This window comes from Sphaerisporangium fuscum, from assembly GCF_018531465.1.
Taxonomy (GTDB): domain Bacteria; phylum Actinomycetota; class Actinomycetes; order Streptosporangiales; family Streptosporangiaceae; genus Sphaerisporangium; species Sphaerisporangium fuscum.
In genome coordinates, this window is the sequence record NZ_JAHDTF010000016.1 from 1 (window position 1) to 230,686 (window position 230,686).

The 230,686-nt window shown below is 71.4% G+C and carries 188 protein-coding genes, 3 tRNA genes and 1 pseudogene (1 of these 192 cut by a window edge); 111 read left to right on the top strand and 81 right to left on the bottom strand.

Going from position 1 to position 230,686, the window contains the following annotated elements:
- The 8 genes from KIK05_RS20325 to KIK05_RS47065 form a co-directional block, all read left to right on the top strand.
- On the top strand, positions 1 to 2,800 hold a 2,800-nt coding region (locus tag KIK05_RS20325; RefSeq protein ID WP_372455601.1), incomplete at its 5' end, for an Rne/Rng family ribonuclease.
- 185 nt (positions 2,801 to 2,985) lie between these two features.
- Positions 2,986 to 3,300 (top strand): 50S ribosomal protein L21, encoded by a 315-nt coding sequence (gene rplU / locus KIK05_RS20330; protein ID WP_214412350.1) that lies wholly within the window; start codon positions 2,986 to 2,988, stop codon positions 3,298 to 3,300.
- Positions 3,301 to 3,312: 12 nt separating this feature from the next.
- The gene (rpmA, locus tag KIK05_RS20335) at positions 3,313 to 3,570 is read left to right on the top strand and encodes a 50S ribosomal protein L27 (protein WP_184979518.1); all 258 of its coding nucleotides are present in this window, start codon (positions 3,313 to 3,315) and stop codon (positions 3,568 to 3,570) included.
- A gap of 241 nt (positions 3,571 to 3,811) precedes the next feature.
- The gene (obgE, locus tag KIK05_RS20340) at positions 3,812 to 5,164 is read left to right on the top strand and encodes a GTPase ObgE (protein ID WP_214412351.1); all 1,353 of its coding nucleotides are present in this window, start codon (positions 3,812 to 3,814) and stop codon (positions 5,162 to 5,164) included.
- 22 nt (positions 5,165 to 5,186) lie between these two features.
- Positions 5,187 to 6,338: a glutamate 5-kinase gene (proB, locus tag KIK05_RS20345; RefSeq protein WP_214412352.1), complete on the top strand. Its 1,152-nt coding sequence runs from the start codon at positions 5,187 to 5,189 to the stop codon at positions 6,336 to 6,338.
- Positions 6,331 to 7,614: a glutamate-5-semialdehyde dehydrogenase gene (locus tag KIK05_RS20350; RefSeq protein ID WP_214412353.1), complete on the top strand. Its 1,284-nt coding sequence runs from the start codon at positions 6,331 to 6,333 to the stop codon at positions 7,612 to 7,614. The genes proB and KIK05_RS20350 overlap by 8 nt, the downstream gene beginning before the upstream one ends.
- 211 nt (positions 7,615 to 7,825) lie before the next feature.
- On the top strand, positions 7,826 to 9,637 hold the full coding sequence (locus KIK05_RS20355) for a serine/threonine protein kinase (RefSeq protein ID WP_214412354.1): 1,812 nt from the start codon (positions 7,826 to 7,828) through the stop codon (positions 9,635 to 9,637).
- Positions 9,638 to 9,738: 101 nt separating this feature from the next.
- Positions 9,739 to 10,218, top strand: a complete 480-nt coding sequence (locus KIK05_RS47065; protein ID WP_308250025.1) for a cupin domain-containing protein — start codon at positions 9,739 to 9,741, stop codon at positions 10,216 to 10,218.
- Between the two features lie 40 nt (positions 10,219 to 10,258).
- Here the strand turns inward: KIK05_RS47065 and KIK05_RS20365 are convergent, their stop codons facing one another.
- Positions 10,259 to 11,275, bottom strand: a complete 1,017-nt coding sequence (locus tag KIK05_RS20365; protein WP_214412356.1) for a M48 family metallopeptidase — start codon at positions 11,273 to 11,275, stop codon at positions 10,259 to 10,261.
- 126 nt (positions 11,276 to 11,401) lie between these two features.
- On the opposite strand from KIK05_RS20365, the gene nadD reads away from it, so the two are divergent.
- The 5 genes from nadD (at position 11,402) to KIK05_RS20390 (ending at position 15,051) form a co-directional block, all read left to right on the top strand.
- Positions 11,402 to 12,007 carry a nicotinate-nucleotide adenylyltransferase gene (gene nadD / locus KIK05_RS20370; RefSeq protein ID WP_214412357.1) on the top strand — a complete coding sequence of 202 codons (606 nt, stop codon included), beginning with the start codon at positions 11,402 to 11,404 and terminating at the stop codon, positions 12,005 to 12,007.
- A gap of 169 nt (positions 12,008 to 12,176) precedes the next feature.
- Complete coding sequence (gene rsfS / locus KIK05_RS20375) at positions 12,177 to 12,584, top strand: ribosome silencing factor (RefSeq protein WP_214412358.1); 408 nt, start codon at positions 12,177 to 12,179, stop codon at positions 12,582 to 12,584.
- Positions 12,577 to 13,233 (top strand): histidine phosphatase family protein, encoded by a 657-nt coding sequence (locus tag KIK05_RS20380; RefSeq protein ID WP_214412359.1) that lies wholly within the window; start codon positions 12,577 to 12,579, stop codon positions 13,231 to 13,233. Before rsfS ends, KIK05_RS20380 begins: the two co-directional genes overlap by 8 nt.
- A gap of 150 nt (positions 13,234 to 13,383) precedes the next feature.
- A tRNA-Ala gene (locus KIK05_RS20385) sits at positions 13,384 to 13,456 on the top strand.
- 323 nt (positions 13,457 to 13,779) lie between these two features.
- Positions 13,780 to 15,051, top strand: coding sequence for an FAD-binding protein (locus KIK05_RS20390; protein WP_214412360.1), 1,272 nt, complete (start codon positions 13,780 to 13,782; stop codon positions 15,049 to 15,051).
- A 19-nt stretch (positions 15,052 to 15,070) separates the two neighbouring features.
- Here KIK05_RS20390 and KIK05_RS20395 read toward each other — a convergent pair whose 3' ends face one another.
- From KIK05_RS20395 to KIK05_RS20405, 3 genes are all read right to left on the bottom strand, one after another.
- Positions 15,071 to 16,228 carry an FAD-dependent oxidoreductase gene (locus KIK05_RS20395; protein ID WP_214412361.1) on the bottom strand — a complete coding sequence of 386 codons (1,158 nt, stop codon included), beginning with the start codon at positions 16,226 to 16,228 and terminating at the stop codon, positions 15,071 to 15,073.
- A complete protein-coding gene (locus tag KIK05_RS20400; protein WP_214412362.1) occupies positions 16,225 to 17,517 on the bottom strand; it encodes a carboxylate--amine ligase in 1,293 nt (430 codons plus the stop codon). Before KIK05_RS20400 ends, KIK05_RS20395 begins: the two co-directional genes overlap by 4 nt.
- Before the next feature lie 220 nt (positions 17,518 to 17,737).
- Positions 17,738 to 19,084, bottom strand: a complete 1,347-nt coding sequence (locus tag KIK05_RS20405) for a DHA2 family efflux MFS transporter permease subunit (RefSeq protein WP_214412363.1) — start codon at positions 19,082 to 19,084, stop codon at positions 17,738 to 17,740.
- Between KIK05_RS20405 and KIK05_RS20410 the strand changes: the two genes are divergently transcribed.
- From KIK05_RS20410 to KIK05_RS20470, 13 genes are all read left to right on the top strand, one after another.
- On the top strand, positions 19,083 to 19,340 hold the full coding sequence (locus tag KIK05_RS20410; RefSeq protein WP_214412364.1) for a TetR/AcrR family transcriptional regulator C-terminal domain-containing protein: 258 nt from the start codon (positions 19,083 to 19,085) through the stop codon (positions 19,338 to 19,340). The genes KIK05_RS20405 and KIK05_RS20410 overlap by 2 nt on opposite strands.
- A gap of 137 nt (positions 19,341 to 19,477) precedes the next feature.
- Positions 19,478 to 20,344 (top strand): DUF11 domain-containing protein, encoded by an 867-nt coding sequence (locus KIK05_RS20415; RefSeq protein WP_214412365.1) that lies wholly within the window; start codon positions 19,478 to 19,480, stop codon positions 20,342 to 20,344.
- 114 nt (positions 20,345 to 20,458) lie between these two features.
- Positions 20,459 to 20,821, top strand: a complete 363-nt coding sequence (locus tag KIK05_RS20420) for a hypothetical protein (RefSeq protein WP_214412366.1) — start codon at positions 20,459 to 20,461, stop codon at positions 20,819 to 20,821.
- On the top strand, positions 20,818 to 21,207 hold the full coding sequence (locus KIK05_RS20425) for a hypothetical protein (RefSeq protein WP_214412367.1): 390 nt from the start codon (positions 20,818 to 20,820) through the stop codon (positions 21,205 to 21,207). The genes KIK05_RS20420 and KIK05_RS20425 overlap by 4 nt, the downstream gene beginning before the upstream one ends.
- Positions 21,208 to 21,263: 56 nt before the next feature.
- Positions 21,264 to 22,001 (top strand): SRPBCC family protein, encoded by a 738-nt coding sequence (locus KIK05_RS20430; RefSeq protein WP_214412368.1) that lies wholly within the window; start codon positions 21,264 to 21,266, stop codon positions 21,999 to 22,001.
- A 170-nt stretch (positions 22,002 to 22,171) separates the two neighbouring features.
- Positions 22,172 to 23,407: a CynX/NimT family MFS transporter gene (locus KIK05_RS20435; RefSeq protein WP_214412369.1), complete on the top strand. Its 1,236-nt coding sequence runs from the start codon at positions 22,172 to 22,174 to the stop codon at positions 23,405 to 23,407.
- A gap of 469 nt (positions 23,408 to 23,876) precedes the next feature.
- Entirely contained in the window at positions 23,877 to 24,818 is a 942-nt protein-coding gene (locus tag KIK05_RS20440; RefSeq protein ID WP_214412370.1) for an ABC transporter substrate-binding protein, read from the top strand.
- A 109-nt stretch (positions 24,819 to 24,927) separates the two neighbouring features.
- A complete protein-coding gene (locus KIK05_RS20445) occupies positions 24,928 to 26,439 on the top strand; it encodes a sugar ABC transporter ATP-binding protein (protein ID WP_250563132.1) in 1,512 nt (503 codons plus the stop codon).
- Positions 26,436 to 27,500: an ABC transporter permease gene (locus KIK05_RS20450; protein WP_214412371.1), complete on the top strand. Its 1,065-nt coding sequence runs from the start codon at positions 26,436 to 26,438 to the stop codon at positions 27,498 to 27,500. The genes KIK05_RS20445 and KIK05_RS20450 overlap by 4 nt, the downstream gene beginning before the upstream one ends.
- Positions 27,501 to 27,552: 52 nt before the next feature.
- On the top strand, positions 27,553 to 28,551 hold the full coding sequence (gene yjfF, locus KIK05_RS20455; protein ID WP_214412372.1) for a galactofuranose ABC transporter, permease protein YjfF: 999 nt from the start codon (positions 27,553 to 27,555) through the stop codon (positions 28,549 to 28,551).
- A gap of 137 nt (positions 28,552 to 28,688) precedes the next feature.
- Positions 28,689 to 28,761: transfer RNA gene (locus KIK05_RS20460), tRNA-Ala, on the top strand.
- Between the two features lie 242 nt (positions 28,762 to 29,003).
- Positions 29,004 to 29,786: a glycerophosphodiester phosphodiesterase gene (locus tag KIK05_RS20465; RefSeq protein ID WP_250563133.1), complete on the top strand. Its 783-nt coding sequence runs from the start codon at positions 29,004 to 29,006 to the stop codon at positions 29,784 to 29,786.
- Positions 29,787 to 29,881: 95 nt separating this feature from the next.
- The gene (locus KIK05_RS20470) at positions 29,882 to 30,460 is read left to right on the top strand and encodes a UTRA domain-containing protein (RefSeq protein ID WP_308250026.1); all 579 of its coding nucleotides are present in this window, start codon (positions 29,882 to 29,884) and stop codon (positions 30,458 to 30,460) included.
- Here the strand turns inward: KIK05_RS20470 and KIK05_RS20475 are convergent.
- The 3 genes from KIK05_RS20475 to KIK05_RS20485 all read right to left on the bottom strand — a co-directional run bounded on the left by KIK05_RS20475 (position 30,433) and on the right by KIK05_RS20485 (position 33,423).
- On the bottom strand, positions 30,433 to 32,661 hold the full coding sequence (locus KIK05_RS20475) for an MMPL family transporter (protein ID WP_214412373.1): 2,229 nt from the start codon (positions 32,659 to 32,661) through the stop codon (positions 30,433 to 30,435). The two genes, KIK05_RS20470 and KIK05_RS20475, sit on opposite strands and share 28 nt — an antisense overlap.
- A gap of 115 nt (positions 32,662 to 32,776) precedes the next feature.
- Positions 32,777 to 33,076, bottom strand: coding sequence for a hypothetical protein (locus KIK05_RS20480; RefSeq protein ID WP_214412374.1), 300 nt, complete (start codon positions 33,074 to 33,076; stop codon positions 32,777 to 32,779).
- Entirely contained in the window at positions 33,076 to 33,423 is a 348-nt protein-coding gene (locus KIK05_RS20485) for an ArsR/SmtB family transcription factor (RefSeq protein ID WP_214412375.1), read from the bottom strand. The genes KIK05_RS20480 and KIK05_RS20485 overlap by 1 nt, the downstream gene beginning before the upstream one ends.
- Before the next feature lie 151 nt (positions 33,424 to 33,574).
- Here KIK05_RS20485 and KIK05_RS20490 point away from each other — a divergent pair, with 151 nt between their 5' ends.
- A complete protein-coding gene (locus KIK05_RS20490; RefSeq protein ID WP_214412376.1) occupies positions 33,575 to 34,411 on the top strand; it encodes a GNAT family N-acetyltransferase in 837 nt (278 codons plus the stop codon).
- 6 nt (positions 34,412 to 34,417) lie between these two features.
- Here KIK05_RS20490 and KIK05_RS20495 read toward each other — a convergent pair whose 3' ends face one another.
- A complete protein-coding gene (locus KIK05_RS20495) occupies positions 34,418 to 35,752 on the bottom strand; it encodes a cellulose binding domain-containing protein (protein WP_214412377.1) in 1,335 nt (444 codons plus the stop codon).
- A 420-nt stretch (positions 35,753 to 36,172) separates the two neighbouring features.
- Here KIK05_RS20495 and KIK05_RS20500 point away from each other — a divergent pair, with 420 nt between their 5' ends.
- Positions 36,173 to 36,826 carry a class I SAM-dependent DNA methyltransferase gene (locus KIK05_RS20500; protein ID WP_214412378.1) on the top strand — a complete coding sequence of 218 codons (654 nt, stop codon included), beginning with the start codon at positions 36,173 to 36,175 and terminating at the stop codon, positions 36,824 to 36,826.
- 86 nt (positions 36,827 to 36,912) lie between these two features.
- Positions 36,913 to 37,704 (top strand): SDR family oxidoreductase, encoded by a 792-nt coding sequence (locus KIK05_RS20505; protein WP_214412379.1) that lies wholly within the window; start codon positions 36,913 to 36,915, stop codon positions 37,702 to 37,704.
- A 262-nt stretch (positions 37,705 to 37,966) separates the two neighbouring features.
- Here KIK05_RS20505 and KIK05_RS20510 read toward each other — a convergent pair whose 3' ends face one another.
- Together KIK05_RS20510 and KIK05_RS20515 are read right to left on the bottom strand one after the other, a co-directional pair.
- Positions 37,967 to 38,572 carry a hypothetical protein gene (locus KIK05_RS20510; protein WP_214412380.1) on the bottom strand — a complete coding sequence of 202 codons (606 nt, stop codon included), beginning with the start codon at positions 38,570 to 38,572 and terminating at the stop codon, positions 37,967 to 37,969.
- A gap of 3 nt (positions 38,573 to 38,575) precedes the next feature.
- Positions 38,576 to 39,976, bottom strand: coding sequence for a selenium-binding protein SBP56-related protein (locus tag KIK05_RS20515; RefSeq protein ID WP_308250027.1), 1,401 nt, complete (start codon positions 39,974 to 39,976; stop codon positions 38,576 to 38,578).
- 191 nt (positions 39,977 to 40,167) lie between these two features.
- Here KIK05_RS20515 and KIK05_RS20520 point away from each other — a divergent pair, with 191 nt between their 5' ends.
- Positions 40,168 to 41,646, top strand: a complete 1,479-nt coding sequence (locus KIK05_RS20520) for a vWA domain-containing protein (protein WP_214412381.1) — start codon at positions 40,168 to 40,170, stop codon at positions 41,644 to 41,646.
- Positions 41,647 to 41,823: 177 nt separating this feature from the next.
- Positions 41,824 to 41,896 (top strand) — tRNA-Ala (locus tag KIK05_RS20525).
- Positions 41,897 to 42,070: 174 nt separating this feature from the next.
- Here the strand turns inward: KIK05_RS20525 and KIK05_RS20530 are convergent.
- Complete coding sequence (locus KIK05_RS20530; protein ID WP_214412382.1) at positions 42,071 to 42,829, bottom strand: hypothetical protein; 759 nt, start codon at positions 42,827 to 42,829, stop codon at positions 42,071 to 42,073.
- A gap of 137 nt (positions 42,830 to 42,966) precedes the next feature.
- Here KIK05_RS20530 and KIK05_RS20535 point away from each other — a divergent pair, with 137 nt between their 5' ends.
- Both KIK05_RS20535 and KIK05_RS20540 read left to right on the top strand, forming a co-directional pair.
- Positions 42,967 to 44,100, top strand: a complete 1,134-nt coding sequence (locus tag KIK05_RS20535; protein WP_214412383.1) for a sensor histidine kinase — start codon at positions 42,967 to 42,969, stop codon at positions 44,098 to 44,100.
- On the top strand, positions 44,097 to 44,759 hold the full coding sequence (locus tag KIK05_RS20540; protein WP_214412384.1) for a response regulator: 663 nt from the start codon (positions 44,097 to 44,099) through the stop codon (positions 44,757 to 44,759). Before KIK05_RS20535 ends, KIK05_RS20540 begins: the two co-directional genes overlap by 4 nt.
- A 252-nt stretch (positions 44,760 to 45,011) precedes the next feature.
- Here the strand turns inward: KIK05_RS20540 and KIK05_RS20545 are convergent, their stop codons facing one another.
- Positions 45,012 to 46,175 carry an AfsA-related hotdog domain-containing protein gene (locus KIK05_RS20545; RefSeq protein ID WP_214412385.1) on the bottom strand — a complete coding sequence of 388 codons (1,164 nt, stop codon included), beginning with the start codon at positions 46,173 to 46,175 and terminating at the stop codon, positions 45,012 to 45,014.
- Positions 46,176 to 46,265: 90 nt separating this feature from the next.
- Here KIK05_RS20545 and KIK05_RS20550 point away from each other — a divergent pair, with 90 nt between their 5' ends.
- Complete coding sequence (locus KIK05_RS20550; RefSeq protein WP_214412386.1) at positions 46,266 to 46,886, top strand: ScbR family autoregulator-binding transcription factor; 621 nt, start codon at positions 46,266 to 46,268, stop codon at positions 46,884 to 46,886.
- Here the strand turns inward: KIK05_RS20550 and KIK05_RS20555 are convergent.
- The 3 genes from KIK05_RS20555 to KIK05_RS20565 all read right to left on the bottom strand — a co-directional run bounded on the left by KIK05_RS20555 (position 46,871) and on the right by KIK05_RS20565 (position 49,634).
- Positions 46,871 to 47,632 carry a glucose 1-dehydrogenase gene (locus tag KIK05_RS20555; protein WP_214412387.1) on the bottom strand — a complete coding sequence of 254 codons (762 nt, stop codon included), beginning with the start codon at positions 47,630 to 47,632 and terminating at the stop codon, positions 46,871 to 46,873. The genes KIK05_RS20550 and KIK05_RS20555 overlap by 16 nt on opposite strands.
- 95 nt (positions 47,633 to 47,727) lie before the next feature.
- Positions 47,728 to 49,377, bottom strand: a complete 1,650-nt coding sequence (locus tag KIK05_RS20560; protein WP_308250028.1) for an FAD-dependent oxidoreductase — start codon at positions 49,375 to 49,377, stop codon at positions 47,728 to 47,730.
- On the bottom strand, positions 49,374 to 49,634 hold the full coding sequence (locus KIK05_RS20565) for a UBP-type zinc finger domain-containing protein (RefSeq protein WP_308250029.1): 261 nt from the start codon (positions 49,632 to 49,634) through the stop codon (positions 49,374 to 49,376). The genes KIK05_RS20560 and KIK05_RS20565 overlap by 4 nt, the downstream gene beginning before the upstream one ends.
- A 190-nt stretch (positions 49,635 to 49,824) precedes the next feature.
- Here KIK05_RS20565 and KIK05_RS20570 point away from each other — a divergent pair, with 190 nt between their 5' ends.
- Positions 49,825 to 51,324 carry a sensor histidine kinase gene (locus KIK05_RS20570; protein WP_214412389.1) on the top strand — a complete coding sequence of 500 codons (1,500 nt, stop codon included), beginning with the start codon at positions 49,825 to 49,827 and terminating at the stop codon, positions 51,322 to 51,324.
- A gap of 10 nt (positions 51,325 to 51,334) precedes the next feature.
- Here KIK05_RS20570 and KIK05_RS47070 read toward each other — a convergent pair.
- From KIK05_RS47070 to KIK05_RS20585, 4 genes and pseudogenes are all read right to left on the bottom strand, one after another.
- Positions 51,335 to 52,546: pseudogene (locus KIK05_RS47070) on the bottom strand (low temperature requirement protein A); the annotation flags it as partial.
- A 30-nt stretch (positions 52,547 to 52,576) separates the two neighbouring features.
- On the bottom strand, positions 52,577 to 53,299 hold the full coding sequence (locus KIK05_RS20575; protein WP_214412390.1) for an SDR family oxidoreductase: 723 nt from the start codon (positions 53,297 to 53,299) through the stop codon (positions 52,577 to 52,579).
- Complete coding sequence (locus KIK05_RS20580) at positions 53,296 to 54,759, bottom strand: GMC oxidoreductase (RefSeq protein WP_214412391.1); 1,464 nt, start codon at positions 54,757 to 54,759, stop codon at positions 53,296 to 53,298. The genes KIK05_RS20575 and KIK05_RS20580 overlap by 4 nt, the downstream gene beginning before the upstream one ends.
- Positions 54,756 to 55,787, bottom strand: coding sequence for an ankyrin repeat domain-containing protein (locus KIK05_RS20585; protein ID WP_214412392.1), 1,032 nt, complete (start codon positions 55,785 to 55,787; stop codon positions 54,756 to 54,758). The genes KIK05_RS20580 and KIK05_RS20585 overlap by 4 nt, the downstream gene beginning before the upstream one ends.
- Positions 55,788 to 56,062: 275 nt before the next feature.
- Here KIK05_RS20585 and KIK05_RS20590 point away from each other — a divergent pair, with 275 nt between their 5' ends.
- From KIK05_RS20590 to KIK05_RS20650, 13 genes are all read left to right on the top strand, one after another.
- Positions 56,063 to 56,773 carry an EthD domain-containing protein gene (locus tag KIK05_RS20590; RefSeq protein ID WP_214412393.1) on the top strand — a complete coding sequence of 237 codons (711 nt, stop codon included), beginning with the start codon at positions 56,063 to 56,065 and terminating at the stop codon, positions 56,771 to 56,773.
- Positions 56,770 to 57,594 carry a type 1 glutamine amidotransferase domain-containing protein gene (locus KIK05_RS20595; protein WP_214412394.1) on the top strand — a complete coding sequence of 275 codons (825 nt, stop codon included), beginning with the start codon at positions 56,770 to 56,772 and terminating at the stop codon, positions 57,592 to 57,594. Before KIK05_RS20590 ends, KIK05_RS20595 begins: the two co-directional genes overlap by 4 nt.
- Positions 57,595 to 57,601: 7 nt before the next feature.
- Positions 57,602 to 59,227 carry a thiamine pyrophosphate-binding protein gene (locus KIK05_RS48940; RefSeq protein WP_214412395.1) on the top strand — a complete coding sequence of 542 codons (1,626 nt, stop codon included), beginning with the start codon at positions 57,602 to 57,604 and terminating at the stop codon, positions 59,225 to 59,227.
- 2 nt (positions 59,228 to 59,229) lie between these two features.
- Positions 59,230 to 59,814: a DJ-1/PfpI family protein gene (locus KIK05_RS20605; RefSeq protein ID WP_214412396.1), complete on the top strand. Its 585-nt coding sequence runs from the start codon at positions 59,230 to 59,232 to the stop codon at positions 59,812 to 59,814.
- Positions 59,811 to 61,622 carry an AGE family epimerase/isomerase gene (locus KIK05_RS20610; RefSeq protein ID WP_214412397.1) on the top strand — a complete coding sequence of 604 codons (1,812 nt, stop codon included), beginning with the start codon at positions 59,811 to 59,813 and terminating at the stop codon, positions 61,620 to 61,622. The genes KIK05_RS20605 and KIK05_RS20610 overlap by 4 nt, the downstream gene beginning before the upstream one ends.
- Entirely contained in the window at positions 61,619 to 61,960 is a 342-nt protein-coding gene (locus KIK05_RS20615; protein WP_214412398.1) for an STAS domain-containing protein, read from the top strand. Before KIK05_RS20610 ends, KIK05_RS20615 begins: the two co-directional genes overlap by 4 nt.
- Entirely contained in the window at positions 61,957 to 64,068 is a 2,112-nt protein-coding gene (glgX, locus tag KIK05_RS20620; protein ID WP_214412399.1) for a glycogen debranching protein GlgX, read from the top strand. Before KIK05_RS20615 ends, glgX begins: the two co-directional genes overlap by 4 nt.
- A 71-nt stretch (positions 64,069 to 64,139) precedes the next feature.
- Positions 64,140 to 64,451: an STAS domain-containing protein gene (locus KIK05_RS20625; protein WP_214412400.1), complete on the top strand. Its 312-nt coding sequence runs from the start codon at positions 64,140 to 64,142 to the stop codon at positions 64,449 to 64,451.
- Positions 64,452 to 64,458: 7 nt separating this feature from the next.
- Positions 64,459 to 64,869, top strand: a complete 411-nt coding sequence (locus KIK05_RS20630; RefSeq protein ID WP_214412401.1) for an ATP-binding protein — start codon at positions 64,459 to 64,461, stop codon at positions 64,867 to 64,869.
- The gene (locus tag KIK05_RS20635; protein ID WP_214412402.1) at positions 64,866 to 66,077 is read left to right on the top strand and encodes a PP2C family protein-serine/threonine phosphatase; all 1,212 of its coding nucleotides are present in this window, start codon (positions 64,866 to 64,868) and stop codon (positions 66,075 to 66,077) included. Before KIK05_RS20630 ends, KIK05_RS20635 begins: the two co-directional genes overlap by 4 nt.
- Entirely contained in the window at positions 66,077 to 66,808 is a 732-nt protein-coding gene (locus KIK05_RS20640) for a MinD/ParA family ATP-binding protein (RefSeq protein ID WP_214412403.1), read from the top strand. Before KIK05_RS20635 ends, KIK05_RS20640 begins: the two co-directional genes overlap by 1 nt.
- 165 nt (positions 66,809 to 66,973) lie before the next feature.
- Positions 66,974 to 68,797: a 1,4-alpha-glucan branching enzyme gene (gene glgB / locus KIK05_RS20645; RefSeq protein WP_214412404.1), complete on the top strand. Its 1,824-nt coding sequence runs from the start codon at positions 66,974 to 66,976 to the stop codon at positions 68,795 to 68,797.
- Between the two features lie 99 nt (positions 68,798 to 68,896).
- Complete coding sequence (locus tag KIK05_RS20650; protein WP_443729126.1) at positions 68,897 to 70,123, top strand: IS701 family transposase; 1,227 nt, start codon at positions 68,897 to 68,899, stop codon at positions 70,121 to 70,123.
- A 5-nt stretch (positions 70,124 to 70,128) separates the two neighbouring features.
- Here the strand turns inward: KIK05_RS20650 and KIK05_RS20655 are convergent, their stop codons facing one another.
- Complete coding sequence (locus KIK05_RS20655) at positions 70,129 to 71,103, bottom strand: GlxA family transcriptional regulator (RefSeq protein ID WP_250563134.1); 975 nt, start codon at positions 71,101 to 71,103, stop codon at positions 70,129 to 70,131.
- Between the two features lie 72 nt (positions 71,104 to 71,175).
- On the opposite strand from KIK05_RS20655, the gene KIK05_RS20660 reads away from it, so the two are divergent.
- Together KIK05_RS20660 and KIK05_RS48200 are read left to right on the top strand one after the other, a co-directional pair.
- Complete coding sequence (locus tag KIK05_RS20660; protein WP_250563135.1) at positions 71,176 to 72,525, top strand: MFS transporter; 1,350 nt, start codon at positions 71,176 to 71,178, stop codon at positions 72,523 to 72,525.
- A 13-nt stretch (positions 72,526 to 72,538) separates the two neighbouring features.
- Positions 72,539 to 73,246, top strand: a complete 708-nt coding sequence (locus tag KIK05_RS48200; RefSeq protein WP_214412408.1) for an aminoacyl-tRNA hydrolase — start codon at positions 72,539 to 72,541, stop codon at positions 73,244 to 73,246.
- Between the two features lie 318 nt (positions 73,247 to 73,564).
- On the opposite strand, the gene KIK05_RS20670 is transcribed toward KIK05_RS48200, so the two are convergent.
- Complete coding sequence (locus KIK05_RS20670; RefSeq protein WP_214412409.1) at positions 73,565 to 74,077, bottom strand: hypothetical protein; 513 nt, start codon at positions 74,075 to 74,077, stop codon at positions 73,565 to 73,567.
- A gap of 133 nt (positions 74,078 to 74,210) precedes the next feature.
- Here KIK05_RS20670 and KIK05_RS20675 point away from each other — a divergent pair, with 133 nt between their 5' ends.
- From KIK05_RS20675 to KIK05_RS20690, 4 genes are all read left to right on the top strand, one after another.
- Positions 74,211 to 74,669 (top strand): hypothetical protein, encoded by a 459-nt coding sequence (locus tag KIK05_RS20675; RefSeq protein ID WP_214412410.1) that lies wholly within the window; start codon positions 74,211 to 74,213, stop codon positions 74,667 to 74,669.
- Positions 74,670 to 74,801: 132 nt separating this feature from the next.
- Complete coding sequence (locus KIK05_RS20680) at positions 74,802 to 75,404, top strand: Maf family protein (RefSeq protein WP_214412411.1); 603 nt, start codon at positions 74,802 to 74,804, stop codon at positions 75,402 to 75,404.
- 40 nt (positions 75,405 to 75,444) lie between these two features.
- Positions 75,445 to 76,236: an EI24 domain-containing protein gene (locus KIK05_RS20685; protein WP_250563136.1), complete on the top strand. Its 792-nt coding sequence runs from the start codon at positions 75,445 to 75,447 to the stop codon at positions 76,234 to 76,236.
- A gap of 362 nt (positions 76,237 to 76,598) precedes the next feature.
- Complete coding sequence (locus tag KIK05_RS20690; protein ID WP_214412412.1) at positions 76,599 to 77,681, top strand: DUF4192 domain-containing protein; 1,083 nt, start codon at positions 76,599 to 76,601, stop codon at positions 77,679 to 77,681.
- Between the two features lie 93 nt (positions 77,682 to 77,774).
- On the opposite strand, the gene KIK05_RS20695 is transcribed toward KIK05_RS20690, so the two are convergent.
- A complete protein-coding gene (locus KIK05_RS20695; RefSeq protein ID WP_214412413.1) occupies positions 77,775 to 78,116 on the bottom strand; it encodes a hypothetical protein in 342 nt (113 codons plus the stop codon).
- Between the two features lie 220 nt (positions 78,117 to 78,336).
- On the opposite strand from KIK05_RS20695, the gene KIK05_RS20700 reads away from it, so the two are divergent.
- Positions 78,337 to 78,870: a DUF1707 and DUF4870 domain-containing protein gene (locus KIK05_RS20700; RefSeq protein WP_308250030.1), complete on the top strand. Its 534-nt coding sequence runs from the start codon at positions 78,337 to 78,339 to the stop codon at positions 78,868 to 78,870.
- Positions 78,871 to 79,153: 283 nt separating this feature from the next.
- Here KIK05_RS20700 and KIK05_RS47080 read toward each other — a convergent pair whose 3' ends face one another.
- Positions 79,154 to 79,543 (bottom strand): septal ring lytic transglycosylase RlpA family protein, encoded by a 390-nt coding sequence (locus KIK05_RS47080; protein ID WP_372455602.1) that lies wholly within the window; start codon positions 79,541 to 79,543, stop codon positions 79,154 to 79,156.
- 76 nt (positions 79,544 to 79,619) lie between these two features.
- Between KIK05_RS47080 and KIK05_RS20710 the strand changes: the two genes are divergently transcribed.
- On the top strand, positions 79,620 to 80,024 hold the full coding sequence (locus tag KIK05_RS20710; RefSeq protein ID WP_214412415.1) for a hypothetical protein: 405 nt from the start codon (positions 79,620 to 79,622) through the stop codon (positions 80,022 to 80,024).
- A gap of 24 nt (positions 80,025 to 80,048) precedes the next feature.
- Positions 80,049 to 80,828, top strand: coding sequence for a hypothetical protein (locus KIK05_RS20715; RefSeq protein ID WP_214412416.1), 780 nt, complete (start codon positions 80,049 to 80,051; stop codon positions 80,826 to 80,828).
- A gap of 734 nt (positions 80,829 to 81,562) precedes the next feature.
- Here KIK05_RS20715 and KIK05_RS20720 read toward each other — a convergent pair.
- Together KIK05_RS20720 and KIK05_RS20725 are read right to left on the bottom strand one after the other, a co-directional pair.
- On the bottom strand, positions 81,563 to 83,098 hold the full coding sequence (locus tag KIK05_RS20720) for an ATP-dependent DNA ligase (RefSeq protein WP_250563137.1): 1,536 nt from the start codon (positions 83,096 to 83,098) through the stop codon (positions 81,563 to 81,565).
- A 1,309-nt stretch (positions 83,099 to 84,407) separates the two neighbouring features.
- Positions 84,408 to 84,782, bottom strand: coding sequence for an FKBP-type peptidyl-prolyl cis-trans isomerase (locus tag KIK05_RS20725; RefSeq protein WP_214412417.1), 375 nt, complete (start codon positions 84,780 to 84,782; stop codon positions 84,408 to 84,410).
- Between the two features lie 856 nt (positions 84,783 to 85,638).
- Between KIK05_RS20725 and KIK05_RS20730 the strand changes: the two genes are divergently transcribed.
- Complete coding sequence (locus KIK05_RS20730) at positions 85,639 to 86,592, top strand: MerR family transcriptional regulator (protein WP_214412418.1); 954 nt, start codon at positions 85,639 to 85,641, stop codon at positions 86,590 to 86,592.
- Between the two features lie 187 nt (positions 86,593 to 86,779).
- Here the strand turns inward: KIK05_RS20730 and KIK05_RS20735 are convergent, their stop codons facing one another.
- Together KIK05_RS20735 and KIK05_RS20740 are read right to left on the bottom strand one after the other, a co-directional pair.
- Positions 86,780 to 88,150, bottom strand: coding sequence for a general stress protein (locus tag KIK05_RS20735; protein ID WP_214412419.1), 1,371 nt, complete (start codon positions 88,148 to 88,150; stop codon positions 86,780 to 86,782).
- Between the two features lie 334 nt (positions 88,151 to 88,484).
- Positions 88,485 to 89,924 (bottom strand): GuaB1 family IMP dehydrogenase-related protein, encoded by a 1,440-nt coding sequence (locus KIK05_RS20740; protein ID WP_214412420.1) that lies wholly within the window; start codon positions 89,922 to 89,924, stop codon positions 88,485 to 88,487.
- Positions 89,925 to 90,119: 195 nt separating this feature from the next.
- Here KIK05_RS20740 and KIK05_RS20745 point away from each other — a divergent pair, with 195 nt between their 5' ends.
- The gene (locus KIK05_RS20745; RefSeq protein WP_214412421.1) at positions 90,120 to 90,626 is read left to right on the top strand and encodes a GyrI-like domain-containing protein; all 507 of its coding nucleotides are present in this window, start codon (positions 90,120 to 90,122) and stop codon (positions 90,624 to 90,626) included.
- Positions 90,627 to 90,638: 12 nt separating this feature from the next.
- Here the strand turns inward: KIK05_RS20745 and KIK05_RS20750 are convergent, their stop codons facing one another.
- The gene (locus KIK05_RS20750; protein ID WP_250563139.1) at positions 90,639 to 91,772 is read right to left on the bottom strand and encodes a CaiB/BaiF CoA transferase family protein; all 1,134 of its coding nucleotides are present in this window, start codon (positions 91,770 to 91,772) and stop codon (positions 90,639 to 90,641) included.
- A gap of 284 nt (positions 91,773 to 92,056) precedes the next feature.
- Between KIK05_RS20750 and KIK05_RS20755 the strand changes: the two genes are divergently transcribed.
- Both KIK05_RS20755 and KIK05_RS20760 read left to right on the top strand, forming a co-directional pair.
- Positions 92,057 to 93,406 (top strand): FAD-binding oxidoreductase, encoded by a 1,350-nt coding sequence (locus tag KIK05_RS20755; RefSeq protein ID WP_250563140.1) that lies wholly within the window; start codon positions 92,057 to 92,059, stop codon positions 93,404 to 93,406.
- Positions 93,407 to 93,420: 14 nt separating this feature from the next.
- A complete protein-coding gene (locus tag KIK05_RS20760) occupies positions 93,421 to 94,680 on the top strand; it encodes an SAM-dependent methyltransferase (protein WP_214412423.1) in 1,260 nt (419 codons plus the stop codon).
- A gap of 63 nt (positions 94,681 to 94,743) precedes the next feature.
- Here the strand turns inward: KIK05_RS20760 and KIK05_RS20765 are convergent, their stop codons facing one another.
- Together KIK05_RS20765 and KIK05_RS20770 are read right to left on the bottom strand one after the other, a co-directional pair.
- Entirely contained in the window at positions 94,744 to 96,075 is a 1,332-nt protein-coding gene (locus KIK05_RS20765) for a M14 family zinc carboxypeptidase (protein WP_214412424.1), read from the bottom strand.
- 98 nt (positions 96,076 to 96,173) lie between these two features.
- The gene (locus KIK05_RS20770) at positions 96,174 to 97,727 is read right to left on the bottom strand and encodes a long-chain-fatty-acid--CoA ligase (RefSeq protein ID WP_214412425.1); all 1,554 of its coding nucleotides are present in this window, start codon (positions 97,725 to 97,727) and stop codon (positions 96,174 to 96,176) included.
- Positions 97,728 to 97,897: 170 nt separating this feature from the next.
- Between KIK05_RS20770 and KIK05_RS20775 the strand changes: the two genes are divergently transcribed.
- From KIK05_RS20775 to KIK05_RS20795, 5 genes are all read left to right on the top strand, one after another.
- Entirely contained in the window at positions 97,898 to 99,442 is a 1,545-nt protein-coding gene (locus KIK05_RS20775) for a GMC family oxidoreductase (protein WP_214412426.1), read from the top strand.
- A 49-nt stretch (positions 99,443 to 99,491) separates the two neighbouring features.
- Positions 99,492 to 100,751, top strand: a complete 1,260-nt coding sequence (locus KIK05_RS20780; protein WP_214412427.1) for a cytochrome P450 — start codon at positions 99,492 to 99,494, stop codon at positions 100,749 to 100,751.
- 9 nt (positions 100,752 to 100,760) lie between these two features.
- A complete protein-coding gene (locus KIK05_RS20785; protein WP_214412428.1) occupies positions 100,761 to 101,621 on the top strand; it encodes an alpha/beta fold hydrolase in 861 nt (286 codons plus the stop codon).
- Between the two features lie 76 nt (positions 101,622 to 101,697).
- Entirely contained in the window at positions 101,698 to 102,969 is a 1,272-nt protein-coding gene (locus KIK05_RS20790; RefSeq protein ID WP_214412429.1) for a cytochrome P450, read from the top strand.
- 545 nt (positions 102,970 to 103,514) lie between these two features.
- Complete coding sequence (locus tag KIK05_RS20795; RefSeq protein WP_214412430.1) at positions 103,515 to 107,216, top strand: AfsR/SARP family transcriptional regulator; 3,702 nt, start codon at positions 103,515 to 103,517, stop codon at positions 107,214 to 107,216.
- A gap of 12 nt (positions 107,217 to 107,228) precedes the next feature.
- On the opposite strand, the gene KIK05_RS20800 is transcribed toward KIK05_RS20795, so the two are convergent.
- The 3 genes from KIK05_RS20800 to KIK05_RS20810 form a co-directional block, all read right to left on the bottom strand.
- Positions 107,229 to 108,062, bottom strand: coding sequence for an ABC transporter permease (locus KIK05_RS20800; RefSeq protein WP_308250031.1), 834 nt, complete (start codon positions 108,060 to 108,062; stop codon positions 107,229 to 107,231).
- 487 nt (positions 108,063 to 108,549) lie between these two features.
- Positions 108,550 to 109,509, bottom strand: coding sequence for an ATP-binding cassette domain-containing protein (locus tag KIK05_RS20805; protein WP_214412432.1), 960 nt, complete (start codon positions 109,507 to 109,509; stop codon positions 108,550 to 108,552).
- A 122-nt stretch (positions 109,510 to 109,631) separates the two neighbouring features.
- Positions 109,632 to 111,584 carry a hypothetical protein gene (locus tag KIK05_RS20810; protein ID WP_214412433.1) on the bottom strand — a complete coding sequence of 651 codons (1,953 nt, stop codon included), beginning with the start codon at positions 111,582 to 111,584 and terminating at the stop codon, positions 109,632 to 109,634.
- A gap of 474 nt (positions 111,585 to 112,058) precedes the next feature.
- Here KIK05_RS20810 and leuS point away from each other — a divergent pair, with 474 nt between their 5' ends.
- Entirely contained in the window at positions 112,059 to 114,527 is a 2,469-nt protein-coding gene (gene leuS, locus KIK05_RS20815) for a leucine--tRNA ligase (protein ID WP_214412434.1), read from the top strand.
- 141 nt (positions 114,528 to 114,668) lie between these two features.
- Here the strand turns inward: leuS and lexA are convergent, their stop codons facing one another.
- Complete coding sequence (lexA, locus tag KIK05_RS20820) at positions 114,669 to 115,388, bottom strand: transcriptional repressor LexA (RefSeq protein ID WP_214412435.1); 720 nt, start codon at positions 115,386 to 115,388, stop codon at positions 114,669 to 114,671.
- Between the two features lie 623 nt (positions 115,389 to 116,011).
- On the opposite strand from lexA, the gene nrdR reads away from it, so the two are divergent.
- The 3 genes from nrdR to KIK05_RS20835 all read left to right on the top strand — a co-directional run bounded on the left by nrdR (position 116,012) and on the right by KIK05_RS20835 (position 120,519).
- Positions 116,012 to 116,473 (top strand): transcriptional regulator NrdR, encoded by a 462-nt coding sequence (nrdR, locus tag KIK05_RS20825; protein WP_214412436.1) that lies wholly within the window; start codon positions 116,012 to 116,014, stop codon positions 116,471 to 116,473.
- Between the two features lie 141 nt (positions 116,474 to 116,614).
- Positions 116,615 to 119,467, top strand: a complete 2,853-nt coding sequence (locus tag KIK05_RS20830; protein ID WP_214412437.1) for a vitamin B12-dependent ribonucleotide reductase — start codon at positions 116,615 to 116,617, stop codon at positions 119,465 to 119,467.
- Positions 119,468 to 119,613: 146 nt separating this feature from the next.
- Entirely contained in the window at positions 119,614 to 120,519 is a 906-nt protein-coding gene (locus KIK05_RS20835) for a diacylglycerol/lipid kinase family protein (RefSeq protein ID WP_214412438.1), read from the top strand.
- Here the strand turns inward: KIK05_RS20835 and KIK05_RS20840 are convergent.
- Both KIK05_RS20840 and KIK05_RS20845 read right to left on the bottom strand, forming a co-directional pair.
- Positions 120,497 to 121,852 carry an amino acid permease gene (locus KIK05_RS20840; RefSeq protein ID WP_214412439.1) on the bottom strand — a complete coding sequence of 452 codons (1,356 nt, stop codon included), beginning with the start codon at positions 121,850 to 121,852 and terminating at the stop codon, positions 120,497 to 120,499. The genes KIK05_RS20835 and KIK05_RS20840 overlap by 23 nt on opposite strands.
- A 22-nt stretch (positions 121,853 to 121,874) precedes the next feature.
- Positions 121,875 to 122,288 carry a DUF2000 domain-containing protein gene (locus tag KIK05_RS20845; RefSeq protein WP_214412440.1) on the bottom strand — a complete coding sequence of 138 codons (414 nt, stop codon included), beginning with the start codon at positions 122,286 to 122,288 and terminating at the stop codon, positions 121,875 to 121,877.
- Positions 122,289 to 122,426: 138 nt separating this feature from the next.
- On the opposite strand from KIK05_RS20845, the gene KIK05_RS20850 reads away from it, so the two are divergent.
- Positions 122,427 to 122,903 carry an Lrp/AsnC family transcriptional regulator gene (locus KIK05_RS20850; RefSeq protein ID WP_214412441.1) on the top strand — a complete coding sequence of 159 codons (477 nt, stop codon included), beginning with the start codon at positions 122,427 to 122,429 and terminating at the stop codon, positions 122,901 to 122,903.
- Between the two features lie 3 nt (positions 122,904 to 122,906).
- Here KIK05_RS20850 and KIK05_RS20855 read toward each other — a convergent pair whose 3' ends face one another.
- Positions 122,907 to 124,271 carry an MFS transporter gene (locus KIK05_RS20855; RefSeq protein WP_214412442.1) on the bottom strand — a complete coding sequence of 455 codons (1,365 nt, stop codon included), beginning with the start codon at positions 124,269 to 124,271 and terminating at the stop codon, positions 122,907 to 122,909.
- 79 nt (positions 124,272 to 124,350) lie between these two features.
- On the opposite strand from KIK05_RS20855, the gene KIK05_RS20860 reads away from it, so the two are divergent.
- Both KIK05_RS20860 and KIK05_RS20865 read left to right on the top strand, forming a co-directional pair.
- Positions 124,351 to 124,869 (top strand): winged helix-turn-helix transcriptional regulator, encoded by a 519-nt coding sequence (locus KIK05_RS20860; protein WP_214412443.1) that lies wholly within the window; start codon positions 124,351 to 124,353, stop codon positions 124,867 to 124,869.
- Between the two features lie 99 nt (positions 124,870 to 124,968).
- The gene (locus KIK05_RS20865) at positions 124,969 to 125,772 is read left to right on the top strand and encodes an MBL fold metallo-hydrolase (protein WP_214412444.1); all 804 of its coding nucleotides are present in this window, start codon (positions 124,969 to 124,971) and stop codon (positions 125,770 to 125,772) included.
- Between the two features lie 102 nt (positions 125,773 to 125,874).
- On the opposite strand, the gene KIK05_RS20870 is transcribed toward KIK05_RS20865, so the two are convergent.
- Both KIK05_RS20870 and KIK05_RS20875 read right to left on the bottom strand, forming a co-directional pair.
- The gene (locus KIK05_RS20870; RefSeq protein WP_214412445.1) at positions 125,875 to 126,543 is read right to left on the bottom strand and encodes a response regulator; all 669 of its coding nucleotides are present in this window, start codon (positions 126,541 to 126,543) and stop codon (positions 125,875 to 125,877) included.
- Positions 126,540 to 127,763, bottom strand: coding sequence for a sensor histidine kinase (locus tag KIK05_RS20875; RefSeq protein WP_214412446.1), 1,224 nt, complete (start codon positions 127,761 to 127,763; stop codon positions 126,540 to 126,542). The genes KIK05_RS20870 and KIK05_RS20875 overlap by 4 nt, the downstream gene beginning before the upstream one ends.
- Positions 127,764 to 128,080: 317 nt before the next feature.
- On the opposite strand from KIK05_RS20875, the gene KIK05_RS20880 reads away from it, so the two are divergent.
- Positions 128,081 to 129,061: a hypothetical protein gene (locus tag KIK05_RS20880; RefSeq protein ID WP_214412447.1), complete on the top strand. Its 981-nt coding sequence runs from the start codon at positions 128,081 to 128,083 to the stop codon at positions 129,059 to 129,061.
- Positions 129,062 to 129,077: 16 nt separating this feature from the next.
- On the opposite strand, the gene KIK05_RS20885 is transcribed toward KIK05_RS20880, so the two are convergent.
- Entirely contained in the window at positions 129,078 to 129,905 is an 828-nt protein-coding gene (locus KIK05_RS20885; RefSeq protein ID WP_308250032.1) for a LysR family transcriptional regulator, read from the bottom strand.
- A 116-nt stretch (positions 129,906 to 130,021) separates the two neighbouring features.
- On the opposite strand from KIK05_RS20885, the gene KIK05_RS20890 reads away from it, so the two are divergent.
- Positions 130,022 to 131,323, top strand: coding sequence for an MFS transporter (locus KIK05_RS20890; RefSeq protein ID WP_214412449.1), 1,302 nt, complete (start codon positions 130,022 to 130,024; stop codon positions 131,321 to 131,323).
- A gap of 43 nt (positions 131,324 to 131,366) precedes the next feature.
- On the opposite strand, the gene KIK05_RS20895 is transcribed toward KIK05_RS20890, so the two are convergent.
- Both KIK05_RS20895 and KIK05_RS20900 read right to left on the bottom strand, forming a co-directional pair.
- A complete protein-coding gene (locus KIK05_RS20895; protein WP_214412450.1) occupies positions 131,367 to 132,368 on the bottom strand; it encodes a hypothetical protein in 1,002 nt (333 codons plus the stop codon).
- Positions 132,369 to 132,509: 141 nt separating this feature from the next.
- Positions 132,510 to 132,683, bottom strand: coding sequence for a hypothetical protein (locus tag KIK05_RS20900; RefSeq protein ID WP_214412451.1), 174 nt, complete (start codon positions 132,681 to 132,683; stop codon positions 132,510 to 132,512).
- A 406-nt stretch (positions 132,684 to 133,089) separates the two neighbouring features.
- On the opposite strand from KIK05_RS20900, the gene KIK05_RS20905 reads away from it, so the two are divergent.
- Entirely contained in the window at positions 133,090 to 134,514 is a 1,425-nt protein-coding gene (locus KIK05_RS20905; RefSeq protein WP_214412452.1) for a serine/threonine-protein kinase, read from the top strand.
- A gap of 15 nt (positions 134,515 to 134,529) precedes the next feature.
- Here the strand turns inward: KIK05_RS20905 and KIK05_RS20910 are convergent, their stop codons facing one another.
- Positions 134,530 to 136,563, bottom strand: a complete 2,034-nt coding sequence (locus tag KIK05_RS20910) for a beta-galactosidase (protein ID WP_214412453.1) — start codon at positions 136,561 to 136,563, stop codon at positions 134,530 to 134,532.
- 184 nt (positions 136,564 to 136,747) lie between these two features.
- Between KIK05_RS20910 and yicI the strand changes: the two genes are divergently transcribed.
- The 7 genes from yicI (at position 136,748) to KIK05_RS20945 (ending at position 146,681) form a co-directional block, all read left to right on the top strand.
- Positions 136,748 to 139,045, top strand: a complete 2,298-nt coding sequence (gene yicI, locus KIK05_RS20915; RefSeq protein WP_214412454.1) for an alpha-xylosidase — start codon at positions 136,748 to 136,750, stop codon at positions 139,043 to 139,045.
- A 20-nt stretch (positions 139,046 to 139,065) separates the two neighbouring features.
- Positions 139,066 to 140,385: an ABC transporter substrate-binding protein gene (locus tag KIK05_RS20920; protein WP_214412455.1), complete on the top strand. Its 1,320-nt coding sequence runs from the start codon at positions 139,066 to 139,068 to the stop codon at positions 140,383 to 140,385.
- 123 nt (positions 140,386 to 140,508) lie between these two features.
- Positions 140,509 to 141,450, top strand: a complete 942-nt coding sequence (locus tag KIK05_RS20925) for a carbohydrate ABC transporter permease (RefSeq protein WP_214412456.1) — start codon at positions 140,509 to 140,511, stop codon at positions 141,448 to 141,450.
- The gene (locus KIK05_RS20930) at positions 141,447 to 142,316 is read left to right on the top strand and encodes a carbohydrate ABC transporter permease (RefSeq protein ID WP_214412457.1); all 870 of its coding nucleotides are present in this window, start codon (positions 141,447 to 141,449) and stop codon (positions 142,314 to 142,316) included. Before KIK05_RS20925 ends, KIK05_RS20930 begins: the two co-directional genes overlap by 4 nt.
- A gap of 97 nt (positions 142,317 to 142,413) precedes the next feature.
- Entirely contained in the window at positions 142,414 to 145,377 is a 2,964-nt protein-coding gene (locus KIK05_RS20935) for a glycoside hydrolase family 3 protein (protein ID WP_214412458.1), read from the top strand.
- Positions 145,378 to 145,659: 282 nt separating this feature from the next.
- Complete coding sequence (locus tag KIK05_RS20940; protein WP_214412459.1) at positions 145,660 to 146,490, top strand: helix-turn-helix domain-containing protein; 831 nt, start codon at positions 145,660 to 145,662, stop codon at positions 146,488 to 146,490.
- On the top strand, positions 146,481 to 146,681 hold the full coding sequence (locus KIK05_RS20945; RefSeq protein WP_214412460.1) for a DUF397 domain-containing protein: 201 nt from the start codon (positions 146,481 to 146,483) through the stop codon (positions 146,679 to 146,681). Before KIK05_RS20940 ends, KIK05_RS20945 begins: the two co-directional genes overlap by 10 nt.
- Positions 146,682 to 146,801: 120 nt before the next feature.
- Here the strand turns inward: KIK05_RS20945 and KIK05_RS20950 are convergent, their stop codons facing one another.
- The 4 genes from KIK05_RS20950 to KIK05_RS20965 all read right to left on the bottom strand — a co-directional run bounded on the left by KIK05_RS20950 (position 146,802) and on the right by KIK05_RS20965 (position 152,370).
- A complete protein-coding gene (locus KIK05_RS20950) occupies positions 146,802 to 147,212 on the bottom strand; it encodes a TetR family transcriptional regulator C-terminal domain-containing protein (RefSeq protein WP_214412461.1) in 411 nt (136 codons plus the stop codon).
- An 85-nt stretch (positions 147,213 to 147,297) separates the two neighbouring features.
- Positions 147,298 to 149,394, bottom strand: a complete 2,097-nt coding sequence (locus tag KIK05_RS20955; protein ID WP_214412462.1) for a serine/threonine-protein kinase — start codon at positions 149,392 to 149,394, stop codon at positions 147,298 to 147,300.
- A gap of 6 nt (positions 149,395 to 149,400) precedes the next feature.
- The gene (locus KIK05_RS20960; RefSeq protein WP_214412463.1) at positions 149,401 to 151,458 is read right to left on the bottom strand and encodes a serine/threonine protein kinase; all 2,058 of its coding nucleotides are present in this window, start codon (positions 151,456 to 151,458) and stop codon (positions 149,401 to 149,403) included.
- A gap of 39 nt (positions 151,459 to 151,497) precedes the next feature.
- Positions 151,498 to 152,370, bottom strand: coding sequence for a helix-turn-helix transcriptional regulator (locus KIK05_RS20965; protein WP_214412464.1), 873 nt, complete (start codon positions 152,368 to 152,370; stop codon positions 151,498 to 151,500).
- A 101-nt stretch (positions 152,371 to 152,471) separates the two neighbouring features.
- Here KIK05_RS20965 and KIK05_RS20970 point away from each other — a divergent pair, with 101 nt between their 5' ends.
- Together KIK05_RS20970 and KIK05_RS20975 are read left to right on the top strand one after the other, a co-directional pair.
- Positions 152,472 to 153,236 (top strand): SDR family oxidoreductase, encoded by a 765-nt coding sequence (locus KIK05_RS20970; RefSeq protein ID WP_214412465.1) that lies wholly within the window; start codon positions 152,472 to 152,474, stop codon positions 153,234 to 153,236.
- 140 nt (positions 153,237 to 153,376) lie between these two features.
- Positions 153,377 to 153,625 (top strand): metallothionein, encoded by a 249-nt coding sequence (locus tag KIK05_RS20975; RefSeq protein WP_214412466.1) that lies wholly within the window; start codon positions 153,377 to 153,379, stop codon positions 153,623 to 153,625.
- A 189-nt stretch (positions 153,626 to 153,814) separates the two neighbouring features.
- Here KIK05_RS20975 and KIK05_RS20980 read toward each other — a convergent pair whose 3' ends face one another.
- Genes KIK05_RS20980 through KIK05_RS20990 form a run of 3 tightly spaced genes read right to left on the bottom strand, consistent with a single transcriptional unit; the run spans position 153,815 to position 157,367 of the window.
- Entirely contained in the window at positions 153,815 to 154,726 is a 912-nt protein-coding gene (locus KIK05_RS20980; protein ID WP_214412467.1) for a carbohydrate ABC transporter permease, read from the bottom strand.
- On the bottom strand, positions 154,723 to 155,682 hold the full coding sequence (locus tag KIK05_RS20985; protein ID WP_308250044.1) for an ABC transporter permease: 960 nt from the start codon (positions 155,680 to 155,682) through the stop codon (positions 154,723 to 154,725). Before KIK05_RS20985 ends, KIK05_RS20980 begins: the two co-directional genes overlap by 4 nt.
- A gap of 14 nt (positions 155,683 to 155,696) precedes the next feature.
- On the bottom strand, positions 155,697 to 157,367 hold the full coding sequence (locus tag KIK05_RS20990) for an extracellular solute-binding protein (protein WP_214412468.1): 1,671 nt from the start codon (positions 157,365 to 157,367) through the stop codon (positions 155,697 to 155,699).
- A 339-nt stretch (positions 157,368 to 157,706) separates the two neighbouring features.
- On the opposite strand from KIK05_RS20990, the gene KIK05_RS20995 reads away from it, so the two are divergent.
- From KIK05_RS20995 to KIK05_RS21010, 4 genes are all read left to right on the top strand, one after another.
- On the top strand, positions 157,707 to 158,918 hold the full coding sequence (locus tag KIK05_RS20995; protein ID WP_214412469.1) for an ROK family transcriptional regulator: 1,212 nt from the start codon (positions 157,707 to 157,709) through the stop codon (positions 158,916 to 158,918).
- A 335-nt stretch (positions 158,919 to 159,253) separates the two neighbouring features.
- Positions 159,254 to 162,115: a glycoside hydrolase family 3 protein gene (locus KIK05_RS21000; protein WP_214412470.1), complete on the top strand. Its 2,862-nt coding sequence runs from the start codon at positions 159,254 to 159,256 to the stop codon at positions 162,113 to 162,115.
- Positions 162,112 to 163,119 carry a LacI family DNA-binding transcriptional regulator gene (locus KIK05_RS21005; RefSeq protein ID WP_214412471.1) on the top strand — a complete coding sequence of 336 codons (1,008 nt, stop codon included), beginning with the start codon at positions 162,112 to 162,114 and terminating at the stop codon, positions 163,117 to 163,119. Before KIK05_RS21000 ends, KIK05_RS21005 begins: the two co-directional genes overlap by 4 nt.
- A gap of 95 nt (positions 163,120 to 163,214) precedes the next feature.
- On the top strand, positions 163,215 to 164,315 hold the full coding sequence (locus KIK05_RS21010) for an epoxide hydrolase family protein (protein WP_214412472.1): 1,101 nt from the start codon (positions 163,215 to 163,217) through the stop codon (positions 164,313 to 164,315).
- 86 nt (positions 164,316 to 164,401) lie between these two features.
- On the opposite strand, the gene KIK05_RS21015 is transcribed toward KIK05_RS21010, so the two are convergent.
- The 4 genes from KIK05_RS21015 to KIK05_RS21030 form a co-directional block, all read right to left on the bottom strand.
- Positions 164,402 to 165,628: a low temperature requirement protein A gene (locus tag KIK05_RS21015; RefSeq protein WP_214412473.1), complete on the bottom strand. Its 1,227-nt coding sequence runs from the start codon at positions 165,626 to 165,628 to the stop codon at positions 164,402 to 164,404.
- Positions 165,629 to 165,836: 208 nt separating this feature from the next.
- The gene (locus tag KIK05_RS21020) at positions 165,837 to 166,409 is read right to left on the bottom strand and encodes a dihydrofolate reductase family protein (RefSeq protein ID WP_214412474.1); all 573 of its coding nucleotides are present in this window, start codon (positions 166,407 to 166,409) and stop codon (positions 165,837 to 165,839) included.
- A 304-nt stretch (positions 166,410 to 166,713) separates the two neighbouring features.
- Positions 166,714 to 167,487, bottom strand: a complete 774-nt coding sequence (locus KIK05_RS21025; protein ID WP_214412475.1) for a DoxX family protein — start codon at positions 167,485 to 167,487, stop codon at positions 166,714 to 166,716.
- 96 nt (positions 167,488 to 167,583) lie between these two features.
- Entirely contained in the window at positions 167,584 to 169,068 is a 1,485-nt protein-coding gene (locus KIK05_RS21030) for an MFS transporter (protein ID WP_308250034.1), read from the bottom strand.
- A 324-nt stretch (positions 169,069 to 169,392) separates the two neighbouring features.
- Between KIK05_RS21030 and KIK05_RS21035 the strand changes: the two genes are divergently transcribed.
- The 6 genes from KIK05_RS21035 to KIK05_RS21060 all read left to right on the top strand — a co-directional run bounded on the left by KIK05_RS21035 (position 169,393) and on the right by KIK05_RS21060 (position 179,645).
- Entirely contained in the window at positions 169,393 to 171,258 is a 1,866-nt protein-coding gene (locus KIK05_RS21035) for a CHAT domain-containing protein (RefSeq protein WP_250563143.1), read from the top strand.
- Between the two features lie 143 nt (positions 171,259 to 171,401).
- Entirely contained in the window at positions 171,402 to 173,753 is a 2,352-nt protein-coding gene (locus tag KIK05_RS21040; RefSeq protein WP_214412478.1) for an AAA family ATPase, read from the top strand.
- Positions 173,754 to 173,918: 165 nt separating this feature from the next.
- A complete protein-coding gene (locus tag KIK05_RS21045) occupies positions 173,919 to 174,902 on the top strand; it encodes an ABC transporter permease (RefSeq protein WP_214412479.1) in 984 nt (327 codons plus the stop codon).
- A 9-nt stretch (positions 174,903 to 174,911) separates the two neighbouring features.
- Positions 174,912 to 175,820 carry an ABC transporter permease gene (locus KIK05_RS21050; protein ID WP_214412540.1) on the top strand — a complete coding sequence of 303 codons (909 nt, stop codon included), beginning with the start codon at positions 174,912 to 174,914 and terminating at the stop codon, positions 175,818 to 175,820.
- Positions 175,817 to 177,874, top strand: a complete 2,058-nt coding sequence (locus KIK05_RS21055; RefSeq protein ID WP_214412480.1) for a dipeptide ABC transporter ATP-binding protein — start codon at positions 175,817 to 175,819, stop codon at positions 177,872 to 177,874. The genes KIK05_RS21050 and KIK05_RS21055 overlap by 4 nt, the downstream gene beginning before the upstream one ends.
- A 40-nt stretch (positions 177,875 to 177,914) precedes the next feature.
- On the top strand, positions 177,915 to 179,645 hold the full coding sequence (locus KIK05_RS21060; RefSeq protein WP_308250035.1) for an ABC transporter family substrate-binding protein: 1,731 nt from the start codon (positions 177,915 to 177,917) through the stop codon (positions 179,643 to 179,645).
- 243 nt (positions 179,646 to 179,888) lie between these two features.
- On the opposite strand, the gene KIK05_RS21065 is transcribed toward KIK05_RS21060, so the two are convergent.
- From KIK05_RS21065 to KIK05_RS21075, 3 genes are all read right to left on the bottom strand, one after another.
- Positions 179,889 to 180,644 carry a LamB/YcsF family protein gene (locus KIK05_RS21065; protein WP_214412481.1) on the bottom strand — a complete coding sequence of 252 codons (756 nt, stop codon included), beginning with the start codon at positions 180,642 to 180,644 and terminating at the stop codon, positions 179,889 to 179,891.
- 100 nt (positions 180,645 to 180,744) lie between these two features.
- Complete coding sequence (locus tag KIK05_RS21070) at positions 180,745 to 182,286, bottom strand: hypothetical protein (protein ID WP_214412542.1); 1,542 nt, start codon at positions 182,284 to 182,286, stop codon at positions 180,745 to 180,747.
- 266 nt (positions 182,287 to 182,552) lie between these two features.
- Positions 182,553 to 182,834 carry a hypothetical protein gene (locus KIK05_RS21075; protein ID WP_250563144.1) on the bottom strand — a complete coding sequence of 94 codons (282 nt, stop codon included), beginning with the start codon at positions 182,832 to 182,834 and terminating at the stop codon, positions 182,553 to 182,555.
- A 486-nt stretch (positions 182,835 to 183,320) separates the two neighbouring features.
- Here KIK05_RS21075 and KIK05_RS21080 point away from each other — a divergent pair, with 486 nt between their 5' ends.
- On the top strand, positions 183,321 to 185,420 hold the full coding sequence (locus tag KIK05_RS21080) for a SpoIIE family protein phosphatase (protein ID WP_214412482.1): 2,100 nt from the start codon (positions 183,321 to 183,323) through the stop codon (positions 185,418 to 185,420).
- Positions 185,421 to 185,658: 238 nt separating this feature from the next.
- Positions 185,659 to 187,359 carry an RNA polymerase sigma factor gene (locus KIK05_RS21085; protein WP_214412483.1) on the top strand — a complete coding sequence of 567 codons (1,701 nt, stop codon included), beginning with the start codon at positions 185,659 to 185,661 and terminating at the stop codon, positions 187,357 to 187,359.
- 156 nt (positions 187,360 to 187,515) lie between these two features.
- Here KIK05_RS21085 and yaaA read toward each other — a convergent pair whose 3' ends face one another.
- The gene (gene yaaA / locus KIK05_RS21090) at positions 187,516 to 188,280 is read right to left on the bottom strand and encodes a peroxide stress protein YaaA (RefSeq protein WP_214412484.1); all 765 of its coding nucleotides are present in this window, start codon (positions 188,278 to 188,280) and stop codon (positions 187,516 to 187,518) included.
- A gap of 99 nt (positions 188,281 to 188,379) precedes the next feature.
- Between yaaA and KIK05_RS21095 the strand changes: the two genes are divergently transcribed.
- Positions 188,380 to 189,111 (top strand): GNAT family N-acetyltransferase, encoded by a 732-nt coding sequence (locus KIK05_RS21095; RefSeq protein ID WP_214412485.1) that lies wholly within the window; start codon positions 188,380 to 188,382, stop codon positions 189,109 to 189,111.
- A gap of 137 nt (positions 189,112 to 189,248) precedes the next feature.
- On the opposite strand, the gene KIK05_RS21100 is transcribed toward KIK05_RS21095, so the two are convergent.
- A complete protein-coding gene (locus KIK05_RS21100) occupies positions 189,249 to 189,476 on the bottom strand; it encodes a DUF7455 domain-containing protein (protein WP_214412486.1) in 228 nt (75 codons plus the stop codon).
- Between the two features lie 247 nt (positions 189,477 to 189,723).
- Here KIK05_RS21100 and KIK05_RS21105 point away from each other — a divergent pair, with 247 nt between their 5' ends.
- Entirely contained in the window at positions 189,724 to 191,796 is a 2,073-nt protein-coding gene (locus KIK05_RS21105; RefSeq protein WP_214412487.1) for a DNA gyrase/topoisomerase IV subunit B, read from the top strand.
- Positions 191,797 to 192,479: 683 nt separating this feature from the next.
- Here the strand turns inward: KIK05_RS21105 and KIK05_RS21110 are convergent.
- Entirely contained in the window at positions 192,480 to 192,980 is a 501-nt protein-coding gene (locus tag KIK05_RS21110; protein ID WP_214412488.1) for a beta-class carbonic anhydrase, read from the bottom strand.
- Between the two features lie 138 nt (positions 192,981 to 193,118).
- Between KIK05_RS21110 and KIK05_RS21115 the strand changes: the two genes are divergently transcribed.
- Positions 193,119 to 193,559 carry a hypothetical protein gene (locus KIK05_RS21115; RefSeq protein ID WP_214412489.1) on the top strand — a complete coding sequence of 147 codons (441 nt, stop codon included), beginning with the start codon at positions 193,119 to 193,121 and terminating at the stop codon, positions 193,557 to 193,559.
- Positions 193,560 to 193,738: 179 nt separating this feature from the next.
- Here KIK05_RS21115 and KIK05_RS21120 read toward each other — a convergent pair whose 3' ends face one another.
- On the bottom strand, positions 193,739 to 194,302 hold the full coding sequence (locus tag KIK05_RS21120; protein ID WP_214412490.1) for a thioredoxin family protein: 564 nt from the start codon (positions 194,300 to 194,302) through the stop codon (positions 193,739 to 193,741).
- Between the two features lie 212 nt (positions 194,303 to 194,514).
- Here KIK05_RS21120 and KIK05_RS21125 point away from each other — a divergent pair, with 212 nt between their 5' ends.
- Complete coding sequence (locus KIK05_RS21125; protein ID WP_214412491.1) at positions 194,515 to 194,892, top strand: VOC family protein; 378 nt, start codon at positions 194,515 to 194,517, stop codon at positions 194,890 to 194,892.
- A 245-nt stretch (positions 194,893 to 195,137) separates the two neighbouring features.
- Here the strand turns inward: KIK05_RS21125 and KIK05_RS48945 are convergent, their stop codons facing one another.
- The 3 genes from KIK05_RS48945 to KIK05_RS21140 all read right to left on the bottom strand — a co-directional run bounded on the left by KIK05_RS48945 (position 195,138) and on the right by KIK05_RS21140 (position 200,025).
- Positions 195,138 to 196,313 (bottom strand): zinc-dependent alcohol dehydrogenase, encoded by a 1,176-nt coding sequence (locus KIK05_RS48945; protein ID WP_214412492.1) that lies wholly within the window; start codon positions 196,311 to 196,313, stop codon positions 195,138 to 195,140.
- Between the two features lie 9 nt (positions 196,314 to 196,322).
- Positions 196,323 to 197,258 (bottom strand): SRPBCC family protein, encoded by a 936-nt coding sequence (locus tag KIK05_RS21135; protein ID WP_214412493.1) that lies wholly within the window; start codon positions 197,256 to 197,258, stop codon positions 196,323 to 196,325.
- Positions 197,259 to 197,499: 241 nt separating this feature from the next.
- Positions 197,500 to 200,025 (bottom strand): DNA gyrase/topoisomerase IV subunit A, encoded by a 2,526-nt coding sequence (locus tag KIK05_RS21140; RefSeq protein WP_214412494.1) that lies wholly within the window; start codon positions 200,023 to 200,025, stop codon positions 197,500 to 197,502.
- Between the two features lie 190 nt (positions 200,026 to 200,215).
- Here KIK05_RS21140 and KIK05_RS21145 point away from each other — a divergent pair, with 190 nt between their 5' ends.
- Both KIK05_RS21145 and KIK05_RS21150 read left to right on the top strand, forming a co-directional pair.
- Entirely contained in the window at positions 200,216 to 201,034 is an 819-nt protein-coding gene (locus tag KIK05_RS21145) for a TauD/TfdA dioxygenase family protein (RefSeq protein WP_214412495.1), read from the top strand.
- Positions 201,035 to 201,109: 75 nt separating this feature from the next.
- The gene (locus tag KIK05_RS21150; protein WP_214412496.1) at positions 201,110 to 203,209 is read left to right on the top strand and encodes a RecQ family ATP-dependent DNA helicase; all 2,100 of its coding nucleotides are present in this window, start codon (positions 201,110 to 201,112) and stop codon (positions 203,207 to 203,209) included.
- 107 nt (positions 203,210 to 203,316) lie between these two features.
- Here KIK05_RS21150 and KIK05_RS21155 read toward each other — a convergent pair whose 3' ends face one another.
- Positions 203,317 to 204,210 carry a carbohydrate kinase family protein gene (locus KIK05_RS21155; protein ID WP_214412497.1) on the bottom strand — a complete coding sequence of 298 codons (894 nt, stop codon included), beginning with the start codon at positions 204,208 to 204,210 and terminating at the stop codon, positions 203,317 to 203,319.
- Between the two features lie 153 nt (positions 204,211 to 204,363).
- On the opposite strand from KIK05_RS21155, the gene KIK05_RS21160 reads away from it, so the two are divergent.
- The 3 genes from KIK05_RS21160 (at position 204,364) to KIK05_RS21170 (ending at position 208,802) form a co-directional block, all read left to right on the top strand.
- Positions 204,364 to 207,051, top strand: a complete 2,688-nt coding sequence (locus KIK05_RS21160; RefSeq protein WP_214412498.1) for a bifunctional acetate--CoA ligase family protein/GNAT family N-acetyltransferase — start codon at positions 204,364 to 204,366, stop codon at positions 207,049 to 207,051.
- A gap of 120 nt (positions 207,052 to 207,171) precedes the next feature.
- Positions 207,172 to 207,762, top strand: a complete 591-nt coding sequence (locus KIK05_RS21165) for a DUF5998 family protein (RefSeq protein WP_214412499.1) — start codon at positions 207,172 to 207,174, stop codon at positions 207,760 to 207,762.
- Positions 207,763 to 207,986: 224 nt separating this feature from the next.
- Positions 207,987 to 208,802: a sulfurtransferase gene (locus KIK05_RS21170; RefSeq protein ID WP_214412500.1), complete on the top strand. Its 816-nt coding sequence runs from the start codon at positions 207,987 to 207,989 to the stop codon at positions 208,800 to 208,802.
- Between the two features lie 268 nt (positions 208,803 to 209,070).
- Here the strand turns inward: KIK05_RS21170 and KIK05_RS21175 are convergent, their stop codons facing one another.
- The 4 genes from KIK05_RS21175 to KIK05_RS21190 are packed head-to-tail and all read right to left on the bottom strand — an operon-like array spanning position 209,071 to position 214,013.
- Positions 209,071 to 211,842, bottom strand: a complete 2,772-nt coding sequence (locus KIK05_RS21175; RefSeq protein WP_214412501.1) for a CHAT domain-containing protein — start codon at positions 211,840 to 211,842, stop codon at positions 209,071 to 209,073.
- A gap of 19 nt (positions 211,843 to 211,861) precedes the next feature.
- Positions 211,862 to 212,407 carry a hypothetical protein gene (locus tag KIK05_RS21180; RefSeq protein WP_308250037.1) on the bottom strand — a complete coding sequence of 182 codons (546 nt, stop codon included), beginning with the start codon at positions 212,405 to 212,407 and terminating at the stop codon, positions 211,862 to 211,864.
- Complete coding sequence (locus KIK05_RS21185) at positions 212,404 to 212,937, bottom strand: RNA polymerase sigma factor (protein WP_214412545.1); 534 nt, start codon at positions 212,935 to 212,937, stop codon at positions 212,404 to 212,406. Before KIK05_RS21185 ends, KIK05_RS21180 begins: the two co-directional genes overlap by 4 nt.
- Before the next feature lie 44 nt (positions 212,938 to 212,981).
- Positions 212,982 to 214,013, bottom strand: coding sequence for a S8 family peptidase (locus tag KIK05_RS21190; RefSeq protein WP_214412502.1), 1,032 nt, complete (start codon positions 214,011 to 214,013; stop codon positions 212,982 to 212,984).
- A gap of 191 nt (positions 214,014 to 214,204) precedes the next feature.
- On the opposite strand from KIK05_RS21190, the gene KIK05_RS21195 reads away from it, so the two are divergent.
- The gene (locus tag KIK05_RS21195; RefSeq protein WP_214412503.1) at positions 214,205 to 214,699 is read left to right on the top strand and encodes a DUF3145 domain-containing protein; all 495 of its coding nucleotides are present in this window, start codon (positions 214,205 to 214,207) and stop codon (positions 214,697 to 214,699) included.
- A gap of 152 nt (positions 214,700 to 214,851) precedes the next feature.
- On the opposite strand, the gene KIK05_RS21200 is transcribed toward KIK05_RS21195, so the two are convergent.
- The 10 genes from KIK05_RS21200 to KIK05_RS21245 all read right to left on the bottom strand — a co-directional run bounded on the left by KIK05_RS21200 (position 214,852) and on the right by KIK05_RS21245 (position 223,289).
- Positions 214,852 to 216,276, bottom strand: a complete 1,425-nt coding sequence (locus KIK05_RS21200) for an acyl-CoA carboxylase subunit beta (protein ID WP_214412504.1) — start codon at positions 216,274 to 216,276, stop codon at positions 214,852 to 214,854.
- A 13-nt stretch (positions 216,277 to 216,289) separates the two neighbouring features.
- Complete coding sequence (gene fabF / locus KIK05_RS21205) at positions 216,290 to 217,522, bottom strand: beta-ketoacyl-ACP synthase II (RefSeq protein ID WP_214412505.1); 1,233 nt, start codon at positions 217,520 to 217,522, stop codon at positions 216,290 to 216,292.
- A gap of 77 nt (positions 217,523 to 217,599) precedes the next feature.
- On the bottom strand, positions 217,600 to 217,839 hold the full coding sequence (locus KIK05_RS21210; RefSeq protein ID WP_214412506.1) for an acyl carrier protein: 240 nt from the start codon (positions 217,837 to 217,839) through the stop codon (positions 217,600 to 217,602).
- Positions 217,840 to 217,908: 69 nt separating this feature from the next.
- Complete coding sequence (locus KIK05_RS21215; RefSeq protein WP_214412546.1) at positions 217,909 to 218,856, bottom strand: beta-ketoacyl-ACP synthase III; 948 nt, start codon at positions 218,854 to 218,856, stop codon at positions 217,909 to 217,911.
- A 5-nt stretch (positions 218,857 to 218,861) separates the two neighbouring features.
- Positions 218,862 to 219,785 carry an ACP S-malonyltransferase gene (locus tag KIK05_RS21220; RefSeq protein ID WP_214412507.1) on the bottom strand — a complete coding sequence of 308 codons (924 nt, stop codon included), beginning with the start codon at positions 219,783 to 219,785 and terminating at the stop codon, positions 218,862 to 218,864.
- Positions 219,786 to 219,902: 117 nt separating this feature from the next.
- Entirely contained in the window at positions 219,903 to 221,012 is a 1,110-nt protein-coding gene (locus KIK05_RS21225) for a PucR family transcriptional regulator (RefSeq protein ID WP_214412547.1), read from the bottom strand.
- A gap of 106 nt (positions 221,013 to 221,118) precedes the next feature.
- Positions 221,119 to 221,568: a DUF350 domain-containing protein gene (locus KIK05_RS21230; RefSeq protein ID WP_214412508.1), complete on the bottom strand. Its 450-nt coding sequence runs from the start codon at positions 221,566 to 221,568 to the stop codon at positions 221,119 to 221,121.
- The gene (locus KIK05_RS21235) at positions 221,565 to 222,755 is read right to left on the bottom strand and encodes a glutathionylspermidine synthase family protein (protein WP_214412509.1); all 1,191 of its coding nucleotides are present in this window, start codon (positions 222,753 to 222,755) and stop codon (positions 221,565 to 221,567) included. Before KIK05_RS21235 ends, KIK05_RS21230 begins: the two co-directional genes overlap by 4 nt.
- Positions 222,756 to 222,757: 2 nt before the next feature.
- Entirely contained in the window at positions 222,758 to 222,895 is a 138-nt protein-coding gene (locus KIK05_RS21240) for a hypothetical protein (protein WP_214412510.1), read from the bottom strand.
- 34 nt (positions 222,896 to 222,929) lie between these two features.
- Entirely contained in the window at positions 222,930 to 223,289 is a 360-nt protein-coding gene (locus tag KIK05_RS21245) for a hypothetical protein (RefSeq protein WP_214412511.1), read from the bottom strand.
- A gap of 247 nt (positions 223,290 to 223,536) precedes the next feature.
- Here KIK05_RS21245 and KIK05_RS21250 point away from each other — a divergent pair, with 247 nt between their 5' ends.
- Positions 223,537 to 224,559: a PHP domain-containing protein gene (locus KIK05_RS21250; protein WP_214412512.1), complete on the top strand. Its 1,023-nt coding sequence runs from the start codon at positions 223,537 to 223,539 to the stop codon at positions 224,557 to 224,559.
- 85 nt (positions 224,560 to 224,644) lie between these two features.
- A complete protein-coding gene (locus tag KIK05_RS21255) occupies positions 224,645 to 224,992 on the top strand; it encodes a helix-turn-helix transcriptional regulator (protein WP_214412513.1) in 348 nt (115 codons plus the stop codon).
- 285 nt (positions 224,993 to 225,277) lie between these two features.
- Here the strand turns inward: KIK05_RS21255 and KIK05_RS21260 are convergent, their stop codons facing one another.
- Both KIK05_RS21260 and aceE read right to left on the bottom strand, forming a co-directional pair.
- Positions 225,278 to 226,984 (bottom strand): S1 family peptidase, encoded by a 1,707-nt coding sequence (locus tag KIK05_RS21260; RefSeq protein ID WP_308250038.1) that lies wholly within the window; start codon positions 226,982 to 226,984, stop codon positions 225,278 to 225,280.
- Positions 226,985 to 227,107: 123 nt separating this feature from the next.
- A complete protein-coding gene (gene aceE / locus KIK05_RS21265) occupies positions 227,108 to 229,864 on the bottom strand; it encodes a pyruvate dehydrogenase (acetyl-transferring), homodimeric type (RefSeq protein ID WP_214412514.1) in 2,757 nt (918 codons plus the stop codon).
- Positions 229,865 to 230,309: 445 nt separating this feature from the next.
- Here aceE and KIK05_RS21270 point away from each other — a divergent pair, with 445 nt between their 5' ends.
- Positions 230,310 to 230,510, top strand: a complete 201-nt coding sequence (locus tag KIK05_RS21270; RefSeq protein WP_250563146.1) for a DUF1918 domain-containing protein — start codon at positions 230,310 to 230,312, stop codon at positions 230,508 to 230,510.
- 10 nt (positions 230,511 to 230,520) lie between these two features.
- Positions 230,521 to 230,686 carry the beginning of a secondary thiamine-phosphate synthase enzyme YjbQ gene (locus tag KIK05_RS21275; RefSeq protein ID WP_214412515.1) on the top strand. It continues 242 nt past the right edge of the window, so only the first 166 of its 408 coding nucleotides appear in the window; it begins with the start codon at positions 230,521 to 230,523; its stop codon lies off the right edge, out of view.

Here is a 230,686-nt window from a genome sequence, read left to right on the forward strand (position 1 = left end):
GCCCGCTGACGCCGCGCCGGCGGCGAGCGTGACCGGCGGGGAGAACGGCGTGGCCGCCGCCGGTGAGGAGGCCGCCGCCGGGAAGGCCGCGCTCGGCCCCATGACGACGGAGGCCGCCGCCAGGGAGACCGCGCTCGCCCCCGTGGCGACGGAGGCCGGCGCCGATCAGGCGGCCGGCGAGAGCGCGCCGGCCGAGGCGCCCGTGAAGCGCACTCGGGCGCGCCGCGCCACCGCCAAGGACCCCGACGCGCCCGCGACGACCCGTCGCACCCGCACCACCAAGAAGGACGCCGCCCAGGCGGGCGAGGCCGCCGGGACCGAGGCCGAGGCCGCGCCGGTGAAGCGCCGCCGCACGCGGAAGACCGCCGAGGTCCCCGAGACCCCGGCGGAGCCGTCGGTCGCCGCCGAGCCCGCCGCCGGGGCGCCCGCCACCACCGAGGCGGGCGCCGAGCCGCAGCCGGAGACCGCCGAGCCGTCCGTGAGCGTCGGCGCCGTGGCGGAGGAGGCCGAGGTCGCCGAGGAGGTCCTCCGGACGCTTCCCGAGGAGGAGCCGCTCGACGACGAGCCGGCCGGTGAGGACATCACCGACGAGGCCGAGGCGAGCGCTTCGCAGAGCTCCCTCTTCGCCGATCCGTTCGGCCTGGCCGCCATGGCCGAGCGCGCCGTGGCCCCGGCCGTCACCTTCCAGGCGCCCGCCGCGGTGTTCACGCCGATCTTCCAGGCGCCCGAGCCGCGTCCCGCCGTGCCGCCGGTCGTACCGCAGCCGTTCCAGCGGGCCGAGCCCGTGGCCGATGAGCTCGAGGAGGCCGACGACGCCGCCGAGGCGGTCGCCGACGACGAGGACGACGAGGGCGATGCCGGCAGCCGCCGCCGTCGCCGCCGTCGCGGAGGCCGCGGCCGGGGCAAGGTCCGCGATGCCGACGAGACCGAAGAGACCGACGACGAGGGCGACGATCAGTCCGCCGCGGCCGACGAGGCGGAGACCGGCGAGGCCGAGCAGTCGCATGAGGCGGCCCAGGACGCCGACGAGGGCGGTTCGTCCTCACGGCGTCGCCGCCGCCGGCGTCGCAGGGGCGGTGACGATCTCGAGGCCCCCGCCGACGACCCGCCGAACACGGTGGTGCGCATCCGCGCGCCGCGCGCGGGCCGGCCGGTGTCGGTCGACGAGGTGCAGAGCTTCCGCGGGTCGACCCGCCTGGAGGCCAAGAAGCAGCGCCGCCGCGAGGGCCGCGAGCAGGGCCGCCGCCGTCCGCCGGTGATCACCGAGTCGGAGTTCCTGGCCCGCCGCGAGTCGGTGGAGCGGGTGATGGTGGTGCGCCGCCAGGGCGGCCGCACGCAGATCGCCGTGCTCGAGGACGGCGTGCTCGTCGAGCACTACGTCGACCGCGAGGCCAGCCAGTCGTACGTCGGCAACGTCTACCTCGGCAAGGTGCAGAACGTCCTGCCGTCGATGGAGGCCGCGTTCATCGACGTCGGCAAGGGCCGCAACGCCGTGCTGTACGCCGGCGAGGTGAACTTCGACACCGCCGGGCTCGAAGGCCAGCCCAAGCGCATCGAGTCGGCGCTGAAGTCCGGCCAGTCGGTGCTGGTCCAGGTCACCAAGGACCCCATGGGCCACAAGGGCGCCCGGCTCACCAGCCAGATCAGCCTGCCGGGCCGTTACCTGGTGTACGTCCCGGACGGCTCCATGACCGGCATCAGCCGCAAGCTCCCCGACAAGGAGCGCACCCGGCTGAAGAGCATCCTGAAGAAGGTCATGCCGGAGAACGCCGGTGTGATCGTCCGGACCGCCGCCGAGGGGGCCTCGGAGGAGGAGCTCAGCCGCGACGTCGCCCGGCTGTCGGCGCAGTGGGAGAACATCCAGCGCAAGGCCAAGTCGGCGAGCCCGCCCGAGCTGCTCTACTCCGAGCCCGACCTGACCATCCGCGTGGTGCGTGACGTCTTCAACGAAGACTTCTCCTCCCTGGTGGTGGCCGGCGACGAGGCGTGGGGCACCGTCGACGAGTACGTCCGCTACGTCGCGCCGCACCTGGCCGACCGCCTCACCAAGTGGGAGGACGGCGACGTCTTCGCGGCCTACCGCATCGACGAGCAGATCGCCAAGGCGATGGAGCGCAAGGTGTGGCTGCCGAGCGGCGGCTCGCTGGTGATCGACCGCACCGAGGCGATGACCGTCGTCGACGTGAACACCGGCAAGTTCACCGGCCACGGCGGCAACCTCGAGGAGACCGTCACCAAGAACAACCTCGAGGCGGCCGAGGAGATCGTCCGGCAGCTGCGGCTGCGCGACATCGGCGGCATCATCGTGATCGACTTCATCGACATGGTGCTGGAGAGCAACCGCGACCTGGTGCTGCGGCGCATGCTGGAGTGCCTGGCCCGCGACCGCACCAAGCACCAGGTCGCCGAGGTCACCTCCCTGGGCCTGGTCCAGATGACCCGCAAGCGGGTGGGCCAGGGCCTGCTGGAGGCGTTCTCGACGCCGTGCGAGTGCTGCAACGGGCGCGGGCTCATCGTCTCGACCGAGCCGGTCGAGGCCAAGCCCGAGCCGCGTGGCACGCAGGGCAAGATGGCGATCGAGAAGGCGGTGGCCGAGAAGCTGGGCAAGGTCAAGGCCGGTGCCGACAAGCTTCTCAAGGAGGTGGGTGTCGCTGTCGCGGCGAACGGCGAGGCCGGTCGTGATAGCGTGACCGATGCGCTTGACAGCTCCTCCGACGAGGACGGCCAAGACGCTCAGCCTTCCGCCCGGGGGCGGCGACGCTCCCGCAAGGCCACCAGACCGGCTGGGCCGGCCGAATAGGCCGGCGCCCGGCGTACCGTCCGGTTCGACCAGGGGGCCCGATATCCGGTATCCTGGTCAACCGGTGCGTCCGGTGGCGTGCCTAGCTTCGCGCGCCTACCCGGTTCGCCGGTCGTGTATCGACGGGAGCTGGATGCTAGAGGCGCAGCGTTCAGCGAGCAATTAGCCAGAAGAAGGGTTCCGCGGTGTACGCGATCGTTCGTTGCGGCGGCAGGCAGCAGAAGGTCTCCGTCGGTGACGTCCTCGAGGTGGACAAGGTCGCCGGTGAGGTCGGCTCCACGGTGTCGCTGTCGCCGGTGCTCGTCGTCAACGACGGCGATGTCACCACCGACGCTGCCACGCTTGGCAAGTTCGAGGTGACCGCCGAGATTCTCGGCGAGACCAAGGGCCCCAAGATCCGCATCCTCAAGTACAAGAACAAGACCGGCTACAAGAAGCGCCAGGGTCACCGCCAGCGGTACACCCAGGTGAAGGTAACCGGCATCAACCCCGGGAAGTAGTGGTAGCGAACCATGGCACACAAGAAGGGCGCCTCGTCCACCCGGAACGGCCGTGACTCCAACGCCCAGCGGCTCGGGGTCAAGCGTTTCGGTGGTCAGCTCGTGAACGCCGGCGAGATCATCGTCCGCCAGCGCGGCACTCACTTCCACCCGGGTGACAACGTCGGCCGTGGTGGCGACGACACGCTGTTCGCGCTGGTCGCGGGCCACGTGCAGTTCGGTAACAAGCGCGGCCGTCGCGCCGTCAGCATCGTCCCGGCCGCGGAGTAGATCCGCTCTATCGGGACCATGGGCCGCCGGGCCGCGTGATGAACGCGGTGGCGGCCGAGCCAGAACGTTGATGAGGCGGATCGACCTGTCGATCCGCCTCATCGTCGTTGAGGCCCGTTTTCCGCCAGGCGCCTCGGCGCAGGCCGACGCGGAAGCCGGGTGAAGGGCCTCGCCGTCGCGATGAGCGCGGAGGAGGTACGGCGTACGGCCAGGGCGGTCGCGCCGGCGAGAGGGAGTAACGGTGGCTGAGTTCGTCGATCAGGTGGTCCTGTACATCAAGGCCGGTGACGGGGGACACGGCTGCGCGTCCATCCACCGGGAGAAGTTCAAGCCGCTCGGCGGCCCCGACGGCGGCAACGGCGGACGCGGCGGTGACGTCCTGCTCGAGGTCGACGCCAACACCTCCACGCTGCTCGACTACCACCACCGCCCCCACCGCAAGGCCCCCAACGGCAAGCAGGGCGCGGGCTCCAACCGTGACGGCGCCAACGGCGAGGACGTCGTGCTGAAGGTGCCCAACGGCACCGTCGTCAAGGACGCCAGGACCGGCGAGGTGCTGATCGACCTGGTCGGCGTGGGCACCCGTTACGTCGTCGCGCAGGGCGGTCACGGGGGCCTCGGCAACGCCGCGCTGGCCTCCACCAAGCGCAAGGCTCCGGGCTTCGCGCTGCTCGGCGAGCCGGGCGACGAGCTCGAGGTGATCCTGGAGCTCAAGACGGTGGCCGACGTCGCGCTCGTCGGGTTCCCCAACGCCGGGAAGTCGTCGCTGATCGCGGCGCTGAGCGCCGCCCGCCCGAAGATCGCCGACTATCCCTTCACGACGCTGGTGCCCAACCTCGGCGTCGTGACCGCCGGGGAGACGGTGTTCACCGTCGCCGACGTGCCGGGCCTGATCCCGGGCGCCTCCGAGGGGCGCGGCCTCGGGCACGAGTTCCTCCGGCACGTCGAGCGCTGCTCGACGATCGTCCACGTGCTCGACTGCGCGACGATCGAGCCGGGGCGCGACCCGCTCAGCGACTACGAGGCGATCGAGGCCGAACTGGCGGCGTACGGCGAGCTGGACGACCGTCCCCGCCTGGTCGTGCTGAACAAGGCCGACGTCCCCGACGCCCGCGAGCTGGCCGACATGGTGCGGCCGATGCTGGAGGAGAAGGACCTGCGGGTCTTCACGATCTCCGCCGCCACCCATGAGGGGTTGCGGGAGCTGTCGTTCGCCATGGCCGAGATGGTCACCGCCGACCGGGCGTCCCGGCCGGTCGAGGAGCCCACCAGGCTGGTGATCCGGCCCAGGCAGTACGGCGACACCGGGTTCGAGGTCCGGCGCATCGACGACGACACCTTCCAGGTCACCGGTGAGAAGCCCGAGCGCTGGATCCGGCAGACCGACTTCAGCAACGACGAGGCCGTGGGCTACCTCGCCGACCGCCTGGAGCGGCTCGGCATCGAGAAGGCCCTCAGCGAGGCGGGCGCCAGGGACGGCGCCGAAGTGATCATCGGCCCGATGGAGGGCGGTTACGTGTTCGACTGGCATCCGACCCTCGACGCCGCCGCGGTCGCTCAGGGCCCGCGCGGCACCGACGACCGTCTCGGCTAGACCGGCAGGAAGGACTTCGCGCGTGGACTACACCGGACGGGAGCGAGTGGCGACCGCTTCGCGCCTGGTCGTCAAGGTCGGCTCGTCGTCGCTGACGACGCCGCAGGGCACGATCGACGTCGACCGGGTGGACGCCCTGGTCGACGTGCTCGCCGCGCGCCGCCGCGCGGGGACGCAGATCGTGCTGGTGTCCTCCGGCGCGATCGCGGCCGGGCTCGGGCCGCTCGGCCTGACCGCCCGGCCGCGCGACCTCGCCACCCAGCAGGCCGCCGCCTCGGTCGGCCAGGGCGTGCTGGTGGCCCGCTACACCTCCTCCTTCGCCAGGTACGGCCTGCGCGTCGGCCAGGTGCTGCTCACGGCCGACGACATGATGCGCCGTTCCCACCACCGCAACGCGCAGCGCACCCTGGCGCGGCTGCTGGAGCTCGGCATCGTCCCGGTGGTCAACGAGAACGACACAGTCGCCACCGACGAGATCCGCTTCGGCGACAACGACCGCCTGGCGGCCCTGGTGGCCCACCTCATCCACGCCGACGCGCTGGTGCTGCTGTCGGACGTCGACGCGCTGTACGACGGCGACCCGCGCCAGCCGGGCGCCCGGCGCATCCCGCAGGTCGCCGGGCCGGAGGATCTCGAGGGCGTCGAGCTCGGCAGGTCCGGCCGGGTGGGCACCGGCGGCATGATCACCAAGGTGGAGGCGGCGCGCATCGCGACCGGCGCGGGCGTCCCGGTGGTCCTGACGGCGGCCGCCCACGCCGCGCAGGCCCTCGCCGGGCATGACGTCGGCACCTACTTCCAGCCCGACGGCCGCCACCCCGGCACCCGCCTGCTGTGGCTCGCCCACGCCACCACCGGCCGGGGCCGCCTGCACCTGGACGCCGGGGCGGTGGAGGCCGTCGTCGGCCGGCGCAAGTCGCTGCTGCCCGCCGGAGTGACCCTCGTCGAGGGCGACTTCAGCGCGGGCGACCCCGTCGACCTGTACAGCCCGCACGGCACGCCGGTGGCGCGCGGGCTGGTGAACTTCGACGCCGCGGAGATCCCCGAGCTGCTCGGCCGTTCCACGCGCGAGCTGGCCGCCACGCTCGGGCCCGAGTACGAGCGGGAGCTGATCCACCGCGACGACATCGTCATACTGGACCCGAGCATCGAGAGCAGGAGCGCGAGGCATGTCTGAGGCCGATGACTTCCTGAAGGTCGCCCACGCCGCCCGGGAGGCCGCCGCCGATCTGGCGCCGCTGCCGCGCGCGGCCAAGGACGCCGCTCTGCGCGCGATCGCCGACGCCCTCGAGGCGCGTGCCGGTGAGATCGTCGCGGCCAACGCCCTCGACGTGGAGGCGGCGCGGCGCGGCGGCACCGCCGAAGCCATGATCGACCGGCTCCGGCTCGACGAGAAGCGCGTGCGGGCCATCGCCGCGGCCGTCCGCCAGGTGGCCGATCTGCCCGACCCCGTCGGCGAGGTCGTCCGGGGGAGCACCCTGCCGAACGGCCTGGAACTGCGGCAGATCCGTGTGCCGCTCGGCGTGGTCGGCATCATCTACGAGGGGCGCCCCAACGTCACGGTGGACGCCGCCGCGCTCTGCCTCAAGAGCGGCAACGCCGTGCTGCTGCGCGGCTCCTCCAGCGCCTACCAGTCCAACAGCGTCCTGGTGAAGGTCATGCAGGAGGCCCTCGACGCCACCGAGGTGCCGGCGGCGGCCGTGCAGCTCGTGCCGGGCACCACCCGCGAGTCCGTCAAGCACCTCATGCGGGCGCGGGGGCTGGTCGACGTCCTCATCCCGCGCGGCGGCGCGTCCCTGATCAACTCCGTGGTCGAGGAGTCGACGGTCCCGGTGATCGAGACCGGGGTCGGCAACTGCCACGTGTACGTCGACGCCGACGCCGATCTCGACCTGGCCCTGGAGATCCTCGTCAACGCCAAGGCCCAGCGGCCCTCGGTCTGCAACGCCGCCGAGACCTTCCTGGTCCACGCGGCGGTCGCCGACTCGTTCGTCCCCTCGGCGCTGGCGCGGCTGGCGCAGGAGGGCGTGACCGTGCACGGCGACGAGCGGATCGCCTCCTACGGCCCCTCGGTGGTGCCCGCCACCGAGGACGACTTCGGGGCCGAATACCTCTCCCTCGACATCGCCGCGGCGGTCGTCGACTCCCTCGACGACGCCGTCGTCCACATCCGGCGATACGGCTCCGGCCACACCGACGCCATCGTCACCCGCTCCCAGCAGGCCGCGCGGCGGTTCGTCGCGCGGGTCGACTCGGCGGCGGTCGCGGTGAACGCCTCGACGCGGTTCACCGACGGCGGGGAGTTCGGGTTCGGGGCCGAGATCGGCATCTCCACCCAGAAGCTCCACGCGCGCGGCCCGATGGGCCTGCCGGAGCTCACCTCCACCAAGTGGGTGTACACCGGCGAGGGCCACCTGCGTACCGCCGCCGGCACCGTGATCGCCGGATCGTAGCCCCCGCGAGGGGCGTCCCTCGCCGCCGAGCGAGGGCGTGGGCACGGCCGCGGCGGTGGTCTGAGAGCGCCCCGAGCCGCCGAGCGGGGCGAGGCCGTAGGAACCGCCCCCTCGCGACGCCGCCGTTTACGGATTTTCGGTGGAAGGTGGGGTGTGGTTTCGGCGCGCCGCCGTGGCTCGGGGACCGATCGGCGCTATGGTGGCGTCTCCTATGGGCGGACGGCGAGTGGGCGGGCTCGGGCGAGTCGGCCCGTACACCATGGTGGAGCGCCTCGGCCGCGGCGGCATGGGCGACGTCTACCTCGCCGTGGGCCGGCGCGGGGTCAAGGTCGCCGTCAAGATGCTGCGTGATCCGATCGGGGACGATCCCGATGCGCGATTAAGGCTGGACCGCGAGGTGCGCGCGCTGCGCCGGGTCGAGAGCCCCTACGTCGCGCGCGTCCTCGACGCCGATCTGTCCGGTGACCGGCCGTACCTCGTGATGGAGCACATCGAGGGGGAGACCCTCCTCGACAAGGTGCGGCGCAGCGGCCCCCTGTCGGGGGCGAACCTCATCGAGCTCGCCCGAGGGCTGGCCACCGCGATAGCCATCATCCACGCCGCCGGAGTGATCCACCGCGACGTGAAGCCCGCCAACGTGGTGCTCGGCCCCGACGGCCCCGTGCTGATCGACTTCGGGATCGCCCAGGTGGCCGACGCGACCCGCGTCACCATGACCGGAACGTTCCTCGGCACCCCGGGCTACTCCGCCCCGGAGGTGTTCGCCGAGGAGCCGGTCGAGGAGCCCTCCGACGTGCACTCGTGGGCCGCGACGGTCGCCTTCGCGGCCACCGGACGGCCGACGTTCGGCAGGGGCAGCGTCGAGGCGCAGATGTACGCCGTCCTGAACGGGCGGGCGGACCTGGCCGGGGTGCCGGGGCTGCTGCTGCCGTTGATCAGGGCCGCGCTGAACCGCGAACCGGGCAAGCGGCCGACCGCCGCGCTGCTGGCCGACAGGCTCTCGCGCCTCGCCCGCGCGACCGCTCCGGCCACACCGGTCCTGGGCGCGCCGCCACGCCGCGACGAGCCGCCCTCTGGGCGCGTCAGAGACGAGCCCGCGCGCGTCCGAGGGGACGACCCGCCCGGTGGGCGTGGCAGGGCGGGAGAGCCATCAGGCGCGCGTCCGCGCGGCGAGGACACGCCGGGCGGCCGGGGACGTTCCGGGGAGCAGGAGCAGCCGGACGAGGCGGCCACGTCGCGGGCCCCGGAGGCGGCCGAGGCCGCCACCGACGGCGTGACTCCGCCGCCGCGGAAGAAGACGACCCAGCCGCGCCCGTCCGCGCGGACGGGGGTGCCCGGAGAGCGCGTCCGCGTCCGCCGCGCGGAAGGCCCCGAGCGCCGCGCCAAGGCCGAGGGCGCCGAGCACCGGCCGCGGGCCGAGGAGAAGGCCCGGCGTGCGGGGGGTGAGGCCAAGGAGGCGCAACTCGCCGCCGAGGCGGTGCAGGCCGGCGGCTCCACCGCGCCGGGCAGCGCGATGCTGGTCGTCCTGGCCATGGTGGCGGTGCCGTGCGTGGTGGCGTCGGTGATCTGGCCGCTCGCGACGTTCGTGATCACGGCGGCGTTCTGCGTGCTGGCCCGTGCCTGGTGGACCGGCCACTGGCTGGTCCGCAACCGCCGCTCGCCGCGCGTGCGCGGCACCCTGCGGGTGGTGACGCTCCCGGTGACCCTGAGCGGGGCGCTGCTCAGCGCGGCGCTGTGGCCGGGGCTTCCCGCCTCCGCCATTGCCGCCTCGGCCTTCTGGGTGGCGGCCGGAGGGCACATGGACGACGGGTGGTGGAACCAGGCGGGTCCCATGACGGTGGCCGGCGTGGTGTTCGGCGTGGTCTGCGGCGGTATCGTCGGCCGGGAGATCGAACGCGTGGGCGACCGCGCCCCCGACCTTCGCCGGGAGGGGCTGCGCGCGCTGTCGGTGCTCGGGGGTTTCGTCGCGCTGTGCGCGGCGGCCGTCCGGGTGCTCGCCTGGATCATCCCCCATGCGCTGTGACCCGCCCGTGGGGCGGGCCGGCGCATGGAGGATGATCACGCGGTGGCGATCGAATGGCGAAGAATGCCCGGCCCTGCCGCGGCCGGGGGAAGGAACCACTCGTGACATATCCGGACCCTCAGTACCTCGGAACCGGAGGCGAGGTCACCGCGACCTACCGTCCCACCGGGCAGGAGCCCGATCTGGTCTACCCGAGCGGGAACACCGTGCACTACCTGGCCACCGGCGCCTCCACCGGCGGGCTGTTCGGCCTGTACCGCTGGGAGATGGGCCCGGAGCCGAGCGGGCCCTCACCACACTTCCACAGGTCGATCTCCGAGTCGTTCTACATCCTCACCGGGACGGTGCGGATCTACGACGGAAGGCGCTGGATCGACACGGTGCCGGGAGACTTCGTCCACGTACCGATCGGAGGGATCCACGCCTTCCGCAACGAGTCGGGCGAGCCGGCGTCGATGCTGCTGCACTTCTCGCCGGGAGCACCCCGCGAAGGCTACTTCGAGGGGCTGATCGACCTGGGCTCGGCGACCGAGGAGGAACGGGCGGAGTTCTATCTTCGCCACGACAACCACTGGGTCTGACCGGAGACTCCGGCCGCCCCGCGGGCCGCGACGGGCTCGCTCAGTTGTCCCGGCGGGCGAAGCGGTTGAAGATGCGCTCGCCGGCGTTGACCGCGCCCTCGGCGACGTCGCGGAGCACGCCGATGAACGGGTCCTGCGACTGCGCCCACGACTCACGGTAGGAACGCGCGGCAGCCTTGATCTCCTCGGAGACGCTGGCGTTGGCGTCGTCGGCCCGGCGGGGGTAGTTGCCGGCGAGGATCGCCTCGTATTCGCCCTGGCGGCGCCACCTGTCGAGCTCGGCGACCCGCATCACCGCGAAGGGGTGGGTGGTGCCGAGGAGGTTGAGCACCTTCAGCAGGCCGTCGCGCACGTCACCGGCGGTGTCGTACTCACGGGCCTGGTCGAGGAACGCCTCGATGTTCATCTCGTGCAGGCGGGAGCCTCCGGCGAGCTTCATCAGGGCGCGCATCGCGGCCTCGGGGTCCTGCCCGCACAGCAGGCCGCCGCGGTCGGCCGACAGCTCCGCCTTGCGCTGCCACTCCTCGAGCGCCGTCACGATGATCCGCAGCCCGATGTAGCCGAGGGGGATCCACGCCACGCGCGTGGCGAGCCTGGTGAGGATCGTCAGCATCGTGCCGTAGACGGCGTGGCCGGACAGGATGTGCGAGGTCTCGTGGCCGACGACGAAGCGCAGCTCCTCCTCGTCCATGAGGTCGAGAAGGCCGGTGTTGATCACGATGAACGGGTCGTCGAAGCCGATCGCCATGGCGTTCGGCTGCGGGTCCTGCTGGACGTAGATCTCGGGGATCCGGTGGAGGTCGAGCAGGTAGGCGCTGTCGCGGCCCATGTCGTACAGGTCGCGGAACTGGGTTTCGCTCGCCCGCACCGAGGAGGCGAGGAACATCAGCCGGAGGCGGCGCTCGCTGAACAGGCCCGACATGCGCTTGAGCACCGAGTCGAAGCCGGACAGGGAGCGCATCGCGACGAGAGCGGACCGGTCAGCCGGATGTTCGTAGGCCCGGGAACTGATGCCGGGCAGCTGTACGCGGTTGCGATCCGGGGTGGTGGTGGTCATGGTCGGCATGCTACGTCGGGGCGGATGCCGGTGCGCGGCCTTCTTTCGCGCGTCTCCCGATGACCTTCGCGGGACGGCAGGGGGCGGGTTCCCGCCACCTGCGGGAGGCAGGCTAGGGTCCGACGCATGAGGAATGGGGCCCCCATCAGGCGGCTTGGCATCATGGGCGGGACCTTCGACCCGATCCACCACGGGCACCTGGTCGCGGCGAGCGAGGTCGCGCACCACTTCGAGCTCGACGAGGTGGTGTTCGTCCCCACAGGGCAGCCGTGGCAGAAGGCCGAGCAGGCCGTGTCCGCGGTCGAGGACCGCTACCTCATGACGGTGATCGCCACCGCGTCCAACCCCCGCTTCTCGGTGAGCCGGGTGGACGTCGACCGTCCGGGGCCGACGTTCACGATCGACACGCTGCGCGACATCGCCACGGGGTACGGCCCGGATGTGGAGCTGTACTTCATCACCGGCGCCGACGCGCTGGCGCAGATCCTCAGCTGGCGCGACGTCGACGAGCTTTTCACCATGGCGCATTTCGTAGGCTGTACCCGCCCGGGTCACGTCCTGCAGGACCCCGGGCTGCCGAAGGGCAAGGTGAGCCTCATCGAGATCCCGGCGCTGGCGATCTCGTCGTCGGAATGCCGGCAGCGGGTGGCCGCCGGCGAGCCCATCTGGTATCTCGTCCCCGACGGCATCGTCCAGTACATCAACAAGCGGCACCTGTACAGGAAGCCCTGACCGGAGAGGCTCCTCCTCGGCACGTTCCCTGCCTGAGCGCGGCGCGGTCATGCCGTGACCGTTCGCGCGAAGAAATCACATTGACCTCACGGGTGATCCTGGCAGGAGAATGGCTAGATTTGATGGGAGCGCCGACTCCGTACGCCGCACAGGAGGAACAACCCACATCGTGACCGCATCGGAAAGATCCCTCCAGCTCATCCGGCTCGCGGCCGAGGCCGCGGCCGACAAGCTGGCGGACGACATCATCGCCTACGACGTGAGCGACCAGCTCGTCATCACCGACGCCTTCCTGCTCTGCTCCGCCTCCAACGACCGCCAGGTGCGCGCCATCGTCGACGAGATCGAGGAGCGCCTGCGGATCGACCTGCACGCCAAGCCCGTCCGCCGCGAAGGCGAGCGCGAGGGCCGCTGGGTGCTGCTCGACTACCTCGACATCGTGGTCCACGTCCAGCACGAAGAGGACCGCACCTTCTACGCCCTCGAGCGCCTGTGGAAGGACTGCCCCGCCATCTCGCTCCCGGACAGCGTCTCGCACGTCCGAGCCCAGCGGGCCCGCGGGACGGCAGGTGAGTGACGGCAAGGGCGCAGGCCGCCGCGTCGTCTTCTGGCGCCACGGGCAGACGCTGTGGAACGTCGAGCAACGCTTCCAGGGCCACACCGACATCCCGCTGGACGAGACCGGCGTCGCGCAGGCCGAGCGGGCGGCGTCGCTGCTCGCGTCCCTGCGGCCGTCGATGATCGTCTCGTCCCACCTGCGACGGGCCCAGGACACCGCCGCCGCGCTGGGCGCCCTGGTCGGCCTGGAGGTCAACGTCGACAAGGACCTCCGCGAGCGCGGGGGCGGCGAGTGGGAGGGCCTGACCCGCGCCGAGATCGCGGCCGGCTGGCCCGTCCAGTACGCCGAGTGGGAGGCCCCTGGCGGTGAGGTCGTGACCGACGTCGCCGACCGCGTCGCGGCCGCCACCCGCCGCTGGGCCGGGCAGCTGGACGACGGTGGGCTCCTCGTCGTCGCCTCACACGGCGCGGCGATCCGTCTGGGGCTCGCGCGGCTGCTCGGCCTGCCCGAGGAGCTCTGGCCGGCCCTCGGCGGTCTCGGCAACTGCTCATGGTCGGTGCTGCAGGAGGGCCGCAAGGGCTGGCGCCTGCTCGAGCACAACGCCGGCACCCTTCCCGAGCCCGTGAACAGCGACGACAGGCCCGAGGCCGCCCCCGCCGCGAGCTAGCCGGACGTACGGCTTGCGCCCGCGCCGCCTCTGGCGCGAGCCGTACGACGGCACCCGTGGCCGGGGCGCTCAGGTGTCGATTAGGTGAACCGCCGGGAATCGCTATATGCTCTCCGAGCGCCGCGACGGGAACACCCTGAGCGGTGACCAGGGGCTATAGCGCAGTTGGTAGCGCGCCTCCATGGCATGGAGGAGGTCTGGGGTTCGAATCCCCATAGCTCCACAGTTTGTGGGTAGCGCGGCAGCGTCGATGGCATGGAGGAGGTCTGGGGTTCGAATCCCCATAGCTCCACAGTTTGCGGGTGGCGCGGCAGCGTCGATGGCATGGAGCAGGTCTGGGGTTCGAATCCCCATAGCTCCACAGTTTGCGGGTGGCGCGGCAGCGTCGATGGCATGGAGCAGGCCTGGGGCCCGTATCCCCATAGCTCCACAGTTTGCGGGTAGCGCAGGGTGTGCAGGTCTAGGGCACTGGACACGCGGGTCGGGATTCACTACCTCTAGGGTGGCAATGCCCCCACGGCCCGCGTAGTAGAGGAAAAGCCGCAGTTGACCAAGAACCTCACCAATTGGGCACGTAACATCACATTCCAGGCGGCGGACGTCGAGCGGCCCTCGTCCCTCGACGAGCTCCGCGGCCTCGTCGCCCGCAGCGCCAAGGTGCGGGTGCTCGGGAGCGGGCACTCCTTCAACGAGATCGCCGACTCCACCGGCACCCTCCTCTCTCTGGAGGGCCTGCCTCCCGCAGTGGAGATCGACACCGCCGCCGCCACCGTCAGGGTGGCCGCCGGGGTGCGGTACGCCGAGCTCGGCCGCCGGCTGCACGACAAGGGCTACGCGGTGCACAACCTCGCCTCGCTGCCGCACATCTCCGTCGCCGGCTCGGTCGCCACGGCCACCCACGGGTCGGGCGACGGCAACGGCAACCTGGCGACGGCCGTGACCGCGATCGAGATGGTCACCGCGGACGGCGACGTCGTGGTCCTGAGGCGCGAGGAGGACGGCGACCGCTTCCGGGGCGCGGTGGTGGGCCTCGGCGCGCTGGGCGCGGTCGTCGCCCTGACGCTCGACATCGTCCCGGCCTTCGAGGTACGGCAGCGCGTCTACGAGGGGCTCCCGGCCGAGGCCCTGGACGACCACTTCGACGACATCATGTCCCGCGCCTACAGCGTGAGCCTGTTCACCGACTGGCGCACCCCGCGGATCAACCAGGTCTGGGTGAAGGAGCGGGTGGACGGGGACACCGGCTCCGCGTCCCCCGGGCCGCTGTTCGGAGCCCTGCCCGCCGACGGGCCGCGCCACCCGGTGCCCGGGATGTCGGCGGTGCACTGCACCGAGCAGCTCGGCGTGCCGGGCCCGTGGTTCGAGCGGCTGCCGCACTTCCGGCCCGACTTCACCCCGAGCAGCGGCGAGGAACTGCAGGCGGAGTACCTTCTGCCCCGGCGGCACGCGGCCGAGGCGCTGCGTGCGCTGCGGGTGATCGGCGACCGGATCGCCGCCGTGCTGCAGATCTCGGAGATCCGCACGATCGCGGCCGACGAGCTGTGGCTGAGCCCCAGTCACCGGCAGGAGACGGTGGGCCTGCACTTCACCTGGATCAAGGACGCCGCGGCCGTGCTTCCGGTGCTGGGGATGATCGAGGAGCGGCTGGCGCCGTTCGGGGCGCGTCCGCACTGGGGGAAGTTGTTCACGATGGCGCCCGGCGACCTGCGCGCCCGGTACGAGCGCATGGACGACTTCTGTGCGCTGGCGCGCCATTACGACCCGTCGGGCACGTTCACCAACGACTTCGTCGCCCGGTACGTCTTCGGTGGCCGTTAGGGGCCGTCCGGCGGCCGATTCACCCCGATGCGCGGGCCGCGACGGCCGCCGCGAGGCGGGGGGAGGCGAACTCCGTGCCGCACACGAAGCGCAGCAGCGGCCCGAAGCTCGCCGCGGCCGCCAGGCCGGTGAAGTACAGCCCGGGGACGGATGACTGGAAGGAGCCGTCGAGCCGGGGGAAGCCGCCCGCCCGCGTGATCCGCGATCGCAGCCCCGGCGCGAGGAAACCCAGCGCGTCCAGGTCGACTCGGTAGCCCGTGGCGGCCATGACGTGGTCGGCGGTGATCTCACCCGAGCCGGTGGTGAGCACGATCTTGTCGCCGTCGGCCCGGGCCCCGGTCAGGCGCGTCCCGGAGATCACCGGCAGCCTGCCGGCGACCCTGTCCTTCAGCCACCAGGAACCGAGCGGGCCGAGCACCCTCCTGACGAGATCGAGCCGGGTCCCCTCCGGGAGGAACCGGAACATCGGCGCGAGGTTGGCGAAGGCGTACAGCGCCCACGAAGGGCCGAGGCAGGTGTCGGGCGCGAACCGCTTCCCCTGGCGCGGGTCGCCGCCCCACCGCACCTGCCGCCGCGCCAGGACGCGTACCGAGGCGCCGGCCTCGCGCAGCAGCGCGGCGCCTTCCAGCGCCGACTGCCCGGCGCCGATCACGACGACGTCGCGTCCGGCGAACGGCGTGAGGTCGTGGTGCCGGGAGGAGTGCGAGACCAGGGCCGGATCGAGCCCGCGCAGCTCCTCGGGGACGTGGGCGAACCCGGTCAGGCCGCTCGCGACGACCACGGTGGCCGCCTCCACGTCCTCACCGGAGCCGAGCCTGAGACGGAACCGCCCGCCGTCATGGTCGAGCGAGACGACCGGGGTCTCCTCCAGGTCGTCCACCAGCCGCGAGCGGAACCACATTCCGTAGTCCACGAACAGCTCGATCGGCACGCTGTCGTGCTCGCCGAGCGCGGGGCGGCCGATCTCGGCGCAGTAGTCGGCGAGGGTGTGCCCGGGGGCGGGAGCCGACATGCTGGAGGCGTCGGGGGTGGATTTGAGCAGCATGCCCGCGGGCATCCCGTCCCGCCAGCTCGACATCGGCGTGCCGAAGGTCCGTACGGCGAGGCCCCGGCCGCGCAGGTGCGCGGTGGTGGACAGGCCGTAGGGGCCGGCACCGATGACGACGACGGGAGTCATGCTGGGTCCTTTCGCTTGATCAGACGGAGCCGGAGCCGGCGCGCGGGCCCGGGGCGGCGGGCCGCGGCCAGGCGGCGCGAGCGCCACAGCTGCAGCAGGTGCGCCACTCCCGGCCCGACGAAGCGGAAGAGCATCACCACGAACGGGCGCGGGTCGTCCCGGGCCAGCCAGGCGAGCTCGGTCTCCGTGGCCCTGGCGGGGGCGGACGGCGTGGTGTACCCGCTGCGGCGGTAGGCGAGCATCGCCGGGAGGTCGATGTTCTCCACGACCATGCGGCGCCCGTCGAGTTGGCCGGACGCCGGCACCTCCCGCCCGGTCAGGTCGAGGTGCATGGCCCGTACGACGTCGACGCCGGCCTCGGTCTCGAACAGCCGGAACTGCGCGCCCATCCGGGGGTTGAAGTCCAGGAGCTTGTAGCGGCCGTCGCGGCGGTCGTAGCGCCAGTCGAGGTCGGCGATGCCCTGGAAGCCGATGTCCTTGACGAATCGTGTGGCCAGTTCCGCCAGCGCGGGGTTGGCGACGATGTACGCGCACGCCGTCATGCCCGCGTGCGGCGGCCAGGACCGTACCTTGACGCCGGTGAACAGCACCAGGCAGGTGGAGGCGGTGTCGCAGTACAGGTGGACAATCCAGTCCTCCGCCTCCTCGCGGGGCAGGTAGTCCTGGAGGATCACGCTCGGGTGCTCGCCCCAGGTGCCGGCCAGGGCGAGCAGCTGGGCGGCGTCGTCGAAGCGGGTGGTCCCGGCGACGACGGGCGCCCTGCGGCGTTCGAAGGCCTCGAGGTTCTTGGCGACCACCGGGAAGCGGGCGACGGCGGCGTACTCCCGCACCTCCTCCAAGGAGGTGGGGAAGGCCGCGCCGGGGGTCGGTGCGCCGTACCGGACGCACAGCTCGTGCAGGCCGCGCTTGCTGGCCAGGCGGCGTGGCAGGAGGGGGTCCACGGCGGGGAACAGGAACCGCTCGCGCAGGATGTGCGCGTGCTCGGCGATGAGGACGGCGGCCTCCTCGTCGGTGGGGACGAGCACGGTGGGACGGCCGATGCGCCTGCCGATGGCGAGCAACCCTTCGACCAGGCGCGCGGCGTCCTCCAGGCCGGTGGTGGGCCACACGAAGCGGCCGGTCAGGTAGCGGGAGAAGGCGGCGGGGGTGAAGCGGTCCTCGGTGATCGCGTACACCGGGACGCCCAGCCGGCCGAGACTGCGGATCGCGCCCACGCCGCCGTGGTGCAGAGGGTAGTGGCCGATCTTGACGATCAGCGCGGGCACCGACCGGTCCGCCTCGATGGCCATGCTCGGCACAGCAGCCCCCTTGGACATGGAACGACCAGGCGTTCCATGAGTGACCCCGACCCGAAGACGACCCCCGACACGTCGCGGGAGCCACTATAAGCACTCAAGTCGTAAAAACTCTTGATATTGCCGCTTCTGGCCACGCGGACGATCAGGGTGTCTTCGGGCGGGTCGTTCAGGACGCCTTGCGGGGGAGCGCCACCACGCCGATGGCGAGGGCTCACCAGAAGCTCCCGGAGAAGGCGTGCGCGACGGCTCCGGCCGCCTGCCGGCCGCGCGCGGCGGCGTCGGCGAGCGTGCCGTCGGTGCCCGGGACGCCGGCGCGTAGCAGGACCTGCAGGACCACTGCCAGCACGGCGACGCCGATCGAGGTGGCCACCCGGACCAGGATGTTGCTCATGGTCGTCGCGGCCGGGATCGCGGTCCTCGGCAGCCCCTGGTAGACCGCCGCCATGAACGAGGGGACGACCAGGCCGTGCCCGAGCCCCACGACGAACAGGGCACCCGCGAGCAGCGGCAGCGCGGTCGCGGCGTCGATCCGGGTGTAGGCCACGATGCCGAGCAGCGCGACGACGACGCCGGCGATCCCGACGCCGCGGGAGCCGAGCCGGTCGGTGAGGCGCCCGGCCAGCGGCATGGTGATCATCGCGCCGACTCCCAGCGGGGCGACCAGCAGGCCCGAGCCGAGGACGGTCTCGTGCCGGATGAGCTGGTGATACAGCGGCACCAGGATCAGCACGCCGAACACCGCCATGGAGTGGAAGAAGAGGGCGCCCACCGCCGTGGCGAACGCCCGGTGCCGCAACACCCTCAGGTCCAGCAGGGCGGCGTCGCCCCTGCGGAGCGACCGCAGGGCGAAGGCCGTCGTCAGCACCACTCCCGCCGCCAGCCCGGCCGGCGCCCTGGGGCCGGTGAGACCGCCGGGCTCGCCGGCCTGGGCCAGGCCGTAGACCAGGGCGGCGAGGCCGGGGGAGAGCAGGGCGAGCCCGAGGGCGTCCAGCCGCCCGGCCGCCTCGTTGCGTTCCTCGCGCGGCAGGAGCCAGACGGCGAGCAGCAGCGCCAGCCCGCAGAAGGGCACGTTGATGTAGAACAGCCACCGCCAGGCGAGGTGGTCGAGGATCACCCCGCCGAGCACCGGTCCCAGGACGGGCGCGAGCATCGCGGGAACGGAGACCACCGCCATCACCCGGCCCATGCGCTGCGGGCCCGCCGCCTGGGCCAGCATGCTCTGCCCGACCGGCATGAGCAGGCCGCCGCCGATCCCCTGGAGGATCCGGAACGCGATGAGGCTCGCCGCCGACCAGGCGGCCCCGCACAGCACCGAGCCCGCGATGAACAGGGCGAGGGAGACGATCCACATCGTCCTGCCGCCGAAGCGCCGCACCACCCAGCCGGTGATCGGGATCGTCATGGACAGCGCCAGGGTGTAGCCGGTGACCACCCACTGGATCGTGGACAGGGAACTGCCGAACTCGCTGCCGAGCCTGTTGACCGCGACGTTGACGATCGTGCTGTCCAGGACCGTCATGATCGCGCCGAGCGCCACCACCAGGGCCATTCGTCGCATGGCGGCGGTCGACGACTACGTCCTCGGCTATGTCACGCGCGAGATCAGGGAGTCGGAGGCCCCCCGCCGTGAAGGGCTCACCCAGGCCGAGCGGACCGCGATGCTGCAGCCGTACCTGAGCGACCTGGTCGGGAGCGGCGACTTCCCGAACCTCGCCCCGCTGCTGAAGGACGGCCTTCCCGTCGTGGAGGACAACTTCGAGCGCGGCCTGAAATGGCTGTTCGACGGCATCGCCGCCGAGCTCTCCCTCCCCTGACGCCTCCGGCGGCCATCGGGTTGCCCCGGGAGGGATGTCCACAATAGGCCACTACTGCTGGTGACCAAATGACCGCAAGCGGGGATATGAGCGGCGATAGTCGGAGAGTTCACGTCTGTCGCGAACGAAAGGCTGCGATGAGATCCCTCCGGCACCCCCTCGCCCTGGTCGCCCTGGCCGCCGCCATGGTCATGTCCCCGCTGCTCGCCGCCCCCGCCTCCGCCGACCCGCCGGAGGTGGCGCTGTCGCTGTCGTCGTCCCAGGTCACCGTGGGGGACTCCGTCACGGTCACCGCCACCGTGACCAACGTCCACGGCTTCACGGTCCTGGGCGCCACCGCCCGGATCTTCACCATCCCCGCCGCCCTGCCGTCGTACGCCACCCTCACGGGGTGCACGGGGGCCACCGGGCCGTGCGGCACCGTCTCGGACGCCGGCGGGCCCATCGGGTTCCAGGCCCCGGTCGGGGCCCTCGCGGGCGGCGCGTCCGCGACCGTCGCCTTCACCTTGTCGATCGCCCAGAACGCCCAGCCGGGCGACCAGACGTTCCAGGGGGAGCTGCGGGGCTCGAACTACGGCTCCGTGACCGTCGCCGGGCCCGTCCTGACGGTCGTCGGCCAGGCCGACGCGGCCGTCGGCCTCACCGCCGCGCCCAAGCTCGGCCTGCTCGTCCCGAAGATCGAGTTCACGGTCCGGGTCACCGACAACGGGCCGGGCGTGCTGCGGGACGCCACCGTCACCATGCCGCTCCCCGCGGGCCTGTCCGGCCTCTCCGCCGACTGCGGCACCTCCGGGAGCGTCGTGACGTGCACGACCGGGCAGGTCGGCGTGGGCGCCTCGGTGACCAGGAAGTTCTCGGTCCCCGTGGGGCTGCTCGACATCGGGGTGCCCTACACCTTCCGCGCGGCGCGCACCGCCTCCGACCCGGTCGACCCGGTGGCCGCAGACGACGCGGCCCAGGTCCAGTGCACCGTCGTCTCGATCGTCCTGGTCACCTGCCACTGACCGCGCCCGGGCCCTCTCCCCGGCGGTCACGCCAGGGGAGGGGGCTCCTTGCGAGGGACCGGCGCGGGCGGCCGATAACCTACCTGCCATGGTCCCGACTCTCCCGGCCACGCCATGATCGGCGGGTTCGCCGCCTGGCTGATCGCCGGCTCGCTGCTCCTCGCGGTGCTGTGCGTGATCACGGCGATCAGGAACAGGCCGATGGGGGTCGTGCTGCTCGCCGGGCTGGCGGTCCTGGAGGTCGCCCTGCTCGTCCAGGCCGGCATCGGGATCGCCAAGGTGATCGGCGGGGAGAGCCATCACGAGACGCCGACGTTCATCGGCTACCTCGCGGGCACTATCGTGATCCCTCCCGCCGCCGCCTTCCTCGGGCTCGCCGAACGCAGCCGCTGGGGTACGGCGATCGCCGCCGTCGCCTGCTTCGCCATCCCCGTCATGACCGCCAGGCTGCTCCAGATCTGGCAGGGCACGGCGTGACCGGTGCGCCCGTCAACACCGGGCCGGGCCGTCTGCTCGTCGCCGTGTACGGCCTGTTCGCCCTGGCCGCCGGATCGCGCGCCGGGCTGCAGATCGCGACGAAGTACCACGAGGCGCCGCTCGCCTACACGCTGTCGGCGTTCGCCGCCGCGGTCTACGTCGTGCTGACCGTGGCGCTGGCGCGCGGCGCCCGCCGTACCGCCCTGGCGGCCTGTGCGATCGAGCTGGCCGGGGTGCTCGTGGTCGGCACGATGAGCGTGTTCGACCCGGCCGCCTTCCCCCACGCCACCGTCTGGTCCGGGTACGGCAGCGGGTACGGTTTCGTCCCGCTGGTGCTGCCCGTGATCGGCCTGTTCTGGATTTTCAGTAGGTCGAAGTCCGAATAGCCGGCCCGATGATGGGCAGGGCAGGTTTCCGTACCCAGAGAAAGGGAGGAAGCCTGATGAGCACGATCGAGCACTCGGTCGACGTGGCCGTGCCGGTCCGGACGGCCTACAACCAGTGGACGCAGTTCGAGAGCTTCCCCGAGTTCATGGAAGGCGTGGAGTCGGTCAAGCAGCTCGACGACACCCACCTGGCCTGGAACGTCCAGGTCGCCGGGGTCCACCGTGAGTTCGAAGCCGAGATCACCGAGCAGCGCCCGGACGAGCGCGTGGCGTGGCGCTCGCTCGACGAACCCCGCCAGGGCGGCGTGGTGACGTTCCACCGCCTCGACGGCGACACCACCCGCGTCATGCTCCAGATGGAGTACGACCCGGAGGGGTTCGTGGAGCAGATGGGCGACAAGCTTCAGCTCGTCCGGATGCGGGTCCACGGCGACCTGGAGCGGTTCAAGAAGTTCGTCGAGTCCAAGGGATACGAGACCGGCGGCTGGCGCGGTGAGGTGCCGACGCCGCCCGGCGGCGACCACGGCGCGGCCGCCCGCACGGCCCCGGACGCCGACGTCCTGTCCGGTACCGGCACCACCGCCGGGACGGGCGTGTCGCCGGAGAGCGGCCCCGGCCCGGCCACTCCCGCCGGCGCGGGGGCGGCGTACGGCGAGCCGATGCCGCCGCGGACGGTGGGGCGTGACTACCCGCCGGAGACTTCGCTCCCGGCTCCCGGCAGCGGCCCCGTCTCCCCGCAGGGCACTCCGCGCTGGGACGACGAGCCGCCGCTCACCCCGGAACGCCTCGCCTGAGCGAGGAGACCGGATCGACCACGGAGGGCGGGGGAGACCCCGCCCTCTGTCGTGTGCTCCGGAGGGGGCATTACCTGTGTAAAGGCAGGGGCAAAAGTCTGTTACGCTAATGACATCCAATCATCCCATGATTCGATGAGCGTCTGACAGCAGGAGGAACGACCCCCGCCATGAGTGTGCTGGCCCCCGATGATTTCGCCACCGCCGCAGCCGACCGCAGGTCGGGCGCGGGCGGCCGGCTGGCGTGGCTGGTCGCTCTCGGCATCGTCCTGGCCGCGCTCAACCTGCGCACCGCCGTCACCAGCGTCGGCCCCCTGCTGAACCAGGTCAGCGACGCGCTCGGCATGTCGGGCGTGGTGACCGGCCTGCTCACCACCCTGCCGGTGCTCTGCTTCGCCGTCTTCGGCGCCATGACGCCCGCGCTCGCCCGCCGTGCCGGCGAGCACCGCCTGCTGCTCGCCGCTCTGGTGTTCCTCGGCGCCGGGCTGCTCGTGCGCGTCCTGGTCGACTCGACACCGGTCTTCCTCGCCGCGAGCGTGCTGGCGCTGTCCGGGGGCGCGATCGGCAACGTGCTGATCCCGACCCTGATCAAGCGTCACTTCCCGCGCCGCAGCGGGCCCATGACCACTCTGTACGCGACGGCTCTGGCCGTCGGCACCATGCTTGCCGCAGCCGCGACGGTCCCCATTGAGCGGGCCGCCGACGGTGACTGGCACGTCGCCCTCGGTGTGTGGGCGGCTCTCGCCGCTGTGGCCGCCATTCCGTGGCTTGCGCTTCTGCGCAGTGAGCCGGAGCGGGACAGCGGGCGACAGGACGCCGGTCCGCGGGCTCTGGTGCGCAGCAGGCTGGCCTGGGCGATCGCCGGGTACTTCGGCACCCAGTCGCTCGTCGCCTACGTGATGTTCGGCTGGCTCCCGCAGTTGCTGCAGGACCGCGGCTACACCACCGGCCAGGCCGGCGTGGCCCTGGCGGTGTTCTCGGCCCTCGGCATCCCCGTCTCCGTGGTGGTGCCCGCGGTCGCGGCGCGGATGAAGAGCCAGCGTCCGATGGTGATCGGGCTGGTCGTGCTGTACGTCATCGGCTTCGCCGGCATGCTCGCCGCGCCGGTCTCCACGATGTGGGTCTGGATCCTGGCCGTCGGCGTCGGCATGGGGTCGTTCCCCATGGCGCTGACCCTGCTGGCCCTCCGCACCCGCACTCCCGAGCTCACCGGCGCCCTGTCGGCGTTCGGCCAGAGCGTCGGGTACCTCATCGCCGGCGCGGGCCCGATCGTGGTGGGCGTCCTCTACTCCGCGACCGGCGGGTGGACCCTGCCGTTCGCGCTGCTGTTCGCCGTCGTGGCGGCGCAGGCCCTCACCGGCTGGTACGCCGCGGGCGACCGCTACGTCGAGGACGACCTGGCCTGATCCCCGGCGGGTCTCGCCGGCCTGCGCCACGTCCTACCTGTTCCCATGCCTGAGTTTCCGGCATGGGAACTTGATTGTTAGCGTTCTCATCAGGACGCGTCAAGCATCACTTCGATTACGAATACCCTTCACCTGGGAAAGGCTGGTCGATGCCGCTTTTCGCGGCCGGGTCTTGACACTCTGTGGTGTTATCGCAAACACTCAGAAATCCCAGCGAAACATGAGGCGGGCCCCACGTCATGGGCTCACCGATCGACCTCGTAGTTGTTTTCTCCGATCCGCTCACCCCTCCCTCGCCCCGTTCGCGCTGCTCAGAACAATCGCTTGCTCGAAGGCCGCGGACGCGGTGGGACACCCCCCACGATCAAGGAGAGACATGTTCAGCAAACCGCCGGTTTCCCCGGGAGTTCCACGTCCGCGACGGTGGGCACGGCGCCCGGGGACGGCCCGGCCGAGGCGGCTCCCGGCGATGCTCGCCGCCGGCCTCCTGGTCTCCCTGATGGCCGCCTGTGGCGGCGGAGGCGGCGGCTCGGGCAAGCTCACGCTCGGATTCGCCCAGGTCGGCGCGGAGAGCGGCTGGCGCACCGCCAACACCAAGTCCATCCAGGAGTCGGCCGAGCAGGCCGGCATCAACCTGAAGTTCTCCGACGCCCAGCAGAAGCAGGAGAACCAGATCAAGGCCATCCGCTCCTACATCCAGCAGAAGGTCGACGTCATCGCCTTCTCGCCGGTCGTGGAGTCCGGGTGGGACACCGTCCTCAAGGAGGCCAAGGACGCCAAGATCCCGGTGGTCCTGACCGACCGGGCCATCGACTCCGCCGACACCTCGCTCTATGTGAGCTTCCTCGGCTCCGACTTCGTCGAGGAGGGGCGCCGGGCCGCCGACTGGCTGGTCAAGGACAGCCAGGGCAAGTCGGGCCCGATCAACATCGTCCAGCTGGAGGGCACGACCGGGTCGGCCCCGGCGATCGACCGCAAGAAGGGCTTCGAGGAGGTCGTCTCCAAGGACCCGAAATTCAAGATCGTGGCGTCGCAGACCGGTGACTTCACCCGGGCCAAGGGCAAGGAGGTCATGCAGGCCTTCCTGAAGGCCCAGCCCAAGATCGACGTGCTGTTCGCGCACAACGACGACATGGCGCTCGGCGCCATCCAGGCCATCGAGGAGGCCGGCAAGAAGCCCGGCGTCGACATCAAGATCATTTCGATCGACGGCGTCAAGGACGCCTTCCAGGCCATGAAGGACGGAAAGATCAACGTGGTCGTCGAGTGCAACCCTCTGCTCGGCCCCCAGCTGATGGACATCGTCAAGAAGGTCACCAAGGGTGAGCAGGTGCCCAAGCGCATCCAGACGCAGGAAGGCGTCTTCACCCAGGACCAGGCCGCCGCGGCGCTGCCGAACCGCAAGTACTGACGACCGGGCGGGCGGGCGCCGTACCGGCCCGAGCCGGACGGCTCCCGCCCGCGCCGCGCCTCATCAAGCACGGTCACACGACCCACGGCGCCGCGAGAGGAACGTGCGCATGGCTGAGCCGCGACCCGTTCTGGAGATGACGGGCATCGGCAAGGAGTTCCCGGGCGTCCGGGCCCTGTCCGACGTCGATCTCCGCCTGTTCCCCGGGGAGGTCCACGCGCTGATCGGCGAGAACGGCGCCGGGAAGTCGACGCTGATCAAGGTGCTGACCGGCGTCCACCGGCCCGACTCCGGGACCGTCCGCATCGAGGGACAACCGGTGCGCATCACCGGCACCCCGCAGGCGCGACAGGCCGGGATCAGCACGGTCTACCAGGAGGTCAACCTCTGCCCGAACCTGTCGATCGCCGAGAACATCTGCATCGGCCGTGAGCCGCGCCGCCGCGGCGTGATCCGCTGGAAACAGGTGCGCCGGCGGGCGGGCGAGCTGCTCGCCCGCGTGGGCCTGGACCTGGACGTGACCGCGCCGCTCGGCTCCTGCTCACTGGCGGTCCAGCAGCTCGTCGCCATCGTGCGCGCACTGGACGTCTCGGCCAAGGTGCTCATCCTGGACGAGCCCACCTCCAGCCTGGACCGCGGCGAGGTCGAGCGGCTGTTCACGGTGATGCGGCGGCTGAAGGACGAGGGCGTGGCGATCCTGTTCGTCTCGCACTTCCTCGACCAGATCTACGAGATCTGCGACCGCATGACCGTGCTGCGCAACGGCAGGCTCGTCGGCGAGTACCTCACCGCCGAGCTCAGCCGCATCGACCTCGTCCAGCGCATGATCGGCAAGGAGCTCCACGAGCTGGAGGAGCTGCACGACCACGACAGGCCGCCGGTCGGGCCGCCGCTGCTGGAGGCGCGCGGTGCGGGCCGCGGCGGAGCCGTCGCCCCGTTCGACCTCACCGTCCACGAGGGCGAGGTCGTCGGCCTGGCCGGTCTGCTCGGATCGGGACGTACCGAGATCGCCCGGCTGGTGTTCGGCGCCGACCCGGCCGACAGCGGGAGCATCGCCGTCGGCGGCCAGACGGTGCCGCTGCGCTCGCCGCGCGTGGCGATCTCGCGCGGCATCGCCTTCTGCTCGGAGAACCGCCGCGCCGAAGGCCTGGTCCCGGAGCTGACGGTCCGCGACAACATCATCCTGGCCCTGCAGGCCGCCCGGGGCTGGGCCCGCCCGCTGCCCGCCGCCCGGCGGGAGGAACTGGTGGCCACCTACATCCGCACGCTCGGCATCCGTCCCGCGGACCCCGACATGCCGGTGGGCAACCTGAGCGGCGGCAACCAGCAGAAGGTGCTCCTCGCCCGCTGGCTGATCACCGAGCCCCGCCTGCTGATCCTCGACGAGCCCACCCGGGGCATCGACATCGGGGCCAAGGCCGAGATCCAGAAGCTGGTGGTGTCGCTGTCGGAGCAGGGGATGGGGGTGCTGTTCATCTCCGCCGAGATCGAGGAGGTGCTGCGGCTCAGCCACAAGATCGAGGTGCTGCGCGACCGTCAGGTGGTGGCGGAGCTGGCCGTCGGCAAGGACCTGACCGCCGGGAGGGTCATGGAGACGATCGCGGGCGGAGCGGGCCGATGAGCACCACACCGGCGTCACGTCCCGCCGCCCTGCTCGGGCACCGGCTCTTCTGGCCCCTGGTGATCCTCGCCGCCCTGCTGGTGGGCAACGTCGTCTTCAACCACGACTTCCTGGCGGTCCGGGTCAAGGACGGCCACCTCTACGGCAGCCTCGTCGACATCGTCCACTTCGGGGCCCCGCTGATGCTCGTCTCCCTCGGGCTCACCCTGGTGATCGCGACCGGCGGCATCGACCTGTCCGTCGGCTCGGTGGTCGCGATCAGCGGCGCCCTGGCCTGCCTGTGGATCAGCGGGCAGGACGACCAGGGGAGCGTGGGCGGGACGGTGGCGGCCGTCGGCGTCGCCCTCGCCGCCTCGACGGTGCTCGGCGTGTGGAACGGGGTGCTCGTGGCCCGCGTCGGCGTGCAACCGATCATCGCCACGCTGATCCTGATGGTCGCCGGCCGGGGCATCGCCCAGCTCGTCACCGACGGGCAGATCATCACGATCTCCAGCCCCCCGTACAAGCTGATCGGCGGCGGATACTGGCTGACCCTGCCGTTCTCGGTCATCGTCGTCGGCGTCGTGGCCGTGCTCACCGGCCTGCTGACCCGCCGGACCGCTCTCGGGCTGCTGGTGGAGTCGGTCGGCGGCAACGCCGAGGCCAGCAGGCTGGTCGGCATCCGCTCCCGAGGCCTGACGATCATGGTCTACACGTTCTGCTCCCTCTGCGCGGGCGTCGCCGGCCTGATGATCAGCTCGAACGTCTCCAGCGCCGACGGCAACAACGCCGGCCTGTGGATCGAGCTCGACGCGATCCTCGCGGTGGTCATCGGCGGTACCTCGCTGAACGGCGGGCGGTTCCACCTGAGCGGCACCATGGTGGGCGCTCTGATCATCCAGACCCTGTCGACCACCGTCTACAGCACCGGCATCCCCCCGGAGACCACGCTGGTCTTCAAGGCCGTGGTCGTGACCTGCGTCTGCCTGCTGCAGTCGCCGGCGTTCCGGGCGAAGGTGTTCCGGCGCCGGGCGCGGCGCGAGGCCACGGCCGTACCGGCGGACGCCGAGGCGGCGGCATGAGGCACGGCGGGGGCGGCGAGGCGGCCACGGACGGCGAGGAACGAGGTACGGCATGGCCACATTGACGAGAAAGCGGACCGCGGGCCTGGCGGTGATCACCTCGCGCGGCAGGCTGCCCGTGATCGTGACCGCGGGTCTGCTCGTGGTGATGTTCGCCGCGGGCTCGCTGCAGTACGACGGGTTCTTCTCCGGGCAGGTGGTGCTCAACCTGCTGATCGACAACGCGTTCCTGCTGGTCGCGGCGGTCGGGGCGACGTTCGTGATCCTCACCGGCGGCATCGACCTGTCGGTGGGCGCCATGGTCGCGCTGTCCACGATGATCTGCGCGTCGCTCGTGCAGCACCACGGCTGGCCGATCTACGCGGTGATCCCGCTGGTGCTGGCGGTGGGTGCGGTCGCGGGGTTCGTGATGGGCTACGTGATCCACCATTTCCGGATCCAGCCGTTCATCGCGACCCTGGCGGGCATGTTCCTCGCCCGTGGGCTGTGCTACGTCATCAGCGTCGACTCCATCTCGATCACCGATCCGGTGTTCACCGACCTGGCGCAGGCGCGGCTCCCGCTCCCCGGCGGCACGTTCGTCTCGCCGAGCGTGGTCATCGCGCTGGTCGTGGTGGCCGCGGCGTTCTACGTGCTCCACTACACCAGGCTCGGACGCGGCGTGTACGCCATCGGCGGCGGCGAGCAGTCGGCGCTGCTGATGGGCCTGCCGGTCGCCCGCATCAAGATCACGGTCTACACCGTGAGCGGGCTGTGCTCGGCTCTCGCCGGGGTGCTGCTGACGTTCTACATGCTGTCGGGCTACAGCCTGCACGCCGTCGGCATGGAGCTCGACGCCATCGCCGCGGTCGTCATCGGCGGCACCCTGCTGACGGGCGGGTCGGGGTACGTGCTCGGCACGCTCCTCGGCGTGCTGGTCCTCGGCCTCATGCAGACGATCATCAGCTTCCAGGGGACGCTCAGCTCCTGGTGGACCAAGATCGTGATCGGGATCCTGCTGTGCGTCTTCATCCTGCTGCAGCGCCTGATCGGCACCCGGAAGGCCCGGTAGCCGTCCGGTCCGGGGCAGGTCGAGGGCCCGTACGGCCTGCGCCCGGCCGAAGCGTGACACACGGCCTGGTGAGCCGGCCTTCCGGTTCCGGTTTCCTTGTGGTGGCCCGGTTCCTATAGACTGTCCGCGCATCGCAAGGGGCTATAGCGCAGTTGGTAGCGCGCCTCCATGGCATGGAGGAGGTCTGGGGTTCGAATCCCCATAGCTCCACACATTGTGGGTAGCGCGGCAGCGTCGATGGCATGGAGCAGGCCTGGGGTTCGAATCCCCATAGCTCCACAGTTTGTGGATAGCGCGGCAGCGTCGATGGCATGGAGCAGGCCTGAGGCCCGTATTCCCATAGCTCCACAATTCTCGAAATCCCGCTCGATCATCCGATCGGCGGGATTTCTGCGTTCACCGGGGTCGTCTGTGGCACAGTCGAGGGATCAAAAGATCGAAAGGTGTGAGTCTTGGCAGTCCCCCTCGCCGCGTTGATGCTGGCCTCGTTGCTCACCTCTCCGTCCGCGGCGCTGCCCGCGTGCCCGCAGATATTCGCGCACGGCGGCTACCCCACCGGTGCCGACGCCTGGGAGAGAGACCAGGTGCGTCAGCCCAACAACCCCACGGCCATCCGCCGGTACAAGGGCTGGGGCGCCTCGGGCGTGGAGGCCGATCTGCAGCTCACCAAGGACGGCACCAAGGCCGTCATGTGGCACAACACCTCCACATGGGGTCTGACGGGCGCGAAGAAGAACATCACCGACATCTGGTGGGCGGCTGGCGACACGGCGCTCAAGGGCCGCACCATCGACCGCGGCCCGTTCCGGGGCGAGACCGTCCACACCTTCCGTGAGTGGCTGGCCACGATGAAGGCCACCGGCATGGTCGGGCTGGTCGAGATCAAGCCGGAGGCCCGGCAGTCGCTGCTCAGCTCCGACGCCTCCATCAGGTCGCGGGCCTGGGCCGAGGTGCTCGACCCCGTGAAGGAGAGCCACCGGTCGCAGGAGATCATCCTGTACTCCCACGACGGCGCTCTCGCCGCCGAGCTGAAGAAGAGGGTCAGCGCCGCGGGCATGACCCAGGTGCTGAGCGGCGGCCCCGTCTGGCCCGAGGTCACCAAGTGGGAGGAGCCGCCTCCCTCCTGGAAGCTGAACGAGAAGGCGTGGCGGGCGGCGCTCGACGGCGGCGCCAAGCGGGTGGCCACCGACTACACGGCCCAGTTCAGCGCCTGGCTCAAGGGGAAGTGCCGCTGACCACGCCGCGGGAGGCGTCCCGCGAAATGGGGTGGCCAGGCCGGGCCCACTAGAGTGACCCGCGGGAAGCTCAGATCTCCGGGAGGGTGGGCAGCGTGGAACCCGACACTTCGCGGGCCGGACGGCCGGGGCACGTGGTCGTACGACGTGCCCTGCCCACCGAGCCGTCCGTGCGCGCCTCGGCGTCGCTGTTCGTCACCGAGGCCGAGCGGCAGGGCGTCCGCGCGGGCCGGCGGATGCTGTACGTCGGCCCCGAACCCGCCGCCGAGCACATCGCCGAGGCCCTGCGCGTCGCCCCCGGGGCCGACGTGCTGGTGCGGCGCAAGCTCCTGCTGGCCGACGACGTGCCCGTCCGCATCGCCACCAGCTACTTCCGCCTCGACCTGTTCGGCGGCACGCCGATCTGTGATCCCGGCTTCGTCCGGCCGACCCTGCAGGCGGGCATCGAGGCGCTGGGCCACCGCTTCGGCCACGCCGAGGAGTACCTCCTCGCACGCCGCCCCACGGGTTACGAGTCCGAGACGCTGTGGCTGGAGGAGGGGGAGTGGGTCGTCCAGATCGTCCGCACCGGCCACGCCGTCGACGGCACCCCGATCCACACCCTGGAGACCGTCTGCGCCGCCTCCCGCAACATCTTCCCCATCACTCAGGTGTTCGGCGCCGACGAGTTCTGATCCGCCGGGACGGCCGGTCGGCTTTTCGCCGACGGCGACCTGCGGATCCATCGCGGCAGGCGGGGCGGCGTCCAGGCGCGTGATCCGAGGAGGGTGATGGCGGCGGGCAGCAGCACGCCGCGCACGACGGTCGCGTCGATGACGATGGCCACCGACAGCCCGACCCCCATCATCTTGTACTCGATCGCGGTCAGCAGGACGAAGACCGTGAAGGCGGCCGTCATGATCGCGGCCGCGCCGGTCACGACGCCCGCGCTGCCGCCCACGCCTTCGACCACCGCGTCCCGGGAGGTCGCGCCGGCGGTCCGGCGTTCCCGGATCCGGCTGAGGATGAAGATGTGGTAGTCCATGCTCAGGCCGAACAGGATGACGAACATGAACAGCGGCAGCCAGCCGACCACGCCGCCGTACGGGGTGAATCCGAGCACCCCGCCCAGGTGACCGCCCTGGAAGGTCCAGGTCAGCACGCCGTAGGCGGCCCCGATCGACAGCAGGTTCAGCACGATCGACACCAGCGGGATCGCCAGGGAACGAAAGGCCGCGGCGAGCAGCACGAACGCCAGGACCAGGACGAAACCGAAGACCAGCGGAGTACGTCCAGTGAGCTGTTCGGTGAAGTCGTACGGTACGGCGGTCCGTCCGGTCACCGCGTAGCCGACATCCTTCAGGGAGTCGAAGGCGGCCGGCAGGGTGGTGCCGCGCAGGGTGTCCAGTGACGTGTTGGCGGCCTCACCGGTTCCGAAGTGGGCCAGCGGAACGCGCGCGATGAGGACGCCGTCCCGTCTGGTGGTCCAGCTCGCGCCGATCTCCGTCGCGGCCCGGCTGGCGGCGGGCGTCTCGAGCGCGCCCTCGCGCGTCTCCCACACCACCACGGTGGCGGGGGATGGAGATCCAGGGAAGGCATCCTGCATCCGGAGCGCGGCGTCCACCACGGGCACCGTCCGCGGCAGGCTGTCGGTGACCGCCGCGTCCTGCAGGCGCATCCCGAGCGCGGGCAGGGTCAGCACGATCAGCGCCAGCAGCGCCGCTCCACCCCACAGGACGGGGCGGCGTACGACCGCGTGGGCCACGGCCGACCAGAAGCGGGACCGCCCGGCGGTGACGCGGCGCCGGCCCGGCCAGGGGAGACGCCCCTTGTCGACACGGTCACCCAGGACGGCCAGCAGCGCGGGCAGCACCGTGACCGATCCGATCAGCGCGAGACCGACCACCAGGACGGCGCCGATCGTCAGGCCGCGGAAGTTGTCCAGCCCCGTGAACAGCAGGCCGCCCAGGCACAGCATCACGGTCAGCCCGGAGACCAGGACGACGTGCCCCGAGGTGCGGGCGGTGACGCGCAGCGCCTCGGCGACACCGCGCCCGGCGGCCCTTTCCTCCCGTTCACGGCGCAGGTAGAACAGCGTGTAGTCGATGGACACGGCGATGCCGATGAGCAGCACCATGGACGAGGTCGCGCTGTTGATCGGCACCCAGTGATCGATCAGCCGCAGGAAGCCGAACGTTCCGGCCACCACGGTGAGGGCCAGCAGCAGCGGGATGCCCGCGGCGACCAGCGAGCCGAACACCACGAGCAGGATCACCACGGTGAGCGGCAAGGACAGCCGCTCGGCCCGCTGGAAGTCTCCGCGGATGCCCTCGTCGACGGCCAGGGACAGGCTCCGGTCACCGGCCTGGGCGAGTCGGACCCGCGGGTGACGGGCCGCCACCTCCCGGATCGCCGAGACCGCCGTCTCGTAGTGCTCCCGCGACCGTTCGTCGGGTCCCGCGACCTCGAAGGTGACCAGGCCGGATCGGCCGTCCTTCGAGATCAGCCGCGTCGAGTGCGCGGTCAGGGGCGAGCGGACCGCCGCGACCGCGTCCGGCGTGCGGCTCAGTGCGGCCACCAGGTCCCGGGCGGCTTCCAGCGGCTCCGGGTCGTCGGTGAACCGGCGTCCGCCGTCGCGTGCCTGGATCAGCACGTTCTCCAGGACCGGCACGTTCACCCGCCGCTGGTCCAGCACGCGCTCGGCCCGCCCCGCCTCGCCCGGATCGGTGCTGCTCACCGATGGGCCGGTCACCAGAGCGCTGGAGAGGATCCCGATGACGACCAGTGCCAGCCAGCAGGTGATCGCGAGTGTGCGGTGCCGGGTGGACCATCCGGCGATCCGTTCGACGAACGGGCGGCTGGGCGGCGGGCCGGCCGATTTGCTTTCAGGCAGCATGAACTGCTGTCCTTTCCGTAGGAGGAGCGATCCTGTGAGAACTCGCCTGCGGGCGAGATGGTGCTTCTTCCACCTGGGCCGTCGAGTTGCCGCTCGTCGGCCCAGGGCCCTGCTTTCACTCGACCTGTTCGAGGATCCGCTCGATCGAGTCCATGCGTGCCTGTACGGCGGCCAGGCGTTCGGTGAGCTCGGCCAGCTGCCGTTCGGTGCTCTGCTGGACGGCGAGCCCGTCCTCGGCGAGCTTGCGGTACCACAGTTCGCGATCCAGCAGCATCCTGGCCCGCCGCCCGGCGCCGATCTGCCAGGCGACCACCGTGACCACCACGATGAGCAGGGTGAGCAGGCCCGCGGCCCCGACGACCTGGGTCCAGTCGGTGTCGTACATGAGAAGAGCCGGCAGTTCGCGGCCGTTCATCACATGGATCCTTTCGTTCCGTCGCCGTCGTCGCCCGGCACGGTGAGGGTTCGGGCCGCGGTCTCGACGACCTCCGGCGTCAGAAGGAACGCGAACGGGTTCACCTCGTAGAACTTCATCGCCTTCCCGTCGTCCGAGATCTCCATCCGTGCCGACACCAGACCGGCCGCCTCCAGCTTTCGCAGGTGGACCTGGAGGAGGGCGCGACTGATCCCCAGCTCGCGGGCGAGCCGGCTGACGTAGTTGCGCTCGCGCACCAGCGCCGCGAGCACTCTGAGTCGGTGGGGGCTGGCCAGGGTGGCCAGCACGCGTACCAGGTCGTCGCCGCTCGGCGCGGAGCTGCTCATTCGTCGACCCCGCACATGCAAAGAAAAGTTAGCACATGCCTCATCTGATTGGCCCTCCCTGCCGGAGGCGGTACGGACGCCCGTCACGGTGAGGTCCGGACGTGCGGAAAAGGGTTGGCCGGGGCAGGAAGGCGGCTGGGAGACTTGGGCCATGCCGTGGACGTTCTCCGAGCGCATCGCCGAGTTCCCCGACGCCGCCGAAGCCTGGCTGCGGCGCGATCCCGTCCGCAACACCGTGCCGCTCACCGTGCTCGCCCGCGTCCGGGGCGGGCTGTGGGGGGACGGCGCCGTGTTCGGCTGGCTCACCGACGGCGGCGAGGTGAGGGGAGCCGTCGTCCACACCCCGCCCTACGCGCTGCTGCTGGCCGACATCCCGCAGGACTCGGTCGCCTCCCTGGCCGAAGGGCTGCGTGAGCGTGACCTCGCCGGGGTCAGCGGCCCGAAGGACCAGGTGGAGGCGTTCGCGTCGGCGGCCGGACGCGAGCAGGCCGGGCGGACCTCCATGCGCCTCTACCGCCTCCGGACGCTGCTGGCCGCCTCGTCCACGGGCGCGGCGCGGGCGGCGGACGGCGACGACGTCGAACTGGTCACCGGCTGGATGGCGGCCTTCTCGGAGGAGGCCGAACCCGGCTTCCGCCGCGCCGGAGGACGGGAAGCGGTGCGCGAGGATCCGAGGCCCCGGGTCGAGCACGGCGTCCGGCAGGGCGAGGTCGTGCTGTGGGAGGACGGCGGGCGGCGGGTGGCCACGGCGGCGTTCTCCCGTCCGATCCTCGGGATGTCGCGCATCAGCTCGGTGTACACCCCGCCCAAGTTCCGCGAGCGGGGGTACGGCTCGGCGGTGACGCACGCGGCCACCCGCGCCGCCCAGGACGCGGGGGCCGACGTGGTCGTGCTCTTCACCAACCTGGCGAATCCAACATCGAACGCCATCTACCAGGCGCTCGGCTATCGCCCGGTCGGCGACTACACGGCCGTCAACTTCCGGTAGCCGCTCTCACGCGCAGGCGGCGCCGTTCAGGGTGAAACCCGAGGGGGCGGAGGCGGCGCCGGTGGCGGAGGCGGTGAAGCCCAGGTCGATGACGCCGCCCGCGGCCACGTTGCCGTTCCAGGAGGCGTTCTTCACCGTCACCGTGGTGCCCGACTGCGTCCAGACGCCGTTCCAGCCGGACACCGTCACGCCCGGGGCCACGGTGAAGGTCACCGTCCAGCCCGTCAGCGCGGCGCCCCTGTTGGTGAGGCTGATCTGCCCGTTGAAGCCGCCCTGCCACTCGCTCTGCTTGGTGTAGGAGGCGGAGCAGGCGCCGGGGGTGGGCGTGACCGTCGGAGTGGGCGTGGGGGTCGGTGGCGGTCCCGGGGTCGAGGTGCCGGTCGTGTAGGCGATCCCGGTGTAGGCCGCGCCGCACGGGCCGCAGGAGGACGGGAGCGAGAAGGAGTACACCCGGCCGCCGTTGACGAGCGCGTCCGAGACGTCCCTCACCCGGATCTGGTATTGCGTGCCGCCAGAGACGGTGGGGGCGATGATGTACGACTGGCCCATGTCGCCGTTCATCTGCGCGGCCTTCCAGACGCCGTCCGCCAGGTACTCCACGCCGTGGATGCCGTTGGCGAGATGGGAGACGGCGATCGCCGGCCAGTAGCGCTGGGCGCCCTGCAGGAAGCCGATCCGGATGTCGCCGGTGTAGTCGGGGGCCGGGACGAACGACCAGGTGATGTGACGGTTGTTCCAGTGCCCGGGGTACATGTCGCCGACGGGGCCTCCGTTCCTGACGAATCTGTTCAGCGAATTCTTGGCCAGGTCGAGGTGGTAGGGGTCGTCGCGGCACCAGGCGTTGGCGTCGCCGCAGCTGTCGGCCACGAGCATCGTCAGCGTGGCGCCGTTGTAGGCGTCGCCCACCCAGGAGCCGTTGCGGCAGAAGGCCTGGCCGGGCGCCCCGTCGTTGACGCCGGTGCAGTAGTCGGAGATCGACACCCGCACCCAGCGGCCGCAGTTGAGCCCGTTGTTCCACATGCCGATCTTGGACGACATCGACGCGGGCAGGGGGCGGGGGTAGTTCCCGTAGTCGCCGGGGGTGTTGAAGACGTTGAGCGCGACGAAGTCCTGGCTCTCGAGCTCCGGCTGCGGCAGGCCGCAGCCGCCGTAGGGGGAGCCGAGGCCGTCGAAGTAGGTCGCGTTGCCGGTCACCGGCGCGGGCGGGTCCGCCACCGCCGAGGCCGTCGTCGCCGGCTGCGCGACGAGCAGTGCCGTGACCAGCGAGGTGGCGAGCAGTGCCGCCGGCCACCATCGGCGGCGCCTTCTCGCCGGTTCTGCCGCCTGACAGGTATCACCCATGGCCGTCCTGTCTTTCATCGCCGCCTCCGTTTACGCCGTCCCTGACCTCGCCGGACCGTGCTCGCGGTCCTCCACGAGGGCGGGGTCACCGTAAATCCGGATGAAAACGGCGGACAAACACGTGCCGGTGTCCTCCGTCTCCGCCGCAGGTCATCGTGGTACGTCCCGCCCGCCGTCGGTGAAAGTTGCATGAACTGACCGGTCGACCAGGCAGCGGAGGAGGTGTGACAACCGTCTCGGATCGGACACAATTGCGCGGCCACCGAGGGGCCCTAGTGGCAATTGCCGTCATTTGTGACAAGTTGGAAATTCCCCGAACGAGAAGCTTAACTATCTGTCCTGACCAGACTTGACGGCATATGTGATGTACCTCTATTTAATGAGGAGTCGGATAACAGGGTCGAGTGTTGGGTGGACGGGATGACAGCGAGAGGCTCGCGCTCGGCGCACCGGGCTGCGCAGGCCGACGCGTTCGATCGGATCGGCGAACGGTACGACGAAGCCTTCCCGTACAAGGGCGGGCAGATCGCCTCCGCCGAATGGGTTCTACGCAAGCTCCGCCCGGGCGCCCGGGTGCTGGACGTCGGCTGCGGCACCGGGCTGCCGACGGCCAGGCAGTTCGTGGACGCCGGATGCCACGTGACGGGCATCGACATCTCGCCCGTGATGCTCGAACTGGCCGACAAGCACGTCCCGGAGGCCGACCTGCGCCGGGTCGACGTCGTCGACCTGGACGCGACACTCGGCCGCTTCGACGCGGTCGTCGCCTACTTCTCCCTGTCGATGCTCCCGCGCGGCGAGATCATGAGCGCCCTGCTCAAGCTGCACGAGCTGCTCGTCCCCGGCGGCTGGCTCGCGGTGGGCATGGTGGAGATGGACGTCGACGACGTGCTGATCCAGGTGCTCGGCGCGCCGGTCCGGATGACGGGCTACCCCCGGTGCTCGCTCCGCGCGGTGGTGGAGGAGGCCGGGTTCAGCGTCCGTGAGCAGATGGACCTGGCCTACGTCCCGGCGAACGACGGCGATCCGCTGGAGATGCAGATCTTCCTCAACTGCCGCCGCAACACGTTCTGAGCCCGCCGCGCGCGCGTGTTTGACGGGTGAGGACGCGGGCGTCTAGGTTCCGGGATACCGACTGGTCGGTTCGAACGGAGAGCGCTATGCGGGTGCGGGACCGGGTCGTCGTGGTGACCGGCGCGGCGAGCGGCATCGGACGGGCGATGGCCGAGCGGTTCGCGGCGGAGGGCGCCGCGGGCGTCGTCGTCTCCGACCTCGACGAGGCGGGCGCGGCGCGGGTGGCCGAGAAGATCGGCGAGCGAGCGGTCGCCGTACGTGCCGACGTGTCGTCGCAGGACGAGGTGCGCGCCCTGGTCGAGGCCGCCGAGCAGGCCTTCGGCCCGGTCGGCCTGTTCTGCTCCAACGCCGGCGTCATCACCGGCCACGGGCTGGAGGCGGGCGACGACGAGTGGGAGAGCACCCTCGCCGTGAACGTGCTCGCCCACGTGTACGCCGCCCGCGCGGTCGTGCCCGGCATGGTCGAGCGCGGCGAGGGCTACCTGCTGAGCACGTGCTCGGCCGCGGGGCTCATCAGCTGCCCCGGCGACGCGCCGTACGCGGTGACCAAGTCGGCCGCGATCGCCTTCGCCGAATGGCTCGCGATCCACTACCGGCCCAAGGGCGTCAAGGTGAGCGTGCTCTGCCCGCAGGGCGTGCGCACCGCCATGCTGGAGCGCGGCGTCGAGGAGGACCATCTCACCTTCCGCGCGGTCGCCGCCTCCGGCACGATCCTTTCGCCGGCCCAGGTGGCGCAGGCGGTGGTCGACGGCCTCGAGGCGGAGCGGTTCCACATCTTCCCCCACCCCGAGGTCGCCGAGTTCGTCCGGCGCAAGTACGACGACCCGGACCGCTGGCTGGCCGGCATGGCCCGCTTCGTCGACTCCCTGGAAGAGTGAGCGCGAGGGGCGCGGCGGTGGTCTGAGGAGGAGGGAGGGTGAGGGACGAGCCCGGACGACGACGAAGGCCGCCGCCTCGAGGAGCGCCTCTCGCCGCCGAGCGGAGCGAGGCCATGGGCACGGGCGCGGCGGTGGTCTGAGGAGGAGGGAGGGTGAGGGACGAGCCCGGACGACGACGAAGACCGCCGCCTCAAGGAGCGCCCCTCGCACGCCGAGCGAAGCGAGGCCATGAGCACAGCGAGCCCGCCGCGCAGCGAGGTCGTCAGACGTTGAGGGCGGCGAAGGCGCCCGCGCCGATCAGCGCGACGGCCCAGGCCAGGTCCAGGTTGAACCACGCCCGGCGCAGCACCGAGACGCCCAGCCGCTCGTAGACCACCACGGCCAGTGTCGCGGTGACGGCCAGCATCGCCAGGGTGTGCACCGCGGTGAACAGCAGCGTCTGCTCGCTCAACGCCAGGACGGCCTCGTGGTGACCGGTCAGCGTGATCGGGAGCAGCATCAGCCCCGCGCCGTGCGCGGTCGCCATCAGGAACGACCACCCCGCCAGCTGCCACCCCGTGACCCGCATCCCGACCCAGCGAGGATGCCGCCGCCGCAGCAGCTTCCAGATCCCGAACCCGCACACCAGCGCCGCCACGCCGTACGAGGCCGGCCTCGGCGGGGTGGCCACCCGGGCCGCCGCCACGAGCGCCAGGGTGAGCAGCACCGATGCGGCGTGCCCGAGCACGATCGGCGGCAGCGCCTTCAGGACGGCCCGGCGCGACCTCTCCTGCAGGCCGAGCGCGACCGCGAACAGCCACCCCATGGCGGGGTTCAGGCCGTGGAAGGCGCCGAACCCCGCCAGGGCGAGCCATTGGGTGAGTTCCATGCGTCAGGACGGGTAGCAGTAGGAGTCGGACGAGGAGTCGCCGCCCTGCAGCCGCACCTGGTGGGGCCGGCGTCCGTCGGTGGCGAAGTCGACCAGGAAACCCTCGTCGAAGGCGATGGACCCGTCGTCGGCGATGTCGACCTTGGCCAGCCAGCCCGAGATGCCGTAGGGGTAGAAGACGTCGTCCCAGGAGCGGTAGAGCGAGTTGGTGAAGTAGACGCGCCTGCCGTCGCGGCTCACCTCGACCATCTGCGGGCCGCCGTTGCGGGGCGTGCCCGGTGTGCCGGGATGGGGGTCGCGCCGGGCGATGCCGCCGATCCGCACCGACCCGGTCTGACGCGGGTGGAGCGGGTCGGACACGTCGTAGGCCAGCAGTTCGCCGGTGCCCCAGGCCGACACCAGCAGGATGCGGTCGTCGAGGGTGAGGGAGATGTCGCTGACCAGCGGCGGGACCGCGCCGAACTGCTTGAGCGGCTCGGGGAGGAGAGCGGGGTCGGCGGGCTCGGCCGGGATCGTGATCGTCTTCCTGGCCTTCCAGACGCCGTCGTCCAGGTACCAGGTGAAGATGTTGGCCGACAGGTCCTCGACGCTGATCACGGTGTTGACGAACCCGTAGGTCTTGGTGGGGTCGTGGGCGGGGCGCAGCTCCAGGGCCATCTGGTGCTGGTCACCGAGGTCGATCTCCTGCAGGTGGGTGCGCTTGCGCAGGTCCCACACGTGCAGCTTGTGGCCGTACTTCCGGCCGACCAGCAGCTCGAGGTCGGGGCCCGCCTCGATCATGTTCGGGGTGCCCCACTCGCTGGTGACCATGCGGTCGTGTCCGAGATGCCACCAGAAGTCGTAGTGCAGCTGCTGGGTGCCCCGGTCGGCCTCCCACTGGCCGAGCGGCTCGAAGGTGTCGTGGTCGAGCATGAACACCCCGCCCGGCGCGTCGCCGTCCACGTTCCCCAGCGCGCTGACGTAGACGGCGTCGGTGCCGCAGTGCACGGTGTGCGGCCGGCTGTAGCCGGTGCGCTCGAAGAGCGTCTCCGGCTCGATCGTCTTGACCAGCTTGGGGTGGGCGGGGTCGTCCTTGACGTCGAAGATGTAGATCCGGGAGGAGCGCAGGCCCGGGACGACCAGGTAGCGCCGCTCGACGTGGGGGTGCGGCGCGTACGGGCACAGCGCGGCGCTGCAGACGTTCCACCCGAAGTGGTGGAGCTCGTCCCCGGGCACCGACATGTCGTGGACGCCGACGACCGTCCCGTAGCCCGGCGAGTCGGGGTCGAGGTCGACGGTGGCCAGCCCGTCCGGCCTGCCGTTCCCTTCGGCGTCGAGCAGCGCGAGGTACGCGAGCCGCTCCCTCGGCGCCCGCATCGCCTCGGTGGCGGAGGGATAGAACGTGGGATCGGGTTGGATCAGCACGACGGCCCCTTTCGGACAAGGCTATATAACCCATCAATCTTGTAGGAAAAGCTGGCCTTGTCCAGTGATTGGCCGCCATCGGCCGCGCGGCGGGTCACGCGCCGGGCACGGTTCGCCGTCGCTTGGATGACGGCTCAGGCGGAACGTGAGAAGGGTTCGTCGTAGGGGGTGACACCGAGGGAGGCCTTCCGATGAAGTCACGAATCCTCGTCTGTGCGCTGCTGGCGCTCGCCCTCCTGTTATCCGGCTGCGGAGCGTCGTCCCACGACGCCTCCTCCGCCCGCCAGCCCGCCCACCCCGCGGGCCCGGCCCAGGGCCGGAGCGAGGAGGTGCCCCTCCGGACCCCCGGCGGCGGCCAGGGCACACCGTCCCAGGACACCATCTCCACCTTCGCGCTCGACGTCGACACCGCCTCGTACGACTACGCCCGCGCCACCCTGCGCGAGGGCCGCCTGCCCGACCCGGCGCAGGTCAGACCCGAGGAGTTCGTCAACGCCTTCGACCAGGGGTACGCCGAGCCCGAAGACGACGGGTTCTCCGTCCAGATCGACGGCGCCAGGGCCGGCGCCGACGGCGCCGCTCTGCTGCGGGTCGGACTGCAGACCCGGACGGCCGACAGCGCGGCCCGCAGGCCCGCCGACCTGACCTTCGTGGTCGACGTCTCCGGCTCGATGGGCGACCCGGGCCGGCTCGACCTCGTGCTCGACGCCCTGCACACCATGGTGGACCGGCTCGGGCCGGGCGACGAGGTGGCCATCGTGTCCTTCAGCGACCAGGCGACGGTGCGCCTTCCGATGTCCCCCGTGAGCGACCGCGCCCGGCTGCACGAGGCCATCGACACTCTCGCCGTCGAAGGGTCCACCAACCTCGAAGCCGGGCTCGTGACCGGGTACCGGGAAGCCGCCCGCGCCTTCCGGCCGGTGGCGGTCAACCGGGTCGTCCTGCTCTCCGACGGCCTCGCCAACACCGGGGACACCTCCTGGCAGGGCATCCTCGACCGGGTCGAGGAGTACGCCGCCCGCCGGGTGGCGCTGCTGTGCGTCGGCGTCGGGCGGGAGTACGGCGACACGCTCATGGAGCAGCTCGCCGACCACGGGGACGGCGCCGCGCTCTACGTCGCCACACAGGAGGAGGCACGCAAGGCGTTCGTCGAACGGCTCCCCGCCACGCTCGACCTGCGCGCCCGCGACGCCAAGGCCCAGGTCGCGTTCAACCCCGCCGCCGTCGCCTCCTACCGGCTCGTGGGGTACGAGAACCGGATGCTCTCCCAGCAGGACTTCCGCGACGACGCCAAGGACGGCGGCGAGGTGGGCCCCGGCCACGCCGTGACCGCGCTGTACGCGCTGCGGCTGCGCCCCGGGGCGTCCGGGCAGGTGGCCGTGGCCACCGTACGCTGGCAGGACCCCGACACCCGCGAGCCCGCCGAGACGAGCCGGGCCGTGGAGATGTCGCAGCTGTCCGGCGAGCTGTGGAACGGCGCCCCGCCGAGGCTCCAGGTGGACGCGGTCGCGGCGGCCTTCGCGCAGCGGCTCAGGCGCGCCGGCGACGAATTCTTCCCCGATGGGCTCGACGGCCTCGCCGGGCACGCCGAGCGGCTCGCCACCGCCACCCAGGACCCGATGGTGACCGAACTGGCCACCCTGATCCGCACGGCCCGCACCATGGAGTGAGCACCGCTCCCGGCCCGCGGGCCCGCCCCCGGTGGCCGCGGGCCGAGCGTCGGGCGAGAGACGGCCGAGGCTTCGGAGGCCGGCCTCTCGGATCTTCGTCCGGTTCGGCACCCCGGTCGATGTCCGATACACTGGCTGCGCGCCACCCGGTCGACCCGACCGGTCACGGCGTGACCAGGGGCTATAGCGCAGTTGGTAGCGCGCCTCCATGGCATGGAGGAGGTCTGGGGTTCGAATCCCCATAGCTCCACAGTTTGTGGGTAGCGCGGCAGCGTCGATGGCATGGAGCAGGCCCGGGGTTCGAATCCCCATAGCTCCACACTTTGTACGTAGCGCGGCAGCGTCGATGGCGTGGAATGATCACGCGCTGATCATTTCGATCGGCGCGGGTTTTCGGTTTCCGGGGGTCGGTGCGGGAACTCCTTCACGGCCGATCCGCGGCACCGGCCGGCTTCGTGATCGTTCCGAACTTCTCGCCCGCGTTGAGGCGGGTGATGAGGTCCGCCACCGCACGACGTCCCCCGTTCGCCGTCACCCACGTGCTCACCTGGCACGCCGCCTTGGCGTAGGTCCGCTTGTCCGTGCCGGCCGCTCGCAGCCAACCGTCCAGCGTCGCGGGAAGAGGGCCGTCCGCGCGCACCAGGCACCGGTCGGCGGCCGACTCCGGCGCGAGGTAGCGCCGATCATCCGAGACCAGCACGGCCAAGCCTTCGTCGAACCACTGCGGCACCTCGTCACCGCCCGAGTCCAGCCGCGCGTGCAGTTCGACGTGCGACATCTCGTGGGAGGCGATGACCGGGTCCACGCCGCCGGGCGACAGCATCACCGCGCGGTTCAGCACGGCGATGCCCCGCTCCCCGCCTCCGCCGATCCGCCGGTAACAGCCGTCGGTGAGGCAGGCGAGGATACGCGGCGAGGTCCTCCTGCCGCCGTAGAAGTCGCGGACGCGCCGGTTCGCCTCCTCCACCACCGAGATCACCTGCTTCCCGCGCCACGCCGGCAGATCCGCTTCCGCGTAGACGCCGGGGGCCAGTCGTGCCAGCCCGTAACACCCCGGACAGGTCGTGGCGGCGACGGACGGAAAGGCCGAAGCCACGACGGCGACCGCCGCCACCGGCAGGGCCGCGAGCCCCGTGAGCAGCCAGACCCGGCCCCGACGCGCCGTCCCGCCCCGATCAGGCATCTGCGGCACCTCGGTGAGCTCTCGCTTCGATCATGCCGGCCACCTTCTTGCACGCCCGGCGCTCGGCACATCGGACCAGGGGCTGACGTCCCCTGGTCTGAGGCCGGAGTCCTGGGTGGCCGGATAACGTCGGCGGCATGGACGACACGAGCCCTCTCCTGGTCCGGCGGCTGAGCCGCGGTCAGCTGGTCGCGTTCGACTGCCTGATGGCGTGGGGGATCTCGCTGGCCTTCCTCACTTCGTCCGCCCCGGCGCAGACACCCCCATGGGTGCGGCCGGCCGTCGCGCTGGGGCTGGGGCTGCCGCTGGCCGTCCGGCGGCTCCGGCCGAGGACGGTGTTCTGCGGCGTCCTGGCGGTCGCGCTGGTCGCGACCGTGTTCCACGTGGTGCGCATGCCGTACCTGGCACCCGCCTGCGCTCTCTACACGGTGGCTCTGACCGGCAGGGAGATCGCCGGGCTGCCGACCGCATGGGTCGCCGCGCTGACGGCGTTCGTGCTGACCGGGTTGCTGGTGGCTCCGGTGTGGTGGGAGGACGGCCTGCGGGAGGCGTTGTCCGGCGTCGCGGCCATGGGCGGGGCCTGGACGGTGGGGCGCGCCGTCGCCGAGCGCCGGGCGTACGCCAAAAGGACGGCCGAGCAGCTGGCCCGCGAGTCGGTGGCCGAGGAACGGCTGCGCATCGCCCGCGAACTGCACGACGTGGTCGCGCACAGCATGGGCCTGATCGCGGTCAAGGCGGGCGTCGCCAACCACGTCATCGGGAGCAGTCCGGAGGAGGCGGGCGACGCGCTGCGGGTGATCGAGTCCGAGAGCCGCAGCGCGCTGGCCGAGATGCGCCGCATGCTCGGGCTGCTGCGCACGGACCCCGCCGAACTGGCGCCGTTCCCCGGCGTCCACGGGCTGCCGTCGCTGGGTGAACGGGCGAACCTGGCGGGAGTAAAGGTCGAGATGGACGTGCGGGGGGTCGAGGAACTGCCGCAGGGAGTGGGGCTCACGGTGTACCGGATCGCGCAGGAGGCGATCACAAATGTGATCAAGCATGCGTCGCCGGCACACTGCCGGGTGGACATCGAGGCCGACGGGAGGCGGGTGCGCGTCGAGGTGACCGACGACGGGCCCGGGCGCAGGACGCTGCCGCCCAACGCCGGCGGGCACGGGCTGATCGGGATGCGGGAGCGGGTCCTCATGTACGGCGGCGTGTTCGAAGCCGGTCCCCGGTCCGGCGCGGGCTTCCGCGTCTTCGCGTGCCTGCCGTACGAGGGAGTGTCATGATCCGGGTGGTGGTCGCGGACGACCAGGCCCTGCTCCGGGGCAGCTTCCGGGTCCTGCTGGAGTCCGAGCCCGACATCACCGTGGTCGGCGAGGCGGGCGACGGCGCCGAGGCGGTCGAGCTGGTCCGGCGCGAGGATCCCGACGTGGTGCTGATGGACGTGCGCATGCCGGGGATGGACGGCATCGAGGCGACGCGGCGCATCGACGGGCGGGCCAGGGTGCTGATCCTGACGATGTTCGACCTGGACGCCTACGTCTACGGGGCGCTGCGGGCCGGGGCGAGCGGCTTCCTGCTGAAGGACGTTCCGCCGGCCGACCTGCTGGCGGCGGTACGGGTGGTGGCGGCCGGGCAGGGGCTGCTGGCGCCGGCCGTGACGCGCAAGCTGATCGAGGAGTTCGCCCGGATCCCCGCCCGGCCGGTCGTCCGTGGCCTGGACGGCGTGACCGGGCGCGAGAGGGAGGTGCTCACGCTGATCGCCCGAGGGCTGTCGAACACCGAGATCGCCGCCCACCTGCACCTGAGCCTCGCCACCGTTAAGACCCACATCGGGCGCCTGCTCACCAAGCTCGACGCCCGCGACCGGGCTCAGCTCGTCATCGCCGCCTACGAGAGCGGCCTGGTGACGGCGGCGCCGGCTCGTGGGGGTGACGGCGGCTGAGGGTGGTTCACCTGGCCGGCCACCGTACGGCGGCGCCGTCTTCGCCGTAGCCGGTTCCCGCCGACCCGGCGCCGAAGAGAAAGCGTCAGGCCCAGCGCCGGGACACCACGGGGGCCGGGGCGCGCGGCTGCTGAGCAGGGGTGTGCTCGGGGGTGTGCGGTTCGGTGGGGGAAGGGTGCCGGGGTCGGGTCGGGCGGGTGGTGAGGGCCTGTGGTGAGGGAGGTGTGTGGGTTCGGTGGGGGAGGGGCGGGGTCAGGTTGGGCGGGTGATGATCAGGCCGGTGCTGGCGGGGGTGCCGTACTGGTCGATGGAGACGCGGACCGGGACCTCGCCGCCGGGGAGCGGGGCCTCAGGGTGGGCGTGGACCTGGCAGGGGTCGGTCAGTTCGACGTAACGGCGGAACGTCGCGTACATCTTGGCCGGTACGACGGGCACCGGGTGTGTGACCAGGAGGGCGGCCTGGCGCATGGCCTCCATGAGGGCCATCCCGGGTACGTGGTCGACCTCGTGGTCGAAGAGCACGGGGTGGGCGGGGTCCACTCGCAGCGGCCAGCCGCCGTCCGGTGACCCCTGCGCCAGCACGACGTCCTCGGGCCGGTCGCGGCCGACGAGCGCGGGATCGACCGGCTCGGCCAGGGACGCGGCGACAATGCCGGGGCCGCGCAGGGATGCGGCCGCAATGCCGGGGCCGGCCTGGGATGCGGCGACAATGCCGGGGCCGCGCAGGGATGCGGCGGCAATGCCGGGGTCGGGCGGGGACGCGGCGGCAATGCCGGGGTCGGCCAGGGATGCGGCCACAAAGCCAGGGCCGGGCGGGGGCGCGGTGGCAATGCCGGGGTCGGCCAGCGATGCGGCGGGAATGCCGGAATCGGGTGGGGATGCGGCGGGGGTTCGCCGGGAGGAGGTGGCGCGCAGGCGGTCGTACGCCGCCCGCGAGACGCAGTCGAACCTGCCCTCGCCCATGCCGATGAGCTCCCCGTCACGGTAGAGGTCCACGTGGCCGCGCAGGCCTGCCAGGGTCGTGCCCCGGTGGCGCACCTCACTGCGGGTGAAGCGCAGCACCAGGTTGGTCGGGCCCCAGCCGACGGTGAGGTCTCCGAGGCCGGCCTCGTACGACAGGTCCCACAGCAGGAAGCGGCGGTCGAGCGGGCAGTCGAGCTCGGCGTGGCTGACCACCAGGCCCGCCTGGCGTACGGTCTCGGCGATCAGCAGCGGATCGTGGCACCCTCCGACGGGCCGGTAGAAGCTGTGCGTCCGGGGCCACTGCGCGGCGAGCAGGGAGGTCTTCTCGTCGAGGCTCCGCCATCCGGTGATCATCACCTCCGACACGGCCGCGCGGTGCACCAGATGACGGGAGACGGGCTGCTCGAAAAAGGCGGGGCCGACCGATAACTCCGGCATGACGTGGACGTTCATGGCTGTCACCTCCAGAGTTCCTGCCTGAGAGGTAACGCGGCCGATACAATACCGACCGAGCGGTTTCTTTCAGGAGGAACTTCATCCCTCATGGCTAAACAGGCACGTGCACTGGCGACCAGGCAGCGGGTTCTCGAAGGCGCGGCGGAGGTGTTCGAGGAGTACGGCTACGCCGCGACCACCATGGCCCAGATCCTGGAGCGCTGCGGAGTGACCAAGGGGGCGCTGTACTTCCACTTCGGCTCCAAGGAGAAACTGGCGAGGGCGATACTCGAGGCCGACGAGAGGCTCCTGGCGTCCCTCGTCGCCTCCGACCGGCCGGCTCTCCAGGTGGTCATCGACGCGAGCCACGGCTTCGCCAGGGAGCTCCAGACCAACGTCATCGCCCGGGCCAGCGTGCGGTTGGCGATCGAGCACGGCACGTTCTCACAGGTCGAGTTCACCACCCACGTGATGTGGCAGGACGGTGCCAGGGATCTCCTGGCGCGGGCGGGGCGCGAGGGCGTGCTGCTGCCCGGCGTCGACGTCGAGGCGGTGGCCGAGACCGTGGTCGCGGCCTTCACGGGGGCGCAGATCGTCTCCCAGGCCGTGTCGGACCGGCGTGACCTGCGCCGCAGGCTGACCAATTTCTGGACCCTGCTGCTGCCGGGCATCGTGCGGCCGGAACTCGTCGGCCGCTTCGACCCCTCCGGCGGCTATATCAGCGTGTAGCCGCCGTCCACGGGCAGCGTGACGCCGGTCACGAACGACGCGCGGTCGCTGGCGAGCCACGCCGCCGCCTCGGCGACCTCCTCGGGTTCGGCGGTCCTGCCCTGGGGTGTGACGGCGTGCAGCAGTTCCTCCATCCCCGGCCGCAGGGCGAACCACGCCTCGATCATCTCCGAGCGCGTGGTGCCCGGCGCGATCGCGTTGACCCGGATGCCCTGCTTGGCGTACTCCGCGGCGGCGGCCCGGGTCGCCCCGACGACGGCGTGCTTGGCGATGACGTACGGCGCCGCCACCGGGGTCGCGACCAGGCCTCCGACGCTGCTGGTGTTCACGATGGCCCCGCCGCCGCCGGCGAGCATCTGCCGGATCTGCCGGCTCATGCAGAGCCACACCCCCCGCAGGTTGACCTCGACGATCGCGTCGAAGACCTCGTCGTCCATCAGGTGCATGGGCGTCTGCTCGGCGCCCAGTCCCGCGTTGTTGAACGCCACGTCGAGCCGCCCGTAATCGCCGACGGCGGTGGAGACCGCACGCTCGACCTCCTCGGGCCGGGTCACGTCGGTCACCGAGTAGGCGGCCTCGAATCCCTTCGCCGTCAATTCGTCGACCAGGTCCCTCAATTCGCGTTCCCGGCGTGCCGCGAGGACGACCGCGGCGCCTTCGCGGGCGAATACCCGCGCCGCCGCGGCGCCGATCCCGCTGCTGGCCCCCGTTATAAGGGCGACCTTTCCAGATAATATTCCCGACATGTCTATATTGTCATCGCGTCGCTCGCCTATTGGCAATGGCGGGATTGTATAAACTGTGTGAATTCCCTTGAAATGGGATATCGCCTTTTCCGGGTTTAGGTGCCTGCGCGATAACGGTGCATGAGCGCCACCGCCATCGCCCCCTCGCCCACCCCCGAGGCGACCCGCTTCACCGAACGCGCCCGCACGTCCCCGGCCGCGAAGACCCCCGGCACGCTGGTCTCCAGCAGGTACGGCTCCCGGTCCAGGCCGAACACGCCCGCGGGCACGTCCGCCCCGGTGAGCACGAACCCGTGGTCGTCGCGTGCCACCGCGCCGCCGAGCCACGCGGTGCGCGGCCGGGCGCCGATGAAGGTGAACACGAAGCCCGCGTCCTCCTCAATGGTCTCGCCCGTGACGACGTCGGCGAGCGTGATGCGCTCCAGGCGCTCCCCGCCGGACAGCCCGACGACCTTCGTGCCGAGCCGGACCTCGATGGACGGCGTCCGGCGGATCTCGTCCACCAGGTACTGCGACATGCCGGCCTCCAGGGAGGCGGCCCTGATCAGCATCGTCACCCGGCTGGCGTACTTGGCGAAGTGCAGGGCCGCCTGCCCGGCCGAGTTGGCGCCCCCGATGACGTGCACGTGCTGCGAGATGCACGACTGGCTCTCGGTGGTCGCCGCGCCGTAGTACAGCCCCGCGCCGGCGAAGCGGTCGGCGCCCGGCACGTCCAGGCGGTTGTAGGAGACGCCCATGGACAGCAGCACCATCTCCGCGCTGATCTCGGTGCCGTCGGCCAGCGTGATGATCCGGGCGGGATCGGCTCTGCGCAGGCCCGTCACCTCGACCGGATACAGCAGCTCGGCCCCGAACCGCCGTACCTGCGAGACGGCCCGGCGCGCCAGGTCGCGCCCCGACAACCCCGCCGGGAAGCCCAGGTAGTTCTCGATCAGGCTGGAGGTGCCCGCCTGGCCGCCCGGCACGTCGAAGTCGACCAGCAGGGCCGACAACCCCTCCGAGGCCGCGTAGACACCCGCCGCGAGCCCCGCGGGGCCGGCGCCGATGATCACGGTCTCGTAGTGCGGGCGCGACGCCGAGGCCGACAGGCCGAGCCGCTCGGCGAGCCGCGCGCTCGTCGGCGCGGCCAGCGGCTCGCCGTCCGGGAAGATCACCAGGGGCAGGGCGTCCGTCCGGCCCTCGGCGAGCCGGCGGGCCTCGGGGTCCACCTCGACGTCGAGGAAGCGGAACGGCTGCTCGTTGCGCGTGAGGAAGTCGCGGACGGCGTGCGTCGCGGGGGAGACCAGGAACCCGACCACCGTGATGCCCTGGTAGGCGGGCCGGTAGGAGGCCAGCCAGTCCGACAGCAGGTCGTCCAGCACCGGGAACAGGCGCTCTTCGGGCGGGTCCCACGGCTTCATCAGGTAGTGGTGCAGCCGTACCCGGTTGATGGCCGTGATCGCCGCGTCGGTGTCGGCGTACGCCGTCAGCAGCACGCGCCTGGCGTCGGGGAACCTCGCCCCCGCCTCCAGCAGGAAGTCGACTCCCGTCATCTCGGGCATCCGCTGGTCCACCAGGAACAGCGCCGGGTCCTCGCCGCGCCGGTCCAGCGCGTCGAGGATGCCGAGCGCCTCCTTGCCGGAGGAGGCGCCGAGGACGCGATAGCTGCCGGAGTAGACGGTGCGCAGGTCACGCCGGACGGCGCGCAGCACCTGCGGGTCGTCGTCGACGGCGAGGATCACCGGCCTGCCGGTCTCGTCGCTCACTGCCCGACGACCTCCTCGTCCACGTAGCACCAGGCCCAGCTCTCACCCGGCTCGACGGAGGCGGCGATCGGATGCCCGCTCGACCGGTGGTGCTTGGTCGCGTGCCGCCCCCGGGAGGAGTCGCAGCATCCGACGTGCCCGCAGCTGAGGCACTCTCGCAGGTGCACCCAGCGCTGTCCGAGCGCCAGGCATTCCTCGCATCCGGTGGACGCGGCCGTCACCGGCCGGATCTGGTCGAGGTGCGTGCATCGGGCCACGGCGGCCTCCTTCTGCGGCAGGGGCATGGGCCAGGTGGTGCACACACTAGGCACCAGGCCCGCCCGGCGGGTGCCGACCTGATTTAGTCGGGCGAATCCCGGCGCACCCGACGAAGTGTGACCGGATCCTTTGACCCGCCCGCCGGTACGGTGCGACGCTCCGGCTCATCGGGTGCGAGAGGAGCAGGCCATGGACGGCGGCACGGTGGCGGAGGCCGAATTACGGGCCCATCCGCTCTTCGACGGGCTCACCGGCGAGCAGTACTCCTGGCTCGCGTCGGCGGCCCGGTCCCGGGAACTGGCCGACGGCGAGATGCTGTTCGAAGAGGGGACGCCGGCGACGTTCTTCGTCGTCCTCCTCGACGGCGAGCTGCTGATCTCCAAGCTCGTCGACGACCGGGAGGAGGTGCTGGCCCGCCACTCCACGCGGCCCGGCGCCGAGACCCGCGCCTCACTGGCCCACACCTTCACCGGCGAGCTGTGCGTGCTCGCCGGCGACGCCTACCTGGCCACGGCGACCTCGGTCGGCGACAGCCGCGTCGCCCTGTACGGCAGGGACGCCTTCCTGCAGATGCTGGTGCGCACGCCGAGCGTGTCTGAGCTGGTCGTCCCCGTGCTCGCGCTCCGCGCCCAGGACATGATCGTCAGCGCCGGGCGGCGCTCCACCCTGGCCTCGCTCGGCACCCTGGCGGCGGGGATCGCCCACGAGCTCAACAACCCCGTCGCCGCGGTGACCCGCGCGATCGGCGAGCTGGACGGCGCGGTGGCCGAGCTGGAGGAGGCCGCCGAGACCTGGGGGGAGATCGCCACCGCGGCGGAGCGGGAGGCCGTACGCGCGGCGCAACGCGACTGGTGCGCCCGCCCGCGCGGCTCGGGCCCCGGTGACGCGCTGGCGATGACCGAGACCGAGGAACGCCTGCAGGACTGGGCGGAGGACCACGGCCTCGCCGACGGGGCCTGCCTGGCCGAGCTGCTGGCCGAGCGCGGCCTCGACGTCGACTGGCTCGAGGACCTCGCGGGACGGCTGCGGGCCGACCGCCTCCCGGCCGCGCTGCGCTACCTGTCGGAGAGCCTGCGGGTGCGCTCCTCGGCGATCGAGGTACGGGACGCCGGCACGCGCGTGCAGGCGATCGTGCGCAACACCAAGGAGTACACCAACCTCGACCGCGCGCCCGAGGCCGACGTCGACGTCCGGGAGGGGCTGGAGGCCACCCTGGCGATGCTCCGGCCGAAGCTCGCCGGCGTCACCGTGGTCCGCGACTACGGCACGACGCTGCCGCGGATCCCGGGCTTCCCCACCGAGCTGAACCAGGTGTGGACCAACCTCATCGACAACGCGGCGGGTGCGATGGGCGGCGGCGGCGAGCTGACGGTGAGCGCGCGGGCCGAGGGCGGCTGCGTCCTGGTCGAGATCGCCGACACCGGGCCGGGCATCGACCCCTCGGTGCTCCCCCGCGTGTTCGAGCCGTTCTTCACCACCAAGGACATCGGTGCCGGGACCGGTCTCGGCCTGCACCTGACCCACCGCATCGTGACCAGGCGGCACCGGGGGTCGATCACGGTGCGCTCCCGCCCGGGGGATACCCGCTTCCAGGTGAGACTCCCGGGGCGACCGGGTGGTGAAGCCTGTGCGGCGCCGCCGGCCCGGACAGGTCGCGCCGTGCCCGATGCCGGATCTCGGCCCAGGTGAGCAGCACCAGGACGGCCGCGAGCGCGGCGGTCACCTCCAGCGGGGTCAGGAAGGCGGACACCGCGCCCACGGCCAGCGCCCCCAGGGCGGCGGCCACCCGGGAGGCGACCAGCCGCCTGCTGAGCGGGCGCCGGATCACCAGGTGCGCCGCCGTCGTCGCCAGCAGGAACGCCGAGGCGCCGCCGGCCAGCGCGAGCCCAGCGCCCGCGGGGAGGTGGCCGGCCGGGTGCTCGATGAGCACCTCGGAGCCGACCGCCGTGGACGCGAGCCCCGCGAAGATCAGCAGGTGGCCGTACCCGTAGGCGAAGCCGCGCACCAGCGTCGAACGCCCGCTCGTGAGGGCGTTGATGATCACACGGTCGTCGACGTGCTCGAAGTAGACCCACCACAGGCAGGCGGCGATCACGAACGCGAAGAACGCGACGGGGAACGCCGCCGGCGTCCAGCCCGTGCCCCGCGCGCCCCACGCCACCGCCAGCACCGACTCGCCGAGCACGATGAGGGTGAACAGGCCGAGCCGTTCGGGCAGGTGGGAGGCGTGCGCGGGGGGCGAGTCGACCCTGAGGTAGGCCAGGAACGGCGTGGCGATCTCCACCAGCAGCGCCAGCGCCCACAGCGTCAGGTGCCAGGGCGCGGGGACGGCCACCGAGGCCAGCCAGAGGGCCCCGCCGGCGGTGAACCCGGCGACGTAGATGCCGCAGAGCTGCCGCAGGGCCGGGTACGACACCGGGGCGCCGGCCTCGTCGGTGCCGGCGTGCCGCCCGGGAGCGGCCCCGGCGGCGTCGGCGGCGTTGCGGGAGGCGGCGAAGCGCGCGTAGCCGTACAGGCCGACGAGGATCGCCTGGAGCGCGGCGTTGGCCAGCGCGAACCCCTGCGGGCCGCCGAGACCGGCGCCCGGTGAGGGGGACATCGCGACGCCGATCGTGCCCGCCAGCATCAGGGAGCCGAACATGCCCGCGAGCAGGGCGATCCTGAAGTGCGCCGCCTCGGTCTCGAACAGGTCGGCGTAGTAGGCGAAGCTCATCCACACCCACCACACCGGCACGAACAACGCCAGGAACACAAGGACGCCGTGAGGCGTCATGTCTCCGCGCAGCAGGCGTGCCAGCTCCGACACCGCGACGACGAAGACCAGGTCGAAGAAGAGCTCCAGCCACGAGGCGTGGGTCTCCTTCGTGGAGCCCGCCAGATGGCGCAGCTTCGGGAAGCGCGCGCTGCTCACGTACCTCCTCGTGAAGGGTCGCGGAACGGATCAAAGGACGAGTTCGGCCGGTACATGCCCCGCGGGCATCTCGGCCACGCGCACCACCGCCTCCGCGACGTCGTCGGGGCGCAGCATGGACGACCGGGGCATCCAGCCGCGCGCCCAGTCGGCCATCGGCGTGTCGACCACCCCGGGGCAGATCGCGCAGGCCGCCACCCCCTCGCCCGCCAGTTCCTGGTGGAGGGCGGCGGTGAAGCCGACCACGCCGAACTTGGCGGCGCAGTACAGCGAGAACCCGGCGTCCGCCCGTTTGCCGGAGATGGAGGCGATGTTGGCGATCAGCGAGCGGCCCCGGTCGCGGGCGGCCTTGCGCAGGTAGGGGAGCGCCGCCTGGGAGAACGTGATCGTGGCTCGCAGGTCGATGTCGAGCACCTCGGCCACGGTCTGCTCGCTGTAGGAGTCGAGCGGCCCGGCCGCCAGCACCCCCGCGCTGTTGACCAGCACGTCCAGCCGTCCCCAGTGCTCGGCGTGGGCCGCGACGGCGGCCCTGGCCGAGCCGGCCTCCGCCACGTCGGCCACCACCCCGTGCACCTCCGGGGCGGCGCCGCGGCCCCACTCGTGCCCAAGGTGGTCCACGGCCTTGCCCAGCTTGCCGGAGTCGCGGCCGAGGACCGTCACCGCGTACCCCCGCGCGAGCAGGGCCCCGGCGACGGCCAGGCCGATGCCGCTGGAGCCGCCGGTGACCAGAGCCGCCTGACTTGGAGCGCTCATGCTGTCTGTTCCTCCACGATGCCGGGGACGATGGCGGCCATCGCGCGCTCGGCGAGCGCGCCGATGGTGAGAGCGGGGTTGGTGCAGGCGGCGCTGCCGCCGGGGACGAGCGCGCCGTCCACGACGTACAGCCCGGGGTAGCCGTTGACCCGGCCGTATCGGTCGGTGGCCAGGCCCAGCGGGACGCCGCCGCAGGGGTGGCCGGTGAGGCCCGCGTCGACCGCCTCGATCTTCCCGGCGCCGATCCGGTCGAACGTCGAGCGGGCTCCGTCGGCGATGACCGTGACGCCGGGGTCGGTGGAGGGCCAGCGAAGGCCCACCGCGTCGGTGCCGGCGTCGTAGTGGAAGGAGCCCTTGGCGGGGCCGAGGCCCATGCCGATGAGCCCCATGGAGCCCTCCGGCATCCCGGCCTGCGGGATCGGCATGCACGCCAGGGCGACGGGCGCGACGGGGTTGTCCAGGTCCTCGATGACCGCGCCGGCCGGGCCGCCCTCGCCCGGCCCGGTCGGCGGCAGCCCGCTCCTGATGATCACCAGGTCGCCGTTGGCGCCCCACCGGGTCCCGACGGCGTCGTCGAGCTTGGGCAGGGCGCCGGTCTCGCGGGCGCGGACCAGCAGCCGCGTGGTGGCGACCGATCCGGCGGTGAGGAACAGGTGCCGGGTGTGGACGTCGCGGTGGGCGAGCACGCGGCCGTTGTCGTCGATCTCGTCGTAGGCCACCACGAAGCCGTGGTCGTTCTCGTGCACGTCGGTGACGACGTGCAGCGGCAGCACCTCCACCTTGCCGGTGGCCTCCGCGCGCGCCAGGTAGGTGCGGTCGAGGCTGCGCTTGGCGCCGCTGTTGGAGCCGTACCAGACCTGTCCCGCGATCAGCGAGGGCGGTACGGCGCCGGCGAGCTCGGCGCGGATGACGTCCCAGTCGAGGCCGAGCTCGAACAGCCGCGCGGGGATCCCCGCGGCGGAGGCCTCCTCCAGCAGCACCCGCTGGCCCCGGTAGTGCTCGTGGGCGAGCACGTCGGCCGGCATCGTGGCCACGCCCACCCCCTCGCGCACCTTGGGGTACCACACCTCGTCCAGCTCGTCGTAGTCGAGCCAGGAGGGGAAGACGCGGGCGAACATGTCGCGCCGGGGCTGGTAGAGCACCGTGTTGTACACCAGCGACCCGCCGCCGACGCCGGCTCCCACCAGGACGTCGATGCCGTCGCCGCGCACGCGTTCGAGCACACCGGTGTAGACGTCGATCGGCACGTCCTCCTGGGCGGGGGCGACCGTGACGGGGCTGAGCCAGGCGGCGCGGCCGTCGGGCTTGTCGTAGGTGGCGAAGGTGTCGTGGGCGCCGGTGACGGGCCAGCGGCGGCCGCGCTCCATGACGACCGTCCGCACGCCGGCCTCGGCGAGCCGGAGCGCGGCGATGGCGCCGCCGAACCCGCTGCCGACGACCAGGGCCTCGATCTCGTTCATCTCCCGCCTCCGGCGATCAGGAGGGTCACCTCGTGGTCCTTGCCCAGCACCTCTTCGGCGAGGTCCAGGGGGGTCTTGCCGTCGTGGCCGACCAGGTCGAGCGGCGCCCCGGCCTCCACCAGGACGCGGGCGCAGTCGGCGTAGCCGTGCCACAGGGCGTCGTGCAGGGGGCTGTAGCCGTTGGTCGCGCCCTGGAAGGCCAGGTCGATGCCCGGCCGGGCGACGAGCAGCCGGGTGATGTCGGCGTGCCCGTTGTAGACGGCCTTGTGCAGGGGGACGGCCCCGAACGTCGGCTCGACGGCGTTGACGTCGGCGCCGGCCGCGAGCAGCGCCTCGACGATCTCGGTGTGCCCGTCGCGGCAGGCCACCAGCAGCGCGGTGTGGGCGTCGTTGAACCCGTTGACGACCGGCCAGCGCATGTCGACGGGGAACCCGGACGCGAGCAGCTTGCGCACCGTGGTCACGTCGCCGCCGGTCACGGCGTCCATGAGCCTGTGGGCGTGCGCGGCGGCGTCGTCGGCCTCCTGGCGTGCCTTGAGCAGCCGGTCGGACTCGACGAGGCGTTCCTTGCCGAAGGTGTTGACGTTGAGCTCGTACTCGAAGTGCTCTTTGAGGGAGAACCCGTAGTGGGTGGACAGGTTCAGGCCGGCGCCGCGGTCGAGGAGCACCTCGACGATCTCGGGCCATTTGAACCACAGGGCGTCCATGAGCGGGGTGTGGCCGGTCGTCGGGGCCACCGAGTCGACGAAGGCGCCCGCGTCGAGCAGGGCGCGGACGATCTCCGCGCTGCCGCCCTGGCAGGCCTTGTGCAGGGCGGTCGCGCCGGCCTTGGCGTCGCCGGTGAGGACGTCGGCCCCGGCGGCGAGCAGCGCGCGTACGGCGGGGAGGTCCGCCCGGCCGCAGGCGGTCATCAGAGCGGTCAGGCCGGTTCCCGGATCGCGTTCGTCGGGATCGGCGCCCCGCTCCAGCAGGTCGTTGATCCGCGTGATGGCGCCGCGGCGCACCGCGGCGGTCAGCTCGCCTTTCATGTGCCACCTTTCGGTCAGGCGTCCGATGAGGTGGACAGTAGGGCCGGTCACCCCTGCGTGGCCATGAACGACCCCTATTCGCCGGGCACTTTGTCAGATGGTGGCGGACACGGTCGGGCGTGCGAGGATAATCGCATATTTCCGTTTCGCTATGCGACTTGACGTTATTTGCTCATTCAATCAGCGAAGTCCAGAAGTCCGGACTTCTCCTTTGACCGCCGGATAAACCCGCTGGGATGCTCAATTCGAAGATCCTCTCCGGAAAAGGAGATCCCATGATCCATCAGTTCATCCTGGCGGCACCCAAGCCGGGCATGACCGCCCAGGAGTTCCAGGACTACTGGGTGAACGTTCACGCGGTGAAGTTCGCCGCCAAGATCCCCCAGATCCGGCGCTACCTCATCGACTCGCGCGTGCCGTTCGACGCCGACCGCGGCCGGCCGCCGCTCCCGCACCAGGGGATCGCCGAGATCTGGCTCGCCAACGACGAGGAGCAGCTCGCGTCCCTGCAGACCGAGGAATTCCTCCAGGGCGCCCGGCTGGACGAGCCCAACTGGGCCGCCTTCTGGCTCACCATCGTCCTCGACACCGAGGCGCACGAGATCGTGCCGGGCCCGGCCGTCGCCGACGCCAAGCCCTCCTGGGTCAAGCTCACCACCCTCATCAAGCGCAAGCCCGGCCTCGCCCTCGACTACTACCGCGAGCAGACCCTGACGCGGTACGCCCCCGAGGTCAGCGGCCTGCCCGGCCTGCGCCGGCACCTGCACGCGCACACCAGGAACGGCTTCTACACCTTCGGCGAGGCGAGCTTCGACAGCGTCGAGCAGATCTGGTTCGACAACGTCGACGCCATGCGCAGCGCGCTGGCCTCCCGCCACTTCGAGGAAAGGGTACGGCCGGCGCTCGCCGCCGTCGCCGACCCCGCGCACGTGTTCTCGCTGGCCGCCAGGGAGGACTGGATCATCGGCCCGCAGGAGAGGTCATGAGCAAGAAGATCCTGGTCGTCCTGTCCGAGCACGGCTACTGGGGCGAGGAACTGGTCGGCCCCCTCACCCACTTCGACCAGCGCGGCTACGAGGTCGTCTTCGCCACGCCCACCGGCGGCCGCCCGCACGCCCTGCCGCCGAGCATGGACCCCGACTACGTCGACCCGCCGCTCGGCCGCTCCGTCACCTCGCCAGAGGTCGCCAAGCTCACCCGAGAGCTGGACGAATCAGACCGGCTGGCCGGCCCCGCCGACATCTCCGCCTGGGTGCCCGAGCGGCCGTACACCAGCGAGGACGGCTACCTGCGCAAGCTGGAGGCCTACCACCGCGCCGTCGCGACGGTCGAGGCCGACATCGCCGGCTACGACGCCATCCTGATCGTCGGCGGCAGCGGCCCCATCGTGGACCTGGCCAACAACGAGCGCGTCCACGCCCTGATCCTGGCCTTCCTGCGGGCCGGCAAGCTCGTCGCCGCCGAGTGCTACGGCGTGGCCTGCCTGGCGTTCGCCCGCGAGTGGGAGGACCGCAAGAGCGTCATCTGGGGCAAGCACGTCACCGGCCACTGCAAGGAGTACGACTACAAGGACGGCACCGGCTTCCTCGGCACCGACTTCGTCATGGGGCCCCCGCCGTACCCGCTGGAGTACATCCTGCGCGACGCCACCGGGCCGGAGGGCCGCTACCACGGCAACTTCGGCAAGGAGACCTCGGTCATCGTCGACCACCCCTTCGTCACCGGACGCTCCACGCCCGACTCCTACCTGACCGGGCAGAAGATCGTCGAGGCGCTCGAAGACGGCCTGCGCCGGTTCGGCTGGTGAGACACCCGTGACCAGACGCGGCAACGAGGCGATCATCGAGCAGTTCCTCGCCGACGGCATCACCCACATGTTCGGCAACCCCGGCACCGTCGAGCAGGGCTTCCTCGACGCGCTGGAGAAGTACGACGACTTCCACTACGTGCTGGCCCTGCAGGAGGCCGTCGCGGTGGGCATCGCCGACGGCTACGCCCGCGCCACCGGCGGACCCGGCCTCGTCCAGCTGCACAGCGGCGTCGGCCTCGGCAACGGGATCGGCATGATGTACCAGGCCATGCGCGGCCACACCCCGCTGGTCGTGGTCGCCGGCGAGTCCGGCGTCCGCTACGAGGCGATGGACGCGCAGATGGCCGTCGACCTGGTCGCCATGGCCCGCCCGGTCACCAAGTACGCCACCAGGGTGACCGACCCGTCGTCGGTGCTGCGGGTGCTGCGGCGCGCCGTCAAGACGGCGATGACGCCGCCGCGCGGCCCGGTCTTCGTGGCGCTCCCGCTGGACGTGCTCGACCAGCCCAACGACGAGCCGGTCCTGCCGTCCACGGTGCCGCACACCAGGACCGTCCCGGTGCACGAGCTGGTCGCCTCGGCGGCGGCGATGCTCCGCGGCGCCGGACGGCCGCTGGTGCTCATCGGCGACGGCGTGGCCGAGTCGGGCGCCCAGGAAGAGCTCACGCGCGTCGCCGAGCTGCTCGGCGCCGAGGTGCGCGGGGTGACGGTGTCGGAGATGTGCATCGACGCCCGCCACCCCCTGTACGGCGGCGAGCTCGGCCACATGTTCGGCGAGGTCAGCCGGGCGGCGGTCGAGAAGGCCGACGCGGTGCTCGTCGTCGGCACCTACCTGTTCCCCGAGGTCTTCCCCGACCTCGCCTCGCCGTTCCGGCCCGGCACCCGCATCGTGCACGTCGACCTGAACTCCTACGAGATCGCCAAGAACCACCCCGTGACGCTCGGCCTGGTCGCCGACCCCAGGGCCACGCTCGCCGCGCTCGAAGGCGAGCTGCGCCGGTCGATGACCCCGGGGGAGCGCGAGGCGGCGGCGCGGCGGCTGCGGGCGGCCACCGAGGCCCGGCCGCCGGAGCGGGAGGACGACTCACTGCCGGCCGCCTTCGCCGCGCAGCTCGCGGCCCGGGCCCCCGAGGACGTGATGGTCTTCGACGAGGGCCTGACCGCCTCCGGCGTGCTCGCCGCCCACCTGCCGGCGCGGCTGCCCGGCCACTGGTTCCAGACGCGCGGCGGCTCGCTCGGCGTCGGCATCCCCGGCGCCGTCGGGATCAAGATCGCCCACCCGGAGAAGACCGTCGTCGGCTTCACCGGCGACGGCGGCAGCATGTACACCATCCAGGCGCTGGCCACCGCGGTCCGCGAAGGCGTCGGCGCCAAGTTCGTCGTCTGCGACAACCGCGGATACCGGCTGCTCGACCTCAACATCGAGCAGTACTGGCGCGAGCGCGACATCCCCCCGCACGCCTTCCCCCGCTCCTTCGACCTGTCGCGGCCCGAGATCGGGTTCGTCGACATCGCCCGCGGCCTCGGCGTCGAGGCGGTGCGGGTGGACAAGCACAGTCAGGTGGAAGAGGCGGTCGAGCGGATGCTGCTGGACGACCGGCCCTTCCTGGTTCACCTCATCACGGAGTAGCCGTGGCCCCTGTACGCGTCGCGATCCTCATGGAGAGCGACTTCTTCGAGCCCGAGATCTTCTACTACGAGCGCAGGTTCGCCGAGGAGGGGGTGGACCTCGACTTCCTCACCAGGCTCTGGGGGCAGCCGTCCCTGACCTTCACCGGCCACGAGTACCGCGCGCCGTTCACCGTCTCCAAGAGCCTGGAGGACGCCGACCCGGCCGGGTACGCCGCCGTCATCGTCCCCTCGGGCATGGTGTCGGACCGGCTGCGTTACACCGACGACGTCGACCGGCTCGCCCCGGCCACCGAATTCCTGCTCCGCGCCTTCGACGACCCCGACGTCATCAAGGGGATCATCTGCCACGGCATGTGGCTCGCCTCCTCGATCCCGCAGGTCGTGCGCGGACGCAAGATCGTCTGCCACAACAACCTGGTCGGCGACGTGCGGAACATGGGCGCGGAGTACGTCGACAGGGACGTCGTCGTGGACGGCGACCTGGTCACCGGCCGTTCGGGCCACCACTGCCACCTGTTCGCCAGGACCCTCATCGACCTGCTGCCGGACAGGGGCCCGCTCTCACAGAAGGGAGAGACGCCGTGAACTTCACCTTCTCCGACACGATCGCCGGCCGCGTCACCGGCTACGACGGCCCGACGAAGACGGCCACCGTCGTCACCGCCGACGGCCGCGACTTCGCCCTCTCGCTCGACGGGGAGCTCAGCGCCGAGCTGCTGCGCAACCTCGGCGAGCCGTACACCGACGCCACCGGGCAGCTGGAGGAGATGCTGGTACCCGGCCGGTTCCTGTTCGCCTACGGCGTGTTCTACCCCCACGGCGACACCCCGATCTTCGACGCCAAGCGCGTCGTCTTCGTCGGCCGGCGCCCCGGCGACCACCGGTTCGAGGAGTCGAACTGGTGGATCCACCAGCTGGAGGAGATCGCGGCCTTCTACCGCAAGGCCCAGTTCGGCGACGGGCCGGTCGACTTCGGCGAGTACCGCACGATCATCAGGCTGGGCGGCGAGAAGACCTCCAGCCACGTGCAGGAGACCGACACGATCTCGCGCCTGGTGTACGGCATGGCCTCGGCGTACATGCTGACCGGCGACGACACCTACCTGGAGGTCGCCGAGCGCGGCACGGAGTATCTGCGGGCCAACCTGCGCTTCGTCGACCCCGACGAGGACATCGTCTACTGGTACCACGGCCTGAAGGTCGACGGCGACGTCCAGCGCAAGCTGTTCACCTCGGAGTTCTCCGACGACTACGACGCCATCCCGATGTACGAGCAGATCTACGCGCTCGCCGGCCCCGTCCAGACCTACCGGATCACCGGCGACCCGCGGATCAAGGCCGACGCCGACGCGACGCTGCGCCTGTTCGACAGGTACTTCCTGGACCGCGAGCAGGGCGGTTACTACTCGCACATCGACCCGATCCTGCTCAGCCCCGACCACGAGTCACTGGGGGAGAACCGGGCCCGCAAGAACTGGAACTCCGTCGGCGACCACGCCCCGGCGTACCTGGTCAACCTCTACCTGGCCACCGGCGACCCGGCGTACGCGAAGTTCCTGGAGTACACCTTCGACACCATCGTCGAGCACTTCCCCGACGACAAGAACAGCCCGTTCGTCCAGGAACGCTTCCACCGCGACTGGTCGCACGACCACAGCCACGGCTGGCAGCGCAACCGCGCCGTCGTCGGGCACAACCTGAAGATCGCCTGGAACCTCATGCGGATGCACTCGCTGAACCCCAAGCCGCAGTACATCGAGCTGGCCTCGCACATCGGCGACGTGATGCCCGGCGTCGGCGCCGACCGGCAGCGCGGCGGCTGGTACGACGTCGTGGAGCGGGTGCGCAGGGACGGCGAGGACTACTTCCGCTTCGCGTGGCACGACCGCAAGGCGTGGTGGCAGCAGGAGCAGGCGATCCTGGCCTACCTCATCCTGTTCGGCATCACCCGCCAGGAGCGTTTCGGTGACGAGGCCCGCATCGCCGAGGCGTTCTACAACGCCTTCTTCCTCGACCACGACGAGGGGGCGGTGTACTTCAACGTGCTGGCGAACGGCATGCCGTACCTGCTCGGCACCGAGCGGTTCAAGGGCAGCCACTCGATGAGCATGTACCACTCCTCCGAGCTGTGCTACCTCGCCGCCGTCTACAACAACCTGCTCGTCAAGGGCAGATCGCTGGACCTGCACTTCAAGCCCGACCCCGGCGGCTTCCCCGGGCGCGTCCTGCGCGTCGCGCCCGACCTGCTGCCCCCGGGCTCGGTCAGGATCGGCGCCGTCGAGATCGACGGCGAGCCCTACGGCGACTACGACGCCGGCGCGCTCACCGTCAAGCTCCCCGAGGCGACGGGCAGGGTGAAGGTCAAGGTCACGGTGGAGGCGACCCCGCGATGAGCGTCACCGTCACCAGCCGGACCGTCGACGGCGTCACCGTGGCCCGTATCGACGGCGAGATCACCAGCACCACCGCGTCCGGAGTGCAGGAGCGGCTCCTCCCGCTGGTGCGGGACGCCGGACGGCTCCTGGTCGACTTCTCCGCGGTGCCGTACGTGTCGAGCGCCGGCCTGCGGATGCTCCTGCTGCTGTACCGCCGCGCCCAGCAACTGGCGGCGGCGATCGTCCTGGTCGGCCTGTCGGAGGAGGTCAGGTTCGTGATGTCGGCGACCGGGTTCCTCGACTTCTTCGAGATCGGCGACGATGTCGAGAGCGCCCTGGGACGCGTGCGGCCATGACCGCCGAACGCATCGACGAGTTCCCGACGCGCCGCATCGGGGGGTACCGCGTAGGCCACGGCCGCCCGTTCCCCTACGGCGCCCACCTGGTGCCGGGCGGGGTCAACTTCTCGGTCTACAGCGACCGCGCCACCTCGATGTCACTGGTGCTGTTCGAGCGGGGAGCGGACAAGCCGGTGGAGGAGCTGCCGTTCCCGCCCGAGTTCCGGCTCGGGAGCGTCTTCGCCATGACGGTCTTCGGGCTGGACCCGGAGAACCTGGAGTACGGCTTCCGCGCCGACGGCCCCTTCGACCCCGCGCGGGGCGACCGGTTCGACGCCGGGACCGTCCTGACCGATCCGCACGCCCGGCTGTTGTCGGGGCGCGACAGCTGGGGCGTGCCCCCCGACTGGGACAAGCCGTACCAGTACCGGGCCATGATCGCCTTCGAGGACTTCGACTGGGAGGACGACGCCCCGCCGCGCATCCCCACCGAGGAGCTCGTCATCTACGAGACCCACGTCCGCGGCTTCACCCGGCACCCCTCCTCCGGGGTGTCGGCGCCGGGCACGTACGCGGGCCTGCGCGAGAAGATCCCCTACCTGCGGGAGCTCGGGGTGAACTGCGTCGAGCTGATGCCGGTGTTCGAGTTCGACGAGTTCGACAACTCGCGCGCCGACCCGCTGACCGGCAGGCGGCTGTACAACTACTGGGGCTACAACACCGTCGGCTTCTTCGCCCCCAAGGCCGGCTATGCCGCCACCGGCGCCTACGGGATGCAGGCCGACGAGTTCAAGACGCTGGTCAAGGAGCTGCACAAGGCCGGCATCGAGGTGGTCCTCGACGTCGTCTTCAACCACACCGCCGAGGGCAACGAGCACGGCCCCACGATCTCGTTCAAGGGCCTGGACAACTCGACGTACTACATGCTCACGCCCGAGGGCTACTACTACAACTTCAGCGGCACCGGGAACACCGTCAACTGCAACCATCCGGTCGTGCGCGACTTCGTCCTGGCCTGCCTGAGGTACTGGGTGTCGGAGTACCACGTCGACGGGTTCCGCTTCGACCTGGCCGCGATCCTCGACCGCGGCCCGGACGGCAGCCCGCTGCCCAACCCGCCGCTGCTGGAGCAGCTGGCCTACGACCCGATCCTCCGGCACGCCAAGCTCATCGCCGAGGCCTGGGACGCCGGGGGCCTCTACCAGGTCGGCCACTTCCCCAACTACGGCCGCTGGGCCGAGTGGAACGGCAAGTACCGCGACGTGCTGCGCAGGTTCATCAAGGGCGACGAGGGCACGGTCGGCGAGCTGGCCGCCCGGATCGTCGGATCGCCCGACCTGTACGGCGGGCGCGGCCCGACCGCCTCGGTCAACTTCGTGACCGCGCACGACGGATTCACCCTCCACGACCTGGTCTCCTACAACGACAAGCGCAACGAGGCCAACGGCGAGGGCAACGCCGACGGCGCCAACGACAACAACAGCTGGAACTGCGGCGTCGAGGGGCCGACCGGCGACCCCGAGGTCAACGCGCTGCGGATGAGGCAGATGAAGAACGCCCTGGCCATCCTGCTGACCAGCCAGGGCGTGCCCATGCTGCTGGCCGGCGACGAGGCCGGCCGCACCCAGCTCGGCAACAACAACACCTACTGCCAGGACAACGAGCTGTCGTGGTTCGACTGGGACCTGGTGGAGACCAACGCCGAACTGGTGGGCTTCGTGCGCAGGCTGATCGCCTTCCGCCGGGCTCACCCGATCCTGCGGGAGGCGACCCACCCGCTCGGCGTCGACTTCTCCGGGGTCGGCCTGCCGGACGTCAGCTGGCACGGCGTGGATGCCTGGCGACCCGACTGGTCGCCCGGCAGCAGGCTGCTCGCCGTGATGCGCTGCGGGCGCGACGCGGCCGGGGCCAGGGACCACGTCTACGTGGCGATGAACTCCCACTGGGAGGGACACGACCTGGAGCTGCCGGAGCTCACCGGCGGCGCCGTCTGGCGGGTCTTCGCCGACACCGGCACCGCGGCACCGGACGACGCGCACGAGCCCGGCGCCGAGCCGGTGACGCCGCATCCCCGCCGGTACCACATCGGGCCGCGGTCGGTCGTGATCCTCACCGGGTCCGTCTGACCGGGCCTTCCACCCCACCACCAGGCCGGCCCCGCAGGGACGGGACCGGCCGCGCACCCAGGAGACCTCACGTGGCATTCACCGCGACCCTCAGCACGGACACCGGTACCGCGACCATCCACCTGGCCGGCGAGCTCGACGCCTCGACGGCGCCGCTGTTCCACGACGCCATCGAGAAGGCGGCCGCCACCGGCGCCGGCCGCCTGGTCATCCACGCCGCCGACCTCACCTACATCGCCAGCGCCGGCCTCCGGGCCCTGGTGTTCGCCCGGCAGAAGCTCGGCGAGGAGATCGCCATCGTGATCGACGGCGCCACCGAACCCGTCGCCCGGGTGATCCGGATGGCGGGGCTCGACCGCAGCTTCGAGATGACCGGTTCGTGAGGGAACGGTGCCCCGGATCCCGGCGTCGCTCGAATCGCTGGACGAGGTGGCGGGCTACATCCGCGCGCTGGCGGACCGCGCGGGTCTGCCCGCCGCCCGTGCCCACCGGCTGCGGCTGGCGGCGGACGAGCTGGCGACCAACATCGTCGTGCACGGCTACCGGGACACCCAAGGCGAACTCGCGGTCGAGGGGGGCGTCGACGGCGAGACCGTCTGGGTCCGGCTGGAGGACGACGCGCGGCCGTTCGACCCGCGCGACGGCCTGCAGGCGCCCGACCAGGACCTGCCCGTCTCGTGCCGCCGCATCGGCGGCCTCGGCGTCTACCTCGCCCTGACCGCCCTGGACGGTTACACCTACGAACGGGTGGCCGGACGCAACATCAGCACGCTGCGGATCCGTAGGGATGGAGCGAAATGACGCAGACCGGCGTATTAGTGCTGGACGACGGCCCTACGCTGCCCCCGCAGCTCCGGCAGGCCCTGGAGGAGGCCGGGACGAGCGTGCAGACGCGCTCCCCGGCCGAGGTCCTCGCCGGAGACCACCTGCCTCCCGCCGACGTCCTGCTCGTCTCGGCGCAGGTGCCGCCGGACATCGTCAGGGCGGTGGGCAGGCGGCTGGACGAGGAGGACCGGCATCCGGTGATGCTGGCGTTCACCGAGAACGACTTCGGCGCGCTGGAGCGCCACATCAACGGCGGCCTGGACTATCTCGTGCCGCCGTTCCTGCCGTCCCTGGTCCGCACCCGGCTGCGGAGCTGCTACGTCCGGGCCGAGCTCGGGCGTACGCTCCGCCAGATCGAGACCCAGGCCGACCTGCACCGGTACGAGCGCGAGCTGGAGATCGGGAGGGAGATCCAGCTCGGCTTCCTGCCCGATTCGCTGCCGACCCCCGACGGCTGGGGGATCGACGTGCGCTACCGCCCGGCCCGTACGGTCGCGGGCGACTTCTACGACGTGTTCGAGCTGGTCAACCGGCGCCGCCTGGCCTTCGTCGTGGCGGACGTGTGCGACAAGGGGGTCGGCGCGGCGCTGTTCATGGCGTTGATCCGCAGCCTGCTGCGGCACACCGCCGAGCAGAGCGGGTCGCCCAACCTGATCGCCGACCTGATGGCGGGGGACGACACGCCGGGGGTGCCCGTCGTCGGCGCGACACCTCTGATGAACGCGGTCGTCGGCACCAACGACTACCTGGCGCGCAACCACCTGCGCCAGGGTTACTTCGCGACCATGTTCTTCGCGGTGCTGGACCCGGTCACGGGCAGCCTCGTGTACGTCAACGGGGGACACAACCCGCCCGTCCTGGTGCGGGCGGGCGGCGGCGACCCGGTGGTGCTGGAGCCCACGGGACCGGCCGTCGGCGTGATGCGCGACTCGGCGTTCTCGCTCGGCTACGCCCACCTGGACCCCGGCGACCTGCTGTTCATCTACACCGACGGCGTGACCGAGGCGCGGGCGCCGGACCGAGGGTTCTTCGGGGAGGAACGGATGCTGGACCTTCTGCGTGGCGGCGCCGGCTCGGGGGCGGACCTGCTGCGGCGCGTCGACGGCGCGCTGAGCGGCTTCGTCGGCGAGGCGGAGCAGTCCGACGACATCACCATGATGGCCGTGCACCGGGCGGCCCCGTGATGGCCCGCATCGTCACGCTGCACTCCTGCCGCGGCGGCACGGGCAAGTCGAGCACGGCGGCGAACATGGCACTGCTCCTGGCCGCCGAGGGCCGGCGCGTCGCCCTGGTGGACGCCGACATCCGGTCGCCGGCGGTGGAGACGATGTTCGGGTCCCCTGGAGGCCGCGACGGGTGCTCGCTCGCCGACTACCTGGTGGGCCGCTGCGAGATCGAGGACGCCGTCAGGCCGCTGGCGAGCGGGGGGCTGTTCATCGTGCCCGCCAGGACCGGCATGACCGCCATCAACGAGATCAGCGCCAACGGCTACGACGTCGGGCTGCTGAACGAGGGGTTCGGCCGCCTGATCGCGGCCCTGGACCTCGACGTGCTGCTCCTGGACACCCACACCGGCATCAACACCGAGACCGTCATGGCGGTGGCCGGCGCGGACGCGCTGGTGATCGTGACCCGGGCCGACCGGCTCGACCTCGCCGGGGCGGCCGAGAGCGTCGCCCTGGCCGACAGGTTCGGATGCGTGCGGCGGGCGGTTGTGGTCAACATGGTGCCCGACGCCGCGCCGAGGAGCGACCTGGTGCTGCGCGCCGAGACGGCGTACGGCACTCCGGTCACCGCCGTGCTGCCGTACGTGCCGGAGATGGCCGAACTGGCGGGGGAGCAGATCTTCGTCAGCGCCCACCCGGGGCATTCGCTGGTGGCCGGCTACCAGAAGATCAACTCCGCCGTCCTGTGAAGGGGCTGCCCGGATTCCTCGGCGCCCTTTCGCCGGATGACTTTACAGGCGACTTGACAGAGTAGGAATGTAAAGGTGTTTCCCCAAGTGGGGCGGGAGTAGTCTCACCAGCACGAATCGCAGGTGTTGCGGTTTTCCGGCCGACAACGCGGGAGAGATGAAATCGTGGCTTTCATTATCGGAAGTGAAGATTTACTCTCCGGCGCTTTCCAGTACTTCTCCCTCGGCTTCGGCCGGTCTCCCGCGGGCGCGGGAAAGGCCGCGCGCCTGTGGCGGGTGCTGGGGGCCCACGCCACGGCGTCCGGCACCGCCTTCGCGGTCTGGGCGCCCAACGCCCGCGACGTCCGGCTGGCGGGCGACTTCAACGCCTGGCAGGGGGCGGAGCATCCCCTGAGCCGGCGTGGCTCCGGTGTGTGGGAGACATTCGTGCCCGGCGTCGGGGACGGCTGCCGCTACGCCTACGAGGTCCACGGGGCCGACGGCCGGTGGCGGCGCAAGGCCGACCCGCTCGCCTTCGCCGCCGACCGCTCCTGCCCCGCGACGTCGGTGGTCTTCACCTCCGCCTACCGGTGGAGCGACACGCCCCGGCCCGCGCGTCCCGCCCGGGCGCCCCACCAGGCCCCGATGAGCGTGTACGAGGTCCATCTCGGCTCCTGGCGGCCCGGCCTGGGGTACCGCCGGCTCGCCGACGTGCTCCCCGGGTACGTGGCCGGTCTCGGCTTCACCCACGTCCAGCTGCTGCCGGTCGCCGAGCACGCCGGCGACGAGCGGCTGCCCACCGGGCTCTACGCGCCCACCGCCCGCTACGGCGGGCCGGACGACTTCCGCCACCTGGTCGACAGCCTCCACCAGGCCGGCGTCGGCGTGATCCTCGACTGGACGCCGCGGCGCTTCGCCCCCGAGGAGTGGGGGCTCGCCCGCTTCGACGGGACGCCGCTGTACGAGACCACCGGCGCGGGCGGGCCGGCCGCGGGGACGCGGGCGCCGGCGTTCGACCACGGCAGGCGGGCCGTGCGCGAGTTCCTGGTGGCCAACGCGGTCTTCTGGTGTGAGGAGTTCCGCCTCGACGGGCTCAAGATCGGCGCCGACGACTCCCCGTGGCCGGGGTCCGCCCGCGAGGGCGAGCCGCTGTTCCGCCAGGTGAACCAGGCCCTCGTGGCGCTCGACGCGCCGGCGGTGCGCGTGGCGGAGGAGCCGGACGCCTGGGGCGGGGACAGCGCGCTCACCGGCCCCGAAGGGCTGGGCTTCGACCTGGCCTGGAACACCGGCTGGACCGACGACTGCCTCGGCTACCTGGGGCGCGACCCGGCCGAGCGCAGGTACCACCACGGTGAGGTGACCTTTCCCATGGTGTACGCCTACTCCGAGCACTACGTCCTGCCCGTCTCCCACGCCACCGGGTCGGTGCCCGGGAGGGTGCCCGGGGAGGAGCGGGTGCGGCGGGCCACCACCAGGGCGTTCCTCGGCTTCATGTGGGCCCATCCCGGTAAGAAGCTGCTGTTCATGGGGCAGGAGTTCGCGCAGGAGGAGCGGTGGAGCCCGGAGCGCGGCCTGCGCTGGGACCTCGCGGACGAGGGGGTGCGGCGGCTCGTCCGCGACCTGAACGCCGCCTACCACGGCCTGCCGTCCCTGTGGCGGCTCGACTCCTCGCCCGGCGGCTTCAGCTGGATCGTCCCGGACGCCGAGGAGGAGAACGTCCTGGCCTTCCTGCGGTACGACGACGAGGGCACGCCCGTCGCGTGCGTGTGCAACTTCTCGCCGGTCGTCCGCGAGGGGTTCCGCGTCGGCCTGCCGTTCCCGGGCCGGTGGGCCGAGGTGATCAACACCGACGCCCTGCCGTACGGCGGGAGCGGGGCCGGCAACCTCCGCGACGTGGCGGCCACCGAAGCGCCCTGGCACGGCTGCGATGCCAGTGCGCCGGTGGTGCTGCCGGGTCTGTCGACGATATGGCTGCGGCCGGTTTCATCTGACAAAGTCAGCGAGGACTGATTCAAAAAAACCGCACGGGCGGTATGGTTTTCTTGCACCGGACTCGGGGGTGCACGGCATCTTTGAACTCGCCTCTCGACGGACTGGAGGGGGTCGCCCGTGGGCGTCAGTTCGTTATCTGCCGAACGAGAGGAAATATCCTCGGAATTCTTCGCCAGGTTCTGCGGCATGGTCTTCTCGTCGCTCAAGCGCCGTGACCAGCGCCGCTGGGCCCGGCTCTACCTGCGCGGGCTGCTGTCGATCGAGGGACGCAAGACGATGCGGGGGATCGCGTCGCTCGAGAGCGGGCCGGCCGTGGAGCAGAGCCTGCAGCAGTTCATCAGCCAGTCGCCGTGGGGGTGGATCGCCGTCCGGCGCACCCTGGCCGGCTACATCGAACAGGCCGTCCGCCCGATCGCGCTCGTCGTCGAGCCCGTCGTGATCCCGAAGTCGGGGGAGCACTCGGTGGGGGTCGAACGGAGGTTCGTCAGCAAGCTCGGCCGGCTGGCCAACTGCCAGCAGGTCGTGGGGGTCTGGCTGGCCTCCGAGCAGGCCGCCTACCCCATCGACTGGCGGCTGATCCTCCCGGAGAGCTGGACCGACGACCCCGGGCGGCGCCGCCGCGCCGGAATCCCCGACGACGAGATCAGCCTCAGCGTCGAGGAGTGCGCGGCGGAGGTGGTGGCCAACATCGCCGCCGCCTGGGGACTGCGCCGGCGCCCGGTCGTGATGGACGCGCGGGAGGTCGACGTCGGCCGTCTGATCTTCGAGTTCACCGGGCGGGGCATCCCGTTCGTGCTGCGCGTGCACGACTCGATCCCCGTCAGCCCGTCCGATCCGCGGATCCCGCTCGGCATGGGCCGCCGCATCGAGGCCGGCCGGCTGGTCGACGCGCTGCGCGACGTGGGCCGGCTGGTCGACAACCCGAAGGCGGCCGTGGACGCCTCCGCGGGCACCCCGCAGCGCGCGGCCCGGGCCGTGAGCGCCCAGGTGCACACGCCGTTCCGTTCCCCGACGGCCGACGCCGAGGAGGCGGCCCTGACCCTGCTCGGCACGTGGACCGCTCCGGGGCAGCGGTCGGCCGCGGTCTGGCTGTCCAACATCGGCCGGCTGCCGCCCGGGATGCTGCTGCGCATCGCCCAGACGGCCGAGCGGGTCGCGTGGGACCGCGCGGGCGTCACCCACCATCTCGGGCTGCGCGACTTCGAGGGCAGGTCGTTCCGCGGATGGCATCACCACGTGACGCTGGTTTCGGCCGCGCACGCCTTCTGGATGCTGCTGTCCGGCGGCGACGGCCTGTTCCCGCCGGTCGCGCCGCTCCCGGCCGTCCCCTCGCGCACCGCCTGAGGCGGTCAGAGCGCCGCGACGGCGTGGTTGCGGAACGTGTGGCGGTAGGCCAGCGGCGCCACCCCGACCGTGGCGTGCAGGTGCTGGCGCAGCGACACCGCCGTGCCGAAACCCGACCGGGCGGCCACCTGGTCGACCGTCAGGTCGGTGGTCTCCAGCAGGTGGCGGGCCCGCTCGACGCGCTGCAACGTCAGCCACCGCGCGGGGCTCAGCCCCGTCTCCTCCTTGAACCGCCGGGTGAAGGTGCGCACGCTCATGCGGGCGTGCCGGGCCTGGGCGGCGAGGTCGAGCGGCTGGTCGAGCCGTTCGAGCATCCACGCCCTGGTGGGGGCGGTGCCGGCGTCGCCGGGCTCGGGGAGCGGGCGCTCGATGAACTGCGCCTGGCCGCCCTCGCGCCAGGGCGGGGTCACGCAGCGCCGGGCCGCGCGGTTGGCCACCTCGCTGCCGTGGTCACGCCGGACGACGTGCAGGCACACGTCGATGCCGGCGGCGACACCCGCGGAGGTCAGCAGGTCGCCGTCGTCGATGAACAGCACGTCGGGGTCGAGGAGCACCTTGGGGTACAGCGAGCGGAACAGCGCGGCGTTCCTCCAGTGCGTCGTCGCGGGGCGCCCGTCGAGCAGGCCCGCGGCGGCCAGGACGAACGCCCCCGTGCAGATCGACATCATGCGGGAGCGCCCGGCGGCGTCCCGCAGGGCCTCGCGCAGCTCGCCGTCGATCGTGCCGTCCACCAGGGGCGACCCGCCGTGGATCCCGGCCACCAGGACCGTGTCGGCCGTGGCCAGGACCGACAGGTCGTGGTCGGGCACCACGGTGTAGCCGCCGGAGCCGCGCACCGGACGGCCGCCGGGACTGCAGGTGACCACCTCGTACAGCTTGCGGCCCTCGGAGTCCTCGGCGATCCAGAACACCTGGCCGGGGATCCCGAGGTCGAGCGTGGCGAAGTCGTCGAGCGCGACGACCGCGATGCGATGGACCATGGCCCGATTCTTACACATATTGGCCATCCGGCCACTCGTGGCGGATGACCGGAGCCGTCCATGATTACGCGCATGAGTGAGACGTCTGACGTTGCGCGGAGGCGCCTGCCGCACCGGGCCTGGCTCGTGGCGGGAGTCGCCCTGGTGGCGATCGTCGGGGCGGCGGGCTTCCGGGCCACCCCGGGGGTCATGATCACCCCGCTGGAGGAGGAGTTCGGCTGGACGCGCGGGACGATCTCCCTCGCCGTGTCGGTCAACCTGGTGCTGTACGGCCTCACCGCGCCCTTCGCGGCGGCCCTGATGGACCGGCTCGGCATGCGCCGCGTGGTGGCCGTCGCGCTGCTGCTGGTGTCCCTGGGCAGCGGGCTGACGGTGTTCATGACGGCCAGCTGGCAGCTCGTCGCGTGCTGGGGCGTGCTGGTCGGGCTCGGCACCGGGTCGATGGCCCTGGTCTTCGTCGCGACCGTGACCGACCGGTGGTTCGTCCGGCACCGGGGCGTGGTCACCGGTGTGCTGACCGCGGGCGGCGCCGCGGGACAACTGGTCTTCCTGCCGGTGCTCGCCTGGATCGCCGAGGGGCCCGGCTGGCGTACGGCCGCGCTGGTCGTCGCCGCGGCGGCCCTGGCCGTCGTCCCCCTGGTGTGGTTCTTCCTGCGCGACCGGCCCGAGGACGTCGGCCTCACCGCCCTCGGCGCCACCGCGGACTCCGCTCCGGCCCGCCCGGCTCCCGCGGCATCCGGGGGAGGGGCGGCGGCACGGGCGGTCAGGGTGCTGGCGTCGGCGGCGCGCACGCGGTCGTTCTGGTTCCTCGCCGGCGGCTTCGCCATCTGCGGGGCCAGCACCAACGGCCTCGTCGGCACCCACTTCATCCCCGCCGCCCACGACCACGGGATGCCGGAGACCGTCGCGGCGGGCCTGCTCGCCCTCATCGGCATCTTCGACATCACCGGGACGATCTTCTCCGGCTGGCTCAGCGACCGGGTGGACCCGAGGGTCCTGCTGGGCGCCTACTACGGGCTGCGTGGCGCCTCGCTGCTGGTGCTGCCCTCGCTGTTCGCGGCGACCACCCAGCCCAGCATGCTGATCTTCATCATCTTCTACGGGCTCGACTGGGTCGCCACCGTGCCGCCCACCGTGGCGCTCTGCCGCAGGATCTACGGCCCGGACGGGGCCGTGGTGTTCGGCTGGGTGTTCGGCTCCCACCAGGTCGGCGCGGCCATCGCGGCCGTCGCGGCGGGCGTGACCCGCGACCACCTCGGCCACTACGACGCCGCCTGGTACGGGGCCGGCGCGCTGTGCGCGCTCGCCGCGATCATGTCGCTGCGCGTGAGCCGCGGCCGCGGCGCCACCGCGGAACCGGAGCCCGTCCCCGCGGCCGTGGCCGCCGACGGAGGCGGCGCGGCGGCTCGCGCGCGGGCCTGAGATCCTTGGGTGCGTGAACCGGCCAGACCAAAGAGTGCTCCCCCTAGTCGTACGAATCGAGCGGGCCACACCTCCCGAGCGCACCGACGCGCTGGAGGCGGCCGCGCTCGCCGTGCTCACCTTGCTGACCGACGGGCGTTCGACCGGCGGCGAGTGGGCCGAGGCCGTGCAGGCCTGGGAGACCATCGGCATCCGCAAGGTCGTGCGCCGGGCCAGGGGCGCCGAGTGGCGGCGGGTGCAGGAACTGCCCGGCATCACGGTCACCGTCCGGTCGGCGGAGGTCCGCGTGCACCCGCCGATCCCGCTCGACGCCTGGCCGAAGGAGCTCTCCCGGCTGCAGGTGTCGGGCACGGACCTGCCCGACTCCGCGCCGCCGGACCCGCCCGGGCCGGACGCCGCCGTGCTGTGGCTCAACCCCGCGCTCGGCATGTCGGCCGGCAAGGCCATGGCCCAGGCGGGGCACGCGGCGCAGCTCGCCTGGTGGGGCACCGACGAGCACGCCCGCGCCAGGTGGGTCGCCGAAGGGCTGCCGGTCGCGGTCCGAGCGGCGGATCCGCGCCGCTGGGCGGCGCTCGTCGACAGCGGGCTTCCCGTCGTGCGCGACGCGGGGTTCACCGAGGTCGAGCCGGGCAGCCGTACGGTCGTCGCCGACGCGCCGTGGCTGCGCGCCGGAGGCCACCGGCCGGCGGCCTGGGGTCCTCTCCGCAACCCCGCGAACTGAACGAACGCCGCCGGTGCCCGTCCGCCCGCCAGGCCTACTGTCAGGGCGTTGACCGCGAGTGAAACCCCTGGTCAGTACGGCACTCGTTCCCGAAGTGTGATCGGGAACACCGGCGGCGCCGGGGGTTTTGCCGTACGCTCCGAGCGTGTCAAATGGGGTGGATGGGGATTACGGGACTAAGGCCGTCCCATCGTATGTAATGGCAGAAGCCGAAACGGCGCCACTGCCCAAGATCTCGATCGAGGAGCCTCCGCCCTCTCCTCCGCCCGCCAAGCGTTCCAGGCTCGCCAGGCTAGGCGACCTGCCGATGCGGGTCATCTACCGCAGCCTCACCGCCGGCGTCGCGGTGCTCGTCGTGGCGGCCGCCGCGGTCGTCTTCTTCGTGACGGGCGGCTGGAACGGCAGGCCCGCCTCGACGGTGGCCGCTCCGCCGCCCGCCGACCCCTCCGCGTCCGCCGCCGGCGCGCCGGGCTCCACGTCCTCCCCGCTGCCCGCGTCCGTCCCCGGCTCCCCGTCCGCTTCCGTCGCCGCCACGGCCTCGGGTCCGGTGGCGGCGACGGTGTCCGCCGAGGCCGTGCCACCCGCCTCCGCGCCCGCCTCGCCCGTCCCCACGCCGGCTCCGGATTCGGCCACGGCCTCGCCTGCCGCGTCGTCCTCCGGGGCCGCTCCGGTGTCGGCCGGCGACGCCGCCTCACCGGCTCCGTCCGGTTCGGCGGTCTCTTCGGCCTCTCCGATCCCGTCGGCTTCGGCCGCCTCTTCGGGGGCCCCGGACGTCTCGGGAACGCCGGTCGCTTCGGGGTCACCGGTTCCTTCGGGTTCGCCGACGGCCACCGCCTCTCCCTCCGCCGGGGCCGGCAGGAGCGCCCTCGCCGCGGCACAGGCGGACCCCCGGCTGCCGAAGCCGCCCCGGAAGGCGCACAGGCTCGCGAACTTCCCCGGGGCCGGCGCGCCGACCAAGGGACAAGTGAAGGACCGCCGCTCCGGAATCAGCTTCGCCCGGTTCGTCAAGGCGTGGAAGCTCGTGGGGTCCTCGCCGTTCGCGACCCGGCGGGCGCTGCCCGCCCCCAAGGGCGTGAAGTACCGGGGCATGCTCGCCTCCTGCCCCGTGCCGATCGCGGTCCAGGACGATCTGAAGGACACCGCGTTCCTCGCCGCGCGCTGGACCCTGAACTACCACCCCGCGGGCTCCAGGATCACCTGGACGGCCTCCCAGCCGATCAAGGCGGGCAAGAGCAAGGGCTGGCTGCTCGGCTACCGGGTGCACTACAAGGCCGGAGGGAAGAAGCGCTTCTCCCTCGCCGCCGTCGCGCTCGTCCAGGTGCACAAGGAAAAGCCCGCCCTGGTGTTCGTCACGATCCCCGACACCCAGAAGAAGCGCTGGGCCGACATCAACACCGTGATGTCCAGCCTCCGCGCCCTGTGACCGGCCTTGTCCGGACGGCGCTTCGCGGGGAACCGGTGGGAAGCGCCGGAGCGGGGCAGGGGCTTTGCGGGGAATCCGTCGGGAGAGTCCGGTAGGCGCGTCCGTCCTCAGGGTCCCCTAGGCTCGTGAGACGTGACCGAGATCGTTCTTGCCTCCGCCTCGCCCGCGCGGCTCGCGCTCCTGAGCAGTGCCGGCCTCGACCCCAAGGTCATCGTCAGCAACTTCGACGAGGACAGCGTGACCGCCGCCACCCCCGCCGAGCTCTGCCTCACCCTGGCCCGCGCCAAGGCGTCGGTGGTCGCCGAGGGCCTGTCCGGGGCGCTGGTCATCGGGTGCGACTCCGTTCTCGAGCTCGACGGCGTCGCGTACGGCAAGCCGCGCTCGCCGGAGGAGGCCGTGGAGCGCTGGCGGTCGATGCGCGGCCGCACGGGCCGGCTGCTCACCGGGCACTGCGTCATCGACACGGCCGGCGGCGCGCAAGTGGCCGAGGTCGCCGCCACGGTGGTGCGGTTCGGCACGCCGTCCGACGAAGAGATCGACGCGTACGTCGCCACCACCGAGCCGCTGCGCGTGGCGGGAGCCTTCACCCTCGACGGCCACGGCGGCTGGTTCGTCGACGGCATCGACGGCGACCACGGGAACGTGCTCGGGATCTCGCTGCCCCTGCTCCGGCGCCTCTTCGCGGAGCTGGGCGTGTCCGTGACATCCCTGTGGAAACCAGGAACTGTCAGCTGATCTTTCGACGAGCCGGACGTGAGGCGTTAGCCTGCCGGGCATGAACAGCATGCGGCGCGCGGTCGGTGGTTTCGCCGACGGCATCCGGTACGTCTTCAAGGGGCTCGGCTGGGTCGCGCGGAACCCGCGTCAGTGGCTGTTCGGGCTCGTACCGGCGCTCATCGCGCTGGTGGTCTACGTGGTGGCGCTGGTGCTGCTCGGGACGTACGCGGGCGATCTGGCCGCCTGGGCCACGCCGTTCGCGGACGGGTGGAGCGCGGGCGCGCGCGGGACGGTGCGGGTCCTGCTGGCGATCGTGGTGTTCGCGCTCGGTCTGGTGCTCGCCGTGGTCACGTTCACGGCCGCGTCGCTGGCGATCGGCGAGCCGTTCTACGAGAAGCTGTCGGAGCGGGTGGAGGACGATCTCGGCGGCCTGGTGAAGGTGACGGACCCGCCGATGTGGCGTTCCATCCTCCGCTCGATACGCGACAGTTTGATCACGCTCGGGTACGTGCTGATGTTCAGTGTCCCGCTGTTCGTCCTGGGGTTCGTGCCGGTGATCGGGCAGACCGTTGTCCCGGTGATCGGTGCGCTCGTGTCCGGATTTTTCCTGACAGTGGAGCTGACGGCGCTGGCCATGGAACGGCGCGGCCTCGGGCGCAAGGAACGCTTCGCCGTCCTGCGCGCGGACAAGGGGCCCGCACTGGGCTTCGGAGTGCTGCTCTTCCTCATCTTCCTCGTCCCCTTCGGCGCCGTCATCGCCATGCCCGGCGCCGTGGCCGGAGCGGCCATGATGGTCCGCCAGAGACTCCTCCCCCACGCCCCCCAGCCCCCTGACGCCCGCTCCGCCTGACCGGGAGGCCGGACTCAGCTGAACGGGACGGCCCGGCGGCGCGTCGTCTCTTGGACCACTCCGGGGCCCGCCGGTGCTCCACACGGGTGCGTGCCGACGGTGCGACCTGGAGGGGGCGAATCGGACGGCCGCTCAGGGAGTGGAATCAATGGGCCGACCGGAGGTGGCGAATACGGCGGCCGCTCAGGGGTATCGATGGGCCGACCTGACCTCGATTCGGGTGCCGATCGCCTTGGCAGGCCGGCCAGGGCCTGAATCTTTTCCACAGCGCGAGGCATGCGTCCCGCTTTGCCCGCTCGGATATCCACAGGACCGCCGTCCGGCGCGATGCGATCCCGCTGAATCGGCGAGGCTCTGGGGCCATGACGCCGACACCGATCCTCCTCACCTGCCCCGACGACATTCTCGGGGCCGTGCCCTATCTCCTGGGCTTCCACCCCGCCGACAGCCTCATCGTCATCGCCTTCTCCGGCAGAGGCGTGCGCGGGAGCCTCCGCCTCACCACGCGATGGGACCTGCCGGCCCTGCCCGGCGCGTTCGACCAGCTCGTGCCGCTGCTCCACCGAGAGCGGGTGACCCACACCATACTGGCCGGGTTCGGCGTGGGGCCGCTGGTGACACCGGCGGTCGACGAGGTGATGAGGCTCCTCGCCGATGGAGGCATCGAGGTGATCGAGGCTCTCCGGGCCGAGGGGCCCCGTTACTGGTCCTACACCTGCACCCGTGTCGAATGCTGCCCGCCGGAGGGCCGGCCGTACGACCCGGTTGCCGGGCACGTCGCGGCCCAGGCGACGGTCGAGGGCCTGGTCGCGCTGCCCGGTCGCGAGAGCTTGGAGCGGTCGGTCGCCCCGGCCGGGGGCAGGGCCCGGGCCGGGATGCGCGAGGCCACCTCGACGGCCGTCGCCGAAGTGCGGTCGAGGCTGATCGGCAGCCCGGACCTGGCTCTCTTTCCCCGGGAGTTCGTCGCCGAAGGGCTCGCGCGGGTGCGCCGCTCGATCGAGAGGTTCGGGGCGGATGGCCGACTGGCCGATCAGGAGGCGGCCCGGCTCGGCATCGACCTCTCGGTCGTCCGCATACGAGACGAGGCATGGACTCTGATGGACGACCACACGCAGGACGTCCACATCGGTCTATGGGCCGACCTCACCCGCAGACTGGAGCCGGCGTTCGTGCCGCCCGCCGCGTCGCTGCTGGGGGCCGCCGCCTGGCGCCGCGGCGACTGCGCGCTGGCGGGCATCGCGGTCGAGCGGGCCCTGGCGATCGACTCGTCCTACTCCATGGCCAATCTCCTCGCCCAGGGCCTCCAACTGCTGGTCAGCCCCGAGGTCCTGCGCACCCGCATGCCCACACCCGAGGAGCTCGACTCGGGCATGGGGCCGCCGCGCATGGAGTGGCTCCACCCGATGTTGATCCTCCTTGAGGACCACGCCGTGCTGAGCCTATGACGACCCGCCTTCGCCGGTCACCCATACGGCCTGGTAATCGAAATAGCGCTCAATGTCCGAATAGCCGGAATGGCGGGAGCGTGTGGGGGAGGTTCAGTCCTGCGGGTTGTTGCGGCGGCGCTCGTTGTAAGCGCGCATCCTGCCCGGATAGCCGGTCAGCTGGACGTCGTAGACGGGAAGAGCGAGGTTTCTGGCCACCTTGATGATGACGGCGGGAGAGCCGACTCTGCGGCGGGTCCACTCGCCGTCATGGGCCACCGCCACCGCGGTGGTGTCCGTGGCGAAGGTCTCGGGCTCGACGTAGAACTCGACGCCGCGCCGAGACTTGGCGAAGGCGATCAACGCCTCGATGTCGCCGTCGTTGGCCTCCCGATCGAACTTCGCGATCTTCGGGCCACGCAGGCGACGAATTCCATAGCGATCACGCCATCCCATATTCCTTGTATACCTGGCCCGACCGACAAATGGGGGCCTCCGGGCTACATCGGGGTCGTGTCGGGGTTGTTCCGGATAGACCTACCTTGTTGGTCTCGCCAAAGATGAAGGAGAGGACTCATTTCGAGGAAAGGTACGGCCACCAATGGCAGGGGTAGTGAGACCATCGGCGACACCGTCCACCGGAGGGTGGGGGCCCGTGCCTCATCCTCAGCTTCGCGTGACCGACCACGACCGTGATCAAGTGGTCGAGCACGTCACCGCGGCGTACGCGGAAGGCCGGCTCAGTAAGGACGAGTTCGACGAACGTCTCCACCTCGCGATGACCGCACGAACGCACGCCGACCTGGCGCCGATCGTGCGCGACCTGCACCCGATGCGACCGGTGCCGCACGTCCCGCAGCCGCCGCTCGCGATGGGCGCTCCCTACGCGCCGGCCCTGACGGGTAGCGACCGGCTGGGCGCCGTCGCGGCGCACGTGCTGCCGCTCTGCGGCCTGTCCATCATCGGTCCGTTGATCATGCTGCTGACCGCGGGGAGGACGTCGCCGTACGTGCGTCACCACGCGGTGGAGTCGCTCAACTTCCACCTGACCCTGCTCGGAGCCACCATCGCGCTGCCGTTCACCATCATCGGGGTCGCCCTGATCCCGTTCCTGTGGATCGCGGCCTTCGTACTGGGCATCGTCGGCGCGGCGGCCGCCCTCGGAGAGGGACGGTTCCGCTATCCGCTGACGATCCGCCTGGTCAAGTAGCCCTCCGCCGTTCCCATGAGCCGTGGCAGGGGGATGGTCTCGGCCTTGGCGAGGGGTGTTCATGAGGGGGGCGAAGAAACGAGCTTGGCCTTGCTGACCGCCGCTCTTGAGAGTCAGGGGGAGAGAGCTTGGCGTTGCTGACCGCTGGTCTTGAGAGTCGGGGGGGTGGGCTGGCGTTGCTGACGGTTGGTCTTGAGAGTCGGGGGGTGGGCTGGCGTTGCTGACGGTTGGTCTTGAGAGTCAGGGGGGGTGAGCTGGCGTTGAAGACCGTTGGTCGAGAAGGTCAGCGGGCGAGGACGGCGTACATGACGGGCATCGCGCCGGTGCCGAGGCTGCCGATGGCGGCGAAGGCGGCTCGGGACAGATCCAGGCAACGGCCGGACACGTAGGGGCCCCGGTCGTTGATGCGCACGGTCACGGACTTGCCGTTGAGTGGATTGGTCACACGGACCTTGCTGCCCATGGGGAGGGTCTTGTGGGCCGCGGTCATGGCGCTCGGGTCGAACCGCTCGCCGTTGGCCGTCACCTGGCCCTCGTCGTAGAAGGAAGCTCCACACCTGCCTGAGGCGATGACCTTGGGCCGGGCGGCGCGCTTCTTCGAGGCCTTCTTCAGCGTCGCAGCACCGGAACCCTGCCGCCGGTTCCCGGGGGCGCCGACAGAAGCCGTCGTCACCGCGTCCCCACTCACCGGACCGACGGATGATGCCGTCTTCGGCGTCTTCGGAAGAACGGGCCATGCGATGTCGGGGATGGAACTCGCAGACGAAGCCGTGTTCGCGGTCCCCAGGATGGCCGGTGATCCGGTGTTCGTGGGTTTCCGGGCGGCGGAGGATGCCGTGTCTGCGGTCTGGGGGGCGGGTGATGCGGTGTTGGGGGTTGTCGGGACGGCCGGTGATGCGGTGTTGGTGGTCTTCGGGGCGGCGGGTGCTGCTGTGTCCGCGGTCTGGGGGGCGGCGGCGGGTGATGCGGTGTTGGGGGTTGCCGGGATGGCCGGGGACGCGGTGTTCGTGGTTTTTTGGGCGGCGGAGGATGCTGTGTCCGTGGGCTCCGGGATGGCGGCGAAGGATGCGGTGTTGGGGGTTGCCGGGACCGCCGGGGACGCGGTGTTCGTGATCTCCTGGGCCGCCGGTGACGCCGTGTCCGCGGTTCTCTGAACCGAAGGTGAAACGGCGTGGTTCTTGCTCGAGCCGGCCGTTCGACTCCTGCTGCCGCTGCCGCTGCCGCTGCCGCTGCCGCTGCCGCTGCCGCTGCCGCTGCCGCTGCCGGACCCCGTGTCGTCTCCGGCACCGGTGCCGCTGTCGCCCCCGATCCCGGTCCCGTTGTCGGTCCCGGTGTCGGTTTCCGAGGGGGAGGGGGTGGGGGGCGGGGGGTTTGACGGGTCGTCCGGAACCTCCCCAGGGGCGGAGGGGCTGGTGGTGGGCCACGGCGCGGAGTCGGTCGGGTCCGGCTCGTGGGAGGGGCCGCCTACTCCGCCGAAGGGCGGTATGTACGCGGGCGTCGTCCTCGGAGAGTGCGGGGCCGGCGTGGACGAGGACTGCGAGCCGGCGGGGCGCGCCGAGGAGGCGGCGGCAGGTGAGGGGGCCGCGGCGGTCGCGGCGGTGGCAGGCTTGGCCGGCCTCGCCGAGGAGGAGACAGCGCCGCTCGTCCTGCTGGAGGACGACGTGGGGGTGGACGTGGTGTCCGCGGCATCGAGGGGTGGGGTGGTGACGTCCGTCGGCTGTGCCGCGACATCGCCCTCGTTCACCGTGAGAGGCGGGGGCGCGCTGGTGGTCGTACGGGCCGCGGCGCCGAGGTGGGCGGTGGCGGTGGGCTGGTCGCCGCCCATCACTGCCCACGAGGCCGTGGACGTGGCGGCCACGACGGCGGTGACGGCGACGGCCGATGTCCAGTGTCGCTTCGCGGTGACACCGAGATTGGGGAAGGTCTTCTCGTACCAACGGCTGGGGGAGGCGTGCTGACCCAAGAGGAACCACGGTCCTAGGTAGGCGGCAAGGACAGGGGACGGACCTCGCTGGAGGCGCGAGAGGACACGAAGGAGGGGTTACGTGTCGCCACCGTCCCGGCTACGTGGCAAGCGCGAAGAGCTTGCGCCACGAAAAGCACCATATGGGACAAACGGGTAGTAAAGTCACTAAAAGTAGACGTAAGGTGATGAACCTCACGCTGACGGTGATCATCCCTGGTAGGCGACCCGATCGGGGCGTGCATCGTGCCGGGAAGCGCGCTCGGCGAACTGCCTTCGGGGGGCTCGTCGAGTTGGGCTTTGCAGGGGTTCCTCAGAGGATGGGCGCGGCAGCCGCAGGGCGGAGGGCTGGCCGGTCATGTCGGGATTTCGGAATCCTGGCCACCAAGGCCGACACCTTCATGACCGATCTTGGCCATCTACGCCGATTCAAGATCAACCGCCGCGAATGTGGCACTCGCGACTTTGTGCGGGGCGCGGTGGTGCTGAGAGGCCGGCTTGTGCGGTTGCTGGGGTGGGTGGGTGTGGCGTGCTTGTGCTGCCGCATCGCACTCGGAGGACATGCGTCGAAATGTGGCACTCGCGACCTTGTGGCGGGGGCGCGGTGGTGCTGAGAGGCCAGCTTGTGCGGTTGCTGGGGTGGGTGGGTGTGGCGTGCTTGTGCTGCCGCATCGCACTCGGAGGACATGCGTCGATCAGCCGCGTGGACAGCTCTCCGGGTCAAGACATCTAGAGGAGGAGTTCGCGGACGGAGTCGACGGTGTCGGCGTCCTCGGCTCGCTTGTCGGGGCGGTAGCGCAGGACGCGGGCGAACCTCAGGGCCATGCCGCCGGGGTACCGAGGCGAGCGCTGCACCCCGTCGAAGGCGACCTCGACCACCATCTCCGGGCGTACCCGGACGACCCACTCATCACTCGGTCCCTCGGCCAGGGCGAGGAAACGCTCGGTTTGCCAGGCCAGCAGTTCGTCGGTGAGTCCCTTGAAAGTCTTGCCGAGCATCACGAAGTCCCCCGACTCGGGGTCCCTGGCGCCGAGATGAAGGTTGGACAGCTTTCCCTGCCGCCGTCCGTGGCCCCATTCCGCGGCCAGCACGACCAGATCGAGGGTGTGGCGCGGCTTCACCTTGATCCATCCCGCACCCCGCCGCCCGGCGGCGTATGTCGCGTCAGGGGATTTCGCCACCACCCCTTCGTGCCCATGCCTCAGGACGTCGGCGAAGAACGACATTCCCTCCTCGGCGTCACTGGTGAGCAGGCGCGGTGTCAGCAGCTCGGCGGGTACGGCCCGTTCGAGCGCCGCGTGTCGCTTGCTGTCGGGAAGGTCGAGGAGGTCTTCTCCGCCGATGCGCAACGCGTCGAAGAAGAACACGCTGAGCGGCGTCGTCTCACGCAGCCGCGCGACATCGATCTTGCTCGCCACACGGCTCGCGGTGACCTGGAACGGCTCCGGCCTGCCGTCGGGGCGCAGGGCGATGACCTCCCCGTCGAGGACGATGTCGTCCACGGGAAGCGCCAGCACGGCCTCCACGAGCTCGGGGACCTGCGTCGTGATGTCGTCCAGGGTCCTGGTGAAGACCTTGACCTCCGCGCCGGAGCGGTGCGCCTGGACGCGTATGCCGTCGAGCTTCCATTCAAGTGCCGCCGTGCCGCCGAGCTTCTCCAGGGCGGCCCTGACGTTCGGCGCACTCTGGGCCAGCATGGGGGACACCGGCCGTCCGACCTCGAGGTGGAAGGAACGCAGAGACTCCACGCCGCCCGTCAACGCGGCCGCGCCGACCGCCGGCAGCCATCCGCGCAGGGTCAGTGCGCGCCGTACTTCGGCCGTCGGTGTGCCCGCCGCCTTGGCGACGGCCTCGATCATCACGCCGTTCAGCGCGCCCTGCCGCAGTTCTCCGCCGAGCAGGCGGAGCAGGAAAGACTGCTCCTGACGGGTCAGCGAGCGGAACAACTGGTGGACGAGGTCTTTGCGGGCGGCCTGGGATCCCGGCCCGGACTGCGCTTTGATGCGGCTCAGCAGTTGGTCGACCTCGGTGAGAGTCGCGGTGGCGATCTGGCGGGGGTCGGGGAGATCCTGCAGGGTCCGCCATCCGACACCGATCTGCCGCTGGGGAAGCTCGCCCGCCAGGTAGGCGATGGCGATCTCGGCTTCCCCCGGTTCCACGCGGCTCAGCAGCTCGGCGAGGTGCCGGATCTTGGCGAGGCGGGCGGAGTCGGCCGCGATGGCGGCAGAGGTACGCGCGAGGTCGATGAGCAACACAGATCTCATCGTGCCAGCTCAGCGCCGCGCATGCCGCAGGCGGGAGCCGATATGCGGAGATATGCGGCAAAAGCGCTTTTGACTCTCGACAAACCACCTTTTCGGAGGCGGACCGCAAAAGGGGATCCCCTCCGCCTCCATCCGCGCCCTCGTACGCACGCCACCCGCGAAGACCCGCAGTGCCGACTCTGAAGCCGGTACCGGTGACCGGCCCTGGCATTCCGGATCTGTGACGCTCACCCATTGGGTCGGAGTCATAGGGATCTTTGCTGCTCACCTGGCGGGTCGGAGTCAGCGGGATCGGTGTCGGCCACAGGCTGGGGCGTGGGGATCGAGGGAGCGGCGATCGAGGTGGCGGGGGCGATCGACGGGGCGGCGGCGATCAAAACGGGGTAGGCGATTCAGAGTGGGGAGGGGGATGGCGGCGGGTTGAGGTGCAGGTGCGGTCAGGTCGGTACTGCAGGGGGAACGCCTGCGGTACCGCGCACCTCCGTCGTCCACAGCTGCTCACGCCGAGCGGCGCCCGCGCCGGCTCGCCTGCGACGTCACCGCTCGCCGCCGCCAAGCCCACAGCCTCGTACGAAGGCCCTGCCCGCTGCTCTGAGTCGGCGCGGTGGCTCGACGGCACGATATTCGCGGGCTGTGAGTGGGCGTGGTCGCTCGCGGCACGTTTATGGTGGACGTGGGCCGGTGCAGCGGCCCTGTGGCGCACTCGCCGTCGCCATGAGCCGGCGCGGACGCCAATGGCGCACTGTGTGCGGTTGTGAGTGGGCGTGGCCGCCTGCGGCACTTTTGTGGCGGACGTGGGCCGGTGCAGCGCCCAGGGGTGCGCTCTGTGCGGCTGTGAGTGGGCGTGGACGCCTGCGGCACTTTTGTGGCGGACGTGGGCCGGTGCAGCGGCCCAGGGGTGCGCTCTGTGCAGCTGTGAAGTGGGCGTGGGTGCCCGCGACACGTTTGTCGTCGATATGAGCCCGGTGCAGTGGCTCGGGGGCGCGCTCCCCGTTGCCGTGAGCCGGTGTGGTCGCCGGTAGCACTCGGGTCGTCGGCGGTGAAGTCCGCGACCGTGGTGGAGGTGTGCGGCGGGCGAGATCGCGCCGTCGTCTGTGGTCTCCCGCGGCGGCCGGCCGGTCTGCCGTCTTCCGGTCGGACGTCGGCCGGCCTGTGAGGTCGGCCGGGATGCCCGCTTGTGATCGGAGAGCCTGTGGTTACGGCTCCGATGTCACGTTTGCTGTGGGCAAGGTCGCGCCGCTGCCGTACGGGCTGCGGTAGGCGTTCGGCCGCCGCGGTGAGCTGGTGCCGGAGGCTCGGTGCTGAGCGGTCAGCTCACGCCGAGCAGGTCGACCACGAAGATCAGCGTCTCGCCCGGCTTGATGGCGTTGCCCGCGCCACGGTTGCCGTAGCCGAGGTGCGGCGGGATCGTGAGCCTGCGGCGACCGCCGACTCGCATGCCCGCGACACCCTGGTCCCAGCCCGCGATGACGCGGCCGGCGCCGAGCGGGAACTGGAAGGAGTCGCCACGGTTCCACGATGAGTCGAACTCCTCACCGGTGGAGAACGAGACGCCGACATAGTGAACGGTCACCGTGTGGCCCGGCTTGGCCTCCTCGCCGTCACCCACGGTGATGTCAACGATCTCGAGATCCGCCGGCGGTTCGCCTTCCGGAAAGTCGATCTCGGGCTTCTCGAGTGCCACGTGTTCTCCTTGGTTAGGGATACGCGCCCCTGAAAACGAAACGAGCGCGCCTGGACGGTGTCGGCCGCTTCCACAGCCGACCGCACGACTCTACGGGGTAGGGCCGGATCCAGGGGCACCGAGGGCCGTTCTGTGGACAGAGCCTGCGTGGAGAGGGAGTGGGCGGGAACCGTTGATCGTTAATTGTCCCTGCAGGTCAGAGGGCATTTCTGGCTACGTATGAGGATCAGACCCGCCTGCATGCCCGTCGGAGCGGCGGGCTGTGGACAGCGGTGACTCCGGGGTGGACGCAAGGAGGCGCTGTGGGCCGATTTGTCTGGTTCGCACTGTGTCTGGACCGCTGAGGCAGTCGGCCGGCGCACGTCAAGGGACGGCGAAATGTCGTCAGGCCGCTTTGGCCTCCGGCGAGGGGCCTCCTCGACCGGGCGCCGCGGCGCTGGCCTGTACAAGGGGTACGGCACGCGGGCGTCGGCCTTCAGCATGAGGAAGACGAACAGCGACGAGGGACGTCCGCGGACGGATGCGGGCGCACGGTCGGTTATCGGCACGGACGCCGCTTTCTCAGTGGACGGACGCCACGCTCAGGGATGTACGCGGACGGATGCGGACATGCGGCCGTCACGCCGCGGCTGGCGGGCGTGTGGCCGCGGAGGGGTGTCGCGGACGGGTGTGGGCACGGGCCGCCATGTCAGGGGGTACGCGGACGGCGGGTGTGGGGCCAGCGGGCATGCGGCCGCGCCAGGCGTGTGCGCGGACGGATACCGGCACGCGGCCGCCGCGCGGTGAGGTGTCTGAAGGGATCTCCGAGGCGAGATGGGGTTGAGTCTCCACCAAGGGGAGGCGCGAGGGTGAGGGCATGGACGGCGACACGCTCTACACGATCGGCGAACTGGCCCGGCGTACCGGACTGACGGTGAAGGCCATTCGGTTCTACTCCGACCGCGGGATCGTGCCCCCGGCCGACCGCAGCCCGACCGGCTACCGCCTCTACGACATCGACGCCGTCGCACGCCTGGACCTCCTGCGGACTCTGCGCGACCTGGGGCTCGACCTGCCGACGATCCGGAAGATCCTGGACCGGGAGGTCTCGCTGCCCAAGGTCGCTGCCGCGCACGCGGAGGCGCTGGCGGTGCAGATCCGGACATTGCGTCTGCGGCGCGCGGTGCTCACAGCGGTGGCCCGGCGCGGGTCCACCCCTGAGGAGATGGATCTCATGCACAAGCTGGCCAAGCTCTCCGAGGACGAATGCCGACGTCTGGTCGCGGACTTCCTCGACGCCGCCTTCGGTGACCTGGACGCCGACCCGGCGTTCGCCGGGATCATGCGTTCGATGACCCCCGAGCTCCCCGACGAGCCCGAACCGGAGCAGGTCGAGGCGTGGGTGGAACTGGCGGAACTGTCCCAGGACCCGGAGTTCCGGGCGGTCATGCGCCGCCTCGCCGAAGATCATGCGGCCGAGAACGGCGGCGCCGGGTCGCGCCGGGATGCGATCGCGACGGTCCGTGACCAGGTCGGGGCGGCCCTGGCAGCCGGTGTCGACCCGGCCTCGCCACAGGCCGATCCGATCGTCGCGGAGGTCACGGCCGGGTACGCCCACCTCGTCGGTCGTCCCGACGACTCCGGCCTCCGCCGACGGCTGGTGAACCGCCTGGAGACCGCGAACGATCCTCGCAGGGAGCGGTATCTCCGGTTGCTCGCGGTGGTCAACGGCTGGCCTGCTCCGGAGAGCCCGGCTCCGGCGCTGGACTGGACGATTCGGGCCCTTCGCGCCCGGAATCAGGGCTGTCCCTCTCCGATGCAGGGGCCGTGACTGCGGACGTCGCCGGCCGCCTGCCCGAGGCGTACCTGAGTCAGGTGAACCGGCCCCTCCGGCTCCCCGTGGGGGACGGCCGGAGGGGCCGGCGGGCGAGGTAGGCCGGTGAACGACGGCTCCGGCCTACCGGGTGGATCAGTCGAGGCACGAACCGGGCCCGCCGCCCCGCCTCAGGTTCGAAGCGTCAAGAACTCCGAGGGGTGCCGTCTTCGCCAGGGGCGGGGGAGGAACCGGTGCTCCTGGACGGCGAGGGTGCCGACCCTGGGGCGGTCTCGCCGGTGGCCCCGGCGTCGGCCTCCAGCGAGGGCGAGGACGAGGACGAAGACGTCCTGCCCTTGGACGAGGCCCCGGTGTGGTTCTCTCCTCGAAGGCGCGAGGCCGTGGCGTCGTCGTTGTCGAGGGCCGAGGCCGCCGTACGGTTCTTTTGGAGGGCCGGGCTTGCAGCGGGGTCCTCCTGGGGGGCTGAGGTCGCCGTACGGTTCTGCTGGAGGGCCGGGCTCCCGGCGCGGTCCTCCTGGACGGCCGAAGTCCTCGTACGGTTCTTGCGGAGGGCCGAGCTTCCAGCCGAGTCCTCCTCGACGGCCGAAGCCGCCGTACGGTCCTCCTGGGCGGGTGAGACCTTGATGCCGTCCCCTTGCACAGGTGAGGTCGCGACGCCGTCCTCCTGGCCACGCGAGGCCCTGAGGCCCTTCGCGGGCGAGGAGCTTCCGCCGGCGGGCGGAGTCTGGGCGGGTCCGGTTCGCGGCGGTGCGGCGGCCGATCGTACGGACGAGAGCGGGATGGCGACGGTCGCCTCCTCCATGGCCTCCGCAGGAGTGGCCGCGGAGCCTGTGGGACCGTCACCGGCTGCTCGCCCGGCGGCCGGGGGTTGCGGGTTCGCCGGCGATTCACTGGACGACCATCCCGGGCCGTGTGGGTCCGTCGGCGAGAAGGGGCTCCCGTCGGGCGACGGCCCGGTGCCGGTCTGGGACGTTGGTGTCGCTGCGGGGCCGGTCGGATCCTCCTCCGGGGTCCGCTGGTTCGGCACGGGGAGCGGCCCGTTGGACGGCGGCCGTGCGACCACGACGGTGTCGGCGGGCCGCATGCCGCTCTCCAGGATCGCGAGAGCCTCCTGCAGGGCGCCGGAGGGGACGAGGACGTCGTACCGTCCGGCCACGATCACACTGCGGGAGGTGAAGTCGCGGGTGCCGCCCTTGAAGGCGTGGCTGGCGAACCCGAAGGCGGCGCCCGTGATGGCGCCCCACAGCACCGCCCAGACCACCAGCATGAAGAAGGAACCCGTGGTGGTGAACAGTCCGAGGAAGAGGCCGACGACGAGTCCGAAGACGGCGCCGCTGATCGCTCCTGACAGGGCGGCGCGGGCGTTGGTCATGCGCCCGGTGACCGTCTCCTCCAGGCGCAGGTCGCTGCCGACGATCGCGACGTTGTGGACGGGATATCCGGCGTCCGAGAGCGTGTCCACCGCACGCTGGGCGGCGGGGTAGTTGTCGTAGCTGACCAGGAGCCGCCGGTCGGCGGCCAGGGGTGCGGCCAGCCCAGGGGACGAATCGATCATGACGTGACATCGCCTCCGCGGCTAGGGGGTCGTTGCCGCTCCCGACTACCCGCCGGAGCCACGATCTCACCAATTCGGATGATCCCGGTCCTTCGGGAAGGCGTTCCCCCAGGCCGTACGCCGGGCTGCCCACCGTAGAGCGGCACCGCCGTCGCCGTAGGGCCTTCTCGGCCGTCGCGGGCACCACCGCCCGGCCGCCGGAGCGGGACCCCGCTCGGCCGCTTCGGCACCGGCGAGGAGGCCGCGTCCGCCGCGCTGTTCCTGAGGGCGAACGACTACGAGCGTCCTCACCGGTCGACGGAGGCGGCCCCCTCGTCCGAGCAGATCCGTGGGCCTACCAGCTCTGGTGGAGGGGCATGCCCTCGGAGTAGCCGGAGGAGCTCTGGATCCCCACGACGGCCTTCTCGTGGAACTCCTCCAGGCTGGTCGCGCCCGCGTAGGTCATCGACGACCGCAGCCCCGCCACGATGGCGTCGATCTGGTCCTCGACGCTGGGCCTGACCGGGTCGAGGTACATGCGGGAGGTCGAGATGCCCTCCTCGAACAGCGCCTTGCGGGCCCGGTCGAACGGCGTGTCGTCGGCGGTGCGCAACCGTACGGCGCGGGCGGAGGCCATGCCGAAGTTCTCCTTGTACCGGCGCCCGTCGGCGTCCGTGCGCGCGTCTCCGGGCGATTCGTACGTCCCGGCGAACCACGAGCCGATCATCACGTTGGAGGCGCCGGCGGCGAGGGCGAGCGCGACGTCCCGCGGGTGCCGCACGCCGCCGTCGGCCCACACGTGCCGGCCGAGCCTGCGGGCCTCGGCGGCGCACTCCAGGACGGCGGAGAACTGCGGCCGCCCGACGCCGGTCATCATGCGGGTCGTGCACATGGCGCCGGGCCCGACACCCACCTTGACGATGTCGGCGCCCGCCTCCACGAGGTCGCGCACGCCGGCGGCGGTGACGACGTTCCCGGCGGCCACCGGTACCCCGGGCTTCAGGGCGCGTACGGCGGCCAGCGCGGCGAACATCTTCTCCTGGTGGCCGTGGGCGGTGTCGACGACCAGGCAGTCGACCCCGGCGTCGAGCAGTTCCTTGGCCTTGGCGGCGATGTCGCCGTTGATGCCCACGGCGGCGGCGACCCGCAGCCGGCCCCGGGTGTCCACGGCGGGCTGGTACAGGGTGGCGCGCAGCGCCCCGGTGCGCGTGAGGATCCCGACGAGGCGTCCGTCGCGGTCCACCACGGGGGCGAGCCTGTGCCTGCCGCTGTGCAGCAGCTCGAACGCGGCCTGCGGGTCGGTCCCGGCGGGGACGGTGAGCGGGGAGCCCGACATCACCTGGGAGAGCTGGGTGAACATGTCGACGCCGTGACAGTCGGCCTCGGTGACCACGCCGATCGGCCGGTTCTCCCAGTCGACGACGATGACCGCGCCGTGCGCCCGCTTGGGCAGCAGGTTGAGCGCCTCTCCGACCGTTTCGTGCGGGGTGAGCGTGATCGGGGTGTCGTGGACGAGATCACGCTTTTTGACCCAGTCGACGACCTCGGTGACCACGTCGATGGGGATGTCCTGGGGGATGACGGTGATGCCGCCGCGCCTCGCGATCGTCTCCGCCATGCGGCGGCCGGCCACCGCGGTCATGTTGGCCACCACGATCGGGATGGTGGTGCCCGTGCCGTCGCCGGTCGACAGGTCCACGTCGAGCCGCGAGCCGACGGCCGAGCGCGAGGGGACCATGAAGACGTCGCTGTAGGTCAGGTCGTAGATCGGAGCCTGATCGTTGAGGAATCGCACGTTGGTCCAGCCTAGGCGATTCATGGTAAACAATGGGATTTCCCAGCTCAGCTGGGTGATATGACCACAGATTATGCACCAGTGACCGCCCGGGATACCGCTATGCGCGATGATCGAGACGGCGATCGGCCGGTATCGATACATTGACGGCGCGATCGAGTCAAGTGGCCGGGTGGCCCTGGATTTGGAGGCGCGATGTTCATCGTTGAACGGCCGGAGCTGCTTGTCGTCGGGTATGCCGTGCGCACCAGCAACGCGGCGGAGGCCGACCCGTCGCGCGCGCAGTTGCCCGCCCTGTGGGGACGCGCGGGGGCACCGGGGGCGTTCGCGCACGTGCCGGGCCGCGTCGACGAGAACCTCTACGCCGTGCTGATCGACTACGAGAGCGACCACCAGGGCGCGTACACGCAGATCGTCGGGGTGGCGGTCCGGACGGCGGCGGGGCTGCCCGAGGGCATGGTGGCGGTCCGCGTGCCCGGTGTGCAGACGCTGAAGGTGGAGGCCCACGGTCCGATGCCGCAGGTGCTGATCGAGGCGTGGCAGCAGGTGTGGCGGCACACCGAGTCGGGCGGCGTCCCGGCCCGCGCCTTCACCACCGACCTGGAGGTGCACCACGCGGCCGGTGTGGACCTGTACCTCGCCGTCCTCCCCGGTCAGCTCCCCGCCGCGCCCGCCCCGGTCGCGGATCGCGTGCAGGCGTAGCGGTCCCGGTCGTCAGGCGAGCACTCCGGCCTGGCGCAGGGCGTCCGCGCGCCCGGCGGGCAGGCCCCAGGACGACAGGTCGTGCAGCCGGGTGGCGGGGGCGAGGTCCCCGCGCCCGCCGCCGATCAAGCGCGGCGCGGGCACCGGCTGCGTCACGCCGTTGACCTGCGTGAACGTGCCGCGTGCGGCGTTGTGCGGGTGCGCGGCGGCTTCGCCCATGTCGAGGACGGGGGACACGCACGCGTCCGACCCCTCGAAGATCGCCTCCCACTCGGCGCGGGTCCTGGACTTGAACGCCGCCGCCAGCCGCTCGCGGATCTCGGGCCAGTTGGCGCGGTCGTCGCGGCTCGGCAGGTCGGTCAGGCCCGTCTTGTCGACCAGTTCGGCCCAGAAGGCCGGTTCGAGCGAGCCGACGGCGACGTACCGCCCGTCGGCGGTCTCGTAGGTGTCGTACATGGGCGCGCCGGTGTCGAGGAGGTTGGTGCCGCGCGGGCCCCAGTGGCCGGCCTGGGCGCTGTGGTAGAACATCGAGAACAGCAGGGCCGCGCCGTCGACCATGGCGGCGTCGATCACGGTGCCGCGCCCGGTGCGCTCGCGTTCGAACAGGGCGAGCAGGATGCCGTAGGCGAGCATGAGGCCGCCGCCCGCGAAGTCGCCGATGATGTTGATCGGGGGGGTCGGCTTGCCACCTTCCCGGCCGAGCATCGACAGCACGCCCGCGATCGCGATGTAGTCGATGTCGTGCCCGGCGGTGGGGGCGAGGGGCCCGTCCTGGCCCCAGCCGGTCATGCGCCCGTACACGAGGCGCTCGTTGACCGCGCGCAGGTCGTCCGGGCCGATCCCGAGCCGCTCGGCCACGCCGGGACGGAAGACCTCGATCACCACGTCGGCGTGCGCGGCGAGCTCCTTGAACGCCGCGACGCCCTCGGGCGACTTCAGGTCGAGGCCGATCGTCCGCTTGCCGCGGTCCATGACGTCGCGGCGCGGGCGGTCGCCCTGACCGGCGACGACGGGGACCCGGTCGACGCGCAGCACCTCGGCGCCGTGGTCGGCCAGCATCATGCCGGCGAAGGGTCCGGGCGCGAGCCCGGCCAGCTCCAGGACGCGGATCCCGGTCAGCGGCGCGGGCCGGCCGCCGTCGCTCATGATGCCTCCTGCTGACGTGACGATGCCCAGGTCGGACGCCGTGCGGGGCTGCGACCAAGCGCTTGTTTCAAGCCCACGTCGCCGACCCTACCGCCGCCCGGGAACATGACGCTAACCCCTTGGGTACAGCGCTTTGAAGGGGGGTCCCGAGTTTGCGCGGGTTTAACGTGTCTACTCTGGTCGGTGGTCATCGCAGGAGATAGCGTTTCAGCGACCGTCTCCGCGCACATACGTACATGAGGGGTGGTGGCATGCCAGATCGCACGGTAAGGACGACCGCCCAGATGACAGCCCATCGAAGGGCCGTCGAGCAGATCAGGGAGTCGTACACCGCCCTCCCCGAGGGCGCTTCCCCCAGGCTGGCCAAGCCGACGACGAACCTCTTCCGCTTCCGTGAGGGCGGCAGGTCGGCGAAGCTGTCCGCCCGCGACCTCGATCAGGTGATCGAGGTCGACCCGGTGAGCAGGACCGCCGAGGTCCAGGGTATGACGACCTACGAGCGGCTGGTGGACGCCACGCTGCCGGCGGGGCTGATGCCGTACGTCGTTCCCCAGCTGAAGACGATCACTCTGGGCGGGGCGGTCACCGGGCTCGGCATCGAGTCCTCCAGCTTCCGGCACGGCCTTCCCCACGAGTCGGTGGAGGAGATGGAGATCCTCACCGGCGACGGCCGCGTGGTGGTCGCCAGGGAGGACAACGAGCACAGCGACCTGTTCCGGGCCTTCCCCAACTCCTACGGCACCCTCGGTTACGCCCTGCGGCTGCGCATCAAGCTCCTGCCGGTCAAGCCGTTCGTCCGGCTGACGCACATCCCCTTCTCCGACGCCGGCAAGTGCATGCTGGCCCTGCAGGAGATCTGCGACAGCGGCGAGCACGACGGCGAGACGGTCGACTTCGTCGACGGCACCTTCTTCAGCCCCACCGAGATGTACATCACCGTCGGCCAGTTCGCCGAGCGGGCGCCGTACGCCTCCGACTACACCGGGATGCGCATCTACTACCAGTCGATCCGCACCCGCACCCGCGACTGGCTGACCGTCCGCGACTACCTCTGGCGCTGGGACACCGACTGGTTCTGGTGCTCGCGGGCCTTCGGGGTGCAGCAGCCGCTCGTACGCTCGCTGATGCCGCGCCGCTGGCTGCGCTCCGACGTCTACCGCAAGCTCGTCGGGCTCGACCAGAGGTACGGCGTGACCGCCCGCATCGACCGCTGGCGCGCCAACCCCGTGCAGGAGTCGGTCATCCAGGACGTCGAGGTGCCCGTCGAGAAGGGCGCCGACTTCCTCGACTTCTTCCACGACAAGGTCGGCATGACCCCGGTCTGGATGTGCCCGCTCAAGGCCACCCGCCAGTGGCCGATCTATCCCCTGGAGCCGGGCAGGCTCTACGTGAACTTCGGATTCTGGGGCATGGTGGCGCTGCCGCCCGGCCAGTTCGACGGTTACCACAACCGGCTCATCGAGCACTCCGTGCACGATCTCGGCGGCCACAAGTCCCTGTATTCGACATCGTTCTACCCCCGTGAGGAGTTCTGGCGTCTCTACAACGGGGACGCCTACTGGCCGGTCAAGCGGGCCTACGACCCCGCCGGACGGCTGCTCGACCTCTATGACAAATGTGTACGGGGGCGTTGAGGAGGGTTGGTTCGATGACACTCGCCCAGATCTTCGAGAAGATCGTCGGGCCGGAGGCGAACGTCCAGTTCGCCGCGTACGACGGCAGCAAGGCCGGGCCGTCGAGCGCCGACGTCCGCATCGAGGTGAAGTCCCCGATCGCGGTCGCCTACCTGGCGCAGTCCCCGGGGGAGATGGGCCTGGCCCGCGCCTACATCGCGGGCCACATCGACGTGCAGGGCGACATGTACACCCTGCTGAACGAGATGGCCCAGCTCACCCTGAACGACATTCCCCTGAAGGAGAAGCTCTCCGTCGCGAGGTCGCTCGGGATCAAGCCGCTGCTCATGCGGGTGCCCCCGCCCCCGCAGGAGGTGCGCCAGAGCGCCATGGCCCGGCTCGGCAGCCGCCACGCCAAGCAGCGTGACGCCGAGGCGATCCACCACCACTACGACGTCTCCAACCGGTTCTACGAGTGGGTGCTCGGCCCGTCCATGGCCTACACCTGCGCGGCGTTCCCCGAGGAGGACTCCTCGCTGGAGGAGGCGCAGTTCACCAAGTTCGACCTGGTCGCCAAGAAGCTCGGTCTCAAGCCGGGCATGCGGCTGCTCGACGTGGGCTGCGGCTGGGGCGGCATGGTGATGCACGCGGCCAAGCACTACGGCGTGAAGGGCCTCGGCGTCACGCTCTCGCGCCAGCAGGCCGAGTGGGCGCAGAAGGCCATCGCCGAGGCCGGGCTGTCGGAGCTCGCCGAGGTGCGTCACCTCGACTACCGCGACGTCGCCGAGACCGGCTTCGACGCGGTCAGCTCGATCGGCCTCACCGAGCACATCGGCAAGGACCAGCTCCCCGGCTACTTCAGCTTCCTGTACGGCAAGCTCAAGCCGGGCGGGCGGCTGCTCAACCACTGCATCACCCGGCCCACCGGCGTCGAGAAGACCATCAACAAGGGCGGTTTCATCAACCGCTACGTCTTCCCCGACGGCGAGCTGGAGTCGGTGGGTTACCTCATCCGCCAGATGGAGGACCTCGGGTTCGAGATCCGGCACGAGGAGAACCTCCGCGAGCACTACGCCAAGACCCTCGAGAAGTGGTGCGCCAACCTCGACGACCACTGGGACGAGGCGGTGGCCGAGGTCGGCCAGGGCACGGCGCGGGTGTGGCGGCTCTACATGGCCGGCTGCATCGTGGGCTTCGAGCGCAACAAGGTGCAGCTGCACCAGGTGCTCGGCGTGAAGCTCGGCCCGAACGGCGAGTCGGGCGTCCCGCTGCGGCCGTCCCGCGACTGGCCCTGACCCCGTCCCGGCCGCCGTCCTGGCGGCCCTGATCTCACGCGCGAGCCCCGCCGCCCGGTCCGCTCAGGCCGGAGGGCGGGGCTCGCCGTCCGTCCGGGCGTCGGCGGCGGCGACGAGGGCGGCGGCCAGCTGTACGGCGACCAGCTTGCGGATCTCGATCGGCTCCCCGGCCGACTCGGCCTCGGCCTCCTCGCACCACTCGTCGAACAGCTCGCCGATCCGGGCCCGCTGCTCACGGATGGCCGGGGTGAGGTTGCCGGCGGCGGCCTCGGCCTCCAGCATCCGGCGGAAGGTGCCGGTGAGGCGCAGCCGCCGCATGTGGAGCGTCTGCCGGTTGCCGAACCGCTCGGCCACGGTCGCGGGCCGGTCGATCCCGGGCAGCCCCTCCCAGCAGTCGGCGGCCTTGCGGTAGGTGTCCAGCATGTCCTCGGTGGAGCGGCGGAACGGTGAGTGGACGGCCAGGTCGCGCCGTACCGCCTCCATGGCGGCCCGTACGACGTCGATCAGCTCCCGCTGGGCGGCCAGGCCCGCCTTGAGCACGTCGCGGTAGCTGGTGGTGGTCGGCGTCGCGTCGCCGACCCGCTCGTCGGCCCAGTAGGGCAGCTCGGTGATCAGATGCAGCGCGCCGAACCTGGCGGCGTAGTCGGCGCTCCCGCCGCCCACCCCGAACGTCATCGCCTGCCGCGCGCCGCCCGGCGTGAGGTAGACGGCGGGGGCGATGGTGGTGGGGCCGGGCATCTCCGGCTCGCCATGGTGCAGAGGGATGCCCTCCCAGCCCGGCAGTTCGGTGAGCCGGGCCGCCAGCGCGGGGTCGCGGCGGTTGAGGTAGTAGTAGGCGCCGCTGTACTCGCCGTTGTGCAGCGAGTAGACGAAGGACGGCCGCACCTGGTCCATCAGCCGCATCAGCGCCTCGGTCTCCGGCAGGCTGCGGTCGAAGGCGTAGCCGTCGCCGGCGACCGGGAACGTCCACTCCACCTGGTCGCACCAGGCCGGGCGGTAGAAGTGCCGGGCGTAGCGGCGGCGGTCGCCGGGGTGGGCGAACCACCCTTCGTTCAGCCGGGCGCCGTCGGGGTCCACGCAGGGGATGAGGTGCCAGCGGTGGCCGAGTTCCTCGCGCAGCGCGGCGTCCTCGCATAATCGCCGGATGAGCTGGCTCACCGTGAGGGCGCCGATGGGCTCGTTCGGGTGGGGACCGCCGATGATCAGCGCGTCGCGGGCCCCCGTCCCGACGGTGAGGGCCCGCAACGGCTCGCCGAGCCGTGAGGTGCCGATCCGGCGCAGTCGTACGAGGCCGGGGTGGCGCGCGGCGAGGAGGTCGAGCTCGGCGTTCATCTCGTCGACGCTCGGAAACCTGTCGAAGTGGGGGACCTGTCGCATCTGTTCGCGAACATCCATGACGCCTCCAGTCTGGTGGTCCCGCGATTCTCGACCGGCCTCCTCGTAGTTTCGCCTCAAATCCGGATATGTCGATGTATGTCCGTGTCCGGGAGCGGTCAGCGCAGCTCGCGCTTGAGGATCTTGCCACTGGCCGTCATCGGGAAGGACTCGCGGAACTCCACCAGCCGCGGGTACTTGTAGGCCGCCATGGTGCCCTTGCACCAGTCCACGAGCTCCTGCTCGGTCAGCGCCGCGCCGGGCTTGAGGATGACGTACGCCTTGATCTCCTCGCCGTGGGACTCGTGCGGGACGCCGACGACCGCGGCCAGCGAGACCGCCTCGTGGGTCATCAGCACCTCCTCGACCTCGCGCGGGTACACGTTGAACCCGCCCCGGATGATCATGTCCTTGGCGCGGTCGACGATGAAGTAGTAGCCGTCGGCGTCCCTGGTGGCGATGTCGCCGGTGCGGAACCAGCCGTCCTTCATCACCTCGGTGGTCGCCTCGGGCCGGCCGAGGTACCCCTTCATGATGTTGTGGCCCTTGATCGCGATCTCGCCCGGGCCCTCGCCCTCGACGGTGTTCCAGGCGGCGTCGACGAGCTTCATCTCCACGCCCCACACCGGCGTTCCGATGGAGCCCGCCTTGGCGGGCCTGCCCGGCTGGTTGAAGCTCGCCACCGGCGAGGTCTCCGACAGGCCGTACCCCTCCGAGATCGGCACCCCGAAGGTCTTCTCGAAGTCCTTCAGCACCTCCAGCGGAAGCGAGGCGCCACCCGAGACGGCCGTCGCCAGGGTGGAGGGCACCTCGGCGCCGTCGGCGTGCACGGAGGTCAGCATCGACCAGTACATCGTCGGCACGCCCGCGAACAGCGTCACCCGCTCCTCCCGCATCAGCCGGAGGGCGGCGGCGGGCTCGAAGCGCGGCACCAGCACCAGAGTGGCCCGGCGGCGGAAACCGTTGTTCATGATGACGGTCTGGCCGAAGGAGTGGAACAGCGGCAGGGTGGCCAGGAAGACGTCGTCACCCGCCCTGGGGAACATCTCGTCGCTCACGACGGCGTTCATCAGCATGTTCATGTGGCTGAGCTCGGCGCCCTTCGGCTGCCCGGTCGTGCCGCTGGTGTAGAGGATCACCGCCGTGTCGTCGGGGGCCGTCGCGGCCGTCTCGAACGTGCCGGCCATGCCGTCGAGCGCCGCCCAGAGGGTCAGCACGCCCGCGATGGGCGACTCGGTGGCCAGGGGGGTGGCGGGCAGGAGGAAGAAGTCGCCCGCGTGCGGGTCGCCGTCCGGGACGGCCTCACGGAAGCCGGCGTGGCCGCGCTCGCCCAGCGGCAGCTCGGGGGTGCCCTCGAAGCAGAACAGCGCCTTGGCCTGCGAGTCGCGCAGGTGGTAGGCGATCTCGCGCGGCTGCAGCAGCACGTTGAGCGGCACGACGGCGGCGCCGGCCTTCAGGATGCCGAAGTAGACGAAGGGGAAGTAGGGGAGGTTCGGGCAGGCGAGGGCGACCTTGTCGCCCCTGCCGATCCCGCGGGACGCCAGCAGGTTCGCCACCTGGTTGGCCAGTGTGTCGATCAGGGAGTAGGACATCCGCATGTCGCCGAGCACGACGGCGGTGCGGTCGGGGTGCTCGCGGGCGCTGTCCTCCAGGACGACCGACAGGTTGAGCATGGTGGTTCCTCCCAAAAGCCGTGCGGCACGGCGCAGCCTCTGGCCGGTCGCCCTGTCCGCGGTAGGCGTCATCTTGGCAGCAGGGGGCTACTAATCGGTAACGAGCGTGGACGTGGCGCGGCAACCGGCGTAAGTACGTGACAGGTCGCTGCGCACCCCGGGAGGCGTCAATGGAGTACGACTACGTCATCGTGGGAGCGGGCTCGGCGGGCTGTGTCCTCGCCAACCGGCTCTCGGCGGACCCTTCGGTGCGGGTGGCCCTGCTGGAGGCGGGCGGCGCCGACCGCAGGATGGAGATCCGCATGCCCGCGGCCTTCTCCAAGCTCTTCAGGACGCGCTACGACTGGAACTACACCACCGCCCCGCAGGCGGCGATGTCCGGACGGCGGCTGTACTGGCCGCGCGGCAGGACCCTCGGCGGCTCGTCCTCGATCAACGCGATGATGTGGGTCCGGGGCCACCGCGCCGACTACGACGCCTGGGACCTGCCCGGCTGGTCCTACGACGAGGTGCTGCCGTACTTCAGGCGCTCCGAGCGCCGCGTCGGCTCCAATCACGGCGGGGTGTACGGCACGGACGGCCCCCTCTACATCTCGGAGCTGCGCAGCCCCAACGTCGTCACCAAGGCCTTCCTGAGGGCGTGCGAGGAGGTCGGGATCCCCAGGCTGGAGGAGCTCAACGGCCCCTCGAACGAGGGATGCTCCCAGACGCCGGTCAACCAGGACCGGGGGCACCGGTGGAGCGCCGCCGACGCCTACCTCCGGCCCGCCATGACCCGCCCGAACCTCACCGTGCGGACCGACGCGCAGGTCCGCAGGGTGCTGCTGGACGAGGGCGGCCGGGCGACGGGCGTCGAGTGCGGCGACGGCCGCCGGGTGACCGCGGCCAAGGAGGTGATCCTCTCGGCCGGCTCCATCGGGTCGCCGCAGCTGCTGATGCTGTCGGGGATCGGCGACCCCGACGAGCTGCGGGCCGCCGGAGTGGAGCCCCGGCACGAGCTGCCCGGGGTGGGACGCAACCTCATGGACCACCTGGCCTCCGCCGTCCTGCTGGAGTGCCTCGAGCCCGTCACGCTCGCGCGGGCGGAGACCGTGGGCAACATCGCCCGCTACCTGCTGGGACGCAAGGGGATGCTGACCTCCAACGTGGGCGAGGCCGTGGCCTTCATCCGGACGACCCCGGACGAGCCCGCCCCCGACATCGAGCTGCTGTTCGCGCCCGTGCCGTTCGCCGACCACGGCATGACCCCGCCCTCGGGGCACGGCATCACCGTCGGCGTCATCCTGCTCCAGCCCGAGAGCAGGGGACGCGTCACCCTCGACGGCGACCAGGTGGTGATCGACCCCTGCTACCTGACCGCCGAGGCCGACATACGGCGCATGATCGCCGGGTTGAGGAAGGCCCGCGAGGTGTCGCAGGCGCCGGCGCTCAAGCCGTACGCGGGCGCGGCGATGGCGCCGTACGAGGAGGTGGACGACGACGAGGAGATCGACCGGCTCGTGCGGCGGCACAGCGAGACGCTCTACCACCCGGCGGGCACCTGCAAGATGGGCATCGACGACGACGCGGTGGTGGACCCCTCGCTCCGGGTCATCGGGGTGCCGGGGCTGCGGGTGGTGGACGCCTCGGTGATGCCGATGCTCAATCGGGGGCACACCCAGGCCCCGACCATCATGATCGCCGAAAAGGCGGCCGACCTCATCAAGACCTCTTGACGTAAGTGGTCACTTCCTCGAACGATTGACTGTGGAGGTGGGGCCGCCCATGACGGTCAGTGTCACGGACATCGATCTCTCCGGCATCCCGTTCTGGGGACTGCCACGGCGGCAGCGGCACGACGCCTTCAGGCGGCTGCGGGAGCTCGATCACCCGGTCTTCATGCCGGAGAGCAAGATCCCGTTCCTGCCGGGCGGGCGGGGGTTCTACGCGCTGGTCCGGCACGCGGACGTGACCGAGGCCAGCCGTAACGCCGACGTGTTCAGCAGCGAGCCGACGGCCAGCAGCATCCCCGACATGCCGCGGTGGCTGGCCGTGTACTTCGGCTCCATGATCAACATGGACGACCCCCGGCACGCCCGGCTCAGGCGGATCGTCTCGCGGGCCTTCACCCCGAAGATCCTCAAGAAGATGGAGGAGGACGTCGCGCGGGCGGCGGGCGAGATCGTCGACCGGGCGATCGCCGAGGGGCCGGGCGATTTCGTCGCCCAGATCGCCGCCCGCCTCCCGGTCCAGGTGATCTGCGACATGATGGGGATCCCGCCGGAACATCACGACATGGTGCTGCGGCGGACGAACATCATCCTCGGCAACGCCGACATCGAGTACACCGGCATCCGGCCGGACATGTCGCGGTGGAACGTCGCCAGGGGCCTGGTGAAACTGCTGCGGGCGGGCCACGAGCTCAGCGCCCTCGCCCAGAGCCTCGGCCGGGAGCGGCGGGGCGCCTCCAGGGGCGACCTCACGAGCATGCTGGTGAACGGCGAGGAGCACCTGACGTCCCAGGAGCTCGGCTCGTTCTTCATCCTGCTCGTGGTGGCGGGCAGCGAGACCACCCGAAACGCCATCTCCCACGGCCTGAAACTGTTCACCGACCACCCCGAGCAGCGCGAGCTGCTCCTGGGTGACTTCGACGCCCACGTCCCCGGCGCGGTGGAGGAGATCGTGCGGCACTGCACGCCGGTGATCCAGTTCCGCCGTACTGTCACCCGCGACCACGAGATGAACGGCCAGCACTATCAGAAGGGCGACAAGGTCCTGCTCTTCTACAACTCCGCCAACCGCGACGAGGCCGTCTTCTCCGATCCCGACGCCTTCGACATCACCCGCAGCCCGAACCCCCACGTCGGCTTCGGCGGCCCGGGCCCGCACTACTGCCTCGGCGCCCACCTGGCCAGGCGCGAGGTGACGGTGATGTTCCGCGAGCTGTTCACCCGCCTGCCGGGCATCCGCTCGGTGGGCGAGCCCGACTATCTGCTGTCGAACTTCATCAACGGCGTCAAGCACATGAGCTACCGGACCCGGTAGAGGGCGGCCATGGAACAGATCAGGACGATCGAGGCGAACGGCGTGGAGTTCGCCTACTTCTCGATGGGGTCGGGTCCGCTGGCGCTGTGCCTGCACGGGTTCCCCGACTCGGCGCACACCTGGCGCCACCTGCTGCCCGAGCTCGCCGAGCGCGGCTACCACGCCGTCGCGCCCTTCATGCGGGGGTACGCGCCGACCGCGGTGCCCGCCGACGGGGCGTACGAGGCGGGCGCGCTGGTCGCGGACGCCGTGGCCCTCCACGACGCCTTCGGCGGCGACGGCGACGCCGTGATCATCGGGCACGACTGGGGCGCCCTCCCCGTCTACGGGGCGACCTCCTTCGCGCCCGGCCGGTGGCGCACGGGGGTGGCCATGGCCCTGCCGCCGGTCGGGTCGATGCTCGCGGGCTTCTTCGACTACGAACAGCTCAGGCGGTCGTTCTACATCTTCCTGTTCCAGACCCCGCTGGCCGAGGCCGCGGCGTCCACCCCGGGGTTCTTCGAGGGGCTGTGGCGCGACTGGTCGCCCGGCCACCGTGCCGAGGACGACGTCGCCCACGTCAAGGAATGCCTGCGCGATCCGGCGAACCTCGCCGCCGCGATCGGGTACTACCGCGCGATGCTCGGCACGACCCCGCCCACCGGCCGTTACGAGGAGGAGCAGGCGGCCGCGGGGCGCGTGGGGGAGCGCCCGCTGCTCTACCTCCACGGCCTCGACGACGGCTGCCTCGGTGCCGAGGTGGCCAAGGACGTCACGGCCCACCTGCCGCCCGGGTCGCGGGCCGAATACGTCGCGGACGCCGGCCATTTCCTGCATCTCGAACGGCCCCGGGAGGTCGACGATCTGATCCTGCGCTGGCTGGAGTCGTGAGTTCGACCCTTTTGTGACGGTTTTATGGATTCCGGTGGGTTTGACGTAGGTGAGTGTGGCTCTGGATCATGGAGCTATGAGTGCGGAGCGCGAGCCGATCACGTCCTACGACCAGGTCAACCTGTCCGACTGGGATTTCTGGGCCCGCCCGATGGAGGAGCGGGAGCGGGCGTTCGAGCTGCTGCGCGAGCGTGACACCCCGGTGCACTTCGACGCCCTGCAGGTGTCCTACGCGCCGGACGGCGTCGGCTACTACGCGATCGTCAAGTACGCGGACGTCCTGGAGATCAGCCGCAACCCCGAAGTGTTCAGCTCCGGGGAGGGCGGCGCCACCAACATCTCGGACATGCCCGCCGAGTTCGCCGAGTACTTCGGCTCCATGATCAACATGGACGACCCGCGGCACGCGCGCCTGCGGAGGATCGTCTCCCGGGCGTTCACGCCGAAGATGATCCAGAAGTTCGAGGAGGACGTCCAGGCCGCCGCCGCGCGCATCGTGGACGACCTGCTCGCGACCGGTCCCGGCTGCGACTTCGTCACCGAGGTGGCCGCGAAGCTGCCTCTGAAGATCATCTGCGACATGATGGGCATCCCGGAGAGGGACTACAAGTTCGTCTTCGACCGCTCGAACGTCATCCTCGGCTCGTTCGACCCCGAGTACGTCCCCGCCGGCGACATGGACAGCGTCGCCGCCGCGCTGCTCACCGCCGCCCAGGAGCTGCAGCAGCTGGTGCAGGAGCTCGCCGCCCACCGGTCCGAGCACCCCACCGGCGACCTCATCTCGGCGCTGGTCAACGCCAACATCGACGGGGAGCGGCTCACCCTGCAGGAGCTCGGGTCGTTCTTCATCCTGCTCGTGGTGGCCGGCAACGAGACCACGCGCAACGCCATCTCGCAGGGGCTGCTCCTGCTCACCGCCAACCCCGGTGAGAAGGCCCGGTGGCTGACCGACATCGAAGGCCACTCGGCCAAGGCGGTGGAGGAGATCGTACGGCTGGCCTCGCCCGTCAACTTCATGCGCCGCAAGGTCACCCGCGACTTCGAACTGAACGGCATGCAGTACAAGAAGGGCGACAAGACGGTCCTCTACTACTGGTCGGCCAACCGCGACGCCACCGTCTTCGAGGACCCCTACCGCTTCGACATCACCCGAGACCCCAACCCGCACGTCGGCTTCGGCGGCCCCGGGCCGCACTTCTGCCTCGGCGCCCACCTGGCCCGGCGCGAGATCTCGGTGATGTTCCGCGAACTCCTCCACCGGGTCCCCGCCATCGAGGCCTCAGGCGAGCCACAGAGACTGTCCTCCAGCTTCATCAACGGCATCAAACACCTCCCCTGCACCTTCTGACCCCGCGATCCCCCTGCTCGCCGGGAGGGGTGGCCGTGCCCGGTTGTGCCCTACGAGGGTGTGCTTTGAGGGGTGGGTGGCTGTCCGGGTTTGCTCGGTGGGCAGGATGGGTGTGTCCGGGTTTGCCCGACGAGCGAGATGGCTGTCCGGGTTTGCTCGGCGGGCAGGATGGGTGTGTCCGGGTCTGTCCGACGAGCGAGATGGCTGTCCGGGTTTGCTCGGCGGGCAGGATGGCTGAGTCCGGGTCTGCCCGACGAGCGAGATGGCTATGTCCCGGTCTGCCCAACGGGCGGTTTGGGTGTGTTTCAGCCCCTCCTCGGCAGTTGGGAGGGGATTTTCGGCGCCGCGTCGGCGGGAGGTCGGAGCGGGGATGTCGGCGCCGTCGTACGGCGGTGACCCGACGACCGGTGTGCGGGGCGTCCTTTCCCGTTCCTCCATCGCCGAGTTATCCACAGGCAAGGCGTTCTCGCGGCCTTCCGGCCCTGGTTGTCCACAGGTGGGGCGCGGAGGCGGCGGGGCGGGGCGCTTTCTGGGAACCTGACACCGTGAACGTCGCCATCCTCGGCCCGCTGGAGGTCGTGACCGATGACGGCCGCCCGGTGGAGGTGGGCGGTCCGATGGTGCGCGCCCTGCTCGTCCGGCTCGCGCTCGACGCGCGGCGCCTCGTCACCGTGGATGCCCTCGTCGACGGCCTGTGGGGAGAGTCGCCGCCCGGCGACGCGGGCAACGCGCTGCAGTCGCTCGTCTCCCGCCTGCGCCGCGCCTTGCGCCTCAGCGGCGAAGGCCCTGTGCTCGGCTCCCGGCAAGGGGGGTACGTCCTCGAGATCGGCGAGGTCGACGCCCACCGGTTCGAGCGCCTCGCTGCCGAGGGGCGATCCAGGCTGGCCGCCGGCGACCACGGGGGCGCCACCGCTTCCTTGCGTCAGGCGCTGGCGCTCTGGCGTGGCCCGGCGCTGGCCGACGCCGCCCAGGTGCCGTTCTCAGTCGCTCCCGCCGCGCGCCTGGAGGAGATGAGGCTGTCGGCCATGGAGGAGAGGTTCGAGGCCGACCTCCTGCTCGGCCGGCACGCCGAGGTCGTCGCCGAGCTGGAGTCCCTGGCCGGCGTCCATCCGCTCCGCGAACGGCTGCGAGGTCAGCTGATGAGGGCCCTGGCGGGCACCGGGCGCCAGGCCGACGCCCTCGCCACCTACGAGCACACCCGGCGACTTCTCGCCTCGGAGCTGGGCATCGAGCCGTCCGCGGAGCTCGGCTCCCTCCACCTCGCCGTCCTGCGCGGCGACCCCGCCCTGCTCCCCTCATCCGCCCAGAGCCCCTTGCTCCGCTCGCCAGGAGTGGGCACGCTCTCCCCGCCGGCTCAGACGACGCGCCACCGGCCACCCACGGCCGAGGCGACCGATCAGGGGCTCGGCACCGGCCGGCGCCCGGCGAGGCTGCGGCTGCATCTGACGAGCTTCCTCGGCAGAGACACGGAGGTGCGCCAGATCGCGGGCCTGCTCCAGAGCACGAGGCTGGTCACGCTGGTGGGGCCGGGCGGGGTCGGCAAGACGAGGCTGGCCGAGGAGGTCGTGGCCCGCTCGGCCGAGCTCCTGCCCGAGGGCGTGTGGCGGCGCGACCTCGCGCCGGACGGCGTGTGGCCGGTCGAGCTCGCCCCGGTGCGCGAGCCGGCCGACGTGCCGGAGGCCGTGCTCACGGCCCTCGGCATCCGCGAGATGGCGCTGCTCGAAACGGGGCCGGCGCCGGCGGGCGCGATCGACCGGCTGACCGCCGCGCTCGGCGACCTGCGGCTCCTCATCCTGCTCGACAATTGTGAACACGTGATCGATGCCGCTGCGACGCTGGCCGACAGGTTGACGGCCGCGTGCCCCGGCGTCCGTATCCTCGCCACCAGCCGGGAGCCTCTCGGTGTCCCCGGAGAGACGCTCTGGCCCACCGCTCCGCTCCGGCTGCCGCCACCATGGCCCCACCCCCCGACGGGTGCGGCACTCTCCGACGATCACCTTCCCGCGGCGCCGTCCCTCTCCTCGGAGGACGGTCACGGGCTCGCCGGGAGGCTTGCCGGCCCCGCGTCCTCGGGGGACGGTCCGGGGCTTGCGGGGAGGCTTGCCGGCCCCGCCTCCTCGGAGGACGGTCCGGGGCTTGCGGGGAGGCTTGCCGGCCCCGCCTCCTCCGAGGACGGTCACGGGCTCGCCGGGAGGTTGGTCAGTCCGGCCTCCTTGGAGGAGGGTCACGGGCTCGTCGGGAGGTTGGTCAGTCCCGCCTCCTCCGAGGACGGCCACGGCCTCGCGAGGGCGCTGGCCAGCCCCGCCGTGCGGTTGTTCGCCGACCGTGCCAAGGCCGTGCGTCCCGGATTCACGGTCGACGAGACGAACGTGGCCGCCGTGGTGGAGATCTGCCGCCATCTCGACGGGCTTCCCCTCGCGATCGAGCTGGCCGCGGCTCGTGTGCGTTCCCTCGCGGTGCCTCAGATCGCGGCCCGGCTCGGCGACAGGTTCCGCCTGCTGGCCGCTGGAAGCCGGACGGCTTCGGCCCGGCACAGAACCTTGAGCGCGGTCATCGAGTGGAGCTGGCGCCTTCTCAGCGAGCCCGAGCAGATCCTCGCCCGCAGGCTCTCGGTGTTCCCCGGCGGCGTGACACCCGAATCCGCCGAAGAAGTGTGCGCGGGAGACGGCCTGGCGGCGGCCGAGGTCCTCCACCTGCTCGCCGGTCTGGTCGACAAGTCCCTCCTCGAACCGGTCCGCGAGCCCGTGGAGGGGCTGTCAGGCCACGAGGTGCTCCACGGGTCGCCCTTCCAGCCGTGGGGTGAGCCCCTGGGGGAGACCGTGCGATACCGCATGCTCGAGACCGTGCGGGTGTATGCCGCCGAACGGCTGGCGGAGGCGGGGGAGGCCGACTTCATGAAGTCGCGGCATGCCCGCCACTTCCTGCGCCTCGCCGAGGAGGCCGAGCCCCGGCTGCGTACGGCCGGGCAGGTGCCCTGGGTCGTACGACTGAGCAGCGAGCACGACAACCTCCTGGCCGCACTGCGCCATGCCGTCGGCGTTCAGGACGCCGAGACGGCCGTCCGCTTCGCCGCCGCGCTCGCCTGGTTCTGGACCCTGCGGGGTCATCAGGTCGAGAGCACGACGTGGATCGCCCAGACGCTGGCCTTGCCCGGCGCGACGGCTCCCGCGGCCAGAGCCGTCGCCCGTGCCTTCCACGCCCTGATGACCACGGTCAACGGAGGGCGCGACTCTGACATCGTCACCCAAGCCGCGCTGATCCGCCGTTCCGACGAGGCCGCGTCCGCCCATCCGGTGATGATCCTTCTCGAATCAGGGGCGGCGATGGTGTCAGGCGACCACGCGCGGGCGCTGCAGGTGCTCGACCGGGACGCCGGCCACCCCGATCCCTGGGCCAGGGCCGTCGTCCTGCTCATGCGCGCCTTCGTGATGGAGCAGACCGGCGAGGGGGCGCACGTCGAAGGCCATCTCGCACGGGCTCTGCAGGCCTTCCGCGAGATCGGCGACCGCTGGGGGTTGCTCACGACCCTCAGCGCGCTCGCCGAGGCACGTGGTCTGCGTGGTGATCACTCGGGTGCGATCGCCGCGTGCACCGAGGCCATCGACGCGGCCGACGAGCTCAGGGCTCCGGCCGAGTCGCTCACGGTGCTCATCCGCAGGGGTGTCGAGCGGGGCCGGCACGGCGACCTGGGAGCCGGGCTGGACGAGCTCACCCGGGCGTTGTCGTCGGGGCGCTGCTTCGGAGAGAACCTCGTCCTCGTGCGCTGCGGACTCGGCGAGCTCACCCGGCGCCGGGGCGACCTGCCCGGCTCCCGCCGCCATTACGAGCTGGCACTGGCCCACTTCGACGCGCACGCCGAGACCCTTCCCGAACGCCTGCGCGGGCTGATCCTCATCGGCATGGGCTGGACGCAGCTGGCGAGCGGTGACGTCGAGCGGGCGCGGACGTTCTTCGCCCAGGCGGTCGAACTCGGAGCCCGCGACCCCGACCCTCCAGTGATCGCCGGCGCCGCTGAGGGCACAGCAGCCCTCACGATGTCCCGGCCTCCCTCTCCCTCTCCCTCCCGCGCGGCGCTGCTGCTGGGGGTCGCCACGGCGCTGCGAGGCGTCCCCGACCTCGGCCAGCCCGAGGTCACCGAGCTCACGGCCAAGGTCCGGGTGGCCCTGGGACGGGAGGCGTACCAGCACGCCTACGAACGGGGGGCACGGATGTCCCGAGAGGAGGCGATCGCCTTCTTACGTTCGTGAACCGGGGACGGGTCAGGTGTGGCGGATGTAGGCGCGGACGGTGAGCGGGACGAAGATCGCCAGGATGCACGCTCCCCACACCGCCGTGGCGAGCAGGGGCACGGCGACGGGGCCGCCCAGCATCAGGCCTCGGGCCGCGTCCACGACCTGTGAGACCGGATTGACCCGCACCCACGCGCGCAGCCATCCCGGCATCGTGCTCGCCTCGGCGAACACGTTGCTGACGATCGTGAGCGGGAACAGCACCACGAAGCCGATGCCCGAGACGCTCTGCGGGTTCTTGACGAGCAGCCCCACGAACGCGGGGATCCAGCACAGCGCGAGCGCGAAGGCGAGCACGAGCGCACAGGCGGCCAGCGCGGGCAGAAGGCCGGTCTCGAACCGGAACCCCAGGAGACCACCGAAGGCGAGAAGCACGACCATCGAGATCATGTACCTCGCGGCGTCCCCGAGCACCGCGCCGACGAGCGGTGCCGAGCGCGCGATCGGGAGGCTGCGGAACCGGTCGACGATGCCCTTGGTGATGTCGGTGCTCAACATGACGCCGATGCTCATTGTGGCGAACAACACCTGTTGCACCATGAGCCCTGGCAGCAGGAACCGCAGGTAGGTGTGCCAGTCTCCGGCGACCGCCCCGCCGAAGACGAACACGAAGAGCACCACGAAGAGAACCGGCTGGATGACGACGTCGAGAAGCTGCTCGGGATTGTTGCGGACCTTCAGCAGGCTCCGCCAGGTGAGGGTCAGAGCGTGCCGCGGCCCTGCGCCGAGTCCTCCGGATCGACGGCCAGGGGCGGAAGTGACACGGCGCTCGGTCGTAACTATGTCCGGTGTCTGACTGGGCACGTCAGGTCTCTTTCGGGCTGGGGGTGGCAGGGGTGACTGGTCGGAGGGAGGGGGTGGCATGGCTGCTTGTAGTGACCTCTGGTGTGTGCCTGGGCGCGTCAGTCTCTTTCCGGGTAGGGGTGGCTGGTTCCGAAGAGGGGCGTGGTGGCCGCTTGTGCTGATGTCCGGTGTGTTCCTGGGCACGGTAGGTGTCTTTCGGGGCGGGGCGGGGCGGGGCGGGGCGGTGGGGGTGGCTGATTGGGGGGACGGGGTGCCGTGTGGCCGATCGTGGTGATGTCCGGTGTGCCTGGGCGCGTCAGGTCTCTTTCGGGCTGAGGGTGATTGGGGCGGTTGGTTTCGAATAGGGGTGGCCTGGTTGGTTGTCGTGACGTGTGGTGTGTGCCGGGGTACGTCGGATCTCTTTCGGGGGCGGGTGGTTGAGGCGGCTGGTTCCGAGGAGGGGGGGTGTGGCTGGTTGGGGTGATGTTTGGGGGTGTGGCTGGGCACGTCAGGTTTCTTTCGTCGGTTCGGGGGGCGGGGTGGTGCGATGGCCGGTCAGGGCGAGGAAGACCTCGTCCAGGCTGGGCATCCTCAATGCGAGTTCGCGCACCGTCACGTTCGCCTCCTCCAGGCGCCGCACCAGTGCCGCCAGCAGGCCGGAGTCCGGCGCCGCCACCGTGAGACGGCCGGAGTCCCGATCCCATTCGGGCACCTGGCCGGTCAGGTCGGTGAGGATGGCGGTGACCACGCCGAGGTCGGCCTGCTCGGACGGCCGGAGCTCCAGCGTCTGCCCGCCGATCTGTGCCCTGAGGGTGTCCGGGGTGCCGTCGGCCACGACCCTGCCGTGGTCGATCACCGTGATCTCGTCGGCCAGGTGTTCGGCCTCGTCGAGGTACTGGGTGGTCAGGAGCACGGTCGTCCCTTCGGCGACCATGTCCCGCACCATGGCCCAGACGTCTCCGCGGCTGCGCGGGTCGAGCCCGGTCGTGGGCTCGTCGAGGTAGAGGACCTCGGGCCGGCCGACGAGGCCGGCGGCGAGGTCGAGACGGCGTCTCATGCCGCCGGAGTACGTGCCGGCGAGCCTGTCCCCGGGCACGTCGAACCGTTCGAGCAGCTCGCGGGCCCGCTGCCTCGCCCCGGCCCGCGACAGACCGAGCAGCCGGCCGATGAGGACGAGGTTGTGCGTGCCGCTCATCTCATCGTCGACGGAGGCGTACTGCCCGGTCAGAGCGATGAGGTCCCGTACCCGGGCCGCGTCGCGCACCGTGTCGTACCCGCCGACCGTGGCGCGTCCCTCGTCGGGCCGCAGCAGGGTCGCGAGAATCCGGACCGCGGTGGTCTTCCCCGCGCCGTTGGGCCCGAGCAGCCCGAGCACCGTTCCGGCGCGCGCCTCGAAGTCGACGCCCGCCAGCGCGGTCGTACCACCGAATCGTTTGACCAGGCCCTGTACCTGGATGGCGTATGACACCAAGCCTCCCCTGAGTTCGCGGGACAGGCTGTACGGTGCCGCACGCCGCTGTCAGCGGGCGCACAGCCGCTGACAGCGGCTCTCAGCGAAGAGGAGAGGAAAGGAGGGGGCCGGGGGGTTCTTCAGCCGGCGACGGGGCGGATCGAGGAGAAGATGGTGTTGATGTCCGGCAGCAGGTCCTTCTTGCTGTCGGGGACCGACATGTAGACGATGGCCGGCAGGTCGGTGCCGGTGCTCACCGCCGCGACCACGACCGTCGTCTTCGAGTCGCCCGCCATGATCTGGTAGGCCACCAGGCGCGCCGGGCGGCCGCCCGCGGACACCCGCTGCTCGGCCGTCTTCGCGATCTTGTTCCCCTGTGGGAAGAACTTGTTGCGCGCGGCGAAGGCCACGGCGCTGATCGCGGGGGCGAGATCGTCCGGCTTGGACGCCGAGTACTTGGCGGCGAGGTTCTTCGCCAGCGGCCCGGTCATCACCTGCGCGAACCGCGGCGTGCCTCCCGAGTCGGTGCCCGCCGCGACGTACTGCCGGGTCGCGAAGCCATAGGTCGCCTGGATGTGCTGGGCGCGCGTGTCGACGCGCCACGGCCCGCCCAGCTTGGCGATGGTGATGCCGGACGCCTGGTCGGTCAGGGGCCCGACGCGGGGAGAGGCGGTGCCGGGGTACTTCGGGAGCTTGCGCAGCGACTGCGGCTTGGTCGTACCGGTGCCCGACTTGCCCGAGGACGCCTTCGGCGAACCCTTGCCGGAGCCGCCTTCCGCGCTGGAGGCGCCGGTCTTCTCCACGGAGGTGGAGCGCAGGGGCCCGGCGAGGAACGCCCACAGCAGGCCCGCCACCAGGGCGACCACCACGGAGACGACGAGCGCGAGCAGCCACACCCGCTTGCCGGACGTGGGCTCGTCGCCGTCGTCGCCGATCGCCTCGTAGTTGTCGCCGAAGACGGTGTTCCAGAGCTCCTGCTGCCGTTCCGGCGGCGGGGTCTTGGGGCCGCTGATCTGACCGGCGGTCACGAACGGCTTGTAGAAGGGGTCGTCCGGGTCGTTGGAGTGCGCGGCGTGCGACGGCGCGCCGGGCTGCTGCGCGTACCCTCCGCCGGGCCCGTACCCTCCGTCGGGCGCGCCGCCGGGCCCGTGGACTCCGCCGGGCGCGTGCCCGGCGCCGGGCGGCTGGGCCGCGCCGGGCGCGTACGACGCCCCGCCGGGCGCGTGTGCCCCGCTCTGCTGATGGGGTGCGGTCCTCGGGTCCGCCTCGGGGCGGGCGTTTCCCCTGGTCTGGGCGGGAGCGGCGTGGGCGGAGGCGGCGCCGTAGGCGTCCGGCATGCCTTGGAGCTGCTGCGCCAGCATCTCGGGGGTGAGCCCTCCGGGCACCCGGATGGTGGTCTCGGTGCCGGGCGGGATGTAGGAGGGTGCGGGGGTGGGACCGGCGTCGGCCGCGAAGAACTGTCCCGTCGCGTCGGTCAGGTACGGCGACTGGCCGGTGTCCCGCCCGGACGGCCCGGCGGCCGGGGGAGCGTACTCCTCGCGCCCGCCGCGCTGCGGGGCGTACTCCTCGCGCCCGCTCCCGTTGGGGGCGTACGACTGGGGGCCCGTGCCGGACGGCGTGTACGACTGGGGGCCCGTGCCGGACGGCGTGTACGACTGGGGGCCCGTGCCGGACGGCGTGTACGACTGGGGGCCCGCGCCGGACGGCGTGTACGACTGGGGGCCCGCGCCGGACGGTGTGGAGGGCTGAGGTCCGGCCCCGGGGGACGTGGAGGAGTGGGGTCCGCTCCCCGTGGGCGTGTAGGACTGCGGGCCGGTGCCGGAGGGCGTGTACTGCTGCGGGCCCGTTGGGGATGGCGAGTACGCCTGGGGGCCGGTCGGCTGGGGGCCGTAGGGGCCCGCGGAGAACGAGGACGGGGCGGAGCCGTCAGGTCCGGCGGACGGCGCGCCCTGCCGGGAAGCCTGGCCGCGGGAGGGCGGCGGGTCGAACACCGAGGTCGAGGACGGCTGCTGGGGAGGCATCTCGGGCCACGCGGGGGGAGCCTCCGGCCATGCCGGGGGGCGCGTGGGCTGGCTGGCGTGCTCAGGAGCCATCGCTGGCGAACCTCCCGACATCATGCCTGGATTGGGGGTGCTCGGCATGATCTCATGTGAAGCGGGGGTGTCCGCAGCAGAATCGGAGAATGCCCCTCGGAACTGAAGGCCGGTGGGATCGGTCGGCGGATCCTGCATCGGCAGGCCGGCCTCCGGCAATTCCGGGCCACGCCCCGGCTCATACGAGTTCACCACGGCAAAAAGGGTAAACTAAAGGGACATATGAGGTCACAACGGATCTATCACCATCGTGTGACCGAAGGACCGATTCCCTGAGTCCACCAGGGGTGGCACCAGAACGATATGAAGTCCGTTTGCTCGCTGCGCTACCCTTGAGCTATGCGTGGCAGGACCCTGCTCCTTAGCGGGCCGCGTCGACCGAGCTGAGACACCGGGTCGATGCGGCTGCCCCTCGTGGACACGGGGGGTTTCTTTATTGGTCCGAGCCATCCGCGCTGAGTCAAACCGAGGGACATGACCGTGAGCGACGAGCAGTACGATCCACAGGCGCTGCAGGCCAAGTGGCAGCAGCGGTGGGACGAGATCGACCCCTTCCGGGCCAGTGAGGACGCCGGCGACGAGCGTCCCCGCAAGTACATGCTCGACATGTTCCCCTACCCCTCCGGTGACCTCCACATGGGTCACGGCGAGGTGTTCGCGATCGGCGACGTCGTCGCCCGCTACTGGTTCCAGCGTGGCTACAACGTCCTGCACCCCATCGGCTGGGACTCCTTCGGCCTGCCCGCCGAGAACGCCGCGATCAAGCGCAACGCCCACCCCGCCGAGTGGACCTACGCCAACATCGACACCCAGGCCACCTCGTTCAAGAGGTACGGCATCTCCTTTGACTGGTCGCGCCGTCTGCACACCAGTGACCCGGAGTACTACCGCTGGAACCAGTGGCTGTTCAACCGCTTCTTCGAGCGCGGCCTGGCCTACCGCAAGGGCGGCCTGGTCAACTGGTGTCCCAACGACCAGACCGTGCTGGCCAACGAGCAGGTCGTGGCCGGCCACTGCGAGCGGTGCGGCGCCGAGGTCGTCAGGCGCGAGCTGACCCAGTGGTACTTCAAGATCACTGACTACGCCGACCGTCTGCTGGACGACATGGCCCAGCTGGAGGGCGGCTGGCCCGAGCGCGTGCTGACCATGCAGCGCAACTGGATCGGCCGTTCCGAGGGCGCCGACGTCAAGTTCCGGATCGAGGGCCGTGACGAGCCGGTCACGGTGTACACCACCCGCCCCGACACCCTGTACGGCGCCACGTTCTTCGTCGTGGCGGCCGACGCGCCGCTGGCGGAGGAGATCTGCGCCCCCGGGCAGCTGTCCGCTCTGGAGGCCTACCGCGCCGAGGTGGCCAAGCTCAGTGACATCGAGCGCCTGTCGACCGACAAGGAGAAGACCGGCGTCTTCCTGGGCGTCCACGCGATCAACCCGGTCAACGGCGAGCGCATCCCGGTCTGGGCGGCCGATTATGTCCTGTCCGACTACGGCCATGGCGCGATCATGGCGGTGCCCGCCCACGACCAGCGCGACCTCGACTTCGCGATGAAGTTCGGGCTGCCCGTGCGCGTGGTCGTCCACACCGGGCTGGCCGACCCCGGCGAGACCGGCGTCGCCACGCCGGGCGAGGGCACTCTGGTCAACTCCGGGCCGCTCGACGGGCTGTCGAAGGCCGAGGCCATCGCGCGGATCACCGAGATCCTGCGTGAGCGCGGCACGGGCGAGGCGGCGGTGAACTTCCGCCTGCGCGACTGGCTGCTGTCCCGTCAGCGCTTCTGGGGCACGCCGATCCCGATCATCCACTGCGTGGACTGCGGCGAGGTGCCGGTCCCCGACGACCAGCTGCCGGTGACCCTGCCCGACCTGCGCGGCGAGGCGCTGGCCCCCAAGGGCGTCTCACCGCTGGCGAGCGCCACCGAGTGGGTCAACGTCGCCTGCCCCAAGTGCGGTGGTCCCGCCCAGCGTGACACCGACACGATGGACACCTTCGTCGACTCCTCGTGGTACTTCCTGCGGTACTGCTCGCCGCGGCTGGAGGACGCGCCGTTCGACGTCGAGCAGGTCAAGCGGTGGGGCCCGATCGACCAGTACGTCGGCGGTGTCGAGCACGCCGTGCTGCACCTGATGTACTCCCGGTTCTTCACCAAGGTCCTGTACGACATGGGCATGGTCGGCTTCACCGAGCCGTTCCTGCGCCTGCTGAACCAGGGCCAGGTGATCAACCAGGGCAAGGCCATGTCGAAGTCTCTCGGCAACGGCGTCGACCTGGGGCAGCAGATCGACGCGTTCGGCGTCGACGCGGTGCGCCTGACCATGGTGTTCGCCGGCCCGCCCGAGGACGACATCGACTGGGCCGACGTCTCGCCCGCCGCCTCGCAGAAGTTCCTGGCCCGGGCGTTCCGGGTGATGGTGGAGGCCGGCGCCGCCTCGGCGCCCGGCATCGACTTCTCCTCCGGCGACCTGGAGCTGCGCAAGGTCACCCACCGCACCATCGACGAGGTGACCCGGCTGGTCGAGGCCTACCGCTTCAACGTGGCCGTCGCCCGCATGATGGAGCTGACCTCGGCCGCGCGCAAGGCCATCGACTCCGGCCCCGGAGCGGCCGACCCGGCCGTGCGGGAGGCCGCCGAGACGCTGGCGGTCATGCTGTCGCTGGTCGCGCCGTACGCCGCCGAGGAGGGCTGGGAGCGCCTCGGGCATGGGCCGAGCATCGCGCGCGCCGGCTGGCCGAGCGCCGACCCCGCGCTGCTGGTGCAGGAGTCGGTCACCTGCGTGGTGCAGGTGGCGGGCAAGGTCAGGGACCGCCTGGAGGTCTCGCCGTCGATCTCCGAGGCGGAGCTGTCGGAGCTGGCGCTGGCCTCGGACAAGGTGCGGGCCTACCTCGACGGGGAGCCGCGCAAGGTGATCGTGCGGGCGCCCAAGCTGGTCAACATCGTCCCCTGAGCCGCCACGGCCGTACGGGCCCGCCGCACCGGTGGGTCCGTGCCGTGGCGCTCGCATGAGGCGAGAGCCGCGAAAGCGACGGCCGCCCGGCGCCCACCGAGAAGTGGGGGCCGGGCGGCCGGGCGGGGAGCGGCGAGAAGGTCAGAGCTTGCGGAGGACCGCCACGACCTTGCCCAGGACGGTGGCCTCGTCACCGGGGATCGGGTCGTAGTTGGCGTTGTGCGGCACCAGCCAGACGTGGCCGTCCTTGCGCTTGAAGGTCTTCACTGTGGCCTCGCCGTCGATCATGGCCGCGACGATGTCGCCGTTGTCGGCCACCGGCTGCTGGCGCACCACCACCCAGTCGCCGTCGGCGATCGCGACGTCGATCATGGAGTCACCGGCCACCTGGAGCAGGAACAGCGTGCCCTCGCCGACGAGCTGCTTGGGGAGGGCGAAGACGTCTTCGACGCGCTCCTCGGCCAGGATGGGCCCACCGGCGGCGATGCGGCCCACCAGGGGGACGAACGCGGCCGTGGGGCGGGTCACCAGCGTCTCCTCCTCGCCGTCGGCCGCGGCCACCGGGTCGACCCACAGGGCGGGCTCACCGGGCAGGCGGACCTCCAGAGCGCGCGGCCGGTGCGGGTCGCGCCGGAGGTAACCCTTGCGCTGCAGGGCGGTCAACTGGTGGGACACGCTGGAGGTGCTCGTCAGCTGGACGGCCTCGCCGATCTCGCGCATGGAGGGCGGATAGCCGCGCTGCTGCACCGAATCGCGGATCACCTCGAGAATCTTGCGTTGCCGGGGGGTGAGACCAAGGGAGTCACGCCTGCGCACCGCAAGGTCGCTGACCACCGTGCCGATCTCGTCCTGCTCGCTCATAGCTCCTCCTCGCCGCGCGCCCGTGAGGCGCTCCGTCACACCACGCCCGCCCGGCCGGCTCCCGATCCGTATCGCACATGTCGCACACAGCGACAATAACGCTGTTGAAGATCATCCTCAAACAGGTGTTCGAGACTTTCGGAATTCTCCGGCCACCCGGTGAACGCCATCGTACGGGAGTTCGATCGATATCGTGTTCGACTTTGCGATCTTATGCCGGGTGGGTTCCCAAGTCGATCGGCCGCGGGTGGCCGCCGGGGGGTGGGGGCGGCCCCGGCGGGCCGCGACACGCCGGGGTGCCCGCCGTTCCCCCTGATGGACGGGCGGTTTCGTCGGCGGGGCCGCGCCAACTTGCGTTCATGGGGCGGCACTCCTACGGTTAGACCACAACATCTAGTAGTTACACCGATGTGGGTTCACCATAAGTTGTGTTTCCGTGTACGCGCTGGGGTCATCTCCAGGGCGTGCGCGAGCCTATTCACGTTTAACCGGTCTTGACCGGAAAGCGGGGGAATGCGGAAACACAGGGGGCTTTCGCAAGGGGCCGGGCGCTCCCCGGAAGCCCGCGATTCGAGGTCTGTCGGGCGTAACTCCTGGGGACGGCGAGAAAAAGGAGGCGACACGTGCATTGCCCATTCTGCCGTCATCCGGATACGAGGGTCATCGACAGCCGCTCGACGGAGGACGGCGCCGCCATCCGGCGGCGGCGCACCTGTCCCGAATGCGGCCGCCGGTTCACCACCCAGGAGACGGTGCTGCTGATGGTGAGCAAACGCAGCGGGGTCACCGAGGCGTTCTCCCGTGACAAGGTGATCGCCGGCGTGCGGCGCGCCTGCCAGGGCCGTCCGGTCAGCGAGGACTCGCTGGCCCAGCTCGGCCAGCGCGTCGAGGAGAGCATCCGGGCCACCGGCTCGGCCGAGATCGCGGCCCACGAGGTGGGCCTGGCGATCCTCGGGCCGCTGCGCGAGCTCGACGAGGTGGCCTACCTACGGTTCGCCTCGGTCTACAGAGGTTTCGAGACGCTCGCCGACTTCGAAGAGGAGATCCAGCAACTGCGCGAGGCGCGGGCGGCCAAAGAAGGCTGACCCGCCGGGCGCTCCACCGGAGATCCGGTGGAGGCTGGAAGGTTGACGACCACGTTGGACCCCTGCGCCGGGGGGATGTGAGCGGCGTGACGCTGTGTTTCCGACTCGAGGGCTCCAGGGGAGCCCCGGAAGGGGGAGATCATGACGGAGACGGTGAGTGGTTCAGTGGGGCGCGGGGGTAAGCGGTCCCCCAAGGGCTTGAAGATCAAGCGCATTCACACCACGCCCGGCGTTCACCCTTATGACCAGGTGCGCTGGGAGAGCCGTGACGTCGTGATGACGAACTGGCGCGACGGCTCGATCAACTTCGAGCAGCGCGGCGTGGAGTTCCCCGACTTCTGGTCGGTGAACGCCGCCAACATCGTCACCACCAAGTACTTCCGCGGCGCCGTGGGCACGCCGCAGCGTGAGACCAGTCTGAAGCAGCTCGTCGACCGTGTCGTCGGGGTCTACACCCGCACCGGCGTCGAGCACGGCTACTTCGCCTCCGACGAGGACGCCGAGATCTTCGACCACGAGCTGAAGCACGCCTTGATCCACCAGATCTTCAGCTTCAACTCGCCGGTCTGGTTCAACGTGGGCACCGCCTCGCCGCAGCAGGTCAGCGCCTGCTTCATCCTCGCGGTCGACGACCAGATGGAGTCGATCCTCGAGTGGTACAAGGAAGAGGGTGTGATCTTCAAGGGCGGTTCCGGCTCGGGTGTCAACCTCTCCCGCATCCGCTCCAGCAAGGAACTGCTGTCCAGTGGCGGCACGGCGAGCGGCCCGGTGTCGTTCATGCGCGGCGCCGACGCCTCCGCGGGCACGATCAAGTCGGGCGGCGCCACCCGGCGCGCGGCCAAGATGGTCGTCCTGGACGTCGACCACCCCGACATCGAGGAGTTCATCGAGACCAAGGCCCGCGAAGAGGACAAGATCCGCGCCCTTCGCGACGCCGGCTTCGACATGGACCTCGGCGGCAAGGACATCGTCTCCGTCCAGTACCAGAACGCCAACAACTCCGTCCGCGTCTCCGACGAGTTCATGCGCGCGGTCGAGGCGGGCGGGCGGTTCGGGCTGCGCGCCAGGCTCAGCGGCGAGGTGATCGAGGAGGTCGACGCCAAGACGCTGTTCCGCAAGATGGCGCAGGCCGCCTGGGAGTGCGCCGACCCGGGCCTGCAGTACGACGACACCATCAACGACTGGCACACCTGCCCGGAGACCGGCCGCATCACCGCCTCCAACCCTTGCTCGGAGTACGTCCACCTCGACAACTCCTCCTGCAACCTGGCCAGCATCAACCTGCTGAAGTTCCTGCGCGACGACGACAGCTTCGACATCGAGAACTTCGTCAAGCTGACCGAGCTGATCATCACGGCGATGGACATCTCGATCACCTTCGCCGACTTCCCGACCCAGAAGATCGCCGAGACCACCCGCGCCTACCGTCAGCTCGGCATCGGGTACGCCAACCTCGGCGCGCTGCTCATGGCCACCGGCCACGCCTACGACTCCGAGGGCGGCCGGGCCGTCGCCGCCGCCATCACCAGCCTGATGACCGGCGTCTCCTACCGCCGCAGCGCCGAGCTGGCCGCGATCGTGGGCCCGTACGACGGCTACAAGCGCAACGCCGAGCCGCACAAGCGGGTCATGCGCAAGCACGCCGCCGCCAACGACACCCTGCGGCCGATGGACGCCCTCGACAAGCCGATCCTGGCCGAGGCCACCAAGCAGTGGCAGGAGTGCCTGCGCCTGGGCGAGAAGAACGGCTATCGCAACGCCCAGGCGTCGCTGCTCGCCCCGACCGGCACCATCGGCCTGATGATGGACTGCGACACCACCGGCATCGAGCCCGACCTGGCGCTGGTGAAGTTCAAGAAGCTGGTCGGCGGCGGCTCGATGCAGATCGTCAACCAGACGATCCCGCGGGCCCTGGTGAAGCTCGGTTACCAGCCCGAGCAGGTCGAGGCCATCGTCGAGTTCATCTCCGAGCACGGCCACGTCATGGACGCCCCCGGGCTCAAGCCCGAGCACTACGAGGTGTTCGACTGCGCCATGGGCGAACGGGCGATCGCGCCCATGGGCCACGTCCGCATGATGGCGGCCACCCAGCCGTTCCTGTCGGGCGCGATCTCCAAGACCGTCAACCTGCCCGAGTCCGCCACAGTGGAGGACATCGAGCAGGTCTACATGGAGGGCTGGAAGCTCGGCCTGAAGGCCCTGGCGGTCTACCGCGACAACTGCAAGGTCGGCCAGCCGCTCTCGGCCGCCAAGAAGTCCGACGAGAAGGCCGAGGTGAAGGCCGCCGAGCCCGTCGTGCAGGTCATCGAGGTGCCGCGGCCGACCCGCCGCCGCCTGCCGAACCAGCGGCCGAGCACCACCACCCGCTTCACCGTCGGCGGCGCCAAGGGCTACATGACCGCCTCGTCCTACCCGGACGACGGTCTCGGCGAGGTCTTCCTGAAGATGTCCAAGCAGGGCTCGACCCTCGCCGGCGTGATGGACGCCTTCTCGGTCGCGATCTCGGTCGGCCTGCAGTACGGCGTCCCGCTGGAGACCTACGTCAGCAAGTTCGTCAACATGCGCTTCGAGCCGGCGGGCATGACCGACGACCCGGACGTGCGCATGGCGGCCTCGGTGGTCGACTACATCTTCCGCCGGCTGGCGCTCGACCACCTGCCGTACGACGAGCGGGCGGCCCTCGGCGTCTTCTCGGCGGCCGAGCGGGCGGCGCAGCAGCGCGGTGAGGACCCGGCCGCGGTGCAGGAGGTCATCGACACCGCCGCCCTGGCCCAGTCCGCCCCCATCGAGGAGAAGCCCGACGACAAGCCGGCCGTGCCGGCCGTCCCCGCCGAGGCTCCGCCGGCCGGGGCGAACGGCGCGGTGGCGGCGCTGGAGAGCCACCAGGGCCGTACCGCCGACGCGCCGCTGTGCATGACGTGCGGCACCAAGATGCGCCCGGCGGGCAGCTGCTACGTCTGCGAGGGCTGCGGCAGCACCAGCGGCTGCAGCTGAAAGCGGGTGCGACCGCGTCCGGCGCCTGATCCCGGCTGACCGGACGCGGCCGAAGCGCCAAGGGGGGAACCGGCTCCGCTCGGTTCCCCCCTTGCCGTACCCGGAGGCTCCGCGTTGAAGTCCGCGCTCGTGGGTAGTCGGGTGCCATGTCTCCCACGGTCGCGGTCATCGCTCATCAGAAGAAGACGCTCGGCGCGGGGCTGGACCGGCTCCGTGTGCTCATCACCGAGCAGGATGTCGGCGAACTGCTCTGGTACGAGGTGCCCAAGAGCAAGAAGGCGCCCAAGAAGGTGCGCAAGGCGTTGAAGGCAGGCGCCGACCTGGTGTTCGTCTGGGGCGGCGACGGGATGGTGCAGCGCTGCGCCGATGTGCTCGCCGGGTCGGGGGTGCCGATGGCGATCCTGCCCGCCGGGACGGCCAACCTCTTCGCGTCGGAGATGGGGGTCCCGGCCGATCTGGAGGAGGCCGTGCGCCTCGGCTTCCACGGCGAGCGCAGGAAGCTGGACCTGGGCGTGCTGAACGGCGAGCATTTCGCGGTCATGGCCGGCGCCGGGTTCGAGGCCCAGATGATCGCCGACGCCGACCGGGAGGCCAAGGGACGGCTGGGCCGCCTCGCCTACATCGGCGCGGCGGTGCGGCACGTCGGCGGGCCGCTGGTCCCGATGGAGGTCAAGGTGGACGGCGCCACGTGGTTCGAGGGCGACGCGAGCTGCCTGCTCCTCGGCAACGTCGGCACGATCACCGGCGGTATCGAGGCGTTCGACGACGCCCGTCCCGACGACGGCTGGCTGGAGGTCGGCGTCTCCACGGCCAAGGGCCCGGTGCAGTGGGCGCGCGTGCTCGGCCGGATGACCGCCGGGCGGTCGGACGAGTCGCCGTTCGTCCGGATCACCCGGGCCAGGAAGGTCACGGCGCGGTTCGGCTCCCCGCTGATGTACGAGCTCGACGGCGGCGACCGCGAGGAGACGACCGAGCTGAAGGCCCGCGTCGCACCGGGCGCACTCACCGTCTGCGTCCCGGCCGGCGAGTCTACGGGCGGGCCTGGGAAGTGAGCCTGGTCGTGGCGCTGTGAGGGTGGCGCGGGGGCGAGGGGGTCCGGCGGGAGACGGTGGCGAGAAGGCCGATGATCGCCGGGACCACCAGGTAGGCGCCGCAGGAGGCGAGGACGACCAGGGTGAACGCCGTGGCCGCGACCGCCGTCCACCGTCTGCGTCCGGTGAGGAACCGGGTGGCCGCCGCGCAGCCCGCGGCGGTGACGGCGGCCAGGCAGGCCGAGGTGGTGCGCATCAGCGTGTCCAGGCCGAGCGAGTACACCACGGTGACCACAATGGTCAGAGCGGTGAGCGCGGCGGGGAGCACGAGGCCGCGTCCCGTCCTCGCCCAGGACGCCAGGGGGCGCGGCAGCGCGCCCGCTTCGGCCAGGGTCACGCCGAGCCGGGCGGCTCCGGCGATGTACGTGTTGACCGCGCCGAAGGACAGGAAGATCGCCGCCACACCCGCGATCGGGTGGGCGGCCGGGCCGAGGCCGCGTTCGAGCAGTTCGGTCAGCGGCACGGGCGAGAGGGCCGCGCGGCCGCCGAGGACGCCCGCGGTGGTGACGGCCAGGCCCAGGTAGAGCGTCCCGGCGACGGCCAGGGTGAGGACGGTGGCCCGGGGGAGGTCCCGGGCGGGCCTGCCGAACTCGCCCGACAGGTGGCTCGCCGCCTCCCACCCGACGAACGCGAAGAACAGCACCCCGGCGGCGTGGCCGACGCCGCTCCAGCCGTGCGGGGTGAACGGCGTGAAGTTCGCGGCGCGCAGGTGCGGGGCGGCGGCGAGCACGGCCACGACCAGCAGCGCCGCGAGCAGGCCGGTGAGCACGAGCTGCAGCCGTCCGGACAGGCGGAGCCCGGCGTGGTTCGCCCCGAACGACGCGGCCAGCAAGATGACCGCCACGGCCCACGTGCCGCCGGGCCCGGACTCGAGGGCGGTGGAGACGTATTCGGCGCCGACGAGCGCGCCCGCGAGGACGCCGGCCGGGACCGAGAAGTAGAACCACCAGCCGGCGACCGCGGAGGCCCGCCGTCCGAACGCCCGGGCGGTGAACGCCGCGACCCCGCCGCCGCCGGGGAACCGGGCGCCGAGCGCCGCGAACGTCAGCGCGACCGGCACGCTCAGCACGAGGAGCCCCGCCCAGGCCACCACGGACGCCGGACCGGCCGAGGCGGTCGCGAGCCGGGGCAGCACCAGCACCCCCGGCCCGAGCACCGCCCCGACGAGCAGCGCGGCGCCTTGGGCGACGCCCAGCGTGTGGCCCCGGACGCCGCCCTGATCAGGGGGTCCGGACGCGCGGTCCGTGGACCCGCCGTCGCCGGGCGCCGGCGCCGAGCACGGGTGGTACGTCATGGGCCGCGCGGATCGGGAGATGTCAGACATGAAGGGGGAAGCGCTTGGTGAGGGCGGTGACGCGGGTGCGGGGGCCGAAGAGGCCGAGGGCGATGTACTCGATCTCCTCGCCCGGCGTCACGGCGAGGTCGGCGAGGTAGTCCTGGTAGTCGCGGGCCCGCCGGGCCACTTCGGTGAATCCGACGGTCACCAGTCCGTCCTCGGCGGAGGCCTTCGCGTGCAGCGCGACCAGCTCCTCGGTGGAGGCGGTCAGCACCGGCACGGGGTGGGGGTTGAGGCCGGCGTGCAGCCCGCCGGAGGCGTCCTTGCCGTCCTCCGCCAGCAGGTGCGGCAGCCGGGACCCCAGGCTGAGGCCCACCACCGCGGCGGCGTTCACGGCGAGGGACGGCGGGAGGCCGGCGCGGACCACCAGCACCAGCTTCGTCGGCAGGCTCATCGAGAGTCCTTCCAGCGGCCGTCCACCGGGCGGACGGGGACGGCGATCGGTCAGGGAACGCCGTCGAACCTAGTCACTCGCACGCTCAACCCCCGTGATCATCGAACGTCCGGCCGGAATCGTGCCAGAATCCCGTACGTGGACGAACTTGATTCGGAGATCCTCCGTCTCCTCCAGGCAGACGCTCGGCTGTCCAACCGCGAGCTGGCGCGGCGGCTCGGCGTCGCCCCCTCGACCTGCCTGGAACGGGTGCGCGCGCTCACCCGGCGGGGTGTGATCCGCGGCTACCACGCCGACATCAACCTGGGCGCGCTCAACCGGGGTGTGCAGGCGATGATCTCGGTGCAGGTGCGCCCGCTCAGCCGGGCCGTCATCGACGCCTTCGAGGAGTCGGTCAGCAAGCTGCCGGAGGTGCTGAGCGTCTTCGTGCTGTCGGGCGGCGACGACTTCCTGCTCCACGTGTCGGCGCAGGACCTCGATCACCTGCACGCCTTCCTGCTCGACCGGCTGAGCAAGCGCAAGGAGATCGTCGGCTTCCGGACGTCGATGATCTTCCAGCGCGTGCACAACACGGTGCTGAGCAGGCTTCCCGATCCGGCTCCCGCGCCGCGCTGACCGTCAGGCGCGGCCCTGCCGCACCAGCAGCACTCCGAGGCCGCTCAGCAGGGTCAGGGCCGTGCAGGCGACGAGGGCGACGTCCGTGCCGCCCGCCAGGCCCTGCCCGCCGGTGAGCAGGGTCATCGCGGCCACTCCGAGGGACGACCCGACGTACCGGGCCGTGTTGTTCGCCCCCGAGCCCATGCTCACGCGGTGGTGCGGGACGCTCTCGATCGCCAGGTGGGCGAGGGAGGCGTTGATGAGGCCGCTGCCGACTCCCGCCACGGCCAGCCCGGTGATCACCTTCCACCACGACCAGCCGGTGACGAGCCCGAGCAGCAGGAGGTCTCCCGCCCCCGACAGCGCGAGGCCGAGCGCCAGCCGGGCCCTGGCGTGCGGGAGGAAGCGCCGGGCCTGCAGGGCGGTGACGAACGACAGGCCCGACCAGATGCTGAACAGGCCCGCGCCGGCCAGCGGTGAGAACCCGTGGGTGAGCTGCAGGACCGTGGGCAGGTAGCTCATCAGCCCGATCACCGCGACGCCGGTGACCAGGGCGCCGCCCGTGGCGACGAGGAACAGCGGCCGGCGGAACAGGTGCATGTCGAGCAGGGGTTCCTTGCGGCGGTTCTCGATCAGGACGAACGCCGTGAGCAGCACGACCGCGGCGACGAAGGCCGGCGGCACGACCGGCCTGTCCCACCCGGCGCGTCCCTCGATCACCCCGGCGACCAGCGCCGCGAGGCCCAGGCTCAGGGTGACGACGCCGGGGACGTCGCGGCGGCGTGCCTCGGCGGCCCGTGACTCGGGGAGCAGCCGGGGCGCGGCGAGGGCCAGCGCGGCGGCGACGAGCGAGATCGTCCAGTAGACGCCGCGCCAGCTGGAGACGGCGGCGAGCGCGCCCGAGACGAGCGGGCCGAGCGCGATGCCGAGTCCCATCATGGCGCCGTAGAGCCCGGTGGCCCGGACGCGCTCGGGCCCGGTGGGGAAGGTGTGCCCGACGATGCCGAGGCTGGCCGCGATGAGCGCGGCGCTCGCGCCGCCCTGGACGAGCCGGGCGACGACGAAGACCAGGGTGTTCCCGGCCGTGGCGGCGACGACGCCCGCCACCGCGAGCGCGGCCATGCCGGCCACGAACGTGCGCCTGCGGCCGTGGTCGTCGGCGAGGCCTCCCGCGACCAGCAGCAGCGCGGCGAGCCCGAGCGAGATGGAGTTCAGGATCCAGGCGGGGCCGGTCGGGCCGGCGCCGAGGGCCCGTGCGGTCTCGGGCAGCGTGACCATCGGGACCGTGTAGTTGGTCAGGGCCAGCAGGGGAGCGGCGCAGGACACCGCGAGCGTCCTGCCGGCCTCGTGGAGGCGTGGTGGGGCGATGGGCGCGGCGAGGGACATGGCGGGACCTCCGCTGTCGGTTCAATGACTGAACCGACAGTAACACGGGTAGGTTCGGTGAATGAACTAATATGGGGTCATGGCCCTGGGGAAGAACTACGAAGGACAGGAGTGCTCGCTCGCCCGAGCCCTCGAACTGGTCGGCGAGCGGTGGACCCTGCTGGTGGTGCGTGACGCGCTGTACGGCGTCCGTCGCTACGGCGACTTCCTCACCCATCTCGACATCCCGAGGGCCGTGCTGTCCCAGCGGCTCCAGACACTGGTGGAGGCCGGGCTGCTGGACAAGCGCCGCTACCAGGACTCACCGCCGCGCGACGAGTACGTCCTGACCGAGCGCGGTCTCGACCTGTGGCCCGCGGTGTACGTCCTGGCCAAGTGGGGGGAGCGGCACGCGGGCGGCCCCGGGCCCCAGCGCACCTTCCACCACGCCGCCTGCGACGCCCCGCTCGACCGATTCAGCGCCTGCACGGCCTGCGGACGCCACCCCGCCCCCCAGGAGGTCGAGGTACGCCCCGGCTCCGCCCTGACCTTCGAACGCGACGACCCCGTCAGCCTCGCCATGCGCGCCCCCCACCGCCTCCTCACCCCTCTCCCGTGAAGGGGAGAGGTGGTTCCGGCGCCGTAGTGCGGCGGGAAGCTGTCCTGGTGGAGGCCGATCACTACACTGAGGGCCGTCGTCGCGTGTCGGGGGTGGGCAGTGGGCCGATGGGTGGAGGCCGGTGATCGGGTCTGGGTGCGGCGTCATGCCGAGCTCGACCTGTCGCTGGGCCTGGTGGCGGGCGACCGGTCCTGCCTGGTGATCGACACCGGCGCCGACGAGACGCAGGGCGCCGAGTTCGCGGCCGCGATACGGGAGCTGACGGACCTTCCCTGGTCGGTCGTGCTGACCCACGCCCACTTCGACCACAGCTTCGGCACCGCCGCCTTCGGCGAGTGCGAGGTGTGGGCGCATCCCGCCTGCCGGGCCGATCTCGCCGAGACCGGGGAGGTCCAGAAGACCACGTGGGCCGGCCACTACCGCGAGAAGGGCAGGCCGGAGGCGGCCGAGCGCCTCTCGGCCGCGCGCGTCGTGCTGCCGGACCGCCTCGTCGAGGACACCGCCGACCTCGACCTCGGCGGCCGTCGCGTACGGCTGACGCATCCCGGCCTCGGGCACACCGGCCACGACCTGGTCGTCCACGTGCCGGACGCCGCGGTGGTCTTCGCCGGCGACCTCGTCGAGGAGGGGGCGCCGCCCTCGTTCGGCGACGCGTTCCCGCCGCAGTGGCCCTCCGCGCTCGACCGGGTGCTCGCGCTCGGCGCCGCCACCGTCGTCCCCGGTCACGGGGAGCCGGTGGACGCCGCGTACGTGACCCGGCAGCGGGCCGAGCTCGCCGAGGTGGCCGAGCTGTGCCGGGCGGTCCAGGCGGGCGAGCTGACGGTGGCCGAGGCGCTCGCCCGCTCGCCGTACCCCGAGCACTTCACCACCGAGGCGCTCCGGCGCGCCGCCGCGCCGGCGTAGCCGCCCGTTGGGCGGCAGCGTCGGATCTCGAGACCGGGGGCGGCCGGCCCGCCTCCCGGCGGCATGCCGCGCCGGCCTCGGGACGTCCGGCCCACGGCCGCGTCACGGCGTCCCCGGTCGGACGAGCCCGACCTCGTAGGCGAGTATCACCGCGTGGACGCGGTCGCGCAGTAACAGCTTCGCCAGGACATTGCTGACATGGGTCTTCACCGTCTGCTCGCCGATCACGAGGGTGGCCGCGATCTCGGCGTTGGACTGTCCTCTGGCCATCAGGACCAGCACCTCGCGCTCCCTCGCGGTGAGTGAGTCCAGAGGGGGCGGCGTCTTCGCCGGGGGGCGCGGACGGCGGGCGAACTCGCTGATCAGCCGCCTGGTGATCGAGGGGGCGATGAGCGCCTCGCCCGCGGCCACCACCCGCACGGCGTTGACCAGGTCGTCGCGGCGCAGGTCCTTGAGCAGGAAGCCGCTGGCGCCGGCTCGCAGGGCCTCGTAGACGTAGTCGTCGAGATCGAAAGTGGTCAGCATCAGCACTTTCACGGGGCATGCCACGCCGGGCCCGGCGAGCCGGCGGGTCGCCTCCAGCCCGTCCATGCGCGGCATGCGGATGTCCATCAGCACCACGTCGGGCCTGAGCCGATGGGCGACGGAGACCGCCTCGGCGCCGTCGGCGGCCTCGCCGACGGCCTCGATGTCCGGGTGCGCGTTCAGGATCATCCGAAAGCCCGTCCTCACCAGCTCGTGGTCGTCGGCGACCACCACCCGGACACTCACCCCGCACCACCGACCGGCAGCCGCACGGCCACGGTGAACCCTCCGTCGGGGCCCGGCCCCGCGGTCAGTTCGCCACCGAACAGATGAACCCTCTCCCGCATGCCGACGAGACCATGGCCCGGCCTGTCGTTCATCTCTGTCCGGACGGTGACGCCGTCCGGACGGGCCGGTTCCGTCCCGCCGCCGTCGTCGCTGATCTCGAGGTGCATGTCACGCGCCCCGTAGCGCACCCGTACCCGCACCCGCACGCGGCCCGCGTGCTTGAGCACGTTGGTCAACGCCTCCTGGACGATCCGGTACACCGCGAGCTCCACTCCCGGTGGCAGCGCGACGGGCTCGCCCTCGACGTCCAGCGTGGCCTTCAGCCCGGACTGCCGGATCCGCTCGACCAGCTCCGGGAGGTGGGCCACGCCGGGTTGCGGCGCGAGAACCGTCTCGTGCCGCCCCGACTCCTCGCGCAGCAGCCCGAGCAAGCGGCGCATCTCCACCAGGGCCTGCCGTCCGATGCCGGCGATCGCGTCGAACGTGCGCACCGCGCCGGGCGCGTCGTGCTCCACCACCACCGGGCCCGCCTCGGCCTGCACCACCATCATGCTGACATGGTGGGCGACCACGTCGTGCAGCTCTCGTGCTATGCGGGCCCGTTCCGCGGTCACCGCGCGCTGCGCCTCGTAATCCTGCTGGCGCGCCAGCCACGCCGCCCGGGCCTCCAGTTCGGCGGTGTACGAGCGGCGGATGCGGGCGCTGTCGCCGAGCACCCACGCGCTGGTGAGCAGTAGCGCGGTGAAGGAGAAGTCGACGAGGTCGCTCTGGGTCTGCGGGACCCAGGAGACGATAACCACGGCGACGGCGGTGGTCACGCCCACGATCACCGCCTTCCGGCGGTCGCACCACGCGGCCATGCTGTACAGGGCGACCGCGCCGCCCAGCGGCACCGGCGTCACCAGGTCGGGCAACGGCGTGGCCCCGTACACCGCGGACGCCAGGCCGGCCACGAGGTTCGCCCCGAACGGGTGGCGCCGCCGCCAGGCCAGCGGCACGTTGACGACCAGCACGAGCGCCACGGCGAGGAGACCCGGTGGCGGCAGATGCTCGCTACGCGCCTGGAAGACGAGCGCGAGCAGTGAGACGGTCGCGAGCAGCCCGCCGAGCAGCGAGTCGGCGACCAGCGGGTGAGCCGTGGCCCACGCCACCAGGCCGGGCGGCCGAGGTAATCGCATGCGCCCAGTATCCGTTCCCGCGGCACGGCCGGCCTCCCCCGTGAGAGGGAGGCCGCCCGCAGATCACCGTGACGGGGGAGCCCGAGTTTGGTGAGCGCGGGGGATCCGGACGCGGAGGGCAGCCGCCTACCGTCATGACGTCCGGATACGGCACGGAACGGCCGCTCCTGGTCCGGGCCTCCGACCGCGGGGGCCGGAGGCCCGGACACGGATCGGAAACGGCCGCTCCTGGTCCCGCCTCCCTCTGGGGGCCGGCCCACAGGAGCGCTCCTCCCGGCCGGCACCTCACCGTCATCGCGACTCTCTGGAGGCTTCCGATGTCCATCACCCATCTCATCCCCTCCCGATCCGGGCGCGCACCGCGGCCCGCGCCCGCCACGGCCGGGACCTCGACGCCGTCCGAGGGCATGCGAGCCTCGCTGAAGGGGTTCTGGGCCGACGCCCAGGGATACCAGCGCCTGGCGTACCTCGTCGGAGCGGCCCTGATCGCGACCGGGCTCGTGCACGCCGCCATATGGGCGGTGGCCGGCGGTTCGGTTTCCGGACCGCTGTCGTGGCGCAAGCCCACGACCTTCGGTCTGTCGTTCGGGATGGTCACCGCCACATTGGGCTGGATCGCCACCTACCTTCCCACGCGGCGGCCGGCCGGCTGGGTCCTGTCGGGCCTGCTGTGCGCCTCGACGACCGCGGAGGTGGCCTGGGTGACGCTGCAGCATGCACGAGGCGTCCCTTCGCACTTCAACACGGCGACCTCCCTGGACGACGACCTGTTCACGGGGGGAGGGGTGTCCATCGCCGTCACCGTCCTGGTCATCGCCGTCGTGACGGTGGCCGCCTTCGTCCGTACGACGGCGCCCTCGCCGATGGCCTGGGCGATCCGTTCGGGGCTGGTGGCGTTGCTCGCCGCCCAGCTCGTCGGCGCGTGGATGATCGTGCACGGCCTGTCGCTGCTGGAGACCGGCGCCACCCCTCTCACCCGGTCGATGAGCACCTATGGCGCCGAGGGCGCGATGAAGTTCGCCCACGCCGTCCCGATGCACGCGATCCAGGTCTTCATGGTCCTGGCGTGGCTGCTGGGGTTCTCCGGTGTGCACCCGCGCCGCCAGCTGGCGCTGGTGCTCATGGCGGTCGCCGGGTACGCGGGCCTGTTCGGCGTGGTGGTGCTGCGCACCCTCGACGGGCTGGCGCCCTTCGACTTCGGCGTCTCCACGCTGATCTATCTGATCCCCGGCGGGCTCCTGGCCGCCTGCGCGGTCGTCACCGTGGCGAACCTGTACCGCCGCCAGAGGCAGGTCTGACCTCCTGGTGACGGGCTCAGGCGCTCATCGCGTACAGCACCTCGCGCAGTGATTCCTCGCGGCCGGACTGCCATACCAGGCGCAGCGCCAGGGCGGGCGCCTCGACCTCCAGCTCGACCAGCGAGCCCTCGGCCAGGTCGCCGGCCACCGCGAAGTCGGGCAGGAGCGCCATGCCCAGTCCCTCACGCGCCCAGGCGCGCACGGTGGTCACGCCCGAGAGCTCCCGGTGCGCGACACGGTCGCCGAACACCTGCTCGGCGGCCATGCGGAAGGAGCAGCCCGTCTCGGTGACCAGCAGCGTCTCGCCGGAGGCGCCTGGGGCGGTCACCAGGGCCAGGCGCACCTCCCCGACGTCGAGGAAGTCGAGGCCGGGAGGCGTCTCGAAGCCGAGGGAGCCGATCCGGGTGCCGGTGTCGAGCAGGAGCCCCGCGTCGAGGCCACCCCGCGCCACCTCGCCCAGCAGCCGCCGCCGGGCCAGGGCGCGGACGTCCAGTTCGATCTCCGGGCGGCGCGCCGCGAGCCGCTTCATGATGCCGGGCAGGTGCGAGGCGACGAGCGTCTCGAGCGCTCCGACGCGGACCGCGTGCAGGCGCCCGGTGACGGCCCGCCGCACCGCTTCGGCGTGGTCGAGCAGGCCGCGCGCCTCGGGCAGCAGGGCGTGGCCGTGCTCGGTGAGCCGCATCCCGGCCGGGGTGCGTTCGAAGAGCTTGACGCCGAGTGAGGCCTCCAGCCTGCGGATCTGCTCGGAGACGGAGGCCGGTGCGAGCCCGAGCAGGTGGGCTCCCTCGGTCACCGTGCCGCACCCGGCGACGGCGACGAATCCTTGCAACTGCCGAAGCTCCACGCGGTCGAGCATACGGCTCTCCCGTATGACGGGCAGGAGAGGCGTTCGGTTTTCCCGAACGCAGTGTGCGGCCGGGCCTGTTGAGGTGGCCGGGCGTTTTCCGGAGAGTGTCCGGCGTGCTCACACGGACCTCACCAAGAACACTCGTCGGGCTCTCGCTCGCCTACTTCCTCGTCCTGCTCGACACGACCGTGCTCACGGTCGCCCTTCCCGACCTGCGGACCTCGCTCGGCGGGTCCTTCGAGGGCCAGCAGTGGGCGGTGAACGGCTACACCGTCGCCTTCGCCGCCTCGCTGCTGACCAGCGGCGCCGTGGCCGACCGGTACGGTGCCGCCCGCGTGTTCCGCGTCGGCGTCGCCGGTTTCGGCGTGGTCTCCCTGCTCTGCGCCGCCGCGCCGAACCTCTGGAGCCTGGTCGTGTTCCGGGCGCTGCTCGGGGTCACCGGGGCCCTGTGCCTGTCCGGATCGCTCGCGTTGATCGCCCAGCTCTACACCGAGCCCGCGGCCCGGGCGCGGGCCATGGGCGTGTGGGCGGCCGTCAGCGGCACCGCCCTGTCGGCCGGCCCGCTCGCCGGAGGCCTGCTCGCCGGGCTGTACGGCTGGCGCGCGGTCTTCCTGATCAACCCCGTCCTCGCCGCCGTCAGCATGGTCGTCGCCCGCGGGGCGACCTCGCCTCCCGGCCGCGGCCGCATCGACTGGCCCGTCCAGATCGCCGCCTGTGCCTTCCTCGCGCTGCTGGCCGACGCGATCACGCAGGTCGCGGTCCTGCCGCTGGCCGGCGCGCTGGTGGTGCTCGCCGTCCTGGTGTGGCTGGAGCGCCGCAGCGACGCCCCGGCCCTGCCGGGGAACCTGCTGCACGCCGCCGGATGGGGCCTCACCACCGGGGCCGTCGTGAACTTCGCCTTCTCCGGCGCCCTCTTCGTGATCACCCTGCTCCTCCAGGGCGCGGGACGCCTTTCGCCGCTGGCCGCGGGGCTGGCCTTCCTCCCGCTGACGGTCCCGATGACGTTCAACGCCTTGCTGACGGGGCGCGTCGTCGCGAGGTACGGGCCGCGCCCCCCGATCGTGGCCGGACTGATCCTGCTGGTCGCGGGCCTGGTGGTCACGGGGTTCACGCTGCGCGCCGACGCGGGGGCCGGTGTCTCGCTCTTCGTGGGCATGGCCCTCATGGGGTTCGGCCTGTCGTGCTGCTTCCCGGCGCTGGCCGCCGGAGTCGTGGCCGCGGCCCCTCCCGGCCTCGCCGGTACGGCCGGGGGTCTGCTCAACGCCGTCCGGCAGGTGGGTGCCACGCTGGGCGTGGCCGTCATGGGCCTGGTCGCGGGGGGAAGCGGATCCGGGACCTTCACGGCACTGCTGATCGCCGCCGTCCTTGTCGCCCTGGCCGGCCTGACGGTGCGGTCGGCACGAGCCGCCCGGTGAGGGAGGCCGGATGCCCCGCCGCCCGCGGGGCGTCCGCGCGGGATCACACCGAGACGGCGGAGGGCCTTCCCGTGGCGCCGCGCCGCAGCCTGTCGTTCAGTTCCACCAGCTCGCCCGTGCGGGTGAGGTGGGAGGCGGCCGCCTCGAACTCCTTCTTCAGTTCGTTGCGGAACACCAGGACACAGCCCAGCCAGATCGACGAAGCGGCCACCTGGAGCGGCGGAAGCAGATAGGCGGCGGTGATCGAGATCGGCATCAGGGCGTTCGACACCATGTTGACGCGGTCGTTGAACCTGCGTTGCGCCTCGGCGGCCGCCGAGGAGTAACCGGACAGCTCGCCGACGGCGTCGGCGAGCACGCCGTTCGAGGCGACGGAGCGGGAGTTCATGGACGCCCGGAGGGCGTCACCCGTCTCGCCCTGGAGATGGTCGCCCGACCTTCGGACGGCCCCGCCGAGGCTCTCCGCGTGCGCGCCGACGGACTCTTTCAGCTCGCCGGCGGCCAGGGCGCGTTCCTCCCACCCCTTCACGTCCCGGTAGTTCAGCCAGATGAGAGTGAGCGCCGCCAGGTTGAACACGGTGGCCAGCCCGCCGGCCATCCGCAACGTGCCCAGCGACGTCCGTCCGAGGCGCGCCGCGCGGGCGACGCCGGCCGTCGAGGCCACCGCGGTACCGGCCGACATGATCGAACCCTTGGCCAGGGGCCACAGGCTGAGCTTGGGCCGGTCCGCGGCGTCGTGGTCCACCGCGACGGCCGAGGCGGCGGCGATGCCGGCGTCCTCGGCCTCGGCGTACCTGCGGCTCGCGGTGTGCACCTTCTGGGTCGTCTCGTCGTGCTCGGTGCGCAGCAGTCCCGCCGTCGTCACGGCCTCGGCCGAGTGTTTCGACATCCTCGTCATGGAGTCGCCGGCGGCCTCGGGGAACTCCGACGGATGCGGGTGCAGCTCGCCGAGGTCGCGGAAGAACGCGTCCGCGGCGGGCCGCAGCTCCGACAGGTCTTTCCGGAGGTCGCCCACTCCGCCGTAGTCGACGAAGAACCCGTCCACCCCTGCTCCCTGAGAATGTCGCCGGCAAGATCGACTTCACCCTACGAAGCGCGATCCCGGGAACAGAGGAGGTTTCCGGATGGACGGTCATTCTTCGGCCGGCGTTAATCCGGATGTCGGCCGGAGAGGCGGGGACGCCGGTCAGGCGGCGTTGGTCGGTCCGCCCGGGCGGGGAAAACGGATCACGTTGCGACCGGTGTAGGCCTGCAGGTGGACCACTTTGGTCTCGTGAGAGGGCTTGCGATCGTGTGCCGAACGGATGTCGCGCACCTTGTGGCGTGGAACGTAAGCGGGCACCGCCGCCAGCCTTCTCATCGAGCCCCCCGGCGTGATGATTCTGTTACCTGAGATGTCTACAGATGATGGCGTAAGACTATTGTAAAGATCTCTAGTACGGCAGCGGACGCCCGGACGGCGAGCGCAGATCGAGCGTGAACGGCGTGTTCGTGCGCCGGCCCGCGCGGGGCCGGGTGATCCTGATGCGCCTCATCGCCGTCACCCTCCGATCGTCGGCCGTGTGTCTTGAGCAGACTATTGCTCACGGCACTTGACGTCCTCTTATCAACGGGTTGCACCTCACGGGGACGGCGGCGTACCGCTGGGGAGAGTGTGACAACTGACGATATTGCTGCTTAAGTACGAAGATCTAGGAATCTGCCCGGTCGCTGTCGCACTGCGCCGGTCGGGGGTGGTGTGATCCGTTAGTCGATGGGGGCGTGCGATGACGGCATCTCATGTCCGGCGGTCCGGGGATCCTCAGCAGGTCGGCCCTTACCGGCTGATCCACCGGATCGGCGCGGGCGGTCAGGGCGTCGTCCACCTGGCGGAGGACGGCGCCGGCAACCGGGTCGCCGTGAAGGTCCTCAGGGAGGACATCGCCGCGGACGAGGACACCCGCAACCGCTTCGCCCGCGAGGTCGCCATGGCCCAGCGGGTGGCGTCGTTCTGCACGGCGCAGTTCCTGGCCGCCGACCTCTGGGCGGACCCGCCGTACATCGTCACCGAGTACGTCGACGGTCCCTCCCTGCAGGAGGACGTCATCCGGAACGGCCCGAAGAGCGGACCGGCCCTGCAGCGGCTGGCCGTCGGCACCGCCACCGCCCTGACCGCGATCCACGAGGCCGGGCTCGTCCACCGCGACTTCAAGCCCGGCAACGTGCTGCTCGGCCAGGACGGCCCGCGGGTGATCGACTTCGGCATCGCCCGGGCCCTGGACGGCACCTCCACCGTCAGCAGCCAGGTGATCGGCACGCCCGCCTACATGGCCCCGGAGCAGGTCAAAGGCGAGCCGATCGGAGCGGCGGCCGACGTCTTCGCCTGGGGCGCGGTCATCGCCTACGCCGCCAGCGGCCGTTCCCCCTTCGCGGCCGACACCACCCCGGCCGTCCTGTACCGGGTGCTCGACGGGCCGCCGGACATCGACGGCGTTCCGGAGCCGCTGCGCTCGCTGGTGGCCGAATGCCTGAACAAGGACCCGGCGGCCCGTCCCTCGATGCAGGAGGTGCTGCTGCGGCTCCTCGGCTCGCGTGACGCCGGGCAGGAGACCGCCCGGAGCGACCAGGGCACCTCGCGGGGCCGTTCACGCAAGGGATCCCGCTCCCGTTCCCGCAAGGGGAGCCCGTCGGCCGCGCAGGCGGCTCCTCCCGCCGTCGATGGGAGGCCGCCGCGGCCCGTCTACCGGCGCCCGCCGGTCGTCGCGGCCGCCGCCGTCCTGCTGGTGTCGGCGGTCGCGGCCGGGTTGTTCTTCCGCCCCCATGGGGCGTCCTGGCAGCCCGACCCCGCCCCGCCGCAGGCGTCCGCGTCTCCGCCGCGGAAGCTCGCCGCCCTGGCGGCGAAGCTGAGGGGCACCTGGGAGGGCACGCTGGTGCAGAACAACGGCAAGAACTGGCGCATGTCGGTGTACTTCCCGGGGCACGGCAGGACGGCGACGGTGAAGTATCCCGACCTCGGGTGCGTCGGCGTGCTCACGATCGCCCTTCCGGATCGCGGCTTCTACACGATGCACGAGAAGATCCGGCGCGGCGGTCGCTGCAGTCCGGAAGGCGACTTCACGATGAGGTTAGGCAAGGACGTCCTGGTGCTCGACTACAAACCGTACGGCGACGGCTACGGCGCGAACGCCACCCTCCGCCGCAACGATCCCTGACCCTCGCCGGGCCGCTCAACCCCCCTGGGAGCCGGCGCGCAGGACGGCGAAGCCACGCGGCCGGAGACGAAGGGTGCCCTCCACCGAGGCGCCGGTCAGCACGTCCGTGCCGTTCGCCGTGACCTCGTGCTCCTCGGTGGTGTGGTTCAGGGCGAACAGCCACTCCCGCCCGGCAGCGCCACGCCGCCGTACCAGCTCCACACCGGGGGGAGCGACGGCGGCGGGCAGGCCCGCGCGGCGCAGGATCCGCCCGTAGGCATCGTCGTCCAGGTGGGTGGAGACGTAGAACGCGCGCCCTGCCCCGTGGGTGTGCTCGGTGACGGCCGGGAGCCGGTCGAGGTCGCCACCGGCGTACCGCGCGAGGACCTCGGCGCCGCGCGGCTCGACCCGCTCGCTCCAGACGGTGCCGCTCGCCTCCGCTCCGTCGTCCTCGAACCGGATCGGCACGGGCCCGGCCAGGGGCAGGAACTCGTCGACCCGGACGCCGAGGAGGTCGCGGAAAGCCCCCGGGTACCCGCCGAGCCGCACCCTGGCGTGCTCGTCGGCGATGCCGCTGAAGAACGAGACGACCAGGGTGCCGCCCCGCTCGACGTACGCCGACAGGGCGCGCGCCGTGGCGTCCGACACCAGGTAGAGGCCCGGCACCAGCACCATCCGGTAGGCCGGCAGGTCGTCGCCGGGACGGGCGAAGTCGGCGGTGACGCCGCCGCGCCACAGCATCCGGTGCGCCTGGCGCACGGCGTCCAGGTAGCGTACCTCCGAGGAGGGGAATCCGGGTGACTCCACGGCCCACCAGCACTCCGGGTCCCACAGGACGGCGACGTCCGCCACCACACGGCTCCCGGCCTCCGAGCCCGCCCCGGCCGGGGAGGCCGGGGCCGGCGGGTCCTCGCCCACCTCCGCCAGTTCCGGGAGGAGGCGCCCGAGGTCGCGGATCTCGCGGAAGACGCGGCTGTCGGGGCCCGCGTGCGGCACCATGCCGCCGTGCCACAGCTCGGCCCCGCCCCGTGAGGCCCGCCACTGGAAGAACATGGCCCCCCGGGAGCCCCGGGCGACGTGCTGGAGGCTGTGCAGGGTGATCTCGCCGGGCCGCTTGGCCCGCATGCGCGGCCCCGTGTACACGACCCCGGCCGCCTGCTCCATCAGCAGCCACGGCCGTCCGCCCGCCCAGCCGCGCGCCAGGTCGGCGGCGAACGCGGTCTGCTCGGCCGCCTCCTCCAAGCCCTCGGGGTAGTGGTCGATCGCGACGAGGTCGACCTCGTCCGCCCACTCCCAGTGGTTCACCGGCACCCAGCCGCCGAACACGAAGTTGGTGGTGACCGGCACGTCGGGGGTCAGCTCGCGGAGCACGGCCTTCTGGGCGCGGTAGTGGCCGAGCATCGCCTGCGACAGGAAGCGGCGGAAGTCGAGCACGTGAGAGGGGTTCGGGAGGTACTGCGTGGCGCGGGGCGGCGCGATCTCGTCCCAGTCGGCGTAGTTCTGGCTCCAGAACGCGGTGGTCCAGGCGTCGTTGAGGGCCTCCAGGGTGCCGTGCCGCGCCCGCAGCCAGGCGCGGAACGCCCGCGCCACGTGGTCGCAGTGGCATCCCGTGCCGTACTCGTTGTGGACGTGCCACATGGCGAGGGCCGGATGGTCCCGGTAGCGCTCGGCGAGTGCCCGGGTGACGCGCACGCAGGCCTCGGTGTACGACGGGGCGCAGACGCAGTAGGTGTCGCGGCTCCCGTGGGTCAGCCGGGTGCCGTCGGCGGACACCGGCAGCGCGTCGGGGTGGGCGAGCCCGAACCACGGCGGGGGAGAGGCGGTGGGCGTGGCGAGGTCGGCCCGCACGCCGTTCTCGTGGAGCAGGTCGAGCACCCGGTCGAGCCACCCGAAGGTGTGCCGGCCGGGGGAGGGTTCGAGTCTCGCCCAGGAGAAGACGCCGAGGGTGACGAGGTTGACCCCGGCCTCCCGCATGAGGGCGACGTCCTCGTGCCAGACCTCCTCGGGCCACTGCTCGGGGTTGTAGTCGCCTCCGTAGCACAGGCCGTCGAGGCCCTTCGGCCAGCGCATGCCGGGTCCTCCGCTCGTCGATCCGGCGCGCGGAGCGGCACGGAATTCGTACGGTGGCCAAACTAATTAGCCCGTGTCCGTCCTGTCAACGGACGGTGCCGGGTCCTCGACATCGTTGACGTTTGTTCGTATAGTCGGCAAACTAATTCGCGTCGCAGTCTTCGGATCTCCCAGGAGTCCCGCAATGCCGTACCGTCCCCCTCTGATCGCGCACGAGTACTTCAGTGCGGACCCGCCGGAGCTTCCGGTGCGCGCGAAGGGAGAGCAGGGCCTCTCGGCGCTCACCCGTGCCGAGCTGATCTCCGCCGACGCGCAGGGCGTGACGCTCAAGGCGTCCACCTCGGCGGACGAGGCGCTGGTGGTCCAGGTGAACGCCGCGGGCGAAGGTGTGATCAGGGTCAGGCTGAGCGAGGACTCCGAGGCCCGCACTCGCTCGGCCCGCGTGACCGAGATGGTGCACCCTCAGGAGTTCGCCGGCGCCCGGGTGGAGAGCGGCGAGGGCCGGGTCGTGGTGGACGCGGGCGCGGTGCGCGCCGAGATCACGCTGGAGCCGTGGCACCTGCGCTTCACCGACGCCGCCGGCCGCCTGCTCACCGAGCAGGAGCGCGGCCACGTGGACATCAGCGGCCGGCTGCGCACGCTGCCGTTCGGGCGTTCCCTTGTCGACGGCGTGACGGTGGCCTACCAGGAGAGCCTGGTCGCCCAGCCGGACGAGCACTTCGGCGGGTTCGGTGAGAAGTTCACGCCCCTGGACAAGCGCGGCCAGCGCCCTGTCATGTGGAACTTCGACGCCTACGGCGCCGAGTCCGACCGTTCCTACAAGAACGTTCCGTTCTTCGTGTCCAGCCGCGGCTACGGCCTGGTGGTCGACAGCGGCATGCCGGTGGAGTTCGACGTGTGCCGGGCGACCCACAGCTGCGTGGAGTTCGTGGTGCCGGACGACCTGATCGACTACTACGTGATCGCCGGGCCCACCATCCCCGAGATCCTCGCCCGGTTCGACCGGCTCACCTGTGCGCCGGAGCTGCCGCCCAAGTGGGCCTTCGGAAGCTGGATCTCCTCGGGCTTCTTCCGTGACAGCCAGGAGCGGGTGCTGGAGCGGGCGCGCAGGATCCGTGAGAAGGGCATCCCGTGCGACGTGCTGCACCTGGACTGCTACTGGCAGACCAAGGGGCACTGGTCGGACCTGCGGTGGGACCCGGAGACCTTCCCCGACCCCGAGGGTATGCTCGCCACACTCAAGGAGCAGGGCTTCGAGGTCTGCCTGTGGATGAACCCGTACGTCTCCCACCTGAGCCCGCTCTTCACCGAGGGCGCAGAAAAGGGATATTTCCTAAAGAAGCAGGACGGTGAGGTGTATGTCGCGGACTCCTGGCACGGATCCTACCCGGCCTGCGGCATCGTCGACCTCACCAACCCCGGCGCCGTCGAGTGGTTCAAGGACCTGCTGCGCCCGCTGCTCCGGCAGGGCGTCGCGGCCTTCAAGACCGACTTCGCCGAGGGCGTCCCGCACGACTCGGTGGCGTTCAACGGCATGACCGGCACCGAGCTCCACAACGTCTACTCCCTGCTGTTCAACGACGTGGTCGCCGACGTCACCCACGAGATCAACGGTCACCGCCTGGTGTGGGGCCGCTCGTCGTTCCTCGGCGGCCAGCGGCACTCCGCGCAGTGGGGCGGCGACACCTACACCTCCTACCCGGCCATGGGCAGCACCCTGCGCGGCGGCCTCTCGCACGGGCTGTCCGGCATCCCGTTCTGGAGCCACGACGCGGGCGGCTTCACCGGCACCCCGACCGACGACCTGTACGTGCGGTGGGCCCAGTTCGGCGCGCTGTCGCCGCTGGTGCGCTTCCACGGCACCACCAGCCGCGAGCCGTGGGAGTTCCCGGCCGTCGAGCACCTGGCCGTCGAGGCGATCAGGCTGCGCTACCGGCTCATGCCCTACATCTACTCGGCGGCCGTCGAGGCGGCCCGCACCGGCGCCCCCATGATGCGTGCCCTGTGCGTCGACTTCCCCGGCGACCCGGTCGCCTGGCAGGCCGACCTGGAGTACCTCCTCGGCGCCGACCTGCTCGTCGCACCGATGACCTCCCCGGACGGCACGCGGCAGGTGTACCTCCCCGAAGGGGAGTGGGTCGACTACTGGACCCACCAGGTGCACACCGGTGGCCGCTACATCCAGGTGACCAAGCCGCTCGGCGAGATCCCCCTGTTCGTCCGGCACGGCGCGCTGATCCCGGTCACCGAGGTGCGCGACACCATCGGCGGGGAGCCGTTCGCCGAGGTCACCCTGGTCGCCTACGGCGTTCCCGCGGCAGGCGGGAGCCGTGCCGCCATCTCCGACGTCGACGGTGACACGACGGTCACCGCCACCCGGGACGGCGACGTGCTGCGCGTCACCGTGTCCGGTCCCAAGCAGATCACCAACGTCGAAATCGCTCCCGTCGCCGGCGCCCCCGCCAGGGCCGTCGTCGGCTAGCAACCCCCTGGAGAAAGAGCATGTCCAAAATAGGGATCGTCGCCGCCCTGGCCGCGGCGGCGCTGACACTCGCCGCCTGCGGCTCCTCGGGTTCGTCCGGATCATCCGGCTCCGGCGGCGGGGGCGCCTCCAACGAGCCCAGGACGCTGACGCTGTGGCACTACGAGGGCGCCACCAGCGCGATGGGCGTCGCCTGGGCCGACGCGATCAAGCAGTTCGAGGCGAGCCACCCGAACGTCAAGGTGAAGTTCGAGGAGAAGGGCTTCGAGCAGATCCAGAAGACCGCCTCCATGGTGCTCGGGTCCGACCAGGCCCCCGACATCATGGAGTACAACAAGGGCAACGCCACCGCGGGCCTGCTCTCCAAGCAGGGGCTGCTCACCGACCTCAGCGAGGAGGCCACCAAGCGGGGCTGGGACAAGCTGCTCAGCCCGAGCCTGCAGACCACCGCGAAGTACGACGAGCGCGGCGTCATGGGCGGCGGCAAGTGGTACGGCGTCCCGAACTACGCCGAGTACGTCATGGTGTATTACAACAAGGACGCCTTCGACAAGCAGGGCGTCAAGGTCCCCACGACGTTCGACGAGTTCACCGCCGCCCTCGACAAGTTCGCCAAGGCCGGCGTCACGCCCATCTCGGTCGGCGGCGCGGAGTACCCCGCCCAGCAGATCATGTACCAGCTCGCGCTCAGCAAGGCGCAGCGTCCGTGGGTCGACGCCTTCCAGCTCTACAAGGGCAAGGTCGACTTCCACGGCCCCGAGTGGACCTACGCCGCCACCACCTTCGCCGACTGGGTGAAGAAGGGGTACATCAGCAAGGATTCGGCCGGCATCAAGGCCGAGGACATGGGCACCGCGTTCATCTCCGGCAAGTTCCCCATCATGATCTCGGGCAGCTGGTGGTACGGCCGCCTCAGCACCGACATCAAGAACTTCAAGTGGGGCACCTTCCTGTGGCCCGGCAACCAGATGAGCGCGGGCTCCAGCGGCAACCTGTGGGTGGTGCCCGAGAAGTCCAAGAACAAGGACCTGGCGTATGACTTCATCGACATCACGATGAAGAAGGAGATCCAGAACAAGCTCGGCAACGCCGGCGGCGTCCCGGTCGCGGCCGACACCTCGGCCATCACCGACGAGAAGAACAAGGAACTGATCGAGAACTTCAACAAGCTCTCCTCCCAGGACGGCCTGGCGTTCTACCCCGACTGGCCCGCGCCCGGCTACTACGACGTCCTCGTGGCGGGCGTCCAGGAGCTGATCAACGGCAGCAAGGCGCCGGACAAGGTGCTGGACGAGATCGCCCAGCCGTACAACGACAACCTCGCCGACATCGGCAACTGACACCGCCTGACGGGGCCCGCCGGCCGGCGGGCCCCGTCCCGACAACGTGAAACACCTCGCGCGTAGAGGAGGGACGGCACAGCCGGCCGCCGCACGACCGGCGGCTCCCGTGCCGAACTAGTGATGGCAGTACACGCTCCGGCGACCACGCCGGTGACGGCCGGCGTGCCCGAGCCGGCCCCGCGGATCAGGAGGGGCGCGGGGTACTGGGTCTACCTGATCCCGAGCGCGGTGCTCTTCCTCGCGGTCGTCATCGTGCCGTTCCTGATGAACATCGGGGCGAGCTTCACCCGGTGGAACGGCATCACCACCCCCAGGTGGACCGGGTTCGACAACTACAAGCGCCTGCTGACCGACGAGACCTTCTGGTCGTCCTTCCAGCACAACGTCGCCCTGATCGTCGCGATGGCGATCGTGCCCACCATGATCGGCCTGGTCCTGGCCGCGGCCCTGTTCGACTACATCGGCAAGAAGTTCGGCCCCCGCACGGCGAGCGCGCTGCGCGCGGCGTACTACCTGCCGCAGGTGCTTCCGGTCGCCGTCGCCGGCGTGGTGTGGGGCTGGATGCTGCACCCGTCGTACGGAGCGCTGAACCAGGTGCTCAAGGTGGTCGGCCTCGACGGGCTGGCGCAGAACTGGCTCGGCGATCCGGACATCGCCCTCGCGTCCGTGATGGCGATCATGGTGTGGTTCCAGCTCGGCTACCCGGTGGTGATCTTCATGGCCGGGCTCCAGCGGGTCGACCCCTCGATGTACGAGGCCGCGGAGATCGACGGCGCCAACTGGTGGCAGAGGTTCTGGAACATCACGATCCCGCAGATCAGGCCCGAGATCTTCGTCGTGCTGCTGACCTGCACGATCGCCGCGCTGAAGGTCTTCGGACCGATCTTCGTGCTGACCCGGGGCGGCCCCGGCAAGGCCACCATCGTCCCCTCCTACTTCAGCTACCAGAACTTCTTCGAGAAGGCCAACGTCGGCTACGGCTCCGCCATCGCCACCGTGCTCGCGATCATCATCGTGATCGTCACCTTCCTCTTCCTGCGGGTCCAGGAGCGCAAGTCATGACTTCCCTTCCGGTTCAGCAGGGCCACGTGCGCCCCCGCGTCCCCGGCGCCGGTCCGGGACGGTGGGCGGTGCTCGCCGCGCTCGTCGTCCTCGCCGTGGTGATGCTGCTGCCGTTCGTCATCGTCACGCTCAACGCCGTCAAGACCCCGGCGGAGTACTCGGGCGACGGCCCGCTGAGCCTGCCGCACGGCGTGTACCTCGACGGCATCGTCGACTTCTGGAACCGCGTCGACTTCGGCCGCAAGCTGTTCAACAGCCTCCTGATCAGCGCCTCGGTGGCCGTGCTCGCCGTCGTGCTCTCGGTGCTCAACGCCTACGCCCTCGGCATCGGACGGGTGCGGGGCCGGCTGTGGATCCTGGTGCTGTTCCTGGTGGCCAACACCCTCCCGCAGGAGGCCCTGGCCTACCCGCTGTACTACCTGTCCAAGCAGGTGGGCCTGTACGACAGCAAGCTCGCGGTGATCCTCATCTTCACCGTCGTCCAGGGGGCCTTCGGCACCTACCTGCTGTCGGCCGTGCTCACCGACTTCCCCCGCGAGATCATCGAGGCGGCCGCCATGGACGGCGCGGGCCGCTGGCGCATCCTGTGGCGCGTCGTCGTGCCGGTGAGCCGCCCCACCCTCAGCGTCCTGGCGATCTTCTTCTTCATCTGGACCTGGAACGAGTTCTTCCTGCCGCTGATCTTCCTGATCAGCAACGACAACCAGACCGTGCCGGTCGCGCTCGGCGTGCTCCAGGGCGACAAGATGATGGACGCCACCATGTCCAGCGCCTCGGCCCTGCTCGGCATCATCCCCGCCGTCGCCTTCTTCCTGATCTTCCAGCGGACGCTCACCCGCGGCGTCACGGTGGGCGCCATCAAGTAGCCGCCCGGCGTTCGGCCGCGATCGGGGGCGGCCGAACCTCGCCCGGCGGCACCACCACCATCTCGAAACGCGTCATCTCACCTGACCTGGAGGCGCAATGTCCCTTCGAAGGCCCCTGAGCGCGGCGGCCGGGCTGGCCCTTGCCGTGGGCCTGCTCACCACGGCCCCCGCGCGCGCGGCCGAGGAGTTCCCCTTCCGCGACCCCAAGCTCCCCCTCAGCCAGCGCGTCGACGACCTGCTCGGACGGCTCACGCTGGACGAGAAGATCTCCCTGCTGCACCAGTCGCAGGTCGCGATCCCGCGCCTCGGCATGCCGTACAACAAGAACGGCACCGAGGCCCTGCACGGCGTGGCCTGGTCGAACGACGACAACAACAACTGGGCCCAGACCTTCGCCGCCGGCACGGTCTTCCCGCAGGCCGTCGGCCTCGCCAGCACCTGGGACCCGGAACTGATCGAAAAGGTCGGCTCGGCCGTCGGCGACGAGGTGCGCGGCTACAACTCCGCCGACCCTGTGGTGTGGGGCACCCAGGTGTGGGCCCCCGTGGCGAACCTCCTGCGCGACCCGCGGTGGGGCCGCAACGAGGAAGGCTACTCGGAGGACCCGCTGCTCACCGGCGCCATCTCGACCGCGTACGGCAAGGGCCTCGAGGGCGACGACCCGCTCTACCTGAAGACCGCCCCCGTCATCAAGCACTACCTGGCCAACAACAACGAGTACCACCGCAGCGAGACCTCCTCCAACCTCCCGCCGCGCGTGAAGCACGAGTACGACGAGGCCGCCTTCAAGCCCGCGGTCTCCGCCGACGCGGTCACCGGCGTCATGGCGTCGTACAACCTGGTCAACGGCCGTCCCAACACCGTCAACCCCGACCTGAACGACGTCGTGCGGACCTGGACGTCCAAGGACCTCTACAACGTCAGCGACGCCTGGGCGCCGCACGGCGTCGTCCAGCTCGACCACTACTACGACACCGAGACCGAGGGCTTCGCCGCCACGCTCAAGGCCGGCCTCGACAGCTTCACCGTCGACGACAACAAGCCCGCCACGATGACCTCGCTCATCAAGGACGCGCTCGGCAAGGGACTGCTGACGGAGAAGGACATCGACACCGCCGTGCGTCACGTCCTGTCGGTCCGCTTCCGGCTCGGCCAGTTCGACCCGGACGGCGGCCCCTACGCCAAGATCACCAAGGACGTCGTCAACAGCGCGGCCAACCAGAAGCTCAACCGCGAGACCGCGGCCAAGGCCATGGTGCTGCTGAAGAACTCCCGCGGCACCCTGCCGCTCGACCCCGCCAGGACCAAGAAGGTCGCCGTCGTCGGCCCGCTGCAGAACACCCTGCTCAGCGACTGGTACGGCGGCAAGATGCCCTACAAGGTCACCCCGCTCGACGGCGTCAGGGAGCGCCTCGGCGCGGGTGCGACCGTCACCGGCACCGACGGCCTCGACCGCGTCGCCTTCAAGGACGTCGCCACCGGCAAGTACATCACCGCCGGTGACGCCTCCACTCCCGTGGCCGAGTCCGACACCGCGCCCACCACGGCCTCCCAGTTCGACGTCACCGACTGGACCGACGGGGTGTCCACCCTGCGCAACGTCGGCACCGGCAAGCTGCTGACCGGCAACTGGGGCACCTTCCTCGCCAACTCCGACGTACCCGGCGGATGGTACGTCCAGCAGCAGTTCAAGCTGGAGAAGCAGGCCGACGGCACCTACCTCATCGCCTACGTGGGCTATGAGATCAACGAGGGCTGGTACTCGCCCGCCGACCCGTACGTGACCGTGGGCGCCGACGGCAAGCTCGGCGTCGGCACCAAGGCGCAGGCCGCGCGCTTCACCAAGGAGGTCGTCTCCAGCGGAGCCCAGGCCGCCGCCGCCCAGGCCAAGGGCGCCGACGCGGCCGTCGTCGTGGTCGGCAGCGACCCGTTCGTCGCCGGCCGGGAGAACCACGACCGTTCGAGCCTGGCCCTCGGCCAGAGCCAGCAGGACCTCATCGCGGCCGTCAAGAAGGCCAACCCGAACACCGTGGTCGTCCTGGAGGACAGCTACCCGACCACGATGGAGAAGGTGCAGGACCAGGTCGACTCGCTCCTGTGGACCACCCACGCCGGGGCCGAGACCGGGCACGCCCTCGCCGACGTGCTCTTCGGCGACGTCGACCCCGCCGGGCGGCTCACCCAGACCTGGTACAGGTCGGACTCCTCACTGCCCGACATGCTGGACTACGACATCACCAAGACCGGCCACACCTACCTGTACTACAAGGGGGCGCCGCTCTACTCCTTCGGCCACGGCCTGAGCTACACCACCTTCGCCTACCAGGGCCTCAAGCTGGACTCCGGCACCGTGCGGCCCGACGGCACCGTCCAGGCCACGGTCAAGGTCACCAATACCGGCCGCCGGGCGGGGGACGAGGTGGTGCAGCTCTACACCCACCAGCGGACCTCCCGGGTGACGCAGCCGGTCAAGCAGCTGCGCGCCTTCCAGCGGGTCCACCTCGCGCCGGGGGAGACCAGGACGGTGACGCTGTCGTTCAAGGCCGCCGACCTGGCGCTGTGGGACGTCACCCGTGACAAGTGGACGGTGGAGAAGGCCGAGCACGACGTCATGGTCGGCGGCTCCTCCTCCGCGATCCGCCAGCGCACCACGCTCGCCGTCCACGGCGAGAAGATCCCGCACCGCGACCTGTCCGCGTCGACCCGCGCCGCCGACTTCGACGACTACAAGGGCGTCCTGCTCGTCGACGAGAGCAAGACCGCCGGCGACGCCGTGGGCCGGACCCACACCGGTGACTGGATCTCCTTCAGGGACGCCGACCTGCGCGGCGGCGCGACCACCTTCACCGCCGGGGTGGCCGCCACCGCCGCCGGCAGGATCGAGGTCCGCCTCGGCTCGCCGTCCGGCAAACTGATCGGCACCGCCGACGTCCCGTCCACCGGCGACGTCTACACCTACACCACGGTGAAGGCGCCCCTGACGAAGGCCACGGGCGTCCACGACATCTACCTCGTCTTCACCGGCGACCTCCGCATCAAGGACTTCACCCTGACCGGCTGACCCTCCACCCCCTGCGTCCTCCCTCCGGCGCGGCGTTCGTCTCATCGGCGCCGCGCCGGCCCATCGCCGGAGTCCATCGATGCGGTGACGACTGATTCCGCTGGTCGGCGAGGTCGTGCCTGCTCCTGTTCATGAGTGCCGGACGCCTCCACGGAGTCTGTGATTTCTCGCCCAAGCCCCTGGGCCACGCCTTACTGTTGGTAGCTGATTGACTGCGGAACGACTGCAGAGTCGTCCTGACGTCGATGAGTCAGATCTGGCCAGGTGTCGCGAGGGGGCCCCATGACCAAGATGATCGACATCGACCCGGAGGAGTCGCCGCGCGCCCGGTTCGCCTACGAGGTGCGCCGCCACCGGCTCGCGGCGAAGCTCACGCAGAAGCAGCTGGCCCGGCGCATCGGCTTCTCCACCAGCGCCGTGGCCATGGTCGAGACCAACAGGTTCCGGCCGTCAGAGCGCTTCGCCGAACAGTGCGACCAGGTGTTCGCCCTGGACGGCGTGCTGGCCGGCCTGCACGCCGACGCCTGGCCGCCCCCGCCTCCCGTCCCCGCCCACTTCCGCGACTGGGCGATAGAGGAGCAGAGGGCGACGGCGCTGCGGTTCTGGGCTCCGCTCCTCGTCCCCGGCATTCTCCAGACGGAGAGCTATGCCCGCCAGGTCCTGTCGCGTCTCCCCGGGATCACCGGTGAGGAACTCGAGGTGAGGGTGCTGGCCCGGATGCAACGGCAGGCGATCCTGTCGCGGGACAGCCCTCCTGTGGTCACCGCGCTGATCGACGAGGGGATTCTCCACCGTCCGGTCGGTGGCGCCCTGGTGATGCGCGAACAACTGGAGCATCTTCTGGAAATGGCGAGGCACCCCAAGGTGACCGTCCAGATCGTCCCTTACAGCGCCGAAGCGCTGTCCGGTCTGAACGGGGCCTACACGATTGCCGAAATGCGCGGCAATCCGTATACGGTTCGTGTGGAGTCCCAGCCTTCGGGGCGGACGGTCACCGACAGGGGCACGATCGCCGACCTGGTGAACTGCTTCGACGCCGTCCGGGCAGACGCCTATCCGCAACACCTGTCCTGTCAGCTGATCGAGGAAGTGGTGAAGCAGAAGTGGACCTGAGCGGTGCGCGATGGCGGAAATCCAGCTTTTCCGGCAGCGACGGCGGTGAATGTGTGGAGGTGGCCTCCGGCCTGCCGGGAGCGGTGGCCGTGCGAGATTCCACCGATCCCGGCGGTCCTGTGCTGATCCTCGCTCCCGGCCAGTGGAAGTCGTTCCTCGACGGCGTCAAGGACGGCACGTTCGGCGCCTGACCCATGTCGCTCTGACAAGGGCCGTCACCGCCGCTCGGCCGCCGGCGTGGCCCGCCCGCCCAGGCGGGCCCGGAAACGGTCGACATCGATGACGGCGCGCTTCGCTTCCCGGACGTCTCGTCAGTGGCTCGCGTGCCCGATCAGCGTGGCGGCCACGGATCGGGCGCGCAGCATGGCGGTGCGGTCGCCGTCCACCACGACGCGGGCGTTGGCGCCGTCGATGAGCAGAAGCAGGGCGTAGCCCAGTTCGTCCGGCCGCGCCAGCCCCGCCTGCGCGGCGAGCTCCACCAGCGTCAGGCGCAGCCAGTTCTTGTACGCCGATATGACCTTGCGGGCCGGGTGGCCCTCGTCGGGCAGTTCCACGGCGGCGTTGGTGAAGGGGCATCCCCTGAACCCCCAGCGGCCGTGGCCCTGGGCGAGCCAGTCGAACACCGACAGCAGCCGTTCGGTGCCGGACCCGCTCGTCCGGGCGAGGAAGGCGGTCAGGGCCTCCTGCCGGGAGGCACGCCGGCGGTCCAGGACGGCGGCCACCAGGTTCTCCTTGGACCCGCAAAGCCGGCACAAGCCGCGAGGCTCAGGCGCGGCGGACGGACGGCCCGTGTCGAGGCGGCGGCTCCTACCGGTGGGTGTAGTGGAGCTGGAGCCGGCCGGGCTCGCCGTTGGTCTCGTTCACCGGGATCTCGGCGAGGGGACGGACGACCCTGCCCTTGAGGTCCATGACGACGACCCGGTGGGGGTCCTTCGTCGGGTCCGTCGCCACGAGGTAGGCGTCGTTGTACCACCCGCCGACACTCCATTTGGCGGGTAGGGGGACCGTGGCCTGGCGGCGGCCGGTCCCGATGTCCCACACGCACACCGACTGGACGGCGTCCGGGCAGATCGTGACGAACCGCTTGCCGGCCGGGGAGAACGGGCTCTCCAGAAGTATGGGATCACCGACATCGGGAAGGGTGCGGATCACCTTGCCGTCGAGATCGTAGAACCGCAGGCCCGACTGGGCGCCCGATTTGTACCGCTGGGCGACGGCCGACCGGCCGGGCACCCACACGAAGGGGAACCCGGCGGCCCCCGGCGTCTCCACGTGGACGACCTTCGCCTGCCCCGTCGCCGCGTCGACGACGGCGAAGCCCTTGGAGGTGCGGTCGCCGGACGGCGCGACCTCGAAGGCCGTCAGCAGCAGCCGCCGGCTGTCGTCGGACCAGAACGGATAGAAGTCCTGCAGCGGCTTGTCGGCGAGGCGGACGGCGTACTCCTGGCCGTTCGATCTCCTCACCAGCCGGACGATGTCGTACGGCTGCGGGATCGACTGCTTGAGCCAGGGCAGTACGGCGGTCCAGGCGCCGTCGGGGGAGACGACCGGTTCCTGGTAGGGACCGATCGACTCGAACTCGCCCGTCTTGGGGTCCCGCGCGTACGACTGCGACTCCTTGGCGGTCACGTACACGAACGAGGTGACGCGGATGGGGTCGGCGCCGCTCTCGTGCAGGACCGTCTTGATCCCCGGCGGATTCACCTCGCGGGTCGTGGACGCCGGGGCCGAGGTCACCTCGGCGAGGGCGCGCGGCGTCGGCGTACCCGGCCCGGGCGAGCCGGACCCACCGGAGCGCGCGACCGCGTAGACGACGCCGCCGGAGACCAGCGCCAGCACCGCCGCGCCGGCCGCGATCCACACCCGCCGCCGTCGTGTGCCCGTCGCGTCGCCGGGCACGGTGGTGATCGTGAAGGGGCGGGGCGCCGTGTCGCCGGGGAAGGGGAGGGGCGTACGGCCGGCGGATGCCTGCGGGGGGAAGGAGGCGGCCGGGCCGCCGGGCGGCCGTGCGGAGGGCGACGGGAAAGCCTGAGGTGAGGCCGAGGCGGCGGCCGTGCCGGCGGTGAGGAGGTCGCCGGAGGGGGAACGTTCCCCCGCGCCGAGCAGGCGCAGCAGGGCGTCCCTGGCGGTCGGGCGGCGTGAGGGGTCCTTGGAGAGGCACTGGGCGACCAGCTCGCGCAGGTCGCCGTCGAGGTCGCCGAGCTCCGGCTCCTTGTGCAGGATGCGGTTGACGACCGCCGGGAGCGAGTCCATGCCGAACGGCGGGCGTCCCGTCGCGGCGAACACCATCGTCGACCCCCACGCGAACAGGTCCGAGGGAGGTTCGACCGGGTGGGCGTCGAGCTGCTCGGGCGCCATGTACGGCGGGGTGCCGACGATCCCGGACCCGGTGGCCGAGCTGTCCAGCGCCCGGGCGATCCCGAAGTCGATGACGCGCGGGCCGTCCCTGCCCAGCAGGACGTTGCTCGGCTTGAAGTCGCGGTGCACCACCCCGGCCCGGTGGATGGCCGTCAGCGCGGTCATCGTGCCGACGGCCAGCCGCCGCAGCCGGGCGTTGACCAGGCGCCCCTCGCTCTGGACCACCTGCTGGAGCGTCGGGCCCTCGATGTACTCGCTGACGATGTACGGCCGGTCGCCGAGCGTGCCCGTGGCGATGACCTGGGCGGTGCAGAACGGGGCCACCCGGCGCAGGATCTCGGTCTCGCGCAGGAAGCGGCCGGGTGCGGCGGCGCCCTCCGTGCCGTCCACCAGGCCCTGGCGGAGCAGCTTGACCGCCACCTTCTCGCCCGACGGCGAGGTGGCGAGGAAGACCGATCCCTGGCCTCCCTCACCGATCCGGCCGATGAGCTCGTAGTCACCCACGCCCGTCGGGTCCCCGGCGCGCAGGGGAGCGATGTCGGACACGCGGCGCTACTTCGGGCCGAACTTGAGCATCTGGGCTATGGTCGCGTCCTTCTTGGGGATCTCGGCGAGGGTGCGCTGCACCTTCCCGTGGAAGTCGACCACGACGTACTTCCTGAGGTCCTTGCGGGCGTCGTACACGATGAGGTGTCCCTCGTCCCACCAGCCCTGCACGGAGGTCTCGCCCGTCCAGGTCGGGATGCTCGCCGTGCGGTTGCCCGAGGCGAGGTTCCAGACGCAGATGCGCGCCACGTCGGTGGTGTTCTCGGGGCAGTAGCTGTAGAAGGACGCGCCCGAGGGTGAGAAGAGCCCGGGGCCGGGGATCAGGCCGACCCACGGCATGGCGCGCACGACGTTGCCCTGCAGGTCGCGGAACCTCAGCCCGAACCTCGGCTTCTTCTGCTCGTAGGCGCCCACGACGTACTGCCCGTCGGGACTCCAGTCGAAGTTGCCGTACCCGTCGCGCTGGTCGTCGGTCATGACGATGGTCGCCTTGCGCGTGCCGACGTCGACCACGACGAAGCCGGCGGGGTACTGCACCTTCTGCTTGGAGTTGAACTGGTAGAAGGTGAGCAGGAACCGCTTGCTGTCGCGGCTCCACACGCCCGACAGCCCGCGCAGCGGCTGCTTGAGCGTCTGCACCGAGAACTTCTCGCCGGTGGAGCGGTTGATGAACGTCACGCTGTCGTAGCTGGAGGCGGCGAACTTCAGCCAGGGGTTGACGGCGATCCAGTTGCCGTCGGGGGAGACGGTCGGGTCGCCGAATTCGGCGTTCTCGGCGACCGCCCGGAAGGTGTCCTTGCCCACGTCGCGCACGTACGTCTGGAACTTGGTGGCCTTGGTGTCCTGGATGAAGTACGAGAGCAGGTGTGTGGGGTCGAGGGGGTTCTCGTGCAGCTTGAGGTTCACGCCGGGCGCGGAGACGTCCTTGGTGATGGGCCCGGGAGGAGCCGGCGACGCCTGGATGACCGAGGCGGAGGGGACGGGGACGGGTGTCGGCGTGGTCGTGGCGACGGGGCCGGGGGCGGGGGCCGGGCGCGGGGTCAGCGCGTACACCGTGCCGCCGGAGATCAGCGCGATCGCCACGGCGGCCGCGCCCAGCAGCAGAGGACGGCGGCGCCGGGCCGCGCCGGGCGGAGGCGGGAGCTCCACGCGCATGGCCGGGTCCGGCGGGGGCGCCGCGCGAAGGTCGGCGGGGACCGGTGGCCGGACGGGCGCGGGCGCGGCCACCGCGGGGGCGGCGGCCGAGGTGTCGACGGTCGCGAGGATCTGGGAGTGGCCGACCAGCCTGAGCAGCGCGTCGCCTGCGCTCGGGCGGCGGGCCGGGTCCTTCGACAGGCACTCGGCGACCAGGCTGATCAGGTCGCCGTCGAGGACGGCGAGGTCCGGCTCGTCGTGGAGGATGCGGTTGATCGTCGCCGACATGGACCCCGCGTCGAACGGGGCCCGCCCGGACGCCGCGAAGATCATGGTGGTGCCCCACGCGAACATGTCGGACGCCGGGCCGAGCGGCTGTCCCTCCAGTTGCTCGGGGGTGAGGTACGCCGGGCTGCCCACCGACCGCGTGGTGCTCTCGATTCCCGCGTCGAGCGCCTCGGCGATGCCGAAGTCGATCACCCGGGGCCCGTCGGGGCCGAGCAGCACGCTGGCCGGGCCGAACTCGCGGTGCACGATGCCGGCCTGGTGGATGGCGACCAGCGCGGTGACGGTGCCGATCGCGAGCCGGTGCAGCGCCGCGCCGCGCAGCGGCCCGTCGTCCTCGACGGCCTTCTGCAGGGTCGGCCCGTCGATGTACTCGCTCACGACGTACGGCCGGTCGTCGGCGAGGCCCGTCTCGACGACGTGCGCGGTGCAGAAGGCGGAAACCTCCCGGAGTTCCTCGACCTTGGCGAGGAAGCGATCGGCCCCGGTGAGGCCGGGATGGAGGAGCTTGACGGCGACCCGGTCGCCCCGCGGGCCGGTCGCGAGGTAGACGGTGCTCCTGCCGCCCTGGCCGAGCCGGCCCACCAGGTGGTAGGCGCCTAACCGAGGTGGATCGCCCGGTTCCAGGGGCAGCGCCTCCGGCATGTCGGGATCCTCCTTCAGCGAAGCGGTGTAGATCGTCGATTATGGTACGGATCCCGGGCGCGTGGCGGTCCTATGAGCGCCGGGTTCGGTGCTTTTCGCGGTCCAGCTGGTGAGCAGCCGCAGGCGTTCGTCGGTGGGCGAGCCCGCGACGGTGGTGTAGGTGACGATGAGCTGGTCGGGGTCGCCGGGCAGGGCGAGCGTCTCGTACCCGAAGTCGAGGTCGCCCGCGACCGGATGCCGGATCAGTTTGACGCCGTGGGTCTTCTCCTTGACGTCGTGCCGCGCCCACAGCTCGCCGAACATCTCGCTCCGCGCGGTGAGCTCCTCGACGAGCGCGGTCAGCTCGGGGTCGCCGGGGTGGCGGCCGGAGTCGAGGCGGAGGTAGGCGACGGTCTCACGGGCGACCTGCGGCCAGTCGCGGTAGAAGGTGGTGGCGGAGGGGTCCAGGAAGGTGTGGCGGGCGGTGTTCCGCTCGGCCTCGGGCCACTCACCGAAGCCCACCACGGCGTCGGCCAGGGCGTTCCAGGCCAGGATGTCCATGCGGCGGCCGAGCACGAACGCCGGCATGGCGTCCATCATCTCCAGCATCCGCAGCACCTCGGGCCGCACCCGCTGCGAGCGGCCGGCGGCCGTGCGGACCCGTCCCGGGCGGGCCAGGTCGCGCAGGTGCTCGTGCTCGGTCTCGTCGAGCCGCAGCACCCGGGCGATGGCGTCGAGCACCGCGTCGGAGACGTTGACGCCGCGGCCCTGCTCCAGGCGCACGTAGTAGTCGACGCTCACCCCGGCGAGCAGCGCCAGCTCCTCCCGCCGCAGGCCGGGCACCCGCCGCCGTCCGTAGGAGGGCAGGCCGGCCTCGCCCGGCTGGATGCGCGCGCGGCGCGCCCGGAGGAACTCACCGATCTGCTGGTCCATGTCCCAAGTGTGCCGCAGCCGGGTGCGGATCCTGGTACTGGCATACCTACGGTAAAGCGCAGCCCTGGGTCGCCCGTGGCCCGCGCCGCAGACTCGGGGACATGACTTCTTACGACAACCTCTCCGGCCGTACCGCCGTCGTCACCGGTGCCGCGAGCGGCATGGGCGCCGCCACCGCTCTCATGCTCGCCTCCTCCGGCGCCCGCGTCGCCCTGCTCGCCCGCAGGCAGGACCGTCTGGACGACCTGGCCGCCAAGATCATCGCCGAGGGCGGGCAGGCGCTCGCGGTGGCCGTCGACGTCACCGACCCCGCCTCGGTCGAGGCCGCCGCCGCGCGGGTCCACGAGGCGTACGGCCCGGTGGACCTGCTGGTGAACTCGGCGGGCGTGATGCTGCCCAACCCGGTGACCGACGGCCGCGCCGACGAGTGGGAGCGGATGATCGGCACCAATCTCACCGGGGTGCTGCGCGTCACCCGGGCCTTCCTGCCGGGCCTGGTGGCCGCCGCCGAGGACGGCCGCGTCGCCGACCTGGTCAACATCTCCTCGATCGGCGCCCATGTGACGTTCCCCAACTACGCCGTCTACGGCGCCACCAAGGCCGCCCTCACCCATCTGTCGGCCTCGCTGCGCCCCGAGCTCGGCCCGAAGGGCGTGCGGGTCACCAACATCGAGCCCGGCCTGACCGACACCGAGCTGGGCGACCACCTCGACAACCCGGAGCTGAGCGACCAGCTCGGGCAGATGTTCACGGCCTTCCAGGCACTGTCGGCCGAGGAGGTCGCCGACCTGATCGGGTACGTCGCGAGCCGTCCCCGTCACGTCAACCTGCGGCAGGTCGTCGTCCTCCCGACCGGCCAGGCCTGACCCGGAGATCGCCGGAGTGGCGGGGCGAGGGTCAAGGCTCCGCCGCCGGGCGATCAACAATGCGTACAGACTGCGCGGAGCCTGAGTCCGGTACCCGGTGGCCTGGGTAGCTCGGTAGAAAAGCGCCAAGAGGGGACATCATGGCTAAATGCGAAGTCTGCGGCAACGACTATGACATGAGCTTCGAAGTGCACACCAAGGGCGGCGTGCACACCTACGACTGCTTCGAATGCGCGATCCAGGGCATGGCCCCCTCGTGCGAGCACTGCGGCTGCCGGATCATCGGGCACGGCGTCGAGGCGAACGGCCACTGGTACTGCTGCGCCCACTGCGCCCGTGAGAAGGGCGTGCGCGACCTCGTCGACCGCATCGGCGCGGCGATGGCCTGACCCGGCCGGTCGCGGCCGCCGGGCGGGGGCGGCCCCGGAACGCGCCGGCCAGGGTGCTCGTACGGCACGAGTCGCCCGAGGCCCGACTTGCCACGGCGCCTTCCTGCGGACATTGTTAGATGTGCCGGTCCGGCGGGTGAGGTCAGGTCACCCGCCGGACCGGTCCTGCTTCCGGGAACACCCGCAAGCTCATCCCTTGACGGCGCCGACGATCACCCCCTTGGTGAAGTGGCGCTGCACGAACGGATAGATGATCAGCGCGGGCAGCACGGCGACGACCACGATGGCCATCTTGATGGCGAGGGTCGGCGGCACCGCGTGCCCGTACCCCGCCACCCCGGCCGTGCCGGCCGGCAGGGCCGCGGAGTTCACCACGTACTCCCGAAGGATCAGCGCCAAAGGCCACTTGGTGGTGTCGTCCAGATAGAGCATGGCGTTGAACCAGGCGTTCCAGTACCCCACGGCGTAGAACAGCGAGATCACCGCCGTCACCGCCTTCGACAGCGGCAGCACGATCCGCCACAGGATGCGGAACTCGCCCGCGCCGTCGATGCGGGCGCTGTCGAGCAGCTCGCCCGGGATGCTCATGAAGAACGCCCGCAGCACCACGACGTTGAAGGCCGACACCGCCGACGGCAGGATCAGCGACAGGTAGGAGTCCTTGAGCCCGAGCGAGCTGACCAGCAGGTACGTCGGGATCAGGCCGGGGAAGAACACGAACATCAGCAGCACGCCGAACAGCAGCGGCCGGTGCAGGAACGACCCGGGCCGCGAGAGGGAGTACGCCCCGAGGACGCTCACCCCGACGCTGAAGACGGTGCCGGCCAGCGTGACCCCGGTGCTGACCATGATGGCGCGGCTCACCACCGTGTCGGAGAAGATCTGCCGGTAGGCGTCGAACGATATGCCCTGCGGGACGAGCACGAGGCCGCCGGCCTCGGTGACCGTCTTCGACGTCGACAGGCTGGTCAACAGGATGGTGTAGAGGGGGAACAGCACCAGCAGCAGGACGACGGTGATCACCCCGCCCTTGCCCAGCCGGCCGGCGAGCGACCCGGGCTCCTCCCAGGGAGCCCGGCGCGTGGACGTCGTCGCACTCATGACCTCGAATACACCCCCCGCTCGCCCAGCGCGTGGGCCACCCGGTTGGCCACCAGGATCAGGACCAGGCCCACGACGCCCTTGAACAGACCGGCCGCGGCGCCGTACCCGAGGTCGCCGGTCCGCAGCCCGGAGAAGTAGGCGAAGGTGTCGAACACCTCCGACGCCTGGCTGCCGACGGCACTGCGTTGCAGCATGTACTGCTCGAAGCCGACGTTGAGCGCGTCACCGAGCCGGAGGATCAGCAGGAGCACGATCACCGGCCTCAGCCCCGGAAGGGTGATGTGCCACATCCGCCGCCATCGTGTGGCGCCGTCGACCGCGGCCGCCTCGTACAGGTTCGGGTCGATGGTGCTCAGCGCCGCCAGGAAGATGATCGACCCCCATCCGGCGTCCTTCCAGACCGTCTGGGAGGTGACCAGCAGCACGAAGGTGTCGGAGTTGGTCATCACGTCGACGCCCTGGTGGCCGTGCTGCCGCAGGGTCTGCGCGAGCAGACCCGCGCCGCCGAGCATCTGCTGGAAGATCGCGATGACCAGCACCCACGAGAAGAAGTGCGGCAGGTAGACCACACCCTGGACGAAGGCGCGCAGCCTCGGCGACATGATGCTGTTGAGCAGGAGCGCCAGCGCTATCGGCACCGGGAAGTAGAAGACCAGCTGGAACGCGGTGATGCCCAGGGTGTTGGCCACGGCCCTGGCGAACTGCGGGTCCTCCAGCAGCTGCTGGAAGTTGGTGAACCCGATGACCGGGCTGTCCAGGATGCCGCCGCTGAAGGGGTTGTAGTCCTGGAAGGCGATCACGTTGCCCAGGGTCGGCACCCACCAGAAGGCGGTGACGACCAGGAACATCGGCAGGCCCATGAGGAGCAGCGGCCAGTCGCGCCTCAGCCTGGCCCGGCGGGTCCCGTCCGGGGGGCGGCTCGCGGGTTCGGCCCGGGACAGGGCGGGCCGCACCTCGGTCTCGCTCGTCACAGGCGGCCGTTGTCCCGCGCGGTCTTCATGTAGAACTCCCGGGCCTCGTTGCCGCCCTGCTCCTGCCACTCCTTGACGACCTGCTTCCACTCCGAGACCGGGCGCTTGCCGCGGTAGATCTCGTGCAGCTTGTCCTCGGTCGGGCTGGTGAGCCCCGCCATCTTCGACGGCGTCTCGACGCGGATGCCGACGAACGGGTCGTTCTCCAGGAAGGTGGACGCCTTGGTCTGCCAGCCGTGCATCGCCTGGACGTAGCCGGGGTACTGCGCCTCGGAGGTGAAGCCGGGACGGCCCGAGAGGAACATGTAGGTGGGCTGGGCCTCCTTCTCGCCCAGCGCGGTCCGCTGCACCTGGCCGTTCTTGACGACGTAGTGCCTGCCCTCGACGCCGTTGAAGACCAGGTCGCCCTCGATGGTGCCGAAGGGGCCCGAGCACCAGTTGGCGACGCCGAGGATCTCGCGCGTGCGGTCCTCGGACAGGCCCTTCTTGATCATCGCGAACATGCCGGCGGGCTCGTTGCGCCACATGATCGTCTTGCCGGCCGCCGTGCCGGGGTAGGGGTCCAGTGCGGCGATCTTGAGCTGGGGGTTGTCGGGGAGGTAGGTGCCGTAGAGCTCGTGCCAGGCGCCGGGGCCGTCGCCGTAGAAGACGAGCTGGCCCGAGCCGAAGGGCTCCTTGGGGTTGGCGTCCAGGTTGGCCACGATGTCGGGGTGCATGTAGCCGGAGGAGAACAGCTTCACCATGAACTCGAGGTGCTGTTCGAACTCGGGTGTCTCGTACTTGTAGATGAGCGTGCCGTCGGACTTCTTGCGCCACTCGCGCGGTGAGCCGAACGCCCGCTGGATCTCCTGGGAGCCGGTCCTGGTGCCGAAGCCGAAGGCCCAGCGCTTCTTCCGGGGGTCGGTCAGCTCCCTGCCGAGGGTGAGCAGGTCGTCGCCGCTCTTCGGCACGGGGAGCTTGAGCTCGTCGAGGATGTCCTGGCGGAACAGGGTCAGGAAGGGGTAGGGGGAGTTCTGCCACGGGATGCCCTGCAGCACTCCGCCGAACACGCCGTACTCCCAGGCCGCGGTGTCGTAGGCGGCGAGCATCGGGAACGCCTTGGCCCTGTCCCCGGCCAGGTAGGGGGACAGGTCGGCGAAGAGCTTGTTGGCCGCCTCGGTGAAGTGGGCGATCTTGATGAGCTCCCACTGGGGGATGCACATGATGTCGGGCACGTCGCCGCTGGCCAGGACGACCTTGAGCTTGTCGCCGTAGGTCATGCCGTCCTGGATGTTGAACCGGACCACGCCGCCGAGCCGCTCGTTGACCGCGTCGTAGTAGGAGTTGTGGCCGAGCCCCGGCGGCACCTTGCCCCACAGCGGGGTCATCGCGGTGATCTCCTTGCCGCTGGTGATCGGCTTCTCGGTGACCGCCTGCGCGAAGTGGGCCGGGCGTGACAGGAATCCGGGGTCGACGAACTCCGCGCCCGGGAGGTCGGGCGTGACGCCCGGCACGGTGTAGGGCACGCGGGACGGCACCAGGGACTTGAGCTTGTCGGCCGCCACGGCGGTGCCCTTGGGCAGTTCCTTCTTGGCCGCGCACCCGGTGACGCCGCCGGCGGCGAGGGCGCCGGCGCCGAGCAGGCCGAGGAACGTCCGGCGGCCGACGCCGCGCGGGGGAGGTGTCACCGCGAGCTCCCCTCTGCGGGGAGGTGGACGGTGCCTGCGCTGTCTGTGGGAGGTGTCACGGCGCGGTCCCTTTCATGTCATATCCGCAAGGTGCGGCCTGTCAAGGGTGTTGGGAGAGGTGGGCTCCGAGGTAGAGTTAGTTCGTCTTTCGCCCAAACAAATTAGTCGAGGGTGACGGACGCCACAAGGGACGGCCCGGGCCGTTCCGCCGAGTGGCGATCACAGATTGATGACGTGGCCGTCGTGTCACGCCGAGGCGCACAGGGGGCGAGGCATGACCACCTGCTCGGCGATACGGCATGATGAGCCCACCGGGGCTCAGCGGGAACGGGGCTGAACTTGATCAACGCGCATGCCGGGCCTCAACCGGCGGACTTCGCCGATGTCAGGGCCACCAACCTTGCCGTCGTGCTGCGGTTCGTGCGGGAGAACGCCCCCTGCTCCCGGGCGGACATCGCGGCCTCCACCGGCCTCAACAAGGCCACGGTGTCGAGCCTGGTCGCCGACCTGATCGATCGGCGGCTGCTGCGTGAGACCGGTCTCACAGAGAATCGCGTGGGCCGGCCGGCCACCATGCTGGTGCTCGACGGCTCGCCGTACGCCGCGATCGGCATCGAGGTGAACGTCGACTACCTGACCGCTGTGGCCGTCGACCTCGCCGGCACCGAGCTGCTGTCGTGGCGGCGGTCCTTCCCCGGCGCCACGGCGACGCCGAGCCAGGCCGTCGCGGCCGTCGCGGCGCTCGCGCGGCGGGTGCTCGGCCGCATGGGCAAGGAAGCGCGCCAGGTGCTCGGCCTCACCGTCGCCGTCCCCGGCCTGATCGACGTCGGCGGCACCGTGCGCATCGCGCCCAACCTCGGCTGGCGCGACGTCGACCTGTCCGGCGACCTCGCCAAGGCGCTGCGCGACCCCGGCTTCCCCGTGCTCGTCGACAACGACGCCAACCTCGGAGCGCTCGCCGAGCACCGCTTCGGCCCGCACGGCGGCGCCGGGAACCTCGTCTACCTCACCGGCGAGGTCGGCGTCGGCGCCGGCGTCATCATGGACGGCCGGCTGCGCCGCGGCGGGCAGGGGTTCGCCGGCGAGATCGGCCACATCCAGATCGACCCCACCGGCGCCGACTGCCGTTGCGGGCGGCGCGGCTGCCTGGAGGCCGTGGCCGGCATCGGCGCGGTGCTGCAGCGCACCGCCCCCGACGCCACCCCCGCCGAGCTGGAGCCCGAGATCGACGAGGTCGTCCGGCTCGCGCAGGGGGAGGACGCCGAGATCCTCGCCACGCTCCGCACCATCGGGCACGAGCTCGGCAAGGGCGTCGCCATCATCGCCAACGTGCTGAACCCCGAGGTGATCATCCTCGGCGGGTACTACATCGCGCTGGCGCCCTGGGTGCTGCCCGCCGCCCAGGAGGAGGTCGCCGGCCGCAGCTTCGCCCCGGACGCCGGTGGCACCCGGCTGGTGGCGTCCACGCTGGGGTACCGCGCGGCGGCGCTCGGCGCGGCGGCCCGGGTGCTCGACTCGATCGACTCCGGCCGCCTTCCCGCCCAGACCTGACGGCCGCCCAGACCTGGCGGCCACCTGCCCTGCCGCCCAGACCTGGCGGCCGCCTTGCGGCCGGACCTGAGGGCCGGCTCTCGCCCAGACCCGAGGGCGGTTTCCGGATGGAGCCTGCGGGCCGCGGCCGGCCGTCCGAACTCTTGACCAGAGGCCCGCAAAGCGGCACTCTTCAGGAGAACCCGGATTTAACACCACTGAAACCTTCGTATACCTCGTCGAAGCGCTTCGACACACCCGTCCCCGGCAGAAATCATCGAAGCGCTTCGATATCCCACACACCCGCATCGAAACGCTTCGACACACTCCCCGGTGAGCGAAGGATGGTCCCCCACATGAACGAACCGGTGCCAGGCACCTTCCGCGACCCCGGCCGGCCGATCGCGGCCCGGATCTCCGACCTTCTCGGCAGGCTCACCCTGGAGGAGAAGGTCGGCATGCTCCACCAGTACCAGGCGGCGGTGCCGAGGCTCGGCGTGGGCCCCTTCCGGACGGGGACCGAGGCGCTCCACGGGCTGGCCTGGCTCGGCCCCGCGACGGTCTTCCCGCAGGCCCTCGGCCTCGCGAGCACCTGGGACCCCGACCTGGTGCGCAGCGTCGGCGAGGCCACCGCGGACGAGGTCCTGGCGTTCCACCACAAGGACCCGACCGGCGCCGGGCTCAACGTGTGGGCGCCCGTGGTGAACCCGCTGCGCGACCCCCGATGGGGACGCAACGAGGAGGGGTACGCCGAGGACCCCTGGCTGACCGGCGTCATGGGCACCGCCTTCGCCCGCGGCCTGCGCGGCGACCACCCGACGCTCAAGACCGCCCCCACCCTCAAGCACTTCCTCGCCTACAACAACGAGACCGACCGCTGCGTCAGCTCCAGCAACCTGCCGCCGCGCGTGCTCCACGAGTACGAGCTCAAGGCGTTCCGCCCGGCCGTCGAGGCGGGCGCGGCCGTGGCGCTGATGTCGTCGTACAACCTGGTCAACGGCCGGCCGGCGATCGTCAGCCCGCTGATGAACGATGTCGTGCGCACCTGGACCGTCGACGACCTGCTGGTGGTCAGCGACGCCTACGCCCCCGGCAACCTGACCGGCCTGCAGGGCTACTACGACGACCTGCCGCAGGCGTACGCGGCCGCCGTCAAGGCGGGCCTGGACAGCTTCACCCAGGACGACGACCGGTCCGGCGACACCCTCGAGCACATCCGCGCGGCACTCGACCGCGGCCTGCTCGCCGAGGACGACATCGACACGGCCGTCCGCCACGCCCTGGCCATCCGGTTCCGGCTCGGCGAGTTCGACCCCGGCACGCCGTACGACCACATCGCCGAGGACGTCGTCAACAGCTCCCGGCACCAGGCGCTCGCCCGCCGGGCGGCCACCCAGTCGTTCGTGCTGCTCAAGAACGACGGCATCCTGCCGCTGGCGGAGCCCACGCGCGTCGCGGTCATCGGCCAGCTCGCCGACACCCTCATGGAGGACTGGTACAGCGGCACCCTGCCCTACGCCGTGACCGCCCGCGCGGGCCTGTCCGAGCGGTGCGTCACCGAGTTCCACGAGGGCGTCGACCGGGTCGCGCTGCTCACCGCGACCGGCCACGTCACCGCCGAGGAGGACTTCGGCGGCGGGCCCCTGGCGGTGCGGCAGGGCACCGATCCGCGCCTCACGTGGTTCGACCTGTTCGACTGGGGAGGCGGCGCGTACGCCCTGCGGGCCGTCGCCAACGGCCGGTACGTGTCGGTGGGCGACGACGGCGTCCTCGTCAACGACCAGCCCGGCCCGAACGGGTGGGAGGTCCGCCAGACCTTCCGCCTCGACGAGCGGCCCCGCGGCACCCTCGCCCTGCGCCACATCTCCACCGGACGCCATGTGGAACTCGCCCCGGACGGCACCCTGCGGCTCACCGACGACGCCGACGCCGCCGCCGTGCTCACGCTGGAGCCGGTGCGCAGCGGAGCCCAGGCCGCCGCCGAGCTCGCCGCGCGCGCCGACGTCGCCGTCGTCGTGGCCGGCGACCACCCGCTGGTCAACGGCAGGGAGACCGAGGACCGTTCGGACCTCGCGCTGCCGCCCGCGCAGGAGGCCCTCCTCCAGGCCGTGCACGCCGCCAACCCCCGCACGGTGCTGGTCATCAGCAGCGGCTACCCCTTCGCCGTGAACTGGGCCGAGGAGAACGTGCCCGCGATCCTGTGGTCGGCGCACGGTGGGCAGGAGTACGGCCACGCGCTGGCCGACGTGCTGTTCGGCGACGAGGACCCGGGCGGCAGGCTCACCCAGACCTGGTACCGGTCGGCCTGCGAGCTGCCCGACCTGTTCGACTACGACATCATCGCCACCGACTCGACCTATCTCTACTACCGGGGCACCCCGCTCTACCCCTTCGGGCACGGCCACAGCTACACCCGCTTCGCCTACTCCGACCTGCGGCTGTCCGCGGACACCGTCGGGCCTGAGGACGCGCTGACCGTCGAGCTCACCGTCACCAACACCGGTGACCGGCCCGGCGTCGAGGTCGTCCAGCTCTACACCCACCAGCGACGGTCCCGCGTCAAGCAGCCCCTGCGGCAACTGCGCGGATTCGAACGCCTGCGGCTCGCGCCCGGCGAGAGCCGCAGGGTCACCATGACCCTCGACGTCGCCGACCTGGCCTTCTGGGACGTCACCCAGGGCAGGTTCGTGGTGGAGGAGGCGCCGCACAAGGTGCAGGTGGGCCGGTCCGCCCGCGACATCCGGCTGTGCGCGCACTTCACCGTGACGGGCGAGAAGATCCCGGCCCGCGACCCGTACACCCGTCCGCTCGCGGCGGCCGACAACGACGAGTACGACGCGATCCTGCTCTGCGACGCCGACCGGGTGAGCGGGGACGCCGTCCGGGGGACCGACCCCGGCGGGTGGATCGCCTTCCGCGAGGTCGACTTCCGCGAGGGCGCGGCGTCGTGCGCGCTGTCCGTGTCGAGCACCGAGGGCGGGGTGCTGACGCTGCGGCTCGACGACCCGCTGTACGGCGACGTCGTCGGCGCGGTGTCGGTGGCGCCCTCCCGGGACAGGTACGACTTCGTCACCGTCGGGTGCCCGCTTGCCGGAGCGGCGGGAGTGCACGATCTTTATGTGGTGTTCGAGAACGAGGGGGTCACGCTCAGCGGGCTGACCTTCACCGAGGCCGCCCCCCGGGTGGCCGTGCCAGCAGCCGCGGAGGGCTCTCGTTGAGAACGGTCACCATCGCCGACGTCGCCAAGCACGCCGGAGTCGCCGTCAGCACGGTGTCGTACGTGCTCAGCGGCAAGCGGACCATCTCGGCGACGACCAGCCAGCGCGTCATGCGCAGCGTACGGGCGCTCGGCTACCACCCCAACGCCGGGGCGCGGGCGCTGGCCAGCAAACGGTCCAACGTGATCGCCCTGGTCCTGCCGCTGCGCGCGGGCATGCACCTGCCCGTGCTCATGCAGTTCGCCACCTCGGTGGTGACCACGGCCCGGCAGTTCGACCACGACGTGCTGCTGATGACCGCCGACGAGGGGTCCGACGGGCTGCGCCGCGTCGCCGCGAGCGCGCTGGTGGACGGGCTGGTGCTCATGGACGTGGAGATCCACGACCCGCGCGTCCCGCTGCTGCGGGAGCTCGAGGAGCCCAGCGTGCTCATCGGGTTCCCGGCCGACGCCTCCGGCCTGACCTGTGTCGACCTCGACTTCGCCCGGGCGGGCGCGCTCTGCGCCGACCACCTCGCCTCGCTCGGGCATCGGGAGATCGCGCTGCTCGGCGCCCCGAACGTCGTGTACGAGCGCGGCACCGGCTACGCCGAGCGGACCATGGAGGGCTTCGCCGAGGCCGGCCGGGGGCACGGCGTCACGACGATCGCCCGGCCCTGCGAGGAGACCTTCGACGAGGTGTGCTCGGCCGTCAAGTCTTTGCTGGAGGAGCACCCGGGCATCTCCGGCCTGGTCGTGCACAACGAGGCGGCCGTCGGGCACGTCCTCGGCGCGCTGCGGGTGCTCGGCCGGCGGGTCCCCGAGGACGTCTCGGTAGTGGCCATCTGCCCCGACGACGTCGCCGAACGAGCCAGCCCCCCGCTGACCTCGGTCCTCATCCCGGCCGCCGAGGTCGGCCACCAGGCGGTCCGTCTCCTGATGGCCAAACTCGAAGGCGCCGAGGTCCCCCCCGCCACCCTCCTCGAACCCCGCCTCACCACCCGCCAAAGCACCAGACCCCACTGACCCACCACCCGGTCTCCCGCCCCTCTGCGGGTTTCCTGGCTCGGGCGTGACCATTAGGAACGAAGTCTTCCTGATGGCCTGAGAGGGTTACTCACATGGAGAACACGAACACCGCTTCCGAGATCCGCCCCTTCCGCGTCGAGATCCCCCAGGCCGAGCTTGACGACCTCAGGGCCAGGCTCGCCGCGACCCGGTTCACGGACGAGATCGAGGGCAGCGGCTCGGACTACGGCGTCAGCGTCGAGTGGGTCAAGCGCCTCGCCGAGTACTGGCGCACCGGGTACGACTGGCGGGCCTGGGAGGCGCGCCTCAACGCGTACCCGCAGTTCACCACCACCATCGACGGGCAGAACATCCACTTCCTCCACGTCCGCTCCGCCCGCGAGGACGCCCTGCCGCTGATCCTCACCCACGGCTGGCCCGGCACGGTCGTGGAGTACCTCGACGTCATCGACGAACTGTCCGAGGATTTCCACCTGGTCATCCCGTCCCTGCCCGGCTCCGGCTTCTCCGGTCCCACCACCGAGCGCGGTTGGAACCGCTACCGCACCGCCAGGGCGTGGGCGACGCTGATGGACCGGCTCGGGTACGACCGGTACGGCGCGGTGGGGAACGACGCGGGGTCGTTCGTCGCCCCGGAACTCGGCCGGGTGGCCCCCGGCAAGGTGGCCGGCGTGCACGTCACCCAGATCTTCTCCTTCCCCTCCGGTGACCCGGCGGAGTTCGCCGGCCTCACCGAGGAGGAGCAGGCCGCCGTACAGCACCTCCAGTGGTTCTGGGAGAACATGGGCGCCTTCAACCAGCTGCAGTCGCAGGCCCCGCAGACCCTCGCCCACGCGATCGCCGACTCCCCGGCCGGACTGCTCGGCTGGATGGGCCAGCTTCTCGGCGGCCTCGACGACGACTTCGTGCTGACGAACATCACCATCCACTGGCTGTGCCGCACGGCCGGCTCCTCGATCCGCTTCTACTACGAGGACGCCAAGGCCGCCGAGAAGCCGTCCGAGCCGACGACCGTGCCGACCGGACTGGCCGCGTTCGCCAACGACTTCAAGTCGATCCGGCGCTTCGCCGACCGCGACCACAAGAACATCGTCCAGTGGCACACCTACGACGTCGGCGGCCACTACGCGGCCCACGAGGCCCCGGACGTGCTGGCCGAGGACGTCCGCCGGTTCTTCACCACCCTGCGCTGACCGCGCCCGCACACCCCACCGGCCGCCCGCGAACACACCTGATCACGGGCGCCGGTGGCCAGGCGGATGCCACGGCAGGAGTGCGGTCAGCGCAGGTCACCGGGAAGGTCGTCAGGGTGAAGGTGAACCTCGGGGCCCGTCGGGGGCAGGGAGGTCTTGGGGCGGGTTCGTGTGTGTTCGGTGGTCAGTGCGGTCACCAGGAGGACGACGAGGGTGGCGAGCTGGGCCAGGGACGACCACAGGCCGAACAGGATGGTCACGGGGGCCAGTGCCGCCGCGACCAGGCGGAACGGGCGCGGGGGCAGGGCGAGGACGCGCCGGTAGGCGTGGTCGCCCGCCAGGTACATCGTGATGCCGATGGCGAGGGCGACGGCCGGTCCGATGTGCATGTGGTCGTAGGGGTGGCCGATGGCCTTCTTCACGCCCGCCGCGACCGCGACGATGCCGAGCAGCATCGGGATGTGGGCGTAGAAGTAGGCGCCGAGGATGAGCTTGGTGCGCTTCGTAGGGTCGGAGCCGGCGAGCTCGTGCTCGGCGGCCACCTCGTCCTCGCCGCCGAAGTAGCTCCACCACAGGCAGGCGGCGAGGGCCAGCCCGAGGACCGCGGCGATCAGCAGGCCGGGGGCCACGCTGCCGTGCGCGCCGATGCCGATCGCCACGACCGACTCGCCGAGGGCCACGATCACCAGCAGCCCGTGCCGCTCGACGATGTGGGCGGGGTGCAGCGGAAACCCCTTCTGCCCGATGAAGTATGGACTGCCCCAGAGCAGCACCACCGCTCCCGCCCACAGCAGGTACGCCAGGCCGCCGTCGAAGAAGTCCGCCGCGAACAGCAGCGCCGTGGCCGCCAGGTTGAACGGCACGACCCGGACGAACGAGGCGGTGGCCTGCAGGTACAGCCCCGCGTGCACGAGCACGATGATCAGGTAGCCGAGCGCGAACGCCCATCCGCCGCCGTCGAAGGCCGTCGGGATCGCCAGGGCCATCAGCAGGAACCCGGCCATGCCGAGCAGGATGAGGATCCGCCGGGCGGGGCGGACGGGCGGGACGGTGTTCGTCAGCCAGGCGTATCCGGAGTACATCCACCAGATGACCCCGAACACGAGCAACGCCCGGAGGGCGCCCTCGGCGGGAGCGGCTTGGCCGTGGGAGGCGGCCTGGTCGTCGGCGAACCCGTCCACGAGCAGCGTGGTCAGCTGCGTGACGGTGAAGACGAAGACCAGGTCGAAGAAGAGCTCGAGGGTGGAGACGCGGAGCTCCTGCTCAGGGGGAGTGGGCTCGACGCGTTCGGCGAACCAGCCGGGGAGTTGCATGGCGGTATTGTGGCGGACCCGCCGGTCTTCTCCCGACGGCGTTCGCTTAAAGCGGCGAGCCAGGGCCACCGGCCATCGGGGGCTCGAGCATCACGCGGACGGCGTCCGCGCCCGCTGCGGGCGGGCAGGGATGGGGACCGCTGTCGGCAGGCCCGGTCCACGGTGCCCCTGCCCGCTGTGGTGGGCAGGGGCGCCGGCCGGGAGTCGGTCAGTGGTTCGCGTCGCCCGCCGGCTCGTAATCGAGGATCACGACGCCCGAGCTGAGGAGGGTGGTGTCGGTCAGCCTCAGCTGGGTCTTGTCGTATCCGGCGAAGATGGGCGCGGCGCCGCGCCCGCCGAGGGCGACCGGGTGAACCCACAGGCGGAAGCGGTCGACCAGCCCCGCCTGCACCAGGGACCGGGCGAGGGTGACGCTGCCGTAGACGAGGATGTCCCCGCCCGGCTCCTTCTTCAGCCTGGGGATCTCCTCTGCGGGGCCGTCCTTGGCGAGGGTGGCGTTGTTCCAGGTCAGAGGCTCTTTGAGCGTGCTGGAGAAGACGAGCTTGGGCAGGGAGTTCATCCTGTCGGCGAAGCCCACCTCGTCGGACATGGAGGGCCACGACCCGGCCATGATCTCGTAGGTGACTCGCCCCAGGACGAGGAGGTCGGCGGCGAAGAGCTGGTCGTATGCGTATTTCGCCGTGTCTTCCCCGAAATTACTGGTAACCCAGTCCATTTCCTCGTTCGCGCCCGTCGCGAAACCGTCGAGCGACGCGAACAGGGACACAATTACTTTTCGCATGGGTACTCCTGCGGTCGGTTTTCAGGCACTCGATATATGGATGCTATCGGCTTTCTTCAAACCGGCCGCGCCGCCTTTCGCGGCGGGGTGCGGGGATCTCCGGCCGTCCCGGACGGCGGTGCGCCGCAGGACAGCGGCCCGGTCCACCGGCACGGCGACACGCTGTCGCCCGGCCCCTCGGGGGTCGCGTCGGAAACGGTCGCGTCCGAGGCGAGTGCCGGAGGTGTTTTCGGGGTGAGGCGGTGATTTATGTGCGCGCTCGACCTTATAGAGCGATTTACCTATACAGCTGACCGGTGAAGTTCTACTCGTTATCAGGTGCCGCGGCCTTGTGGCCGCCCGCGACGAGACGGTCGTCGGGAGAGGTGGGCGCGGCCTCGGCCGTCCCGCCGTCGCCCGTCCGTCCCGGGGCCTTCGCCGCGCCGCCCTTCGTGCCGGCCCGGGGAGCCCTGTCCTTGGACGTCCTCTCCCTGGGGGGCCTGGCCCTGAGAGGGGCGGTCGGGGAGTCCTCTTCCTTCGGTACGCCGGCGGGCTCCGCCTCCGCCGGGGCGGCGTCCCTGGGGGCCCCGTCCTGGGAGTCGCCGTCCTTCGCGGGCCGCGCCGTGTCGCGCCAGGAGGCGATCACGTCGTCCGCCTCCGCCTCGGCGGCCATCTCGTCGGCGGCCTCCGCCTCGCGGCGCCGGATCACCACCAGATGGTCGACCGACAGCCGCCCGGCCCCGACGACGGCGAGCAGGACGGACGCGGCGCCGAGCGCGACGATCAGGTTGACGTCGCCGCCGGTCAGCGGGAGGCCGGTGTCGCCGCTCACCAGGATGAACACGGCCAGCGCCTCGGCGAAGAGCACGAGCCCGCAGGCGGGCACGGCGAGGCCGGCGACCAGCAGCGCGCCGCCGATGAGCTCGATGAGCATGGTGGTGGCCGCCCAGACACCGGGGGCGGAGGCGCCCATCTTCGCGAACTGATCGCCCGTCGCGGTCAGGCCGAATTCGAGCTTGTGCCAGCCGTTGGCGAAGAAGATCCCGCCGACGCCCAGCCGGGCGGCCAGCGAAGCGAGATCGGTGAAGGCTCGTCTCACGGTAGCCATTCTGTAGGGGGTGGTCCGGCTTGCACAGACAATTGCCCTGTATCGCCTGACCCATGCGCGGCCCGTGAGGCCGCGGAGAGGAGCCCCTCAGTGGCCGTCCGGGTCCTTGGTGGCGCGGGGGACCAGGACGGCGGCGGTGACCGCCGTGACGGCCAGCAGGGCCACGCTGACCATGATGGTGGAGTGCAGGGCCGTGACGAAGGCGGCGCGGGCCGCGTCCATCAGGGCCGTTGCCGCAGGTCCGCCCACCTGCTGGGCGACGTGCGCGGCGGAGGCGAGCGACTCCCTCGCCTCGCCCATCTGGTGGGGCCGGATCCCGGCGACGGTGCCCACGCCCGGGGCGTACACCACCGAGGTGATCGTGCCGAGCACCGCGACGCCGAGGCCGGCGCCGAGCTCGTACGCCGTCTCCTCGATGGCGGCGGCCCCGCCCGCCCGTGACTCCGGCGCGGACGCCATGATCGTGTCCGAGGCGGCCAGCAGCGCGACCTCGACGCCGAAACCGATGCCGGCGAAGCACAGGCACAGCATCAGCGGGTGCTGCTCGGCGCCCCAGGCCAGGGTGGGCGCGAGGGACAGCCCGGCCAGGCCGAGGCCGCCCGCCATGGTGGCGCGCAGTCCGAAGCGCTGCAGCAGATGCGCCGCGCAGAGTCCGCCGGTGATGGCCGCGATCATGAGGGGCAGCATGCGTACCCCGGCCTCCAGGGGGCTGTCGCCGAGGACGAGCTGGAGGTACTGGGCGAGCATCAGCTGCAGTCCGACCAGCGAGAACACCGCGAGCAGCACGCACAGCACCCCGATGGCGAAGCCGCGCTGGGCGAACAGGCCGATGTCGAGGAGCGGCTGGGCGAGGCGGCGCTGCCGGGCGGTGAACCACACCAGCAGCACGGCGCCGGCGAGCAGCACGGCGAGGGCCGGGCGGACGCCGATCAGGCTGCCGTGCCCGGCCTCCTTCAGGCCGAAGGCGGCGAAGAGGATGCCGAGGGTGGACAGCACCGCGCTCGGGAGGTCCCAGCGGTGGCCGGGATTCCCGGGGCAGTCGGGCAGCAGGCGTACGGCCAGGGGCAGCGCCACGGCGAGCAGCGGCACGTTGATGAGGAACACCGCGCCCCACCAGAAGTGCTCGACGAGGACCCCGCCGACCAGCGGCCCGACGGCGGCTCCCGCGGCGGCGACCGCGCTCCAGACGCCGAGGGCGATGGCCCTCTCGCGCCGGTCGGTGAAGACCTGGCGGATGATCGACAGCGTGGCCGGCATGATCATCGCGCCGCCGACGCCGAGCAGCGCCCGGGAGGCGATCAGGGCGACCGGGCCGCCCGCGAAGGCCGCCGACAGCGAGGCGATCCCGAACACGACGTAGCCCCACAGGACGAACCGCCGCTTGCCGTATTTGTCGCCCAGCGTTCCGAAGGTGACCAGGAGCGGGGCGACGACCAGCGAGTAGACGTCGATGATCCACAGCAGTTCGACCGACGTCGGCTCCAGGGCGGCCGTGAGGGCGGGCACGGCGATGTGGAGCACCGTGGCGTCCACGGCGATCAGCAGGAGACTGGAACACAGGAGCGCGAGCACCGACCATCGGTTGGCCTGATGGTCTACGGTTGTGCGCCTGGCACGCGGACTTGGCCGGATGCCCAAAACGGTCATTGGCTAACCAAACGGACTCGGGACGCTGGACATGCGTCGCAGCTTAGGCCATCTCATCCGATACTTCAGCAGCTTGGAGCAACCTTCCCCAGCCAGGCGATCTCCAGAGGTTCCTGGGGACCCTGATCACGCTGGGACGCCGCGGACCTCTCTAGAGAGCTATAGGTATATGTCCGGCATCTAGGCAATCGGTGATCCGCAACGGACCATGACGACGTGGGGAACGCCGGCGAGACAGATTCCTCGCCGGTGCCGTCCCCGCGAGATCGCTCCGATCCCCGGGCGTGGTGCGTGGCCGCGGTGGCCAGGCTCGCGCGCGACCAGCCGGAGGGAGCGCTGGAGGCCGCCCGCGCGGCCCTGGGGCGCGACCCGGACGGCGAGTGGGGGCATCGGCTGGCGAGTCTCGCCCTTGAACGCCTCGGTCGCGACTCCGAGGCGGTCGTCGCGGCTCAGGACGCCGTCCGGCTCGCACCCGGCTCCTGGGCCGCGCGGCTCAGGCTCGGCTCCGTCCTCCGCAGACTCCCCGGACGCTGGTCGGACGCCTGGCTCCAGGCACGGCAGGCCGTGCGGTTCGCCCCCGAGCAGCCCGACCCGCACGTCCTGATCGGCGACCTCGCCCTGCTGCGCGGCGACCACCAGCAGGCCGCCGCCGCCTACCGCGCCGCGCTGCGCAGGGACGCCGACCACCCCGGCGCGCGGATCAACCTCGGCCTCACCTTTCTCAAATGGGAGCGCTCACGCGACCACCACGACCCGATCTGGACGGTCGACCCCCGCGAGACCGGCACCGCCCGCCGCGCCCTTTCGTCCTGGTCCCGCCAGGTACGCCTGGTGCTGGCGCTGGCCCTGGTGGCCGCCGCCGTGATCGCGTTCTGGTACGGCATGCGGGCGCAGGCGCGTGCGGGCGGAGGCGTCGTGCTCGTCGTCGTGCTCGCGATCACGGTGCGCCAGGCCCGCCGGGTGACGGTCTGGCGGCACGTCCCCGGCATGCTGGCCCGCGACCTGTGGCTGTGCGTCTCTGTGTCGCTCGCCCTGCTGGTGATCGTGGCGTACACGGCGGCGCTGGCCACCCTGCCGTCCTGGTCCCTCGCCGACGCGGTGGTCCCCCTGGTCGCCGACGCCGCCACGCCCGTGCTCTTCCGCTGGGACGAGATCGTCGGCGGGTTCTGGGCGGGACTGCTCGGGCTCGTGCTGTTCAACGGACCGGCCGTGGTGGTGCTGCGGTCGTTCGCCGAGGCCTGGCAGGGCAGCCCCGTCCGGGCGCTCGCCGAGTTCACCGCCGTCCCGCCCGAACGGGTCGCGCGGCGCGACACGACCGTGACCCTGTGGATCGTCGCCGCGCGGCTGTGGTTCCTGCTCGCCCTCCTCGCCGTGCTCCCCCTGGTCGCGGGGGAGGGGCGCGCCGCGCTCGCCGGGGCGTGCGTCCCCGCGGCGATGCTGTACGTCCGCGGGCGGGGCGGCCTGCGCACGCGTCTGCGGCCGATCCTGCGGTCCGATCTGTGGCTGGCGGCGGCGGTCGCGTTCCTTCTGCTGGCGTCGGCGGCGCTGACGGTGGCGGGCGTCGTGCCGGCGCTCGGGCTGCCGGCGGGGATCGGCTCGCGTGCCTGGTGGACGGTGACGGCCGCCCTGCTCCTGGTGGCGACGGCGTTCGCGGGGCGTGCGACCCGGGCCTGGTGGCGGGGCTCGGCGGGGCCGTGGCGGGCCTCGCTGATCCTCTGCGAGGGCTGCGGGCCCCGCCTGCCGGGCGAGGTGAGCCCGTCGGTGGCCCTCAGCCCCGAGGTGCGGCGGGCCTTCACCTACTCGCGGGGGGTCGTGCTGTCGTACGCCGACGCCGCCGGCCCGCGCACGCTGGCGGTGGGCGCGGTGACCTCGGTGAGCGGCTCGGGGGAACTGCGCCTGATCGCGGCGGAGGAGGCCTGGGCCGCCGCCGAACGCGACCCCCGCGTGGCCGTATTCGTCGCCGATCCCGTCGAGCGCCGGTTCTGGGCCGAGGTCCGCGGCATCGCCCTGCCCGACCCCGCCGAGGACGTGCTGCGCGTGACGCCCAAGCACGTGCTGGTCGGCGAGTACCCCGGCCGCCACGAGGCCCGCCCCTCCTCCCGCAGATCCTCCTGAACCGATCCCGCCCCGCCGCGATGCCGCCCGTTCGCCTGCGGGGACGCCGATGTGCCGTCGCGGCGCGTTTGAAGGGCACGGGGCGGGGGACGCGCGCTTCAGGCCTCGGTGCGGTATAACCGGGAGGCGACCGGGGAGGCAAAATGCGGGACTCCGACAGGGCCCGGCCGGCGGGGCGCGCCGCGGCCCGTGATGCGTTCGAGCGTGTCCGACTACGTTATTTCCAGCTTTCCCGCGCCGCCAGGCGGGTGATCTTCGCGGCCGTGCTCGTCGGCGGCCTCGCCCTGTCCCTGGTCCTCGGCTGGTCGCCGGTCACCACGTTCGTCACCACACTGTTACTCCTGGGCTTCGCCGAGCTCACCCTGCGCTTTCCCCGCGCCGCCGCGACCGTCCTGGTAGTGGTGGCGTGGTCGTGTGTGATGGTCGTCATGGGTGGTTACGTCCAGCCGCACTCCGCGCTTCCCACCCTGTTCATCCTGCTCGGCGTGGTCGCGGGCGTCGCCGCCCACCTCATCCGGTGGGTGACGCCGTGGGTGACCACGGCGGCGGCGCTCGCCCCGGCCGCCATGGTCGCCTTCGCCGTGGCGACGTTCTCCACCGACATCGCGGTGTGGGCCGCCTACGGTGTGGCGGGCGCCGTGCTGGTGTACCGCCTCGTCCAGGCGGGCCAGGCGCGCCGCCGCCTCACCGCGCCGCCCGCCCAGGCGCCCGTCCAGGCCAGGCAGCGGGCCAGGGACGGTTCCGGCGAGCGCGACGGGCGTCCCGACGGCTCCGCGCCGCCGCCGATCTCCGTGGAGGAGGCCCTCGGCGAGCTGGAGAGCATGATCGGCCTGGAGCCGGTCAAGGAGCAGGTGCGCTCGATCGCGGCCTCCATCGAGGCGTCGCGGCTGCGCGCCGAGGCGGGGTACGCCACCGAGCAGCCGATGCGGCACTTCGTGTTCGTGGGGCCGCCGGGCACCGGCAAGACCTCCGTCGCGCGCACCGTCGCCAAGATCTTCTACGCGTTCGGCCTGCTCGACAACCCCTACGTCGTGGAGGCGCAGCGCGCCGACCTCGTCGGCGAGTACCTCGGGGCCACGGCGATCAAGACCAACGAGCTGATCGACCAGGCGCTCGGCGGCGTGCTCTTCATCGACGAGGCCTACAGCCTGATCAACTCCGGCGAGGGCCAGCCCGACAGGTTCGGCGCCGAGGCCGTACAGACCCTCCTGAAGCGCGCCGAGGACGACCGCGAGCGGCTGATCATCATCCTCGCCGGCTACGAGAAGGAGATGACGACCTTCCTGGCCTCCAACCCCGGCCTGTCGTCCCGCTTCTCCACCCGCATCCACTTCCCGACCTATTCGCCCGCCGAGCTGCTGCGCATCACCGAGCTCCTGCGCGCCCGGCGGGGCGAGCGGCTCTCGGCCGACGCCCCCGCGGTGCTGCTCGGCCTGTTCGACGACGTCCACCGGCGCGGGCTCATCGACGAGCTGGGCAACGCGAGGTTCGCCCGCAGCCTGGTCGAGGGCGCCGCCCAGGCGCGCGACGTGCGGGTCGTCGGTGCCGGCGGCTCCCCGACCCGCGAGGAGCTCGTCACCGTCACCACCGCCGACCTCACCAAGGCGTTCAACGAGCTGACCGCGCGCTTCCGCGGCTACCAGGCCCCCCCGAGCCTGGAGGAGGCCCTGGCCGACCTCGACCGCATGGCCGGCCTGGAGCCGGTCAAGCGGCAGGTCCGCGCCATCGCGGCGCAGCTGCGCGTCGCACGCATGCGCCAGGAGCAGGGGCTCCCGGCCCCGCCGCAGATGCGGCACTTCGTCTTCGTCGGGCCGCCGGGCACCGGCAAGACCACCGTCGCCCGCGTCCTCGGCCGCGTGTTCGCCGCCCTCGGGCTGCTCGCGCGTGCCGACGTCGTGGAGGCCTCGCGGGCCGACCTCGTCGGGCAGCATCTCGGGGCGACGGCGATCAAGACCAACGAGCTGGTCGACCGGGCCCTCGGTGGCGTGCTGTTCATCGACGAGGCCTACAGCCTGGTCAACAGCGGCTACCAGGGCGGCGACGCCTTCGGCGCCGAGGCCGTGCAGACGCTGCTCAAGCGGGCCGAGGACGACCGTGACCGCCTGGTCATCATCCTCGCCGGATACGCCTCCGAGATGGAGCGCTTCCTCGCCACCAACCCGGGTCTGGCCAGCAGGTTCAACCAGCGCGTCACCTTCCCCTCCTACACCCCGGCCGAGCTGACCGAGATCGCGGACCTGCTGGCCGGGGACGCCGGCGACCGCTTCGACGAGTCCGCCCGGCGCGACCTCGGCGACGTGTTCGCCTGGGTCTGCGACGAGGGGCTGATCGACGAGCTCGGCAACGGCCGCTTCGCCCGCTCCCTGTTCGAACGCGCCGCCCTCGGCCGCGACGTCCGCCTCGCCGGCCGCGGCGGCACCGCCAGCGCCGAGGAGCTGACCACCATCACCAGCACCGACGTCCGCGCCGCCGTGGACGAGCTCGCCGACCGCTGACCCCCGCCGAGGGCCGACACCTGAGCCGGTCGGTGGGGTTCCTGTCACTGTGCGGTCACGGAATGTAGCAGGATGGGGGCGGGGAGTCGCGGGGGCTGGCCTCGCGGCGGATAGACACGGGCGAACCGCCACGGGGTGGTGACCGCCGCCGGCGGAAGGGGGGCGATGGCGGGATTCCTGCTGCGCCGGCTGGTCAACTACATCGTCCTGATCGCCGTCGCCGCGAGCCTGGCGTACATGCTGGCCGCCATCGCGCTGGACCCGAGGTCCAACTACGAAGGCCGCAACCCGCCCCCGCCCGCCGCGGTCGTCGACGCGCAGCTGTCGGAGTACAACCTCAACGACCGCACGCCCCTCGCCGTCCGCTACCTCACCTGGGCGGGGGGGATCCTGCACGGTGACTTCGGGCGCACCTGGAACGGCGACCGGGTCAACGCCGAGCTGCGGCGGCGTGTCGGCGTCACCTTCAGGCTGATCGTGTTCGGGCTGGTGCTGGGCAGCGTGGCGGGGGTGCTGGTCGGCGCGTTCGCCGGGGTGCGGCAGTACGGCTGGTTCGACCGCCTGTCGACCGTGGCCGCCTTCATCGTGCTGGCCGTCCCGACCGTCGTGCTCGCCAACATGCTGATCATCGGCGCGGTGTGGCTGAACGACCGCCTCGGCGTCCAGATCTTCATGGTCAGCGGCGAGTCCACGCCCGGCTTCGGCGGCGGGCTCGCGGCCGCGCTGCTCGACCGCGTCCAGCACCTCGCCCTGCCGACGGCCTCGCTGGCGCTCGGGCAGGTCGCCGTCTACAGCCGCTACCAGCGCAACATGATGCTCGACGTGCTGTCGGCCGACTTCGTCCGCACGGCGATGGCCAAGGGGCTGCGCAGGCGCACGGCGCTCGTCAAGCACGCCCTGCGCACCGCGCTCATCCCCGCGGTCACCTACTTCGCCTTCACGTTCGGCTCGCTGCTGGTCGGCGCCACCATCACCGAGTCGGTCTTCGGCTGGCACGGCATGGGCGAGGCGCTGGTCGCCTCCGTCCGCTCCAACGACGTCAACACCGTCGCCGCGATCAGTTGCTTCGCCGCGCTCGCCGTGCTGCTCGCCGCACTGGCCTCCGACGTGCTGCACGCCGTCCTCGACCCCAGGGTGCGGGTGGGATAGACGATGATGATGACCCTGCCGGAGGAGGAGTTCGCCGAGGTCGAGGCCGACGTCGAGCGCCTGCGGGTGCCGTCGCGGGCCCGGGTGGTCGCCCGGCGGTTCTTCCGGATGCGGCAGGGACGCCTCGGTTTCGCGCTGCTGGCGCTGATGTTCCTGCTGGCGTTCGCCGGGCCCCTCTTCTATCCCTGGTCGTACACCGACATGGACTTCTCGGCGTTCATGCAGCCGCCCTCGCCGTCCCACTGGTTCGGCACCCTGCAGACCGGCGCCGACGTGTTCGCGGTGACGCTGCGGGGGGCGCAGAAGTCGCTGGTGGTCGGCCTGCTGGTCGCGGTGCTGTCGACGGGCGTGGCGGCGGTCGTCGGCTCCTTCGCCGGCTACTTCCTCGGCTGGACCGACCGCACGCTCATGTGGGTCGCCGACCTGCTGCTGGTGCTTCCGGCGTTCCTCATCCTGGCGATCATGTCGCCGATGTTCACCAACGGCCGGTGGCTGCTGTTCGTGATCATGCTGGCACTGTTCCTGTGGATGGTGACCTCCAAGATCGTCCGTGGCATGACGAAGGCGGTCAAGGAGCGTGAGTACATCATGGCCGCGCGCTTCATGGGGGTGCGGCCGTCCACGATCATCTTCCGGCACGTCATCCCGAACCTCGCGTCCCTGCTGATCGTGGACGCCACGCTGAACGTCAGCGCCGCCATCCTCACCGAGACGAGCCTGTCGTACTTCGGGTTCGGCATCCAGCCGCCCGACGTCTCCCTCGGCGGCCTGATCGCCGACGGTGCCCGTACGGCGCTGTACGCCCCCTGGACGTTCTGGTTCGCGGCCGGCTGCCTGATCGTCACGGTCCTGGCCGTCAACCTCGTCGGGGACTCCCTGCGCGACGCGTTCGACCCCGGGGCGAAGGAGCCCCGGTGAGGTCCGCGCCCGTCGTACGACCCGGCCCCGTCCTGGAGGTGCGCGACCTGGAGGTGCGCTTCGGCGACGTACGGGCGGTGCGCGGGGTCTGCTATTCGGTCGAGGCCGGCGAGGTGCTCGGCATCGTGGGGGAGTCGGGGGCGGGCAAGTCGGTGGCGTCCCTGGCCGTGATGGGGCTGCTGCCCCGGAACGCCAAGGTCACGGGCTCGGCGCGCCTGCACGGCAGGGAGCTGCTCGGGGCCTCCGAGAAGGAGCTGGCCGCCTTCCGCGGCAAGACCATCTCGATGGTCTTCCAGGACCCCCTGTCCGCGCTCACCCCCGTCTACCGGGTCGGCGACCAGATCGCCGAGGCCGTGCGCATCCACCAGCGGGTGAGCAGGCGGCGCGCCCGGGAGCGGGCGGTGGAGCTGCTCGACCTGGTCGGCATCCCCCACCCCGCCCGGCGCGCCAGGGCCTTCCCCCACGAGTTCTCCGGTGGCATGCGGCAGCGGGTGATGATCGCGATGGCGATCGCCAACGACCCCGACGTCATCATCTGCGACGAGCCCACCACGGCCCTCGACGTGACCATCCAGGCCCAGGTGCTGGAGGTCCTCAAGAAGGCCCAGCGCGAGACCGGGGCGGCGATCGTCCTGATCACCCACGACCTCGGGGTGGTGGCGGGCTTCGCCGACCGCGTGCTCGTGATGTACGCCGGCCGGGCCGTCGAGTCCGGCACGGTCCGCGACGTCTACCACCGTTCCCGCATGCCGTACACCATCGGCCTGCTCGGTTCGGTGCCGCGCCTCGACGTGGGCAGGAGGCTGCCGCTGACGCCCATCGAGGGCAGCCCTCCCTCCCCGGCCCGCCTGCCGCCGGGCTGCCCGTTCGAGCCCCGCTGCCCGATGGCCGTCCCCGGGTGCACCGTGGGCGAGCCGCCGCTGGCGCCGGTGGCCCCGGGTCACGCGGCGGCCTGCATCCGCGCGGACGAGATCGGCGACAGGCCGGCCGTCCAGGAGGCTCCGCGGGAGGCGTCCGCCGCCCCGCCGGACCGGCGGACGCGGCCCGCGGAACGGCCCGTGGTGCTCCAGGTCGAGGGCCTGGTCAAACACCACCCGCTGATGAAGGGCGCGGTGTTCCGGCACCGCGTCGGCACCGTGTACGCCGTCGACGGCATCGACCTCGACCTGTGCGAGGGCGAGACGCTCGGCCTGGTGGGGGAGTCGGGCTGCGGCAAGACGACCGCGCTCATGGAGATCCTGGAGCTCGCCCGGCCGCAGCGGGGCCGCGTGGTCGTCTTCGGCCGCGACACCGCCACGCTGACCCCCCGCGAGCGGATGGCCGTCCGCCGGCACATGCAGGTGGTCTTCCAGGACCCGCTCGCCTCGCTCGACCCGGGCATGACCGTCCACGACATCGTGTCCGAGCCCCTGGTGACCCACGGCCACAGGGACACCGGCCGGCGGGTGCGCGGGCTGCTCAGGCTCGTCGGGCTCGACCCGGCCGACGCCGCCCGCCATCCCCAGGACTTCTCCGGCGGCCAGCGCCAGCGGATCGCGATCGCGCGGGCCCTGGCCCTCGAACCCCGGCTCATCGTGCTCGACGAGCCGGTGTCGGCGCTGGACGTGTCCATCCAGGCCGGGATCATCACGCTGTTGGAGGGCCTGCGCGACCGCCTCGGCCTGTCCTACCTCTTCGTGGCCCACGACCTGGCCGTCGTGCGGCACATCGCCGACCGGGTGGCCGTGATGTACCTCGGCAGGATCGCCGAGGTCGGCGCGGTCGACGCGGTGTACGGCACGCCCATGCACCCCTACACCCAGGCGCTGCTGTCGGCGGTCCCGATCCCCGACCCCGACAGGGAGCGGGAGCGCCGGCGCATCCTGCTCGAAGGTGACCTCCCGAGCCCCGCGAGCCCTCCCACGGGCTGCAGGTTCCGCACCCGGTGCCCGAAGTTCAAGGCTCTGGACGACGCCAGGCGGGCACGCTGCATAGAGGAGGAGCCGCAGGTCCGCCTGCTGGAGGGCGACCAGGGGGCGGCGTGTCACTACGCGGAGAAGCTCGACGTCGTCTAGCCGGACATCTCGGGTAGATGCCTATATATCTGGAGGAATCGTGACAGTGCAGTGGAGGGGGAAGGCGGCCGCGGGGAGCCGCCCGCTGCCCGTCGTCGTCCTCGCCCTCGTGCTGGCCCTCACGCCCGCCGCCTGCGGCCGGGGCGGCGCCCCCGAGGAGGGGGGCCGGGAGAAGAGGGCGGTCACCAGGGCGTTCGACATCAACCCCGTGGCCCGCGAGCGGGTCAAGGACGGTGGCACGCTGCGCTGGGGCCTCAGCGAGTTCCCCACCCAGTGGAACCTCAACCACGTCGACGGCAACCTCGCCGAGGTGAAGAAGGTCGTCGACGCCCTGATGCCCGCCGCGTTCCGCACCGACGAGAAGGCGAGGCCCGTGCCCGACGCCGACTACGTCGTCTCGGCCCAGGTGACCGCGACGAACCCGCGCCAGGTGGTGACGTACACACTGAACCGCAAGGCCCGCTGGTCCGACGGCGAACCCATCACCTGGAAGGACTACGAGGCCCAGTGGAAGGCCCTGAACGGCCGCAACCCCGACTTCCACGTCGCCTCCACCACCGGATACCAGGACATCACCGGCGTCACCCGCGGAAAGGACGACTACGAGGTCCGGGTGACCTTCGGCAACCCGTTCGCCGAGTGGCAGTCGCTGTTCTGGCCGCTGTACCCCCGCTCGGCCAACGCCACCCCTCAGGCCTTCAACACCGGCTGGCTGAACAGGATCCCGGTGACCGCCGGGCCCTTCAGGTTCGCCTCCTTCGACCCGACCGCCAAGACGGTGACGATCGTGCGCGACGACCACTGGTGGGGCCGGAGGGCCAAGCTCGACAAGATCATTTACCGGTCCCTGGACGCCCAGGCCTTGGTGGGAGCCTTCACCAACGGTGAGATCGACGTGCTCGACGTCGGCCCCTCGGCGCCCGACTACGCCAGGGTCGGCAGCGCCAGGGGCGCGGTCATCCGGCAGGCGGCCGCGCCCGACTTCCGGCACTTCACCTTCAACGGTGACAGCCCGGCGCTCTCCGACCCCAGGGTGCGCCAGGCGATCGTCCTCGGCATCGACCGCGGCGCGATCGCGCGCTCCGACCTGCAGGGGCTCCAGTGGAACGGCACCCTGCTGAACAACCACTTCTACATGAACACCCAGACGGGCTACCAGGACAACGCCGGGGCGCTCGGCAGGTACGACCCCGCGAAGGCCGAGCAGATGCTCGACGCCGCGGGCTGGCGGCGGGCGAGCCCGAGCCGCTACAAGGCGGGCAAGCGGCTCACCCTCCGCTTCGTGATCCCGTCCGGGCTGCAACTGAGCAAGTCCGAGGGCGAGCTCGTGCGGGCCATGCTCCAGCGGATCGGCGTCACCGTCACGATCCAGTCGGTGCCGAGCGACGACTTCTTCACCAAATACATCATCCCCGGCAACTTCGACATCGCGCCCTTCTCGTACATCGGCACGCCGTTCCCGATCTCCAGCAGCTACGGCACCTACGCCAACCGGGTGAAGGGCAGCGGCGGCAAGTACCAGTGGAACGCCAACTTCGGCCGCACGGGGTCGCCGGAGATCGACGCCGCGATGCGGAGGGCGGCCTCCGACCTCGACCCCGTACGGGCGCGGGCCGAGGCCAACGAGGCCGACAAGCTCGTGTGGAAAGAGGTCAACGTGCTCCCGCTCTACCAGCGGCCCCAGAACTGGGGAGTGAGATCGAACCTCGCCAACATCGGCGCCCCGGGCTTCTACACCCTGAGATACACCGACATCGGCTTCACCGGCTGACGCCGTGCTTGATCGCCTCGCTCCGCTCGGCGGGCGAGGGGCGCTCCATGAGGCGGCGGTCTTCGTCGTCGTCCGGGCTCGTCCCTCACCCTCCCTCCTCCTCAGACCACCGCCGCGCCCGTGCTCATGGCCTCGCTGCGCTCGGCGGCGAGGGGCGCTCCTTGAGGCGGCGGTCTTCGTCGTCGTACGGGCTCGTACCTCACCCTCCCTCCTCCTCAGACCACCGCCGCGCCCCTCGCGCGCTCAGGTGGCGAAAGGTTTGAGGGACAGTCCGGCGGCGAGGAGGGCCTCGCGTACGGTGGCGGCGCGGCGTACGGCGGTGGGTGTGTCGCCGCGCACGTTGATCGACCGCGCGTCGACCTTCAGCTCGGCGCCGCCGTCCGTGGTGACGACGCCGTCGCGCGCCAGCCGCACGGCCCGTGCGGCGACCTCCCCGAGGTCGTCGAGCTCGGCCCCCGGCTCGCCCGAGGGGAGGTAGGCGCGGTCGGCGAAGGCCTCGTTCACGGTCGGCACGCCGTACCGCGCGGCCACCGCGTGCAGCTCCGAGGACGGCAGGGTCAAAATGGGCACGGCGGGCGACTGGTCGGCCACCGCGGCCACCACCGCCTCGGCCTGCTCGGCGTCGCGGCGCGCACGCTCGTGGAGCGCCCCGTGGAGCTTGACGTACGCCAGCTCGCCTCCCATCGCCCGGGCGACGCCGTCGAGGGCGGCGAGCTGGTACAGCACCTCGGCGCACAGCTCCTCGGCGTCGACCTCCATCGGGCGGCGGCCGAAGCCCACCAGGTCGCGGTAGGACACCTTCGCGCCGATCGCCACGCCGCGGTCGGCCGCCGCCGCGCAGACCCTCCTGATCGTCAACGGGTCGCCGGCGTGGAACCCGCAGGCGACGGTGGCGCTGGTCACGATGTCGAGCAGGGCGTCGTCGTCCGACAGCCGCCAGATGCCGAAGCCCTCGCCGAGGTCGGCGTTCAGATCGATCACGAAGCCCGCCTTCCGCATCGGTTCCCGGCACGATCGACCCTAACGGCGCGAGCCTCCTACGTCAGGACGATCACCGGAAATGTCCGGCAACGGCCACATGGCGGCCGGCGCGCCCCCGCTACGCCGGTGGTGGCTCGTCGGGGATGTCGGCGATGTCGTCGAGGGCGGCGGCCAGCTCGTCGGGGTGGTCGCCGATGCGCTCGGCGATCTCCATCAGGACGTGCAGCACGTCGTGGCGGTCGTGCCCGAGGTCGAGCAGCCGCTGGGCGGCCTCCCACATCTCCTCGGGGTCGCCGTCCCACAGCCGCTTGGCGATCTCCTCGTGCCAGGCCAGGTGCTCGGCGAAGTCGGGCCGGTCGCGCTCGGCCGCGTGGTCGATCTCGAGCAGGATGCGGCGGTCGGCGTCCTCGGCGGGGTGGAGATCCTCGAGGTCGATGTCGCCGTGCGTGCCCTCCAGGTAGGGGAAGGCGAACGCGCGCCGGGGGAGCGCCGACAGGTCGCCGTCGGGCAGGAGCCGCCCGACGAGGGAGCGATCCAATCCGAAGGTGGTCGGGTCGCGGTAGGCCTCGGTGAAGCGCCCCGCCGCCTCCCAGACGGCGTCCAGCGTCGCCGTGATCCCCTCCTCGGGCAGACCGGTCCGCGGGGCGGCGAAACGCACCCACGACAGCAGCACGTGGGGCATGGCCTCCTGCTCGGCGGGGCCGAGGAGCACCTTGCGCGGCAGCCAGTCGAGCAGGAAGGTCTCGCACTTGGTGGGGCTGACCCGCAACGGGCGGTTGAAGTCCTGGTCGCAGCCGTAGTCGATGATGTGGTCGGCGCAGCGGGAGGCCGCCGAGGGGTCGGAGAGGTGCTCGGCGGCGTCGGAGGCCAGGAACTCCGCGGCGAGCATCGCGCGGCGGTCGCGGCTGTAGGGCGCCTCGCTGAACAGCGGCGCCGGGCGCTTGCGCCCCGGCGGCAGCGCCTTGATGCGCGACCTGGCGAAGGCGTGGTAGGCGCTGTAGCTGTCGCTGACGAGCTTTTCGGGCTTCCTGCGGCCCAGGGCCTCGGTCGTGGCCTTCATCGCGAACTCGAGCAACGCACGGGCCTGCTGGGGCTCGATCTCCTCGAACCTCAGCATGGGGTTGCCCGCGGCCTCCACCCCGGCCTTCTCGAGAAGGGTGTCGACCTGTGAGGACACCCAGGCGTCCCTCGCCATGCCGCCCATGTTGTAGTCGACGATCACCACCAGGGCGTGGGAGTCCTCACCTTGGCCCGGTGCCGCCCCGTCGGCCGGGGGCATGCCGCGGTAGGCGAAGGTGCAGACGACGGTGTCCTGGTCGCCGTAGGCGTCCCTGGAGACGTAGCAGCCCTGGGGTTTGACCGCCCCCACCCGCTCGGCCCAGCGCGGGCGCGCGACGTCGGACTCCATCAGCGCCAGGGCGGCGCCCTCGGCCTTGGCGGCCTGCCGCGCGGTGCCGAGGTAGGCCACGGCGATCAGCAGCGTCAGCGCCGCGGGCGTGCCGGCCTTGGCGGCGTAGTCGACCAGCCCCTCGCCGAGGAACTCCTCGATGTCGCCCCGGCGCAGCCTGCGGCCCCACCAGGAGCCGAGCATGTCGGAGACCATCAGCTCGGCGTCGAGCGGAGAGCGCACGGCGAGCAGTTCGCGGGCCGCCAGCAGCATTTCCGCGAACACGTCGTCCGGCGGCTGGGCACCCCTGGGGTCTCGTCGTCGTCGGCGGCTCACGCCCCTAACCTTCTCGCATCCGGAGCCCTGACGGCGCGCGGAACGCCGTGCGGTGACCCCGCTGTTACCCGGAAGGTTCCGGCCCGGCCCCCTGGGGCGCCGGCCGTCACCCGGAAAGGATCATGATCATACCCCGCGCGAGCCCCAGGGCGGCCCCACCGCGCGGCGTGTCGGGGGTGGCCGGACGGCCGCCGGGGGCGTCCTCAGCGGACCAGCAGGGGCGCCGATGTGGCGAGCGCGAGCAGATGCTCGCGGGCCAGCCGCTCCACGGCGGCCGCGCTGACCTCGACGCCGAGATGGGCCGCGCGCGCCCGGACGTCCTCGACGCAGCGGTCGACGATCTCCACGGGCACGGTGAGGAACTCGTCGGAAAGACGGGCGCTGACCAGTTCCAGGCCCCCGGCTGCTCGCGGCCGGGGCTCGCGCGGTCCGTCCGGTCGCGGTTCGGCGGTTCCCCCGGTGAAACGCATTGCGAGAGCAGGCATGGGCGGTTTCGCATCCTCCGGTCGAGCCGGGGGACCTCCATCCCCCGGACCAGTGGCTCTGAGGGAGCGTGCGTACCCATTCCATCGTGAATCAGGCAGGAGTCAACCCCTTGGGCAGTAAGGGTTAGCGGCACATCCGGCACCTGACGGCCGCTCCTGTGGGAAGCTGGTCCCAAGCGCGTTCGGGTAGCGGACGGACGGTGCCGCGCGGCACCAAGCGGTACGGTTCGGTCCGAGACGGCGGAGGGTGAGGGCTTGGCCGAGGTGGCGGAGAGCAGGCAGACCGCGAGGCGTGCGCCGAGAAAGTCGGCCGATCTTGCTGCACACCGCGGCGCGTTTTTGACAGGATGCGTTGACCGCATCGCGGGCGGGGCTTCCGTCCGCGCGTGCCCATCGCCGATGATGTAGTGCAGATTCTGGGCCACCAATCACAGTTATGGAGATGTGCCTCGTGGGAGACCCTGGCACGCGACGGAGGTGCCGACCATGAGCGCCGAAACCTCCGTGCCCCGTCCCCGGGAGTCGGGTGTGGACATCTCAGACCCCGCCCTGTTCCAGAGCCTGCTGGCGGAGGCGCCGTTCGCCTTCGCGTTCTTCGACGCGGCGGGCAGGTTCCGCCGGGTCAACCAGAGCTTCGCCGATGTCAGCGGCGTGGCCGCCGACGAGCACGTCGGCCACACGGCGTCCGAGATCCTCTCCGCCGACCTCTCGGCCCTGGTCGACGCCGCCCTGCGCACGGTCGTCGAGGAGCACCGGGCCGTCGCCAACGGCGACCAGCGCTACCGCACCATGTCCGCCACCGGCGAGCTGCGGCACTGGAGCCTGTCCTTCTTCCCGATCCACGGTGAAAAGGGCTCGGTCGCCGGGGTCGCCCTGTTCGGCGTCGACGTGACCGAGCGCCAGCTCGCCGAGGAGGAGCTGCGCCGCAGCGAGGAGCGCTACCGCTCGCTGGTCGAGTCGCAGCAGCAGTTGGTGTGGATCACCTCGCCCACCGGCGCGGTGATCGAGGACGCCCCGCAGTGGCGCGCCATCACCGGCCAGAGCCTCGAAGAGTACCTCGCCTACGGCTGGCTGGAGGTCGTGCACCCCGACGACCGCCCCTCCGCGGAGGAGGCCTGGCGTGAGGCCCTGCGCGGGCGCACGCTGTTCGAGTGGAGCTATCGCGTCCGCACCCGGGCAAGCGGTTACCGCCACTTCGAGGTGCGGGCCGTGCCGATCATCCGGCACGGGCGGGTCGTCGAGTGGGTGGGCGCCAACAGCGACGTCACGCCGCAGCGTGAGGCCGAGGAGATGCGCGGGCGCCTCACCGACCAGCTCGGCGCCGCGGCCCTGCGCACGGCGAGGCTCCAGGGCGCGACGGCGCAGCTCGCCGAGGCCCTCACGGTCGAGCAGGTCGTCCAGGTGATCATCGACGTCGGACGCACCGCCCTGGCCGCCGACAGGTCCGCCGTGGCGCTGCTCGACACCGACCTGGCCGCGCTGAGGCTCACCAGCAACGGCAGCATGCCCGACATCCCGGGCGTCCTGGGCGATGAGATCCCTCTCTCGCAGACGAGCCTGATGACCATGGCGGTCAACAGCCGCCGGCCGGTGTTCGCCGAGTCGCCCGAGAGCCTGAAGGACCAGCTGGTGGAGGCCGGCGCCGACGGGGCCGAGATCGACGGTTTCCTCGCCCAGAGCGACGAGAAGGCCTGGGTGGGCCTGCCGCTGCTCGCCGCGGGACGGGCCCTCGGCGCGCTCCGGTTCGCCTTCACCCGGCCGCAGAAGATCTCCCAGGAGGACGGCGTCTTCCTGGAGGCCCTCGCAGGGCAGTGTGCCCTGGCGGTGGAGCGGGCCACGCTCTTCGAGCGCGAGCACCGCACCGCCGAGACGCTCCAGCGCAGCCTGCTGCCCGACCGCCTGCCGGTGATCCCCGGCCTGGTGCTGGCCCAGCGCTTCCGCTCCGGCAGCCGTCACGTGCAGGTCGGCGGCGACTGGTACGACGCGTTCGTCCTGCAGGACGCCCGGGTGGCGGCCGTGGTCGGCGACGTGATGGGCAAGGGCGTGAAGGCCGCCGCGGGCATGGGCCGCATCCGCAACGCCATGCGCGCCCTGGCCCTGACCAACCCGCCGCCCGCCGCCGTGCTCACCGGCCTCGACCGGGTGTTCGACGCCACCGAGGAGGAAGAGCAGGTCACGACCCTGGCCTACATGGTCGTCGAGCCCGGCACCGGCGAGGGCACCCTCGCGCTGGCCGGTCACCCGCCGCCTCTGCTGGTCTCCCCGCAGGGCACGGCGGTCCTGTCGGAGGGCGAGCCGGGCACTCCGCTCGGCTGGCCGACCACCCGCAAGCAGTTCCGGTTCTGCGTCCCGCCGGGTCACACCGCGGTCCTGTACTCCGACGGGCTCGTCGAGAACCGCAAGCGCGGTCTGGACGCCGGACTCGCAGATCTTTGTTCTGTCGTGGGCGAGGCACCGCCCGAAGTCCTAGGAAATCCGCATATGTTGCTTGACTTCTTGGTAGATCGCATGCTGGCGGGGTATGAGCAGGATGATGACGTCACAGTGCTCGCCGTCCACGTGCCGGCCGCCACAAAGAGTGACTGAATGAAACAGTCATAAGGGTTGCTTTCGGGTATCGGTGACCCGCTTCCGTACGCACTACTGTTCCGGTCGGCCTAGGGTGGAGTGCAACCGCTGTGAGGCGGCCGTACGGAGCGCGGGGTCATGCCACAATGCTGGGCAGGTACGTCGCGGTTCGCACGGCCCACCACCGAAAAGAAGCAAGCGCCCCTAGCGGGCACACTGGGTCCATTCTCACCATGCGTTCGTTCGAGAGGTGTTCGTGTCGCCTGCAAGTTCGACTCGCTCGAAGCCGTCTGAGCTGAACGAGCCCGTCATTCAGCGGCTCATCGAGCGTGGGCGCTCGCAGGGTTTCCTCGAGTCTGAGGATGTCCGCAAGGCCTTTGAAGAGGCGGACATCCCGATGTCGCACGCCGCTGTGTTCCTGAGGAACCTCAGCAAGGAGGGTGTGACCGTCGTGGTGACCGCTGCGGACTCGGCGGCGCCCAAGAGGTCTCGTGGCCCGGCCAAGCGTCGCACCGCCGCCCCCGTCAAGAAGACAAAGACCGCCACCGCGGCGGCCAAGGAGCAGCCCGAAACCGTCACGGCCGTGGTGAGCGGTGCCGGGGGAGAGGCCGCGGCGCCGGCGCAGAAGCCGGACGCCAAGAAGCCCGTGGCCAAGAAGGCCGCGCCGGCGAAGAAGGCCGCCCCAGCCCCTGACGCTCCCACCAAGGTCGCAACCCCTGCAGCCCTCGCCAAGAAGGCCAAGCCGGAGGTCGCCGTGCCAGCGTCGCCGTCACCGAAGATCGAAACCAAGCCCAAGATCTCCTCCGAGGACGACGAGGAGCTCGAGCTCGAGGGCGACCTCGAACTCGAGGACTTCGACATCGAGGGCGACCTCGAGGCCGAGACCGACGACACCGACACCGAGGTCGAGGCCGAGGTCGAGGTGGAGATCGAGGCCGAGACCGAGGACGAGCCGAAGGCCGTCGTGGTCCAGAGCGACGACGAGGTCCTGATCCTCTCCGACGACGACGATGACGCGCCCGTCGCGCAGGTCGCCGCCGCGGGCGCCACCGCCGACCCCGTCAAGGACTATCTCAAGCAGATCGGCAAGGTCCCCCTGCTCAACGCCGAGCAGGAGGTCGAGCTGGCCAAGCGCATCGAGGCCGGCCTGTTCGCCGAGGAGCAGCTGGCCAACGACGGCGAGCGGCTCCCGGTCGACGTCCGCGCCGAGCTCGAGTGGATCGCCGAGGACGGCCGCCGCGCCAAGAACCACCTGCTGGAGGCCAACCTCCGTCTGGTGGTCTCGCTGGCCAAGCGCTACACCGGCCGCGGCATGCTCTTCCTCGACCTGATCCAGGAGGGCAACCTCGGCCTGATCCGTGCGGTCGAGAAGTTCGACTACACCAAGGGTTACAAGTTCTCCACCTACGCCACGTGGTGGATCCGCCAGGCGATCACCCGAGCCATGGCCGACCAGGCGCGCACCATCCGCATCCCGGTCCACATGGTCGAAGTGATCAACAAGCTGGCCCGGGTCCAGCGGCAGATGCTGCAGGACCTCGGCCGTGAGCCCACCCCCGAAGAGCTGGCCCGCGAGCTCGACATGACCCCCGAGAAGGTCGTCGAGGTCCAGAAGTACGGCCGGGAGCCGATCTCCCTGCACACCCCCCTCGGCGAGGAGGGCGACAGCGAGTTCGGTGACCTGATCGAGGACTCCGAGGCCATCGTCCCGGCCGACGCGGTCAGCTTCACCCTCCTCCAGGAGCAGCTCCACTCCGTGCTCGACACCCTCTCTGAGCGCGAGGCGGGCGTGGTGTCCATGCGCTTCGGCCTGACCGACGGCCAGCCGAAGACGCTCGACGAGATCGGCAAGGTCTACGGCGTGACGCGCGAGCGCATCCGCCAGATCGAGTCCAAGACCATGTCGAAGCTGCGGCACCCGTCCCGTTCCCAGGTGCTGCGCGACTACCTCGACTGACGACCGCCGGCTCCCGTCTCCTCGCTGGAGGCGGGAGCCGCGCGTCCGTGCGGGGCGACCCCAGGTCCGCCTGTGTGAGAACCCTTCCCGGTGATCTCCGGGAAGGGTTCTCGCGTGCCCGGCTCGCTGTGAATGCGATTACGAACCGGTAAAGAATTACGAACGCACGACCACGTCGAGCACCCACGGCCTGCCCTCGCGGGGCGGCGGGCCGAGCTCGGCGACATGACCGAGATCACCCAGCAGCTCCGCCAGCTCCCGCGGCCCGGCGGGCTCGGCGCCCGACTCCGCCAGCGAGCGGGCCACCGCGCCGCGCGTCGCCTTGGCCATGTGACTGACCACCGTGCGCGAGCCGCCGGTCTCCCTGAGCACACGCACCGTGACGGCGCGGGAGCCGGGCTGCCACGCCTGGGCGTAGGTGGACGACCGGAGATCCACCACCGGCCCGGCCTCCGCCTCCAGGGCCTCCCTGAGGAAGGGCCTCCAGTGCGCGGCCAGATTGCCGAGCGGCGGAAGTCTCACGCCCATCGACAGGCGATACGGGGGCACCGGGTCCGACAGGCGCAGCGCGCCCCACAGGCCCGAGAACACGACCATGGAACGCTCCGCACGCCGCCGTGCTCCGGCCTCCAGCGTGGCGAACCCGAGGTTGTCGTACAGCACGCCCGTGTAGAGCCAAGCGGCGGGCAAGGTGGGGGCGGTGCGCAGCCGGCGGTTCTTGCCGAGCTCGCCCGCCTGCCCCGTCGACAGGCCGAGCACCGCCAGCGCCTCGTCCTGCGGCCCCTCGCTGAGCGCGCTGAGGGCGTGCAGGGTCTTCTCGCGCGCGGAGGTGAGGGCGGGGAAGCTCAGGGCGTCGAGGTCGAGCGGCGGCCCGTCACCTTCGGCGGCCTTGCCCTCGGACGGCGGAAGCAGGATCAGCATGGGTTCCGATCCTAGTCGCCCGCAGGTCAGCCGGGTCGCCGCCGTACGTCCGGAGGCCCCTGGAGAGCATCGCCCGGGCGGCTCGGCTACTCTTCGCCGATGGCTGGCAAGAGCTTCGATTTCGACGGCCTGGTCCACCGGGCCTGGCCGGCGCCGTACCAGGAAGAGCACGACGGGTGGATCCTGCGGCACGCCGACGGGGTGACGAAACGGGCCAATTCCGTTCTCCCGTCGGGAAGTCCGGCGGATCTCGACAAGGCGATCGGCGCGGCCGAGAGCTTCTACGCCGGGCGCGGGCTGCCCTGCGTCTTCTCCATCGGCCCCGGGGCGCCGGAGGGCCTGGACGAGTCGCTGGCCGCGCGCGGGTACCGCCTGGTGGACGAGACCTCGTTCATGGTCGCCTCGATCGAAGAGGAGATCGCGCCGTCCGGACACGAGGTCACCATCGCCGGACAGCCGTCCGAGGAGTGGCTCGCCACCTGGTGGGCCGTGGACGGGCGGTTCGGGACGGACGGCCTGGCCGCCGCGGAACGGATCCTGCGAGGGGTGCCGGCCAGGTACGCCGCCGTCGAGCGTGACGGCGAGCCGGTCGCGGTGGGCCGCTCGGTGCTCCAGGGCACCACGCTCGGGATCTACTGCATGGCCACACTGCCGACGGCCCGGCGCCACGGCCTCGCCCGGGGCGTGCTGCGGGCGCTGCTGGCGGACGGCAGGGCACGGGGCGCCCGCGACGCCTACCTGGTCGTCGTGGCGTCCAACTCCTCGGCCCAGGCGCTGTACGAGGGAGAGGGCTTCCGCCCGGCGGGCGGCTACCACTACCGCGTCAGGTGACCGTGTCGCCCGCGTCCGGCGCCGGAAAGAGCGACGCGGCGAGCCCCGGGCCGAGTCCGAGAGGACATCGGCCGAGATCGCCGCGTTCGCAGTATGAGGTTGTCGCTCAGTTATGGATCAGAACGGCGAGCGCACGCTCACCGTTCGCCGGTGGTGGAGTTGGGGGTTTCGCTGAGGCGCGCCGACTCGTCCTGGATGTGGGCACCCTTGTCGCGCAGGGCCGCGATGTGCCGACGCCCGTGGTGGGCGCAGAACAGCAGCTCCCCGCCCATGGGGAGGCACGCGCGGATGTACGCCGGGGCGCCGCACCGGTCGCAGCGGTCGACGGCCGTAAGCGGCTTGGTGGGGGCGAGAGCTCCAGTCACGTATCGCCTTTCGGGTCACCCCACTGACGTGGGGATTTGGCGTCAGTCACTTGGCTCAACATCTAACCCGATGCAGACGTTCCCAATCGCGATCGGGATACGCCGAGAGCGGAATGGGTCATTGCGGACCGGTCATGCGGTAGACGGCTGACACCGGATCCCTTGTTGGTGGCACGCTTAGGCGCGCTGGAACATCAAGAAACCAGGTAGGCTACGCACACATGTTCGATGCTCGGTGGGAGTGGGAGTGACCGCAGTCAGCACGGAGACGGGTTACACGGCCCGTCATCTGTCGGTGCTGGAGGGCCTGGAGGCCGTCCGTAAGCGCCCCGGCATGTACATCGGGTCCACTGACAGCCGCGGTCTCATGCATTGCCTCTGGGAGATCGTGGACAACGCCGTCGACGAGGCCCTGGGCGGCTACTGCAAGCGCATCGAGATCGAACTGTTCGCCGACGGCTCCATCCAGGTCCGCGACGACGGCCGCGGCATCCCCGTCGACGTCGAGCCCAAGAGCGGCCTCGCCGGCGTCGAGCTCGTCTACACCAAGCTCCACGCGGGCGGCAAGTTCGGCGGCGGCTCCTACGGCGCCTCCGGCGGCCTGCACGGCGTCGGCGCCTCCGTGGTCAACGCCCTGTCGGTCCGCTGCGACGTCGAGGTCGACCGCGACGGGCGCGTCCACGAGATCAGCTTCCGCCGCGGCGTGCCCGGCGTGTTCGACGGCGACGGCCCCACCGCCAAGTTCAAGAAGAAGTCCGGCCTGCGCGACGGCGGCCCCCTCGGCCGGAAGGCCACCGGCACGCGCGTGCGCTGGTGGGCCGACAAGCAGATCTTCCTGGCCGAGGCCGAGGTCTCGCTCGACGAGATCCACGTCCGCGCCCGCCAGACCGCCTTCCTCGTCCCCGGCCTCACCATCCTCGTGCGCGACAGCAGGGGCGAGGAGCCCTCGGAGGAGGAGTTCCGCTTCGACGGCGGCATCTCCGAGTTCACCGAGTTCCTGGCCCGCGACGAGGCCGTGTGCGACGTCATGCGGCTGCAGGGCGTGGGCCACTTCCACGAGACCGTGCCCGTCCTCGACGAGCAGGGCCACATGACCTCCACCGAGGTCGAGCGCGAGCTCACCGTCGACGTCGCCGTCCGCTGGGGCAAGGGCTACGAGACCACCGTCCGCTCGTTCGTCAACGTGATCGCCACCTCCAAGGGGGGCACCCACGTCAGCGGCTTCGAGCGCGCCCTGGTCCGCACGATCAACGAGCAGCTCAGGGAGACCCGCCTGCTCAAGAACGGCGACGACCCGGTCACCAAGGAGGACATCCTCGAGGGGCTCACCGGCGTCGTCACCGTGCGGGTGCCCGAGCCGCAGTTCGAGGGGCAGACCAAGGAGATCCTCGGCACTTCGGCGGCCAGCCGCATCGTGTCCCACGTGGTCAGCCGCGAGCTCAAGGCGCTGTTCGCCAGCACCAAGCGCGCCCACAAGCTGCAGCTCCGGGCCGTCCTGGAGAAGATCGTCGCCGCCGCCAAGGCCCGCATCGCGGCCCGCGAGCACCGCGACAACCAGCGCCGCAAGAGCGCCCTGGAGAACTCCGCGCTGCCGGCCAAGCTGGTCGACTGCCGCAGCGACGACGTCGACCGCAGCGAGCTGTTCATCGTCGAGGGCGACTCGGCCCTCGGCACCGCCCGGGCGGCCCGCGACTCCGAGTTCCAGGCCCTGCTGCCGATCCGCGGCAAGATCTTGAACGTGCAGAAGGCCTCGGTCTCCGACATGCTCAAGAACGCCGAGTGCGCCGCGATCATCCAGGTCATCGGGGCGGGCTCCGGCCGGGGCTTCGACCTGGAGGCCGCGCGCTACGGCAAGGTCATCCTGATGGCCGACGCCGACGTCGACGGCGCCCACATCCGCTGCCTGCTGCTCACCCTGTTCCACCGCTACATGCGGCCCATGGTCGAGGCGGGGCGCGTTTTCGCGGCCGTGCCTCCCCTGCACCGCATCGAGGTCACCAATCCCGGGCGGGGCAAGGACAAGTACATCTACACCTACTCCGACGCCGAGCTCCACCGCACGCTGCGCGACCTGGAGCGCCGGGGCAAGCGCTGGAAGGACCCGATCCAGCGCTACAAGGGTCTGGGCGAGATGGACGCCGACCAGCTGGCCGAGACCACCATGGAGCCGCGCCACCGCACGCTCCGCCGCGTCCGCATCGAGGACGTCGAGGCCGCCGAGCAGATCTTCGCGCTGCTGATGGGCAGCGACGTCGCCCCGCGCCGCGAGTTCATCGTCAGCAACGCGGCCGAGGTCGACCGCGACGCCATCGACGCCTGACGCCTCCCGGCCGGCGGCCCTCTGCTCGGGCCGGCGTGCCGGACTGACGGCCCACAGCCCGGCGCGACACGCTCGGGGCCTGAGCGCGCTCAAGGCCCGGCGTGACGGCTCAGCGTGCAGTGTGCCGCGCGGTGGCCGCGACGACCCGCCGTGACGTACTGACGGCCCGGTGTGACGCGCTCGCGGCCTCGATCCGCCCGCGCGGGGTCACCCGTCCTCGCACGGGTCACCCGCCCTCGCGCGCTCCTGAACGCGCGTCTCGTGCGTCCCTGCGGGCCTTGGCGGCGCCGATGCGCGCGGGGGAGGGGCTTCGCCTCTCCGCGGCGGCGACGGCGCTCAGAACGGCTCGAGAGGCCGCGCAAGGGTGGCGCCGGGCGCGAGCCTGAGGGACGACCCCAAACCGCTCAGCGGCCACCTACGCTTCATGCTGGCCAGGGCCGCGATCCGCCGTGTCCCCGAGCCGCGTCCGGTTCACTGATGGGCGCGGCCGTGATCGGTTGCCGTCCTGAGCGGCGTGAGGGCTGCGTCCGGTTGTCCGGTGGGCAGGGGTTGTGATCGGGCGCGTCCCGGGCCGCGTGACGGTCGTGCCGGTCGGTTTCGCCGCCTCGGCGGGCTCGTCGTTCCCGGATGACGCGGCGTCGGCCGCGGGCTCACCGCGACCGGCGCCTGACGTGGACTGGGGCTCACAGTTCTACGGGCATCAGCTTCCCGGTGTGGACGTCGTAGAGGGCGCCGCCGACGTTCAGGCTCTGCGGCAGGTAGGGGTAGGTGCGGATCCTGATCAGGTCACGCCGCAGCGCGGCGTCCTGGTCGGGCACGGTGTGGAACTCCAGGCTCCGCGTGTCCACCCCGTACTCCTTGCTGATCAACTGGTGGACGTCCTCGTCCGTCGACTTGGCCATCCGGCAGTCGGTGTGCGGCATCACCAGCACGCGGTCCACGCCGAGGAGGTAGACCGCGAGGATCAGGGTCCTCAGGACGTCGTCGGTGACGCGGGCGCCCGCGTTGCGCAGGATCTTGGCGTCGCCGGCCTGAAGACCGAGCAGGTTGAGCGGGTCGATCCGGGAGTCCATGCAGGTCACCACGGCAAGCCCACGGGCCGCGCGTCCGGTCATGCCTGAGTGGCTGAAGGTCTGGGCATAGCGCTCGTTCGCGGCGAGCAGGTCGTCGAAGGCACCGGTCATGTGGTCAATATTCCCGGATGTCGGTTTTCGCAATACGTCAGGGGTGCCTCGGGATGGCGTGAGCAAAGTCACGACGATCAAGCGTTACGCTCGGTGATGATTACTTCGCTGTGAGTGTCAGATCGTGGAGGCTTCGCCGTGGGGATGACCGACTCGCTCGCCGGCTATCTGCGCGCCCGGGCCCGATGGCGGCTCGACCGCGTCCAGAGCAACGACGACGGCTGGAACGCGCGCTGTGCCCTGGCGCTGCTCGACGCCGCCGCCTACGCCGAGACCCTCGGTGACGACGACCCGCTGATCTCCGCGCTGAACGAGGCCGGCTGTTTCGGCCCCTACGGAATCGGCGAATTCGAACCAGGTGAGGCGGCGGCCAGGCTCATCGACTTCTGGCACGAGGGCGAACCGTGGGAGCTTCTGGCCGCCATCCCCGGCGCCCCGGGAGAGGACCGGTCCTCCACTCCGGGCGAAGAGGGCAAATGCCCCTCTCCTGATCTCGAAGACCCCCAGGGCGGCACGATCGTCCCCCCTGGCTCCGAAGCCAGGGGGGACGGGCGTTTCCGGTCCCGCTGGCGCGGGTGACGTCACGGCCGGCGCCGGGACGTCGAAAGGAGGCGTGGCGGTGGGACGCCGGAAGGGGGCGTGGCGCTGGGACGCCGGAAGGGGGCGTGGCGCTGGGACGTCGAGAGGCGTGGCACCCGTCGCCGCTGTGGTCCGGGCGCGCCCTTCGGGGACGTCTGCCGGCGCGGCCCGTCCACGGGTCAGGACGGCCCGTTGCCCGGCTTCCACTTGATGCCGCAGCCCAGGCTGGGGTGCTGCTCTCCAGGGACGGCCTCGCCGGCGAGCACCGCGTCGACGGCCCGCCGCAGCGACGCGCCGGTCACCGGCACCTGATTGGACGGACGGGCGTCGTCGAACTCCCCCCGATAGGCGAGGCGGCGGTCGGCGTCGTACAGGAAGAAGTCGGGCGTACAGGCGGCCTTGTAGGCGCGGGCGACATCCTGTGATTCGTCGACCAGGTACGGAAAGCCGAAACCCGCCCGCGCGGCCTGCTCCGCGAGGTGGGCGGCGTCGTCGTCCGGGTAGTTCTTCACGTCGTTGCTGCAGATGGCGACCGTGGTCAACCGGTCGCGGTAGTCGGCGGCCAGTTCGCCGATGCCCTGCTCGATCCGGCGGACGTACGGACAGTGGTTGGACAGAAAGACGATCAGAGTCGCCGGGGTGGCCTTCAGGTCGGCCAGGGACACGTGACCTCCGTCGATCGACGGCAGGTCGAACTCGGGCGCGGGAGTGCCGAGCGGAACCATGAACGAGGTGACAGCCATGCGGCCATTGTCCGCCACCCCTCCCCGCTACCTCGCGAGTGGCCGTACCCTCGCGTGTTTCACGCGGGCAGGGCCGGATAGGGGATGGGCGCTCGAAGGCGCCGTGCCGGCGGGCGACGTCGGCACCCGATGAACGGCTTCGTCGATCGACGACACCTATGTGCGACCATCGGTGGTGTCGATGTGCGGAACCGTCGGAAAGAGGGAGTGTGATGAGCGCGATCGCGCGGATGCGGGCCATGGTGCTCGACTGCCCGGACCCCAAGGCCCTGGCCGACTTCTACTCGGCGGTCCTCGGGTGGGAGATCGTCTACGAGGAGCCCGACTGGGTGAGCCTCGGCGACGGAGGGGAGTACAGACTGTCGTTCCAGAGAGTGGACGACTACCAGCCGCCGAACTGGCCGAGCTCGGAGCATCCGCAGCAGCTCCACATCGACCTCACGGTGGACGACCGTGCGAAGGCGGAGAAAGAGGTCATGGCCCTCGGCGCCGTCAAGCACCCCCACCAGCCAGGAGAGAAGGAGGACGGCGACTTCACCGTCTTCCTCGACCCGGCAGGCCACCCCTTCTGCCTCTGCGACGCAAACTGACCAGGCAGCGACAAGGAGCACTCCCACCCCATCACCTTCGCGAGCAGCCCGACCATACGCTAGCGGCGAGGGACGATCCCGGCTGATCACTCCTGAGACGCAGCCTGCCCAGGCGCTGCGGGGAGGGACGGCCTCGGTTGATCTTCTCTGAAGGGCAGCCTGATCAGGCGAGGTGAGGAGGGACGGCTTCGGTCAGGATGGGAGCACGCCGGTGGGGGTGTCCGGCGTGCTCGTGGTCGACCTGGTCAGGCCCAGGGTTTCAAGACGATCTTGTTGCACTCGTTCTGCTTGTGCTTGAACATCTCGAAACCGCGCGGGGCGTCCATCAGCGACATCCGGTGGCTGACGACGAAGCTGGGGTCGATGTCCCCGTTGCGGATCCTGTCCAGCAGGGGCCGCATGTACCGCTGCACGTGGCACTGCCCGGTCTTCAAGGTGAGCGACCGGTTCATCAACGAGCCCATCGGGAACTTGTCGACCAGCCCGCCGTAGACACCGATGACCGAGACGATCCCGCCGTTGCGGCAGGCCATGATCGCCTCCCGCAGCGCGTACGGCCGGTCGGTCTCCACCCGGGCCGCCTGCTTCGCCCGGTCGTAGGCGTGCATGGCGGGGATCGGGTAGTGCGCCTCCATGCCCACGGCGTCGATGCACGCGTCCGGGCCACGGCCGGCGGTCATGTCGCGCAGCGCGTCCAGGACCTCCACCTGCTCGTAGTCGATCGTCTCCGCGCCCGTGCGCTCGATGTTCCTCAGCCGGTACGGGAAGCGGTCGATGGCGATGACCCGTTCGGCGCCCAGCATGAAGGCGCTGGCGGCGGCGAACTGGCCGACCGGTCCGGCTCCCCAGATGGCGATGACGTCGCCGGGCTTGATGTCGCACATCTCCGCCCCCATGTACCCGGTGGGGAAGATGTCGGACAGGAACAGCACCTGCTCGTCCGGCAGGTCGTCCTCGACCTTGATCGGTCCGACGTCGGCGAACGGCACCCGGGCGTACTGGGCCTGACCTCCGGCGTAGCCCCCCAGCATGTGGGAGTAGCCGAAGATGCCCGCCGGGGTGTGGCCCATGATCTTCTCGGCCAGGCCGGCGTTCGGGTTGGTGTTCTCGCACACCGAGTACAAGCCGTGTTCGCACGCCGCGCACCGGCCGCAGGCGATCGGGAACGGCACGACGACCCGGTCGCCCACCTGGAGGTTGCGCACCTCCGGGCCCACCTCGACGACCTCTCCCATGAACTCGTGGCCGAGGATGTCGCCCGACTTCATCGTCGGGATGAAGCCGTCGTACAGGTGCAGGTCGGACCCGCAGATCGCCGTGGACGTGACGCGGACGACGGCGTCGTGGGCGTTCAGGATCTGGGGGTCGGGTACCTCGAGGACCTCGACACTGTTGCGGCCCATCCAGCAGTTGGCCTTCACGACCCCTCCTCACCACACCGGCTGGGCGGTACGCATCGGCTGGGCCGGCCGCTGCCTGACCTGCCGCAGCGCCCGAGTGCCTTCCGGGCTGCCCTCGGACCGGATCACTTCGCCGATCTCCATGACCTGCTTGAAACGGCGCAGGTCGTCACGGACCTGCTGCTCGGGGTGCTCGCCCAGGAGCCTGGCCAGGGCGAGGGCGACCTTGCCGCCCGGCGCGTCGTAGGTGATCTCCACCCGTACTTCGGTGCCCCGCCCGCCGGGTGCGTCGGCGAACCGCACGCGGCCGCTGTTGCCGATGGCGGAGCCCCGGGTCGACCGCCAGGCGATCAGCTCACCCGGACGGTCCTCGATGAACTCCGCCTCCCACTGGATGGTCTTGGTCGCGGGCCCCTTGGCCCTCCAGCGCGACAGCCCGTCGCCGATCATCTGCACCGACTCCAGGTGCGCCATGAACCGCGGAAGGTTCTCGAGGTCGCGCCACATGGCGTAGACCTCCTGGCGGGAGCTGTTGACCGTGATGGCCGCGCGCAGGTGCATCGGCCCCTCGGCGCGCCTGGGCTCGTACCGGTAGGCGCGCATCGCCGTGTAGAGGTCGGCGGTCGTGATGCAGGCCACCGCCGCCAGGGCCCCCATCGCCCTGACACGCCTGGTGCCGGTGCGGCGGGACATGGCGACGCCCAGCGCCGTGAGGTCAATGGCGTCGCCGGCGACGCGGGTCCACACCCAGGGCGCCGGCCTGCGGCTGCCCAGCAGGCAGGCGGCGTGGACCAGCTCTCGCACGCCGACCAGGCGCACCATCGTGCGGGCCCAGCGCGAGTCGTCCACCCCGGTGAGCCGGGTCACGAGGTCGGACGCTGCCAGCTGCACGGTGCCCAGCCCTAAACTCATCCAGCCCAGCCCGGCGGCCATGCGGTCGGTCGTTTGGTCACTTGGTCTGCTCATGTGAACCTCGCGTGGCTGGACTCCGATGAGCCGCGTGCACCGGTCACTCTCGCGGCGGTCGATGTCCGGCGCGGGTGCGGCCGGACGGGCGCCAGCGGCGCCCCATGTCGCCCGTACCCGTCATGACCTGGCGAAACACTGATGAGCAGGTATAGGACCAGCCGAAACGCGGGTGCGCGCCCCGCTCATGTGCCGGGGCGCGCACCTGGATCTTGGCGGGCCGTCCTGGCGGCCCCGGGGCTCAGCTCCCCTGCTCGTCCTCGTCGGCGGGGGTGAGGCCGGCCGTGGCCGCCCCGGCGGGCGACGGGGCCGCAAGGCCGCTGCCGAGGGCGCCGCCGACCGCGGCGACGCCCGCGGTCAGCCGTACGCCGGAGCCGTCGCGGCGGCCCAGCTCGGTGGGCAGCTCGACAGGCTTGCCGGTGGAGGACACGGCCTTGACCGGGGCCGGGCCGGCCCAGGCGAGGATGAGCAGGTCTTCGCCCTTGAGGAAGCGCTGCGCGCGGACGCCGCCGGTCGCCCGCCCCTTGGGGGGGAACTCGGCGTAGTCGGACACTTTGCCGCCGCCGGCTTCGGTGCCCGGCAGCGCGGTCGCCGAGCCGGCGATGGTCACCACGCGCGACTCCCGGGTGGGGTCGACGACGCCGAACCAGACGACCTTGGCACCGCTGTCGAGGCGGATGCCCGCCATGCCGCCCGCGGGCCGCCCCTGGGGGCGCACCGACGAGGCCGGGAAGCGCAGGAGCTGGGCGTCGGAGGTGATGAACACCAGGTCGTGGTCTTCGGAGATCAGCTCCACGGCCCCGACCACGCTGTCGCCGGCCTTGAGCCCGATGACCTCGAAGTCGTCGCGGTTCACGGGATACTCGGGCACGACGCGCTTGACCGCGCCCTGGGCGGTGCCGAGCGCGAGCCCGAGCCCGTTCGGATCGAGGGACCCGAGGCCGACGACGAGCTCGCCGGGGTTCAACGAGACGTATTCGCTGACGGGGTGGCCTCCCGACACCGACGGCGGGCTGGCCGACGGCGGCAGGGTCGGCAGGTCGAGGACCGAGACCCGGATCACGCGCCCCGCGGAGGTCACCACGCCGACCTCGCCTCTCACCGTGGAGCGCACGACCGAGACGAGCACGTCGTGCGACGAGCGCTCCTCGCCGCCCCCGAGCGGGGAGGCGTCGGCCGTGCGGGCGAGCAGCCCGGTGGAGGACAGCAGCACCAGGCAGGGGTCGTCGGCGACCTCCAGCGGGATGTCCGCCGCGGCGGCGACCGCGCCGTCCTCCAGCAGCACGGTGCGGCGCGGCGTGCCGTACGTCTTGGCGACCTCGGCGAGCTCGGACGACACCACGCGGCGCAGCCGCTCGTCGGACGACAGGATCGCGGTGAGCTCGGCGATCTCGTCCTGCAGGGTCTGCCGCTCGCGCTCGAGCTCGAGCTTGTCGTACCTGGTCAGGCGGCGCAGCGGGGTGTCGAGGATGTAGTTGGCCTGGATCTCCGACAGGTCGAAGATCTCCATGAGCCGGCCGCGCGCCTCGGCGGTGTCGTCGGAGGAGCGGATGAGCTGGATGACCTCGTCGATGTTGAGGAGGGCGACGAGCAGGCCGTCGACCAGGTGGAGGCGCTCCTCGCGCTTGCGGCGCCGGTAGGCGGACCGGCGGCGTACGACGTCGATGCGGTGGTCGACGTAGACCTGGAGCAGCTCCTTGAGCCCGAGGGTGCGCGGCTGGCCGTCGACCAGCGCGACGTTGTTGATCCCGAAGGTCTCCTCCATCGGGGTCAGGCGGTACAGCTCGGCGAGCACGGCCTCGGGGTGGAAGCCGTTCTTGACCTCGATGACCAGGCGCAGGCCCTTGTGCCGGTCGGTGAGGTCCTTCAGGTCGGAGATGCCCGCGAGCTTCTTGGAGGTCACCAGCTCCTTGATCTTGGTGACGACCCGCTCGGGGCCGACGTTGAACGGCAGCTCGGTGACGACGATGCCCTTGCGGCGCGGGGTGACCTGCTCGATCGTGGCCTTGGCCCGCATGCGGAAGGTGCCGCGGCCGCTCTGGTAGGCGTCGCGGACGCCCGAGAGCCCGATGATCTGGCCGCCGGTGGGCAGGTCGGGCCCGGGGACGAACCGCATGAGCTCCTCGAGCGAGGCGTTCGGGTTCTTGATGAGGTGCCGGGCGGCGGCGACGACCTCGACGAGGTTGTGCGGCGCCATGTTGGTGGCCATGCCGACGGCGATGCCCGAGGCGCCGTTCACCAGCAGGTTGGGGAAGGCGCTCGGCAGGACCGTCGGCTCGGTCTCCTGGCCGTCGTAGTTGGGCTTGAAGTCGACGGTCTCCTCGTCGATCGACTGCACCATGAGCATGGCCGCCGGGGCCAGGCGCGCCTCGGTGTACCGCATGGCGGCGGGCAGGTCGTCGGGGGAGCCGAAGTTGCCGTGGCCGTCGACCAGCGGGAGCCGCATGGAGAACGGCTGCGCCATGCGGACCAGCGCGTCGTAGATGGCCGTGTCGCCGTGCGGGTGGAGCTTGCCCATGACGTCGCCGACGACGCGTGAGGACTTGACGTGCCCCCGGTCGGGCCGCAGGCCCATCTCGCTCATCGAGTAGAGGATGCGGCGCTGGACCGGCTTGAGTCCGTCGCGGGCGTCGGGGAGCGCGCGCTGGTAGATCACCGAGTAGGCGTACTCCAGGTAGCTCGTGCGCATCTCCGTCGACACGTCGACGTCGACGATCCGCTCCTCGAAGTCGTCGTCCAGCGGGGGTGTGGTAGTCCGTCGGGCCATATCGAACATTGTGCCGAAGGTGCGACGTGCTCCGCGACTCGAAGGGTTTTCGTGCCGGCAAGGGGATGGAGTGCCGGGTTTGTGACCTAGTTCACTCTCGCGGCCGCGTCGGGGGGCGACCTATGCTTCAACCAAGCGATTGCTTGTTTTGCTGTGCTCGCACCGGCGAGAAGAGGAAGGGCCGTCGAAGATGATCGAGTTCAAGCCCGTGACCCGGAACATCGGCGCCGAGGTGACCGGAGTCGACCTGCGCAAGCCGCTGTCGGAGGAGGAGGTCCGCACCATCCGGGAGGGCTGGCTGAAGCATCTCGTGCTCTTCTTCCGCGACCAGCACATCACCGACGAGGAGCACATCGAGTTCGCGCTGCGCTTCGGCACCCTCAACATCCCCGCCTTCAACAAGGACCAGAGCAGCCCGATCCACCGCCTCGACCAGACCTCTCCCAAGGGAGAGGGGGGCGACGAATGGCACAGCGACAACACCTTCGAGCCCGAGCCGCCCATGGGATCCCTGCTGCGCTGCCTCCAGCTGCCCTCCGTGGGCGGCGACACCTGCTGGGCCAACGCCTACATGGCCTACGAGACGCTGTCGCCGCCCATCCAGCGGCTCTGCGACGAACTGACGGCGATCCACGACATCACCGGCTCCATGAAGAAGGCCATATCGAAGGGCCACAACTACGATCTGGCCGCCATCCAGGCCAAGTGGCCGCCGTACGAGCGTCCCGTCGTGCGGGTGCACCCGGAGACCGGCCGCAAGGCCCTGTTCGTGAACCGGGCCTCCACCACACGCCTGGTGGGGCTGTCGGACCGCGAGAACGAGGCCCTGCTGCCGTACCTCGTGGACCACATCCGCTCCCCGGAGTTCCAGCTGCGCCTGAACTGGCGGCCCGGCACCCTGGCGTTCTGGGACAACCGCAGCACCCAGCACTACGCCGTGGCCGACTACACCGAGCGCCGCGTCATGCACCGGGTCACCATCGCCGCCTTCGACGAGCACAGAGGCTGAGGGATCGCGGCCTCATTCGGGAGCAGAATCCACTCGATGGACGAAACTGTCGCCCTGACCTGGTAGCAAGGACCCATGGTCGACGAGACGGGCCTGCGGGCCGAGGCCGAGCAGAGGCTGCGAGCGCTGGCGGGCGAGCACGCCCGGCTGCGAGACGATCAGTGGTCGGCGATCAGGGCGCTGGTCGTCGACCGGCGGCGCGCCCTCGTCGTGCAGCGCACCGGCTGGGGCAAGTCGGCGGTCTACTTCATCGCCACCGCGCTCCTGCGAGCCCGCGGCGCCGGGCCGACCGTCATCGTCTCACCCCTGCTCGCCCTGATGCGCAACCAGATCGCCGCGGCCGGGCGCGCCGGCGTCCACGCCGCGACGATCAACTCCGCCAACGTCGACGAGTGGGACCTCATCCACGCCGAGGTCGAGCGCGGCGAGGTCGACGTCCTGCTGGTGAGCCCCGAACGGCTCAACAACCCCGACTTCCGCGACCTGGTCCTGCCCAAGCTCGCGGCGAGCGCCGGGCTGGTCGTCGTCGACGAGGCCCACTGCATCTCCGACTGGGGCCATGACTTCCGTCCCGACTACCGCCGGCTGCGCACCCTGCTGGCCGAGCTGCCGCCGGGAGTCCCGGTGCTGGCCACCACCGCCACCGCCAACGCCCGTGTCACCCGCGACGTCGCCGAGCAGCTCGGCGCCACCGGCACGGGCGAGGGCGCCGGTGACACGCTGGTGCTGCGCGGGCCGCTGGAGCGCGACAGCCTCCACCTGAGCGTCGTTCGCCCGGCCACCGCCGAGCAGCGGCTCGCGTGGCTCGCCGAGACCCTGCGCGAACTGCCGGGTTCGGGCATCGTCTACACCCTCACCGTGGCCGCCACGCAGGAGATCGCCGCCTACCTGCGCGATCAGGGGCACGAGGTGACGGCCTATTCCGGGCAGACCGAGCCGGCCGACCGGCTCGCCGCCGAGCAGGCGCTCCTCGGCAACCGCCTGAAGGCGCTGGTGGCCACCTCCGCCCTCGGCATGGGGTTCGACAAGCCCGACCTCGGGTTCGTCGTGCACGTCGGCGCCCCCGCGTCCCCCGTGGCCTACTACCAGCAGGTCGGACGGGCCGGGCGCGGGGTCGAGCGTGCCGAGGTGATCCTTCTCCCCGGCACCGAAGACCGCGACATCTGGGCCTATTTCGCCTCGCTGGCCTTCCCGCCGGAGCCGGTCGTGCGGGCCACGCTCGACACGCTGGCACACGAGGGCACCATGTCCACGGCCGCGCTGGAGACCCGGGTCGACCTGAGCCGGAGCCGGCTGGAGATGATGTTGAAGGTCCTCGACGTCGACGGCGCGGTCAGGCGTGTCAAGGGCGGCTGGCAGGCCACCGGGCTGCCCTGGGCGTACGACGAGGAGAGGTACGCCCGGGTGGCCGCCGAGCGGGCGGCCGAGCAGCGCGCGATGCTCTCCTACATCACCACCGACGAGTGCCGGGAGCGGTTCCTCAGGCGGCACCTCGACGACGAGGCCGCGCGGCCCTGCGGCCGCTGCGACAACTGCACCGGCGTGCGGCGCTCCCCCGACGTCGCCTCCGGGGCGGTGAAGGCCGCCCGGGAGCGGCTCGACCGCCCGGGGGTGGAGGTCGAGCCCCGGCGGCAGTGGCCGACGGGCCTGAAGGAGCTCGGCCTCTCCGGCCGCATCCGGCCAGAGATCGCCGCCGAGCCGGGACGGGCGCTCGGACGGCTCACCGACATCGGCTGGGGCACCACCCTGCGGCGGCTGCTCGCCGAGGACACGCCCGACGGCCCCGTTCCCGACGAGGTCTTCGACGCGGTCGTCCGGGTGCTGAGCTCATGGCGGTGGGCCGAGCGGCCGGTCTCGGTCGTCACCGTGCCGTCGGCGACGAGGCCGGCGCTGGTCACGAGCCTGGGGGAGCGGCTGGCCGCCATCGGGCGGCTGAGATACCTCGGCTCGCTGACCTACCGCCAGGGGCCTCCGGGACATCAGCACAACAGCGCCCAGCGGGTGCGCGCCCTTCAGGCCACCCTCGCGCCGCCCCTCGCCGACGTGTCCGGCGGGCCGGTCCTGCTGGTCGACGACCGCGTCGACACCGGCTGGACCATGACGATCGGCGCGTCGGTGCTGCGCGGAGCCGGCGCTCCCGCCGTCCTCCCATTGGCGCTCGCCACGACCACCTAGGGCATCAGGTTCTCCCGCCGGCCACCTAGGCCGTCAGCGTTCTCCCGCCGGCGCTCGGCACGACCACCTGAGCCGTCAGCCTCGGCCCGCAACGACCACGTAGGCCGTCAGAGGCGGGGGCGGGCGCCCAGGTTGCAGATGGCCTTGGCGGCCAGGGCGTTGCCGGCGGCGAGGGCGTCGGCAGGCTGCTTGCCCTCGAGCCACGGCTGCAGGAAGCCGGCGGTGAACGCGTCGCCGGCGCCCGTGCCGTCGACGATGCGCTCGATGTGGTCGGCGGGCGCGCGGATCGGCTCGGGGCGGTTGTTGGTGTACCACAGGGAGCCCTCGGCGCCCAGCTTGATCACCACCTGCGGGAACCAGGCCGTGAGCACCTTGGCGGCCGAGGCCGGGTCGTCACGGCCGGTGAGCACCTTGGCCTGGGCCTCGTTGCACAGCAGCAGCTTGGCGCTGCTGGTCCACTCGAGGAACGGCTCGGCCCCGGTGCGCTCCAGAGGCGCGGCCGAGGCGCAGTCGACCGAGATCGACATGCCGGCCCGGCGGGCGAGGTCGATGGCGGCGAGGCCGGCCTCGCGGGAGCCTTCGTTCAGCAGCGTGTACCCGGACATGTGCAGGTGGCCGCCCGTGACGAACAGGTCACGAGGGAGATCCTCGGGCGACAGGGCGGCGTTCGCGCCGGGGTCGGACAGCAGGGTGCGCTCGCCCTTGTGCGTGACGAGCACCACGCAGGTGCCGGTGGGACGCTCGGGATCCATGACGAGGCGGGCGTCGACGCCGTACCCCATGAGCTCCATGTCGCGGTTACGGCCCGTGATGTCGGCGCCGCGACGGCCGACGAAGGCCACCTCCGCGCCCTCGACGGCGAGCCAGGAGGCGATGTTGGCCCCAGAGCCGCCACCATGCATGGTGACGACGGCCGGAGTGTCGCTCGCCCTGGCGAGAGGGTAGCGGGCGCGCGCGACCGCATCGGTCATCAGATCGCCCACCACGACAACCCGCGTCATGATGTCACCACCTTGTTGGCACTACAGGAGGCTGCTGACAGAAAACCTAACAGCTTCAAGCCGGGGCGTGGGGCATAGAGCGGACACCAGTGCACAGTCGATGCACAAGCGTTGCCCAACAATTCCGACATCGGGGCCCTTAGTCTCATCAATGTGGAACCTGATTATCCCGCCCACTGGGAGGCCGACGTCGTCCTGGCCGATGGAGGCACCGCCCATCTGCGGCCCATCCGGCCTGACGACGCCGATCTGCTGAGGGCCTTCTACTCCCGGCTCTCCGATCAGTCCATCTACTTCCGGTTCTTCGGTCCCCGCCCCCGCCTGTCGGACCGCGAGGTCACCTGGTTCACCACCGTCGACTACGTGAACCGGGTGGCGCTGATCGCGACCCTCGGCACCGAGATGGTGGCCGTCGTCCGGTTCGATCGCATGGAGCAGCAGGACAGCGCCGAGGTGGCCTTCCTGGTCGAGGACGCCCACCAGGGCAGGGGAGTGGCCTCGGTGCTCATGGAGCACCTGCGCGCGGCGGCCAGAGAGCGCGGGATCAGGCACTTCGTCGCCGACGTGCTGCCGTCCAACACCCGCATGGTGACGTTCTTCCGCCAGGCCGGCTACACCGCGCAGAGCCAGTTCGAGGACGGGGTCGTGCGCATGACCCTGGACCTCGCCACCACCGAGACCTCCCGCGAGGTCACCATGGCCCGCGAGCACCGCGCCGAGGCGCGGTCCATCGAGCGCCTGCTCACACCGTCCTCCGTGGTCGTGATCGGCGCCGGCCGTGAGGTGGGCGGCGTCGGGCAGACCGTGCTGCGCAACCTCCTCGGCGCCGACTTCAACGGGCCGGTGTACCCCGTCCACCGGCAGGTCAGGGCGGTGGCGGGCGTGCGCGCCTACAAGAGCGTCTCGGCGATCGACGAGGACGTCGACCTCGCCGTGGTCGCCGTCCCGGCCGACGCCGTGCTCGACGTCGTCGAGGAATGCGCGGAGAAGGGCGTGAAGGGCCTGGTCGTGGTCTCCTCGGGGTTCGGCGAGACGGGGCCCGAGGGGCGCGCCCGCCAGGACGAACTGGTGCGCATCGCCCGGGCGTACGGGCTGCGCGTGGTCGGCCCGAACTGCCTCGGCATCGCCAACACCGACCCCCGCGTCCGGCTGAACGCCACCCTGGCCGCCCACCTGCCCGGCAGGGGCCGCGTCGGGTTCTTCAGCCAGTCGGGCGCCCTCGGCACGGCCCTGCTCCAGCGGGTGGCCCAGCGCGGCATGGGCATCTCGACCTTCGTCTCGGCCGGGAACCGCGCCGACGTGTCCGGCAACGACCTCCTGCAGTACTGGGAGGAGGACCCCGCGACCGACGTGATCCTTCTCTACCTCGAATCGCTCGGAAACCCCCGCAAGTTCGCCCGGCTGGCCCGCCGCACGGCCCGCAAGAAGCCCGTCGTGGTGGTCAAGAGCGGCGGCACCACCCAGGGCGTCCCGGTCGGGCACGCCGCGCCGGTGCTCGGGCTGCCGGACGCCGCGCTCACCACGCTCTTCGAGCAGGCCGGGGTGATCCGCGTGGACGACCTCGCGCAGCAGTTCGACGTGGCCCAGCTGCTCGCCTACCAGCCGCTGCCCGCCGGGCCGCGCGTCGGCGTGGTCAGCAACTCCGACGCCCTCGCGCTGCTGGCCGTGGACGCGTGCGTCGCCGCCGGCCTCGAACCCTGCCCTCCCGCCAACCTCGGCGCCGGGGCCGGCGCCCGCGACTACCGCAAGGCACTGGAGGAGCTCCGGTGCGAGGTCGACGCGATCGTCGCGATCTACATGCCGCCCATCCCCGGCGACTGTGCCGAGGTCGCGGCCGAGCTCGTACGGGTCGCGCGCGAGACCGGGAAACCGCTGCTCGCGACGTTCGAGGGACGCATGGGCATGCCGCCGGAGCTGCGCGTCCCCGGAGAGGACGGCGACCCGGGCAAGGGTTCGGTCCCGTCCTATCCGGCGCCGGAGGAGGCCGTGCGGGCGCTCGCCCACGTCGTCCGGTACGCCTTGTGGCGGGAGACGCCGCAGGGGACTCCCCCGGAGCTCGACGGCGTGGACACCGAGGGGGCCAGGGCCGTCGTGGAGGAGATCCTCGCGGCGGGCGGCGGACCCGAGGTCGACCCGGCCGAGCTGCTGGCCCGGTACGGCATCACGGTGTGGCCGGCCGAGGTGGTCGCCTCCCAGGAGGAGGCGGTGGCGGCGGCCGAACGGCTCGGCTGGCCGGTCGTGGTCAGGGCGGCCGACCCGGAGGTCGCCCACCGCGCCGGCACCGTACGGCTCGGCCTGTCCGACGCCGGCGGGGTGCGGCGCGCGTACGACGACCTGTCGGCGCGGCTCGGCCCGGAGGTGACGCTGTCGGTCCAGCGGATGGCCCCCCAGCCCTCGGTGCCGACCGTCGTGCGCGTGATGGACGACCCGGACTTCGGGGCCGTGGTGTCGTTCGGGCTCGGGGAGGTGACCGCCCGGCTCCTCGGTGACGAGGCGTTCCGGCTGGCCCCCCTGACCGCCGAGGACGCGGCGTCGCTGGTGCGGTCGGTGCGCGCGGCGCCCCTGCTGTTCGGCCGGTACGGCTACCCGCCGGTCGCGGTGGACGCCCTCGCGGACCTGCTGGTCAGGGTGGGACGACTGGCCGACGAGCTGCCCGGGGTGGCGCGGCTGGACCTCGATCCGGTGCTGGTGGGGGAGTCGGGGGTGAGCGTGGTGGGCGCCAGGGCCGTGATCCGCGACGCCGTCGGCCCCCGCCCGGACCGCGGCCCGCGACGCCTGCGCCAGACCGGCACGCCCACGCTCGGCGCGGGCCCGCACGCCGGTCCGGAACGGCTCCGCTGAGAGCGGACGTCGGGGCGATTCGTCGGCTTGTGCCCCTCTCTGCCCTGTTCTGTGCGCGAGGACGCCGAGGCGGGCGACTGTGAGGTGAAACACCATGCCGAGACAGGGCAGGATGGACCCATGAGGGAAACCCGAGTCTCGGCCGCTGGTCTGCGCGAGGCCATCGAACGCAGCGGCTACTACCCCGATCTCGTGGCCGACGCGGCCGAGTCCGCGCTGGGCAAGGAGCCGGTGACGGCGTACGTCGTGCACCACGAGGCCACCTTCGACCCCGCGATGGAGGTACGCCGCCACGTCACCGTGGTGATCCTGACTCCCACCCGGCTGCTGGTCTGCCACACCGACGAGCACCCGCCCGCCGACGGCCTGCCCACCTCACACGCCTCGACCACGACCGAGGCCGTGCGGCTCAGCCGCGTCCAGTCCGTGGCCGTCACCCGGGTCGTGCCCGACCCGGCCTCCTACGTGCCCGGCGTGCCCCCGACGGAGGTGACGCTCACGATCGGGTGGGGCGCGATCTCTCACGTCGATCTCGAACCCGCGACCTGCGGAGACGAGAACTGCGAGGCCGACCACGGCTACACCGGCGCCATCACCGCCGACGACCTGTCGCTGCGGGTCAGCGAGGCCGCCGACGGCCCGGAGGCGGTCGGCAACGTCCTGGCCTTCGCCAAGGCCCTCTCCGAGGCCACCGCCCGCGCGGCCGGCTGACCCCGGCTCCGCCGTGCCGGCAGGCGGGGTCCGCGCGGCGTCCCGCCGGTCCCCGCCGGTCCGTGGCACGCTGAGGCCCGACGGCCGCCCGCAGAGCGCAGCGGACGAGAAGCGGGCGGTCGCCGCACGCACAAGACTGGACGTCACCGGACGACGGAACACGGAACACGGAAGGAATCTCCTCCAATGGCTGAAGGCGCAGGGGTGCCGGCCCCGGATTTCCGATGAGCCCGCTGATCGGCCCAGGCGAGCTCGGCGACGCGACCGTGATCGACGTGCGGTGGCGGCTCGTCCCCGGGCCGTCCGGGGAGCGCGGCATCGACTCCTACCAGGAGGGTCACATCCCCGGTGCCGTCTTCTGCGACCTCGATCGCGACCTGGCGGCGCCGCCGGGTTCCGGCGGCCGTCACCCGCTGCCCGAGGCCGAGGCGTTCCAGGAGGCCATGCGGCGGCTCGGCGTGTCCGGCTCGCGCCCGGTGGTGGTGTACGACGAGGCCGACTCCACCGCCGCGGCCCGCGCCTGGTGGACGCTGCGCTACTTCGGCCACCCGGACGTGCGGGTCCTCGACGGCGGCTACCGCAGGTGGGTCCAGGAGGGCCGTCCGGTGACCAAGGACGTGCCGCGGCCCGTTCCCGGCGACTTCACCGCCCGGCCCGGCGGCATGCCGATGCTCGACGCGGAGCAGGCGGGGGCCCTGGCGCAGGACGGCGTGCTGCTCGACGCGCGCGGCGCCGAGCGCTACCGGGGCGAGGTGGAGCCCATCGACCCGGTCGCCGGCCACATCCCTGGAGCCGTCAGCGCCCCCACCATGGAGAACGTCGACCCCTCCGGCCGCTTCCACCCGGCCGAGTTCCTGCGGGAGCGGTTCATCACCCTGGGGGCCGTGCCTGAGGTCTCCGTCGGGGCCTACTGCGGGTCTGGTGTGACCGCCGCCCACGAGGTCCTCGCCCTGGAGGTGGCCGGCGTCCCCGCCGCCCTCTACGTCGGCTCCTGGTCCAACTGGATCACCGACCCCACCCGCCCGACCGCCAAGGGCTGACCGCCCCCTCCCGACGGCCGAGGGCTGACGGCCCCGCCCGCCCGACGGCCGAGGGCACGGCCCCGCCCGCCCGACGCGAAGGCTTGACGGTCTCGCCCTCCCGGCGGCCGAGGCTGACCGCCCCCCTCCCGACGGCCGAAGGTCTGACGGTCCCGCCCTCCCGACGGTCGAAGGCTTGACGGTCCCCGCCCGCCTGACGGCCGAGGCTGACCGCCCCGCCCCTCACCGCCGAGCGGCGGGCGGGGCGAGGGGCCCGGCCCGGGGCCGGTCAGGGCGGTTCGAGTCCCAGCGGGTGCCCGTGGGAGCCGAAGCAGGCGAATCCCGTCACGCCCGTCAGCTCGGCCGCCGTCGCGAGCGCCTCGGCCGGGGTACGCCCGGCGACCAGCAGCGCGTGGAACCGCGTCATCAGCGCCAGGGCCTCCTCGTCGCGTACCGGGACGAGGCCGGCCACCACGCAGGCCGTACCCCGGTCGAGGAAGGCGCCCGCGAGCCCGAGGGGCGCGCCGTCGACCGGGGCGTGCGCCATCCCCGCGTCACACGCCGACAGCACCACCAGCCCCGGCGCCCGCCGGAGCCGGAGCAGGTCGTACGCCATCAGAGGCCCGTCGTCGAGGGCGATGCTGGACAGCAAGGGACTTCGCGCACAGAACGTGCCGTGCGCCGCGACGTGCAGAATGTCCGCCCGCCCCAGCGCCTCCAGCACCACCTCCACCCTCGCCCCGTGTGCGGGTTCTCTGCCGGGTGAGGTTGCTCCCGCACCCTCGGCCGCCTCCGTCATGTCGCCTCGCGGGGTCGTCCCGTAGGACGTGGCGGTGTGTCCCTCGTGGGTGTGGACGACCATGGCCGCTTCGGTCTCGGCGTGGATCAGCCCCGGCCCTGCGACCGCGACGACGATCGGGCGGTGGTGGCTGGGGTGGTCGTTGTCGGGTGTAGGGATGGTCGTGGTGGTTTCGGTCTTGGTGAGGGCTGGTTCCGGGGCTGGGGCGGGGGTGGTGATCGGCCGGTGGTGGGTGGGGGTTTCCTCGCTCGGTGGGTGCTCTGCTTCTCCGGCGCCGGGGCGGCGGGGTGTGGTGCGGTGAAGCCGGCGCCGCTGTACGGAGGGTGACCCGGTGCGAGCGGCGGCCCAGGCGGCCGCGCTGGAGGAGACGCAGAGCGGTCTGCCCCGGAAGGGAGGGAGCACGGGCCAGGGGAGGGTGTGGAGGGCTCCCGTCGGGACTACGACCGCCGGGCGGTCTCCCATGGCGTCCGCGAGCGGGCCGAGGAGCAGCCGGGCCAGGCCCTCCGCCTCCGTCAGCACCCCGCCGAGCCTCCCGGTGTCGCGCAGCCCGGCACGCCGCATGCCGTACCGCAGCCGGATCGTCGCCTCGGCCGCGTCGGTGTAGGAGCCGAGCGGACGCAGCACGCAGCCGTCCGACGTCACCACGACGGCCGAAAGGTGGTCGCCGCTCCTGACCATCTCGATCAGCGCGATGTCTCCCAGAACGGCCCGCAGCCGTCCGGGTGGCATGGTCTCCCCGAGACGACCCCTGGCCACGGCTCGGCAGTGCTCGGCCCACCCCAGGACGTCCTCGGCGTGGCCCTCGCGCAGCGCGAGTGTCAGCCCGTACTCCGCGAGCCGCTCGCCCGCGCGCAGGGCGTGGGCGCGCACGCCCGGGTCGCCCAGCCCTTCGCTGCCCGCCGCCGCCTCGGCGATGCCGAGCCGCAACGCGGCGAACGCCTCTGCCAGGTCCCCCCGGAGGCCGTGCCCCATCGCCGTCGCGTGGTGCCGCACGATCCGGTGCGTACGGCTCGGCGGCTCCCCCGGGGCGGCGACGCCGGGCGGATCCTGGGCGACGGCCTGCTCGCCGATGATCGAACGCAGCTCGTCCTCGGCGACGGCCTGCTCGCCGAGGTCGACCGCCAGTTCGGCGGCGGTGAGCCTGAGGCCCGCCGCGGGCGCCGTCCAGCCCTGGCCCGCCAGCCGTGCCGCCAGCGCGCGTACCTCGCCGAGGAGCTCCCGCCCCGGCCGCTCGGTGGCCAGGCGGGCGCGCAGGGCGACCTCCTCGGCGAGCGGCACCCAGGCGTGCCTGCCCTGGGAGGTCAGCTCCTGCGCCGCCGCCTCGGCGGTCGCCTTCGCCTGGTACGGGTCGCCGACGAGGAGCTCGAGCTGGGCGAGCAGCAGACGGGACTCCGCCACCGCGACCAGGGCGCCCGCCGCGGCCAGCTCGGGAACCGCCTGCCCGAGGAGCACCCGGGCCTCCCCGGGCAGGTACGCGGCGAGCAGCGCCCCCGCGAAGTCGGCCCGCGTCGCCGCCAGCCGCTCCGGGTAGTCCGCCAGCGCCTCCTCCGCGGCCCGGTACCCGGCGAAGGCGGCAGGGATGTCGCCGCGCCGGGTGGCGACGAAGGGGACGTTCGCCTTGGCCAGCGACGCGATGTGGTCGAGGCCCGCCTCCCTGGCGACGGCCACGCAGCGGGACAGGTCGCGCGAGGCGGCGTCGTACCGCTCCAGGTAGGTGTGGGCGATGCCCCGGTTGAGCAGGGCTCCGGCGAGAAAGCGGGGGTCGTCCGCGCCGGTGAGCCGCTCGACCGCACGGTCACAGTGGGCGACCGCCTCGTGGTTCCTGCCCAGCCGGACCAGCGCGACGGCGCGCTGCACCCCGAGCCTCGCGGGGTCGAGTCCGGTGAGGTGCGCCTCGGCGAGGTCGGCGACCCGCAGCCCGCCCACCGGGTCGCCGAGGTCGGCCCGGACGGTGACCAGGGACAGGCGCGCCTGGGCCGCGCGTACGGGATGGTCACGCGCGGCCGTGACGGCGCGCTCCAGGTGGTCGGCGGCCAGCGCCAGATGCCCGAACTCGCGGGCGGCGAGGGCCAGTGCCCGGTGGGCCACCGAGACGGCCTCCAGGCATCCGACGGCCTCGGCCCGGCGCAGCACCGCTCCCGCCCGCTCCCGGGCGAGCAGCGGGTCGGCGCCCGAGAGCGTCACCGCCTCCTCGGCCGCCGAGACCAGCTCGTCCGTGGCGCCTCCCGCCGCCTGCCGCGGCGGCTGCGCGATCTCGGTCATGGGGACGGACGCCGGCTGCTCACCGGCGGACGCAGTGCCAGCGGGTGGCCACCGGGGCGCTCCCCGGTCGGTGGCAGACCACGCTGAGCCAGCCGTGGGGCAGGCCCGTGGTGGCGAACTCCCCGGTCTCGGACGGGAAACGGATCTTGCTGACGTGCGGAGTGCGGATCTCGACGCGGGAGCCCCTCTCCGGGGCGGGATGGACCTGACCGGCCAGGTCGATGTGCGAGTCGCACACGGTGATCTCGACGTCGATGGTCAGCCCGTCGGCGGCGAACCGGAGCAGCCGGGGCTCCTCGCCGGCGGAGCAGCCGTCCGGGAGCACCCGGGAACGGGCCCCGAGCCCGGCGCCGGGGCCGGCCGGAAGGGCGACAGGGCCCGCGGTGACGGCTCCGGGGAGCCGCAGCCCGTAGACGGCTCGCGCGTCGGCGCAGACGCGCGCCGGCGGCGGGTCGGCGCCCGAGGCCATTCTGAGTGCCGCCAGAAGGTATTCGTCCTCCACGGCGGCCCTCAGGCCCGCCGGGCGGCCCCCCCTGGTCGACCGTGGTGCTGAGTCGTCGCTCACCGCTCCTCCTCCACGAGGGAACGCTCCATCAGGGAACGCAGCCGCTTCAGGCAGCGGATGCGGGTCGGTCCGATGCTGCCGACGGGCATGCCGAGGCGCTGTGCCAACTGGGCGTACCCGGCATCCGGAACGGTGACGATCAGCCGCAGGAGGGCCCGGCAGGGGTCGGGGAGGCTGTCGACGGCCTCCCACAGCAGGCGCCCGTGCTCCTCGGTCAGCATGGCCGTCTCGGGGTCGTCGCCGTGCCCGGGGATGTCGGTGGCGAGGTCGCTCAGCGGGCGCCCCGACCTGCGGCGGGCGATGCGCGCCGCCTCGTGGCGGGTCGTGGTGACCAGCCACGCGCCCAGGCGCTCGGGGTCGCGGATGGTGTGCAGGCTCTCGACGAGCCGCAGCCAGGCGCCCTGCACCGCGTCGGCGGCGTCGGCGGCGTCGAGCCCGAAGGCCCGGGCGACGGCCCACATGCGGCTGCCGAAGCGGTCGACCAGGCCTCGCCAGGCCGTCTCGTCGAGCAGATCGAGGTCACAAGGCATCACGATTACTTCACGTCATATAGAAATCACTTGGAGTGAGAACCTTAGCGGGATGCGGGGACGAAGACCCCGAGATCGGGGAATCGCCTGCCATTCGCCAGGCCGAGCACGTGCCGGGCCGCTTCGGAAGACGGCATGTGGCGGGCGGCGTCGGCGATGGCTCCGGCGACCACGGCCGCCGAGAACGACGTGCCGCTCCACAGCGCGTAGCTGTGGAAGCGGTCAAAGTCCACGAAACTACTGGTCAAGGCTTCGCCGCGGGCGCAGGCGTCCACCCAGGGCCCGTACGCGGAGAACCTGGCGCGCCCGCCCTCCGCCGAGTCGAGGGCCGCGACGGCCATCACGCCCGGCAGCGCGGCGGGCCAGAAAGGACGGGAGGAGGCGGTGTTGCCCGCGCAGGCCACGACGACCGTCTCGGGGAACCCCGCCAGCGCCCGCGCCAGCAGGGACGTCGGCCGGTCGTCGTAGGTGAAGCAGCCGAACGGCAGCACCAGCACGTCAAGACGGGTGCCCCGCAGGCTGTCGAGCGCGGCCAGCACGCCGGCCTCGTCGCCGACGCCGTCGCTGTCGAGCACGCGCGCCACCCGCAGCCGTACGCCCGGGGCCCGGCGCAGCAGCAGCCCGGCGATGAACGTGCCGTGCCCGGCCTGGCGGTCGAGGAACCCGTCGCCGTCGGCGTCGAGGACCTCCTGTGGCTGGCCGCGGAACCAGTCGGCGTCCCGGAACCACGGATGCGGCGCCACCCCGGTGTCGAGCAGCCCGACGGTGACCGGCGACGGCTCGCCCGGCTCGTACGGCGGCGCGTCGGCCGGGAGGGGCGCGCCCGTCGGCCCGCCGAAGAACACCGGCTGGCCGGTCACCACGTGGTTGGGGGAGACCTCGTGTCCCGCCTCGGCCAGTGTGGCGGCGATGCCGCACGGGTCGGCGTCCGGGGACAGTCGCAGGATGTGGAAGGCGCCCGCGGGCTCCACCGCCTGCGTCCACCGGGCGGCGGCGTCGGGGGAGCGGGCGAGGAGGACGCCGGGCCGGATCAGGGCTCTCCGCCCCGGGAAATGCTCCACCACCTGCACGTTCATCGGTGGCTCCTTATGGGGGATGTAAACACGGATTGTGTCTTTCCCCATGCGAAGAGTTGCCAAGCGTGATTAGGTATGACCCGGCTCTGGTGCCCCGCCACGACGGACGGTAGTCTCTCCCTCAGTCACTTGTGATCATCCCAGTATGAGGACGTTGGGGAAGGCGCACCTCGTACGAAACGGGAGGTCCGGTGTCTGCTCGTGGCGTGCTGTACGTCCACTCGGCTCAGCCCGCGCTGTGCCCGCATATCGAATGGGCGGTCGCGGGTGTCCTTGGCATACCTGTCGACCTGTCGTGGACTCCCCAGCCAGCCCAGCCTGGCACCGTGCGCACCCAGGCCGAGTGGGAGGGCCGCCCCGGTACGGCGGCGGCGATCACGTCGTCTCTCATGGGCTGGCAGCGCATCCGCTTCGAGATCACCGAGGACGCCTCTCCGGGCGTCGACGGCTCGCGCCACGCCTACACCCCGACGCTCGGCGCGTTCACGGCGGTGATCGGGGTGTCCGGCGACATCATGATCCCTGAGGACCGCTTGCGGAACGTCATGCTGATGGCCGCCCAGGGTCGTGTGGTCCTGGAGGAGGAGTTGGACCGGCTGCTCGGCAAGCAGTGGGACGAGGAGCTCGAGCCGTTCCGCTACGCCGGCGACGGCGCCCCCGTGCGCTGGCTGCACGCCGCCGTCTGAGGGCGCCCACATCGCGGCGACGATGCCGCCGCGGCGCAGGGCGTGGACCGGGACCGCCCGTCCTGGTCACCGCTCTGCCGTCATGAACGGTGACATGCGAGAAGGGAGGTGGGGCGCCCGGGCCCGCGCGGGGGCGCGCCACGCGCTGTGGATCAGAGGGGGATGTTGCCGTGGGCGCCCCGGGCCGGGGTCGCCTGGGCGAGGACCTTCGCGATCGCGGTGCGGGTCTCCTCGGGCTTGATGACCTCGTCGACGACGCCGATCTGGATGGCGCGGTCGAGGCCGCCGGCGACCTTCTCGTGCTCCTCGGCGAGCCGGGCCTCCAGGGCCGAGCGCTCCTCCTCCGGAGCGGCGGCGATCTCGCGGCGCTTGAGCACCCGGACGGCCGCCAGGGCGCCCATCACGGCGATCTCCGCCGTCGGCCAGGCGAAGACCTTCGTGGCCCCGAGGGAGCGGGAGTTCATCGCGATGTACGCCCCGCCGTACGCCTTGCGGGTCACCAGCGTCACCCGCGGCACCGAGGCCTCGGCGAAGGCGTGCAGGAGCTTGGCGCCCCGGCGTACCACGCCGTCGTGCTCCTGCCCGACGCCGGGGAGGTACCCGGGGACGTCGACCAGGACGATCAGCGGCACCCCGAACGCATCGCACATGCGGACGAACCGGGCGGCCTTCTCGGCCGAGGTCGAGTCGAGGCAGCCGGCCAGCCGCAGCGGGTTGTTGGCGATGACGCCGACCGTTCGGCCGCCGAGCCGGCCGAGGGTGGTGACGATGTTGGGCGCCCACTTGGGGTGCAGCTCGACCCCGGGCTCGTCGAGCAGGCCGTTGACGAGCGGGTGCACCGAGTAGGCCCGGCGGGCCTCCTCCGGCAGCAGGCCCGAGAAGTCGACGTCCTCCACCGAGTCGAGGCGGATGCGGCCCTGGTGACCGAGCAGCACCGCGAGGCGCCGGGCGTGCAGGATCGCCTCGGTGTCGGTCTTGGTGACCACGTGGACCACGCCGCTGCGCTTGCTGTGCGGCTCGGGGCCGCCGAGGGCGGCCATGTCGATCGTCTCGCCGGTGACGCTGCGCACGACGTCGGGGCCGGTGACGAAGATGCGGCCCTGGTCGGACAGGATCACCAGGTCGGTGAGGGCGGGACCGTACGCCGCCCCGCCCGCCGCCGGGCCGAGCACGACGGAGATCTGCGGCACGACACCGGAGGCCCTGGTCATCGCCGCGAACACGCGGCCCACGGCGTGCAGGGACTCCACGCCCTCGGCGAGGCGGGCGCCGCCGGAGTGCCACAGGCCGACGACCGGCACCCGCTCACGGACGGCGACGTCGTAGGCGTGCACGATGTGCTCGCATCCCTCGCTGCCCATCGCGCCGCCCTGGAAACGGGCGTCGCTCGCGAAGGCGACCACCGGCACCCCTTCGACACGGCCCATCGCGGCGAGCACGCCGCTGCGGTCCTGCGGGGAGATCAGGTGGATCGAGCCCTCGTCGAACAGGGCGGAAAGACGAATCAGGGGATCGCGGGGATCGGCAGGCTCCTTTTCGGAGGCCGCCGTCACCACCCCGTTGTCGAGCACGGTCACTGGTCGCTCCAAATCAGATGCTGGCGAAGGCCACGGCGACGTTGTGGCCGCCGAACCCGAACGAGTTGTTGATCGCGGCGATCTGGCCGTCGGGCAGCTTGCGCGCCTCGCCGCGCACGATGTCGATCTCCACCCCGTCGTCGAGGTTGTCGAGGTTGACCGTCGGGGGCACGATCCGGTCCTGCAGCGCCTTGATCGTGAAGACCGACTCGATGCCGCCGGCCCCGCCGAGCAGGTGGCCGGTCATCGACTTGGTGGCCGTCACCAGCGGGTGGTCGCCGATGATCTCCTGGATCGCCATGGTCTCCACGACGTCACCGGCCGGGGTGGAGGTGGCGTGCGCGTTGACGTGCCAGATGTCCTTACCGGTCAGCCCGGAGTCCTCCAGCACGTTGCGGGCCGCGCTCCTGATGCCGGCGCCGGTCGGCTCGGGCTGGGCGATGTGGTGGGCGTCGGCGGAGTAGCCGACCCCGGCCGCGATGGCGTACACGCGGGCGCCGCGCGCCAGGGCGTGCTCCTCGGACTCCAGCACGATGATGCCGGCGCCCTCGCCGAGCACGAACCCGTCGCGGTCCTTGTCCCACGGACGGGAGGCCCGCTGCGGCTCGTCGTTGCGGGTGGACATCGCCCGCATGGCCGCGAAGGAGGCCACGTTCAGCGGGTGGATGGCCGCCTCGGTGCCGCCCGCGACGACGACGTCGGCCCGCCCGGACCTGATCATCTCGATGGCGTAGCCGATGGACTCCGCCCCGGTGGCGCAGGCGCTGACGGTGGCGTGGACGCCGGCCGTCGCGCCGAGCTCGATGCCGATCCAGCCGGCCGAGCCGTTGGGCATCAGCATCGGGACGGTGAAGGGGGACAGCCGCTGCCAGCCCTTCTCCTTGAACAGGTCGTAGGCCGCGAGGATCGTGGTGATGCCGCCGATGCCGCTGCCGACGACGACCCCGAGCCGGTCGGGGGCGACCTTCGGCGAGCCTGCGTCCTGCCAGGCCTCACGGGCGGCGATGAGCGCGAACTGCTCGGCGCGGTCGAGGCGGCGCGACTCCGGCCGCGGCAGCACCTCGGTGGGCTCGACCGCCGCCTTGGCGGCGAACTTCACCGGCACCGAGTCGACCCAGTCTTCGGTGAGGGGGGTGACGCCCGACTGCCCGGCGAGGAGCGCCGACCAGGTCGAGGCGACGTCTCCACCGAGGGGCGTTGTCACGCCGAGCCCGGTGACAACGACACGTACCCGGTCTGTACTCACTTGATGCGCTCCTTGTGATCGACGCGAAGCAAGGCTGGGGGCTCAGACGTCCAGACGGGCCGGACGCCTGAGACGGGTTAGTTCTGGATGAAGTTGACGACGTCCTTGACGGTCTTCAGGTGCTTGAGCTGGTCGTCGGGGATCTCGACGCCGAACTCGTCCTGGGCGGCCACGGCGATCTCGACCATGGAGAGCGAGTCGATGTCGAGGTCGTCCACGAAGCTCTTCTCGAGGGTCACCTCGGAGGCAGGGATGCCGGTGATCTCGTTGATGATCTTGCCGAGGCCCGCGAGGATCTCCTGCTCGGAAACTGCCATGTCAGATTTCTCCTTGGATCGGTTTCTTATTGCCGCGTACGGTGAGCCGTGCGGGCCTGCCGTACAGGTTCAGGGGATCTCGACGACTTGGCCGGCGTAGGTCAGGCCGGCGCCGAAGCCGAGCAGCAGGGCGAGGTCGCCCGACTGCACCTCGCCACGCTCGACCATGCGGCTCAGCGCCAGCGGGATCGACGCGGCGGAGGTGTTGCCGGCGAGCACGATGTCCTTGGCGATCAGGGCCTTCTCGGCGCCGAGCTTGCGGGCGATGGCCTCGATGATGCGCAGGTTGGCCTGGTGGGGGACGAAGGCGGCCAGTTCGGCGGGGTCCACCCCGGCACGCTCGCACGCCTGCTTGGCCACGGGGTGAAGAGCCGTGGTGGCCCAGCGGAACACGGTCTGGCCTTCCTGGTGGAGGAAGGAGTCGCGGTCCTTGATGATGATGGCGTCGGCCTTGTCACCGGCGCTGCCCCAGACCACGGGCCCGACGCCGGGGGTGTCGGACGGGCCGAGCACCGCCGCGCCCGCACCGTCGGCGAAGATCACGCAGGTGGCCCGGTCGGTCCAGTCGACCCACTGGGAGAGCTTCTCGGTGCCGACGACCAGGACGTTGGTGGCCGACCCGGCCCTGATGGCGTCGCTCGCGGTGGCCATGGCGTAGCAGAACCCGGCGCAGGCCGCGTTGACGTCGAACGCGCCGGGGGCGTTGATGCCGAGCCGGTGGGCGACGCGGGCGGCGGCGTTCGGGATCTGGGCCTCGAGGGTGCAGGTGGCGACCACCACCAGGTCGATGTCGCCGGCCGACAGTCCGCTGGCGGCCAGCGCCTTGCCGCCGGCCTGCACGGCGATGTCGACGTCGGTCTCCTCGGGCCCGGCGATGCGGCGCTCCTTGATGCCGACGCGGCTCTGGATCCACTCGTCGTTGGTCTCGATGGTCTTGGCGAGGTCGTCGTTGGTGACGACGTTGGACGGCTGGTAGCCGCCGAACGCCAGGATCCGCGCGCCGGGGGCGCCCCGCATGATCTTCACTGGGCGGTCTCCTTGCTGAGGGCGGCGCGGGCGGCGTCGAGGTCGTCGGGGGTCTTCAGCGCCACCGTCTGGACACCGCGCAGCGCGCGCTTGGCGAGGCCTGTCAGCGTGCCGCCGGGCAGTAGCTCGATCATGGTGGTGACGCCGAGATCGGCCATCGTGGCCATGCAGCGGTCCCACCGGACGGGACGGCCGACCTGGTCGATCAGCCGCTCGACGAACTCGGCGCCGGTCGCGACGGCCCCGCCGTCGGCGTTGGACAGCAGGGTGACCTTGGGGTCGGCCGGGGTGATGCCGGCGGCGGCGGCGCGCAGCTGCTCGACCGCGGGGGCCATGTGGTGGGTGTGGAAGGCTCCGGCGACCGAGAGCGGGATCAGCCGGGCGCGGGCCGGCGGCTCGGCCGCGAAGGCGGCCAGCTGCTCGACCGTGCCGGCCGCGACGATCTGCCCGGCGCCGTTGATGTTGGCCGGGGTGAGGCCGTGGCGCTCGATCGTCTCGAGCACCTCCGCCTCGACGCCGCCGAGGACGGCGGTCATGCCGGTCCGGGTGACGGCGGCGGCCTTGGCCATGGCCTGGCCGCGCTCGCGGATCAGCCCGAGGGCCTGCTCGGGGGTGAGGACACCCGCGACGGCGGCGGCGGTGAACTCGCCGACGCTGTGGCCCGCCACCACCTCGGGCGCGGGCGCGCCGGCGCCGAGGAGAACCTCGGCCACGGCCAGGCCGGCGGCCACCAGCAGCGGCTGCGCGACGGCGGTGTCGCGGATCTCGTCCGCCTCCGCCGTGGTGCCGTAGGAGATCAGGTCGAGGCCGGCGACATCGGACCACGCGGAGAGCCGGTCGCGCAGACCGGGGATCTCAAGCCACGGGGTCAGGAAGCCTGGAGTCTGGGCGCCTTGGCCTGGAGCGACGATGACGAGCACAAAAACCACCATGCCCTGTAGGAGTTCACCACACTGCTAATGATCCGTACGAACTTTGTCGGTGGGTCTTTGTAGGAAACCTCTAGCGTAGGTTTCGGGCCCGTTACCGAACCTTTGTCAGGTCACGGTGGTCCTCGACAGCCGGCCGAGGATCAACCCGACCTGCAGGGTGAAGGCCGACCTGCCCTCCGTCGGCTGGTAGCCCGTCAGTTCTGTGATCTTCTTCAAACGGTAACGCACCGTGTTCGGATGGACGAACAACAGACGCGCCGTGGCTTCCAAAGATGTGCCCTGCTCCAGGTAGGTGGCGAGCGTATCGAGCAGCGGGGTGCCGTCGAGGGGCTTGTAGACGTTCTCGATCAGCTGTGCCCGGGCGTCCTCGTCGCCGTCGATCGCGCGCTCGGCGAGCAGCTCCTCGGCCAGCACCGGGCGCGGCGCGTCGGGCCAGCCCGCCGCGGCCCGCAGGCCGGCGGTGGCGGCCCGGGCCGACATCGCCGCCGCGTGCAGATCGGGGACCTCCGGCCCGATGACGATGGGGCCCGGCCCGAAGCGCGGCACGACGTGCCGTGCGGCGTCCTTGATGCTGTCGGCGCCGCCGACGATGACGATCAGGCGGTCGCCCTGCACACCGGCGAGCAGGTCCTGGCCGAGGCGGCGGCCCTTGTCGCGCATGCCGTCGATGACGGTCTGCGGATCGGCGTCGGGGGCGTGACCGGCGAGCACCACGACCGGGGAGGACGTCCAGCCGAGCGCGGCAGCCCAGGAGTGCAGCCCGTCGTCGACCTCGCCGCGTACCAGCGCGTCCACGATGAGGGCCTCCAGACGGGCGTCCCACGCGCCGCGCACCTCGGCCTCGCGCGCGTAGACGTGGGCGGCGGCGAAGGCGACGTCGCGGGTGTAGCGCAGGATGCCCTGCCGCAGCAGCTCCTCGCCGCCCGGCGCGGCCAGCTCGGGGACCTTCGCCTCCACCACCTCGACGACCATGCGCACCAGGTCGACGGTCTGCTGGAGGGAGACCGAGCGCTTCAGCTCGCGCGGCGCGGTGCCGAAGATCTCGATGCTGGGGGTGGGCCTGCCCTCGTCGGCGTGCTGGAACCACTCCACGAACGCGGCGATGCCGGCCTGGGCGACCAGGCCGACCCAGGAGCGGTCTTCGGCCGACAGCGCGCGGTACCACGGCAGCCGTTCTTCCATGCGTGCGGTCGCCGCGGTGCCGAGACCGCCCATCGCCCGTTCGAGGCGCCGTGCGGTGTCCTCGCGTACCCGGTCGTTCACATCCCTTAGAGTGCCAGTTCACCGGGAGTAGAACAGCCCCGCGGAGGCCGGTGGTGGCCTATATCACCGCGACGGCGGTGATGAGCCCGATCGCCAGGTGCGTCACCGAGAGCAGCACCGCGCCGGGCTGCAGCTTCTCCTCGCTGACCAGTTCGCGCACCGAGATGCCCACGACGCGGTCGAACAGCAGCGTCCCGACGGTCTGCACGACGATGCCGACCAGGCCGAACACCAGCGTGCTGAGCAGGCCTTCCTGCAGCGCGCCGCCGGACGACCAGATGGAGGAGGCCACGATCAGGCCGACGGCGGCGAGGCCGGAGGCGGTCAGCAGGGCGGCGTTGGGGTTGCGGTCGGTCTTGATGATCTTACTGAGCCGCCCCGGGGTGGCCATGTCGATCACGTAGAAGCCGGTGACCAGCAGCAGGACGCCGAGGGCCGCGTAGGCGAGGATGGCGAGCGCCCCTCGTCCGAGGGCCTCTCCGAGCGGGCCGGCGAGCGCGACGGTCATCTGTCTCTCCTTGGTGGTGCTTGGGTGGGGGGTCGGCGTTCGACCCGGTGGGGAACGAACGAGGAGGTGTCGTCGGTGATCAGCCCGGAGGTCTCCCTGATGCCGAGGCCGGCGGGCTCGTCGCCGACGACCCACGCGCCGAGCACCGGCCGGAAGCCGCCGAACTCGGGCAGGGCCTGGAACTCCTGGTAGACGTAGCCCTCGGCGCCGTAGGTCCCCTCGGTGCTCCGCGTGCCGTCGGGGGTCACCACGCGCATGCTCGCGCCCTCCCGGCCGAGCAGCGGCTTCTCGATGTGGGCCGGCAGGTCGCGGGGGCCGTCCAGATAGGCGGGCAGCAGGTTCGGGTGCCCGGGGTACATCTCCCACAGCACCGCCAGCAGCGCCTTGTTGGACAGCAGCATCTTCCACAGCGGCTCGATCCAGGTCATGGAGATCTGGCCGCGCACCGCCTGCGGGCCGAAGGGGTCGGCGACCGCCCACTCCCAGGGATAGAGCTTGCACAGGGTGCGGATCACCCGCTGCTCCATGTCGACGAAGCGCAGGGCCCGGGAGTCCCAGCCGATGTCCTCCATGGCGATGGCGAGGGTCTTCAGGCCCGCCTGCTCGGCGGTCTCCTGGAGGTAGCCGAGCGTCATCACCTCTTCGCCGGTCTCGTCCATGTTCGTCCAGGCGAAGTGGGCCGGGCCGCTCTGCAGCCGCAACTCCTTCCAGCGCGCGATCAGCCGTTCGTGGATGGAGTTCCACTGGTCGTCGTCCGGATAGGCGTCCTTGAGCCAGAACCACTGGATGAGCGAGCTCTCCACCAGGCTGGTCGGCGTGTCGGCGTTGTACTCCAGCAGCTTGGCCGGCCCTTCGCCGTCGTACCGCAGGTCGAAGCGGCCGTACACGTGCGGGTCCTCGCGCCGCCACGACGCGGCGACCTCGGGTGCGGCCCACTCGGGGATCGCGAAGTCGCGGAAGCGCTCATTGACGATCACGTACTCGACCGCCTCCAGGCACATGCCGTGCAGCTCCTCCACCTGGCTCTCCAGGTCGAGGACCTCGTCCATGCCGAAGACGTAATGCACGCTCTCGTCCCAGTACGGACGGGAAAGGTCCTCGGGGTGCGCGGAACGGTGGTACGCCAGCCCCTGCGACTCGATGATCTTCTCCCAGCCGTCCCGCCGGTCGGACTCCTGGCGCCGCACCTCTAACTCCCTCCGTGGTCGCGGCCGCCGAGGCCGCCGCGCGTGATGTCCCGGCCGTTCCTGGAGACGATCGTGGTGTCCCTCGGCATCACGCCCGTGCCGCGGGAGACGCGGCCGCCGCGCCGCGGGGGCTTCGTCATCGGTCTCCTCACCAGAGATGGGCGGGCGGGGGGTTCAGCTGCCGCCGAAGCCCCGGCCGCCGAACCCGCCCCGCTGGATCACCGAGCCGGCCCGCGTGCTGATGTGCGCGTTCGCCGGCCGGACGGTCGTGCCGCTCAGCACGCGACCGGCCCTGCGGGTGCCGCCGTAGTACCAGCGGTACGCGCCGTGGGAGCCGCTGTACCCGTGGGAGTGGCCGTCGTCGTCGCAGTAGTCGTCGTCGACGACCTGATACGACCCGTCGGGCTGACGGCTGCCGAGGTCGACGCAGTCGGCCACCACCCGGTCGGAGAAGACGTCCTGCGCGGCGCAGAACCCCAGGACCAGCGTCGAGAGCAGACCCATCGCGCCGAGGGTGATCACGCTGGAGGACATCCCCTTGCCCTTGCCCCCCGCGGGCGCGCCCGCCGGCGGTCCCGGTCGCTGTGCCAGAGGGTGGGGAGGTAGAACAGGCTCCGGGGTGGGGTCGGGCATCGGATTTCCATCTCTCAGAAGAGTCAGCACAGCGTATCGGTAGGGGGATCAACGGGGACAGCAGGGGGAAAGTTTCCGAAACGGCCAGGAAACCGGCCGGCCACGGGAGACCCGGCATGTCCCCGCGGGGGTGGGTAGATTCGCGGGTGTGGAACCGGTCGAAGCCCTGAAGCGGATCGCCTTTCTCCTGGAGCGGGCGGGGGAGCCCACCTACCGGGTGCGCGCCTTCCGCGGCGCCGCGGACACCATCGCCGGCATCCCCCGCGAGGAGCTGGCACGGCTCGCGGGCTCCGGCGGCCTCACCGACCTGAAGGGCATCGGCAAGGTGACCTCCCTGGCGATCAGCGAGGCGCTCGCGGGGCAGGTGCCGACCTACCTGCGCCGGCTGGAGGACACCGCCGGGCTCGACCTGGACGAGGCCACCGCCGCCCTGCGCGCCGCCCTCCGGGGCGACCTGCACAGCCACTCCGACTGGTCCGACGGCGGATCGCCGATCGAGGAGATGGCCGTCGCCGCCCGCGACCTCGGCCACGACTACCTGGCCCTGACCGACCACTCGCCGCGGCTCACGGTGGCCCGCGGCCTGTCGCCGCAGCGGCTGCGCGAGCAGCTCGACGTCGTCGCCGAGCTGAACGAGAAGCTGGCGCCCTTCCGCGTACTGACCGGCATCGAGGTCGACATCCTGCCCGACGGCTCGCTCGACCAGGAGCCCGAGTTGCTCGAGCGGCTCGACGTGGTGGTGGCGAGCGTCCACTCCAAGCTGAGGATGGCCGCCGGAGACATGACGCGCCGCATGGTCACCGCGATCGCGAACCCGCACGTGGACGTCCTCGGCCACTGCACCGGGCGCGTGGTCAAGGGAGGCGGCGCACGCGGCGTGATCAGGCCCGAGTCGGAGTTCGACGCCGAGATCGTCTTCGAGGCGTGCCGCCGGTTCGGCGTCGCGGTCGAGATCAACTCCCGGCCCGACCGGCTCGACCCGCCCAAGCGGCTGCTGCGGCTGGCCTACGAGATGGGCTGCCTGTTCTCGATCGACTCCGACGCCCACGCCCCCGGCCAGCTCGAGTGGCAGCACTACGGCTGCGCCCGGGCCGTGCAGTGCGGCGTCGAGCCCGACCGCGTGATCGACACCTGGCCGTTGGACGACCTCGTCGCCTTTACGGCCGCCTGAGCCTCCGGCCGGTAAGGGTTTCCAGGCCTTCGAGTAAGCCTCGCGGGGCCGCCCGAATGTCGGTGGCGCGGCGTAGCTTCGGGATGTGACCCCGAATGATCGTGAGCCCGACCCCGGCTGTGAGGCGCGCACCGCGGCCGGCCTCGTGATCGCGGAGGCGCTCCGGCGCCGGCGGGTGCTGCGCATCACCTACAACGACCGCTCGGGGGTCTCCACCGAGCGCGACGTCGAGCCGGGTGTCTTCATCGGCGGCCGCGGCGGCTTCTGGTACCTCGTGGCGTGGTGCCGGCTGCGGCAGGACGTCCGGGTGTTCCGCCTCGACCGTGTCGCCGGGGCGGAGCTCACCGACGAACCCGCCGGCCCGCGCCGCCAGCTCGACGAGTACGCCCCCGACATCCCCGAGCTCATCGCCCGCGACTCCGCCCTCGGCTGACCCCGCCCCCCTCACCGCCGAGCGGAGCGAGGCCATCGGACGGGTGAGGGGTGCGGCGGTGGTCTGAGGAGGAGGGAGGGTGAGGGACGAGCCCGTACGACGACGAAGGCCGCCGCCTCAAGGGGCGCCCCTCACCGCCGAGCGGAGCGAGGCCATCGGACGGGTGAGGGGTGCGGCGGTGGTCTGAGGAGGAGGGAGGGTGAGGGACGAGCCCGTACGACGACGAAGGCCGCCGCCTCAAGGGGCGCCCCTCGCCGCCGAGCGGAGCGAGGCCATCGAACACAGTCACGGCTGGTTGCCCAGCTGGCGGCGCAGCTCGGCGAGCTCGCGCTCCAGATCGGCGATCTGCTGCTGGGGCTGCTCGGCCTGCGGAGGCTGCGGGCCCGGCCGGCCCGGGAAGCCGCCCTGCGGGCCCTGGTAGCCCTGCGGGGGCATTCCGTGCGGGGGCAGCCCCTGCTGCTGCGGGCCGCCCTGCTGTGCGCCCGGGTACGGCAGCGCCGCCTGAGGCTGCGGCTGCCACTGCTGCTGCGGCACGGCGTACGCCTGCTGCTGCGGGTACGGCCGCCCGGTGGCGGCCTTGCGACGCCGTCCGGCCGCCATGACGAGCACCACGACGATCCCGACGCCGACCAGCGCGCCGCCGCCGATCAGGATCCACGGCAGGGTCGACGACGGGGTCTGGTCCTTGCCCGACGAGATCGCCTGCTGGGTGTCGCTGATGTACTTGGCGACGTAGGGGTGGTTCGGGAACAGCGCCTGCACCTCGCGGAACTTCGGCAGGGCGCGCGAGTAGTAGTGCCTGAAGTAGTCGTCCAGCGCCTCGTTCCACCTCGTCGAGGTCAGACCCTGTGCCGGCTTGACGTTCTTCTCGTTGAGCTTCTCCTTGATGATGCCGACCGGCAGCACGAAGGTCTGGGTCTCGGTGTTCTCGCCGCCCTCGGTGACCGAGCCGGCGATCAGCATGCCGATGACCTTGCCGTCCTTGCTGAAGACCGGGCCTCCGGAGTTGCCGTGGTAGGCCGGGGCCTGCGTCTGGATGTACGGCACGCCGGTCTGGGTGGTGCGCTTGGCGCTGTAGGGGCCCTCGGTCAGGGCCGGGTCCAGTTTGGACTCCAGGCTGAAGAACGGGGTGTTGGTGACCAGGCCGGGGAAGCCGCTGATGTACAGCGTGTCGCCGGTCTGCACGTCGGCGTCGTCCCCGAGCGGCACGGTCGGCAGGTTCTGCTGGCCGTTGACCTTCAGCAGCGCGAAGTCCTTGCCGGGGTAGCTCTCGCCGACCGACACCAGCTCGGCCGGGACCGGCTTGGCGGTCTTGTCGACGCCGCCGCCCGGCAGGCTCTGCAGCACCGACAGGCTCTTCTGCAGTCCCTGGATGCGCAGGTGGGTGCTGTTGAAGGTGACGAAGAGCTGGGTCGCCAGCTTCACGATCTCCTCGTCGGTCTGGTAGTCGCCCAGTTCCTTCAGGACGGTCGCCGCGTCCTCCTTGTTGAACTTCTCCAGCGCCTGCTGGGCGAACAGCTGGCCGAGCTCCTCCTCGCCCGTCTCGACGCAGTGGGCGCCGGTGACCATGTAGCCGTCCGGGGTCACCCACCAGCCGGTGCACAGGCCGCCGACCTCGGCGTCCACCGACCGGTTGGGGCCGGCCGCGCGCAGGAAGGTGTTGGGGTCGGCCGCCATCTTCTGGAAGATGTACTTGGCGATGCTGCGCTCGTCCTGGGCGATCTTGCCGGTGATCGCGGCGTTGGCGGCCTGCTGGGCCAGGGCCTGCATCGCCGCCTGCTTGATCTCGGGAGTGGGCACGACCACCTGGCCGGTGTAGGTCAGGCTGGTCAGCTGGACCGCGGGGTGCGCCTGCGCGGCCAGGCGGGTGCCCACGGGCACGTTGGGGGTCTCGCCGTCGGCCACGGCCGGCGCGGCCACGGCCGTCATGCTCAGCGCGATGGACGCCCCCGCGGCGACCATCGTGAGCGACTTCCTGATTTTTCCGTTCACGCCGGTCATCGTGCGACATGCGGCTTGTCCGCAACTTGTGAGCGACTTGGCGCACTGCGTCAGCGTGGACACCAACGAAACGGGCCCCCGCGCGAGGTCGCGCGAGGGCCCGTCCCAGAGGTCTCAGACCCCCATGGACTGCGTCTCGTTGCTCTCCGGGGTCGGCTGCGCGACGACCTCGGTGACGCCGTTCTTCAGGTGGTAGCGGGAGATCGCCTCACGCAGGATCTCCTGCTTGACCTCGCCCCGCCTGGCCAGCTCGGTGAGCACGGCCAGGGTGATCGACGCGGCGTCCACGTGGAAGTGGCGGCGCAGCGCCGAGCGGGTGTCCGACAGGCCGAAACCGTCGGTGCCGAGGGACGCCCAGTCGCCGGGCACCCACCGCGAGATCTGGTCGGGCACGGCGCGCATGTAGTCGCTGACCCCGACGAACGGGCCGGACGCCTGCGACAGGACCTGGGTGACGTACGGCACCCGCTGCTCGGCGTCGGGGTTGAGCAGGTTGTGCTCCTCGCAGTCGAGCGCGTCGCGGCGCAGCTCCGACCAGGAGGGGGCCGACCAGACCTCGGCCGCCACGCCCCACTCCTCGGCGAGCAGGCGCTGCGCCTCGAGGGCCCAGCGACCGGCGACGCCGGAGGCGAGGATGTTGGCCCGCGGGCCCTCGATGTCGGGGGCCTTGGCGAACCGGTAGAGGCCCTTCAGCACGCCGTCGACGTCGAGGTTCTCCGGCTCGGCGGGCTGGGGGTACGGCTCGTTGTAGACGGTGAGGTAGTAGAAGACGTCCTCGGGCTGGTCGCCGTACATCCGGCGCAGGCCGTCCTTGACGATGTGGGCGATCTCGAACGCCCACGCCGGGTCGTAGGACACGCAGGCCGGGTTGGTGGAGGCGATCAGCGGCGTGTGGCCGTCCTCGTGCTGCAGGCCCTCGCCGTTCAGCGTGGTGCGCCCGGCGGTCGCGCCGAGCAGGAAGCCCCGGCCCATCTGGTCGCCGAGCTGCCACATCTGGTCGGCGGTGCGCTGGAACCCGAACATCGAGTAGAAGATGTAGATCGGGATCATGTGCTCGCCGTGGGTGGCGTACGACGAGCCGGCCGCGATCACCGAGCCCATCGAGCCCGACTCGCTGATGCCCTCGTGCAGGATCTGACCCTCGGTCGACTCCTTGTACGACAGGATCAGGTTGCGGTCGACGGCCTCGTAGGTCTGCCCGTGCGGCGAGTAGATCTTCGCGGTCGGGAACATCGCGTCGAGACCGAAGGTGCGGGCCTCGTCGGGGATGACCGGTACGAACCTCGCGCCGATCTCCTTGTCGCGCATGAGGTCCTTCAGCAGGCGGACGAACGCCATGGTGGTGGCGACGTTCTGCTTGCCGGAGCCCTTCTTCAGGTCGGCGTAGACCTTGTCGCCGGGCAGGCTGAGCGGCTTGGCCCGCGTGACGCGCTTGGGCAGGTAGCCGCCGAGCGCCGCGCGGCGCTCGCGCATGTAGGCGATCTCCTCGTCGTTCTCACCGGGGTGGAAGTACGGGGGCAGGTCGCCCTCGAGGTCCTTGTCCGGGATCGGGAGGTAGAGCCGGTCGCGGAACTCCTTGAGCTCGGCCTTGGTCATCTTCTTCATCTGGTGCGTGGCGTTGCGCGCCTCGAAGTCCTTGCCGAGGGTCCATCCCTTGATGGTCTGGGCGAGGATGACCGTGGGCTGGCCGACGTGCTCGCGGGCGGCCTTGAACGCGGCGTAGACCTTGCGGTAGTCGTGACCGCCGCGCGACAGCTTGCGGATGTCGTCGTCGGACAGGTGCTCGACCATCTTGCGCAGGCGCGGGTCGTCACCGAAGAAGTTCTCGCGGATGTACTCGCCGGACTCGACGGAGTAGGTCTGGAACTGGCCGTCGGGGGTGGTGTTCATCTTGTTGACGAGCACGCCGTCGACGTCGGCGGCCAGCAGCGGGTCCCACTCGCGGCCCCAGACCACCTTGATGACGTTCCAGCCGGCGCCCCGGAAGAACGACTCCAGCTCCTGGATGACCTTGCCGTTGCCGCGCACCGGGCCGTCGAGCCGCTGCAGGTTGCAGTTGATGACGAAGGTCAGGTTGTCGAGCTCCTCGCGGGAGGCGAGGCCGATGGCGCCGAGCGACTCCGGCTCGTCCATCTCGCCGTCGCCGAGGAAGCACCATACGTGGCTGCGGCTGGTGTCCTTGATCTTCCGGTTGAGGAGATAGCGGTTGAACCGCGCCTGGTAGATCGCGCCGATCGCGCCGAGGCCCATGGAGACAGTGGGGAACTCCCAGAAGTCGGGCATCAGGCGCGGGTGAGGATAGGAGGGAAGACCCTTGAAGCCGTGGGACAGCTCCTGCCGGAAGGCGTCGAGCTGCGACTCGTTCAGGCGGCCCTCGAGGAAGGCGCGGGCGTAGATGCCGGGGGCGGCGTGCCCCTGGATGAACACCTGGTCGCCCGACTCGCCGTGGTCCTTGCCGCGGAAGAAGTGGTTGAAGCCCACCTCATACAGCGAGGCCGCCGAGGCGTAGGTGGCGATGTGGCCGCCGACGTTGGTGCGGGCGTTGGCCCGGGTCACCATGACGGCGGCGTTCCACCGGATGTAGGCCCGGATGCGCCGCTCGACGTACTCGTCGCCCGGGAACCAGGGCTCACGCTCCGGCGGGATGGTGTTGATGTAGTCGGTGCTCCGCAGTCCGGGCACCCCGACCTGATGCTCACGCGCGCGCTCTAGCAGGCGCAGCATCAGGTAACGGGCTCGGCTACGACCCTCCGTCTTGACGACGGTGTCAAGCGACTCGAGCCACTCCTGGGTCTCGCTGGGGTCGACATCAGGCAGCTGGCTGGGTAGGCCGTCACTGATGATCGAGAAACGCTGGCGTCCGGAAGCCACTGGGTCTCGCCTTCCGAGGATGGACTGGTTAAGCCTCTTCTTCGATGTCTAGGTCGTCTCCCATCCTGGCTTCTTACACCGGAAAGTGCATCTCTACCGTCCGGTAACCAAGATGTCCCTGCTGGCAGGGGGCCAAACGTGGCCTAGACCACCGATGGTAGGACGATTCTCCCAGTAAGCACCAAATCAGCCTCAACTGGGGGGCATCCATCCTTCCGGGCTGGGGGGTGGTCAGGGTCTGCCTCCCCCGCATGCCGCCGTCCAACCCCGGCCCGCCGCACCGGCGCATCTCACCTTTCTCTCTTGTCACTCCCGCGCTCCGCCGCACGCGTGTCCCGGGTAACGTTTCGGTCTTGATTTGCCCTGCCTCCGTCAGGGATGACGGCCTCCTCTTTCCGTGCGGCGTGAGCCGTACGACCCTGGAAGGGATGCTGAAGAAGGAGGGATGGACGTGTACGCCACCGTCGGCGACCGGCTCCTCGTCCACGGAAACACGGTGGGGGAAAGGGATCGGCCGGGTCTGATCATCGAAGTAAGAGGGCCGGAAGGCCATCCTCCATATGTCGTTCGCTTCGACGACGGGCACACCGGATTGGTGTTTCCCGGTCCGGATGCGATTGTCCTCCCAGTTCAGCGGGGATCATAAGATCCGTTAAGTGAAATCACAGACGTTCGAGGTGAGCACCGGGACGAGGGAACGGGTGTACGACATCACCCGGCAGTGCGAGGAGTTCGCGCGGTCCTGTGGCGGAGACGGGCTGTTGCACGTCTTCGTCCCGCACGCGACGGCGGGGGTGGCGCTGCTGGAGCTCGGCTCCGGCA

What these genes read in the sequence shown, in the direction of transcription:
- rpmA (WP_184979518.1), top strand. Translation starts at nt 3,313, where the DNA reads ATGGCACACAAGAAGGGCGCCTCGTCCACCCGGAACGGCCGTGACTCC.
- KIK05_RS20350 (WP_214412353.1), top strand. Translation starts at nt 6,331, where the DNA reads ATGTCTGAGGCCGATGACTTCCTGAAGGTCGCCCACGCCGCCCGGGAG.
- KIK05_RS20355 (WP_214412354.1), top strand. Translation starts at nt 7,826, where the DNA reads ATGGGCGGACGGCGAGTGGGCGGGCTCGGGCGAGTCGGCCCGTACACC.
- KIK05_RS20365 (WP_214412356.1), bottom strand. Translation starts at nt 11,275, where the DNA reads ATGACCACCACCACCCCGGATCGCAACCGCGTACAGCTGCCCGGCATC.
- nadD (WP_214412357.1), top strand. Translation starts at nt 11,402, where the DNA reads ATGAGGAATGGGGCCCCCATCAGGCGGCTTGGCATCATGGGCGGGACC.
- KIK05_RS20395 (WP_214412361.1), bottom strand. Translation starts at nt 16,228, where the DNA reads ATGACTCCCGTCGTCGTCATCGGTGCCGGCCCCTACGGCCTGTCCACC.
- KIK05_RS20400 (WP_214412362.1), bottom strand. Translation starts at nt 17,517, where the DNA reads ATGGCCATCGAGGCGGACCGGTCGGTGCCCGCGCTGATCGTCAAGATC.
- KIK05_RS20410 (WP_214412364.1), top strand. Translation starts at nt 19,083, where the DNA reads ATGGCGGCGGTCGACGACTACGTCCTCGGCTATGTCACGCGCGAGATC.
- KIK05_RS20405 (WP_214412363.1), bottom strand. Translation starts at nt 19,084, where the DNA reads ATGCGACGAATGGCCCTGGTGGTGGCGCTCGGCGCGATCATGACGGTC.
- KIK05_RS20415 (WP_214412365.1), top strand. Translation starts at nt 19,478, where the DNA reads ATGAGATCCCTCCGGCACCCCCTCGCCCTGGTCGCCCTGGCCGCCGCC.
- KIK05_RS20420 (WP_214412366.1), top strand. Translation starts at nt 20,459, where the DNA reads ATGATCGGCGGGTTCGCCGCCTGGCTGATCGCCGGCTCGCTGCTCCTC.
- KIK05_RS20430 (WP_214412368.1), top strand. Translation starts at nt 21,264, where the DNA reads ATGAGCACGATCGAGCACTCGGTCGACGTGGCCGTGCCGGTCCGGACG.
- KIK05_RS20435 (WP_214412369.1), top strand. Translation starts at nt 22,172, where the DNA reads ATGAGTGTGCTGGCCCCCGATGATTTCGCCACCGCCGCAGCCGACCGC.
- KIK05_RS20440 (WP_214412370.1), top strand. Translation starts at nt 23,877, where the DNA reads ATGCTCGCCGCCGGCCTCCTGGTCTCCCTGATGGCCGCCTGTGGCGGC.
- KIK05_RS20445 (WP_250563132.1), top strand. Translation starts at nt 24,928, where the DNA reads ATGGCTGAGCCGCGACCCGTTCTGGAGATGACGGGCATCGGCAAGGAG.
- KIK05_RS20450 (WP_214412371.1), top strand. Translation starts at nt 26,436, where the DNA reads ATGAGCACCACACCGGCGTCACGTCCCGCCGCCCTGCTCGGGCACCGG.
- yjfF (WP_214412372.1), top strand. Translation starts at nt 27,553, where the DNA reads ATGGCCACATTGACGAGAAAGCGGACCGCGGGCCTGGCGGTGATCACC.
- KIK05_RS20475 (WP_214412373.1), bottom strand. Translation starts at nt 32,661, where the DNA reads ATGCTGCCTGAAAGCAAATCGGCCGGCCCGCCGCCCAGCCGCCCGTTC.
- KIK05_RS20480 (WP_214412374.1), bottom strand. Translation starts at nt 33,076, where the DNA reads ATGAACGGCCGCGAACTGCCGGCTCTTCTCATGTACGACACCGACTGG.
- KIK05_RS20485 (WP_214412375.1), bottom strand. Translation starts at nt 33,423, where the DNA reads ATGAGCAGCTCCGCGCCGAGCGGCGACGACCTGGTACGCGTGCTGGCC.
- KIK05_RS20490 (WP_214412376.1), top strand. Translation starts at nt 33,575, where the DNA reads ATGCCGTGGACGTTCTCCGAGCGCATCGCCGAGTTCCCCGACGCCGCC.
- KIK05_RS20495 (WP_214412377.1), bottom strand. Translation starts at nt 35,752, where the DNA reads ATGGGTGATACCTGTCAGGCGGCAGAACCGGCGAGAAGGCGCCGCCGA.
- KIK05_RS20500 (WP_214412378.1), top strand. Translation starts at nt 36,173, where the DNA reads ATGACAGCGAGAGGCTCGCGCTCGGCGCACCGGGCTGCGCAGGCCGAC.
- KIK05_RS20505 (WP_214412379.1), top strand. Translation starts at nt 36,913, where the DNA reads ATGCGGGTGCGGGACCGGGTCGTCGTGGTGACCGGCGCGGCGAGCGGC.
- KIK05_RS20510 (WP_214412380.1), bottom strand. Translation starts at nt 38,572, where the DNA reads ATGGAACTCACCCAATGGCTCGCCCTGGCGGGGTTCGGCGCCTTCCAC.
- KIK05_RS20520 (WP_214412381.1), top strand. Translation starts at nt 40,168, where the DNA reads ATGAAGTCACGAATCCTCGTCTGTGCGCTGCTGGCGCTCGCCCTCCTG.
- KIK05_RS20530 (WP_214412382.1), bottom strand. Translation starts at nt 42,829, where the DNA reads ATGCCTGATCGGGGCGGGACGGCGCGTCGGGGCCGGGTCTGGCTGCTC.
- KIK05_RS20535 (WP_214412383.1), top strand. Translation starts at nt 42,967, where the DNA reads ATGGACGACACGAGCCCTCTCCTGGTCCGGCGGCTGAGCCGCGGTCAG.
- KIK05_RS20540 (WP_214412384.1), top strand. Translation starts at nt 44,097, where the DNA reads ATGATCCGGGTGGTGGTCGCGGACGACCAGGCCCTGCTCCGGGGCAGC.
- KIK05_RS20545 (WP_214412385.1), bottom strand. Translation starts at nt 46,175, where the DNA reads ATGAACGTCCACGTCATGCCGGAGTTATCGGTCGGCCCCGCCTTTTTC.
- KIK05_RS20550 (WP_214412386.1), top strand. Translation starts at nt 46,266, where the DNA reads ATGGCTAAACAGGCACGTGCACTGGCGACCAGGCAGCGGGTTCTCGAA.
- KIK05_RS20555 (WP_214412387.1), bottom strand. Translation starts at nt 47,632, where the DNA reads ATGTCGGGAATATTATCTGGAAAGGTCGCCCTTATAACGGGGGCCAGC.
- KIK05_RS20570 (WP_214412389.1), top strand. Translation starts at nt 49,825, where the DNA reads ATGGACGGCGGCACGGTGGCGGAGGCCGAATTACGGGCCCATCCGCTC.
- KIK05_RS20575 (WP_214412390.1), bottom strand. Translation starts at nt 53,299, where the DNA reads ATGAGCGCTCCAAGTCAGGCGGCTCTGGTCACCGGCGGCTCCAGCGGC.
- KIK05_RS20580 (WP_214412391.1), bottom strand. Translation starts at nt 54,759, where the DNA reads ATGAACGAGATCGAGGCCCTGGTCGTCGGCAGCGGGTTCGGCGGCGCC.
- KIK05_RS20585 (WP_214412392.1), bottom strand. Translation starts at nt 55,787, where the DNA reads ATGAAAGGCGAGCTGACCGCCGCGGTGCGCCGCGGCGCCATCACGCGG.
- KIK05_RS20590 (WP_214412393.1), top strand. Translation starts at nt 56,063, where the DNA reads ATGATCCATCAGTTCATCCTGGCGGCACCCAAGCCGGGCATGACCGCC.
- KIK05_RS20595 (WP_214412394.1), top strand. Translation starts at nt 56,770, where the DNA reads ATGAGCAAGAAGATCCTGGTCGTCCTGTCCGAGCACGGCTACTGGGGC.
- KIK05_RS20615 (WP_214412398.1), top strand. Translation starts at nt 61,619, where the DNA reads ATGAGCGTCACCGTCACCAGCCGGACCGTCGACGGCGTCACCGTGGCC.
- glgX (WP_214412399.1), top strand. Translation starts at nt 61,957, where the DNA reads ATGACCGCCGAACGCATCGACGAGTTCCCGACGCGCCGCATCGGGGGG.
- KIK05_RS20635 (WP_214412402.1), top strand. Translation starts at nt 64,866, where the DNA reads ATGACGCAGACCGGCGTATTAGTGCTGGACGACGGCCCTACGCTGCCC.
- KIK05_RS20640 (WP_214412403.1), top strand. Translation starts at nt 66,077, where the DNA reads ATGGCCCGCATCGTCACGCTGCACTCCTGCCGCGGCGGCACGGGCAAG.
- KIK05_RS20655 (WP_250563134.1), bottom strand. Translation starts at nt 71,103, where the DNA reads ATGGTCCATCGCATCGCGGTCGTCGCGCTCGACGACTTCGCCACGCTC.
- KIK05_RS20660 (WP_250563135.1), top strand. Translation starts at nt 71,176, where the DNA reads ATGAGTGAGACGTCTGACGTTGCGCGGAGGCGCCTGCCGCACCGGGCC.
- KIK05_RS20685 (WP_250563136.1), top strand. Translation starts at nt 75,445, where the DNA reads ATGAACAGCATGCGGCGCGCGGTCGGTGGTTTCGCCGACGGCATCCGG.
- KIK05_RS20690 (WP_214412412.1), top strand. Translation starts at nt 76,599, where the DNA reads ATGACGCCGACACCGATCCTCCTCACCTGCCCCGACGACATTCTCGGG.
- KIK05_RS20695 (WP_214412413.1), bottom strand. Translation starts at nt 78,116, where the DNA reads ATGGGATGGCGTGATCGCTATGGAATTCGTCGCCTGCGTGGCCCGAAG.
- KIK05_RS20710 (WP_214412415.1), top strand. Translation starts at nt 79,620, where the DNA reads ATGGAACTCGCAGACGAAGCCGTGTTCGCGGTCCCCAGGATGGCCGGT.
- KIK05_RS20720 (WP_250563137.1), bottom strand. Translation starts at nt 83,098, where the DNA reads ATGAGATCTGTGTTGCTCATCGACCTCGCGCGTACCTCTGCCGCCATC.
- KIK05_RS20730 (WP_214412418.1), top strand. Translation starts at nt 85,639, where the DNA reads ATGGACGGCGACACGCTCTACACGATCGGCGAACTGGCCCGGCGTACC.
- KIK05_RS20735 (WP_214412419.1), bottom strand. Translation starts at nt 88,150, where the DNA reads ATGATCGATTCGTCCCCTGGGCTGGCCGCACCCCTGGCCGCCGACCGG.
- KIK05_RS20745 (WP_214412421.1), top strand. Translation starts at nt 90,120, where the DNA reads ATGTTCATCGTTGAACGGCCGGAGCTGCTTGTCGTCGGGTATGCCGTG.
- KIK05_RS20750 (WP_250563139.1), bottom strand. Translation starts at nt 91,772, where the DNA reads ATGAGCGACGGCGGCCGGCCCGCGCCGCTGACCGGGATCCGCGTCCTG.
- KIK05_RS20755 (WP_250563140.1), top strand. Translation starts at nt 92,057, where the DNA reads ATGACAGCCCATCGAAGGGCCGTCGAGCAGATCAGGGAGTCGTACACC.
- KIK05_RS20760 (WP_214412423.1), top strand. Translation starts at nt 93,421, where the DNA reads ATGACACTCGCCCAGATCTTCGAGAAGATCGTCGGGCCGGAGGCGAAC.
- KIK05_RS20765 (WP_214412424.1), bottom strand. Translation starts at nt 96,075, where the DNA reads ATGGATGTTCGCGAACAGATGCGACAGGTCCCCCACTTCGACAGGTTT.
- KIK05_RS20770 (WP_214412425.1), bottom strand. Translation starts at nt 97,727, where the DNA reads ATGCTCAACCTGTCGGTCGTCCTGGAGGACAGCGCCCGCGAGCACCCC.
- KIK05_RS20775 (WP_214412426.1), top strand. Translation starts at nt 97,898, where the DNA reads ATGGAGTACGACTACGTCATCGTGGGAGCGGGCTCGGCGGGCTGTGTC.
- KIK05_RS20780 (WP_214412427.1), top strand. Translation starts at nt 99,492, where the DNA reads ATGACGGTCAGTGTCACGGACATCGATCTCTCCGGCATCCCGTTCTGG.
- KIK05_RS20785 (WP_214412428.1), top strand. Translation starts at nt 100,761, where the DNA reads ATGGAACAGATCAGGACGATCGAGGCGAACGGCGTGGAGTTCGCCTAC.
- KIK05_RS20790 (WP_214412429.1), top strand. Translation starts at nt 101,698, where the DNA reads ATGAGTGCGGAGCGCGAGCCGATCACGTCCTACGACCAGGTCAACCTG.
- KIK05_RS20810 (WP_214412433.1), bottom strand. Translation starts at nt 111,584, where the DNA reads ATGGCTCCTGAGCACGCCAGCCAGCCCACGCGCCCCCCGGCATGGCCG.
- leuS (WP_214412434.1), top strand. Translation starts at nt 112,059, where the DNA reads ATGACCGTGAGCGACGAGCAGTACGATCCACAGGCGCTGCAGGCCAAG.
- lexA (WP_214412435.1), bottom strand. Translation starts at nt 115,388, where the DNA reads ATGAGCGAGCAGGACGAGATCGGCACGGTGGTCAGCGACCTTGCGGTG.
- KIK05_RS20830 (WP_214412437.1), top strand. Translation starts at nt 116,615, where the DNA reads ATGACGGAGACGGTGAGTGGTTCAGTGGGGCGCGGGGGTAAGCGGTCC.
- KIK05_RS20835 (WP_214412438.1), top strand. Translation starts at nt 119,614, where the DNA reads ATGTCTCCCACGGTCGCGGTCATCGCTCATCAGAAGAAGACGCTCGGC.
- KIK05_RS20840 (WP_214412439.1), bottom strand. Translation starts at nt 121,852, where the DNA reads ATGACGTACCACCCGTGCTCGGCGCCGGCGCCCGGCGACGGCGGGTCC.
- KIK05_RS20845 (WP_214412440.1), bottom strand. Translation starts at nt 122,288, where the DNA reads ATGAGCCTGCCGACGAAGCTGGTGCTGGTGGTCCGCGCCGGCCTCCCG.
- KIK05_RS20855 (WP_214412442.1), bottom strand. Translation starts at nt 124,271, where the DNA reads ATGTCCCTCGCCGCGCCCATCGCCCCACCACGCCTCCACGAGGCCGGC.
- KIK05_RS20860 (WP_214412443.1), top strand. Translation starts at nt 124,351, where the DNA reads ATGGCCCTGGGGAAGAACTACGAAGGACAGGAGTGCTCGCTCGCCCGA.
- KIK05_RS20875 (WP_214412446.1), bottom strand. Translation starts at nt 127,763, where the DNA reads ATGCGATTACCTCGGCCGCCCGGCCTGGTGGCGTGGGCCACGGCTCAC.
- KIK05_RS20880 (WP_214412447.1), top strand. Translation starts at nt 128,081, where the DNA reads ATGTCCATCACCCATCTCATCCCCTCCCGATCCGGGCGCGCACCGCGG.
- KIK05_RS20900 (WP_214412451.1), bottom strand. Translation starts at nt 132,683, where the DNA reads ATGAGAAGGCTGGCGGCGGTGCCCGCTTACGTTCCACGCCACAAGGTG.
- KIK05_RS20905 (WP_214412452.1), top strand. Translation starts at nt 133,090, where the DNA reads ATGACGGCATCTCATGTCCGGCGGTCCGGGGATCCTCAGCAGGTCGGC.
- KIK05_RS20910 (WP_214412453.1), bottom strand. Translation starts at nt 136,563, where the DNA reads ATGCGCTGGCCGAAGGGCCTCGACGGCCTGTGCTACGGAGGCGACTAC.
- yicI (WP_214412454.1), top strand. Translation starts at nt 136,748, where the DNA reads ATGCCGTACCGTCCCCCTCTGATCGCGCACGAGTACTTCAGTGCGGAC.
- KIK05_RS20920 (WP_214412455.1), top strand. Translation starts at nt 139,066, where the DNA reads ATGTCCAAAATAGGGATCGTCGCCGCCCTGGCCGCGGCGGCGCTGACA.
- KIK05_RS20925 (WP_214412456.1), top strand. Translation starts at nt 140,509, where the DNA reads ATGGCAGTACACGCTCCGGCGACCACGCCGGTGACGGCCGGCGTGCCC.
- KIK05_RS20930 (WP_214412457.1), top strand. Translation starts at nt 141,447, where the DNA reads ATGACTTCCCTTCCGGTTCAGCAGGGCCACGTGCGCCCCCGCGTCCCC.
- KIK05_RS20935 (WP_214412458.1), top strand. Translation starts at nt 142,414, where the DNA reads ATGTCCCTTCGAAGGCCCCTGAGCGCGGCGGCCGGGCTGGCCCTTGCC.
- KIK05_RS20940 (WP_214412459.1), top strand. Translation starts at nt 145,660, where the DNA reads ATGACCAAGATGATCGACATCGACCCGGAGGAGTCGCCGCGCGCCCGG.
- KIK05_RS20960 (WP_214412463.1), bottom strand. Translation starts at nt 151,458, where the DNA reads ATGCCGGAGGCGCTGCCCCTGGAACCGGGCGATCCACCTCGGTTAGGC.
- KIK05_RS20965 (WP_214412464.1), bottom strand. Translation starts at nt 152,370, where the DNA reads ATGGACCAGCAGATCGGTGAGTTCCTCCGGGCGCGCCGCGCGCGCATC.
- KIK05_RS20970 (WP_214412465.1), top strand. Translation starts at nt 152,472, where the DNA reads ATGACTTCTTACGACAACCTCTCCGGCCGTACCGCCGTCGTCACCGGT.
- KIK05_RS20975 (WP_214412466.1), top strand. Translation starts at nt 153,377, where the DNA reads ATGGCTAAATGCGAAGTCTGCGGCAACGACTATGACATGAGCTTCGAA.
- KIK05_RS20980 (WP_214412467.1), bottom strand. Translation starts at nt 154,726, where the DNA reads ATGAGTGCGACGACGTCCACGCGCCGGGCTCCCTGGGAGGAGCCCGGG.
- KIK05_RS21000 (WP_214412470.1), top strand. Translation starts at nt 159,254, where the DNA reads ATGAACGAACCGGTGCCAGGCACCTTCCGCGACCCCGGCCGGCCGATC.
- KIK05_RS21010 (WP_214412472.1), top strand. Translation starts at nt 163,215, where the DNA reads ATGGAGAACACGAACACCGCTTCCGAGATCCGCCCCTTCCGCGTCGAG.
- KIK05_RS21015 (WP_214412473.1), bottom strand. Translation starts at nt 165,628, where the DNA reads ATGCAACTCCCCGGCTGGTTCGCCGAACGCGTCGAGCCCACTCCCCCT.
- KIK05_RS21020 (WP_214412474.1), bottom strand. Translation starts at nt 166,409, where the DNA reads ATGCGAAAAGTAATTGTGTCCCTGTTCGCGTCGCTCGACGGTTTCGCG.
- KIK05_RS21040 (WP_214412478.1), top strand. Translation starts at nt 171,402, where the DNA reads ATGCGGGACTCCGACAGGGCCCGGCCGGCGGGGCGCGCCGCGGCCCGT.
- KIK05_RS21045 (WP_214412479.1), top strand. Translation starts at nt 173,919, where the DNA reads ATGGCGGGATTCCTGCTGCGCCGGCTGGTCAACTACATCGTCCTGATC.
- KIK05_RS21050 (WP_214412540.1), top strand. Translation starts at nt 174,912, where the DNA reads ATGACCCTGCCGGAGGAGGAGTTCGCCGAGGTCGAGGCCGACGTCGAG.
- KIK05_RS21065 (WP_214412481.1), bottom strand. Translation starts at nt 180,644, where the DNA reads ATGCGGAAGGCGGGCTTCGTGATCGATCTGAACGCCGACCTCGGCGAG.
- KIK05_RS21070 (WP_214412542.1), bottom strand. Translation starts at nt 182,286, where the DNA reads ATGCTGCTGGCGGCCCGCGAACTGCTCGCCGTGCGCTCTCCGCTCGAC.
- KIK05_RS21075 (WP_250563144.1), bottom strand. Translation starts at nt 182,834, where the DNA reads ATGCCTGCTCTCGCAATGCGTTTCACCGGGGGAACCGCCGAACCGCGA.
- KIK05_RS21080 (WP_214412482.1), top strand. Translation starts at nt 183,321, where the DNA reads ATGAGCGCCGAAACCTCCGTGCCCCGTCCCCGGGAGTCGGGTGTGGAC.
- yaaA (WP_214412484.1), bottom strand. Translation starts at nt 188,280, where the DNA reads ATGCTGATCCTGCTTCCGCCGTCCGAGGGCAAGGCCGCCGAAGGTGAC.
- KIK05_RS21095 (WP_214412485.1), top strand. Translation starts at nt 188,380, where the DNA reads ATGGCTGGCAAGAGCTTCGATTTCGACGGCCTGGTCCACCGGGCCTGG.
- KIK05_RS21110 (WP_214412488.1), bottom strand. Translation starts at nt 192,980, where the DNA reads ATGACCGGTGCCTTCGACGACCTGCTCGCCGCGAACGAGCGCTATGCC.
- KIK05_RS21120 (WP_214412490.1), bottom strand. Translation starts at nt 194,302, where the DNA reads ATGGCTGTCACCTCGTTCATGGTTCCGCTCGGCACTCCCGCGCCCGAG.
- KIK05_RS21125 (WP_214412491.1), top strand. Translation starts at nt 194,515, where the DNA reads ATGAGCGCGATCGCGCGGATGCGGGCCATGGTGCTCGACTGCCCGGAC.
- KIK05_RS21135 (WP_214412493.1), bottom strand. Translation starts at nt 197,258, where the DNA reads ATGAGCAGACCAAGTGACCAAACGACCGACCGCATGGCCGCCGGGCTG.
- KIK05_RS21140 (WP_214412494.1), bottom strand. Translation starts at nt 200,025, where the DNA reads ATGGCCCGACGGACTACCACACCCCCGCTGGACGACGACTTCGAGGAG.
- KIK05_RS21145 (WP_214412495.1), top strand. Translation starts at nt 200,216, where the DNA reads ATGATCGAGTTCAAGCCCGTGACCCGGAACATCGGCGCCGAGGTGACC.
- KIK05_RS21150 (WP_214412496.1), top strand. Translation starts at nt 201,110, where the DNA reads ATGGTCGACGAGACGGGCCTGCGGGCCGAGGCCGAGCAGAGGCTGCGA.
- KIK05_RS21155 (WP_214412497.1), bottom strand. Translation starts at nt 204,210, where the DNA reads ATGACGCGGGTTGTCGTGGTGGGCGATCTGATGACCGATGCGGTCGCG.
- KIK05_RS21165 (WP_214412499.1), top strand. Translation starts at nt 207,172, where the DNA reads ATGAGGGAAACCCGAGTCTCGGCCGCTGGTCTGCGCGAGGCCATCGAA.
- KIK05_RS21170 (WP_214412500.1), top strand. Translation starts at nt 207,987, where the DNA reads ATGAGCCCGCTGATCGGCCCAGGCGAGCTCGGCGACGCGACCGTGATC.
- KIK05_RS21175 (WP_214412501.1), bottom strand. Translation starts at nt 211,842, where the DNA reads ATGACCGAGATCGCGCAGCCGCCGCGGCAGGCGGCGGGAGGCGCCACG.
- KIK05_RS21185 (WP_214412545.1), bottom strand. Translation starts at nt 212,937, where the DNA reads ATGCCTTGTGACCTCGATCTGCTCGACGAGACGGCCTGGCGAGGCCTG.
- KIK05_RS21190 (WP_214412502.1), bottom strand. Translation starts at nt 214,013, where the DNA reads ATGAACGTGCAGGTGGTGGAGCATTTCCCGGGGCGGAGAGCCCTGATC.
- KIK05_RS21210 (WP_214412506.1), bottom strand. Translation starts at nt 217,839, where the DNA reads ATGGCAGTTTCCGAGCAGGAGATCCTCGCGGGCCTCGGCAAGATCATC.
- KIK05_RS21215 (WP_214412546.1), bottom strand. Translation starts at nt 218,856, where the DNA reads ATGCGGGGCGCCCCCGGCGCGCGGATCCTGGCGTTCGGCGGCTACCAG.
- KIK05_RS21225 (WP_214412547.1), bottom strand. Translation starts at nt 221,012, where the DNA reads ATGGGCGGTCTCGGCACCGCGGCGACCGCACGCATGGAAGAACGGCTG.
- KIK05_RS21230 (WP_214412508.1), bottom strand. Translation starts at nt 221,568, where the DNA reads ATGACCGTCGCGCTCGCCGGCCCGCTCGGAGAGGCCCTCGGACGAGGG.
- KIK05_RS21240 (WP_214412510.1), bottom strand. Translation starts at nt 222,895, where the DNA reads ATGACGAAGCCCCCGCGGCGCGGCGGCCGCGTCTCCCGCGGCACGGGC.
- KIK05_RS21245 (WP_214412511.1), bottom strand. Translation starts at nt 223,289, where the DNA reads ATGTCCTCCAGCGTGATCACCCTCGGCGCGATGGGTCTGCTCTCGACG.
- KIK05_RS21270 (WP_250563146.1), top strand. Translation starts at nt 230,310, where the DNA reads ATGGACGTGTACGCCACCGTCGGCGACCGGCTCCTCGTCCACGGAAAC.